The organism is Campylobacter sputorum subsp. sputorum (assembly GCF_008245005.1).
Classification (GTDB): domain Bacteria; phylum Campylobacterota; class Campylobacteria; order Campylobacterales; family Campylobacteraceae; genus Campylobacter_F; species Campylobacter_F sputorum.
This window is the reverse complement of the sequence record NZ_CP043427.1, coordinates 1,557,132-1,753,386: the sequence shown is the minus strand read 5'-3', so window position 1 is coordinate 1,753,386 and position 196,255 is coordinate 1,557,132. Positions and strand designations below refer to the sequence as shown.

At 30.1% G+C, this 196,255-nt stretch carries 194 protein-coding genes, 5 tRNA genes and 9 pseudogenes (1 of these 208 running past the window's edge); 115 read left to right on the top strand and 93 right to left on the bottom strand.

Annotation, left to right across the window (positions count from 1 at the left end; all coding sequences use genetic code 11):
• Positions 1 to 123 precede the first annotated feature (123 nt).
• On the top strand, positions 124 to 612 hold the full coding sequence (ruvC, locus tag CSPT_RS09005) for a crossover junction endodeoxyribonuclease RuvC (protein ID WP_374188425.1): 489 nt from the start codon (positions 124 to 126) through the stop codon (positions 610 to 612).
• Position 613: 1 nt separating this feature from the next.
• Positions 614 to 1,519, top strand: coding sequence for an RluA family pseudouridine synthase (locus CSPT_RS09000; RefSeq protein WP_089183267.1), 906 nt, complete (start codon positions 614 to 616; stop codon positions 1,517 to 1,519).
• Here the strand turns inward: CSPT_RS09000 and CSPT_RS09120 are convergent.
• From CSPT_RS09120 to hisF, 5 genes are all read right to left on the bottom strand, one after another.
• Positions 1,508 to 2,509 carry a hypothetical protein gene (locus tag CSPT_RS09120; RefSeq protein WP_170228721.1) on the bottom strand — a complete coding sequence of 334 codons (1,002 nt, stop codon included), beginning with the start codon at positions 2,507 to 2,509 and terminating at the stop codon, positions 1,508 to 1,510. The genes CSPT_RS09000 and CSPT_RS09120 overlap by 12 nt on opposite strands.
• A 10-nt stretch (positions 2,510 to 2,519) precedes the next feature.
• Positions 2,520 to 2,690, bottom strand: a complete 171-nt coding sequence (locus CSPT_RS09115; protein WP_161492232.1) for a hypothetical protein — start codon at positions 2,688 to 2,690, stop codon at positions 2,520 to 2,522.
• Positions 2,691 to 2,855: 165 nt separating this feature from the next.
• The gene (rlmN, locus tag CSPT_RS08990; protein WP_089183266.1) at positions 2,856 to 3,923 is read right to left on the bottom strand and encodes a dual-specificity RNA methyltransferase RlmN; all 1,068 of its coding nucleotides are present in this window, start codon (positions 3,921 to 3,923) and stop codon (positions 2,856 to 2,858) included.
• On the bottom strand, positions 3,920 to 4,462 hold the full coding sequence (locus tag CSPT_RS08985) for a nucleoside phosphorylase-I family protein (RefSeq protein WP_089183265.1): 543 nt from the start codon (positions 4,460 to 4,462) through the stop codon (positions 3,920 to 3,922). The genes rlmN and CSPT_RS08985 overlap by 4 nt, the downstream gene beginning before the upstream one ends.
• Positions 4,459 to 5,220, bottom strand: coding sequence for an imidazole glycerol phosphate synthase subunit HisF (gene hisF, locus CSPT_RS08980; RefSeq protein WP_089183264.1), 762 nt, complete (start codon positions 5,218 to 5,220; stop codon positions 4,459 to 4,461). The genes CSPT_RS08985 and hisF overlap by 4 nt, the downstream gene beginning before the upstream one ends.
• 126 nt (positions 5,221 to 5,346) lie before the next feature.
• Between hisF and pyrG the strand changes: the two genes are divergently transcribed.
• The 17 genes and pseudogenes from pyrG (at position 5,347) to CSPT_RS08895 (ending at position 22,978) form a co-directional block, all read left to right on the top strand.
• Positions 5,347 to 6,990: a CTP synthase gene (gene pyrG, locus CSPT_RS08975; protein ID WP_089183263.1), complete on the top strand. Its 1,644-nt coding sequence runs from the start codon at positions 5,347 to 5,349 to the stop codon at positions 6,988 to 6,990.
• On the top strand, positions 6,980 to 8,557 hold the full coding sequence (gene recJ, locus CSPT_RS08970; protein ID WP_089183262.1) for a single-stranded-DNA-specific exonuclease RecJ: 1,578 nt from the start codon (positions 6,980 to 6,982) through the stop codon (positions 8,555 to 8,557). Before pyrG ends, recJ begins: the two co-directional genes overlap by 11 nt.
• A 596-nt stretch (positions 8,558 to 9,153) precedes the next feature.
• Positions 9,154 to 9,411: a hypothetical protein gene (locus CSPT_RS08965; protein ID WP_033917171.1), complete on the top strand. Its 258-nt coding sequence runs from the start codon at positions 9,154 to 9,156 to the stop codon at positions 9,409 to 9,411.
• Positions 9,393 to 10,943, top strand: coding sequence for a PepSY-associated TM helix domain-containing protein (locus CSPT_RS08960; protein WP_089183261.1), 1,551 nt, complete (start codon positions 9,393 to 9,395; stop codon positions 10,941 to 10,943). The genes CSPT_RS08965 and CSPT_RS08960 overlap by 19 nt, the downstream gene beginning before the upstream one ends.
• A 202-nt stretch (positions 10,944 to 11,145) precedes the next feature.
• Complete coding sequence (locus tag CSPT_RS08955; protein ID WP_089183260.1) at positions 11,146 to 13,671, top strand: TonB-dependent receptor plug domain-containing protein; 2,526 nt, start codon at positions 11,146 to 11,148, stop codon at positions 13,669 to 13,671.
• Positions 13,672 to 13,684: 13 nt separating this feature from the next.
• On the top strand, positions 13,685 to 14,119 hold the full coding sequence (gene exbB, locus CSPT_RS08950) for a TonB-system energizer ExbB (RefSeq protein ID WP_033917175.1): 435 nt from the start codon (positions 13,685 to 13,687) through the stop codon (positions 14,117 to 14,119).
• Positions 14,103 to 14,486, top strand: coding sequence for an ExbD/TolR family protein (locus CSPT_RS08945; RefSeq protein WP_052137729.1), 384 nt, complete (start codon positions 14,103 to 14,105; stop codon positions 14,484 to 14,486). The genes exbB and CSPT_RS08945 overlap by 17 nt, the downstream gene beginning before the upstream one ends.
• Positions 14,483 to 15,277, top strand: a complete 795-nt coding sequence (locus CSPT_RS08940; RefSeq protein WP_089183259.1) for an energy transducer TonB — start codon at positions 14,483 to 14,485, stop codon at positions 15,275 to 15,277. The genes CSPT_RS08945 and CSPT_RS08940 overlap by 4 nt, the downstream gene beginning before the upstream one ends.
• Complete coding sequence (locus CSPT_RS08935; protein WP_033917177.1) at positions 15,274 to 16,116, top strand: ABC transporter ATP-binding protein; 843 nt, start codon at positions 15,274 to 15,276, stop codon at positions 16,114 to 16,116. Before CSPT_RS08940 ends, CSPT_RS08935 begins: the two co-directional genes overlap by 4 nt.
• Positions 16,116 to 16,796 (top strand): hypothetical protein, encoded by a 681-nt coding sequence (locus CSPT_RS08930; RefSeq protein ID WP_089183258.1) that lies wholly within the window; start codon positions 16,116 to 16,118, stop codon positions 16,794 to 16,796. The genes CSPT_RS08935 and CSPT_RS08930 overlap by 1 nt, the downstream gene beginning before the upstream one ends.
• Entirely contained in the window at positions 16,793 to 17,959 is a 1,167-nt protein-coding gene (locus tag CSPT_RS08925; RefSeq protein WP_089183257.1) for a DUF4857 domain-containing protein, read from the top strand. Before CSPT_RS08930 ends, CSPT_RS08925 begins: the two co-directional genes overlap by 4 nt.
• A 288-nt stretch (positions 17,960 to 18,247) precedes the next feature.
• Positions 18,248 to 19,270, top strand: coding sequence for a phosphate ABC transporter substrate-binding protein PstS (gene pstS, locus CSPT_RS08920; RefSeq protein WP_089183256.1), 1,023 nt, complete (start codon positions 18,248 to 18,250; stop codon positions 19,268 to 19,270).
• Positions 19,271 to 19,352: 82 nt separating this feature from the next.
• Positions 19,353 to 20,234, top strand: a complete 882-nt coding sequence (gene pstC / locus CSPT_RS08915; protein WP_089183255.1) for a phosphate ABC transporter permease subunit PstC — start codon at positions 19,353 to 19,355, stop codon at positions 20,232 to 20,234.
• Positions 20,231 to 21,088 (top strand): phosphate ABC transporter permease PstA, encoded by an 858-nt coding sequence (gene pstA / locus CSPT_RS08910; protein ID WP_089183254.1) that lies wholly within the window; start codon positions 20,231 to 20,233, stop codon positions 21,086 to 21,088. Before pstC ends, pstA begins: the two co-directional genes overlap by 4 nt.
• Positions 21,089 to 21,093: 5 nt before the next feature.
• Positions 21,094 to 21,879 carry a phosphate ABC transporter ATP-binding protein PstB gene (gene pstB / locus CSPT_RS08905; RefSeq protein WP_089183253.1) on the top strand — a complete coding sequence of 262 codons (786 nt, stop codon included), beginning with the start codon at positions 21,094 to 21,096 and terminating at the stop codon, positions 21,877 to 21,879.
• 68 nt (positions 21,880 to 21,947) lie between these two features.
• Positions 21,948 to 22,528 (top strand): annotated as a pseudogene (locus CSPT_RS08900) (NAD(P)H-dependent oxidoreductase).
• A 6-nt stretch (positions 22,529 to 22,534) separates the two neighbouring features.
• Positions 22,535 to 22,978 carry a nucleotidyltransferase family protein gene (locus CSPT_RS08895; RefSeq protein ID WP_089183252.1) on the top strand — a complete coding sequence of 148 codons (444 nt, stop codon included), beginning with the start codon at positions 22,535 to 22,537 and terminating at the stop codon, positions 22,976 to 22,978.
• On the opposite strand, the gene CSPT_RS08890 is transcribed toward CSPT_RS08895, so the two are convergent.
• Positions 22,955 to 24,199, bottom strand: a complete 1,245-nt coding sequence (locus tag CSPT_RS08890) for an MFS transporter (RefSeq protein ID WP_089183251.1) — start codon at positions 24,197 to 24,199, stop codon at positions 22,955 to 22,957. The genes CSPT_RS08895 and CSPT_RS08890 overlap by 24 nt on opposite strands.
• A 69-nt stretch (positions 24,200 to 24,268) precedes the next feature.
• Between CSPT_RS08890 and CSPT_RS08885 the strand changes: the two genes are divergently transcribed.
• Positions 24,269 to 26,194 (top strand): FUSC family protein, encoded by a 1,926-nt coding sequence (locus tag CSPT_RS08885; protein ID WP_089183250.1) that lies wholly within the window; start codon positions 24,269 to 24,271, stop codon positions 26,192 to 26,194.
• Positions 26,195 to 26,881: 687 nt separating this feature from the next.
• Here CSPT_RS08885 and CSPT_RS08880 read toward each other — a convergent pair.
• The 14 genes from CSPT_RS08880 to CSPT_RS08815 form a co-directional block, all read right to left on the bottom strand.
• Positions 26,882 to 27,136 carry a molecular chaperone TorD family protein gene (locus tag CSPT_RS08880; protein ID WP_089183249.1) on the bottom strand — a complete coding sequence of 85 codons (255 nt, stop codon included), beginning with the start codon at positions 27,134 to 27,136 and terminating at the stop codon, positions 26,882 to 26,884.
• 162 nt (positions 27,137 to 27,298) lie between these two features.
• Positions 27,299 to 28,144: a DmsC/YnfH family molybdoenzyme membrane anchor subunit gene (locus CSPT_RS08875; protein ID WP_089183247.1), complete on the bottom strand. Its 846-nt coding sequence runs from the start codon at positions 28,142 to 28,144 to the stop codon at positions 27,299 to 27,301.
• Positions 28,131 to 28,793: a DMSO/selenate family reductase complex B subunit gene (locus CSPT_RS08870; protein WP_089183246.1), complete on the bottom strand. Its 663-nt coding sequence runs from the start codon at positions 28,791 to 28,793 to the stop codon at positions 28,131 to 28,133. The genes CSPT_RS08875 and CSPT_RS08870 overlap by 14 nt, the downstream gene beginning before the upstream one ends.
• Positions 28,794 to 28,796: 3 nt before the next feature.
• Complete coding sequence (locus CSPT_RS08865) at positions 28,797 to 31,175, bottom strand: DMSO/selenate family reductase complex A subunit (protein ID WP_089183245.1); 2,379 nt, start codon at positions 31,173 to 31,175, stop codon at positions 28,797 to 28,799.
• A gap of 218 nt (positions 31,176 to 31,393) precedes the next feature.
• Positions 31,394 to 31,481: transfer RNA gene (locus CSPT_RS08860), tRNA-Ser, on the bottom strand.
• A gap of 516 nt (positions 31,482 to 31,997) precedes the next feature.
• Positions 31,998 to 33,167: a sensor domain-containing diguanylate cyclase gene (locus CSPT_RS08855; RefSeq protein WP_089183244.1), complete on the bottom strand. Its 1,170-nt coding sequence runs from the start codon at positions 33,165 to 33,167 to the stop codon at positions 31,998 to 32,000.
• A 312-nt stretch (positions 33,168 to 33,479) separates the two neighbouring features.
• Positions 33,480 to 35,393 (bottom strand): transketolase, encoded by a 1,914-nt coding sequence (gene tkt, locus CSPT_RS08850; RefSeq protein WP_089183243.1) that lies wholly within the window; start codon positions 35,391 to 35,393, stop codon positions 33,480 to 33,482.
• Positions 35,394 to 35,396: 3 nt separating this feature from the next.
• Positions 35,397 to 36,242: a polyprenyl synthetase family protein gene (locus CSPT_RS08845; RefSeq protein ID WP_089183242.1), complete on the bottom strand. Its 846-nt coding sequence runs from the start codon at positions 36,240 to 36,242 to the stop codon at positions 35,397 to 35,399.
• Positions 36,239 to 37,363, bottom strand: a complete 1,125-nt coding sequence (locus CSPT_RS08840) for a DUF7488 domain-containing protein (protein ID WP_089183241.1) — start codon at positions 37,361 to 37,363, stop codon at positions 36,239 to 36,241. The genes CSPT_RS08845 and CSPT_RS08840 overlap by 4 nt, the downstream gene beginning before the upstream one ends.
• A complete protein-coding gene (locus tag CSPT_RS08835; RefSeq protein WP_033917190.1) occupies positions 37,364 to 37,675 on the bottom strand; it encodes a YbaB/EbfC family nucleoid-associated protein in 312 nt (103 codons plus the stop codon).
• Between the two features lie 2 nt (positions 37,676 to 37,677).
• On the bottom strand, positions 37,678 to 38,025 hold the full coding sequence (gene panD / locus CSPT_RS08830) for an aspartate 1-decarboxylase (RefSeq protein WP_089183240.1): 348 nt from the start codon (positions 38,023 to 38,025) through the stop codon (positions 37,678 to 37,680).
• A gap of 3 nt (positions 38,026 to 38,028) precedes the next feature.
• A complete protein-coding gene (locus CSPT_RS08825; protein ID WP_089183239.1) occupies positions 38,029 to 39,312 on the bottom strand; it encodes a UDP-N-acetylmuramoyl-L-alanyl-D-glutamate--2,6-diaminopimelate ligase in 1,284 nt (427 codons plus the stop codon).
• Positions 39,296 to 39,844, bottom strand: a complete 549-nt coding sequence (locus CSPT_RS08820; RefSeq protein ID WP_089183238.1) for a hypothetical protein — start codon at positions 39,842 to 39,844, stop codon at positions 39,296 to 39,298. The genes CSPT_RS08825 and CSPT_RS08820 overlap by 17 nt, the downstream gene beginning before the upstream one ends.
• Positions 39,834 to 40,100, bottom strand: a complete 267-nt coding sequence (locus CSPT_RS08815) for a NifU family protein (RefSeq protein WP_089183237.1) — start codon at positions 40,098 to 40,100, stop codon at positions 39,834 to 39,836. The genes CSPT_RS08820 and CSPT_RS08815 overlap by 11 nt, the downstream gene beginning before the upstream one ends.
• A 290-nt stretch (positions 40,101 to 40,390) precedes the next feature.
• Here CSPT_RS08815 and rpsJ point away from each other — a divergent pair, with 290 nt between their 5' ends.
• From rpsJ to CSPT_RS08630, 37 genes and pseudogenes are all read left to right on the top strand, one after another.
• On the top strand, positions 40,391 to 40,702 hold the full coding sequence (gene rpsJ / locus CSPT_RS08810; RefSeq protein ID WP_033917195.1) for a 30S ribosomal protein S10: 312 nt from the start codon (positions 40,391 to 40,393) through the stop codon (positions 40,700 to 40,702).
• A gap of 18 nt (positions 40,703 to 40,720) precedes the next feature.
• A complete protein-coding gene (gene rplC / locus CSPT_RS08805) occupies positions 40,721 to 41,299 on the top strand; it encodes a 50S ribosomal protein L3 (protein WP_089183236.1) in 579 nt (192 codons plus the stop codon).
• Positions 41,296 to 41,946, top strand: a complete 651-nt coding sequence (gene rplD, locus CSPT_RS08800) for a 50S ribosomal protein L4 (protein ID WP_089183235.1) — start codon at positions 41,296 to 41,298, stop codon at positions 41,944 to 41,946. Before rplC ends, rplD begins: the two co-directional genes overlap by 4 nt.
• 1 nt (position 41,947) lies before the next feature.
• Positions 41,948 to 42,229, top strand: coding sequence for a 50S ribosomal protein L23 (locus tag CSPT_RS08795; RefSeq protein WP_089183234.1), 282 nt, complete (start codon positions 41,948 to 41,950; stop codon positions 42,227 to 42,229).
• Positions 42,230 to 42,231: 2 nt separating this feature from the next.
• Positions 42,232 to 43,062 carry a 50S ribosomal protein L2 gene (gene rplB / locus CSPT_RS08790; protein WP_089183233.1) on the top strand — a complete coding sequence of 277 codons (831 nt, stop codon included), beginning with the start codon at positions 42,232 to 42,234 and terminating at the stop codon, positions 43,060 to 43,062.
• A gap of 1 nt (position 43,063) precedes the next feature.
• Positions 43,064 to 43,345 carry a 30S ribosomal protein S19 gene (gene rpsS / locus CSPT_RS08785; RefSeq protein WP_033917200.1) on the top strand — a complete coding sequence of 94 codons (282 nt, stop codon included), beginning with the start codon at positions 43,064 to 43,066 and terminating at the stop codon, positions 43,343 to 43,345.
• A gap of 8 nt (positions 43,346 to 43,353) precedes the next feature.
• Positions 43,354 to 43,683: pseudogene (gene rplV, locus CSPT_RS08780) on the top strand (50S ribosomal protein L22); the annotation flags it as partial.
• A gap of 4 nt (positions 43,684 to 43,687) precedes the next feature.
• The gene (gene rpsC, locus CSPT_RS08775) at positions 43,688 to 44,386 is read left to right on the top strand and encodes a 30S ribosomal protein S3 (protein ID WP_089183232.1); all 699 of its coding nucleotides are present in this window, start codon (positions 43,688 to 43,690) and stop codon (positions 44,384 to 44,386) included.
• Positions 44,387 to 44,388: 2 nt separating this feature from the next.
• The gene (gene rplP, locus CSPT_RS08770; RefSeq protein ID WP_089183231.1) at positions 44,389 to 44,814 is read left to right on the top strand and encodes a 50S ribosomal protein L16; all 426 of its coding nucleotides are present in this window, start codon (positions 44,389 to 44,391) and stop codon (positions 44,812 to 44,814) included.
• Positions 44,801 to 44,986, top strand: coding sequence for a 50S ribosomal protein L29 (gene rpmC / locus CSPT_RS08765; protein ID WP_033917204.1), 186 nt, complete (start codon positions 44,801 to 44,803; stop codon positions 44,984 to 44,986). Before rplP ends, rpmC begins: the two co-directional genes overlap by 14 nt.
• Before the next feature lie 10 nt (positions 44,987 to 44,996).
• Complete coding sequence (gene rpsQ / locus CSPT_RS08760; RefSeq protein WP_089183230.1) at positions 44,997 to 45,248, top strand: 30S ribosomal protein S17; 252 nt, start codon at positions 44,997 to 44,999, stop codon at positions 45,246 to 45,248.
• Positions 45,248 to 45,616, top strand: a complete 369-nt coding sequence (gene rplN, locus CSPT_RS08755) for a 50S ribosomal protein L14 (protein WP_033917206.1) — start codon at positions 45,248 to 45,250, stop codon at positions 45,614 to 45,616. Before rpsQ ends, rplN begins: the two co-directional genes overlap by 1 nt.
• Positions 45,613 to 45,846 carry a 50S ribosomal protein L24 gene (gene rplX, locus CSPT_RS08750; protein ID WP_089183229.1) on the top strand — a complete coding sequence of 78 codons (234 nt, stop codon included), beginning with the start codon at positions 45,613 to 45,615 and terminating at the stop codon, positions 45,844 to 45,846. The genes rplN and rplX overlap by 4 nt, the downstream gene beginning before the upstream one ends.
• Positions 45,847 to 45,851: 5 nt before the next feature.
• Complete coding sequence (rplE, locus tag CSPT_RS08745; protein WP_033917208.1) at positions 45,852 to 46,397, top strand: 50S ribosomal protein L5; 546 nt, start codon at positions 45,852 to 45,854, stop codon at positions 46,395 to 46,397.
• 1 nt (position 46,398) lies between these two features.
• On the top strand, positions 46,399 to 46,584 hold the full coding sequence (locus tag CSPT_RS08740) for a type Z 30S ribosomal protein S14 (RefSeq protein ID WP_033917209.1): 186 nt from the start codon (positions 46,399 to 46,401) through the stop codon (positions 46,582 to 46,584).
• 9 nt (positions 46,585 to 46,593) lie between these two features.
• Positions 46,594 to 46,989, top strand: a complete 396-nt coding sequence (rpsH, locus tag CSPT_RS08735; RefSeq protein WP_089183228.1) for a 30S ribosomal protein S8 — start codon at positions 46,594 to 46,596, stop codon at positions 46,987 to 46,989.
• A gap of 103 nt (positions 46,990 to 47,092) precedes the next feature.
• Entirely contained in the window at positions 47,093 to 47,629 is a 537-nt protein-coding gene (gene rplF / locus CSPT_RS08730) for a 50S ribosomal protein L6 (protein WP_089183227.1), read from the top strand.
• Positions 47,630 to 47,638: 9 nt separating this feature from the next.
• Positions 47,639 to 47,995, top strand: coding sequence for a 50S ribosomal protein L18 (gene rplR, locus CSPT_RS08725; protein ID WP_089183226.1), 357 nt, complete (start codon positions 47,639 to 47,641; stop codon positions 47,993 to 47,995).
• A gap of 10 nt (positions 47,996 to 48,005) precedes the next feature.
• Positions 48,006 to 48,449 (top strand): 30S ribosomal protein S5, encoded by a 444-nt coding sequence (gene rpsE / locus CSPT_RS08720; protein ID WP_033917213.1) that lies wholly within the window; start codon positions 48,006 to 48,008, stop codon positions 48,447 to 48,449.
• A gap of 11 nt (positions 48,450 to 48,460) precedes the next feature.
• Positions 48,461 to 48,862 (top strand): 50S ribosomal protein L15, encoded by a 402-nt coding sequence (gene rplO, locus CSPT_RS08715; protein ID WP_089183225.1) that lies wholly within the window; start codon positions 48,461 to 48,463, stop codon positions 48,860 to 48,862.
• The gene (secY, locus tag CSPT_RS08710; protein WP_089183224.1) at positions 48,862 to 50,127 is read left to right on the top strand and encodes a preprotein translocase subunit SecY; all 1,266 of its coding nucleotides are present in this window, start codon (positions 48,862 to 48,864) and stop codon (positions 50,125 to 50,127) included. Before rplO ends, secY begins: the two co-directional genes overlap by 1 nt.
• Positions 50,127 to 50,885: a type I methionyl aminopeptidase gene (gene map / locus CSPT_RS08705; protein ID WP_089183223.1), complete on the top strand. Its 759-nt coding sequence runs from the start codon at positions 50,127 to 50,129 to the stop codon at positions 50,883 to 50,885. Before secY ends, map begins: the two co-directional genes overlap by 1 nt.
• A 165-nt stretch (positions 50,886 to 51,050) precedes the next feature.
• Positions 51,051 to 51,440 carry an NAD(P)H-quinone oxidoreductase subunit 3 gene (locus CSPT_RS08700; RefSeq protein WP_089183222.1) on the top strand — a complete coding sequence of 130 codons (390 nt, stop codon included), beginning with the start codon at positions 51,051 to 51,053 and terminating at the stop codon, positions 51,438 to 51,440.
• On the top strand, positions 51,422 to 51,931 hold the full coding sequence (locus CSPT_RS08695) for a NuoB/complex I 20 kDa subunit family protein (RefSeq protein WP_089183221.1): 510 nt from the start codon (positions 51,422 to 51,424) through the stop codon (positions 51,929 to 51,931). Before CSPT_RS08700 ends, CSPT_RS08695 begins: the two co-directional genes overlap by 19 nt.
• Positions 51,931 to 52,719: an NADH-quinone oxidoreductase subunit C gene (locus tag CSPT_RS08690; RefSeq protein WP_089183220.1), complete on the top strand. Its 789-nt coding sequence runs from the start codon at positions 51,931 to 51,933 to the stop codon at positions 52,717 to 52,719. Before CSPT_RS08695 ends, CSPT_RS08690 begins: the two co-directional genes overlap by 1 nt.
• A gap of 2 nt (positions 52,720 to 52,721) precedes the next feature.
• Positions 52,722 to 53,948 carry an NADH dehydrogenase (quinone) subunit D gene (nuoD, locus tag CSPT_RS08685; RefSeq protein ID WP_089183219.1) on the top strand — a complete coding sequence of 409 codons (1,227 nt, stop codon included), beginning with the start codon at positions 52,722 to 52,724 and terminating at the stop codon, positions 53,946 to 53,948.
• Positions 53,945 to 54,172 carry an NADH-ubiquinone oxidoreductase subunit E family protein gene (locus CSPT_RS08680; protein ID WP_089183218.1) on the top strand — a complete coding sequence of 76 codons (228 nt, stop codon included), beginning with the start codon at positions 53,945 to 53,947 and terminating at the stop codon, positions 54,170 to 54,172. The genes nuoD and CSPT_RS08680 overlap by 4 nt, the downstream gene beginning before the upstream one ends.
• The gene (locus CSPT_RS08675; protein ID WP_089183217.1) at positions 54,172 to 54,876 is read left to right on the top strand and encodes a hypothetical protein; all 705 of its coding nucleotides are present in this window, start codon (positions 54,172 to 54,174) and stop codon (positions 54,874 to 54,876) included. Before CSPT_RS08680 ends, CSPT_RS08675 begins: the two co-directional genes overlap by 1 nt.
• Positions 54,877 to 57,234 carry an NADH-quinone oxidoreductase subunit G gene (locus CSPT_RS08670; RefSeq protein ID WP_089183216.1) on the top strand — a complete coding sequence of 786 codons (2,358 nt, stop codon included), beginning with the start codon at positions 54,877 to 54,879 and terminating at the stop codon, positions 57,232 to 57,234.
• The gene (nuoH, locus tag CSPT_RS08665) at positions 57,227 to 58,222 is read left to right on the top strand and encodes an NADH-quinone oxidoreductase subunit NuoH (RefSeq protein ID WP_089183215.1); all 996 of its coding nucleotides are present in this window, start codon (positions 57,227 to 57,229) and stop codon (positions 58,220 to 58,222) included. The genes CSPT_RS08670 and nuoH overlap by 8 nt, the downstream gene beginning before the upstream one ends.
• 9 nt (positions 58,223 to 58,231) lie before the next feature.
• Positions 58,232 to 58,801: an NADH-quinone oxidoreductase subunit NuoI gene (nuoI, locus tag CSPT_RS08660; protein ID WP_089183214.1), complete on the top strand. Its 570-nt coding sequence runs from the start codon at positions 58,232 to 58,234 to the stop codon at positions 58,799 to 58,801.
• Positions 58,802 to 58,809: 8 nt separating this feature from the next.
• A complete protein-coding gene (locus CSPT_RS08655; RefSeq protein WP_089183213.1) occupies positions 58,810 to 59,337 on the top strand; it encodes an NADH-quinone oxidoreductase subunit J in 528 nt (175 codons plus the stop codon).
• Positions 59,334 to 59,636 carry an NADH-quinone oxidoreductase subunit NuoK gene (gene nuoK / locus CSPT_RS08650; protein ID WP_089183212.1) on the top strand — a complete coding sequence of 101 codons (303 nt, stop codon included), beginning with the start codon at positions 59,334 to 59,336 and terminating at the stop codon, positions 59,634 to 59,636. Before CSPT_RS08655 ends, nuoK begins: the two co-directional genes overlap by 4 nt.
• A gap of 1 nt (position 59,637) precedes the next feature.
• A complete protein-coding gene (gene nuoL / locus CSPT_RS08645; protein ID WP_089183211.1) occupies positions 59,638 to 61,467 on the top strand; it encodes an NADH-quinone oxidoreductase subunit L in 1,830 nt (609 codons plus the stop codon).
• Between the two features lie 9 nt (positions 61,468 to 61,476).
• Entirely contained in the window at positions 61,477 to 63,015 is a 1,539-nt protein-coding gene (locus tag CSPT_RS08640) for an NADH-quinone oxidoreductase subunit M (RefSeq protein ID WP_089183210.1), read from the top strand.
• Complete coding sequence (gene nuoN, locus CSPT_RS08635) at positions 63,002 to 64,480, top strand: NADH-quinone oxidoreductase subunit NuoN (protein ID WP_235610069.1); 1,479 nt, start codon at positions 63,002 to 63,004, stop codon at positions 64,478 to 64,480. Before CSPT_RS08640 ends, nuoN begins: the two co-directional genes overlap by 14 nt.
• Positions 64,481 to 64,506: 26 nt before the next feature.
• Entirely contained in the window at positions 64,507 to 66,885 is a 2,379-nt protein-coding gene (locus CSPT_RS08630; protein WP_089183209.1) for a DUF7494 domain-containing protein, read from the top strand.
• Positions 66,886 to 66,891: 6 nt separating this feature from the next.
• Here the strand turns inward: CSPT_RS08630 and CSPT_RS08625 are convergent, their stop codons facing one another.
• The 16 genes from CSPT_RS08625 to CSPT_RS08550 form a co-directional block, all read right to left on the bottom strand.
• Entirely contained in the window at positions 66,892 to 67,131 is a 240-nt protein-coding gene (locus tag CSPT_RS08625; protein WP_228568248.1) for a hypothetical protein, read from the bottom strand.
• 95 nt (positions 67,132 to 67,226) lie between these two features.
• The gene (locus CSPT_RS08620) at positions 67,227 to 69,290 is read right to left on the bottom strand and encodes a heavy metal translocating P-type ATPase (protein WP_374188412.1); all 2,064 of its coding nucleotides are present in this window, start codon (positions 69,288 to 69,290) and stop codon (positions 67,227 to 67,229) included.
• Positions 69,268 to 69,675: a hypothetical protein gene (locus tag CSPT_RS09110; RefSeq protein ID WP_170228720.1), complete on the bottom strand. Its 408-nt coding sequence runs from the start codon at positions 69,673 to 69,675 to the stop codon at positions 69,268 to 69,270. Before CSPT_RS09110 ends, CSPT_RS08620 begins: the two co-directional genes overlap by 23 nt.
• A gap of 10 nt (positions 69,676 to 69,685) precedes the next feature.
• Positions 69,686 to 69,967 (bottom strand): hypothetical protein, encoded by a 282-nt coding sequence (locus CSPT_RS08610; protein WP_089183208.1) that lies wholly within the window; start codon positions 69,965 to 69,967, stop codon positions 69,686 to 69,688.
• A complete protein-coding gene (locus CSPT_RS08605) occupies positions 69,968 to 70,306 on the bottom strand; it encodes a hypothetical protein (RefSeq protein WP_089183207.1) in 339 nt (112 codons plus the stop codon).
• A gap of 11 nt (positions 70,307 to 70,317) precedes the next feature.
• On the bottom strand, positions 70,318 to 70,923 hold the full coding sequence (locus tag CSPT_RS08600) for a hypothetical protein (protein WP_089183206.1): 606 nt from the start codon (positions 70,921 to 70,923) through the stop codon (positions 70,318 to 70,320).
• Positions 70,920 to 71,258 carry an HMA2 domain-containing protein gene (locus CSPT_RS08595; RefSeq protein ID WP_089183205.1) on the bottom strand — a complete coding sequence of 113 codons (339 nt, stop codon included), beginning with the start codon at positions 71,256 to 71,258 and terminating at the stop codon, positions 70,920 to 70,922. The genes CSPT_RS08600 and CSPT_RS08595 overlap by 4 nt, the downstream gene beginning before the upstream one ends.
• A gap of 76 nt (positions 71,259 to 71,334) precedes the next feature.
• A complete protein-coding gene (locus CSPT_RS08590; RefSeq protein WP_089183204.1) occupies positions 71,335 to 73,437 on the bottom strand; it encodes a heavy metal translocating P-type ATPase in 2,103 nt (700 codons plus the stop codon).
• On the bottom strand, positions 73,425 to 73,853 hold the full coding sequence (locus CSPT_RS08585; RefSeq protein WP_161492230.1) for a Fur family transcriptional regulator: 429 nt from the start codon (positions 73,851 to 73,853) through the stop codon (positions 73,425 to 73,427). Before CSPT_RS08585 ends, CSPT_RS08590 begins: the two co-directional genes overlap by 13 nt.
• 30 nt (positions 73,854 to 73,883) lie before the next feature.
• Positions 73,884 to 74,015, bottom strand: coding sequence for a FeoB-associated Cys-rich membrane protein (locus CSPT_RS08580; protein ID WP_089183202.1), 132 nt, complete (start codon positions 74,013 to 74,015; stop codon positions 73,884 to 73,886).
• A gap of 41 nt (positions 74,016 to 74,056) precedes the next feature.
• A complete protein-coding gene (locus CSPT_RS08575) occupies positions 74,057 to 74,875 on the bottom strand; it encodes a DUF4198 domain-containing protein (protein ID WP_033917238.1) in 819 nt (272 codons plus the stop codon).
• 21 nt (positions 74,876 to 74,896) lie between these two features.
• Positions 74,897 to 75,196 carry a hypothetical protein gene (locus tag CSPT_RS08570; RefSeq protein WP_089183201.1) on the bottom strand — a complete coding sequence of 100 codons (300 nt, stop codon included), beginning with the start codon at positions 75,194 to 75,196 and terminating at the stop codon, positions 74,897 to 74,899.
• Positions 75,193 to 77,721, bottom strand: a complete 2,529-nt coding sequence (feoB, locus tag CSPT_RS08565; RefSeq protein ID WP_089183200.1) for a ferrous iron transport protein B — start codon at positions 77,719 to 77,721, stop codon at positions 75,193 to 75,195. Before feoB ends, CSPT_RS08570 begins: the two co-directional genes overlap by 4 nt.
• Entirely contained in the window at positions 77,718 to 77,942 is a 225-nt protein-coding gene (locus CSPT_RS08560; protein ID WP_089183199.1) for a FeoA family protein, read from the bottom strand. Before CSPT_RS08560 ends, feoB begins: the two co-directional genes overlap by 4 nt.
• A 216-nt stretch (positions 77,943 to 78,158) precedes the next feature.
• Complete coding sequence (locus CSPT_RS08555; RefSeq protein WP_089183198.1) at positions 78,159 to 78,821, bottom strand: TorD/DmsD family molecular chaperone; 663 nt, start codon at positions 78,819 to 78,821, stop codon at positions 78,159 to 78,161.
• The gene (locus CSPT_RS08550) at positions 78,818 to 80,479 is read right to left on the bottom strand and encodes a 4Fe-4S binding protein (RefSeq protein ID WP_089183197.1); all 1,662 of its coding nucleotides are present in this window, start codon (positions 80,477 to 80,479) and stop codon (positions 78,818 to 78,820) included. The genes CSPT_RS08555 and CSPT_RS08550 overlap by 4 nt, the downstream gene beginning before the upstream one ends.
• A 123-nt stretch (positions 80,480 to 80,602) precedes the next feature.
• Here CSPT_RS08550 and selA point away from each other — a divergent pair, with 123 nt between their 5' ends.
• The 7 genes and pseudogenes from selA to CSPT_RS09530 form a co-directional block, all read left to right on the top strand.
• The gene (gene selA, locus CSPT_RS08545; protein ID WP_089183196.1) at positions 80,603 to 81,937 is read left to right on the top strand and encodes an L-seryl-tRNA(Sec) selenium transferase; all 1,335 of its coding nucleotides are present in this window, start codon (positions 80,603 to 80,605) and stop codon (positions 81,935 to 81,937) included.
• Entirely contained in the window at positions 81,930 to 83,750 is a 1,821-nt protein-coding gene (gene selB / locus CSPT_RS08540) for a selenocysteine-specific translation elongation factor (RefSeq protein ID WP_089183195.1), read from the top strand. Before selA ends, selB begins: the two co-directional genes overlap by 8 nt.
• A 172-nt stretch (positions 83,751 to 83,922) precedes the next feature.
• A complete protein-coding gene (locus tag CSPT_RS08535; RefSeq protein ID WP_089183194.1) occupies positions 83,923 to 84,114 on the top strand; it encodes a hypothetical protein in 192 nt (63 codons plus the stop codon).
• Between the two features lie 9 nt (positions 84,115 to 84,123).
• Positions 84,124 to 87,039, top strand: coding sequence for a formate dehydrogenase subunit alpha (locus tag CSPT_RS08530; protein WP_089183193.1), 2,916 nt, complete (start codon positions 84,124 to 84,126; stop codon positions 87,037 to 87,039).
• 12 nt (positions 87,040 to 87,051) lie between these two features.
• Positions 87,052 to 87,624, top strand: a complete 573-nt coding sequence (gene fdh3B / locus CSPT_RS08525; RefSeq protein ID WP_089183192.1) for a formate dehydrogenase FDH3 subunit beta — start codon at positions 87,052 to 87,054, stop codon at positions 87,622 to 87,624.
• 155 nt (positions 87,625 to 87,779) lie between these two features.
• A complete protein-coding gene (locus tag CSPT_RS08520) occupies positions 87,780 to 88,238 on the top strand; it encodes a hypothetical protein (protein WP_089183191.1) in 459 nt (152 codons plus the stop codon).
• Positions 88,239 to 89,242: 1,004 nt separating this feature from the next.
• Positions 89,243 to 89,770 (top strand): annotated as a pseudogene (locus tag CSPT_RS09530) (methyl-accepting chemotaxis protein); the annotation flags it as partial.
• A gap of 148 nt (positions 89,771 to 89,918) precedes the next feature.
• On the opposite strand, the gene CSPT_RS08510 reads toward CSPT_RS09530, so the two are convergent.
• The 7 genes from CSPT_RS08510 to CSPT_RS08480 are packed head-to-tail and all read right to left on the bottom strand — an operon-like array spanning position 89,919 to position 98,810.
• Complete coding sequence (locus CSPT_RS08510) at positions 89,919 to 90,584, bottom strand: M48 family metallopeptidase (RefSeq protein ID WP_089183189.1); 666 nt, start codon at positions 90,582 to 90,584, stop codon at positions 89,919 to 89,921.
• On the bottom strand, positions 90,574 to 93,606 hold the full coding sequence (locus CSPT_RS08505) for a type I restriction endonuclease subunit R (RefSeq protein ID WP_089183188.1): 3,033 nt from the start codon (positions 93,604 to 93,606) through the stop codon (positions 90,574 to 90,576). The genes CSPT_RS08510 and CSPT_RS08505 overlap by 11 nt, the downstream gene beginning before the upstream one ends.
• Positions 93,603 to 94,529, bottom strand: coding sequence for a hypothetical protein (locus CSPT_RS08500; RefSeq protein WP_089183187.1), 927 nt, complete (start codon positions 94,527 to 94,529; stop codon positions 93,603 to 93,605). Before CSPT_RS08500 ends, CSPT_RS08505 begins: the two co-directional genes overlap by 4 nt.
• The gene (locus CSPT_RS08495; protein WP_089183186.1) at positions 94,526 to 95,764 is read right to left on the bottom strand and encodes a restriction endonuclease subunit S; all 1,239 of its coding nucleotides are present in this window, start codon (positions 95,762 to 95,764) and stop codon (positions 94,526 to 94,528) included. Before CSPT_RS08495 ends, CSPT_RS08500 begins: the two co-directional genes overlap by 4 nt.
• Positions 95,761 to 96,744 (bottom strand): virulence RhuM family protein, encoded by a 984-nt coding sequence (locus CSPT_RS08490; protein ID WP_089183185.1) that lies wholly within the window; start codon positions 96,742 to 96,744, stop codon positions 95,761 to 95,763. The genes CSPT_RS08495 and CSPT_RS08490 overlap by 4 nt, the downstream gene beginning before the upstream one ends.
• 1 nt (position 96,745) lies before the next feature.
• Complete coding sequence (locus tag CSPT_RS08485) at positions 96,746 to 98,233, bottom strand: type I restriction-modification system subunit M (protein WP_089183184.1); 1,488 nt, start codon at positions 98,231 to 98,233, stop codon at positions 96,746 to 96,748.
• Position 98,234: 1 nt separating this feature from the next.
• A complete protein-coding gene (locus CSPT_RS08480; protein ID WP_089183183.1) occupies positions 98,235 to 98,810 on the bottom strand; it encodes a restriction endonuclease subunit S in 576 nt (191 codons plus the stop codon).
• Positions 98,811 to 99,022: 212 nt separating this feature from the next.
• Here CSPT_RS08480 and CSPT_RS08475 point away from each other — a divergent pair, with 212 nt between their 5' ends.
• The 19 genes from CSPT_RS08475 to dsbI all read left to right on the top strand — a co-directional run bounded on the left by CSPT_RS08475 (position 99,023) and on the right by dsbI (position 114,027).
• On the top strand, positions 99,023 to 99,934 hold the full coding sequence (locus CSPT_RS08475; RefSeq protein ID WP_089183182.1) for a methionyl-tRNA formyltransferase: 912 nt from the start codon (positions 99,023 to 99,025) through the stop codon (positions 99,932 to 99,934).
• On the top strand, positions 99,921 to 100,553 hold the full coding sequence (locus CSPT_RS08470) for a biotin--[acetyl-CoA-carboxylase] ligase (RefSeq protein ID WP_181892283.1): 633 nt from the start codon (positions 99,921 to 99,923) through the stop codon (positions 100,551 to 100,553). The genes CSPT_RS08475 and CSPT_RS08470 overlap by 14 nt, the downstream gene beginning before the upstream one ends.
• Positions 100,550 to 101,320, top strand: coding sequence for a ParA family protein (locus tag CSPT_RS08465; RefSeq protein WP_033916664.1), 771 nt, complete (start codon positions 100,550 to 100,552; stop codon positions 101,318 to 101,320). Before CSPT_RS08470 ends, CSPT_RS08465 begins: the two co-directional genes overlap by 4 nt.
• Position 101,321: 1 nt before the next feature.
• Positions 101,322 to 102,185, top strand: coding sequence for a ParB/RepB/Spo0J family partition protein (locus CSPT_RS08460; protein ID WP_089183180.1), 864 nt, complete (start codon positions 101,322 to 101,324; stop codon positions 102,183 to 102,185).
• 55 nt (positions 102,186 to 102,240) lie between these two features.
• Positions 102,241 to 102,663 (top strand): F0F1 ATP synthase subunit B family protein, encoded by a 423-nt coding sequence (locus tag CSPT_RS08455; RefSeq protein ID WP_089183179.1) that lies wholly within the window; start codon positions 102,241 to 102,243, stop codon positions 102,661 to 102,663.
• Positions 102,664 to 102,674: 11 nt separating this feature from the next.
• The gene (locus tag CSPT_RS08450; RefSeq protein WP_089183178.1) at positions 102,675 to 103,190 is read left to right on the top strand and encodes a F0F1 ATP synthase subunit B; all 516 of its coding nucleotides are present in this window, start codon (positions 102,675 to 102,677) and stop codon (positions 103,188 to 103,190) included.
• Positions 103,190 to 103,720: a F0F1 ATP synthase subunit delta gene (locus tag CSPT_RS08445; RefSeq protein WP_089183177.1), complete on the top strand. Its 531-nt coding sequence runs from the start codon at positions 103,190 to 103,192 to the stop codon at positions 103,718 to 103,720. Before CSPT_RS08450 ends, CSPT_RS08445 begins: the two co-directional genes overlap by 1 nt.
• A 13-nt stretch (positions 103,721 to 103,733) precedes the next feature.
• Entirely contained in the window at positions 103,734 to 105,251 is a 1,518-nt protein-coding gene (gene atpA / locus CSPT_RS08440; RefSeq protein ID WP_089183176.1) for a F0F1 ATP synthase subunit alpha, read from the top strand.
• An 8-nt stretch (positions 105,252 to 105,259) separates the two neighbouring features.
• Positions 105,260 to 106,150, top strand: a complete 891-nt coding sequence (gene atpG, locus CSPT_RS08435; protein WP_089183175.1) for an ATP synthase F1 subunit gamma — start codon at positions 105,260 to 105,262, stop codon at positions 106,148 to 106,150.
• A 14-nt stretch (positions 106,151 to 106,164) separates the two neighbouring features.
• The gene (gene atpD / locus CSPT_RS08430; RefSeq protein WP_089183174.1) at positions 106,165 to 107,565 is read left to right on the top strand and encodes a F0F1 ATP synthase subunit beta; all 1,401 of its coding nucleotides are present in this window, start codon (positions 106,165 to 106,167) and stop codon (positions 107,563 to 107,565) included.
• A gap of 14 nt (positions 107,566 to 107,579) precedes the next feature.
• Positions 107,580 to 107,969, top strand: coding sequence for an ATP synthase F1 subunit epsilon (gene atpC / locus CSPT_RS08425; protein ID WP_089183173.1), 390 nt, complete (start codon positions 107,580 to 107,582; stop codon positions 107,967 to 107,969).
• Positions 107,969 to 108,541 carry a MotA/TolQ/ExbB proton channel family protein gene (locus CSPT_RS08420; RefSeq protein WP_089183172.1) on the top strand — a complete coding sequence of 191 codons (573 nt, stop codon included), beginning with the start codon at positions 107,969 to 107,971 and terminating at the stop codon, positions 108,539 to 108,541. The genes atpC and CSPT_RS08420 overlap by 1 nt, the downstream gene beginning before the upstream one ends.
• Entirely contained in the window at positions 108,541 to 108,936 is a 396-nt protein-coding gene (locus tag CSPT_RS08415) for a biopolymer transporter ExbD (RefSeq protein ID WP_089183171.1), read from the top strand. Before CSPT_RS08420 ends, CSPT_RS08415 begins: the two co-directional genes overlap by 1 nt.
• Positions 108,929 to 109,807, top strand: a complete 879-nt coding sequence (locus tag CSPT_RS08410) for a TonB C-terminal domain-containing protein (protein ID WP_089183170.1) — start codon at positions 108,929 to 108,931, stop codon at positions 109,805 to 109,807. The genes CSPT_RS08415 and CSPT_RS08410 overlap by 8 nt, the downstream gene beginning before the upstream one ends.
• Positions 109,808 to 109,809: 2 nt before the next feature.
• Positions 109,810 to 111,081: a Tol-Pal system protein TolB gene (gene tolB, locus CSPT_RS08405; protein ID WP_089183169.1), complete on the top strand. Its 1,272-nt coding sequence runs from the start codon at positions 109,810 to 109,812 to the stop codon at positions 111,079 to 111,081.
• 56 nt (positions 111,082 to 111,137) lie between these two features.
• Positions 111,138 to 111,656 (top strand): OmpA family protein, encoded by a 519-nt coding sequence (locus CSPT_RS08400; RefSeq protein ID WP_089183168.1) that lies wholly within the window; start codon positions 111,138 to 111,140, stop codon positions 111,654 to 111,656.
• 39 nt (positions 111,657 to 111,695) lie between these two features.
• The gene (locus CSPT_RS08395; protein WP_235610068.1) at positions 111,696 to 112,577 is read left to right on the top strand and encodes a tetratricopeptide repeat protein; all 882 of its coding nucleotides are present in this window, start codon (positions 111,696 to 111,698) and stop codon (positions 112,575 to 112,577) included.
• A gap of 92 nt (positions 112,578 to 112,669) precedes the next feature.
• On the top strand, positions 112,670 to 113,359 hold the full coding sequence (locus tag CSPT_RS08390) for a thiol:disulfide interchange protein DsbA/DsbL (protein ID WP_374188423.1): 690 nt from the start codon (positions 112,670 to 112,672) through the stop codon (positions 113,357 to 113,359).
• 11 nt (positions 113,360 to 113,370) lie between these two features.
• Positions 113,371 to 114,027, top strand: coding sequence for a protein-disulfide oxidoreductase DsbI (gene dsbI, locus CSPT_RS08385; RefSeq protein ID WP_089183165.1), 657 nt, complete (start codon positions 113,371 to 113,373; stop codon positions 114,025 to 114,027).
• Between the two features lie 36 nt (positions 114,028 to 114,063).
• On the opposite strand, the gene CSPT_RS08380 is transcribed toward dsbI, so the two are convergent.
• The 3 genes from CSPT_RS08380 to CSPT_RS08370 form a co-directional block, all read right to left on the bottom strand.
• On the bottom strand, positions 114,064 to 114,747 hold the full coding sequence (locus CSPT_RS08380; RefSeq protein WP_089183164.1) for a response regulator transcription factor: 684 nt from the start codon (positions 114,745 to 114,747) through the stop codon (positions 114,064 to 114,066).
• Positions 114,748 to 115,542, bottom strand: a complete 795-nt coding sequence (locus CSPT_RS08375; RefSeq protein ID WP_089183163.1) for an ATP-binding protein — start codon at positions 115,540 to 115,542, stop codon at positions 114,748 to 114,750.
• Between the two features lie 61 nt (positions 115,543 to 115,603).
• Entirely contained in the window at positions 115,604 to 115,858 is a 255-nt protein-coding gene (locus CSPT_RS08370) for a cache domain-containing protein (RefSeq protein ID WP_089183162.1), read from the bottom strand.
• Positions 115,859 to 116,605: 747 nt separating this feature from the next.
• Here CSPT_RS08370 and CSPT_RS08365 point away from each other — a divergent pair.
• Both CSPT_RS08365 and CSPT_RS08360 read left to right on the top strand, forming a co-directional pair.
• A pseudogene (locus CSPT_RS08365) lies at positions 116,606 to 118,398 on the top strand (aryl-sulfate sulfotransferase).
• 166 nt (positions 118,399 to 118,564) lie between these two features.
• Positions 118,565 to 120,385, top strand: a complete 1,821-nt coding sequence (locus CSPT_RS08360) for an aryl-sulfate sulfotransferase (protein ID WP_089183161.1) — start codon at positions 118,565 to 118,567, stop codon at positions 120,383 to 120,385.
• 58 nt (positions 120,386 to 120,443) lie between these two features.
• On the opposite strand, the gene CSPT_RS08355 is transcribed toward CSPT_RS08360, so the two are convergent.
• From CSPT_RS08355 to CSPT_RS08335, 5 genes and pseudogenes are all read right to left on the bottom strand, one after another.
• Positions 120,444 to 120,665: a helix-turn-helix domain-containing protein gene (locus tag CSPT_RS08355; protein WP_161492229.1), complete on the bottom strand. Its 222-nt coding sequence runs from the start codon at positions 120,663 to 120,665 to the stop codon at positions 120,444 to 120,446.
• Between the two features lie 335 nt (positions 120,666 to 121,000).
• On the bottom strand, positions 121,001 to 121,183 hold the full coding sequence (locus CSPT_RS08350) for a hypothetical protein (RefSeq protein WP_143297542.1): 183 nt from the start codon (positions 121,181 to 121,183) through the stop codon (positions 121,001 to 121,003).
• Between the two features lie 68 nt (positions 121,184 to 121,251).
• A pseudogene (locus tag CSPT_RS09430) lies at positions 121,252 to 122,477 on the bottom strand (MFS transporter).
• 154 nt (positions 122,478 to 122,631) lie between these two features.
• Entirely contained in the window at positions 122,632 to 122,814 is a 183-nt protein-coding gene (locus CSPT_RS08340; RefSeq protein WP_033916684.1) for a hypothetical protein, read from the bottom strand.
• 358 nt (positions 122,815 to 123,172) lie between these two features.
• Positions 123,173 to 123,346: pseudogene (locus CSPT_RS08335) on the bottom strand (AAA family ATPase); the annotation flags it as partial.
• A 294-nt stretch (positions 123,347 to 123,640) separates the two neighbouring features.
• Here CSPT_RS08335 and CSPT_RS08330 point away from each other — a divergent pair.
• The 10 genes from CSPT_RS08330 to CSPT_RS08285 all read left to right on the top strand — a co-directional run bounded on the left by CSPT_RS08330 (position 123,641) and on the right by CSPT_RS08285 (position 137,045).
• Positions 123,641 to 125,017: a mannose-1-phosphate guanylyltransferase/mannose-6-phosphate isomerase gene (locus CSPT_RS08330; protein ID WP_033916685.1), complete on the top strand. Its 1,377-nt coding sequence runs from the start codon at positions 123,641 to 123,643 to the stop codon at positions 125,015 to 125,017.
• Between the two features lie 11 nt (positions 125,018 to 125,028).
• The gene (locus CSPT_RS08325; RefSeq protein ID WP_033916686.1) at positions 125,029 to 126,186 is read left to right on the top strand and encodes a glycosyltransferase; all 1,158 of its coding nucleotides are present in this window, start codon (positions 125,029 to 125,031) and stop codon (positions 126,184 to 126,186) included.
• Positions 126,187 to 126,246: 60 nt separating this feature from the next.
• The gene (locus tag CSPT_RS08320; RefSeq protein ID WP_335582324.1) at positions 126,247 to 127,044 is read left to right on the top strand and encodes an ABC transporter permease; all 798 of its coding nucleotides are present in this window, start codon (positions 126,247 to 126,249) and stop codon (positions 127,042 to 127,044) included.
• Positions 127,044 to 128,267 carry an ABC transporter ATP-binding protein gene (locus CSPT_RS08315; protein ID WP_033916687.1) on the top strand — a complete coding sequence of 408 codons (1,224 nt, stop codon included), beginning with the start codon at positions 127,044 to 127,046 and terminating at the stop codon, positions 128,265 to 128,267. Before CSPT_RS08320 ends, CSPT_RS08315 begins: the two co-directional genes overlap by 1 nt.
• The gene (locus CSPT_RS08310) at positions 128,260 to 130,374 is read left to right on the top strand and encodes a methyltransferase domain-containing protein (protein WP_089183159.1); all 2,115 of its coding nucleotides are present in this window, start codon (positions 128,260 to 128,262) and stop codon (positions 130,372 to 130,374) included. Before CSPT_RS08315 ends, CSPT_RS08310 begins: the two co-directional genes overlap by 8 nt.
• Before the next feature lie 59 nt (positions 130,375 to 130,433).
• A complete protein-coding gene (locus tag CSPT_RS08305) occupies positions 130,434 to 131,588 on the top strand; it encodes a glycosyltransferase (protein ID WP_089183158.1) in 1,155 nt (384 codons plus the stop codon).
• An 86-nt stretch (positions 131,589 to 131,674) separates the two neighbouring features.
• Positions 131,675 to 132,775, top strand: coding sequence for a SapC family protein (locus tag CSPT_RS08300; RefSeq protein ID WP_089183157.1), 1,101 nt, complete (start codon positions 131,675 to 131,677; stop codon positions 132,773 to 132,775).
• A gap of 76 nt (positions 132,776 to 132,851) precedes the next feature.
• On the top strand, positions 132,852 to 134,486 hold the full coding sequence (locus tag CSPT_RS08295) for a type I secretion system permease/ATPase (protein WP_235610063.1): 1,635 nt from the start codon (positions 132,852 to 132,854) through the stop codon (positions 134,484 to 134,486).
• Positions 134,483 to 135,766, top strand: coding sequence for an HlyD family type I secretion periplasmic adaptor subunit (locus CSPT_RS08290; RefSeq protein ID WP_089183155.1), 1,284 nt, complete (start codon positions 134,483 to 134,485; stop codon positions 135,764 to 135,766). Before CSPT_RS08295 ends, CSPT_RS08290 begins: the two co-directional genes overlap by 4 nt.
• Positions 135,756 to 137,045, top strand: coding sequence for a TolC family protein (locus CSPT_RS08285; protein ID WP_089183154.1), 1,290 nt, complete (start codon positions 135,756 to 135,758; stop codon positions 137,043 to 137,045). Before CSPT_RS08290 ends, CSPT_RS08285 begins: the two co-directional genes overlap by 11 nt.
• Before the next feature lie 1,485 nt (positions 137,046 to 138,530).
• Here the strand turns inward: CSPT_RS08285 and CSPT_RS08280 are convergent.
• From CSPT_RS08280 to CSPT_RS08255, 8 genes and pseudogenes are all read right to left on the bottom strand, one after another.
• Positions 138,531 to 140,930 (bottom strand): hypothetical protein, encoded by a 2,400-nt coding sequence (locus CSPT_RS08280; RefSeq protein WP_235610062.1) that lies wholly within the window; start codon positions 140,928 to 140,930, stop codon positions 138,531 to 138,533.
• Positions 140,931 to 141,050: pseudogene (locus CSPT_RS09425) on the bottom strand (DUF4214 domain-containing protein); the annotation flags it as partial.
• 24 nt (positions 141,051 to 141,074) lie between these two features.
• Positions 141,075 to 141,242: a DUF4214 domain-containing protein gene (locus tag CSPT_RS08275; RefSeq protein WP_089183152.1), complete on the bottom strand. Its 168-nt coding sequence runs from the start codon at positions 141,240 to 141,242 to the stop codon at positions 141,075 to 141,077.
• A 418-nt stretch (positions 141,243 to 141,660) separates the two neighbouring features.
• Positions 141,661 to 141,748, bottom strand: a tRNA-Ser gene (locus CSPT_RS08270).
• A 13-nt stretch (positions 141,749 to 141,761) separates the two neighbouring features.
• Positions 141,762 to 141,917: a hypothetical protein gene (locus CSPT_RS09105; RefSeq protein ID WP_170228719.1), complete on the bottom strand. Its 156-nt coding sequence runs from the start codon at positions 141,915 to 141,917 to the stop codon at positions 141,762 to 141,764.
• Positions 141,918 to 141,938: 21 nt separating this feature from the next.
• Positions 141,939 to 142,012: transfer RNA gene (locus CSPT_RS08265), tRNA-Cys, on the bottom strand.
• Between the two features lie 18 nt (positions 142,013 to 142,030).
• Positions 142,031 to 142,118 (bottom strand) — tRNA-Leu (locus CSPT_RS08260).
• 27 nt (positions 142,119 to 142,145) lie between these two features.
• A tRNA-Gly gene (locus tag CSPT_RS08255) sits at positions 142,146 to 142,220 on the bottom strand.
• Positions 142,221 to 142,644: 424 nt separating this feature from the next.
• Between CSPT_RS08255 and CSPT_RS08250 the strand changes: the two genes are divergently transcribed.
• Positions 142,645 to 143,361, top strand: a complete 717-nt coding sequence (locus tag CSPT_RS08250; protein WP_089183151.1) for an MlaA family lipoprotein — start codon at positions 142,645 to 142,647, stop codon at positions 143,359 to 143,361.
• Positions 143,362 to 143,477: 116 nt separating this feature from the next.
• Here CSPT_RS08250 and CSPT_RS08245 read toward each other — a convergent pair whose 3' ends face one another.
• The 21 genes from CSPT_RS08245 to CSPT_RS08145 all read right to left on the bottom strand — a co-directional run bounded on the left by CSPT_RS08245 (position 143,478) and on the right by CSPT_RS08145 (position 167,298).
• Positions 143,478 to 144,155, bottom strand: coding sequence for a tRNA threonylcarbamoyladenosine dehydratase (locus tag CSPT_RS08245; RefSeq protein ID WP_089183150.1), 678 nt, complete (start codon positions 144,153 to 144,155; stop codon positions 143,478 to 143,480).
• Positions 144,143 to 144,913, bottom strand: coding sequence for a 5'/3'-nucleotidase SurE (gene surE, locus CSPT_RS08240; RefSeq protein ID WP_089183149.1), 771 nt, complete (start codon positions 144,911 to 144,913; stop codon positions 144,143 to 144,145). The genes CSPT_RS08245 and surE overlap by 13 nt, the downstream gene beginning before the upstream one ends.
• A 12-nt stretch (positions 144,914 to 144,925) precedes the next feature.
• Complete coding sequence (locus CSPT_RS08235; protein ID WP_089183148.1) at positions 144,926 to 145,324, bottom strand: DoxX family protein; 399 nt, start codon at positions 145,322 to 145,324, stop codon at positions 144,926 to 144,928.
• A 53-nt stretch (positions 145,325 to 145,377) separates the two neighbouring features.
• The gene (locus CSPT_RS08230; RefSeq protein WP_089183147.1) at positions 145,378 to 147,753 is read right to left on the bottom strand and encodes a ribonucleoside-diphosphate reductase subunit alpha; all 2,376 of its coding nucleotides are present in this window, start codon (positions 147,751 to 147,753) and stop codon (positions 145,378 to 145,380) included.
• 14 nt (positions 147,754 to 147,767) lie between these two features.
• Positions 147,768 to 149,096, bottom strand: coding sequence for an adenylosuccinate lyase (purB, locus tag CSPT_RS08225; RefSeq protein ID WP_089183146.1), 1,329 nt, complete (start codon positions 149,094 to 149,096; stop codon positions 147,768 to 147,770).
• Positions 149,097 to 149,228: 132 nt separating this feature from the next.
• Positions 149,229 to 150,254 carry an aspartate-semialdehyde dehydrogenase gene (locus tag CSPT_RS08220; RefSeq protein ID WP_089183145.1) on the bottom strand — a complete coding sequence of 342 codons (1,026 nt, stop codon included), beginning with the start codon at positions 150,252 to 150,254 and terminating at the stop codon, positions 149,229 to 149,231.
• Between the two features lie 38 nt (positions 150,255 to 150,292).
• Positions 150,293 to 151,447, bottom strand: a complete 1,155-nt coding sequence (locus CSPT_RS08215) for a sigma-54-dependent transcriptional regulator (protein WP_089183144.1) — start codon at positions 151,445 to 151,447, stop codon at positions 150,293 to 150,295.
• The gene (locus CSPT_RS08210) at positions 151,448 to 151,846 is read right to left on the bottom strand and encodes a hypothetical protein (protein ID WP_089183143.1); all 399 of its coding nucleotides are present in this window, start codon (positions 151,844 to 151,846) and stop codon (positions 151,448 to 151,450) included.
• On the bottom strand, positions 151,822 to 152,328 hold the full coding sequence (locus CSPT_RS08205) for an LPP20 family lipoprotein (RefSeq protein ID WP_033916703.1): 507 nt from the start codon (positions 152,326 to 152,328) through the stop codon (positions 151,822 to 151,824). The genes CSPT_RS08210 and CSPT_RS08205 overlap by 25 nt, the downstream gene beginning before the upstream one ends.
• A 38-nt stretch (positions 152,329 to 152,366) precedes the next feature.
• The gene (gene gyrA, locus CSPT_RS08200; protein WP_089183142.1) at positions 152,367 to 154,955 is read right to left on the bottom strand and encodes a DNA gyrase subunit A; all 2,589 of its coding nucleotides are present in this window, start codon (positions 154,953 to 154,955) and stop codon (positions 152,367 to 152,369) included.
• 98 nt (positions 154,956 to 155,053) lie between these two features.
• Complete coding sequence (locus CSPT_RS08195) at positions 155,054 to 155,626, bottom strand: ComF family protein (protein ID WP_089183141.1); 573 nt, start codon at positions 155,624 to 155,626, stop codon at positions 155,054 to 155,056.
• Entirely contained in the window at positions 155,623 to 156,171 is a 549-nt protein-coding gene (locus CSPT_RS08190) for a YajG family lipoprotein (RefSeq protein ID WP_161492228.1), read from the bottom strand. Before CSPT_RS08190 ends, CSPT_RS08195 begins: the two co-directional genes overlap by 4 nt.
• Positions 156,172 to 156,180: 9 nt before the next feature.
• Positions 156,181 to 156,903, bottom strand: a complete 723-nt coding sequence (locus CSPT_RS08185; RefSeq protein WP_089183139.1) for a hypothetical protein — start codon at positions 156,901 to 156,903, stop codon at positions 156,181 to 156,183.
• A gap of 69 nt (positions 156,904 to 156,972) precedes the next feature.
• Entirely contained in the window at positions 156,973 to 157,176 is a 204-nt protein-coding gene (locus CSPT_RS08180; RefSeq protein ID WP_089183138.1) for a 2-hydroxymuconate tautomerase family protein, read from the bottom strand.
• Between the two features lie 54 nt (positions 157,177 to 157,230).
• Positions 157,231 to 159,021 (bottom strand): translation elongation factor 4, encoded by a 1,791-nt coding sequence (gene lepA / locus CSPT_RS08175; RefSeq protein ID WP_089183137.1) that lies wholly within the window; start codon positions 159,019 to 159,021, stop codon positions 157,231 to 157,233.
• 64 nt (positions 159,022 to 159,085) lie between these two features.
• A complete protein-coding gene (locus CSPT_RS08170; protein WP_089183136.1) occupies positions 159,086 to 159,772 on the bottom strand; it encodes an SIMPL domain-containing protein in 687 nt (228 codons plus the stop codon).
• A gap of 68 nt (positions 159,773 to 159,840) precedes the next feature.
• Positions 159,841 to 161,778, bottom strand: coding sequence for a BCCT family transporter (locus tag CSPT_RS08165; RefSeq protein ID WP_089183135.1), 1,938 nt, complete (start codon positions 161,776 to 161,778; stop codon positions 159,841 to 159,843).
• 195 nt (positions 161,779 to 161,973) lie between these two features.
• On the bottom strand, positions 161,974 to 164,079 hold the full coding sequence (locus CSPT_RS08160; protein WP_089183134.1) for an AMP-binding protein: 2,106 nt from the start codon (positions 164,077 to 164,079) through the stop codon (positions 161,974 to 161,976).
• 477 nt (positions 164,080 to 164,556) lie between these two features.
• A complete protein-coding gene (locus CSPT_RS08155; protein WP_089183133.1) occupies positions 164,557 to 165,285 on the bottom strand; it encodes a zeta toxin family protein in 729 nt (242 codons plus the stop codon).
• 3 nt (positions 165,286 to 165,288) lie between these two features.
• Positions 165,289 to 165,522 (bottom strand): hypothetical protein, encoded by a 234-nt coding sequence (locus tag CSPT_RS08150; protein WP_089183132.1) that lies wholly within the window; start codon positions 165,520 to 165,522, stop codon positions 165,289 to 165,291.
• 288 nt (positions 165,523 to 165,810) lie between these two features.
• Positions 165,811 to 167,298, bottom strand: coding sequence for a C69 family dipeptidase (locus CSPT_RS08145; RefSeq protein WP_089183131.1), 1,488 nt, complete (start codon positions 167,296 to 167,298; stop codon positions 165,811 to 165,813).
• A gap of 159 nt (positions 167,299 to 167,457) precedes the next feature.
• Here CSPT_RS08145 and CSPT_RS08140 point away from each other — a divergent pair, with 159 nt between their 5' ends.
• Positions 167,458 to 168,297 (top strand): biotin synthase, encoded by an 840-nt coding sequence (locus tag CSPT_RS08140; protein ID WP_089183130.1) that lies wholly within the window; start codon positions 167,458 to 167,460, stop codon positions 168,295 to 168,297.
• A gap of 24 nt (positions 168,298 to 168,321) precedes the next feature.
• Here the strand turns inward: CSPT_RS08140 and CSPT_RS08135 are convergent, their stop codons facing one another.
• The 9 genes and pseudogenes from CSPT_RS08135 to nspC all read right to left on the bottom strand — a co-directional run bounded on the left by CSPT_RS08135 (position 168,322) and on the right by nspC (position 176,600).
• Entirely contained in the window at positions 168,322 to 169,041 is a 720-nt protein-coding gene (locus CSPT_RS08135) for a winged helix-turn-helix domain-containing protein (protein ID WP_089183129.1), read from the bottom strand.
• Entirely contained in the window at positions 169,034 to 169,816 is a 783-nt protein-coding gene (gene fdhD, locus CSPT_RS08130; RefSeq protein ID WP_089183128.1) for a formate dehydrogenase accessory sulfurtransferase FdhD, read from the bottom strand. The genes CSPT_RS08135 and fdhD overlap by 8 nt, the downstream gene beginning before the upstream one ends.
• Before the next feature lie 12 nt (positions 169,817 to 169,828).
• The gene (locus tag CSPT_RS08125; protein WP_089183127.1) at positions 169,829 to 170,770 is read right to left on the bottom strand and encodes a formate dehydrogenase subunit gamma; all 942 of its coding nucleotides are present in this window, start codon (positions 170,768 to 170,770) and stop codon (positions 169,829 to 169,831) included.
• 70 nt (positions 170,771 to 170,840) lie between these two features.
• A complete protein-coding gene (gene fdh3B / locus CSPT_RS08120; protein ID WP_089183126.1) occupies positions 170,841 to 171,434 on the bottom strand; it encodes a formate dehydrogenase FDH3 subunit beta in 594 nt (197 codons plus the stop codon).
• A gap of 10 nt (positions 171,435 to 171,444) precedes the next feature.
• Entirely contained in the window at positions 171,445 to 173,949 is a 2,505-nt protein-coding gene (locus CSPT_RS08115) for a molybdopterin-dependent oxidoreductase (protein WP_309543851.1), read from the bottom strand.
• Between the two features lie 6 nt (positions 173,950 to 173,955).
• Positions 173,956 to 174,123: pseudogene (locus CSPT_RS09420) on the bottom strand (hypothetical protein); the annotation flags it as partial.
• Positions 174,124 to 174,260: 137 nt separating this feature from the next.
• Entirely contained in the window at positions 174,261 to 174,443 is a 183-nt protein-coding gene (locus CSPT_RS08105; protein WP_033916719.1) for a twin-arginine translocation signal domain-containing protein, read from the bottom strand.
• Positions 174,424 to 175,137, bottom strand: a complete 714-nt coding sequence (locus tag CSPT_RS08100; protein ID WP_089183123.1) for a TorD/DmsD family molecular chaperone — start codon at positions 175,135 to 175,137, stop codon at positions 174,424 to 174,426. Before CSPT_RS08100 ends, CSPT_RS08105 begins: the two co-directional genes overlap by 20 nt.
• Positions 175,138 to 175,445: 308 nt before the next feature.
• Positions 175,446 to 176,600: a carboxynorspermidine decarboxylase gene (gene nspC / locus CSPT_RS08095; protein ID WP_089183122.1), complete on the bottom strand. Its 1,155-nt coding sequence runs from the start codon at positions 176,598 to 176,600 to the stop codon at positions 175,446 to 175,448.
• Positions 176,601 to 176,746: 146 nt separating this feature from the next.
• Between nspC and CSPT_RS08090 the strand changes: the two genes are divergently transcribed.
• Both CSPT_RS08090 and CSPT_RS08085 read left to right on the top strand, forming a co-directional pair.
• Positions 176,747 to 177,697, top strand: a complete 951-nt coding sequence (locus tag CSPT_RS08090; RefSeq protein ID WP_089183121.1) for a hypothetical protein — start codon at positions 176,747 to 176,749, stop codon at positions 177,695 to 177,697.
• Positions 177,694 to 178,746, top strand: coding sequence for an N-acetylneuraminate synthase family protein (locus tag CSPT_RS08085; protein WP_089183120.1), 1,053 nt, complete (start codon positions 177,694 to 177,696; stop codon positions 178,744 to 178,746). The genes CSPT_RS08090 and CSPT_RS08085 overlap by 4 nt, the downstream gene beginning before the upstream one ends.
• A 79-nt stretch (positions 178,747 to 178,825) precedes the next feature.
• Here CSPT_RS08085 and CSPT_RS08080 read toward each other — a convergent pair whose 3' ends face one another.
• The 4 genes from CSPT_RS08080 to CSPT_RS08065 are packed head-to-tail and all read right to left on the bottom strand — an operon-like array spanning position 178,826 to position 181,618.
• Complete coding sequence (locus CSPT_RS08080) at positions 178,826 to 180,106, bottom strand: ANL family adenylate-forming protein (protein WP_089183119.1); 1,281 nt, start codon at positions 180,104 to 180,106, stop codon at positions 178,826 to 178,828.
• Positions 180,099 to 180,815 (bottom strand): SDR family NAD(P)-dependent oxidoreductase, encoded by a 717-nt coding sequence (locus CSPT_RS08075; protein ID WP_033916725.1) that lies wholly within the window; start codon positions 180,813 to 180,815, stop codon positions 180,099 to 180,101. Before CSPT_RS08075 ends, CSPT_RS08080 begins: the two co-directional genes overlap by 8 nt.
• On the bottom strand, positions 180,796 to 181,095 hold the full coding sequence (locus CSPT_RS08070) for a hypothetical protein (RefSeq protein WP_033916726.1): 300 nt from the start codon (positions 181,093 to 181,095) through the stop codon (positions 180,796 to 180,798). The genes CSPT_RS08075 and CSPT_RS08070 overlap by 20 nt, the downstream gene beginning before the upstream one ends.
• Complete coding sequence (locus CSPT_RS08065) at positions 181,088 to 181,618, bottom strand: GNAT family N-acetyltransferase (protein WP_089183118.1); 531 nt, start codon at positions 181,616 to 181,618, stop codon at positions 181,088 to 181,090. Before CSPT_RS08065 ends, CSPT_RS08070 begins: the two co-directional genes overlap by 8 nt.
• 116 nt (positions 181,619 to 181,734) lie before the next feature.
• Here CSPT_RS08065 and CSPT_RS08060 point away from each other — a divergent pair, with 116 nt between their 5' ends.
• From CSPT_RS08060 to CSPT_RS07995, 16 genes and pseudogenes are all read left to right on the top strand, one after another.
• The gene (locus CSPT_RS08060) at positions 181,735 to 182,253 is read left to right on the top strand and encodes an adenylyl-sulfate kinase (protein WP_374188411.1); all 519 of its coding nucleotides are present in this window, start codon (positions 181,735 to 181,737) and stop codon (positions 182,251 to 182,253) included.
• 9 nt (positions 182,254 to 182,262) lie between these two features.
• Positions 182,263 to 183,363, top strand: a complete 1,101-nt coding sequence (locus CSPT_RS08055) for a DUF2972 domain-containing protein (protein WP_089183117.1) — start codon at positions 182,263 to 182,265, stop codon at positions 183,361 to 183,363.
• Position 183,364: 1 nt separating this feature from the next.
• The gene (locus CSPT_RS08050) at positions 183,365 to 184,615 is read left to right on the top strand and encodes a sulfotransferase (protein WP_089183116.1); all 1,251 of its coding nucleotides are present in this window, start codon (positions 183,365 to 183,367) and stop codon (positions 184,613 to 184,615) included.
• A 25-nt stretch (positions 184,616 to 184,640) separates the two neighbouring features.
• A pseudogene (locus CSPT_RS09295) lies at positions 184,641 to 185,396 on the top strand (class I SAM-dependent methyltransferase); the annotation flags it as partial.
• Complete coding sequence (locus tag CSPT_RS08045; RefSeq protein WP_235610111.1) at positions 185,385 to 186,188, top strand: class I SAM-dependent methyltransferase; 804 nt, start codon at positions 185,385 to 185,387, stop codon at positions 186,186 to 186,188. The pseudogene CSPT_RS09295 and the gene CSPT_RS08045, both read left to right, overlap by 12 nt.
• A gap of 1 nt (position 186,189) precedes the next feature.
• Positions 186,190 to 188,490 carry a PEP-utilizing enzyme gene (locus CSPT_RS08040; RefSeq protein WP_089183115.1) on the top strand — a complete coding sequence of 767 codons (2,301 nt, stop codon included), beginning with the start codon at positions 186,190 to 186,192 and terminating at the stop codon, positions 188,488 to 188,490.
• Positions 188,487 to 189,107, top strand: a complete 621-nt coding sequence (locus CSPT_RS08035; RefSeq protein WP_161492227.1) for a gamma-glutamyl-gamma-aminobutyrate hydrolase family protein — start codon at positions 188,487 to 188,489, stop codon at positions 189,105 to 189,107. Before CSPT_RS08040 ends, CSPT_RS08035 begins: the two co-directional genes overlap by 4 nt.
• Positions 189,108 to 189,350: 243 nt before the next feature.
• Positions 189,351 to 190,100 (top strand): phosphocholine cytidylyltransferase family protein, encoded by a 750-nt coding sequence (locus CSPT_RS08030; protein WP_089183113.1) that lies wholly within the window; start codon positions 189,351 to 189,353, stop codon positions 190,098 to 190,100.
• A complete protein-coding gene (locus CSPT_RS08025; protein ID WP_115616035.1) occupies positions 190,085 to 190,912 on the top strand; it encodes a radical SAM/SPASM domain-containing protein in 828 nt (275 codons plus the stop codon). Before CSPT_RS08030 ends, CSPT_RS08025 begins: the two co-directional genes overlap by 16 nt.
• Positions 190,913 to 190,929: 17 nt before the next feature.
• Entirely contained in the window at positions 190,930 to 191,913 is a 984-nt protein-coding gene (locus CSPT_RS08020) for an NAD-dependent 4,6-dehydratase LegB (protein WP_089183111.1), read from the top strand.
• A complete protein-coding gene (locus CSPT_RS08015) occupies positions 191,906 to 193,048 on the top strand; it encodes a LegC family aminotransferase (protein WP_089183110.1) in 1,143 nt (380 codons plus the stop codon). The genes CSPT_RS08020 and CSPT_RS08015 overlap by 8 nt, the downstream gene beginning before the upstream one ends.
• Positions 193,049 to 193,687 (top strand): acetyltransferase, encoded by a 639-nt coding sequence (locus CSPT_RS08010; protein WP_089183109.1) that lies wholly within the window; start codon positions 193,049 to 193,051, stop codon positions 193,685 to 193,687. It begins immediately after the preceding gene.
• A 1-nt stretch (position 193,688) separates the two neighbouring features.
• Positions 193,689 to 194,693 carry an N-acetylneuraminate synthase gene (gene neuB, locus CSPT_RS08005; protein ID WP_089183108.1) on the top strand — a complete coding sequence of 335 codons (1,005 nt, stop codon included), beginning with the start codon at positions 193,689 to 193,691 and terminating at the stop codon, positions 194,691 to 194,693.
• Between the two features lie 20 nt (positions 194,694 to 194,713).
• A complete protein-coding gene (locus tag CSPT_RS09195) occupies positions 194,714 to 194,899 on the top strand; it encodes a hypothetical protein (RefSeq protein ID WP_211354936.1) in 186 nt (61 codons plus the stop codon).
• Positions 194,886 to 195,413 carry a TylF/MycF/NovP-related O-methyltransferase gene (locus CSPT_RS08000; protein WP_201261375.1) on the top strand — a complete coding sequence of 176 codons (528 nt, stop codon included), beginning with the start codon at positions 194,886 to 194,888 and terminating at the stop codon, positions 195,411 to 195,413. The genes CSPT_RS09195 and CSPT_RS08000 overlap by 14 nt, the downstream gene beginning before the upstream one ends.
• On the top strand, positions 195,410 to 196,255 hold the 5' portion of the coding sequence (locus CSPT_RS07995; protein ID WP_201261374.1) for an ATP-grasp domain-containing protein. 45 nt of this gene lie beyond the right edge of the window; the window shows 846 of its 891 coding nt (coding positions 1–846); it begins with the start codon at positions 195,410 to 195,412; its stop codon lies beyond the right edge, outside the window. The genes CSPT_RS08000 and CSPT_RS07995 overlap by 4 nt, the downstream gene beginning before the upstream one ends.

The window sequence follows — 196,255 nt, the reverse complement described above, 5'->3', positions numbered from 1 at the left end:
ATGTTATGCTCACTTTATATTAAATTTATGTTATTTTACCTAAAATTTAATAAATTATTCGTTAAAGATAAAATTAAATTTTCACATAGTGAATAAAATGTGAATAAAATGGGAAAAGTAGTGATAAAAATTTTAGGAATTGATCCAGGAACCCGTAATTGCGGCTATGCTATAGTTGAAAAATCAAATGTGAAAACTTCGCTTATAGAAGCTGGACTTATAAAAATAAAACCTGATATTTTACAACATCAGATAAGTGAGCTTTGTGAAGGTTTAGACATAGTTATGAAAAATCATAAAATAGACGAAGTTGCTATCGAAGATATATTTTTTGCTTATAATCCAAAAACAGTTTTAAAATTAGCTCAGTTTCGTGGTGCTCTTAGCCTTAAAATAATTCAAATTCATGGTAATTTTACAGAATATACGCCACTTCAAGTTAAAAAAGCAGTTACAGGTAAAGCAAAAGCGACAAAAGAGCAGGTTGCATTTATGGTAAAAAAAATACTTGGTATAAATAAAGATATCAAACCTCTTGATGTTACAGATGCAATAGCTGTAGCTTTAACTCACGCAAATAATATTCGTATCAATAATCAATATAAAAATTAATATGCCTTATAAAAAAATAAAAATTGATGAAGTTAAAAATTTAAAAGCTTATGAAGTTTTAATCAAAAATGGATTTTCAAAAGCAAAATCTCAACAACTCATAGATAAGGGTAGGGTATTTTGCGATGATAAACTTATAAAAATAAAAAATGAGATATTAAATGGAAAAATTTTTTTAATAGATTATGAGTGCAATCCAAAGGGCTTAAAGCCTATTTTTGAAAATAGTAATTTTGCTGTTTTTGATAAACCTAGTGGAGTTTTGTCTCATCCAAATGGAAGAAATTCAAGTTATAATTTATACGATGAAATTTGGCATCTTTATGGAAAAAGTGCGTGTGTCGCTCATAGATTAGATAAAGAAACAAGCGGTTTGATCTTAGTTTGTAAAAATTTAAATATAAGTAGAGAATTTAAAACAATGTTTGAAAGTAGGGCGGTAAAAAAAGAATATATCGCACTTGCCAAAGGAAAAATCGAGAGTGAGTTTATAGTTGATGAACCTATAACAAAAAGTGATGAGAGTAGTGAAGTAAAGATAAGAATGTGTATAGATGAAAATGGAAAAAATGCTATAACGAAATTTATACCGCTTGAGTTTTATCATAATATAAATGCAACTTTGATAAAGGCTATCCCATTAACTGGTAGACAACATCAAATTCGTTTGCATTTGTTTCACGTGAAACATAAAATTTTAGGAGAACCTTTATACGGACTTGAAACAAAAATAGTTGAAGATATAATGGATGAAAAATTAAGCACAAATGAGAGAATAAAATTTTGTGGAGCAAAAAGGCTTTGCTTACACGCCTCAAAATTAGAGTTTAATTATAAAAATGAAAAATTTGAGATAAAAACTGATATTGATTTTAAAAAAGAATTTTTAAATTCTTTAAGCTTGTAAATTTGTGTTAATAAGTGATTGTATAAATTTTGTGTCAAAATTTTCTGAACTATTTTTGTAAATTTTGATATTTTCTTGTCTCTTTTTTAGAGCCAAAATTTCGTTTTGCGAAATATTTGGATTACTTTGTATAATATAGCTAAATTCAGGAAATTTTACTAAAAGCTCCTCTTTTTTACTCTCATCTGTTTCTAAATTTTTTATTTTTAAAGATTTAAATTTCATAAATTTAAAATTATTATCTATTTTTGCTCCAAAAAATTCTTCAACTTCATTCATTGATTTGCCATTCATTAAAGACATTTTTTCACCTGTAGGATCTATAACAAATTTTGCATTTTGTTTTAAGATATTTTTAGTTGCATTTTTTGCCATATTTTCATATCCTACTTTTAAATCATCTCCATTTGCTGCAACTTCAACTCTGCTAAGTTGTCCATCAAAATTAGTATCATTTTTTATGCTATCTTGCAAAATTTCTTCAAGAGAAATAGGTTTAGCATTTTTATCTGTATTGTAACCTGTGGAATTTGCCATTTTTCGTAAAACGATTTGTCCTAAATTTCTTAAATCTTGAATGCTATAACTATCTTTTATAGAATTTTTTAGCTCATTAATCTCATTTTTTTCTATGATATTATTTTGGTTTTTATCGGCATTTGCGAAGTTGCGATTTTGCATTATATCTTTAAACCAACCATCTATATAAGCATTTGCACTTCCACTAAGTCCAATACTTCCATCTTTTAAATATAAAAAATCATCTTTTGAAAAATGATTTTGTAATAAATCTAGCGTTTGGTTATTTAAATTTATAGAAATTTGCTTGTCTTGGCTAAAAAAACTAACTTTTTTATAATTAGAAGAAGTTTGATTTTCATTATTTATTTGAAAATCATCAGCTTTTTTTATAGAATTATCGCCACTAAGAGATTTAAAGACTATATCATTTGCTTTTTCGTAAAAACTTTTAGTAGCGATAACTAACATTATTTATCCTTTATAATCCACTCACACAAACAGGTTCACCATTTACTCTTATATTTGGATAAGTATAGCAACCTTTTTCTTCATTCCAAACAAAATTGCTTTTACAAGTTTGTGGAAACCAAGGGACACATACTGCAAATGCAGTAACTACAAATAATGAAACAAAAAATGTAGCCAACATTATTTTTTCATAATATTATTCTTAATTTAAATTTGATAGTTAAAATAAATTATACTTTTTTTTAATTAAAATAATATAAATTTTTATTTATCATCTTTTAAAACTTTTATAAAATAAAACATTGAAATTATAACTACAATAGATATAAAAATAATTTGAACTATATCAAGCAGACTCATTTTTACTTCTTTCTCTAAGTTGTCCACAAGCTGCACTTATGTCGATACCTTTACTTTGTCTTATAGTGCAAGTTACACCATGAGCAGACATATAATCTTGAAATTTTATCATATTTTCTTCACTTGGTCTTTTAAATTTAGAACCAAAATGCGGATTAAAATATATCAAATTTACCTTTGCTTTTATACCATTTAGTAGTTTAACAAGAGTTTTTGCGTCATTTAAACTATCATTTACGCCATCAAGCATAAGATATTCAAACATAACTCTTTTTCTCATATCAATTGGAAAATTTCTAACAGCATCCATTATAGAAGCTATATTATAAGCTCTATTTATCGGCATAAGTTTCTCTCTAAGCTCATCATTTACAGCGTGAAGCGATATCGCTAAAAGAACGCCCAAATCCATATCTCCAAGTTTTTTTATCTGCGAGCTTAATCCACTTGTAGATATTGTTTGGCGGCGTGGAGATATCGCAAGTCCATCATTATCTGTAAAAATTTTCACAGCTTTGGATACATTTTCAAGATTATTTAATGGCTCTCCCATTCCCATATAAACGATATTTACTCGCCTTTCATAAGGTATATCGTTGTCATTTTTAAGGTATAAAACTTGTGCTAAAATTTCACCAGCAGTTAAATTTCTAACAAAACCGCCTTTTGCGGTTAGACAAAACGCACAGCCAATTTTACAACCAACTTGCGAGCTAACGCAAATTGTGTATCTTGCATGACGGATAATTTTGCCATTATCATCAATTTGTTCTTCTTTCATCGGAAGCAGAACCGTTTCTATGGTTTTACCATCTTTTAGCTCGAAAAGATACTTTATACTTCCATCTTTACTATGTTCGCTTTTTATTTTTTTTAATGGATCTATGTAAAAATTTTGTTTCAAATTTTCTCTTAAATCTTTTGGTAAATTTGTCATATCATCAAAACTTTTTGCTTTTTTCTTGTAAATCCATTCAAAAATTTGTTTTGCTCTAAATTTTGGTTCTATAAATTCACTTAGTTCTGCTTGTGAAAAATCAAGCAAATTTTTCATATAATTCCTTTATTTTTTATATATGATGTTAGAATTTTTTTGGCTTTTTCATGATTTTTTATAAAATCACTATGTGCGTTTTTATTACAAAAATTTGTCGCACAAAAAATTCCGAAAGCTGGAATTTTAAAAAAATCAGCCACTTTTAATACAGAAAAAAACTCTATATTTTCCATAAAACAACCCAGCTCAAACATTTTATAAGCTATATTTTCATCTTGTGTAATGAAATTTGAAGAATTAACGAGTAATGTTTCACGTGAAACGTTATTATCTATTGTATATTTTATAGGACTATAACTTAAATTTAAAACATTTGATATTTCTAAATTTGAAGCTTTTGAACTCTCATAAATATCAAAAATATTCCCATCTTTATAAAGACCAGCAGTTCCTATAAATACTAACTGAGAAATATTTTGTTTTGTTAGTAAATTTGTTGTCAAAATGTTTGTTAAATTTATAGCACTATTAACTAATCCAATTCCAATAGGTTTTGCAAAACTAAAATTTTCTATATCTCCTGCACAAACAATCATTTTCTAACTTCTATCCCATTTTCTTGTAGATATTTTTTAAGCTGTGGAATTTTTATCTCGCCAAAGTGAAATATAGAAGCAGCCAATGCAGCATCTGCACCAGCATTTAAAATATCTTTTATGTGCTCCATATTTCCTGCACCGCCACTTGCAATAACTGGTATGTTTAGCGACAAACTAACATTTTTTGTTAGTGTTATATCATAACCACTTTTAGTTCCATCTTTATCCATTGATGTTAGTAAAATTTCTCCAGCACCACGGGTTTGAACTTCTTTTGCCCATTCATAAACATCTTTGCCAGCATCTATCCTGCCACCATTTATAAAAACATTATATTTGTTAGCACTAACTTCTTTTGCATCAACTGCTATAACTATACATTGTGAGCCAAATTTTTTAGCAGCTTCATCTATCAAATTTGGATTATGTATAGCAGCTGAGTTTATACTAACCTTATCACATCCAACATCAAGGAGTCTATTTATATCATCAATTTTTCTAATCCCGCCACCAACACTAAGCGGTATGAAGAGATTTTTTGCAACTTTTGCAACTACATCAACAATTGTATTTCTACTTTGATGACTTGCAGATATATCAAGAAAACATAATTCATCTGCTCCTGCGTCATTATAAATTTTTGCAACCTCTACCGGATCGCCGGCGTCTATTAAATTTATAAAATTTATACCTTTTACAACACGACCATCATTTACATCTAAACAAGGTATGATTCGTTTTGCAAATTTGTTCATCAAAAAACTCCAAAATTTTATTTTATGATATCAAAAAATAGTGTAAATTTAGATAAATATAAATTCATATATTTATAACATTTAAAAAGATATAATACAAGATTAAAATAATAATAAGGAAATTTAATGACAAAGAAATCTGATACAAAATATATTTTTGTTACAGGTGGAGTTTTGAGTTCATTGGGAAAAGGTATAGCATCTGCTAGTATTGCAACATTGCTTAAAAATGTTGGTTTTAAAGTAAGTATATTAAAAGCAGATCCATATATAAATGTAGATCCTGGAACTATGAGTCCACTTGAACATGGAGAGGTTTTTGTAACTGATGATGGAGCTGAAACCGATCTCGATTTAGGACATTATGAGAGATTTTTAGACGAAAATTTGTCTCAGAAAAATAACTTTACGACAGGGAAAGTTTATAGTTCAGTTATAGAAAAAGAGCGTCGCGGGGATTATCTTGGTGAAACTATACAGGTTATACCGCATATTGTTGGTGAGATAGTTAATAGGATAAAAAAAGCTGGTGAGGGAAATGATATATTATTAGTTGAGATAGGCGGCACTGTTGGCGATATAGAAGGACTTCCATTTTTAGAGGCAATTCGTGCTTTAAGAATAGAAGTTGGTAGAAAAAATGCTATGAATATTCATCTTACTTTAGTTCCTTATATAAAAGTTGCTGGGGAGTTAAAAACAAAACCAACACAACATAGTGTTGGAGAGTTAAGGCGCATTGGTATAACGCCTGATATGATAGTTTGTAGATGTGAAATTCCACTAACAAACGAATTAAAATACAAAATAGCCGCAAGTTGTGGTGTAGATAGGAATTGTGTTATAGAAAGTTCAGATAGTAGAAGTATTTATCAAGTTCCGCTTTTATTTTTAAAACAAGATATATTAATACCAATTAGTGATATGTTAGATCTTGGCAAGCTAACACCAGATATGTCAAATTGGGATATGTTAGTAAAAAGAGTTATAGCCCCAAAAGATGAGGTTAGCATAGCTTTAGTTGGAAAATATATCGACTTAAAAGAGAGTTATAAGAGTCTAACAGAAGCTATCATTCATGCTGGTGCAAATTTAGATACAAGAGTAAATATCAAATGGTGCGATAGTGAAAAAATTCAAAAAGAAAATGTTGATGAACTTTTTAGAGATATAGATGGCATTTTGATACCAGGAGGATTTGGAACTAGGGGGATAGAGGGAAAAATTATCTCTATAGAGTATGCAAGAAAAAATAAAATACCATTTCTTGGAATTTGTCTTGGAATGCAGCTTAGTATCATTGAATTTTGCAGAAATGTATTAAATATAAAAGATGCAAATTCAAGTGAATTTGATGAAAATACAAAAGAACCAGTTATTTATCTTATAGATAATTTCATAGATACATGCGGTAAAAAACAGATAAGAACTCATAAAAGCCCACTTGGTGGAACTATGAGACTTGGTGGATATGATTGTAATGTTGTCTCAGGCTCACTTTTAAGTAAAATTTATAACGGGGCTAAAAAGATAAGAGAGAGACATCGTCATAGATATGAAGCAAATCCAAAATACAAAGATCAGTTAGAAAAAGCTGGATTTATGGTTTGTGGAGAAAGTAATTCTTTGATAGAAGCAATTGAATTAAAAAAACATCCATTCTTTTTAGGCGTTCAGTTTCATCCAGAATTTACATCAAGATTGACAAAACCTAATCCGGCGATACTTGGCTATATAAAAGCAGCAAGTGATCACCATCATGCTAAGTAAAAATGATGTAAAAAATATCTTAGAGCAAAGATTTAGTTCTGACATTCATAAAAAAATGTCAGATATACCATTGCCTTGTGAATTAAAAGATATTTATAAAGCAGCTACACGCATAAAAATAGCAATAGAAAATAATGAAAAAATTGTTATAGTTGGGGATTATGATGTAGATGGTGTTGTTAGTAGTGTTATAGTTAGTGATTTTTTTGATTTTTTGGGTGTAAATTACGAAACAAAAATACCTAATCGCTTTACTGACGGCTATGGATTAAATCCACAAATGCTAACTAACATCAAAGCTAACCTTATAATAACAGTTGATAACGGAATTAGTGCCAACGAAGCTGCTGAAATTTGTTTAAAAAAGGGTATAGATCTTATCATAACAGATCACCATGTTCCACCACCCATTTTGCCAAAAGCTTATGCTATAGTAAATCCAAAGCAAAGTGACTGCACATTTCCTACTTGTGAAATTTGCGGCGCAGAAGTTGCTTGGTATTTAATAGGTGCTTTAAAAGAAGTTTGTGGTGTTAAATATGATATGGGAAGTTTTTTAGATATGCTTTGTATGGCAATCATTTCTGATATGATGGAGCTTAGAGATATAAATCGAATTATAGTTAAAAATGGACTAACTAGATTAAATAATTCAAAAAGGGCTTGTTTTAATGCAATAAAAACTTATTTTTCAAAAGATGAGTTTAAATTTGATGATATATCTTTTCTTATCGATCCTCTTATAAATAGTGCAGGAAGAATGAATGATGCTATGTTTTCATACAAATTTTTAAAATCAAAAAATATTGATGAAGCTTTGCATTTTTTGGATGAAATTATAAATTTTAATAACTCTAGAAAAGAAGAAGAGAAAAATTTACTAGAAAATTCATTATCTGATATCAATCAAAATGATAATATCATAGTAGTGTGGGGCGAAAATTGGCACGAGGGTGTCATAGGTATAGTTGCAAGTAGGCTAACTAAAAAATATAAAAAACCAGCTATTGTTTTTAGTATAGATGGAAATAGGGCAAAAGGAAGTGCTAGAAGTGTTGGTAAATTTAATATCCTTGATCTTATATCAACACAAAAAGATATTTTATGTACTTTTGGCGGACATAAGGGTGCTGCTGGACTTGTTATAGAGAGTTTTAATCTAAATACATTCAAAGAGCGTATAAATGACGCTTGCGAAAAATATGATATGGATATTTTTCATAATGCTAATGAAGTTTTAGGTTTTTTAGATCATAATGATATTGATTATGAACTTTTAGAAATTTTAGAACATTTTGAGCCTTATGGTCAGAAAAATCCTAGGCCATATTTTAGGATAAATAATGCTTTTGTAAAAAATATCAAAAAGATAGGTAAAGTAAAAAATCACTTAAAAATTATAATTCAAATGGATAACAAAAGCTACGAAGTTTTGTTTTATAACTACACATTTTGTCCTAAAGTTGGTGAATACATTGATATTATATTTTCTATATCAAAAAATAAATTTAGAGGCGTTATAACTCCTCAACTTTTGGTAGTAGATATAAAACCTTCAATTAATTAAACATTAGCAAACAATCGTTTAATACTATGATATGAAAATTTGGTTTTTAAAAACTACCATTTAATTGCACAACTAAGGTTATTTCATTAACATCTACGCTATGAAAGACTGCTCCTAAAATTTTAGTATTTGATATGTTAATAAGTGGAATTTAATACTTTTAAATTTTTATCATTATATATCTATTTGCGCTTAATCCTATTTTTGCTAATTAATGAAGTATCTGTAAATAAAATATTTGCATGTACTAGATGATTATTATGTTTCGAGATTTATCTCCAAAAAAGGTGTAAAAAAACTATCATAAAATCATCAAGAGGAATATATGTAAAAGCTCCCTGCTTTTACATCTCCAGCAGCATAAATATCGGAATTTCCGCTATCAAAATAAGACACAATAATCTAGTATATAGATTTAAAATAAATTAAGTAATAGCTATTTTCTACATATATAAACATAACCAAACTATTATTAAGATTAAAAATTCATTATGTAATAATTTAACTATTCTATAAGATCATTTACTTTTAAGAAAAAATTTATTAAATATCTTATATAATTTTGAAATTAATTATCATAATATAAAAGGTGGTTTTTGAGTTTAAATAAAACTAAATTTTTCAAATTTATATTTCGAACTTTTATTGCTGTTTTTGTTGGATATTTTTTATCTTATAAATTTGCTATAAAGCTACCTGAAATTTTAAATTTATCAAATCAAAACAAAATAGTATTTGCAAATTTCTTTTTAATGGGATTTTTTACATTTTGGGCAATGCTTAGTTATATTTTAGATGCCAAATATATCATTATATTTTGCATAATATTGCTTGGATGGACGATTATATTATGAGTATGTTAAAACTGTCTCATAAATATATTGGCATATTGTTGGCTTATTTTGGTTTTTTTCTATTTTTTAGTGGAACTCTTGGTTATTACAAAGATGAAATTACGCTTTTTATGCAACCTGAAAATTATAGGCTCAATTATAAATCGCCAAATGCTTTAAAAAGTGGGATTGATTATCTTAGGAAGTATCACGCAAATGCCGATATATGGGAGATAACTCTTCCTTCTGAAGCATCTCCTTTTGTGGGTGTCTCATATAAAAATGATAAAAAAGCTCATCAAAAAAAGAAAAACAAACCCCGTATAAACATAGATCCAGAAAGTGGCGAGAGAGTAAAGGCGAGAAGCACTTATGGTGGAAATTTTATAGGTAAACTTCATTTTAACCTTTGGTATATACCTGCTAGTAAAGGCAGAGAAATAGTTGGCTATGCTACACTTTTATTGATACTGACTATTGTAACTGGTGTTATAATACATAAAAGGATATTTAAAGATTTTTTTAAATATCGTAAAAACACTATTTTAAGAGATACTCATATTGTAACTAGCGTAAGTGGATTTGCGATTTTCTTTATGCTTTCTGTCTCGGGACTTTATTTAGTAGAAAAGTTTATGCTAAAAGAGATTTATCAAGATATTTCATCGAAAAATCAAGCGGCTATGCAGCAAGACTTTTATGAAAAAGTAAAAGCAAAAAGAGAAGCTAGACGAAAGGTCAAGCAAAATAAAGAACAAAATGCTACTGAGACTGTTTCTGAAATTGTTGTAAAGCAAAATCAAAGCTCATATATTCCAACTTTAAGTGATATAAAAAATATAATCGATAAAAAATTAAATGGTAGAGAGCTAAAAAATATTTTAATCCAAAAAGATGCAGTTGATACGGCTTATATCCAACTAAATTTTGATACCAAAAACCCTTTTAGCGAAAATGGACTTTCGTTTAGTGCCGAGCTTTACAACATAAAAACTGGAAAACTAGTAGATATGATGAGTCAAAGAGAGCTAAATACTGAGCAAAAAATATATCAGTTTATGAAAATTTTTCACACAGGAAATTTCAGTGATGAGATGGTTAAATTTATATTTTTTGTTTTTGGAATTTTGGGACTTTTCATGTGCTTTGGCGGGGCTTTGCTTTGGCAAAAAAACTCAAATTCTACATTAACATTTTATCTTGGTAGGTTTTTAAACGGCTCTATTTTTATAGGTTTATTTACAGGCTTTGGGATGTATCTGCTAAGTAATCAGCTTATTAAATTTAACACTCCACTAAGACACAATTTAGAAGTAAATGCGTTTTTTATAGCTCTTATTATATCGACTTTACTCTCGGCTATTTTAGTTAAAAGATACGCTTATACCATCTTATCTTTTATAACTTCATTTTTATTTTTAGTAAGTGCGATTATGGCTTTAAAGGCTGGAAGTTACGCAAATTTTAGCTCTTTAAAAGTAACTTTGTTTTGCTTTGTTTTAGTAACTCTTTTTGGATATTTAGGAAAAAAATTTTTAAAAGGTAAAAAGTGAGTTTTGTTTTAGGAATTTTGACCATTACATTTGGTTTTTTAAATTTTAATCACAAGAACTATTTTATTGCAGGATGTATGGTTTTAGCTTTATATCTTATGCTTTTTAGTAATAACAAATTTTATAGTTTTGTTTATTATTTTTTTGCCTTAGGACTTACCCAGCTCTTTTTTACTGCATACACAACGATAAAGGGAAAATTATGAAAAAAATCATCTGCGTCTTGACCACTTTAACAGCGTTTTCTTATTCAGATGAGATAAATTTACAAGATGTAAATATAGATGCAAGTCTATATAGTTCTAGTGGAATGATTTCGCATGGTAAATATGGAAGTTCTGTTGTCTACGATAAAAACTATCTAAATAACTCAACCAAGGGCGATGGAACAGTATCTGATGTAATCAAGAGAAACCCAAATGTGAGAGTTAGCAGAGGCGAGAGAACTTCTAAAAATGGAGGTGAGATAACCCCACAAAATATCTCTATAAACGGAGCTTCTTTTTACCAAAATAACTTTATGATTGATGGAGTAAACATTAACAACGATATAAATCCACTTGGTGGCGTTCTTACAGTTGGCGGAGCTGCAAATATCACACCATTTTTATCAAACCCATCTCAAGGTATAAATGTCGATACTGATATTTTAGAAAATATAGAAGTTCAAGATAGTTCAGTTTCAGCAAAGTATGGAAATTTCCAAGGTGGTGTTGTAAATGCTAAAACAAGAGATCCAAGAGCTGGATTTCACGGAAAAGTAAGCTTTCGCTATACATCAGATAGCCTTCAAAAATTTCATATTGCAAAAGAGCATCAAGATGATTTTGAATTTGCAACAACTCCAGATTATCAACCAGACTTTAAAAAATATAAAACAAGCGTGTTGTTTGAGGGATATATAACTGATAACTTTGGGCTTATATTTAACTATAATCAAACATACTCTGAAATTTTACAACAAAAATATCATAAAGAATATGTTGATCCAAGCAAAGTTGGAGAAAAAAGAAAATTAAAAAGAAAAAATGAAAATTTCTTTTTAAAAGGTGTTTGGTTTGCAAATGATAATCTAACTATTAGACCAAGCATAATCTATGCACCTTACGAGGCAACTTACTATAGCATGGGTGGAGAAAACGCAAAAGCTGAAGTTGAAGGTGGTGGTTTAACGACAGCTATTGAGTTTGATTATGACTTTGGCTTAGGAAATTTAAAACAAAACTTAAGCTACACGACTAATGAGATGACAAGAAACACAAACACAAACAAAATGTTAGTTTGGAATAAAACAAAAAATCACATGGGATATTCAAGTGCTAAAATGAGAACTTATATAGATGGAATTGGTGGCGATGTTGAACAAGAACAAGAGAAATTTAGCTACAGTGCGGATATGAAATTTAATGAGTTTGATATCGGTATGACTAAACACAATGTCATAACTGGATTTAGCTTAGAAAAAACAGACGCTGCTTATGATATAGCAAAGCCATATTATCGTGCAATTAGTACAAAAAATTTAGGAGCTTTTAGTTGTAATCCAAATGATATATTTTGTACCACAGATAGACCATTAAGCTTTCCAACTTGGACAGGACAGTATTTTGACAAACACTACTATTACTCAGGTAAAACTGATGTGGATATGAAATATTTTAGCTTTTATCTAGAAGATGAGATAAAAATAGATAGATTTACCATAAGACCAGGGATTAGATTTGATAAAAATGACTATATGGGGGATTTAAATGTCGCACCTAGAATTACAGCAAATTTAGACCTGTTTAATGATGATAGAACAAATATCTTTGGTGGATATAATAGATACTATGGAAGAAGTATCTTTGCATATAAATTAAGAGAAAATATGAGTTCTTTAATGCAAACATATACAAGGAATAATCCAAATGATCCTTGGAAATATGATAGTACAAAAGAAAATAACTACAACTTTAGTGAACTTGATGTGCCTTATGATGATGAGTATGCTATTGGGATTTCACAAAAACTTGGAAATTTTGAACTAAGTGCAAAATACTTAAGAAGAGAAGGAAAAGATCTGATAAGAAAATCTAATGCAAAGGCCATGGGATTACCTCAGGGAGATGGTAAAACTTTAGCTAAAAATTACAGTCTCTATACAAACACAGGTAGAAGCAAATCAGATATCTATACTTTAAATCTAAGAAGCTTAAATGAATTTGATATTTTGGGCTTTAAAAATAACTTTGAAATTTCATTTAACTACACTGATACAGATAGAAACTTTAATGACTATGATGATTTATATGATGAGCTTTATCAAAATGCTGGCAAAGTCGTTTATAATGGAAATCTCATCCATAGCTCACAGCTTCCAAATAACTCAAATGACACACCTTGGACGCTAACAGCATCAACTTTTACAAAATTTTCATCTGCGAATTTAACATGGACAAACTTCTTTACACTACAAGGTGGATTTGATGGTGTTGTAAGAGATGGCAGTGTTTATGTAAATAGTAAAAAATATTCAAATTATAAAAGCAAAGATTTTGATGAAGCTTTTGTTTGGGATACTAAATTTACACTAGATATCCCAACTCAAAAAAGACAAGAAGCTTATGTGAGTTTAGATATTTATAATGTTTTAAATACTAAAAATGCTATAACTATTGACAATAACGGTGTTACAGACTATGACAACGGCAGACAATTTTGGTTAGAAGTCGGATATAAATGGTAATTAGGAGGAGAGTTTGGAATTTTTAAGCAGACACATTGACTTTATAATCTTTGGAACGCTTGGTTTTATGGGTTTTGTTGTCATAACACTTGGTATTGAAAGAGTACTATTTTTCTTGATGATAAAAGTAGAAAAATATAAAACATTGCAAGATTTGCAAATAGATGTTAGTAGAAATTTAACAACTATCGGTGTTATTGGTTCAAATGCACCTTATGTTGGTCTTTTAGGTACAGTTGTTGGTATTATCATTGTTTTTTATGATATGGGCAGAAGTGGAAATTTTGAAACAGCGACCATAATGACAGGTCTTTCAACTGCACTTTATGCGACAGCTTTAGGACTTGTGGTTGCCATTCCTAGTCTTGTTATTCATAGTTTTTTTATTAGAAAAGCTCAGCTTAAAATAACTATTTTTGAAAGAGATTGTCTTGAAAATAGAAAATGATTTTAAGCTAAATGTAGTCCCATTAATTGATGTTATGTTGGTTTTGCTCACTATTGTTTTGTGTGCGGCTAGTTTTATTGAGTATAGCAAAGTGGATATGAATCTGCCAAAAAGTGGTACAAGTTCTGATGAGTTTCCAAAACAAAGAGTTGAGATTTCACTTTATGCTGATGGGACTATGAAATTTGATGGCAATTTGGTTGATATCGAAACACTTGAGCTAAATTTAGGAGCTCTTGATAAAAAGACTCCATTAATATTTAAAGGAGATGAGAAGTCGGAATTTAAATATTTTATTGATATTGTTCAGCTTTTAAAAAAGCATGAACTCTCGAATTTTATCATCATGACAGAGGTAAAAAAATGAATAATAATAAAAAAAGACTTTTTGTTTCTATTTTTATCTCGACTTGTATATATGTATCGGCTTTTGCAGCATATCATTATGGAATACAAGATGAAAAAACTAATATTAGCTTTTCTGATAATATAGAAACTAGAAGTGCTTTTAGTGTATCTTTTGCTCAAATAGCTAGCAATGATACAAATAAGGATTCTAGTGCAAATTCTGATATAGTAAGTGATGAAATGTCAAACATTGAAAGCATACAAGATGATGTTGTAGAAATATCTGATTCGCAAGAGAGTTCTAAAATTATAGAGTCATCCAAAGATATAATAAAAGAACAAGTTATTATCAAAAAAGAAGTAACAAACAAAAAAATGCAAAAAGAGATAAAAAAAGAGATTCACAAATGCAAAAATGGATGCAAAAAAAGCAGTATTAAATCAGAAAAAACCTCTCTTGTTAAAAGCTCAAATAATGTAAATATAGCAGGTGGTAACACGGCAAGTGGTACAAAAAAAGACAATGATGGAACTAATATAGCTGGGCTTATTTATAAGGCTATTTTAAAATACAAAACATATCCTAAAAAAGCAGAAATTATGGGTATTCAGGGCAGGGTTGTGGTAAGTTTTAAACTTAAAGATAAAGATAACTTTGAAATTTTGCAAGTATCTAGCAGTAGTGGAGCTAATATCCTCGATAAACACGCTCTTGCCATAATAGATAAAGCAAAAGTTGATTTTCCTATTGAAGTTATCGGTACTCAAATAAATGTACCTATAAATTTTAACTCAAAGGAACTAAGATGAATGTGATAGAGTGTATAAATTTAACGCATTATTATGGTAAAAAAAAGATATATGAAAATCTAAATTTCAGTGTAGAAAAAGGCAAAGTCGTAGGTCTTTTAGGTAAAAATGGCGTCGGCAAAAGCACAACTATAAATATTTTGATGGGAAATTTAACACCGACTTCAGGAAAATGCTTGATTTATGGTGAAGACAGCACAAATTTAAGTCCTAAAGCAAGAGCAAAGATAGGGCTTTTATATGAAGGATATATAACTTACGATTATCTAAAAGTTAAAAATTTATATGAAATTTACTCAACTCAGTATAAAACAAAATTTAAAAAAGAGTGTTTTTTTGACCTTTTTAAAAAACTTGGAGTTGATATGAATCAAAAAATTTCAACATTATCTTGTGGACAGCGATCGCAAGTCGTTTTAGGACTTATCTTTGCTAGCTCTCCTGAGCTTTTAATCCTTGATGATTACTCTCTTGGGCTTGATACGGGATATAGACGGCTTTTTATTGAATATTTAAGCGATTATTTAAAAAATGGTGAAAAAAGCGTTTTGATGACAACCCATATTGTAAATGACTTGGATAAATTGCTTGATGATATAGTTATCATACAAAAAAATGAGTCACCTCTTATAATGAAATACGATGAATTTAGAGCAAATTTCAAAGGCTACTCGCTTCCAAAAAATGCAAATTTAAATGAAATTTCGGGCATAAAAAGTACTGTTGAGCTTAACAATGAAGTACAAATTTATGGTTTTTTAGATGGTGTTTCAAAGGATGCAAAAGAGTTAAATTTAAGCTTTGAAGATGCATTTTTGGGTTATACAGGGAGATATTGATGTTTAAAAAAGAGTTTTATAAATTTAGAGAATTTTTATATGTATTTATAGCTTTAATTATAAGTTTTTTAATATACATAGCTTTTATTCTTAGAAATTTTGTCATTTCAAATGATGCTGTTGTCTTAAATTTAGGGGTTTTATATACAAAAAACTTTTCATTTTTTGGGCTTGATGTTTTAAACATCATCTTTGCTTTTGTTATAGGGGTGCTTGTATTTTCAAAAGAGAGGATTAGTGCAAGACTTAGAATAAGCTTGCACTTTCCAAATAGCATTTTAAAAAACATCTCTCATATAGTCCTTGTGGGCTTTTTTTGTATCATATTGGTTTATTTATTAGAATTTATAGTTTTTAACCTGATTTGCAAAATATATTTTCATAATGAACTTATAAAACTTATAAACTCGCACTTGATTTTTAGCTGTTTATTTGGTCTAAATTTATATCTTATGTGCGGTAGTGTAATAATTGAGCCGATTAAAAAAAGAGCCATTGTAAACGCACTTTTTACTCTTGCTGTGTTTTTTTTATATAGCGAGTTCAATCCAAACATTAGCGAAATTCCAAGTTTTTATTACAATCAAAACAGTGGTTTTTATCTTTTGCTTTCATTTATTTATGCGATTTGCACTTTATCTATAGCTTTTGAAAATTATAAAAAAGGTTATATAAAATGAGAAAAATCATGCAGATTGTTATACTATCTTTTATTTTGGCTATTTTTTTGCCAAGAGGTATTGATGCACTTTTAAAATCTCCAAAAGAGAGTGCAAGCATAAATTATTCGGAAGTTTATAATGACTTTATAATTCAAACATCAAAGCAAAAAGAGGTGTTGTATTTTAAAGGCAAAGATAAAAATTTAAGCCTTGATGAGTATTTAGACTCTTTGCCATTTTCTTTTTATACATACCTTATCGCAAATAACCGTTTTCCTTATGATGAGTGGAGAAATGCAGATAAAATAAGAGCAAATTCACAAAAATTTAGTATAAAACCTGAAAATTTTAACCAAAAACATCCACCTATCTTTACTATTTTTGAGTCAAATCCGAAATATTTAAAGTTAGGATACAACGAATTTGCCATTACTAGTGATAAATCAGGTATTATTTTTACAAATTTAAACACTCTTAAAAAGGATGAAAATTTAAGCAAGGAATTTACAACCACTCTTTTAAATTTGGATTTTAAGTTTCCCATTCAAGCCCATTTTACAAACCCAACTACCAAAAAACCATTTGATGAGGGAGTATTTTTAAAAGATAGTAAAAATGAACTCTTTCATATAAAAATGAAAAACTTGGCCCCATTTGTCAAAAAAACCAAAATAAAAGATGTAGATTTTATGCTTATTAGTGAAAATGAAAGACGTGAATTTTATGGTGCTATTATTGATAAGAACGGCGTTAGTTTAGTAAGTTATGATAATTATAGTCTTATAAATTTACCAAGCAAACATTATGATCCAGCTACAGATAGGCTTGAGATCTCTATAACACCTATGAGTAAAAGCATGAGTATTAAGAAAAATGACATAGTTTATGTATATTATTTTGATAAAAATTACAATGTTTTAAGGACTTTTGAGTATAAATTTGGCACATTAAACGGACTAAAAATGATAAAAAAGATTGTTTTGCCTTTTGAAATTTTTTTAGCAGATAGTTATGCTTATAAATTTAATATTTCAAATATTAACCTTAAAGTTTTTTGGTTAAATTTATTGCTTTTTGTTTTTGCGTTGTATATTTTTAGAAACAAAAAAGAGAGATTTGCAAAATCAATCCTTGTTTTAATCTTTGGAATTTACGGCTTTTTGAGTGTTTTAGCGGTATAGTTCATATAATAATTGCTTTAAACACTCTTGCTACAAACATCAACATTTTATACTCTTAAAATTTTTAGTTTTTTCAATCAAAACAACCTTTTCCCAAGATTTGCCATTTTATCAGCTTTTCCAAAACCAATTATTGCTATATCATAGTTCATTGTTAAGATGAAATATTTTATGTATAGAATTAAGGTATACAATAAATAAAATAAAAATATTTTTTTCAAATTGTTGTCAATTTGTAATAAATCTATAATAAAATAACCTACAAATATTTTAGAAAGGAATTTAAAAATGTTAAAAAAATTAACAGGTTTAGTAATAGCGTCAATGGTTGCCGTGGGTAGTGCAAATGCTGCTGATAAGATAATGGGTCAAGGAGCAACTTTTCCGCTTCCAGTTTATAAAGATTGGGCAAAAGGTTACTATAGTGATACAAAAAATCAAGTTACTTATAGTGGCGGTGGAAGTGGCAAAGGCGTAAGTGCTATCACTGATAGAAATGGGGATTTTGGTGGAACAGATTCAGCTTTAAAAGCAGATGAGTTAAAAGAGAAAAAATTACTTCAATTCCCTACAGTTATAGGCAGTATAGTTTTAGCTTATAATATAGATGGTGTTAAAGACCATGCTCTTAAACTAGATGGCGAAGCTGTTGCTGGCATATTTTCTGGTAAAATAACAAAATGGAATGATCCTATTTTAACAAAATTAAATCCAGATCTTAAACTTCCAGATGCAGATATAGTTCCAGTTGTTAGAAGTGAATCTAGTGGAACAACATTTAACTTTACAAGTTATATATCAAAAGCAAATGAAGATTGGGCAAAAAATTATGGTGCACAAAAGACTATAAACTGGGGTGCGAAAGTTACTCCTGCACAAGGAAACCCACTTGTTGCTAAAACAATCAAGCAAACTAAAAATTCAATCGGCTATATAGAATTTGCTTATAAAATAAAAGAAGATCTTAATGCTGCTACGCTAAAAACAAGAGATGGCGATTGGGCTGAGCCAACTGAAGAGAATTTTGCAAAAGCTGCATTAAATTCAAACTTTAGCATAGATGAACACTTCTATGATGTTTTAGCGTATGGAAAAGGTGCAAAATCATATCCAATAGCAGCTGCAACATTTGTTCTTGTTCCAAGCGACAATCAAGAATCAGCAAAAAAAGTAACTAAATTTTTCAGCTGGGCTTTTGAGAGCCAAAAAGGTAAAAAAATGGCTAAAGATTTAGGTTATTTACCACTTCCAGAAGATACTGTAAAAATGATTAATGAGTATTGGACAAAATACGGCATTTCACCTAAATAAATATTTAAAACTTTATAGTAAAATACAAAACCCTAAATTAAATTTAGGGTTTTTTTAAATTTAATAAAACAAAGAATAACTCATGACAGATACTCAAAAAAATGCAGGATTTAGAGAATTAATATTTTCTAATATTACTAAAACAGCTTCTATTTTAGTCCTTGTTATGCTTCTTGCCATTTTTATAGCCCTTGTTTATTACTCAATGCCTGCTATAAAAGAATTTGGTATTGGATTTTTATCAAATTCGACTTGGGATGTAAATAAAGGTGAATTTGGAGGTTTTGCTTCTATTTATGGTTCTATTGTATCAACTATAATTGCTATGATACTAGCAACTCCTGTCGCGATTGGCATAGCTATATTTTTAACACAAATTGCTCCTTTTAAAGTTAGAAACTTTTTTAGTGTAAATATAGAACTTTTAGCAGCTATTCCTTCAATTGTTTATGGTATGTGGGGATTTTTATATTTTGTTCCTATGATACAAAAACTATTTGGAGGAACAGGAATGGGTCTTTTAACTGGCGGTATAGTGCTTTCTATAATGATTTTACCATTTATCGCATCTGTTACAAGAGATAGTATGGAAGCAACACCTGCTATTTTAAAAGAATCAGCCTATGCCTTAGGTGCGACACAATTTGATGTTATAAAAGATGTTATTTTTCCTTATTCGAAAGCTGGTATTATAGGCTCTATTATACTAGCGCTTGGAAGAGCTTTTGGAGAAACAATGGCGGTTGCATTTTTACTTGGCGGAATTTCTGTTGTGCCAGATACTATATTTGATCCAGCAACTAGCATACCTGTTACTCTTGCTACACAATTTGGCGAAGCAATGGGTAATGAAATTTATGAAAGCAGTTTATTTTATCTAGCGTTGATACTTTTTGTTATTAGTTTTATTACAATAGCTATTGCTAAATTTGTGTTTTTAAGAGAAAAAAGGGTTATAAAATGAGCAAAGATAAATTTTTAAAAACAAGACTTAAAGCTACTAAAAAAAGAGTATTTATAAATGCTTTGGTAAGTTCTTTTTCTATATTTTTTGCCATAGTTGGTCTTTTGTTTCTTTTTTGGATAATAGTAACATTGGCTGTAAAAGGCATAGATGGATTTAGTGCTAGTATGTTTGTAACAGACACTATAGAAGGCGGAATTAGAAATGCTTTGGTAGGTCATATTATTTTGATAGGTATAGCTTCTATTATAGGAATTCCTATCGGGTTATTAGCAGGAACATATTTAAGCGAATATGGCGGTCCAAATGATAAAAAATCAAATTTCGTTAGAAATATGAGCGATATTATGATGAGTACGCCTTCTATTGTAATTGGTGCTTTTGCTTATGCAATACTTGTAAGCCCAATGAGTAGTTATAGTGGTTTAGCCGGTTCCATAGCACTTTGTATAATGATGGTGCCAGTTGTGCTTAAAACAACTGACGATATGTTAACTCTTGTTCCTCAAACTCTTAGAGAAGCTGCTATAGCTATCGGTGCTCCAAAATACAAAGTTATAGTAGATATTATATTTCGTGCTGCTAAAAATGGCTTAGTAACCGGTATAATACTAGCTATAGCAAGAGTTGCAGGTGAGACAGCTCCGCTTTTATTTACTTCATTTCATAGTGATTTTTTTGTATTAAATCCATTAGAACCAATGCCATCACTAACAAATACAATTTATGAATTTACACAATACCCAGATGATTATCAAAACGCAGTTGCATGGGCAACAGCATTTTTATTAGCCGTTTTTGTTCTAGGTATAAACATTGTGTGTAGATTTTTAATAAAACAAAAGAAAAGGTAGAAATTATGCCAACTATAACTGAAATTAAAGACAAAAAAATTTTAAATATTAAGAATTTTTCATTTTGGTATGCAGGATCTCAAAGTCCAAATTTAAGAAACATAAATATGCCAGTTGCTATAAATAAAGTTACTGCATTAATCGGACCTAGTGGATGCGGTAAATCAACGCTTCTTCGCTCTATAAATAGGATTTGTGATTTATATCCAGGCAATAGATACGAAGGTGAAATTTTATTTCATGATAAAAATATATTAGATTCAAAAACAGATTTGATAGATCTTAGAATAAAAATTGGTATGATTTTTCAACAACCAACAGCCTTTCCTATGAGTATAAAAGATAATGTCGAATATGGATTAAAGCTTCAAGGTATTAAAGATAAAAAGGTTTTATCTGAAATTACTGAAAAATCCTTAAAAGGTGCAAATATATGGGATGAGGTTAAAGATAGACTAAATGATGATGCTGGCGGTTTAAGTGGTGGTCAAAGACAAAGACTTTGTATCGCAAGAGCAATAGCTGTTAGTCCAGAAGTTTTGCTTTTTGATGAGCCAACTTCTGCTCTTGATCCTATCTCAACTATAGCCATAGAAGAGCTTATTAATAGATTAAAAGAAAAATACACTATAGTTATCGTTACTCACAATATGCAACAAGCTATGAGAATCAGCGATTATACCGCATTTATGTATCTTGGAGATTTGATTGAATTTGGTGAAACAAAGCAGATATTTAAAAACCCTAGAGAAAAACTACTTCAAGAGTATGTTGGCGGTAAATTTGGTTGATAAATATTTAAAAAATTTTAAAAAATATCTTATATAATCTCTTTAGTATAAAACTAAGGGCATAGGTTATGAAAAATATTTTACTTATAAATGGTGCTAAATTTTTTGGAAATTCTAGCGGAAGATTAAACCAAACACTTCATAATGTGGCAAAACAAACGCTAACAGAAATGAAAAAAATGTTAGTGAAACTATTATTGATAGTGGTTATGATGTTTTTTATGAAGTAGAGAAATATTTAAAATCAGATCTTGTTATTTATCAGATGCCTGGTTGGTGGATGGGTGAGCCTTGGATAGTAAAAAAATATATTGATGAAGTATTTTCTTCAAGCAATGGACAGTTTTTTAAAAATGATGGTAGAAATAGTGCAAATCCTGCGAAAAACTATGGAAAAGGTGGTTTGCTAAAAAGTAAAAAATATATGTTTAGTTTAACTTGGAATGCACCTTTGGAAGCATTTAATGATAAAGATGAATTTTTTGGCGGCATTGGCGTAGATAAGGTATATTTACATTTACATAAAGCTCACGAATTTATAGGTATGAGTGCACTTCCTACATTTATATGCAATGATGTTGTAAAAAATCCTAGAGTAGGTTTTTTTATACAAAAATATAAAGAACATCTTATCAAATTTGTTGTGTAAATCAAAATGAATAGTCAAAATAATAGCAGTTTGCCAAGCGATATACAAAAAGAGCTTATAGAAGAGTTATTAGCTATAAAGCCAAAAGAAATTTGGCTTTTTGGAAGTTATGCAAAAGGTAATCCAAAACCAAGCAGTGATGTAGATCTTTTTGTAGTAAAGAAAAATTTAAAAGAAGAATTTCATAAAGATTTTGTAAATTTAAGAAATGATCTTAAAAAATTTCAAAATAAATATGGCATAGATATAGATATATTTGTAGATACAAAATCAGGGATTAAAGAAAAAATTGCAAAAGGAGATAGTTTCTATACTTCAGTTTTTGATGGTGCGACTAAAATTTATAGCAAAAAAAAGCAAACCATAAATACTGCAAAGAAACAATCAAAACAGAAAAATAAAATAGGTCTTTGGCTTAAACAAAATTTATTTAAAGAAGATGGATTTTAGTATAGGTTTATTTTTATCATATTTGCTATAAAACATTAAAACTAACAAACAAACAATAGCCGATATAGCGCAAACAAACAGCCCAATATTTGCTCCAAATTTGTTAGTGAAATATCCTGAAAAGATAGCCCCAAATGGAACACTTCCTTGAAAAAACAGACTATAAATACTCATAACTCTTCCTCTAAATTCATTTTTAGTATTAAGTTGTATTGTTGAGTTTATGCTAGCTGCTGTTATAACAAAACAAAATCCCGTTAGTGATAAAAATAGTGCAACCACCCAAAAATTTTGCCATATCCCTATGCAAAATAAACTAAAAGATGTTATAAAAGGTATTGTATTTATAAGTCTTAAATTAAGTTTTCCATACATTGCTATAAAAAATGCTCCGAAAAATGAGCCTATACCAAGAAAAGACATCAAATATCCAAAAGTTTGTTCCCCTCCACCAAGTATAAATTTACAAAGTGCTGATATGGTTATATTATAATGCGGTATAAACATAGTTATAATTAAAGTTATGAAAAGATTATGAGATATTATTTTTTGATTTTTTACATAATTAAAACCATCTTTAATAGACAATAATACATTACCTTTATTTTCCTGTTTTGAAATTTTGCGATTTGGTTTTATAAAAAATAAACTTACTATGATGGCTGCAAAACTTATAGCATTAAATATAAAGCAGTATTTTACTCCAAAACTCATCATAACCATACCAGCAAGTCCCGGTCCTAAAATTCTTGCTACATTAAAAGCCATTGAGTTTAATGCAACTGCATTTTGTATATAATCATCGTCATCTACTAACTCATAAACAAATGAGTGTCTAGCTGGTGCGTCAATGCAAGAGAAAATACCATTAGCAGTAGCTAACATAAGTATATTTATATATAACGCTTGATCTAAAATCGTCATAATACTAAAACCTATTGCAACTAACATTAGTCCAATTTGTGAAATAAAAAGTATATATTTTGTATTAACTTTATCAACTAAAACACCGGAAAATAGCGATAAAATTAGTGTTGGTAAAAATTGAGCAACTGCAACAATACTAACTAAAAATGGATCATTTGTTACTGTTAGTGCTAACCAAGGTTGAGCAATGCTTTGCATCCAAGAACCTATCAATGATATATTCATACCAAACCAATAGTATCTGAAATTTTTGTATTTTAAAGATATAAAAGGATTTTTAAATTTTTTACTCATTTTGTTATAATACCAAAGTATGCCTAATAAAAGAATTTAAGATATAATACGGATTTTGGAGTAAATTTTATGACAAGATTTTTTAATATTATCAAACAAAATGATCCTGCAAATTTTAGTTTTTTTTATGCTATAAAAGCTGTTATTGCAGTGCTTTTGAGTGCTTTTGTAGCAAATATTTTTTATGGATTTAGTGGGCTTATATGGGCAAGTGCCGCGTCTGTGGGGATATTTTTCCTTATAAATATAAGAGGAAGTACAAAAGATGAAATTTTTGCTTTTTTTTCTTATATAGCAACTTCTATAGCTTTTGTATATTTTATGGATAATTTTAGAAATCTTGGTTTGTATCTTTTTATCCCAACATTTTTTTGGCTCTTTTTCATATCTTTTTGTTCTTGTTTTAATAAAAATTTAAGTCTAGCTCTAATCCAGACAACTTTTGGCGGATTTTTCTTGCTTATTGCTATAAAATACGGAAGCGATAAAACTGCCGTTATGATGGGATTTTTGATAGGTGGCTTGATATCAACATTTTTAAGAGTTGTCAGTTTTACATCACATGGAAAATTTACAAAAAAAGCATTTAGTGTGATTTTAGATGATTTGATAAATTTAAATGTAAATTTATTTGATAACAAATTTGGTAAAGTTCAGCAAAAAAGCCTACTTCACATAAGTAAATTAAAAGAACTATTTTCTTTAAAAAGTATTCAGTTTAAAGATCAAAACTTAATAAAAAATCATTCAAGAGCTTTGTTTTATCTGTATAAATGTGAAGAAATTTTACATCTTTTAAGCATCATTAGAGCGAGTTACAAACAGATAAAAGATGATAAGATTATACATGAATTGCAAGATGAAATTTCTTTAAATTTAAAAAATTTAAAGCTACTTTTTTTGGACAAAGATGTTAAATTAAAAAACGACGTATTTCTTAAACTAAAAGAGGAAAATAAAGAAGTTATACCATCTTTGGAAATTTTATATCACACATTTAATCTTTTTATATTGGGCGGAGAAAGAAAAATTAGCCTAGAAATAAAGCAAAAAAATAGCATTTTATCACAAATAAAAAAATCATTTGATTTTACAAATTTAACTTTTAGATATTCGCTAAAATTTGCCTTTGCTGTCTCTTTGGGTGTATTTATCGCTTTGTATTTTAATGTAGATCATGGATTTTGGATAGCACTTGGAGTTATGACTGTTATGAGATTTAGTGTTGATGATATTAAAAACGCTACAAAAGATACAATTATTGCTACTATTATAGGAATGGTTATCGGTGTTGGTTTGCTTTTGTTGTTTGGTGTTAGTTTGATGTTTTATGTTATTGGTTTTATTATGCTGTTTTTGGTATTTTATATCAAACCTTTTAGCTTCTTTTTCTGGATGATTAGTTTTATAATTTTACTAACAATGTATTTTGCTCTTGTTAGTGGAGACTATGAGGGACTTATGTTGCTTAGATTTGAAGATATGGCTGTTGGGTTTTTAATCTCTATCATAATATCAAGTATATTTTGGAGACATAGATTAAAAGACGAAATAAAACCCATAATAGACAAAGTATTAATAAATTTTTCAAATCTCCTAGATACGATTGTAAATAAAAATTTGGATAACTTCACTAACAATCAAAGTTTGTTGTTATTAAATTTAAAAGATTATAAAAATTCTATAAAATCTACAAAAAGTAAAATATTTGATGATATTTTATGTGAGTTTGAGCGTATCGATGTAATGATTTTAAATTTAAAAACTTATTTGCAAAAGCATGATTTTGATGATGAGTTTGTAAATAATGATTTGTTATCTATAAAAAGTAGATTTGATATGTTAAAAAGCTTAAATGATGATCTTCCATCTTATTTTTTTAGCGATTTTATGAATGATGATAAGAAGCTGCTTACTATGATGGCTGAAATAACAAATTATCAAGAAAGTCTTTATGGTTACCTTGACGATGCAAAAAATACAAAAATATGGTGAAATTTTAATTATATTTATGCTTTTTAAAATAGTATATGGCTTTAAAATTTAATTAGGCAAAATTATAAGAGATTTGTTAAATCATATTCCAAACTAAATAAGTGTAAATAGATTTGACAAAGATTATGGAAGTATAAACTTTATCCACTTTATTAAAAAATAATCTTTTTAGAAAAATTTTACCTTGCGGATATATTCATATCCACAATCAAATTTTATATTTTTAAAATATAACACTAAAATTTCAAATAATCAACAAAAAATATTTTGAAATTTTTGGTTTTTTCTTTGAACTTATAAACTTTTAAATCAGTAAACTCTATAAATTTATTTTAAATTTTCTCAATCTTATGTAAAATATCTCTTATATATTTGGCAATATTGCTTATTTTTCATTATACAAATTAAACTGAAATTTAATAATTTAACACCATTAAAGTAGGGTTAGATAAGTTCTCGTAACATAAAGAGAGTTTCTAATTCTTTTGAGTTGTTGTATAATGTGTTTTTATGTGTTCTTCAATTTTAAGCCAAATTTACATATCTTTTTTTAATTTTTAAGCATAACTCATCTTTTAACAAATTCATATAATCTTCAAATAAATATCCAAATGCCTGTAGTAAGTTGTGTTAGCACTATCTTGGATTTTTTGCTAAATTTAAAAGCGTAGGGTAGGATTTCATCTTCTAAAAATTCTTTTGTAATACAAATTTTATGATTTTAAAAGCAAATTCCAAAAATAAAAGTTCATTTGAAACACTATCAGCTGGAAGCTCTGCAAAATAAGAGTTAAATTTGTTGTCTTTATAAATTTGAGCTATTTCTACTGAATTTTGAGTATAAACTTGTGGCACATCTGTTGAGTAGTAAAATGAAGCAAAAGGCGGGGCTTTTATTCCATCTAAATCAGCTATAAAAAGTCTTGTGAAATCAGCATTTATATCTTTAAGTCATCAAATTTACTTAATAACTCAACTCCTTTTCTAAATGATTCACTATCTCTTTCATAAAAATAATTTTTAGGCAAATCCGGGCTTTTTATTTTATTAAAAAGCCTTTCATTTGCACTATAAAAGATTTTTGCGAAAAATCCTGCACAAAAACTATAACATAACATGAGTATTTACAAGTCCATAAAATACAGCTCTAATTGCCAAGATTCCAAGTGTTCCTATAATTAAAGCTAATCCTGCTATGATTTTACTTTTATTTCTAAGATAGATATTAAAATACCAAATTGTCATAGCAAGTCCTACAAGCATGGCACCTAAGAAGATAAACTTAGAGTAGTTTCCTTGAAGCAAATCAAATGGATTTATAACACCTGCTACTTGAACATTTCCTAGATGCAAGGTTTGAAATACTATTGCAACTAAAAGCATACCGCCGCCAAATAGCCCAACTAAAAATGCCATCTTTTCTTCGTGCTCTTCTTTTGCAAAAAATGTGTGATACATTAGTCCGCCTAAGAAAAACATACAAGCATAGAAGTTGATCAGTGTTACATCAAATCTCCAAGTTGTAACGGTGCGTTGCATACTTCCATAAGCTCCTGCCATAAAAAATATACATAAAATTCCACTTATTAAAGCTAGATATAAAAATATCTTATTGCCTTTAAGCCAAAGAAGTCCTCCAAAAAGTAAAACTAATCCTGCAAAAGCAACTTCATTATTCATCCAGCCTATATGCCACTCTCCGTTTGCATAAAACACTCCCATTCTTCTTAAGAAATTTAGTGAGTGAGTTATATCTCCTAAGTGAAATAGTGATGGAAATATAGCTAAAGCCATAGCAATAGCAGTAAATATGCCAAATTTTTTAAGATTTGTTCTAATTCCTTTATAATAAGCAGGAGTATAAACAAAAACTAGTCCTATAACAGCTTGTGCAAATACTGTAAAAAACAGAAGCGGAATTTCAGCAGCTATAATCTCAAACAATATCATCTTTTACTCCTTGATAGTGATGTGGTAAATGCATTTTCCCACCTTTATCGCCACTTTTTCTAGTGTTTTTTTCAGCTATAACAACTAAATTTGGTAGTGTTGCACTCTCTTCTATTAAAGGTGCAACGCTTGCTAATGTGCCATGCTTTACTCTTAAGTCAGCTATATTCCCATAATCTAGTGCTCTAAATGGACACGAGGCAACACAGATTGGATCAAGTCCTTCATCTAGTCTATCTATACAGCCATCACATTTATTCATATGTTTTTCTATATTGTTAAATTGAGGAGCACCATATGGACAAGCCATAGCACATGCTTTACATCCAACACATCTTTTATCATTTACCATAACAATGCCATATCTTGTCTTCATCATAGCACCAGTCGGACAAGCTTTTAAGCAGGCTGGATCTGTGCAGTGATTACAGCTTATAGATGTGTAGTAAGCAAAAACATCATTTGAGATGATAGTGCCTTCTTCATTTATACTATATCCACCACCTTCATACTCATAAACTCTTCTAAAATTTACTCCCACTGGTCTATCTTTGTAATCTTTGCAAGCCATTTGACAGGTTCTACAACCTACGCACCTGCTTTGATCCATCATAAACCCAAATTGATCATCTTTATTTAATTTACTCATTTATTAAGCCTTTCTTATCTCTACTAAAACAGAATGAACGCCATTTCCCTTAGCTATCGCTGTTGGTTGATCTGATGTTAGCGTATTTATACATCCGCCTACATCAATACCATTTTCAAATTTAGCCCATGAGCCTTGATATGTTAAAGCAGCACCTGGTATTACTCTTGAAGTTACCTTTGCGATTCCACTTATTTTTCCTATGTGATTTTCCACTATAACCTTATCGCCTGTTTTAATATCTCTACTTTTAGCATCAAATTTGCTAATTAAAATTTCTTGCGGATTTAACTCTCTAATAGCAGGACTATCCCAAAAACTTGAATGTGTTCTTCCTTTGTAATGATATCCATAAAACTGAATCGGATATTTTTCTCTCATCGGATCTCTTGGTCCCATTAGCACATCTTCAAATACTGGAACAGGCTCTATTTGCTGACCCGGTAAAAGCTTCCAAGTTTTTTTCATCTCGGCCAACTTTGTTGAATAAATTTCAATCTTTCCTGTTGGAGTGTTTAGTGGGTTTGATTTGGGGTCATTGATAAAATTTTCAAGAGCTATTCTTGGTTTTACAGGCTTATTAATTTTCCAAAAACCTTTGGTCTTTATTTCATTATAAGATGGTAAAAAGCTATATTTTTTTGTTGTGTCATTCCATAACCATTCAAGCCATTCGTCCCAAGTTCTCTTTTCTGTAAATTGTGCTTCAAATTCACGACCACCAAGCTTATTTGCTAAAAGAGTGCAAATTTCATATGGTGTTTTGGTTTCACCAAGTGGCTCTATGGCTTTTTGAGCAAATATTGCATACGGTCTCGTGCTACAATCGCCCATTGTAACTCTTACAATATCATTGTATTCAAAAGACAAAGCACTAGGCAAAATTATATCTGCATATGAATTTGAGTGGGTTCTTGTAATATTTACATCTACAATCAACTCACACAAGCTTTCATCTTCTAAAATTTTGCCAGTTGTTTGAATATCAGCATGTTGATTGGTCAGGCAATTTCCACCTAAATTAAAGATTATTTTAATAGGAGCTTTCAAGCTCTCTGCGTTTCTTATGCCATGCTCTAGGGCGTTCATCTTTTCACCTAGTCTAACTCCCTCATACCATAAAAAGCATGGAATAGAAGTTTTAACTGGATTATCAAAAGGCATAGGAGTTGTATCAAAATTCCAACTGCTTCCGCCTCTACCACCTGTATTTCCGCCTAAAATACCGACATTTCCTGTCATACAGGCTAGTGTTGCGATAGCTCTACTTGTTTGTTCGCCGTTTTGGTGACGTTGTGGTCCCCAACCTTGCTCTATAAAACATGGCTTTGCAGAGGCTATCTCTCTTGCAAGTTTTATAATTCTTGAAGCTGGTATTCTTGTAATACTTTCAGCCCACTCCGGTGTTTTTGGAGTTTTATCATAGCCTGTTCCTAAAATATAATCCATATAAGAGCTATTTTCCGAGGCATCTTCTGGCAAAGTTTCTTTACTAAAACCTACACAATATTTGTCTAAAAACTCTTTATCATATAAATTTTCTTTTATCACAACATAAGCCATACCTGCTATTAAAGCAGCATCGGTTCCCGGAGCTATTGGGATCCACTCATCGCCATTTCCTATCATAGTGTCGTTATATTGTGGATCTATACAAATAATTCTTGTGCTATTTTTTTCTCTCATTTGTTGCAAAGAATATCCAATTGATGAGCCACCCATCCTAGTTTCTGCATGATTTGAACCAAATAAGACAGCAAGTTTTGCATGAGCTAAATTTTCTATATCTGAGCCAATATTTTTGCCATAAAAACAGGCTAAACCATTAGCTATTTGAGCAGTCGAGTAGCTATTGTGATAATTTAGATAACCGCCAAAAAGACTGAGCAATCTATGATAACAACCATCCAACCAACCTGCCATAGTTGAACCAATAGTGCCTGTGTGATAAAGTATATAAAATGCTTCATTTCCATACTTTTCTTTTACTTCTTTCATTTTAGAAGCTATTGTATTGATAGCCTCATCCCAACTAATTCTTTCAAATTTACCCTCTCCTCTTTTTCCAACTCTTTTTAATGGATAAAGAAGTCTATTTGGGTTATAGTATCTATATCTTGTAGAGCGTCCTCTAACACAGGCTCGTATTTGACGATTTTCGTAAGTATCATCACCATCATCGTCTGTAGTCATATGAGTGATGATACCATCTTTTACATGAGCTTTTAGCATACATTTACTACCACAATTTACCGGACAGCCACCAATAAAGGTTTTTTCTTTATCGCTTTTTAGCGGATTTAACTCATTTGCTGATGCACTCATAACATAAGCGCCGGTAAGTCCGCTAATTTTTAAGAAATTTCGTCTATCTACTCTCAAATTATCTCCTTTTCGTCAAAATAAAATAATTATACCTCTCACTTATTAACTTAAGCTTAAATTAATTTTTTATATCTAAGTATCTTTGTTGAAGTGAGCTTATAGATAGAAGTATAAATGTGCCATTAAATTTTTTAAATTATGAAATATTTTCAATATATAAAATCGAAATTTAAACTTTTTTATTTGGTATTAAGCTAGATTTATTAATCATTTTGTGGCAGGCAGAGAGAGATTCGAACTCTCGGTGGGTTTCCCCACACACGCGTTCCAGGCGTGCTCCTTCAACCACTCGGACATCTGCCCTATAAGTGGGACATTTTAGCAAATTTAATCTTAAATTAAAATTTTTATAATCTAGCTAATGCTTTAGGTTTATGTTTTGTAAGTTAGTGTTATTATTTTAAATGTTAGTTTTAATTTTAACAAACATTATTTTATGAATTATTAAATTTTTGTGTTAAAAGCCAATAAATCAATGGTAATTATTTATAATAACGATATATAAATTTTTAATGAGATTATGCAAATAAGGCATTGTTATCGCAAAATTTGTTGCAAACTAATAACAAATTTCCTGTTTTGTTATTAGTGTGTTAGTAGTGTTATTTTCTAAATTTGGGAATATTTATCAAAACAAATAATATTAAAAAGACCTATGAAATTTGTAAATTAACCGAATTTTCGCAATGCTGGATAAGGCATTTTAACATAAAGATAAAAAATAATATAACTAAATCAAATTTATTAATATAAATGTTTCCGGTGTAGATTTTAAAACGAAAACTTTAAAAACTCATTATTTAGTGTTTGGTTTTGTCGTTATGATAACACCCCCCCCCCTTTTTTTTTACGCTTAGCTTTGTAAAGTGCATTATCTGCATGTTTAAATAATATATCAAAAGAACCGTGCCCAAATTTTCCATCTGCAATTCCAGCACTAACAGAAAGCCGTTGAAATCTAAAGTCTTTTTTACAAATATCTGAAAATTTATCAATCAAAATTTGTACTCTATTTAAAATATTTTTAATATTTGAACTATCTGTAAATATTGATATAATAAATTCATCTGCGCCAGTTCTAACATTTAATGCATCATTAAAAACTTCTTTGATTAAATTTGAAAAAACCACTAAAACTTTATCGCCAGTCTGATGTCCATAAGAATCGTTAATCCCTTTAAAATTATCAAGATCCATACAAACTATACTCATTTTAGAAGTTTTAAGTTTTGATAAAAATATATCTAGCTGGTTACGATTGGCAAGTCCAGTTAGTTGATCGTGAATTGCTAAATATTTAATTTTTTCCAAGTATTCATACTCTTGTGTTACATCGCGAGCGATTCCAACTGTTCCTATAATTGTATCTCCATCAAATATAGGTGTTTTATATGTTTTTAATTTAATAAGGTTTCCATCAGTTTTCATAACCTCTTCATCAAAAAGCACGGTTTTTCTAGCTGCTATAACGCTATCTTCTGTCTCAACACAAACATAATCACTATTTTCATAAATTTCTTTTGGAATGTCCCAAATGTAGTAATGATCTCTGCCGCGAATGTCGTCTTTAGTTTTATTTACGGCTTGACAAAATGAATTATTTACATTAATATGAAGCCCTTGCATATCTTTAAACCAAATCATATCAGGTAAAGAATTTATAGCGGATTCTAGCCAGTTTTTTTGCAACCATGCATCTTTTTGATCTGCAATTATTTTTAACATACGTTCAAAGTAAAATTTATCTAGTTCGCTTGAAATACTAATCCAAATATCATCAAAATTTTTTATATCATCTTGTGGTAAATTTTTAGTATTTTTGCCATAAAAGACAATAATTCCATATTTTCCTGCGTGTTCTTTTAATGCTTTGATGGATAAGGTGCTACTTTCATCTACTATGAAAAAATACTGATGTTCGTCCAAATTTGGCTTTGGAACTTCTTCTACGCTATTTATTTTATAAAATTTATGTTTAAAACGAGCCATTGGTTTTATGCTTTGCCAAAGTTCAAGTTTGTCTTTTGAAACTCCAATTAAAAAAATATCTAAGCATACATTATATAAAATAGCAACCTAATTTGAATTTTTCTCGTATTATAACATTAAAATAGGATTTATAATCTAAAATAGTATGAAAATTGATAAAACAATCTATAATATTTACCTTTTTACACTATTTTATTCTAAAATAACTTGGATTCAATACAATTGAACTAGAGTTAGTAGAACACAAATTTATATAAAATTAGCTAGCAAAAGCAAAATTTAATGCTTTTTGCTAGCTATAAAGAATATAATTTATTTAATTAAATTTTTTGCAATATCTACTATATTTTTAGGAGTAAATCCAAAATGTTCAAATAAATCCTCAGCTTTTGCACTTTTTCCAAAACTTCTCATACCAAAAACTTCATCTGCAAATTTATACCATTCGTTTGAATTTGCAGCTTCAACGGCTAAAATAAAACTATTTTCATCAAAAATTTCTTTTATATAGCTTTGTTCTTGTTCGCAAAGTAAATCAAAACAAGGTGCACTAACCACATTTACGCTTATATTTTCACTCTCTAAAAGCTCACTAGCCTTTAAACATAAACTAACTTCACTTCCGCTTGCAACAAGTGTTAGCTTTGGTTTGTTTGATTTTTTAAGCAAATAAGCACCATTTTTTACATCTCCAAAAATAGGCTCTCCTATGTATTCTAACCCTTGGCGAGAACATACAAAAGCACTAGGCGAGTTTAAGTTAAGTGCTTTTTGCCAAGATTTTACATTTTCTACTCCATCAGCCGGTCTAAAAACATAGAAATTTGGCATAGCTCTTAGCATAGAGAGTTGTTCTATTGGTTGATGAGTTGGTCCATCTTCTCCCACACCAATGCTGTCGTGAGTAAATATAAAAAAGTGTTTTAAACCCATTAAAGCAGCCATTCTAGCCGAGTTTTTAAGATAATCGCTAAAAATGAAAAATGTAGCCGAAAAAGGCAAAAATAGACCATATCTTGCAAAGGCATTATTTATAGCCGCCATTGCGTGTTCTCTTATGCCAAAATGTAAATTTTTGCCGTGTGGAAAATCGCTCATTTCTTTAAGCTCAGTTTTATTTGATGGTGCTAAATCAGCACTTCCGCCTAAAAATCCAGGAAGTGCTGCGGCAATAGCGTTTATTATCTCTCCGTTGCTATCGCGGGTTGCAATTTTTTTGTTTTTAAAATCAGGATAAGTTATTTTAGAAAAATCAGGATTTTTTAGCTCGTTTAATAATTTTTTCTTATCTTCGCTTAGAGTTGATACCTCTTTATCCCATAAAGATTGTGCCAAATCACCCTTTTCAACAGCACTTCTAAATCTTATTAGCACATCATCACTTACAAAAAATTTCTCGTCAGGATTAAATCCTGCGAGTTTTTTTGCTTTTTTTATAAGCTCTTCGCCTAGCGGTGAGCCGTGAGATTTGTGCGAACCTTCTAAATCTGCAGCACCTTTAGCAATAGTTGTATTTGCGATGATTAGATATGGTTTTTCTTTATTTTTTGCTTCATTTATAGCAAATTCTATCTCATCGTAATTATGTCCATTTATCCTTGCAACCTCAAATCCTTGTGCTTCAAAACGAGCTTTTACATCCTCATTCCAAGAAATACTAGTTGAACCTTCGATTGTTATACAATTTGAGTCATAGATAATAACAAGATTATCTAAGCAGTATCTACCAGCTAACGCACATGCTTCATAACTAATCCCTTCTTGCAAGTCTCCATCGCCGCACAAACAATAAATCTTGTGATCTATGATTTTTTTGTTTTCATCATTTAGTAAATTTGCTGCATATTTTGCCGCCATTGCAAAACCAACAGCATTTGCGACACCTTGCCCTAAAGGTCCTGTTGAAATTTCAACTCCATTAGTTTCTATTTCAGGGTGTCCTGGGGTTTTTGAGTTAAGTTGGCGGAAGTTTTTAAGATCATCCATATCTAAATCATATCCACTCAGATATAAAAAACTATAAACTAACGCACTTGCATGTCCGCCTGAAAAAACTAATCTATCGCGGTTTAACCATTTTGGATTTTTAGGGTTGTGCTTTAAATGTTTTGCTAAAACAACCATAATATCCGCAAGCCCCATAGGTGCACCAGGATGTCCAGAGTTTGCTTTTTGAACCATATCAGCACTTAAAAATCTTATAGTATCAGCCATTTTTTGATACATTTATTATCCTTTTATATATTTATTTATTAAATTTTTTATCATATTTTGAAATTTATCATCAAATTTAGAAATTTGAGTATAAATTTCATCTATGAGTGAGTTTTTAGCTTCTATTGCACCATTTAATCCAAGTAAATTTGTAAATGAGTTTTTATTAGTATCGTTGTTTGTAGGTTTTCCAGCTTCATTGCTCGATGATGTTGCGTCTATTATATCATCTTGGATTTGAAAAGCAAGTCCTAATTTTAGTCCTATGTCATAAATTTCTTTTGTGTTGCTTTGCCCACTTATGATAGCACCCATTTCAAGCGACGATGCTATCAATGCACCTGTTTTATGTTTATGAAGAAATTTAAGCTCATCTATGTCTAAATGTTTGTTTTCAAAACAACAATCTATAGCTTGACCTAAAACCATACCATAAATTCCTGCATTTTTCGATAAACTCTGTATGCACAAAATTTTTGTTTTATCATCTAAATTTGCATTTGATAATACAAAAAAAGCATGAGTGTTTAATGCATCTCCTGCTAAAATAGCCGTAGTTTCATCATATGTTGTATGAAGAGTTGGAACTCCCCTTCTAAAAGGTGCATTATCCATAGCTGGCAAATCATCATGTATTAGTGAATAAGTGTGAATCATTTCAAGACCCAAAGCTATATCCATAGCATTATCTAAAAGTTCTGGTTTATAAGCTTTAACCATGCCAAGTAAAAGCTGAGCTCTAAAATGTTTTCCGCCGGCTTTTAACATAATTTTTAATGATTCATCAAAATGGGGATGAAAGCTATCTGTGTGGGGTAGATTGTTATCTAGGTGTTTAATAAATTTATCTAATACACTCATCTTTTTACCCTTATAAAGAAATAAAAATCATTTCTAGAAACTAAGAAATAATACATATTTCTATCTGCTTTTGCTATAAAATCATTTACAGCTGATAAGTTTTTAAAATTTTGCCTGTCTATTTGAACTATTTTATCGCCACGCTTAAATCCATCTTTTTGTGCCATAGAATCAGCTCTAACAGATCTTATTGTAAGATTACTATTTAGAATTAATCCGTATTTATTTAAAAACTCTAAACCAACATTTTTTGGTTTTGGTGTTACTGTTTTTTTAGGCGGCTGTTTATCTTGCTGTTTTTCTAAATTTAAATCAAACATAGAAATAAGAGTTTGGTTGGTATCTTCTTTGTTGTTTTCTTCGTTTTGAGCTGAAATTTTTATATCAAATTTTATTTTCTCGCCATCTCTTAAAACTTCTACTTTTATGATTGAATCTTTATCTGAAAAAAGGATGATTTCATTTAATTCTCTAAGTGATTTTGGCTTTATATCATTTATGCTTAAAATCTCATCATCTTTTAATAGCATTTTACCTTTACCAAATGGATTTACTTCACTTACTATAAATTTATCATCTTTTGTTTTATCAAATTTAACGCCTATGTCCCCATAAAATACTTCACTTGATTTAACGAAATGTTCTAAATATCTTGAACCTATAAATTTATCTTTACCAACGCTAATTCCCATTACACCGCAACAAGGAGCCGATAAAATTCCAGTTTTATTTGCTTCAAAGCTAAGAGTATCAAGAATTCCGAGATTTTCACCAAGCTCTTTTATATGCCCCATTTGAGTGTTATTATGCTCTAAAATTCCAACCCAATTACTTTTATCTAGCTCTCTTTCATTACCAAGTTTAACAGGAGCAAGGGCTGTATCGCTAGAAACTAGATAAAGTTGCAAATAAGGATCAAATTTAAGATACTCTTTTGGAGCTTTTTCGCCAGTTCTAGGAACTGCAATTAGATTTGGTTTGATAACAAGTCCAAACATCCCATCTATATACACACCAGAATCTTTTAGTTTTTCATAGCAAACATTAAAATCATCTTGAGTAGGCCTAGCCTCTCCAAATGATAAGCTAATACACACAATTAACAATAAAAGCTTTTTCATTTATCCTCCAAATCCGCCTAATCCCCCAAGCATTTTGCTTGCAAGCTGTTTTTTGTTGTCTTCTACCATTTTCATAACATCGTTTATTGCAGATATTATCAAAATTTGCATACTTTCTTTATCTTCAAGCAAACTATCATCTATACTTAAGTCTATGATTTCGCCTTTTCCATTCGCACTAATATTTACCAACCCACCGCCACTTTTTGCACCAAAAGTAAGATTTTCGTTTTCTTTTTCAAATTCTTGTGCCTTTTTTTGAACTTCATTTAATACATCACCCATTTTTGAAAAATCAAATCCCTCAAACATATTTAGCCCTTTATTTCGTTATTTTCATCTACATGCACTATTTTTGGTTTAAATGTTTTTGCTTCGTTGTAATCCATGCTTCCATAAGCTATAATTATAACCAAATCATCCTTGCAAACTTTTCTTGCAGCTGCACCATTTAGGCAAATTTCGCCTTTTTTATCACTTTTTATAACATATGTTGAAAATCTCTCGCCATTGTTTATATTGACAATATCGACTTTTTGATATTCAAGTAAATTTGCTTCTTTCATCAAATTTACATCTATTGAGATAGATCCTACATAGTTTAAATCAGCATCTGTAACCTTAGCTCTATGAATTTTGCTTATCATTACATCTATATTCAAAGATTATCCTTTTATTAAATTTAATACGGCTTCTTTATCACTATAATGATATTTTACGCCTTTTATCTCTTGATAATTTTCATCACCTTTTCCAAGAATTACCACCAACTCACCATTTTTTGCCATATCTATAGCCATTTTTATGGCTTTTGTTCTATCTTCCTCGCAAGTTGCATTTTTGCTCATATTCATACCAGCACAAATATCGTTTATGATATCAAGCGGTTCTTCAAAGCGTGGATTATCGCTAGTTACTATGCTGTATTTTGCATAGTGTTGCACGATTTTACCCATTAATGGTCTTTTTGTTTTATCTCTGTTGCCACCAGCCCCAAATACTACTATTAGTTCATTATCTTTAAGAGCGTCTAAAACCTTTTCTATGCCATCAGGCGTATGAGCAAAATCAACTATAACCGTTGGGTTATCGCAAATTTTTTGAACCCTTCCTTCTACACCTGCGAAATTTAATAAAGCTTTTGAAATCTCTTTGCAAGAGTGCTTTGTTAGCATTTTTATAGCTCCAAGTGCCGCTAATAGGTTATAAATATTAAACTCGCCTTGTAAGTCGCTACTTAGTTCAAATTTCTCGCTTCCATATTTTAAGACAGCTTCTATTCCACCTTTTAAAGAATAAGCTTCAACACCAAATGTAGCTGGTTTTTTTATAGCATATGTTAAAACTCCCTTTTGATTGTAGATTATATGCTCATCGTCGCTATTTATAAGTTTTGGTGTATCATCTGCAAAAAAACTGCTTTTTACTCTTGCATATTCAGCCATGCTTCCGTGATAATCAAGGTGATCTTGTGATAAATTTGTAAATACTTTTAAAGCGAAATTTAACCCTTCTATGCGATTTTGAGATATTGCATGAGAACTAACTTCCATAACAAAAAATTTACATTTTTCTTCACTTGCTTTTTTTAAATAACTTAGAGTTGTTAGGATTGGCATTGTTGTAAGAGATTTTTCATCTATTCTTTTGTCATTAACAAAGGCACCTCTTGTTCCACAAAGCCCGCACCCATAACCAAGGTCTAGTAAAGCAGAGTATATAGCTGCAGCGGTTGTGGTTTTGCCATTTGTTCCGGTTATTCCTATAATTTTTATATCTTTATCGATATCAAGTAGTTTTTTAGCTTCGTCTAATGATATAATGCTAGCACCATTTTTTATAGCGTCATTTTCAAATTTAGCATTCATTTGTGTTTTTATAAATTTACAACCTTTTTCACATTCATTTGAATTATCTGTTATAAAAAAATTATCAAATTCTATTTTCATTTTCTTGCCTTTGTGAAATTTGTTTTATGAGTATATGAAGTCTTTCGTCATCTGGAAAAATTTGTGCAGCACTTTCTAAATAATTAAGCCCGAGTTCTATAAATCCGTTTTGTATAAGATTATCTAAAAATTCAAGTAAATCATCTCTGTTTGATATCATAACTTTACTTGAAAACATAATGTTTTCAAATGTATTTTTAAAATTGCCATTATTTTTTACCAGAGACATAAATTCACTATATGAAATCGCATTTTGCATCATTAAATTTAAAGTTGTATTTTCAAATTTTGATTCTAAAATTTCTATAATACTATTTAAATCATCTGGATTTTCTTTATTTTTCATTTTTTTTAAAACTATGTCAAATATAGTTTGAGCTTCATTTTTGTTGGTTTTTGCTAGCTCACAAATATTTATAAGCATCAATATAAATTTAGAATCCATTGTTTCATAAAGCATAGAAAAACAAGTTTTTGCAAGTTCATAGTTGCCATCATAAAAAGCTTTGATTGCGATATTTTTATATTTCAAATTTCTCACCTACTGGTATATTTATAACTTCTATTTCTGGGTGAATGTCTATTTTTAGTTGTCTTTCAACACCGTATTTTAATGTTTGTCCGCTTGATGGGCAACCATTACAAGCACCAATTAATCTAACATAGACTTTTGCATTTTTTATTCCTAAAAATTCCATTCCTCCGCCATCTTTTTCAAGCATAGGAAGTATCTTAGCTAAGCTTGATTTTACTGGATTTAAAAGCTCTTCATCGCTAAAAGGTATCATGATTTTTCCTTATCCATAAAAAATAGTTTATATGATAGCAAAATTTTCATAACATTTTTATAAACGCATTTTATAAGGTTATAATGAAAGATAAAAAATGATTTTTTTGATTTAAAATTTAATTTGATTTAACTATTTTATTTCCTTTTTTTAAGGAAAAAAATATGTAAATTTTAGCAAAAAAATACTATATTCCTTGACTTTTGATACTTAATCTTGATAATATACAAATCTTTTTTTAATAAAAAAGGTCGCATGTTCGCGACAAGTTCTTTGTAAAAGGAAAAATCATGGAAAGAATCAGGTTAAAGCTAAAAGCTTACGACCATAGAGTTCTAGATCGCACAGTTGCAGCCATTGTAGAAGCTGTTAAGAGAACAGGTGCAGACGTTAGAGGTCCTGTGCCAATGCCAACAAAAATCAAACGCTACACAGTCTTAAAATCTCCACACGTAAATAAAGATTCACGCGAGCAGTTTGAGATGAAAATTCATGCACGTATGCTTGATATTGTCGCAGCTACGCCGGATACGGTCGATTCACTTACAAAACTTGACCTTGCTCCAGAAGTAAATGTCGAAGTTCGTGCAATGGGCAAGTAAGAAAACAAGGATTAAGTTATGGAATACATTGTAGAAAAAATCGGTATGAGCCGAACCATAGGAACTATTAGCACTCCTGTTACCCTGCTTAAACTTGTAAATACTAAAGTTTGTGAGTTAGCAGAAGACGGAAAAGCACTTGTAGCTTATGCACAAGGTAAAGCAAACAACAAAGCTATAGCTGGGCAACAAAAAAAATATAATTTAACAGCAGAATTTAATAAATTTGCAACTATCGAAGTGGCAAATAATGAAGCTGGTGATTTGGATGTTTCGCCATTAAGTGAAGCTAAAGTTTTAAAAGTAAGTTTTAATGATAAAGGTCGCGGTTATCAAGGTGTTATGAAAAGACACGGATTTGCAGGTGGTCCAAAATCTCATGGTAGTAGATTTCATAGAAGACACGGATCTATCGGTAACTGTGAATGGCCAGGTAGAGTTCAGCCAGGTATGAAAATGGCAGGACATATGGGTAATAAAAAAGTAAGCGTTAAAAACGAATTAATGAGCTTTGATAAAGAAAATGGAATTCTTGTTTTAAAAGGCTCAGTTCCTGGATTTAATGGTGCTATGGGTAGAATAAGGATAGTAAAATGAGTAAAATAACCATTTTAGATGATAAATTTAAAAAATCAGGCGAACAAGAGCTTCCTGCATCTTACGCTGAGGTAAACCCACACAATCTATATCTTTATGTAAAATCTTATCTATCATCTGTTCGTGCAAATACAGCACATTCAAAAGGCAGATCAGAAGTAAGCGGTGGCGGTAAAAAACCATGGAGACAAAAAGGTCGTGGTGGTGCAAGAGCTGGTTCAACTAGAACGAATGTTTGGGTAGGTGGTGCGGTTGCATTTGGTCCTACAAACGAGAGAAATTATAATCAAAAAATAAATAAAAAACAAAAAAGATTAGCATTAGAGTTTGCTTTAGCACAAAAAGCTGAGTCAAATAGTATTTTTGCAGTTGAAAGCATTTTGATTCCATCTGGAAAAACAAAAGATGCAGTTAGTATGCTAAATAAACTAAATGTTCGTGACGCACTTATAGTAGGCGATTTTTCAAATGAGAAAAATTTCACTGAAGGTAAAGCAGTAGAGATAGAAAATACATTTTTAGCTTATAGAAATTTACAAAATTGCTATATAGTAGATAAAAGTGAGATAAATGCTTACCTTGTTTCAGTTTTTAAAACAGTGATTTTTGAGAAATCAGCACTTGAATCAATAGTAAAAGAGGGCTAAGATGGCAGATATAACAGATATAAAAACAATTATTTATACAGAAAAAACTCTCTCACTTCAAGAAAATGGTGTTGTTGTTATTCAAACTTCACCTAAAATGACTAAAAATGGTTTAAAGGCTGTTTTGAAAGAGTATTTTGGGATTACGCCACTTAGAGTTAATTCCCTAAGACTTGATGGCAAAGTTAAGAAATTTAGAGGAAGAACTGGTGTTAGAAATGACATCAAGAAATTTTATGTCAAGTTGCCTGAAGGCGTAAGTCTTGAAAATATGGAGGCGTAATTATGGCTATAAAAACATATAAACCTTATACTCCAAGTCGTAGATTTATGACAGGACTTAAAAATGATGATATAACAGCTAAACCTAGTGTTAGATCTTTGCTTGTTAAAATACCTGCAACAGCTGGTAGAAATCATAATGGTAGAATAACATCTCGCCATAAAGAAGCAGGTGCTAAAAAACTTTATCGTATAATAGACTTTAAGCGTCGTAAATTTGGTATAGAGGGCGTAGTTGAGGCTATTGAATATGATCCAAATAGAAATTGTAGAATAGCGCTTATTAGCTATAAAGATGGCGAAAAAAGATATATTATTAAACCAAATGGATTAAATGTTGGAGATGTAGTTGCTTCTGCGGAATCTGGATTAGATATAAAACCGGGCAATGCTATGAAGTTAAAAAGCATTCCAATTGGTACAATTATCCACAATATAGAGCTAAAACCTGGCAAAGGTGCCCAAATGGCAAGAAGTGCTGGTGGTTATGCGCAACTTATGGGTAAAGAAGATAAATATGTAGTTCTTAGATTACCAAGTGGTGAAATGAGACAAGTTTTAGCAGAGTGTATGGCAACTGTAGGCGTTGTTGGTAATGAAGATTGGTCAAATATATCTATAGGTAAAGCAGGTAGAAATCGTCATAGAGGAATTCGCCCTCAAACTAGAGGTTCAGCTATGAACCCAGTAGATCACCCACATGGTGGTGGCGAAGGTAAGAAAAATTCTGGTAGAAATCCTGTTACACCTTGGGGTCAACCAACTAAAGGTTACAAAACAAGACGCAAAAAAGCAAGTGATAAGCTTATAATTTCAAGAAAGAAAGGAAAATAAGATGGCACGATCACTTAAAAAAGGTCCTTTCGTAGATGATCATGTAATGAAAAAAGTTGTAGCTGCAAAAAAAGCAAATGACAACAAACCTATAAAAACTTGGTCAAGACGCAGTACGATTGTGCCTGATATGATCGGACTTACATTTAATGTCCATAATGGTAAAAGTTTTATTCCTGTGTATGTAACAGAAAATCACATAGGTTATAAATTAGGTGAGTTTGCTCCAACTAGAACATTTAAAGGCCATAAAGGCTCTGTTCAAAAGAAAATAGGCAAGTAGGAGGAAATATGAGTAAATCAACTATTAAATTTATTAGACTTTCTCCAACTAAGGCTAGACTTATAGCAAAGCAAATTCAAGGTATGAATGCTGAGTTTGCACTAGCTACTTTAGAATTTACACCAAATCGTGGTGCTAAATACATAGCAAATGCTATATCATCAGCTGTTGCAAACGGCGGTTTTGAGCCAGAAGAAGTTATAGTTAAGAGTTGTCGTGTGGATGCTGGCCCTGTTCTTAAAAGATTTAGACCAAGAGCAAGAGGAAGTGCAAGTCGCATTAGAAAACCAACTTCTCATATCATGGTAGAAGTAGCAAAAGCTGAAAAGAAGGAAGACTAAGATGGGACAAAAAGTTAATCCAATAGGACTAAGATTAGGAATTAACAGAAACTGGGAATCAAGATGGTTTCCATCAAAAGCATCTTTACCTGAGAATATTTCAGAAGATTATCAAATAAGAAAATTCCTAAAAAAAGAGCTTTATTATGCTGGTATAAGTCAAATTCTAATAGAAAGAACAGCTAAAAAGCTTCGTGTTACTATAGTTGCAGCAAAACCAGGGATAATAATAGGCAAAAAAGGAAGCGATGTTGTTAAACTTGGAGAAAAAGTAAAACAACTTATAAATAAAGATGTAAATATAAATATAAAAGAAGAACATAAGGCTGGTGCTTCAGCTCAACTTGCTGCAGAAAATGTTGCTATGCAACTTGAGCGTCGTGTTGCTTTTAGAAGAGCTATGAAAAAAGTTATACAAAATGCACAAAAATCAGGTGCAAAAGGTATAAAAATTTCAGTTGCTGGTCGTTTAGGCGGTGCTGAGATGGCCAGAACTGAGTGGTATTTAGAAGGTCGTGTTCCACTTCATACTCTAAGAGCTAGGATAGATTATGGATTTGCTGAAGCTCATACAACTTATGGAAATATAGGTATAAAAGTGTGGATATTTAAAGGTGAAGTTCTTCAAAAAGGTATTCAAGCTGAAAAAAGAGAAGAATCTGCTCCTAAGAAAACACGCAGATCTAGAAGGAGTAAATAGTCATGTTGATGCCAAAAAGAACAAAATTTCGTAAAATGATGAAAGGTCGCAATCGTGGTTATGCTACTCGTGGAACTCAACTTGCAACTGGGGATTTTGCCCTAAAAGCTGTTGAAGCTGGTAGAATCAACTCAAGACAAATTGAAGCTGCGCGTATTGCTATGACCCGTTTTGTTAAAAGACAAGCAAAAATCTGGATAAGAGTATTTCCTGATAAACCAATAACTAAAAAACCTTTAGAAACTCGTATGGGTAAAGGTAAAGGTGGAGTTGAAGAGTGGGTAATGAACATTAAACCCGGTAGAATCATATTTGAGATGGCAGGTGTTGATGAGGCTACTGCAAGAGAAGCTTTAGCACTTTCTAAAAGTAAATTACCTTTTAAAACTAAGTTCGTAAACAGGGAAAGTGAAAATGAATTATACTGAGTTAAAAGATAAAAGTGTTAGCGAACTTAACACTATGTTGGTAGAAAAGAAAAAGTTGCTTTTTGTTTTAAGACAAAAGTTAAAAACTATGCAGTTAAATAACCCTAAAGAGATTAGTCTTTTGAAAAAAGATATCGCTAGAATCAATACTGCAATCAACGCGATTAAATAAGGGGAAAAAGATGGCATTAAAAAGAGAAATTCAAGGCGTTGTAGTTCAAAAATCTGGAGATAAAACAGCTAGCGTTCTTGTTGAAAGACGTGTTATGCATCCTAGATATAGAAAAATTGTTAAGAAATTTAAAAAATATCTAATTCATGATGAAAAAAATGAGACAAAAGCTGGTGATACAGTTGTTGCTATAGAGTGTAGACCACTTAGTAAAACAAAATCATTTAGACTTAAATCTGTCCTTGCAAAAGGAGTAGAATAATGATTCAAAGTTTTACAAGACTTGCAGTTGCAGATAATAGTGGTGCAAAAGAGCTTATGTGTATCAAAGTTTTAGGTGGCTCAAAAAGACGATATGCAACTATAGGCGACATCATAGTTTGCTCAGTAAAAAAAGCTCTTCCAAATGGTAAAGTAAAAAGAGGTCAGGTTGTAAAAGCGGTTATTGTTAGAACTAAAAAAGAGATTCAAAGAGATAATGGCTCTCTTATTAGATTTGATGAAAATGCCGCTGTTATATTAGATGCTAAAAAAGAGCCAGTTGGAACTCGTATTTTTGGTCCTATTGGTAGAGAAGTAAGATATGGTGGATTTATGAAAATAGTTTCACTAGCTCCGGAGGTTCTATAATGGCTAAATTTAAAATTAAAAAAGGTGATGAAGTTAAAATTATAGCTGGTGATGACAAAGGAAAAACTGGTAAAGTTTTATCTGTTCTTCCTAAAAAAAATCAAGTTATAGTTGAGGGCTGCAAAGTAGCTAAAAAGGCTGTTAAGCCAAGTGAAAAATTCCAAAATGGTGGATTTATAAATAAAGAAATGCCTATGGATATTTCAAATGTAGCGAAAGTTGAAGGATAATAGTTATGGCAAGATTAAGAGAAAAATATAACTCATCTATAAAAAATGAATTAGCAAAAGAATTTGATATAAAAAATCCTATGCTAATACCATCTCTTGAAAAGATTGTTATAAGTGTTGGTGTTGGTGATAGCAGTAAAGATCAAAAAGTGCTTCAAAATATGGCAGATACTATATCTTTAATAGCTGGACAAAAATCAGTTGTAACAAATGCTAAGAAATCAGTTGCTGGTTTTAAAGTAAGAGAAGGTTTTCCAGTAGGTATCAAAGTTACTCTTAGAAAAGATAGAATGTATGCTTTTTTAGATAAATTAATTAGCATTGCTCTTCCAAGAGTAAAAGATTTTCGCGGTCTTCCTAAAAATGGTTTTGATGGAAGAGGAAACTATAACTTTGGTTTAAATGAGCAATTAATGTTTCCAGAAGTTGAGTATGATAAAATTTTAAAAACTCACGGTATGAACATCGCTTTAGTTACAACAGCTAAAAATGATAAAGAGGCTTTCAAAATGCTTGAGCTTTTTGGTTTGCCTTTTGCAAAAGGAAAATAATATGGCTAAAAAATCTATGATAGCAAAAGCAGCACGCAAACCTAAATTTAAGGTTCGTGGTTATACAAGATGTAAAATTTGCGGTAGACCACATTCTGTTTATAAAGATTTTGGAATTTGTAGAGTTTGCTTGAGAAAAATGGCAAATGAGGGGTTAATCCCTGGTCTAAAAAAAGCAAGTTGGTAAGGAGAAAAAATGTTAAATGATTTAATTTCAGACGGACTAACTCGCATTAGAAACGCATATATGAGAAAACTTGATACTGCAAAATTACTTCATTCAAATGTTGTAGAAGCAGTTTTAACAATCTTGGTAGAAGAGAAATATGTTGAAAACTACAATATAGTTGAAGAAGATAAAAAGAAATTTATCAATGTAGTTTTGCGATATGATGAAAATGGCAAACCTGCTATAAATGAAATAAAAAGGGTTTCAAAACCGGGTAGAAGAGTTTATAAAGGCAGGGATGATATAAAAAGATTTAAAAATGGTTATGGAATTAGCATCATCAGTACTAGTAAAGGTGTTTTAAGTAATAAAAAAGCACACTCATCTGGTGTTGGTGGTGAAGTTTTGTGCACTGTTTGGTAAGAAGTTGAACTGGGATATCCCAGTTTTAAATTCTGCTTTTTTATGGTATTGTGGTATCCATTCGTAAAAGTAGACATACCCTAGACAAGTAAAAAGGAAAAAAATGTCTCGTATAGGTAAGCAACCTATCTCAATTCCAAGTGGAGTTGATGTTAGTGTAAAAGATAGTGTAGTAGTATTTAAAAAAGGTAATACTACAAAAGAACTTGACACAAAAGGTCATGTTTGTATTAAAGTCGAAGATGGAAAATTAGTTTTTGCTTCAAAAAGCGATGAAAGACAAGATAGAGCATATTGGGGAACTTATAGAGCTCTTGCAAACAATGTTATAATCGGACTTACAAGTGGTTTTGAAAAAAAACTAGAGATAAATGGTGTTGGTTATAAAGCTGCTGTTAAAGGTAAAGTTTTAGAACTAAATTTAGGTTTTTCGCATGTAATAAACTATCAATTGCCAGAAGGTATTGAAGCTAGTGTTGATAAAAATGTTATCACTATTAAAGGTGTTGATAAACAAGTTGTTGGTCAGGTAGCAGCACAAGTTAGAGGATTTAGACCTCCTGAGCCATACAAAGGCAAGGGCGTTAAATATGCTGAAGAGCGTATTATTAGAAAAGCCGGCAAAACAGCTAAGAAGTAGGGGTTTGTGATGGAAGTAAATGTATTAAAAAGAAAAATAAGCTTAAGAGCTAAGAGAAAAAAAAGTATTAGATCTAAAATTTCAGGAACAAACGAATGCCCAAGAGTTTCTATTTTTAAATCAAATAGAACAGTTTATGTTCAAGCTATAGATGATGTTAAGGCTGTAACTATTGCTAGTTGTAGTGGCAAAAAACTTGGTATAAAAGCAAATATAGAAGGTGCAAAAACACTTGCTAAAGAATTTGCTAATGAGTTAAAAAAATCAAATATAAACAAGGTTGTTTTTGATAGAAACGGTTATTTGTATCACGGTGTCGTAGCGGCTTTTGGCGATTGCCTTAGAGAAAACGGCATAGAACTATAAAGAGGTTAAAATGGAAAAATATAATAAAGAAGAATTTAGCGAAGTAATAGTTGATATTGGTCGTGTTACAAAAGTTGTTAAAGGCGGTAGAAGATTTAGATTTACAGCTCTTGTTGTTGTAGGAAACAAGAATGGTCTTGTTGGTTTTGGATTTGGTAAAGCAAAAGAAGTTCCAGACGCTATAAGAAAAGCTGTTGATGATGCTTTTAAAAATATTATAAAAGTAAATATCAAAGGTACAACTATAGCTCACGATATAGAAGTTAAATACAATGCTAGTAAAATTTTACTAAAACCTGCTAGCGAAGGTACTGGTGTTATAGCCGGTGGTTCAACTCGTCCTATTATAGAGCTTGCCGGTATTAAAGATATCCTTACAAAATCACTTGGTTCAAATAACTCAGCTAATGTTGTAAGAGCTACCATAAAAGCATTAAGTATGCTTAAAAACTAAGGAGAATTGGTATGGGATTAGAAAATTTACAAAAAGCACAGGGTTCAACTCATAAAACTAAAAGAATTGGTCGTGGACAAGGTAGTGGTTGGGGAAAAACAGCTACAAAAGGTGGTAAAGGTCAAACAGCTAGAAAAGGTTACAATGAAAAAAGAGGTTTTGAGGGTGGTCAACAACCGCTTCAAAGAAGACTTCCAAAAGTTGGATTTGTTTCTAAATTTGAAAAACCTTATGTTATTAATGTAGAAAAAATAACAGCCATCAAAGAATTAAATGAGATAACAGTTGAGAGTATAAAAAATGTTCATAAACTTTCAAAAAGCGTTACTAAAATAAAACTAATAGGATCAAGTGCTAAAGATTTAGCAACTAAAATAAAAGACGACAATATTAGCGTTAGTGGACAAAAATAATGAATAAGACATTGACCAACAGGATTTTGATCACGTTGGCATTTTTGTTTGCTTATAGGATACTGGCTTATGTGCCAGTTCCTGGCGTTAATGCTGATGTTATCAAAGAATTTTTCGATTCAAACGCTAATAATGCCCTTGGTATGTTTAATATGTTTAGCGGAAAAGCCGCTGAAAGACTTAGTGTAATATCTCTTGGAATAATGCCATATATCACGGCATCTATCGTTATGGAGCTTCTTGCTGCAACTTTCCCAAATTTAGGCAAAATGAAAAAAGAACGCGACGGTATGCAAAAATATATGCAAATTATCCGTTATGTTACTATATTTATAACTATTATTCAAGCAGTTGGAGTGAGTATAGGTTTAAATAGTATGCCAAGTAGAAGCGGTGCTAGTGCTATAATGATAGATAATCTTAATTTATTTATAGTTATTTCGGCAATATCTATGCTTTGTGGAACAATGCTTTTAATGTGGATAGGTGAGAGGATTACTCAAAGCGGTATAGGAAATGGTATCAGTTTAATTATCTTTGCGGGTATTGTAAGCGGTATACCAACAGCTATTAAAGGAACTATAGATCTTGTAAATAATGGAGCGTTAAATTTCCTTGTAGTTCTTGCTATACTTGTGATAATAATATTTACAGTAGGTTTTATACTTTACATAGAACTTGGCGAAAGACGCATACCAATAAGCTATTCAAGAAAAGTTATAATGCAAAATCAGCATAAACGAATAATGAATTATATTCCTATAAAGATAAATTTAAGTGGAGTTATACCTCCTATTTTTGCAAGTGCTGTTTTGATGTTTCCAGGAACTATTTTTCAAGCAAGTACAAATCCTTACTTGCAGAAGATAAATGACTTTTTAAATCCAAGTGGATATTTTTTTCATATTCTCACATTTTTATTTATAATATTTTTTGCATATTTTTACGCATCAATTACATTTAATTCAAAAGATATTAGTGAAAATTTAAAAAGGCAAGGTGGATTTATACCAGGCGTTAGACCGGGGGAGAGTACCGCAAAATATCTTAATGAAGTAGCCAGTAGATTAACTTTTACAGGTTCTATTTATCTTGGTCTGATATCTACAATTCCTTGGTTATTGGTTAAATTTATGGGAGTGCCATTTTATTTTGGAGGAACATCCGTTCTTATTGTTGTTCAAGTTGCACTTGATACAATGAGAAAAATAGAAGCACAAAGATATATGAATAAATATCAAACTTTAAGTGCAGTAGGTTTATAATGGCAATTTCTTTAAAAAATGCCAAAGATTTAGAAGGGCTTAGGGTTGCAAATAAGATTGTAGCACAAGCTCTTGATTATGCCGGAGAGTTTTTACGACCCGGTATAACCTTGCTTGAAGTTGATAAACTAATAGATGATTTTATAACCTCAAAAGGTGCTTATCCTGCATTTAAAGGACTTTATGATTTTCCAAATGCAGCTTGCCTTTCTTTAAATGAAGTTGTGATTCATGGTATCCCAGATAATACTATTTTAAAAGAAGGCGATATACTTGGCGTTGATATAGGCAGTAAAATAAACGGTTATTATGGAGATAGTGCTAGAACATACCCAATAGGAAAAATTTCAAAACAAGATGAAGATCTTATAAACTGCTCTAAAGATGCACTTTATTTTGCTATTGATAATATAAAAGTGGGAATGCATTTTAAAGAACTTAGCCATAAGATAGAAGAGTTCATACTAAAAAGAGGTTTTGTACCTTTAAAAGGATTTTGTGGTCATGGTATAGGAAAAAGACCCCATGAAGAGCCAGAAATTCCAAATTATTTAGAGGGAAACAATCCAAAATCTGGACCAAAGATAAAAAATGGTATGGTATTTTGTATAGAGCCTATGATATGTCAAAAAGATGGAACTCCTGTTATTGGAAGTGATAATTGGAGAGTTACTAGTAAAGATGGGCTTAGAACTAGCCATTATGAGCATTGCCTAGCTATTATTAATAATAAAGTAGAAATTTTAAGTAAAATTTGATAGGTCATTTAAATCTTACTTTATATAAATCCAAAAATCAAAATATAATATTCTTTTTTAAATTAGTTTTAACTCAAAAAATAGTAAAGTTTTAATATTAATAAAATACTCTTATATTTAATATAAAAATATAAAATTTTATTAGAATTAATCTTTGGAGTAAAAATGCAACATATCTTAAGTGATCATCCGTATTTTGGCGCTTTTTTTATGATGATACTTTCTTTTTTCATATTTGGACTTATAATTTATCTATCCTCTTTAGTAGGTAAAAAATTCTCAAATACAAGCAATGAAAAACTAAAAACAGCTATCTATGAATCTGGACCTGAGGCTATAAAACAGCCAAATAGAATAAATATAAATTTTTATTTATTTGGACTTCTTTTTATACTATTTGATGTTGAGATTATTTTTATGTTTCCTTGGGCTGTAAATTTCAAAACTTTGGGAATGTTTGGACTTATAGAAATGATTATGTTTTTATTGTTTATTTTTTTAGGTTTTATGTATGCTTGGAGCAAAGGAGCGTTTAAATGGCATTCCATCAAGTAGATTATGCAAAAAATGGTGGCTTGCCAATAGTATTGACTACTGTTGATAAGCTAATTCAGTGGGGAAGAAGTAACTCACTTTGGGCTGTTAGTTATGGTTTAGCATGCTGTGCTATCGAAATGATGGCAACTGGTGCTTCAAGGTATGATTTTGATAGATTTGGAACTATTTTTAGGGGTTCTGTTAGGCAAAGCGAAGTTATGATAATAGCGGGAACGCTTTGTAAAAAACATGCCAAATTTACAAAAAGAATTTACGATATGATGCCTGAACCAAAATGGGTTATAAGTATGGGAAGTTGTGCAAATACTGGCGGTATGTTTAATACATACTCTGTTGTTCAAGGCTGTGATAGGATAATCCCTGTTGATATTTATATACCAGGTTGTGCCCCTCGTCCGGAAACACTGCAATTTGCTCTTATGATACTTCAAAAAAAGATTAGAAAAGAGACTCCAAGAAGAGCTCAAATTCCAAAAAGGCTTGTTTAATGAGAATATACTCTGATAAAAAAGATACATCAAAAAAAAATTATTATGAAGATAGATTTTTCAAAGCCAATCAAACACAAAAAATAGATCCCTTACAAACTTTTTTCAAAGATGAAATAAATGCACTCACTAATTTTAATATACTAAATTCTTATGTTGAGTTTAATACACTTGTAATTTACATAAATAGCGTTGATAATATAGATGTTATAACAAGTCTAAAAAATTTTGGCTATGAGATGTTGTGTGAGATGAGTGGGATTGATTTTATAGCTCAAAAAAATGGCGTTGAAGTGTTTTATGAACTTCTTAGTATTTCTAAAAAAAGAAGAGTAAGAGTTAAAACATTTGTAAAAACTGATGAGATGCTACAAAGTGTTGCAAATATTTATAAAAGTGCAAATTGGGCAGAGAGAGAACTTTATGATATGATGGGGGTTTTATTTAAAAACCATCCAAATTTAAAACGCCTTATTATGCCAGATGATTGGTTTGATCATCCTTTGCGTAAATCTTATCCATTGCAAGGAGATGAAAGAGCTAGGTGGTATGAGATAGATACGATATATGGAAAAGATTTTAGAAGTATAATTGGCGAAGAAAATAGAGATAGTGGTTTTGTAGATAGCAAAGATACATTTAATTTTTCTATGCTTTACCATGAAACGCCAAAAGGCGAAGATAGACCAACTAAGCCTTATAAGCAAGAGTATCAAGAAGAAAATGGCGTTAAATTTGTAAAAAAAGTTAAACGAGATAATAGTAAAATTTTAGATAAAAGACCTTAAATATGCAAGATACAAATAGATTAAAACCTTATTTTGAAAATATTGAATTTCAAAAAGAAAATGGTAGAATGATACTAAATTTCGGTCCGCAACACCCAGCTGCTCACGGACAACTCCAGCTTGTTTTAGAACTTGATGGAGAAAAAATAACAAGAGCTATGCCAGGAGTTGGTTATATGCACAGAGGCATAGAAAAAATGGCTGAAAATATGATATATAATGAGTTTATGCCAGTAACTGATAGGATTGATTATGTGGCTTCATCATCAAATAACTATGCGTTTATTGGGGCTGTTGAAAAGCTTTGTGGCATTGAAGTGCCAAGAAGAGCTCAAATAATTCGCACAATTTTGCTTGAATTAAATAGAATTACTTCACACTTACTCTTTTTGGGAACTCACTCTCTTGACATAGGCGCAATGACAGTGTTTTTGTATGCATTTAGAGAAAGAGAATATATTTTAGATTTGATTGAAGAGTATTGTGGTGCAAGATTAACTCATAGTTCTATTAAATTTGGCGGTGTTTTTGTTGATTTGACAGATGGATGGATAGATAAAATGCTTGCATTTTGTGATAAATTTCCAAACGATATCAAAACATACGAAAATTTACTAGAAGAAAATAGAATTTGGAAAATGCGAACAGTTGATGTTGGCATTATATCAAAAGAGATGGCATTAAACTGCGGTTGTAGCGGGATTATGCTAAGAGCTAGCGGTGTGCAGTGGGATATAAGAAAAGAAGAGCCATATCTTATATATGATGAGCTAGATTTTGATGTGCCTTATGCAACAAGTGGGGATTGTTATGCTAGATTTAAGCTTTATTTAGAAGAGATGAAGCAATGCGTTAGTATTTTAAGACAATGCGCTGATTTATACAGACAAAGCGAACCAAAACTTCTTGTTGATTCACCTGAGTTTGTAAGCCCTTCAAAAGAACAGATTATGACTCAAAACTATGCTTTAATGCAGCATTTTGTACTAGTTACTCAAGGAATGAAACCACCTTGTGGAGAAATTTACTTTCCAACAGAATCTCCAAAAGGAGAACTAGCATTTTATATATATTCAACTGGAGAAAGCAGACCTTATAGACTAAAAATACGAACCCCAAGTTTTTGGCATTGTGCTATTTATGAAAACATTTTGCCAGGGTGTTACTTGCCTGATGTTTCTGCGATAGTTAGTAGCTCAAATATCATTTTAGGCGAGGTTGATAGATGAAAAGATATGACCTAAGAAATCAAAAAGATAATACTCTAAATAGACTAAAAGAGCTTCTTGATATGATGAAAAGTGATGAAGTTGCTATATTTATGTTTGAAATAAATGATTTTAGCATAGTTGAAAGCTCTGCTGAGATTGTAAAAGAATTTGGCTGTGAGCTTATGAATTCGCTTAAATTTAATCAAGTTGATTGGCAAATTGTAGTGAAAAGGTGTAAATAATGAAAGTTTTAAGTTTAGTAAATTTACTTAGCATACAAAATAAAAATATTTTAGATATATATAAAAACGATGAGTTATTGGTTGTTAGCCCACTTTATGATGAAAATTTAAAAAATGCTAAGTTTATAAAGTGCGAAATAGGTGCGATAAATTATGTTTTAGCACTAGTTTGTAAATTTGCTTATGAAAAGAAAAATATACAAAGTTCTTATTTTGGCGATCTTGATGACGGATTAATAAGCGGTGAATCAAATGTAGGCGAAGAAGAAGTAGAAATTATACTTGAGTTTTTAGATAATTGTGATACTATTTTGATAGATGAATCTTTAAAATTTCACAAAGATAGTAAAAACATAGAGACATTTTTGGCAATATTACAAGAAATTTATTTACTAAAAATAATAAATTTAAACCAAGAAATCATTACTCCTATTAAACATAATTTATCAGAGCTTAAAGAACAAGATGATTTTAATGGTAGTGTGGTTTTTAAATATATTTGTGATGAATTTAAAGGCGGAAATTATTTTGCAATCTCAGCTAAGATAAAAGATGCTCAAAAAGTAAAAATACAAACTAAAAACCAAACTTATGAAAAAACATTTAAATTAGATCCAAATATAAAAGGAACTATCGGGTTTTTAGGTGTTGATAAAATAGATGATTATTGTTATGAAGTCGTTAAAATATCTAAGGTTTGCTAAATGGTAACTATTCGCATAAATGATCAAATTTGCCAGTGTGATGAAGGTGAATATATATTAAATGTAGCTAGAGCAAATGGTATTTTTATACCTACTATGTGTTATTTAAGCCAGTGTTCCCCAACGCTAGCTTGTAGACTTTGTATGGGCGAAGTTGATGGCAAAAGAGTTTATACTTGTAATGCCAAAGCAAAAGATGGGATGGTTGTTTATACAAACACGCCAGATATTTTAGAAGAACGAAATGCTATAATGCAAACTTACTGCGTAAATCACCCTTTAGAATGCGGTGTTTGTGATAAAAGTGGCGAGTGCCATTTACAAAACCTAACTCATCATATGAAAGTTGATGAGCAAAATTTCTCTATAAAAGATAGTCTTAAAAAAGTTAAAGATTGGGGTTTTATAAGTTATGATCCAAGTTTATGTGTAGTTTGTGAAAGATGTATCACCGTTTGTAAAGATAAAATAGGCGATAATATCCTTAAAACTACACCAAGAAATGCAGACCAAGTCCCAAAAGAGTTAAAAGAAACTATGTCAAAAGATGCTCATTTTGTATGGAGCAAAATGCAAAAAAATCTTATAGGCAAAATTAGCGATGACAACTGCGTTGCGTGTGGAGAGTGTGCGGCTGTTTGCCCTGTTGGAGCACTTGTACAAACTCATTTTAAATACACATCAAATGCTTGGGAGCTTACAAGAATTCCTGCTTCAAACCCGCATTCAAGCGATTGCGAGCTGATATACTATGATGTGAAGCAAACTAGTATAGAAGATAAAAATCCTAAAATTTATAGGGTTAGCAATGATTATGAATTTGGCGAGATAAATGGTGCAGCTAGATTTGGATATGATTTTGAAAACGGCGTAAATCGTAAAGATAAAATAAATTTTCAAAGAATTGTAGAAAAGATAAAAAATGGCGAGATAAAAACTATTAAATTTAATAGCTTTATAACAAACGAAGAGGCATTTTTGCTAAATAAATTTAAACATAAATTTGGTATAAAACTCATAAATGAAGAGGCTAGAATTTATCAAAATTTCTTAAAAAACTTTTCTAAAACTTCTGGAAGTTCGCTTTATAATGGAGATTTTGAAAGTTTAAGAAATGCTGAGTTTATAGTTGTAGCCGGTAGTTTTTTAAGAAGTGATAGCCCAAATACAAGCTATAAAATAAACAACGCATTGAAGATAAACAAAGCTAGTGGCATTTACTTTCATCCACTTGGAGATAAAGTGGTAGATAATTACTCTAAAAACTTTTTAACTTGCAAACACTCTTATAATCAAGATAGTGAAATTTTGCTTTGGATACTCCAAAGATTTGCTTCGAGCTTACCTATAAATTTGCAAGATAAATTAAATCAAGAATTTAAAGAAATACAAACTACAAACGAAGATGGAACTCAAAGTTATACCAAAATTTCTAAATTTGCTGATATTTTAGGTTTTGATGAGCAAAAAGTTTTAGCCCTTAGTGATAAAAAAGAAAAGCTATTTTTAGTAATCGGAGAGGATTTTTACTATAGTAAAAACGCTAAAACACTAGCTATGCTTACCGGTTTAGTTCAAAAATACACTCCGTTTAAAGTTATTTTGATACCATCTTGTACAAATTCTCTTGGTGTTTCGCTTATTTGTGATTTGGATGAAAAACAAGAAGGTTTTACACTTGGATACAATGAAAATTGCGATATAACATTTAGTGTATTTGGCGGAGATTTGGATGCACCTGCACTAAATGAGCAAGAAGGGACATTTTGCAATATAGAAAAAAGAGTTGTTCCAACAAATGCTGCTTTGCCGTATAATGGATACGAACTTAATGATTTTGCAAAAGAGCTTGGTTTTGGAGAGGAATTTGTGATTGATTTTACGCCAAAACTTAGTGAAAATTTGCATTTTAAGAGTATTAAATTTGATGATTTAGAAAATTTTTATGATAATGCTGGAAATTCTCATAGAGGCTACAAACTTGATGTGCAAAATTTTCAATCACAAGATGAGGTCGATTTAAGCGATATTTTGCAAGAAGATATGGGTGAAACTCTTATATATAGAGCAAATCCAGTTTATCAATTTAGTAAATTTACAAATAGAGCGAGTTTGTTAAATGAAAGTGCTTCTTTGTATGTAAGTAGCGAGTTTTTAGAAAAATACGGCTTAGACGAGAAAAGCGTGGTTATTATAAAAAAAGATGACATAAAATTTGCTATAAAGGTGAGTTTGGATAAAAATTTAGCAGGAGATATCGCTTATCTTCCTACATTTGATGAAAAAATACCTTTTAGAGATATTTTTTCACAAAGATTTGCGTCTATAAATTTAACCAAAGGAGGAAGTGATGAGTGATAGTGCTTTTATGATACTTGAAGTTGTTGTTAAATCATTGGTAATTTTAGCAATCATTGCTTCACTCGGTGGGCTTGCAACATATGCTGAGAGAAAAGTTTTAGCGTATATGCAAAGAAGAATCGGACCTTGGATGGTTGGACCGGCCGGAGTTTTGCAAATAGTTGCTGATATGATAAAACTTTTTTGTAAAGAAGACATTGTCCCAAGAAATGCAAACAAATTTATATTTAAGATAGCTCCTCTTGTAACCACAACTGCCGCATTTTCTGCACTTGCAGCTATACCATTTTTACCTGAATTTACTCTTTTTGGCTACACAATAAGACCGATTTTGGCAGATGTTGGCGTTGGAGTGCTTTATGTAATTGGTTGTATGGGTATTTGTGTTTATGGAACCTTGCTTTCTGGTCTTGCAAGTTATAATAAATTTGCACTACTTTCTTCAGCTAGAGCTGTGGCACAACTTCTTTCATTTGAAGCTATTAACTCACTTGCTTTGCTTTCTGTGATAATGGTAGTTGGCTCACTTTCTTTGATAGATATAAACAATGCTCAAAGTGGTTCAATATTTCATTGGTTTATTTTTAAACAGCCACTTGCTTTTGTTTTGTATTATATGGCTACTTTTGTAGAATCAAATAGAACTCCATTTTGTCTTACAGAAAATGAAACAGAGCTTCTTGCTGGAAACTCAACTGAGTATAGCGGTATGAGATTTGGTATGTTTTTCATAGGCGAATATGCAAATATGATAACATCTTCTATACTTTTATCACTCGTATTTATGGGCGGATTTAACTCGCTTTGGATAATTCCAGGTTGGATTATGATGCTGCTTAAATCATCACTGTTTTTCTTTATATTTTTATGGACAAGAGCGGCATGGCCTCATCTTAGACCAGATCAGATTATGGGGCTTTGTTGGAAAGTTTGTCTTCCACTTGCTCTTTTAAACATATTTATTACCGCCATTTTGCTGATTTAGGATTAAAAAATGATAAAGTATAAGTTAATAGATCAAAGACAAAGACCAAAAAATTCTTATGAAAAGTTTTTAAATTTTTGGAGAAATACTTTTAAAGGCGAACTTTTTGTAGGTTTGTGGGTTGTGCTTAAACCTATGTTAAAAAGAGAATGTAATACTCTTAAATATCCTGCAGAAAAAATGTCTTTACCGCCACGATATAGAGGTGTTCATAAGCTAATGAGACTACTTGAGAGTGAAAATGAGCGTTGTATAGGTTGTGGACTGTGTGAGAAAATTTGCGTTAGTCACTGCATAAGAATGGATACTTGCTTAGATAAAGATGGCAGGAAAAAAGTTATTAATTACTCTATAAATTTGGGTCGTTGTGTGTATTGTGGGCTTTGTGCTGATGTGTGTCCAGAAATTGCTATAGTATTTGGTGGTGAATATGAAAATACAAGTGAACAAAGAGCATATTTTGGCTTTAAAGAAGATTTTTTAACCAAAAAAGGCACCCAAATTTGCGAGTTTGAAGGTTACGGTTCTTTAAGCGATGATGCAGATAATCTTGTTAAAAAAACACCACTTTCGTATTAGGAGAGAAAATGATAGAAACACTTGGATTTTATTTTTTTACTATTTGTTCTCTTGGAATGTTTTTAATAAGCGTATTTTCTAAAAATACATTATATTCAATGACGGCTTTGGCTGGTGGAATGATATTTATTTCAGGATTTTTCTTTTTACTTAGTGCAGAGTTTTTAGGTGTTGTGCAAATTATAGTTTATGTAGGAGCCGTGCTTGTACTTTATGCTTTTTCTATGATGTTTTTTGATGCATCCAAACCTGTAAAAGAGCAAAAAAATAATAAGTTGGTTTACACGCTTGGCGTGGCAAGTTCGCTTTTAGCTGTAATTATAGTTTTAATACCGATTTCTTATAAAACCCCTATTGTTCCTCAGTATGAGATAGTATCAAATTTAAGTAATGTAAAAACAGTTGGTATGATTTTATTTACAAAATATCTAATAGTTTTTGAGTTAGCTGCCGTAATGCTGCTAGTTGCGATGATATGTGGTATTTTGTTGGTTCATAAAGATATGGATAAGAATGTTAGCAAGGAGAGTTTATGATAAGCTTAAATCACTATTTGATAGTTGCTATTTTGATGTTTTGTATCGGTATAATCGGTGTTATGAAAAGAAGAAATCTTATAATGTTATTTTTTTCAACAGAGATTATATTAAATGCTGCAAATTTAGCGTTAGTAGCAATTGGGACTTATCATAATGATATGAGTGGACAGATTTTTGCATTTTTTATAGTAGCAATAGCTGCTTCAGAGATTGCAGTTGGACTTGGACTTATGATTTTATGGTATAAAAAAACCGGCTCTATAGAGCTATCTAGTTTAGAAAATATGAAAGGATAACATGGAAAAATATGCTTTAATTGCCATTTTTATGCCTTTGGTATCTTTTTTGTTTGCAACTCTTTTTTGCCTTGAGAAAAGAAAACTTTTAGTTGGTATTGTAAGTACAACTTTGATTTTTGTAAGTATGGTTTCATCGCTTATTTTGCTAAATTATATTATGGATAATGGAATTTTAAATTTATACATAGCAGAGTTTATAAGTATAGCTTCTCTTGATGTGCCTTATGGATTTATGATAGATGAAGTTGGTGTTATAATGATGTGTGTGGTTACATTTGTTGCTAGTGTAGTGCATTTGTATTCTATCGGCTATATGAAACACGATGATGGTTTTAATAAATTTTTTGCTTATCTTGGACTTTTTGTTTTTTCTATGCTTGTTTTAGTAATGAGCAATAATTTTATAGGACTTTTCATAGGCTGGGAGGGCGTTGGATTAAGCTCTTGGTTGCTTATTGGTTTTTGGTATGAAAATACTAAATTTTCTTATGCGGCAAATGAAGCTTTTATAATGAACAGAATTGCCGATCTTGGTATGCTAATAGGTATTTTTCTTATATACAAAGAGTGTGGAACGCTTATTTATAGTGATGTTTTTAAAATGATTTCAGGTATTGATTATAAAATTTTAATGTTTATAGGCTCATTTTTATTTATAGGTGCAATGGGAAAAAGTGCACAATTTCCTTTTCATACTTGGCTTGCTGATGCTATGGCTGGACCAACGCCTGTTTCAGCATTAATCCATGCAGCTACAATGGTTACAGCTGGAGTTTATCTTGTAATTAGAGCAAATGATATATTTGGGGCAGTAAATGAACTTAGTTTATTTATAGCCTATCTTGGTGCTTTTGTAGCTGTTTTTGGTGCATCTATGGCTTTGGTTCAAAATGATTTAAAAAGAATAATAGCATATTCAACGCTTTCTCAATTAGGATATATGTTTGTTGCTGCTGGATTTGGAGCGTATTGGATAGCACTTTTTCATCTTGTAACACATGCATTTTTTAAATCACTTCTTTTCCTTTGTGCCGGAAATGTAATGCATTCTATGAAAGACGATACAGATATCAGAAATATGGGCGGATTGTATAATAGTATGAAATTTACAGCTATTTTAATGATAATTGGCTCTGTTGCACTTGCTGGAGTTTATCCTTTTGCTGGATTTTTCTCAAAAGATAAAATTTTAGAAGTTGCATTTAATGAGGCAAATTATGGCATTTTTATAGCTCTTTTCATAGGTGCTATAATGACTGCATTTTATAGTTTTAGACTGATTATGGTTGTATTTTTTGGCTCAAAAAGACACGATTTCATAACTCGCGATGCTAGTAAGATTATGCTATTTTCTCTTATTCCTTTGGCATTTTTATCCATAGTTGCCGGATTTATAGAGCATGGTTTTGAGAAATTTAGTCTAATGGCATTACCAGAATATATCATAGATATAGCTAGTGAAGTTTCTATGTTACTTATCGCTTGCACTCTTATAAGCGTTGTAGCCGTTATTGTTATAACTATATATTTTTACAAAGATGATAAATTTAATACTAAATTTACAAATAATATAATATACAAAATACTTATAAATGAGTATTTTATACCAAATTTATACTCTAAATTTGTTTGTATTTATAAACACTCTTGTTTATTTCTTGCAAGTTTTGATAAAAAAATAATAGATCATAGTGTTGATTTTATAGCTAGTAGTGTATATAAATTTGGTAGTTTTGCAAGTAAAATACAAACAGGAAATCTCTCTTTTATGCTTAAGCTTATGGTATTTGGTCTGTTTGTTATGCTGTGTTTAGTGTTTGTGATTTAAGGGGAATTAATGGAACATATTTTAAGTATTTTGATATTTATTCCAGTATTTGGTGCTATTTTGGGATTTTTAGTAGATTGTAAAAGTATAAAAATATATGGTATTTTTGTTGCTTTTATAGAATTTATTTTAACTTTATTGATGTGGAGTTTTTATGATCCAAGTCTTGGAGACTTAGCCTTTGTTGAGCAATTCCCTATTTTGAGCAATTTTAATATAAATTATTTTGTAGGTATTGATGGAATATCTCTGTTTTTGATAGTTTTAAGTTCATTTATAACACTAATTGCTTTGATAAATTTAAAAGTACAAGATGGCATAAAAAACATAACTATTTGTGTTTTGTTTTTAGAATCTGGACTTATTGGCTTTTTTTCCAGTTTGGATGCTATGTTATTTTATATTTTTTGGGAACTTGCTTTAATCCCTATTTTTATAATAATAGGAACATATGGCGGAGAAAAAAGAATTTATGCTTGCGTTAAGTTTTTTATCTATACATTCGCAGGTTCTATAATAATGCTTGTTGGTATAATAACTATGGCATATTTTTACTACAAATCTTTTGGAAAAATCAGTTTTAACATACTTGATTGGTATCATTTATCGCTACCAATGAAAGTGCAAATTTGGTTATTTTTCTCATTTGTTTTAGCATTTAGCATAAAAACAGCGATTTTTCCTTTTCATACTTGGCTTCCTTATGCATACTCACAATCACCGATAGTAGGCTCTATTTTGATATCTTCTCTTCTTGCAAAAATGGGAACATATGGTTTTATTCGCATAGTTTTACCAGTTTTTCCAGATGCTAGTGTATATTTTGTAGATTTACTTGCAATACTAGCTTGCATTATGGTAATTTATGCCGGACTTATAGCATTTGCAAAAGATGATATGAAGCAACTTGCCGCATACAGCTCTATTTCTCATATGGGTATCATTATGTTAGGTATATTTGCTATAAATGCAGAAGGAATCGGCGGTGCAGTTTTTTTCATGATAAGTCATGGTGTATTAATAGCTGCATTTTTTATGATAATTAGCGTTTTGTATGATAGAAAACAAACTTATCTTATGGGCGAGTTTAGCGGTATTGCTAAGATAATGCCAAAATTTACTATAATTTTTGTTGTAATTATGCTTGGACTCATAGGATTGCCGCTTACGATAGGTTTTGTTGGCGAGTTTTTAAGTTTGCTTGGAATGTTTAAAACAAATCCATTTTATGCTTTTTTTGGTGGATTAGGTATCATTATCGGTGCAGCATATATGCTAAATTTATGTAGAAATGTTTTTTTCAAAAAAGCACAAAATAGTTCAAATTTAATACTAAAAGATTTATCATTTAGAGAATACATTTCGCTAATACCGATTTTTATTGTTGTTATTATCCTTGGTGTATATCCAAAACCGCTTCTTAGTGTTATAGATGATAGTGCTCAAAAAGTTGTAAAAATTATGCACGATAAATCTATAGATATAGACACTAAAGAGTTTATAAAAAAATCAAATTTAATAAAAGGGGTTAAATTTGGAAACAATTAATATGAGTTTAGAGTCCATAAATATAGCCTCTATAGCTGTGCCTGGCATTATGGTCATTTTTGCAATTACGCTACTTTCTTTGAATATTTTTGTTAAAAATTTATCTAAAACATTTTATGCTTTGGTTTGTATTTTTGCAATCATCTTGGATTTGGGTATTTTATTTAGCTATAAGAATGGCATAAGTGGATTTTTTGGTATGATAAATATGGATGGTATCGCCTTTTTATCACAAATGATTATACTTGTTTCAAGTGCATTTTTTATGGGATTTTTACTTTGTAAAGAGAGTTTTTTTGAATACGAGATAAAAGAGTATTTTGTGCTATTTTTATTTGTAATAGCCGGTTTTAGCTTTATGGTAAGCTCAAATAATCTTATTCTTATATTAATAGGTTTGGAAATTTCATCTCTTGCAATTTATACATTAATAGCACTTAAAAATAAAATATATGCCATAGAAGCTTCTATAAAGTATTTTTCATTAGGCGCTTTATCTAGCGGATTTTACGCTATTGGTGCTGCATTATTATATCTTTTAACTGGGCATTTAGAAATAGATAAAATTTTATCTTTTATAGTGGATGCAAATTTAAAAGAGAGCATTTTACTTTTGGGTGCTAGTGCGTTTTTACTTGCATCTCTTGCATTTAAACTATCTTTGATACCATTTCATACTTGGATAGTTGATGTTTATGAGGGCTCAAGTTCGCCATTGGCTGGATATATGTCAATTGTTCCAAAAATAGCCGCTTTTATAATTATGATTAGGTTTTTTGCCCCACTTAGTGATGTGCTTTGGATAAAAAATATTATTTTCATAATAGCTATTATTAGTATGAGTCTTGGAAATATTATGGCTCTTGTTCAAAAAGATGTAAAAAGAATGTTAGCGTATAGCTCTATTTCGCATTCTGGTTTTGTTATTTGTGCTATAGCGATTGGTACAACTGAAGCAAATGTCGGTTTGTTTGTGTATTGGACGATGTTTTTGTTTGCAAATTTAGGGGCTTTTGGAATGCTTTTTGTTACAAGTTCTAATGGGTATTCTTGGGATACTAGATTTGAACATCCGTATTCAAAATTTGCTGGGCTTATCAAAACAATGCCATTTTTTGCGGTAATAATGGCTATATTTATGTTTTGTCTTGCAGGAATTCCCCCATTTAGTGTTTTTTGGGGCAAAATGTATTTGATAAGTGCTGCTGTGCATAGTGATCATTTTTGTTTAGCTGTAATAATGGCTATAAATAGTGCAATAGCGATTTATTACTACTTAAAGCTTGTTGTTATTATGTTTATGCACGAACCACTTGCAGTTGATAAAAGTGTGTATGTAAAAAATCTATCAAATCCGTTTAAATTTACACTTGGAATTGCACTGCTTTTTAGTGTGTTTGCTATAATTTTTATTGAACCGCTTAGTAAATTTATAAATTTATTGGTTTCATCAAGTGGGTTTTAGTTTATAAAATTTGATATAATTACTAAATGAAACAGATAATATTACTATTTTTAACAGCAGTTTATGCATTTTCATTTAGTGTTATCTTAAATGGCGGAGAAGAGCAGGGAAGTAGTTATGGTGTTTTGCATATACAAAATGATACTCCTTTTTCTTGCGAAGCTAAACTTCTAGAACTAGATAAAAAAATTTATATATGCAATATATCTACAAAAGAAATTTTTAACATTGATGATAAAATAACTTCTTTGGTTGATATAAAATTTAATAAAACAAATAATGGTTATGAAATTATCATAAATCCAAAACAAAACTCAAGACTTCTAAATGTAAATGAAAATCTTTTTGGAAACAACGAGATAAAGAAAAAAGATGCTGGCGTATCTACACATTATTCTATTATCATTGATCCAACTTTAAGAGAGTTTAAAAAAGTAAGTAATGGTATAAATTTCCCTATAACTTATAATGATATGATTTATCCATCAATTGGTGCATTAGATATCAATAAAATGCCTATACAATACGTAAATGGCGATGATATAGAGCTTTATTTAAATATAAAAAAATTATATGATATGGGATTATATGAGAGAGTTTTTGATGAGACATTAAATGCTTCTAAAATACATCCAAATTCCATTTTTACGAGTGAATTTGAGTTATATAAAATTAGAGCATTAGATAAAATACTATCTTCTCAAAAAGTTTATGATAATTTTAAATTTATAGATATAGTAAATATGGGTAAGAATTGGATTAGAAGTTTTCCATCAGATGAAAATTATCCAGAAGTTTTAGGCATTATACTTAGAGCATATTTAGCCTTAGATATGGGTGGAGATGCTAGTTATAATCTTGATATTTTAGTAAAAGAACATACTAACTCAAAATGGACAAAATTAGCCATAATAGACTATGCTGGAGCAATCTATAAAGAAGGAAAGAGTAAAGAGGCTATAAAAATGCTAGAAAGTGTTCTTTATAGTTCAAATGATATGGAAGTAGCAAGTGAGGCTGCCTTTAAACTTACTGATATAAGCATAGAAAGAGCAAAATTTAACGATGCTAAAGAGTATATTTTAAAGATAATTAATGCAAATAAAGAGTATCTTTTAAAAGATAAAAACACATTAGCCTCATTTGCACAGAATTTTTTTAATAAAAAAATATATGATATATCTTCAAAGTTATATGAACTTTATGTAGAGAATTCAAAACGAAGCGACGATTATTACGAGAGTGCTCTTAAAAATTTGGGAATATCTCTAATGCGTTTAGGCGAGGTAAAAAAAGCCTATGAATATCTTAAAAGATATGAAAAAGAGTTTAAAGATGGCGCTTATGTAAAAGATGTAGAAGAAGCACTTGATGAGCTATTTTTTGAGATAAATGAAACAAATACAACAAAGTTAAGTGACTATTATGATACGCTTATGGATAGATATGGAAGTAATGATATAGGCAAAAAAGCTTTGTTAGAGCAAATAAAGTTATTATCCAAAGATAAAAAGTATGATGAAATTTTATCTTACAAAAACAAAGTTATAGACGCTAATGATACAAATTTAACAAATTTACTAAATAACACTGCTTTGATACTGGCAAATGAAAGTTTAGTTAAAAGTGCTTGTGAAAAAACAGTTTATTTAAATGAAAATTTTGATATTCAAAACTCTATAAACAATCAATTTAGACTCTTTGATTGTATGATACAAATGTCTAGATACGACAAAGCTTACAGCCTCGCACACTCTCATATCAATACTAAAAATTTAGAAGATAGAGTTGAATGGCTTATAAGAGTTAGTATATCTTTGTATAAACTTGGTAGGTATTATGAGGCTATAAATGCAAGTAATGATGCTATAGCAGTTGCTGCAAGTTTAGAGTATAGTGACATAACTCCTAGTCTTTATTACCGCTTTTTGTCGCTTTTAGAACTTAATCGCTTTGATGAGGCCATACAAACTATAAATGAGTTTGAAAAACTTAAAAAAGATGATGTAAAACTCTTGGAAATGTATGATAAAATAGCAAAATTTGCAGCAAAAAAAGATAACGATAGTGTTGTTTTAACATATTCTAAAAAAGCTATAGATATGCAAAAAAGACTAAATTTAACACTATTTAGCCCTGGTATAAATTTTTTATATATAAGCTCATTAAATAAAATATCGGATTATAAAAATGCCATAAATGCAGGAAGAGAGCTTCTTGCGATGAGGTTAGAGCCGTCTGATAGACTAAGAGCTCTTTATCAAACTGCTGAGGTTTGTATAAAGATAAAAAATTATGATGAAGCTAAAAAATATGTTGATGAGTGTATAAATAGCACATTTAATAACTCTTGGAAAGATCTTTGTGTGATTCAAAAAGAAATTTTATCCAAGAGTTTAAATTAATATTGATTAATTTTGATTATAAAGTTTTGTATGGTAATAAGAAAAACCAACGAGTGCGGCACCTGAAACTATATGTAAATTTTTACTAAATTTACTTCTTGTATTAAAAGCACTTAAAACCACAAGCCCCATTGATATCGTCATTCCAAGCTTTGCTATCTCTTTTTTAGTTGTTAGACTAAGAGATTTTTTTGCTATTTTTTCTTTTTTTGGCAAATTTTTGCTTTGCGTTTGAACTTGTTTCATATATCATAACTCCTGTAATTACTAATAAAACTGAATTAAGAATAAAAAAAGGCACTTTTTAATCCTTAATAATGATATAAATTTTAAATTTACTTCTATCTATTTTCAAAATTTACACCTTTTATTGAATTTAGCAAAAGTCCTATAGTTGTGCCATTGTGAAGTGCTGCGGTAAGCACAGGACTTAAACGACCAATTGTTGCACCAAATAAAATAGCTGAGTTTATTAAAACAGTGGCTTTGAAGTTTTTATCTATCAATTCCATAGTTTTATTTGCTAGTTCTTTTGCTACTGCAACTGAGTAAATATCGTCTTTTAATAAACTAACACCAGCTGTAACTTTTGCAATATCAGCACCTTTTTCCATACTTATGCCTACATTTGCTTTTATTAAAGATGGTGCATCATTTATACCGTCTCCACAAAATGCAACATTTTTTCCATCTTTTATTAAATTTTCTATAATTTGTGATTTTTGAGTCGGTAAAAGTTCGGCATAAACAGTGTCAATATCTAGTTCATCTGCCACGCTATTAGCTTTATCTTTAACATCGCCTGTTAGCATAACTATCTCTTTTACCCCAAGGCTTTTTAGTTTTTTAATGGTAGTTTTTGCATTAGATCTAATCTCATCTTTTAGCTTGATAATGCCAAGAAGTTTTTTATCATAAGCTACATAAAGCAAAGCATGTCCGCTTTTTAGAGCTTTTTCAATCTTATGCGAATTTTCTTTGAAAGATATTTTTTCATCATCTTCTAAAAAATGCCTACTGCCTATGATTACTTCTTTTTGATTATAATGAGTTTTTATTCCATGAGCTACTATAAACTCAACTTCATCGTGGTGCATATGTTTAAAGCCTGAAATTTTAGCAGCATTTACTACAGCTTCAGCTATAGGATGGAAATAATGCTCTTCTACACTTGCAGTTAAATTTAAAAGTTTTTCTTTGCTCCATTTTTCATCAAAGCTAATTACATCTTCAACTTTTAAAACCCCATCTGTTAAAGTTCCTGTTTTATCAAATACAAAAACATCAGCAGCTGCTAAAGCTTCTATTGATTTAGCACCTTTTATCAAAATTCCAGCTTTTCCGGCTTTGGAAATACTGCTTTTAAAGGCAACTGGAGTGGGAAGTTTTAATGCACACGAATAATCAGCTTGTAAAACAGATGCTACGCTAGTCATATTGCGATTTAAAAAATAAGAAATTCCGGCAAGACTAAGAGTTAAAGGCACTAATTTATCGGCTAGTTTTGTTGCTTTTAATCCAATGTTGGACTTTTCGTTAAGTGAATTTTGAATGTATTTTTTGATTCTTTGAGTGCTTGTATCTTCGCCAGCAAGTTCAGTCCAGATTTTAATCTTGCCTTCTTCAACAACGGTTCCGCTCATAACTCTCTCGCCCCGTTCTTTTCTAACACAACCCGCTTCTCCTGTCATGGAAACTTGATTTATGCTGGCACTTCCTTCGATTATATATCCATCAATAGCTATGGTTTCTCCTGAGCCAACTACAACGATATCGCCTTTTTTTATATCATTTACGCTGATTTTTTCTAAGCTTTTTTTACTATTTTTTGTTATTTCAACCCAAGCTTCTGTTATGTTAGGTTTTGCTAGCTCTTTTATCAAATCATCGCTTTTATGAACTGTGCTTTCTTCCATGTATTCTCCGATATTTAGCATGAAATTTGTGCTATTTGCAGCTAAATAATCTTTTCTTGAAAGCGAGATACCAACTGCCATAGCTTCTAAAACTTTTGATGTAAGACCATCATTAAAAAGCTCATAAATTCCTTCTTTTAGCACAGGAATAGCCGCAGTTATGCTAACTAATCCTTTGGTATTTTTTAAAAATGGAGTTAGCAAAAAAGAAGTACCAGATATAGCGATATTTTTCTTACTAATATCTTTTTTGGTATCTGTGGTTAGTTTAATTTTTGAAATTTGCTCTAAAATTTCATCTAAATTACCATTAAATTTTATAACAACGCTTTTAGTAATTTTATTTACTCTAGCCTCATAAACTCCATTTAGCTTTAAAATTTCACTCTCCAAAGCTCTTTCGTTTGTAGTATTTTTTAAATCAGGATAAAAAAATCTAACTCTATTTTTGCTTTTATGGATGATTTTAAAGCTCATTTTCTGCTTCAATTTCTGCCTTTGCATCTTCAAATCTCTCTTTTATCTCTTCACTACCAGCTTGTAAAAGCTTTCCAACTCTTACTACTGACTTAAATATAGCTTGTTGAGCGTTTTCATTTGTTAAAAGATATGTTCCAAGTGCTCCAACTATCGCACCTTGTAAGAAATTTGTCGAGTTAAAGTTTGTTGGCAAAATAGAACTTAAAAATGAACTATTTTGGTTAAAACTTTGAGTGTTAGGATTTTGAGCGGCATACTGCATACCAGCTTGATATGCCTCTTCAAAGCTCTTAAACTCTTTTGTATCTGTATTTGCAAATTTATGTTTTGCATCTGTAGTAGTTTCTTGTTTTGTCTCTATTTTTTCTTCAACTTTTATGTATGGATTTTCCATTTTTACCCCTTTATTTTAAAATTTTCTCAACTGCTACTATAAGTCCCACGCCAAGGGCTATGTCAAAGGTAGCATTTAGGTAGTTTTTTTGAACTAGTTTATTTGACGCACTTATTGCTAGTGATGTTGCTATACCGCCTTCAAGTGAGTATTTTAAAACATTTTTAGCTACATTTTTATTCTCAGAATTATTTGCATACTCTAATGCTCCAGCAGTAATGCCCCCAAACAAAGCCCCGCTTATAAAGTGATCTGCTGGAAGTCTTGAATTAGAAGTTCTTAAATTTAGCATCTACTCTCCTTTGCTTGTTGTTTTTTTAGATCTTGATGATGGTTTTTTTGGCTCTGATGTTTGGTTATCATCTTTTGTATTAGACTTTTTTATTTGGCTACTATTTTTTTGATTTTCATTGTGACATTCGCAATCACAACTCTCATCTTTTTCATCCTCACAATCACAACATTTATCTTTTGATTTTAGTTTATTTTCTGCACACTCTTTTAAATCTTGTGCTACTTCTTTGCCTTTTTCATATCCTTGCAATAACTTATCTTTTATCTTATCTTTGTTGTTAAATGCAACCACTGCTAATGACCCAACTGCTAAACCAGCTATAAATGGAAGTGCCATAATTTTCTCCTTTATTCTAAATTTTTATTTTCTTTGAGAATTTGATCTATCAAAATTCCGCCTACTGCCCCAAGCATAACACCCGATAAAAATGAAAAATACGGATTTTGTAAAAATGCATTTATATCATCTTTTGATGCTTTACCATCTTTAAATTTAGCTAAAATTTCATTTAGTTCATTTATAGATTTTGTATCTAAATTTAAGCCCATCTGTTCTAAATTTTTAAAATTAAAAATTTCGCCTTGTTTGTTTTGAGTATTTTGTATTTCATTTAAAAGTGCTTTTTTATACTCATTTTCTGATGTAGCCCAAAGCCTAAAAAATAGATCTTTTAGTTTTTCATCATTTACACTATTTGTAAGTTTGTCATAAATTTTTTCAGCTTTTTCTTCATAGCTTAGTGCGGTATATATCGCATCTTTTTTTGAATCAATATCAGGAGTTTTAAACTCTTCTAAAACCTCATCTGTTTTAAAGCTTTCTAATAAAACAAAACCAGCTTTTTTAACTTCTAAAATTTGAGCAAAAATTTCATATTTAAAATTGTTATAAATTTCTGTATATAGTAAAATGCCTTGATTTTCATAATTTAGTGCAGTTTGTAGTTCATTCACAACAACTCCTTTGCTTTTTCATTTATTTTAAGTAAAAAATTATCAACTTTTTTAAACTCTATAATGTCGTGCCAAAAGTCTTTATCAAACTCTTTTTTATCATATTCTATTGTTATTGAGCCAATTACTCGGTTAAATTTAACATTGTTTATACCGTTGATGTTTTTTATCATTTCATCAAGTTTATTTAAATTGATATTTTTTAAATTTTCATCGCCTAAATTTTCAAACTCATCTTTTATCTTACTTGAAACTCTAAGTCTTAACCTACCATGAGTATGGTGGATTATCTTGCAATGAGATAAAACACTAATTAAAAAATCTTTTGTTATCATAATTTTCCTTATTTTGTAATATTGATTATGCTTATTTAATTATCAATATAAGCTTAATTTCATTTGAAAATCATTATTATTTAACTCTATTTGAATTTGCAATTATGGCTGATGTATGAGCTATATGGATTAGTCCAGCACCAGCTGGACTCATTAAACCAAACATTGCTAAAATGGAACCAAAAATATTTGTAGATGTGCCTATTTTGTAGTTTTGATTTGCAACTTTTAGAGCAAATTTACTTAAATCATAAAGTTTTATAATATCTTTTGGATCCGAGTTTGTTATAGCTATGTTTGAGACTTCAACAGCTGCTTTACTTCCGCCACTTGCAAAAGAAACACTAACATTTGCTTTACTCATAGCAAGTGTGTCATTTACGCCATCTCCTATCATTACAACACTGTCTTTTTTAGTTAAATTTTCAATGATTTTTGCTTTTTCATCTGGCATTAAATCATAATAAACTTCATCAAAATTGAGATCTTTTGCAAATTCTTTAGAAACCAGTTCATCATCGCCTGTTAGTAAAACTAACTTTTTAACACCTCTGTTTTTGAGTTCTTTTAGCATCTCTTTTGTGCCTTCTCTAACTTCGTGGCTAAGGCTTAAAAATCCGATAAATTTTCCATTTCTAGCTAAATATATATTTGTAAAAGCTTTATTTTCTTTTGTATTTATTATAACTGAGTTGTTTTTCATAAATTTTAAATTTCCAAGCAGATATAAATTCCCTTCAAATTCCCCGCTTACTCCCAAACCTATTTCATTTTTTGTTATGTTTTTTGTATTTGGTTTAATGTTTTTTTCTTTGCAAAAATTTATAATTGCTTTTGCTACCGGATGAGTATTTTTATACTCTAAATTTGCTAAAATTTGAAAAAATTCATACTCATTTATATTAGTTTGATATGAGGCAACTACTGGAATTCCTGTAGTAAGAGTTCCGGTTTTATCGAAACAAAACACATTTGAACGGCTAAAATTTTCTAAATACTCTCCACCTTTTATCAAAATGCTATTTCTTGCAGCACTTGCTATTGCTGAGCTAATGGCTGAACTTGCTGCTAAGATGGTAGCACATGGGCAACTCATGATAATCATCACGCTAAAAGCATTTGTAAAAGACGCTGTTAATAAAAGTGTGCCAAGTGTCATAAATGAACCTATTTTTAAGACTTTTTTTGCAAGCAAGTCAGCAGTTACTTCACTTTCTGATTTTAGATTTAGGGATTTTTCAACTTCATTAATCACTCTTGCAATATAAGTTTCATTACCTAGGGCTTTGATTTTTACAAACACTCTACCATTTTCAACATTTGTATTTGCAAAAACATTATCCCCTTGTTTTTTTAGCACACTTTCGCTTCTTCCATTTATCAAAGCTTCATTTATCAAAGCTTCGCCTTTTACTATAACTCCATCAACACAAATTTTCTCTCCACTTACAAAAACTGCTATATCACCGTTTTTTGCGTCTTTTAAATCAATCTCAACTTCAATATCTTCTCTTAAAACATAGAGTTTATTAACATCCATCTTGATTAAATTTCTTATCTCTACACGAGACAGGTTTGCTGTGTATTCTTCAAAAAGACGAGAGCCTGTTAAGATATAAATTACTTCAAATGCTGCGCCAATTTCGCCACCAAAAATTGCCAAAATAAGTGAAAAAGCCATAAAGCTTTCTAGGCTAAAATTTCTGTTTTTTATGTCATTTAGTGCTTCATTTAAAAGCGGTTTTGCCATATATAAACTAAGCCCTACTAAAGCAAGCGCACTTATCGGGGAAAATGCAGTAAGCAATATGTGTTCTTTTATAAAAACAAATGCTGCTACACCGCTTAAAAAAGCAAATTGCTTGATTCTTTGTTTAAAAGTTTTTGTAGTTGAAGCTAAATGACATGGATTACAAGCTTTTGTGCAGTAATTTTGTTTGTTTACTGGCTCTTTTTTTGGTAAATCCAAACTTTTTTGTATAAGTTTAAGGATTTCTTCAAGTGTGATTTTTTGATTATCATAATTTATGATAATGCTATTACAAATTTCATTTAGCCTTATTGAAATTATTTTTAAATTTAGAACTTCTTTTATTAGCTCAAAATTTTGCAATGTAAAAAGATGTGATTTAAGTCTAGTTCTATTTTTTATGTTAGATTTTATGGCTATTTCTTGCATTTGTCGCAAATTCCTTCTAGTGATAAAATATGTCCTTGTATTATAAAATCATATTTCTTTGAGATTCCTTTTTGTAAATTTTGTAAAACTTCATCTTTAAATTCAATTATTTTTCCGCATTTTTTGCAAATTAAATGGTCATGGTTTAGATGTATATTCATCTCATATTTAGTAGAATTTTTAGATTTTATTATGGTTAGTAGATTGTATTTTTTTAATAAATTTAGTGTGTTGTAAATAGTGCTTATACTTACTTGTTTTTTGTGCGTATTTTTATATATTTTTTGAATTTCATTTATGCTTATATGCTTGTTGTAAAAAAGTATTTTTAGAATTTCTTTCCTTGGGATTGAATTTTTAGCTTTTTTGCTTAAAATTATATTTAAGAAATTGTTAAATACCGCTTCATTACCCATCATACCTCCAAATTTATTACAAAACTACAATTAATGTTTTTTCTTAGAGCAACAATCTTTTTTACCGCAACCGCAACCACCTGTTTTGAATGTTTTTTTATATATATAATATCCAGCAAGAGCGGCTAATGCTATTAAAATAATAGCTTCATAAATTTGCATAATATATCCTTCTTTAACAAAAAGGGGCAAATGCCCCAAAATTATTTCATATCTTTTGCTTGAACCCAAATAACAGCGTCTTGACTTAGTTCTTTGCCATCATGTTTTTTATCAGGACCCACTCCAAGAGCTGCAAATCCCCACCATCCGGCTTTTGGAATTCCAAATGTAAATTTTCCATCTTGATCTGCTTTTATGGTAAGTGTTACAAAGCTATCTTGAGGTGCAGTAGCGTGAGGTTTTTTACCCATTTCGTTTTTCTTTATATCAACATCGTAGTTTAAATACTCAACTTCAATTTCTGCAAATGGAATCGGTTTTCCATTTCCTTTTACAATTCCTGAAAATGTGCTTCCTGCCCATATGGAATAAGGTTTTGTAAGTGGAACAATTTCAGCTTTTAAGCCAAGTTCAGCATCCCAATCAGTTGGTGCACCAGCAACATTTACTATCATTTTTGTTATTTGTTGTATATATGCATCTTCATTTTTCTCATAATAAGGTGCCGGAGTTAAAACAAATACATGATCGCCCATTTTTCTAGCTTTATATTCACTCTCATAGCCTTTGCCTGAGTTTGAATTACCTTTAAAAGTTATATTTTTAAGATCTTTTTTAAGATCTGTTTTTTTCTCTTTGTTTATTACAAAAAAATCTTCAACCGGTTTAATTTCACCTTTAGCATTTAATCCCATATCCATAGTATGCTCATCGGCAAAAGGGTGATTAAATACTATTTTTAATGGAATGTTATCTGGTTTTTCTAATGCACTTTCTGGCGTATAAACCATTTGAAAATGTGCAAATGCTGAACTAGCTAAAGCCGCTGTTGTGATTGTTGAAATAATAATCTTTCTCATTTAATGTCCTTTTTTTTAAATTTATTTTGCTATATCTTTGCTTTTTATAGTTACTTTATGTCCTTCTCCTGCGTCAAACTGAACCTCAAAATCACCATTTGGTTTTTTGAAAGTAACTTCACTATCTTCATTGAAAGTTTCTTCTAAAACGCTTTTCCCTCCTTGTATTAGATGAAATTTGACACCTTTTGCAGTGCTTCCATCGCTAAATCCACCCTCGCAAGTAATTGAGCCATCTCCATTATCAAAACAACTCATAAGTGCAGTGTGTGCAAACATTGAACTAATGGCAAATGCCAAAGCCAATATAATTTTTTTCATTCTTTCTCCTTTAAATTTGATTTATTATTAATTTTTAATCCACCTTGCCAATTTATGCGTTTTTCTGGGACTAATCCTAAAATTAACGCTATTAAAACTATACACACATAATAACCGCTCATAGCAGTTAGCCCACTTAAATTTAAGGCATTTCCTATGCTAAATACAAATGCTGCCATTATAAGAGCTAGTGTAAATGGCACAAATAGCGATAAAAGCATCCATTTATAGCTATTCATCTGAAGCTTTACAACAACCATTGTAGCAATACAAGGAGGAGTTAAAAGCATAAAGATGATAATAGCGGCTGCATGAAGTGGTGTATATCCACTATTTTGAGCCATCATATCTTCAGCTCTTTGTGCGTTTTCACTTGCTCCTGTTTCATAAATGCTTCCAAGTGTAGCAACTGCAGACTCCCTAGCAGCAAATGAGCTTAAAAACGCCACATTTATACGCCAGTCAAATCCCGCAAACTGACTAACAGGCTCTAAAGCTCTACCTGCCATACCAAGCAGTGAGTTTTCTATGCGGATATTTTTTTCTTCTCTTAAAATCCTATCTCTACCTTTTGAGAGTTTTCTTAACTCTTTATTTATGAGTTTTGCGTCTTTATCATCGCTTGATGGTTTTATAATAGAGTAAAATAGCTCGTTTTCTTTTTTAAAATCTTCATCCACACCTTTGCTTCCAGCCATTTTTTTGCTTTTATAAGAGTCATAAAAATTTAAAAGTTCTGATATATTTTCTCTTGTGTTAAAATTCTCATAATACTTTGTTTTAGAGATTTTCTTATCAAAAGTAGCTAAAATTTGATTCTCATTTGCTTTAAACTCAACTCTTTGTTCATGATTAAGTCCTGGAAATTGAAGTAGGGCAAAAAGAACAATAGCAACAGCTAAAACAATGGTGCAAACTTTTTTGATATAAATCCAAACTCTCTCACAAGCTCTAAAAATAACGCCTTTAAATGTAGGCATATGATAAGCTGGTAGCTCCATCACAAATGGGGCAGTCTCTCTTGTTTTAAGAAGTGTCATAGTTAAAACTTTTGCAATTATAAGAGCTGTAAAAATCGTAATAGTTGAGATATAAAACATAACTAAGCTCATATGCTCTTTAAAAAATGCCCCTAAAAGCAGTGTATAAAATGGCACTTTTGCAAGACAGTTCATAAGCGGAACGGTAAAAATAGTTGCCATTCTAGCTCTTTCATCTGCGATTCCTTTTGTAGCCATAACGCCAGGAACTGCACATCCTCCTACAAACGCACCACCTAAAACTAATGGCAGTGTGCTTTGTCCGTGAAGTCCAAATTTTCTAAACACTCTATCTAAAATAAACGCCATTCTAGGCATATAGCCAACATCTTCAAGGATTGCTATTAATGCAAATAGTATGAAAAATATTGGTAAATAGTTTAAAAGTGCATTTAAGCTATTTATTAGCCAAATTCCAAGATCAGTTATCATTGGTACATGTGCTATATCAGTAGCTGGTAGTATATCAGTAACAAAATTTTTTAAAGCTGCTAAAAGTGGCCATGTGTAATTTGTTAAATGATAGCCAAAAACTATCGAGAGTTGATAAATTCCAACTATTATTAAAAACAAAATAGGAAAAGACAGCCATCTATTTAAGACTATTTTATCAACTTTATCAGTAAAAGTTTCCTTTCCCTTTTTGGTCTCTTTTGTGCAGTTTGAGCTTACAATATCAGCTGAATCGTATCTAAAAGTAGCTAGAAAATTTTCTGTATTTTTATTAAATGTCTTTTTAAAAAGCCCTATTTCTTTTTTTGCTAACTTTTCAAAGCTTTCATTTTTATCTTTTAATAAATCATAAACAACGCTATCATTTTCAAGTGCTTTTATAGCTAACCATCTATTTTTTATATTATAATCATTATCAATTACACCTTCTAATTTTGCAATAAAAGGCTCTAATTCTTCATAATTTATCATAAATTCTTCGTAGCTATAAAATTTATTATAAACTTCATCAATAGCTTTTAAAATTTCGTTTTTTCCGATTTTTTTAAAACCACTTGCAACAACAACAGGGCATTTTAGCATATCTGAAATTTTTGTAGCATTTATTTCAATGCCTCTTCTTTGAGCAACATCTATCATATTTAAAATAACAATAACAGGTTTGCCTATCTCTAAAAGCTGAAAAGTTAGATATAAATTTCTTTTTAAATTTGAAGCATCAACAACATTTAAAATAATATCCGGATCTTCTTTTAAGATAAATTCTTTTGCCACTCTTTCTTCAAGCGAATAAGAACTAAAAGAATAAGTCCCGGGCAGATCCACCATCTCTATTTCAAGGTCTTTATATGAAAAAAATCCTGATTTTTTATCCACGGTAACACCCGGATAGTTTGCAATGTGTTGGCGAATACCGCTAAGCATACTAAAAATTGTTGATTTTCCGCAGTTTGGTTGCCCAGCTAATGCAATTTTCACATTTTTTTTATTAGATTTTTTTACTTCATCTAAAGAGCTTTGAATTTCACTCATACTTTTTCAACCTCAATTAATCTTGCTTCGCTTTTTCTAAGAGTAATTAGGTAGTTATGAATTTTAAGTTCCATTGGATCATAAAGCGGGGCTTCTCTAATAACTTCTACGCTAGCGCCATTTATAAAGCCCATATCAAGTAGTTTATAAAAAAGTTTCCCATCGGCATTAACATTTTTTATTTTATACAAACCACCACTTTTACAATAATCAAGTCCCATAACCCATCCTTTTTATAGTTATATAATAAAATTGATATCTATAATCATTAATGTAAAAAAGTAGCATATTGTAACTCAATAAAACTTAAAATTAGCAAAATATTTATTTAAAATGATTTATATTTATTTGTAGCCAAATTTATATATGGTAGAAAGTTATATAAATTATGTGTATATAAATTTATTTTTAAAGTTTATAAAAATGTAGAAAATTCATCAATCCTCATTGTTTATAATTTCAGCCATATAAGACTGTTTTTTTAATGAAATTTCTGCTTGTGATACTTTTTTTGGTGGTTCTTGCACTTCTAAAAGAGATCTTTCTAAGGATATAAAATTTCTCATCACACTTACATAAGCTTTGAAAAAAACTGCGTATTTTGATTTTTCTAACATATCTAAAAACTCATCTATAAAGTTATTTATAGAAGTTTTAAAAAGTTCACTGCTTAATTCTTGTTTATTTTCGTTTGCTTCATCTTTTAAAAATGTAGCCATCAGGCCAAAGATAAAGCCTATAAAATCCTCGCCTTCTTCGCATTTTTTTTCATCTCTTCTATAAGAACTTTTTTTGATAATATTTATAACATCAAGTCTAGCTTTTCCATTGTCTCTACCTTCATCGTAAAAACTAGCTGTGGTTGGTACATTCGAGTAAGATAGACTAAAAAACATTGCATTTTGTTCATCTTTAAATTTAGAAAAATCAAATTTAGCCATCACTTCAAAATCGGTTTTATTTTCATCTGTGATTGGAAATTTAGAAAGTTCTTTTATTTTTTCTTGCATATTTTTAAACAAACTCTCTTTTTCGCTAAAAAACAGCGTCGATGAAGCAAACTCATAGTAATACGATCTAGCTTTTAAAATATCTTTCATATTTTCCTACTTTCTTCAAATTGTTTCATTATTGTAAGTTTTGCCTTGCAATCAGGACAGCAATACAGCATTTTAGTCTTAAACTCATCGCCTTTAAACATCGGAGCCATCATATTCGCCACTTTTTGAACTGCTTTTGTGGTTGCAAATTCTTTTCCACACTCGATGCATTTAAAGAGTTCATCTTTTGCAAGTGTAGTGTAGCTATAAAAACTTGGATTTAGCTCAATCTCTCCTCTATCTATAAAAATAGTATCTTTTTCTGCACAACTCATTGTACAATATCCACAAGCTGTGCAAAGTGAGGGGTTAAATTTAATAGAGTTATCTTTTGTATCAGCAACCAATGCATCTACATTACAAGCACCAACGCAACTTAAACAAAGAGTGCAAGTTTCTTCGTTTATTCTAATTTTTGCGTATCTTAACTTTTGTGTGGTTTTTACAACGCCAAGATCATCTCCTGCGATTAAAAACTCCAATCGTTTTGAAAAATCTGCTCTTTTGTTGCCTTCTAAAAATGGATATGAAAAGTAACTATTTGGCACCAAATTTGCACTATTTAGAGCATTTTTTAACTCATTTTCATTTTGTGCTATGTATATACCTTTTGTTTTAAATTTAATCTCATAAATTTGATTTATTAAATTTATATTATCCATAGTTATTTCACTAAATTTATCATTGTATAATACAATACTACAGCCACTTTGAGTAAGCATAGTCATAAAATGCACATGATCTAAAAATTCTATATTATCAACATAAAACGGCAAAACATTTGGCTTAAGATCTATTTTGATATCAAAATTTGTATTTTTATTTACTACAAGTATGATTTTATCTTTATATAAATTTGTAATTTCATTAAAAGAATTTCGTGGCATAATGCTAAAATCAATTGCAGAAGTCGGACAAATTCCTACACATTTACCACAGCCTATACAATCAATATGTGAAAACATAAGTTGTTTTTTTTCATCATCTTTTAGTATCGCTACTGTTGGACAAATATCGGCACATTTGCCGCATATCTCATGTCTTCTTTCGTGATATTGGCATATTTTTTCATCATAAGTTATAAAGTTTCTATAATTTGTTAGTGGCGAAAGCGATTTTACAAGATTTAAAATTTCAGAGTTTTTTAATGTTGATATTTCATAACAACCGCTTTGTTTTAGCATATATTCTTTTGCATTTTCTATAAGCAAGATATCGCAGTTTATCTCGTATTCATCGTTATTTGTGATTATATTTACATAAATTTCTCCAATTTGTCCATAAAGAAATTTTATTTCATCGTGCTTTAAAGTTATAACTTTAAAATCATTTTTTTCTAATTCTGTTTTTAAATCATTTTTATCGCTATTGCTTATGATTATAATGTTTTTTCCTATCTCTTTTGAGTGCATTACATCTTTTGCCAAATCAAAACAGGTTGCCCTTGCTTCGTAAAGCAAATTTACATTTTCTGCCTTATTTAGCGTATTTTCCAAAGAGTTGTTAAGATAGAAATCTATCTCTTTTGCTACAATTTTTGTATTTTTTAACTGCTTGTTAGATATAAATATCTCTTCGTTTTCATCCATAATAAATTTAATATTATCTTTAAGCACAGGTTTTTCGCTATTTTCATTATAATAACCAAATTCTATCACTTGTATTCCTTTTGATTTTGTGGATAATTTTAATATAAACTCATAAAATTAAACTTAAAAAATATATAATGCATAATTTGGTATAATCACTTTGTTAGCTAGACAAAAAGCTAAGGAGAAATAATGCATTTTAGAGACATTCCTCAGATTGATAAAATCATAAATGATGATAAATTTAAAGATTATGTAAAGCCGCTCTTAACATATATTGCAAAAAATGAGATTGCGTCCATTAGGCAAAAATTGCAAGATAAAAAGGATTTAAATTTATCCCAAGATGATATATTTGAAATCATTTCAAAAAAATATGACAAATTTAACAGGCAAAAACTTCAAAAAGTTATAAATGCAACGGGCGTTGTGGTTCATACAAATTTAGGTAGAAGTTTGATATCAGAAGAAATTTTTGATAGCGTAAAAAATACAATTTGTCATGCAAGTAATCTTGAGTATGATTTGCAAAATGGAAGAAGGGGCGAAAGATATACTTTTATATCAAATTTAGCTTCTATTTTATTTGGATGTGAAGATGCTTTGGTTGTGAATAATAACGCAAGTGCCGTATTTTTGGTGCTAAATACACTTGCAAAAAACAAAGAAGTTATAGTTAGCAGAGGTGAGCTAGTAGAAATCGGCGGAAGTTTTAGAGTGCCTGAAGTTATGTCAAGCTCAGGGGCGATTTTAAAAGAAATAGGCACAACAAATAGAACTAAAATACAAGATTACGAAAACGCTATAAACGAAAATACGGGCTTACTTTTAAAAGTCCATAGATCAAATTTCGATATAGTTGGCTTTACAAAAAGTGCGTCATTGCAAGAAATTTCAGCTCTTGGGAAAGATAGAAATTTGCCAAGTTATTATGACTTAGGTAGTGGATATCTTGGGGAATTGCCATATTGTCTTAGCAAAGATGAGCCAAGTTTGGATAAAATTGCAAATAGTGTTGATTTATTAAGTTTTAGTGGCGATAAGCTTTTTGGAAGTGTGCAGTGTGGCATAATACTAGGCAAGAAAAAATACATAAATCAGCTAAAGAAAAACCAGCTTTTACGTATGTTAAGAGTAGATAAAATAACTCTTAGTATATTAAATTTAACTATGTTTGCGTATTTAAATCACTCTTATAATCAAATTCCTACTTTAAATTTACTAAACAGAAGTGAAGGTGAGTTGGTAGAAATTGGGGAATTTATCATTGACAAAGTTGGATTAAAAGATATTAGTATCACAAAAACAAACACATATGTTGGTGGCGGCACGATGCCAAATAAAAAATTACCAAGCATTGCAGTAGCATTAGATGGAGATGCCATAAATTTAGAGCGTAAATTTAGAGATAAAAATGTAATCGGTAGAATTGAAGATGATAAATTTATGCTAGATTTAAAAAGTGTTTTAAAAAGCGATATAAATGAACTTGTAGAGATTATAAAAGAGGTTTTGAGTGATGAATAGCATTATCATAGGCACAGCAGGACATATAGATCACGGAAAAACGGCACTTATAAAAGAGCTAAATGGTTTTGAGGGCGACAAACTAGAAGAAGAAAAAAGTCGCGGTATAACAATAGACCTTAGTTTTTCAAATTTAAAAAACAACGATACAAATATAGCTTTTATAGATGTTCCAGGTCATGAAGGTCTTATAAAAACTATGATAAGTGGAGCATACTCGCTTGATGCTGCTATGGTTGTAATTGCTGCTGATGATGGGATAATGCCTCAAACAAAAGAACATATCCAAATTTTAAGCATTTTGGATGTCAAATCCATAATTATAGTTATCACAAAATGCGATTTAGTTTCAAGAGATATTTTAGATACTAGGCAAAATGAGATAAAAAATTATCTAAAAAGTTTTTCAAATTTGGAAATTTTAAGAATTTTTGAAACAAGCATAAAAGATAAAAATAGCATAACAGAGCTTAAAGACTATCTTTTTATGATAAAATCCAAAGAACACGCTACTGATTTGGTTTTTCATTATTATACAGATAGAGCTTTTAGTTTAAAGGGAATAGGGCAAGTTGTTACAGGAAGTTTGATAGGTGGAAGCATAAAAAAAGGCGAAAAAGTTTATAACTACGATACAAAAAAAGAATACATTGTTAGAAGCGTTCAAATCCATGATAATGATGTAGATAGTGCTAGTTCGCCAAACAGAGTTGCTTTAAATTTAAGCAGCAGTGATACAAAAAATATCACAAAAGGTCAAATGCTTAGCAAAAAGGGCTTTTTTAGGGCTTTTAGCAATGTTGATTGTGTTATGACAAACGGCGAGATTTTTCAAAATCAAAATGTCGTGTTTTGCGTTGGGACAAAGCAGCTAAATGCCAGAGCAACAATTTGTGGAGAGATAAATGCATTACAATTTATAACATTTAAATTTAGTAAGCCGGTTTGTCTTAAATTTAAAGAAAACTTTGTTCTTTTGTCAAATAACCGCGTAATAGGTGGCGGAAAAGTTTTAAATTCCATAAGTGAGCCTATGAAAAAAGCCCAAAAAATGCCTATATTAAAAGCACTTTATGAAAATGATTTTTTACTTGCTTTTTCTTTGCTAAAAACCTTTCATAAGCATGGTTTTGGACTCATTTCATCTTATCAGCGTTTTGCACTAAATCACGAAGAAGCACTAGAGATTGCACTAAATTTAAAAGATACTTTTGTTGATAAAAAAGAGTTAAATGTGTATGACAAATCGGCATTTAATGATATTTCAACGATAATTATAAATATATTTGCGAAAAATAAATTTGCCATAATTTCGGCATCAAGCATCTCAAATAAAATTTCTTGGGCGAGTGAAAGCTTATGCCTATATGTTTTAAACTCACTTTATGAAAATAATAAAATTGCAAAAAACGGATCGTTTTTTATAGATAAAAATGCAAATTTAGATGAGATTTTAGAGAGTTTAGATAGTAAAATTTATGATATTTTATTGTCTGAAAATTTTACCCCATCGGCTCCATACAATATATATGATGAACTTGAGATAGATAGAGTAAGTGGCGATAATGCGATGAAAAAACTAACATCAAGTAAAAAGATAATAAGACTTGCCCATAATCTTTTTATAACTCAAGTTGCTTTAAGCAATGTTTTAAATTTGATGAGAGAAATGATAAAAATTGATGGTTATATAAATGTAACTTCAATAAAAGATAAATTAAATTTAAGTAGAAAATACGCCATTGCATATTTAGAATACTTGGATAAATTCGATGATATCGTAAAAGACGGCATGGATAGAAAATTTAAATAAATTATATATTAAATTTATAAACTAATACAAAAACAAAAGCTATAATATTTATTAATATGCTAAAATAGCATATAGCTAGAGTATAGGTTTACTTCACATTTAGTTATTTTTTTGTTACAAAATATGCAATTATTGCATATTAATGTCTTTTTGACAAATTTAGGAGGAGTTAATGCAAGAAGCTCGTAGAAAATTTTTGAAAAAAGCTGCCAAAGCAAGTGCTGGAGTTGGCGTAGTAGTAGCTGCCGCAACAGCCGCAAATGCAGTGAGTGTTTCAAAAATAAGTAACTCAAAAGGCAAACATTCAGAGGTGCTTTACTGGAAAAGTGAGGCTTGGGAGAAATTTTATAAAGTAGCTTATTAAGGATATTTTATGAGTAAAACAACATATGTAGGAAGGCGTTCTTTTCTAAAGCTTGCCGCCCTTGGTGCTGCAGCAAGCAGTGCTTTTGGATCTAATGAAACATTAAGAAGTGCAACTAAAGAAGAGATAAAAAATCCTTTTCCTAATTCCGTGATGAAAAGAACAATATGTTCTATATGTTCTGTTGGTTGTGGGATTGAGGCTGAGGTTGATGAGGGGTCAAATGTTTGGATTCGTCAAGATATGGCGGTTGATCACCCGATTTCACAAGGAAGCCATTGCTGTAAAGGAATTGACCAGATTGATTTAACAAAATCAAAAATGAGACTCAAATACCCTCTTAAAAAAGTAAATGGAAAGTGGGAGAGAATTTCATGGGAAACAGCCGTTAATGAGATAGGCGATAAAATGCTTAAAATTCGTGAAGAAGATGGACCTGATAGTGTTGAATTTTTAGGTTCGGCTAAATTTTCAAATGAACAAGCATTTTATTTTAGAAAATTTGCAGCATTTTGGGGAACAAACAATATAGATCACGTAGCTAGAATTTGACATAGTGCAACAGTCGCCGGTGTGGCGAATACTTGGGGTTATGGCGCTATGACAAATCATGTTGCTGATATGATAAACTCAAAAGTTATACTTTTTATCGGTGCAAACTCAGCTGTGGCAAATCCAGTTGGTGCTATGAAAAGAGCATTACAAGCACGAGATAGAAACAATGCAAAGATAGTTGTTGTTGATCCGGTTTATACAAGGACTGCAGCAAAAGCTGATATGTTTATTAGAATTAGACCAGGAACTGATATAGCTTTCATTTATGGTATGCTTCATCTAATCTTTAAAAATGGTTGGGAAGACAAAGATGTTATAGCAAAACAAAGTTATGCGGTTGATGAAATCAGACAAGAGGCTAAACACTGGACACCTGAGGAAGTATCAAGGGTTACTGGATGTAGTACACAAGAGCTTGAAGAATTTACAAAACTTTTTGCCACTTCAAAACCTTCAACTTTATGCTGGGCTTTGGGTATAACTCAACACTCAGTTGGTAGCTCAAATACTAGAATACTGGCTATTTTACAATTAGTTTTAGGAAATATGGGAAAACCAGGTGGTGGAACAAACATACTTAGAGGCCATGATAATGTTCAAGGTGCTACAGATATGAACTGCTTGGCTGATAGCTTATCTGGTTATTATGGACTTGGAGACGGAGCATACAAGCATCACTGCAAAGGTTGGGGTGTAAATTTTGATGATTTTGTAAAACGCTTTGCAGTTTCAGTAAAAGAACCACGCGAAAAGTTAGGCGAACCAGTAAAAGGCACTAATTTTAGAGAGTATTTTTATCACGATCCTAAAAATCCAGAAGATAGAAACTGGCGAAACGAAAAAGGTTGGTCGCTTTCTAAATGGTGGCAAGGTGTTTTAAAAGAAGAAGAGACTTTTTCAAGTGGAAATTTAAGAGTGCTTTGGGTTCAAGGAACAGGTATTACTTCTATGGCTCATCAAGTTAAGATAAAAGAAGCTATAGATAAACTTGATATGCTTGTGGTTGCAGAGCCATTTTTAAATGAAGTTGCAATTTTAAGCGATAGAAAAGATGGAATTTATGTACTTCCTGCTTGCACTCAGTTTGAAAGTGAGGGATATTGCTCAGCAACAAATCGCTCGGCACAATGGAGAACACAGGTTATAAAACCACTTTATGAAAGCAAAGAAGATCAAGAGATAATGTTTTTATTTGCTAAGAAATTTGGTTTTTACGATGAGTATGTAAAAGGCATGAAAATGGGAATCGTTGATGGCGAGATTAAGCAAGTTAAAGATGATTTCAAATGGCCAGAAGACGCAACAGATGAGATAGCTAGAAATACTCAAAGTATTGGAAACAATGGTAGAACTGCTGCAAGACTTAAAAAACATCAAGAAAATTGGCAATTCTTTGATCCGCTCACTCTAAAAGGTAGAGGCCCAGTTGAAGGTGAATATTATGGACTTCCGTGGCCTTGTTGGGATGAAAAACATCCAGGAACTCCTATACTTTACGATATAACAAAACCTTATGTAGAAGGCGGTATGGGCTTTAGAAATAGATTTGGCTTAGAGCACGATGGCGTTAGCCAACTTGCCGATGAAAGCATAACTTTGCCAGGTTCAAAAGTAAAAGGCGGTCATCCACAAATTACTAAAGAAAATATCGAAAAAGTTTTAGGTATCACTCTTAGCGAAGAAGAAAAAGCTAAAATGGGATCAAGTTGGAGTATGGATTATAGTGGAATCATAGCTAAGAAATGTCGTGAGGCTGGTGTTTGTCCTTGTGGAAATGCAAGAGCTAGGGTAAAAGTTTGGGAATTTGCAGATCAGATTCCAAAACACAGAGAGCCTATCCACTCACCAGATTGGGATTTGGTTAAAAAATATCCTACTTTTGAAGATCAAAAGAGAAATTTCCGTGTTGCAACTAAATTTATAAGTGAACAACAAGAAAAAGATTGGTCAAAAGAGTTTCCAACTATCATAAGCTCACTTAGGGTTGTAAATTTAAGTGGGGCTGGTATGATTGAGAGAACTAGTAAATATCTAGCAGCTATAACTCCTGAAATGTTTGCTCATGTTAATCCGGAACTAGCGGCAAAACACAATATCAAAGATGGCGATATGATGTGGATACACGCCCCACAAGGAACAAAGATAAAGGTAAAATGTATATATTCTTATTCTGTTACGCCAGATAGAATTTGTTTACCATATAACTTTGCTGGTATTTTACAAGGTGTTGATTTAAGTGATCGTTACCCAGAAGGTGCTAAACCTTATACTATAGGCGAGAGCTCAAATACCATCACAAACTACGGATTTGATATAAATACTCAAATTTCAGAGTTTAATGCTGGTCTTTGTAGATTAGAAAAAGCGTAAGAGGAGTAAGTTATGGCAAGAATGAAATTTTATGTAGATGTCAGTAGATGTATAGCTTGTTATGGTTGCCAAGTTGCTTGCTCTTCGGCTCATGAAGTTCCAGTTGGTATCAATAGGCGTAAAGTTCTTATAATAAACGAAGGAATTCCTGGCAAAGAATTTGCTAGTACTATAGCGTGTCAGCACTGCACTGATGCACCTTGTGCACAAGTTTGTCCGGTAAATTGCTTTTATATAAGAGATGATGGGGTTGTTTTGCACGATAAAAAAACTTGTATAGGTTGTGGATATTGCTTGTATGCTTGTCCTTTTGGTGCACCACAATTTCCAAGAGATGGTGCTTTTGGCATAAAAGGAGAAATGGATAAATGCACAATGTGTGCAGGTGGTCCAGAAGAGACAAACTCTCACGAAGAAAGGGAGCTTTATGGACAAAACCGCATAGCTGAGGGCAAAGTTCCTATGTGTGCTGCTATTTGCTCTACAAACGCACTTTTGGTTGGCGATGCAACAGAAGTTTCAAATGTGTATAGAAAACGCATTATGTTAAAACAACCAAATGTAAAACCTGACTTTTCTTTATAAATTTGGAGGAAAATTTCCTCCAAAAATTCAAACAAAATTCAAATTTTACTATAAATTTTTTTCATATTGATTACTAATATTTATTGACAACGGGGGAGGGGAGTGATATAATCTATTTCTGAATTACGAAATTTGAAATTTAAAGGAGTATTTTTATGTTGCGTAAAGTTTCAAGTAGAGTTTCTTTTATTGTTTTTTGTTTATTAACTACTGCTTTTATTGTTTTTTCTACTATAAATTATAATTTTGTTAAAAATCTATATATTGATATGGGAGAATCTGGAAATTCTTCATATAGCGGAATTACTAAAATTTTAGTAGAACAGTTTGTTGGAGAAAAAATAAATGTTGTAAATTCTTTTTATAACTATTTACTAGAAAATCCAAATTTATTATATGATAGAGATATGCTTAAAGAAAAATTAATATCATCAGCACTAACATCTGGTTTAAATGAGTTTTATATAGGTTTTGAAAGTGATGGCTCCCTTCATGATGTTGTGACAGAAGATGGTAAAAAATTTGAATTTGTTTACAAAGATATGCAAAATCTGTCATATGATGCAAGATCTAGAGGATGGTATAAAGATGCTGTAAAAAAAATGGTAAACTAACATTTTCTCAGCCATATTTAAGCTCTACTGGATTCCCTTGCGTTACAATATCTATTCCAATTACTATACAAGGTAAACTTATAGGTGTATTTGCAGGAGATATATTTTTAGACTCTTTAAATAAAAAATTGGGTTCTATAAAAAGCTCTACAACCTCTATGGTATCTTTAGTTGATATACAATTAAAAAACTTTGTCTCTCATGCAAGAAAAGATATGATAATGTCTGATAACCCTGAAGTAAAACAAATTGCTACGAATTTTATAAACTTTTACAATAAAGATGGAAACAAACCTTTCGAATTTGAATTTAAAGGCGATAAAAGAGTGGCTGCTTGCGAAAAATACGAAGCTGCAAACTGGCTTATTTGTTCAGCAAATTCAATGAGTGATTATGATAGCACACTAAGTTATATAATTAAAAGTCAAAGTGTAACTTCAACTATATTTATTATACTTATAGTATCTATCTTAACTTTCATAATAACAAGAGCCTTAAAACCAATCTCCATCATCCAATCAGGTCTAAACAATGTATTTAAATTTATAAATCATGAATCAAAAGATGCTAATACAATAAATGTAAAAACTAAAGATGAATTTGGAGCTATGGCAAAAGCTATTAATGAAAACATAGAAAAAACTAAAAAGAATTTATCTGATGAAGAGATATTTATCAAGCAAGCTGATACATTTGTAGATAAGATAAAAGAAGGAGACTTCTTAGCATCATTTGAAGCAAATAGTAGTAATCCTGCTTTAAATACTCTAAAAGAAGCATTTATAGAGTTACAAGAAACATTAAACTCACTTATAGCAGATGATGGAAATAATATATTAGCTTTATTAAAATCTTTTCAAAACAAAGACTTTAGTGCTCACATAGATGACAATGGTGTTATAGCAAAAGGTGTAAATACATTAGGAGCTGAGATAAGCAGTATGCTTAAACAAAATCTATCTCAAGCAGAAAGCTTACAACAAAAATCAGATCTATTATCTAAAGCAGTAGATCAAATAACAGCTTCAGCTAAAAAACAAGCCAGTTCACTTGAAGAAAGTGCAGCTGCTGTTGAAGAGATGAGTAGTTCAATGAACTCAATTAATCAAAAAACAACAGAAGTTATAGCTCAAAGTGAAGAGATTAAAAATGTTATAACTATTATAAAAGATATATCAGAGCAAACTAACCTTCTAGCACTTAATGCTGCTATAGAAGCAGCAAGAGCTGGAGAAGCAGGAAGAGGATTTGCTGTTGTTGCTGATGAAGTTAGAAAACTAGCAGAAAAAACTGGTAAGTCATTAACTGAAATAGAAGCTAATGTAAATGTTTTAACTCAATCAATAAATGAGATGAGTGAAAGTATTAGAGAACAAACTGAAGCAATATCTATGATAAATAACTCTGTAGCTGATGTAGATGCTTTAACAAAAGAAAATGTTAATATTGCTAATAATACATTTACTATCACAAAAGAACTTGATACTATGTCTAAAGATATAGTTGATAGTGTAAGGAAGAATAAGTTTTAATTATAAATTTAGATGTTAGAGAAAACTCTAACATCTAAGTGTTTATACTAAATTTAAATCACTAAAAGCTTTTTTTAATTTCTTATACAATTTCTCAAAATCAACTCCAGCTACTCTAGTTTCACTTATGGTTGTGAAATTTGCTATCTTAATTTACTCTATTTAAAATTTTCTCTCTATTTTTCCAGTCGCTCATATGCAGGCTTAAAAAGTTATAAAATTCTTTTGAGTGGTTTGGGTGTATCAGGTGTGCTAGCTCGTGGAAAATTACATATTCTATACAAATTTTGGGCTTTTTTATAAGTTCTAGATTTAAATTTATAGATTTTTTACTAGCGTTACAGCTCCCCCACCTTGTTTTCATTTTGCGAATTTTTATCTTTATATCATCTATTTTTATGATTTTATTGTATTCATTTGCTATATTTAGAAAATAAATTAGTGCATTTTCCCTATACCATTTTTCTAAAATTTCGCTTTTTTTACTAAAATTTTCTACATTTTTAGCATATAAATTTATAAAAAACTTATCAAATTCCACCATTTCTTTACTATCTTTTATAACTCTAAGGCGGTAATCTTTACCTAAAAATTTCATACTCTCACCACTTACTAGCTCTTTTTTAGTAGTTTCAAACTCCTTAAAATACGCCTTTTTATCGTCTATCCATTTTGAGTATTTTTCTAAAATAAAATTTATATCACCATTTTTTGCCATTAGTGGCAAAACTAGTTCCACTCTACCATTTGGGCGAACTTTAAGACTAAAATTTTTAACATTTTTTCTTACTATTGTTATATTTTTAGTTTGCATAGTGATAAATCCCTATTTTTCTCATCGTTTTAGAAATTTCGTCCAAATTTTCAAATTTGATACCCATCTCATCTTCTAAATCCCACAAAATGCCTTGCAAAGCTATATCTATCTCATTTTCTATATCACTATTATTTTGCCATTCAGGATATTTTGAAAAAGCATTATAAATTTCATCTATTTTTATAGCGATTTTTTGGGTGGCTTCATCACTAACTTGATACAAAGCTTCAAGCAAATTATCATAAAAGCCCTTTAAGCTATCAGTTTTGATATTTTGTGGATAAATTTTTATCTCCTTTTTGCCAGTGATTAACTCTTTTAAATTTATGATTTGATTTAGTTTCTCTTCTTCATTTATTCTTTTTTCTTCATACTCTTTTATTATCTCATTTAGTCTATTTGAAATATCATTATAAAAAGCTGGGTTTGAGTTTAGTTTCTCGCTTATTACGGCTGCGATTGCACTTGATATTATTTGTGCTTTTGCGTTTAAATTTTTGGCTTTTTTAACTTCATCATCAAATTTTATATCAAAAATATCAACCAACTCCCCAAGTGGCCCTATCTCGCCAACGCCTATATATCTATCTAAAAGCTCTCTCATCTGTTTTTCATACTCTTTAAAGTCAAGCTTTTCGTGGTATCTAATTTGTGCTATCTCTCTTAAATTTAGATAAAATTTAATCTTTTCTTTAAATTCCTTTATCTCATCATCACTAAAAACCTTTTTTTGAGTAGTCATTACAAGCTTAAAGGATTTTATAAATTTAAGCAGATTATTCTTGAATTTAGCCCTTTTTTCGCTATCGGCTAAAACTAAAACATAGCTTTCCAAGTCATTTTTATGCTTAGCTTCTTCAAAAATTTCGTTTAAATGTGTATAAAAAGTTTTAGTTTTAACTAGCTCTTTTTTGATATCTATGACAGCTCCTATTATATCTATCTCATCAAAGCCGCTTAAACACTCATACGCACTAAGCGAACTACTAAGTTCTTCTAAAAGCCCGCGATAATCAACGATAAGCCCATACTCCTTGCCTTTATAAAGCCTATTTACTCTTGCTATGGCTTGAAGCAGGTTATGCTCTTTAAGCGGTCTATCTATATAAAGCACACTAGCAGGCGGTGCGTCAAAGCCGGTTAAAAGCTTATTTACAACGATTATTAAATCTAAATCCCCGCTTATAAAGTCACTTTTAACCCTATTTAAAAAATCTATCTCGCTACTAAAATTTAAAAGCAGTTTTTTATACTTATCAGTTATAAATTTCTTATCTCCGCCGTCATTTTCTTCGCCGTCATTTCCAGAAATTACAAAGATAGTTTTTAAATCATTAAAATGTTTTTCAAAAATTTGATGATATTTTATCGCTTCATATCTTGAATTTGCTACCAGCATAGCCTTCGTGCCAAATGGTTTTACCGCACTTTTAAAATGCTCATATATATCAAAAGCGATTATTTCTAATCTTTGCTCACTTGAAGCTATTTTTTGAAATTTCGCCCACTCTTTGGCTAAAAGATCTTTTTCATCATCGCTTAAATTTCTGCTAATCATATCAAATTTTCTATTTAAGGAATTTTCATCCAAAATTCCTTGCTTTGCAAATCTACTCTCATATAAAAGTGGCACGACAACGCCGTCTTTTACAGCGTCATCTATGGTATATCGATGAATTTCTCCACCAAATTTTAAAAAACTGCTTTTTTCTCTTTTTAAAAGCGGCGTGCCAGTAAATCCTATAAAACAAGCATTTGGCAAGTAGCTTTTCATACTATCGTGCAAATCCCCGCCTTGTGTTCTATGAGCTTCATCAACCAAAACAAAGATATTTGAGTCTGTTAAAATATCTTTTTCATATTTATTAAATTTATTTATAAGCGTTGTTATAACGCTTGCACCACTTTTTAGTTTGCTTATAAGATCTGCTCCGCTTGTGGCTTTCAATGGTTTTATGCCAGTATTAAAAAAAGTATCTTTTAACTGCTCTTCCAAGTCTGTTCTATCAGTTACTAAGATGATTTTAGAATTTTTATAAGTTTTGATTAAAATTTTACTTAACATTACCATTGTAAGGCTTTTTCCGCTTCCTTGCGTGTGCCAGATAAGCCCACCTTTTCTCTTGCCATTTTCTAAATTTTTAACTCTTTTTAGGGTGTTTTTTATACCAAAATACTGCTGATAGCGACAAATTTTCTTAACATTTGCGTCAAAAATGATAAAATTTTCTATAAATTCCAAAATTCTCTCTTTTCTAGCCAGTGCAAAAATGCTCTCATCTAAAACAGAAATTTCTCTATCATCTATAAGTTTTCTTAACTCATCTTTTAAGCCATCTTCTTTCCAAATGGCGTATTTTTCCCTTTGTGTTTGAGTTGTAGCGTATTTTGCTTCGTTTGAATTTCCTGCCATTGCAATTTGTATAAATTTATAAAAATTTTGAATATTATCTTTATTTTGTTCGTTTAAAATTTGCCTTACGCCGTTATCTACGCTTTTTAAAGAGCTTTTAAGTTCTATAACCATAATAGGAATTCCATTTATAAAAGCTACCAAATCAGGTCTTGAAGTTTTCTTTTTTTGGTGTTGATTTGCGTTTAAAATTTCAAACTCTTCTGTTATATAAAAGTCGTTATTTTCGGGATTTTTAAAATCAATGAAATTTATATCAAAGCTTTTTTTACTTCCATCGGCTAAATTTTCTATCTGGCTTGTCCCATAAAGAAGCAAATTTGTAATCTTTTTATTTGCGATATTTAGCCCTTCATTTAAGGAAATATTAAGATCATTTATAGCTTTTTGTATGTTTTTAGGCGAGAATTTATAAAATTTATCTTTATATTCATAAGAGTTTATCTCGCTTAGCTTTTTAACTAAAATTTCTTTAAAAATTACTTCGTTTTTATCATTATTTCTAAAAGTTAAATTCTCACTTCTGCTTATAAATTTATAACCCATTTTTACAAAAAGCTCAATTGTTTGATTTTGAAGTGCATTTTCGCTGGTATCTGGTGTCATTCTTGCTCCTTAAAGTCATCATCTGAAAATAAACTAGGTGTTTTATAGCTGTTTTTAATTTTATTTCGTTTTTTTACTATTCCTTTATGAGTAAATTCCCAATCGCTTAAAGTATCTCGTTTTGTCTCATATACCTTACTAACTCTGTAAGTTCTATTTTTGCTTTCATTTCCAAAATCATCATATGTTTTTGTAATATTTAATTCACAAATTATGAAAGAACCATTACCAAAATCATATCTTCCATCAATAACATCATTTTTAAATTTGCTATCACCCATACTAAAATCTATATTTTCACCATTATAAATTCCACGCCATTTATGTTTGCCTTCTTTTAAAACAGGTGATATAAGTTCTATACTTGCTTCTTCATCTATTTCTATTTCTTTACCATCAGTTAGTATAAAATTTCTAAATTCTGTTCTTTTAACAACAAATTCATCGTTTTTTGTTTCTCCAAAGCCAACAGCTTCTATTTTTTCATATTTTTCTATTTTTGTATAATAGTTTGAAAGTGGTCTTGCTACTTTTTGCTCTAATTTATTATTATCTATTTTTTCTGCATTTTCATTTTGTAGTTTTGAAATTTCTAGTTCTAATTTCTTTAACTCAAGTTTACCTTTTTTATATTCACCACTCAAAATATATTTTATCAATCTTATAATTTTATCGACTGTGTATGTTAGCAATGTTGATGCTACTGGATGAGACTCTATTATATCCAAAACTTCAATAAATCCACCCTTTTCTGGAACTCTGCTTTCTAATTTTATTTCAATATTTAATGCAGAACTAATAACATTAATTATACTTAAAAAATCTTTTTCTATACTATTTCTTACAAGAGTATTTATTGAATGAGAATTGTCATTTAAATAATAATGAACTATAAATTGACTTTCGTAACTTTCATTTTTCATTTTACTCTAACCTTTCCTGTTAATAAATTTTGCATAACGCCTTTTTTTAACTCTTTTAAATTTTCTAGTTTTTTATTTAAAATTTCTATCTCATCATCAACTCTACTTAAAATTTCAGCGATTTTCTTCTGTTCGTCTAAATTTGGAAGTTTGATTTTAAAATTTTTCATATCTTTAAAATTTAAAGTTTCTCTAACACTTCCAGCTAAATATTTATATAAATTTCCAGTAAAATTATGGCTTTGCAACCAATAATTTAAAAAATTTTTATCTATACCGCTTAAACATTTAAAAACTATATACATAGGGCTTAAAATTCCTACTTCAAATTTTTCAAGCAAAGCAATAGAGCCAACATTAATCCTTGAAGGATTATAGGCAAAATTTCCTTTTTTAATTATTTTATAATTACTAGTATCTTTACTTGCTACTTTTTTATCAAAATAATTACTTTGTTCTACAAAGCCAAATTTATTTGTAACGCTTAAAACCAAATTTATATTATCTGAATTTTTTTGTGATTTTTCTTGTATAAAATTTCCAAGTTTAACTTCTTGCCATTTGTCTTTGAAATTTGGGAAGCGAATTTTGGCTGTGAGTAAATTTTGCATTAGGGCTTTTTTAAATTTGGTTTTTTGTGATATTAAATTTGAAGTTAAATTTATAGCTGTGTCAAATTCGCTTAAAATTTCAGCGATTTTTGTTTGCTCTTTTAATGGTGGAAGCGGGATTTTTATATTTGATAAGTTATTTTTTGAAATACCTAAAACAGAAATTCCGGTTGCTAATCTATTGATTTCTTTTTTTACAACCTGACAATAAAGTATATATCCTTTATAGCCGTTTGCAAAATTTTTATTTTTATCTCTTAATAAAAATGTATGCAAACCAGCAACGGCTTTAGTAGTTAAATTTTTAATTTCAACGCTTTTTGCTATGTCTTTATAATCCTCTGAAGCATCTACGACAACCAAATCGCCATTTTTTATAAATTCAACATTCCCTTTTAATTTTTTTAAGCTGATTTTAGGTAAATTTGAAATTGAAAAATCAATGAAATGTTTATATTTGGTATGAATTTCTCCATAATGTATATATGAAATTTCATCATCAAAATTTAAATCTGTTCTTGAATTTGTAAAGGTTTTTAAAAAATCAAAAACATCTCCCAACTTCACAACTTCCCACTCGTTTGGAATTATCCCTAAACTTATTTTTTTGTAGCCTTGTTTCATTTTTTATCTTCCAGTTTTTTTACAAATTTATCAAAGTCAATTTCTGCTTTACTTTTTTCATTTATTGTTTTAGCTTTATATTTTTCATATTCATCGCTTGCTTTTTTAATAGCTTGTGAGTGTGAAATTTTACCTTTTGTTTGAAGCACATCAAAGCTTGACAAATTTAAAAAATCATCAAGTTTTTTTATCCAATCTCTCATTTTCATTACTTTTCTTCTTTTTGCTTGAAGTTCTGCAAACTCAAGATATGATGAAACTATGCCATTTAAAATTTCTAGTTCGTTTTCGTTTAGGTAGTTTTTAGCTATTATCGCCTCTTTTTTAGTAGGTTTATATCCACTAAAATTTGTCATTCCCATAAATGGTTTTGAGCTATCTGCTCTTTGAAAGATTATTTCAGCGGCTGTTTGTCCGTGTGTGGCAAAGTGCATTTTGTTTTGAATAGTTTTAAAAAATTCTTTTGAAATTTCATCTCTTGGGTCATAATCAACGCTAGTAGCATAAATATCAAGTACCTTTTGCCAAAATAATTTTTCACTACTTCTTATATCTCTAATTCGTTCTAAGAGTTCATCAAAATAACTATTTTTAGCCTGTTTTAGCCTTTCATCATCCAATACAAAACCTTTAATGATATATTCTTTAAGGGTTTTTGTCGCCCATTGTCTAAATTTAGTAGCAATGTTTGATTTTACTCGATAACCTACAGAAATAATCATATCTAAGTTGTAATGCTCTATCTGTCTTTTTACATTTCTTGTTCCTTCTTTTTGAACTATTAGGAATTTCCTAATAGTTGAATCTCTTTTAAGTTCGTTTTCTAGATAGATATTTTTGATATGTTCATTTATGGTAGCAGTCGTTACATCAAATAATTCTGAAAGCTGTTTTTGTGATAGCCAAACGGTTTCGTTTTCAAGCATTACTTCAAGGTTTGTAACACCATTTTCATCCTGATAAATAATAATCTCACTCATTTTATAGCCCTAACTTCCTTAAATACTCATTTATCTTATTTTGCGATAACTTTAACTCATGTTCAAGGCGTGAAATTTCATCTTTGGTGGTTTTTATGTCGATTAGCTCTTCTTCTTCGTAAGTATCAACATAGCGTGGTATATTTAGGTTAAAATCATTTTCTTTTATCTCATCAAAGCTGACCTTGTAGGCGAATTTATCTATATTTTGGCGAGATTTGTAAGCATTTACGATTTTTTCGATATGGCTTTTTGTAATGGTGTTTTGGTTTTTACCTTTTTCATAGTCTTTGCTTGCATCTATAAAAAATATGTCGTTATTTGATCTATTTTTCTTAAAAATCATAATACAAGCCGGGATACTTGTGCCAAAGAAAAGATTTACAGGAAGTCCGATAACTGCGTCAAGTAAGTTTTTTTCTATAAGTTTTTGGCGAATTTTACCTTCTTTTGATCCTCTAAAAAGCACACCGTGTGGTAAAATAACACCCATAGTTCCATTTTGATTTAAAGAGCTAATCATATGCAAAACAAAAGCGTAATCGCCCTTGCTTTTTGGCGGAATTCCAAATTTAAACCTATCAAAAATGTCATTTTTTGCCTCTTCTTCACCCCATTTATCAAGGCTAAAAGGTGGATTAGCAATAACTATATCAAAAGTTTTTAAAGCCCCATTTTCCAAATGTAGTGGATTTCTTAGCGTATCGCCCCATTCAATTATGGAATCATTTATTTCGTGTAAAAACATATTCATCCTACAAAGTGCGTGAGTTTGGCTGTTTTTTTCCTGTCCGTAAAGGCGAAAAATTCCTGATTTAATCTCTTTTGCTGTTTTAATAAGAAGTGAGCCAGATCCACAAGTTGGATCGTAAATAGAACTTCCCTCTTTTGGCTGGACAAGTTTGGCTAAAAGCGTTGAAACTCCACTTGGTGTGTAAAACTCGCCACCTTTTTTGCCTGAACTTTCTGCAAAGTGAGCTATAAGATACTCATAAGCATCACCTATAATGTCGTTTCCAACTAGCTTTGATGGGCGTAAGTCAAGCCTTTCATCGTTAAAATCTTCAAGCAAATTTTTAAGTATGGCGTTTTTTTCTTTGGTATCGCCTAAGGTTAATTTGTCGTTAAAATCGATATTTCTAAAAATTCCAGCCAGTTTTTCGCTATTATCTTCTTCTATTTTTAAAAGGGCTTTGTTAATGATTTCGCCGATATTTACTTCATCTTTTTTAGAGATGAGATACTCAAAACTGCAAGTTTCATCAAGTTTAAATTTTTCTAATTTTAGTCTTTGTTTGATTCTTTCTTTGTTGCCTTTTAGATCTTTTGAGAGAATTTCAACCTTTTCTTTGTAAAAATCGGATAGATATTTTACGAAAAGCATAGTTAAAATGTAGTCTTTATAGTCGTTTGCATCCATTGTCCCACGAAATGTATCACAAGCTTTCCAAACAATGTTGTTTATGGTGTTTTGAGAAGTTTTTTGCATATTAAATTCCTTGTTCTAAATTTTCTATTATAAATTTTTGGACTTTTTTATTTTGGGTTATCAGGTTTTTTAAAATTTGATTATTTTTTCTAAATTCTTGTAGGCATTTTACTAAATACTCTTGCTTTTGCAAAGAAATTTTAGGAATGTTTATATTTTCTAAATTTTTTATATTTATGGTAGGTATAGAAGTTCCGGAAATATCTTTTAAAAGACGCCTTTTAACGACGCTACTATTTAAATAATGAGCTATAAAAAGTGGGTTAAAATTTTTTACTCTTATTTTTGCTACTAATGATGAATAAATCAAATTTGGATAATCTTTATCTATATAAATAGCGAAATTTGGCTCCCTAAGCCTAACCAAAATATCGCCTTTTTGCGCCAAATACTGAGTTAAATCTTCATTTGCAATGAAATTTTCTGCAAATTCGTGGTTATAAACTGCATCGTCGTTAAAATCTTTTAAAGAGATAACTTTATAGTTAAATTTATCTTTATCTTTTGAGCTAGCTTTTTTGCGATTAAGCAAAAGCCCAACGCTTATAGTTGCTATATCTTTAAGTTTTAAATTCATTTTTAACTTTCTTTTTTGATTTTGTATTGTATCTTGTTTTAGTTATATTGTCAAATAATACAAAATTAAAATATTATAGATTATTTTTTGAGATAAAAAGCCATAAAACTTAACATCTAAGCGTTTATACTACACCACACTTCATAAATTTACTATACATAAAGTAAAAATAAGTTATCATTTCACAATATAAATTTAACAAAAGAGATGATATGAATATAGTTTTTATGGGAACTCCAGATTTTGCTAAAAATATTTTAAAAGAGCTTTTATTAGAGAATTTTTGTATTAAAGCTTTAGTTTGTGCTGAGGATAAAGCTGTTGGCAGAAAGATGATATTAACACCACCTGATACTAAAAAATTTATTTTGCAAAATTATCCTAGCGTAGAAATTTTGCAGCCCAAAACACTCAAAGATAAAACTATAGTAGAGCATATAAAAAATTTAAATCCTGATTTTATAGTTGTTGCTGCTTATGGAAAAATTTTACCAAAAGAGGTTTTAGATATCGTACCTTGTATAAATTTACATGGCTCAATTTTACCGAAATATCGTGGTGCAAGTCCGATACAATCTATGATTTTAAACGCAGATAATCTCTTTGGTGTAACTGCTATGAAAATGGGCGAGGGGCTTGATAATGGGGATATGCTAGGTTTTAGTATGTGTGAAAATAACGGGCAAAACTCAACTGAGCTTTTTGAAATGCTTTCAACAATGGCTGGAAAATTATGTGTAAAAGTGTTAAGAAACTATGATAACATTATGCCTTTAAAACAATTTGATGCTATTTCATCTAGCTGTGTGAAAATTAAAAAAAGTGATGGTGTTATAAGTTTTGATAATAATATAGATGATGTGATGAGTAAATTTAAAGCTTATTTTGGTTGGCCTGGAATTTATTTTGAAAACGGCTTAAAACTTTTAGACATAAGAAAAAACTCAAATAAAAATATCGATAAAAAAGGAATTATAACAAATATAACAAAAGATGGTTTTTGTATGTCTTTTAATGGCGGCGAGTTAGAGATTTTATCTCTTCAAGAAGTTAGTAAAAAAGCGGTATTGGCAAAAGATTTTATAAACGGAAAAAGGCTAAAAGTTGGTGATGGAATTTGTTGATGAGATAGATTCAACTCAAAAAGAGCTTTGCGAAAGAGTGAAACATGGCATTGTCAAAGAGCCATATTGCATAGTTACAAAATCCCAAACTAGCGGTATTGGAAGTAGGCAAAACAGCTGGATAAGTGAAAATGGAAATTTATATTTTTCTTTTTGTGTAAAAAAAATTCATCTTCCAAATGACATAAAAGATGTTTCTGTTTCTATATATTTTTCTTGTATTTTAAAAGAAATTTTAAATGAATTTGGCTCAAGAGTCTGGCTAAAATGGCCTAATGATTTTTATATAAATGATAAGAAAATAGGCGGCACAATTACTACAAAAATAAACGATTTTTTTATTTGTGGCATAGGTTTAAATTTAGTTAATTGCCCAACAAATGCGGCTTTTTTAGATATAACATTAAGTGCTAATGATATAGTTTATGCTTTTATAGATAGATTAAAAAAAAGAATTTCATGGAAGCAAATTTTTAGTAAGTTTTTGATAGAATTCCAAAAATCAAGAGAATTCACATTTCATAATGAAAATAATGAGTTAATTAGTTTAAAAAACGCTATTTTATGCGATGATGGTTCTATTTTGATAAATAACAAAAGGATGTATTCGTTAAGATGAGTGAAATTATAGCTATTGCAAATCAAAAGGGTGGAGTAGGTAAAACCACAACGGCTGTAAATCTAGCAGCTTCTTTGGCTGTTGCAGAAAAGAAAGTTCTTCTTATAGATGTAGATCCACAAGCAAACGCAACCACTGGAATGGGATTTAGTAGAAGTGATTACGAGTATAATATTTATCATGTTTTAACTGGTAGAAAAAAACTTTCTCAAATCATTTTAAAAACAGATATCCCGACACTTTTTTTAGCACCTTCAAATATAGGTTTAGTTGGTATTGAACAAGAGATTAGTGAAAAAGATAGCAAGCTAATACTAAAAAACAAAATAGCTGAAATTTTAGATGATTATGATTATATAATCATAGATTGTCCGCCTGCTCTTGGTAGTATAACTATAAATGCTCTTAGTGCTAGCGATAGTGTTATTATACCGATTCAGTGCGAGTTTTATGCACTTGAGGGACTTGCTCTTATATTAAATACGGTAAAAATAATTAAAAAAACTATAAATCCTAAGTTAAATATTAAAGGATTTTTACCAACTATGTTTAGCTCACAAAATAATCTTGCAAAAGAAACGGTGGCAAATTTACAACAGCATTTCAACAACAAGCTTTTTAAAGATGATAATGATGCTTTAGTAGTAATTCCAAGAAATGTTAAACTAGCAGAAAGCCCAAGCTTTGGTAAACCTGTCATACTCTATGATATCAAATCACCTGGCTCTCAGGCATATCAAAGTTTAGCATATTCGATAATGAGTTAAAATGGCAAAAAAACCAAGTTTAGGAAGAGGCTTAGAGGCTATATTAGGTGATGTTGAAGAGGCTTATGTAAGAGAGCTAGAAAGTGGTTCTAAAAGCGATATGGTTTTAGAATTACAAGTTAGTAAAATACTTCCAAACCCATTTCAACCTAGAAAAAATTTTGATAAAAACGCACTTGAAGAGTTGGCTGCTTCTATACAAAAACATGGTCTGTTGCAGCCAATAGTAGTTAAGCAAGATGGCGAAAATTATGTAATAATAGCTGGCGAAAGAAGATTTAGAGCAACTAAAATTTTAGGTAAAGAGACTATAAGAGCTATAGTGGCTGATATGAAGTCTCAAAATTTAAGAGAACTTGCTTTGATAGAAAATATTCAAAGAGAAGATTTAAATCCAATAGAACTTGCAAACTCATATAAAGAACTCATAGATGAGTATAATATAACACAAGATGCTCTTGCAGACATAATTAAAAAATCTCGTGCTCAGATAACAAACACTCTTAGGCTTTTAACACTAGATGATAAAACAAAGCATTATTTGAGTATAGGAGAAATTTCGCAAGGTCATGCAAAGATAATGGTAGGATTAAGCAAAAACGATGAGCTTGCTGTTTTAGATACGATAATAGGTCAAAAGCTTAGTGTTAGAGATACTGAAAATTTAGTAAAAAATATAAAAAATCAAAAAATAGATAAAAACAAAACAAACACTTCTAAAAACATTAATTACATAGATGAGTTTAATATATTAAAAATAGCACTCAATGAAATAGGTATAAATAGCACACTTAAAGGCAAAAATATAATTTTAAAATTTAATGATATCGATAGTTTAAAAAATTTAATTGAAAAAATAAAGTAAAAATGGTAAAATTACCAATTTTAAATTTTAATTTTCTTATAATAAAGGGGATTTTGTGTTAGAATTTGATATTCGTTTAATGATATTTACAGCTATAGTTTTTTTATTTCTAATAGCTCTTTTAAATAAAATTTTGTATAAACCTGTAATAGCATTTATGGATAAAAGAGAAGCTTCTATAAAAGAAGATGAGAAAAATGCAACTAGGAATGATGACGATATTAACGCATATATTGTAAAATCAAATGAGATAATAATTAATGCTAAGAATGAAGCAAATAAGATAAAACAAGATACGCTTAATGACGCTAAAGAAAAAGCACTTAAAGAACTTGATAATAAAAAAGTAAATTTAGAAGAAGATTATAGTAATTTTATATCAGATTTAAATAAACAAAAAGAAGAATTTAAAGATAGTTTATTGTCTAAACTTCCTGAATTTAAAGATAGTTTAAACGATAAATTTGCAAAAATTTAAGGAGGGTAAATTTGAAAACCAAGATACTTTTTGTATTGTTTGTGCCGATATTTCTTTTCAGTGCTACTTCTGATGCACCAAAAGATTATGATATAGTGCCAAGAACTATAAATTTTATTATATTTGCAGCGATACTATACTATTTAATTGCACAGCCTTTAAAGAATTTTTTTATAAATAGAAGTAATGGTATAGCAAAAAGATTAGAAGCTATTTCAGAAAAATTAAAAGATTCAAAAAACAAAAAAGAAGCAGCTATAAAAAGAGTTGATGAAGCAAATGTACTTGCAAAAGATATTATCAATACTGCACATAAAGAAGCTGAAAATTTAAAAAAAGGCGTTGAAAAAGATTTATCTCAAGATATAGCAAATTTGATTAAAAATTATGATAATCAAAAAGAATTTGAAAAACGCAAGATGACAAAAGAAGCTGTTTGTAAAGTTTTGGATGAAATTTTTGCAGAAAAAAATCTAAAACTAGATCAAAGCGATTTGGTTGATATTGTTCTTAAGAAGGTTGGATAATGAGCGATCAAGTTTCTAAAAAATATGTTAAAGCCATTTTAAGCGAGTTTAAAAACGAAGAATTAGACTATGTTATATCAACACTAAATGACATAAAGTCAGCTTTTTTTATAGAAAAATTTAATTATGTGGTAACTTCACCAATGCTAAATAACTCTCAAAAAGCAGCTTTTATATTGTCATTAGTTGATAATCCCAATTCTAAATTTATAAATTTTATAAAATTATTATCTGAAAATAAAAGATTAACAATAATACCTAGTATAGCAAAAGAGTTAAACCACGCAAATGCTATATCTAAAAAAATATATAAAGGTGTGGTTTATACTAAATTTAATCTTTTGGACGAACAAAAAAAACTTTTAGAAGATAGTTTTTCAAAGAAATTTAACGCAAAAGTTGTATTTGATTTTTATACAAATGATTTTAATGGTATAAAAATTAGCATACCAGATCTTGGTGCCGAGATTAATTTTTCTATCGATAGGCTCAAAGATATGATGAGTGAATATATATTAAAAGCAATATAAAAGGAGTAAAATAGTGAGTGAAAAAATTAAAGTTGAAGAAATTAGCTCTATAATCAAAGAAAGAATTGAAAATTTTGATTTTAGTGTTGATATTGAAGAAACTGGCAAGGTAATATCTATAGCCGATGGCGTTGCATCTGTTTATGGCATAAAAAATGTTATGGCAAATGAGATGGTTGAGTTTGAAAATGGAACAAAGGGTCTTGCTTTAAACCTAGAAGAAAATAGTGTTGGTGTAGTTGTTTTAGGAAGTTGTGCTAACATAAAAGAAGGTCAAAGTGTAAAAAGACTTGGCAAACTTCTAAGAGTTCCTGTTGGTGACGCTCTTATAGGAAGAGTTGTAAATGCTCTTGGTGAACCAATAGACGGCAAAGGTCCAATAGAAGCAACAGAAAGTAGATTTGTTGAAGAAAAAGCAAAAGGTATTATGGCTAGAAAATCTGTTCATGAGCCACTTCAAACAGGTCTTAAAGCTGTTGATGCACTTGTTCCAATCGGTAGAGGACAAAGAGAGCTTATCATAGGCGATAGGCAAACAGGAAAAACTACAGTTGCAACAGATACTATCATAAATCAAAAAGGCGGAGATGTTATTTGCATATATGTGGCAATAGGTCAAAAACAATCAACCGTAGCTCAAGTTGTTAAAAAACTTGAAGAGTATGGTGCTATGGATTATACTATAGTAGTAAGTGCTAGTGCAAGCGAGGCTGCTGCACTTCAATACATCGCTCCTTATGCAGGGTGCACAATGGGTGAGTATTTTAGAGATAATTCAAGACATGCTTTGATAATATATGATGATTTAAGCAAACACGCAGTAGCATATCGTGAAATGTCGCTTATCTTAAGAAGACCACCGGGAAGAGAAGCGTATCCTGGAGATGTTTTTTATATTCACTCAAGACTTTTAGAAAGAGCAAGTAAATTAAGCGATAAATTAGGAGCTGGCTCACTAACAGCGCTTCCTATTATAGAAACACAAGCAGGGGATGTTTCTGCTTATATTCCAACTAATGTTATTTCTATTACAGATGGTCAAATTTATCTTGAAACAAATCTTTTTAACTCAGGTGTTAGACCGGCTATAAATGTTGGACTTTCTGTATCAAGAGTTGGTGGTGCAGCTCAGATTAAAGCTATTAAAAAAGTTTCAGGAACCTTGAGACTTGACTTGGCACAATATCGCGAACTTCAAGCATTTGCACAATTCGCAAGTGATCTTGATGAGAGCAGTAGAAAGCAACTTGAAAGAGGACAAAGAATGGTTGAGATATTAAAACAACCTCCTTATTCACCTCTTGGTATTGAGAAACAAGTTGTTATAATATATGCAGGAAGCCAAGGGTATTTAGATGATATTCCAGTATCTGCTATATCTAAATTTGAAAATGAGCTTTATCCATATATAGAAGCAAAATGTCCTGAACTTTTTGAGCAAATTTTAAATAAAAAAGCACTTGATAAAGAAATAGAGGAGTTGCTTATTAAAGCATTAAATGATTTTAAGGCGACTTTTGTAGTTGAATAAGGTTAGAAATGTCAAATTTAAAAGAGATTAAAAACAAGATAGTCAGTGTTAAAAATACCGAAAAGACAACTAAGGCTATGAAACTTGTTTCTAATGTTAAACTCAAAAAAGCTAAAGAAGCGGCTAGAAAATCTAGTGCTTATGCTATTAAAATAAACGAGATTTTAAGCGAAATATCATATGAATTAAAACAAAATGCGATTTCACTTAATGAAAGTAATTTTTTTAATGCAAGCAAAGAGGTAACAAAGGTGGATATTATTTTTGTTACTTCCGATAAAGGTCTTTGTGGCGGCTTTAATATGAATACTATTAAAACCGTAAAAGAACTTATAAATGAGTATAAAACCAAACAAGTAAAAATAAGACTTAGAGCTGTTGGAAAAAAAGGTATAGAATATTTTAAATTTCAAGGCGTAGATCTTTTAAAAACATATGTCGGGGTTAGCTCTTCGCCTAATTATGAAAAAGCTATAGAGATTATAAATGATGCTATTAATGATTTTGAAAAAGGTTTAACAGATAAAGTTATTTTGGTCCATAACGGATATAAGAGCATGATAGCTCAGCAAATTAGAATCAACGATATAGTTCCTATAGAACCTATATCAGCATCTGATATTGTAAATAAATCTACTTCACTTCTTGAAATAGAAGCTGAAGATAAAAATGCACTTATGACAGAACTAATTAAGAAGTATTTTGAATATAGCATGTATTTTTCATTAATAGACAGCTTGGCAGCTGAACATAGTGCTAGAATGCAAGCTATGGATAGTGCTACAAGTAATGCAAAACAGAGAGTTTTTGAACTAAATTTAGAATATAACAAAGCTAGACAAAGTTCTATTACTACAGAGCTTACTGAGATTATCAGTGGCGTTGAATCAATGAAATAAAGAAAAGGAGTTATATGAAAGGAATAATCAGTCAGGTTATGGGACCTGTTGTAGATGTTGATTTTAATGATTATCTGCCTAAAATTAACGAAGCAATAGAAGTTAATTATGAATTAGATGGTAAAAAAATAAGACTTATTCTTGAAGTAGCTGGACATCTTGGCGATAATAGAGCAAGAACCATTGCTATGGATATGAGTGATGGTTTACAAAGAGGATTAGAAGTTACGGCTCTTGGTGCTCCTATAACAGTTCCTGTTGGAGATAAAGTTTTAGGTAGAATGTTTAATGTTGTAGGTGACTTAATAGATGAAGGTGAAGTAACAGATTTTGATAAAAGATGGGCTATCCATAGAGATCCTCCTTCGTTTGAAGATCAAAGTACAAAAAGTGAAATTTTTGAAACAGGTATAAAAGTAGTTGATCTTCTTGCACCTTATGCAAAAGGTGGTAAAGTTGGCTTATTTGGTGGTGCTGGCGTTGGAAAAACAGTTATCATAATGGAGCTTATACATAATGTTGCATTTAAACACAGCGGTTATTCAATTTTTGCCGGTGTTGGAGAGAGAACAAGAGAGGGAAATGATCTTTATAATGAGATGAAAGAGTCTGGTGTTTTGGATAAAGTTGCCTTATGTTATGGACAAATGAATGAACCACCAGGAGCAAGAAACCGTATAGCATTAACAGGTCTTACAATGGCTGAATATTTCCGTGATGAAATGGGGCTTGATGTGTTGATGTTTATAGATAATATTTTTAGATTTTCTCAATCAGGTTCTGAAATGTCAGCGCTGCTTGGTAGAATTCCATCTGCTGTTGGTTATCAACCAACATTAGCAAGTGAGATGGGAAAACTTCAAGAAAGAATTACTTCCACTAAAAAAGGCTCAATAACATCTGTTCAAGCTGTTTATGTGCCAGCGGACGATTTAACTGATCCTGCACCTGCAACAGTTTTTGCTCATCTTGATGCGACAACGGTTTTAAATAGAAGTATAGCTGAAAAAGGTATTTATCCAGCTGTTGATCCGCTTGATTCAACTTCAAGAATGTTGGATCCGCAAATTGTTGGCACAGATCATTACAATATTGCTCGTGGCGTTCAACAAGTATTGCAAAAATATAAAGATTTGCAAGATATAATAGCAATTCTTGGTATGGATGAATTAAGCGAAGAAGATAAACTTATAGTTGATAGAGCTAGAAAAATAGAAAAATATTTATCGCAACCTTTCTTTGTTGCTGAAGTTTTTACAGGCAGTCCTGGAAAATACATAACACTACAAGAGACTATAGAAGGCTTTAAAGGTATTTTAGAAGGAAAATACGACGATTTACCTGAAAATGCTTTTTATATGGTTGGAAATATAGATGAGGTTATAGCTAAGGCTGAAAAAATTAAACAAGCTTAAGGAATAGATAGTTTATGGATACATTAAAATTAGAAATTGTAACTCCTGATGGTATGATATTTTCAAATGATGTAAAATCGGTAGTTATTCCTGGAGCAGAGGGTGAGCTAGGTATTTTACCTAGACACGCTTCTTTGATAACGCTTCTTAAAGCAGGGGCAATAGTTATAGAAGATATAAACGGTTCTCATGAAGTTGTTGCTATAAACTGGGGATATGCCAAAATAGATGAAAATCATGTTAGCATATTAGCAGATGGAACTGTTTATGTTTCTGGAAATAACGATAGTGAGCTCGCAAAATCTTTAGAAGATGCAAAAGAACTTATAAGTAGTATGAGTAGTGATAGCGTAGCCATGGCTTCAACTATGTCAAAAATAGATAGCATAGTGAGAAAACATTAGTGGGTGGCTTAGATATATTTTTTGATTACTTTTTAAGAAGTAGTTTTATAACTATTTTTGTCTTAACATGGTTGTCTATATATTTTATTGTAAGTTTTACTATACTTATATCTAGACTAATTGGGCTTAAAAAATGGATTAGCGATGAACAAAGTGCCTTAGAATCCCTTTTGATGGGAAGTAAGGTTGTTCCTATTAATACTATATTAAAAAAATGTACTTCTGGTAAGATTGCAAAAGAAAAATTAAATATTTGTATAAGTAAAGCCCAAAAAAACTCCACAAGTGGATTAACTTGGCTTAGTATTATAGCTTCTACATCACCTTTTATAGGGCTTTTTGGCACTGTTGTTTCTATATTAGAAACTTTTTCTAAATTAGGACAAAGCGGCGGTTCTATAAGTGTAATAGCACCAGCTATTAGCGAGGCATTGGTTGCAACCGGATGTGGTATTTTCGTTGCTATTCCTGCTTATACTTTTCATCTTATACTTAAGAGAAAGTCATATGAACTTATGTATGTTATAAATAATGAAGCAGATATCATTTTGGCTAACTCCAAAGAGGATTAATGACTACATTTGAGGAAGATTCACCAGAGTTAAATATAACTCCGCTTGTTGATATAATGCTAGTTTTATTAGCAATACTTATGGTTACGGCTCCTACTTTGGTTTATGAAGAACACATTACTTTGCCAGATGGTTCAAAAAGCACTGCAAACCAAAGCAAGTCTAAGGATTTAGTTATTAGAGTTGATGTCAATAAAAAGGTTTATATAGACCAAAGCACAATGTCTATAATGGAACTCCCCGATAATATAATGCTTTTATCTTCAAAATATGATAAAGAATCACCCGTTTATATAAAAGCGGATAAAAATTTATTATATGATGATGTTATGTTTGTATTAAAAAGTGTTAAAAATGCTGGCTTTACAAAGGTAGCTTTACAAACAAATGGTTAAAAATGATAATAGTGTAAAATATCCAGTTTTTAGCTCTTTTTTCTTTTCTTTTTTTATATATTTAACTCTTTTGTTGTTACTTTTTTTTAAAATAACACAATATAAAGAAGAGGCAAAAAAATATACAGACTCATTGGATGCTTTTATGGATGTTGTTGTAATTGATAGCCAAATAGAATCAAATACACCAAAAGCACCAAAACCAAAAGAGGAAAAGCTAGTTGAAGAAAAACCAGTTGAGGCTCAAAAAATAGATGAAGTGGTAAAAGAACAAACTACTATGAAAGAACCTAAACCTCAAAAAGAAATTAAAGAAGTAAAAGAGGTTAAAAAAGAACTACCACCCCCACCAAAGCCAAAGGAAGAACCAAATATTCAAGATTTGTTTAAAGCGGTAGATACATCCAAGATAAAAGATACAAAAACACAAAAGAAAGAAGTTACTAAAAAAGAAGAGGTTTTATCGCCACAAAAAGTTCAAAGTAGAAAAAAGAGTGATAATGATACTACAACTACTAAAAAGTCTGCAAGCGATCTTGTAAAAGGTCTAGAAATAGATCAAGTTGCAAAGTCGCCAAAGGCACAGAGCACTGGTATATATGATCCTTTTTATGGAGCAATTACAAGGATACTTGAACAACATTGGAGGGTTTATCGTGCACAAACAGATAATACAGCAGAGGTTGAAATAAATATAGATAAATATGGTAAATTCAGCTACAATATAGTAGGATTATCTCCTGATAATGAATTTAACCAAAAGGTTAAAAAATTCTTAGCAGATATGCAAAATGTTACATTTCCTCCAGCTCCAGCTGGTAAGGACAATGTTATTAAAGTAGTTTTAGAAGATAAAACAGTAACGGAGTGAGTATGAAAAAAATTTTCTTAGTAATGGTTATGGTGATTAATTTATTTGCAGTAGATGCTACTATGTCAATAGTTAATCAGGGTGTAGTTTTGCCAAAAATAGTTGTTCAAGATGCGACAACAGAAGTCAGCGATGAAGCGTTAAAACAGAAGTTTTTTAAGCTAGTTGTAGGAGACTTAAAAGTTGGAGCTACTTTTGAAGTTTTAGATGAGTATATAACAAGTAGTTATGCTGGTAATCCTGTTAGTAATGTTATGAGCGAAAAAGGTGCACAAATTATATATAGATATGCACTACAAGGCTCAAAAAATTCTAGCTTAAAATTAAATGTAAAAATAATAGATCCAAAAAAAGCTCAGGTTAGATATGAAAAAGTGTATGATATATCAAATGGCGAAAAATACCCATATCTAGCACATAAAAGTGTTATGGATCTTATAGATAATCTTGGAATGTCTCCAGTAAAATGGATGGCTAATTCTATAATTTTTGCAAGGGAAGTTTCTCCTATGAGAAGTGAAATTATAATAGCTGATTATACTCTTACATATCAAAAAACTATATTGAGAGATGGTCTTAATGTATTTCCAAAATGGGCAAACAATGAGCAAAGTGCATTTTATTATACTAAATATAATAAAGCAAATTTGTCTATTTATAGATATGATTTAAATAGTGGCAAAAATACAAAAATAATAGATGGGGATGGTATGCTTGTTGCTTCTGATGTGAGTGAAGATGGATCAAAACTTCTTTTAACCATAGCTCCACATGATCAACCAGATATCTATCTATATGATTTAAGAAGTAAGAATTTAAAACAATTAACTGATTATAAAGGTATTGATGTTAATGGAAATTTTGTTGATAATGATTCAAGAATAGTTTTTGTAAGTGATAGGCTAGGATATCCAAATATATACTCTCAAGGCATTAATGATAAAGCAGTAGAGCAGATGGTTTATCAAGGTAGAAACAATAACTCAGTAAGTACATATAAAAACTATATAGTATATTCTAGTAGAGAAGATAGTATAGGTCAATTTGGTACTAGGGATTTTAATTTATATCTAATATCAACACAAACAAATTATGTTAGACAATTGACATCTGGTGGTAAAAATAACTTTCCAAGATTTTCTAGCGACGGCGGAAGCATAATCTTTATAAAAGATATGGGTGGACAGACAGCTGTTGGTATAATAAGAGTAAATGAAAATAAAAGTTTTCAATTTCCTTTAAAAATTGGTAGAATTCAATCAGTAGATTGGTAGAATTTTTAAAATTTTATGTTATAATAAGCAAAATCAAATCAAAAAAGGGAAGAAATATGAAAAAAATATTTTTAGTTTCAGTAGCAGCAGCTGCTATTTTATTTAGTGGTTGTAGCCAAAAAAGCCCAGAAGTTGACACAAGTGCAAGTTCACAAGGTGTAAGTAACGATTATTCTGGTAGTAGAGATACAATGAGTGAAGCAGACAGACTTAATGCTCTTATAGCTCAACTTAATTCACAAATCAAAACAGTATATTTTGATTTTGATAAATTTAATATCAAAAGTGATATGCAACCAGTTGTAGCAACAAATGCTGATCTTCTTTCATCTTCAGATGCAAGTAGCTTATCTATAAAATTAGAAGGAAACTGCGATGAGTGGGGAACAGATGAATACAACTATGCACTTGGATTAAAAAGAGCAAAAGCTGTTAAAGATGCACTTTCTAGCCGTGGTATAAATGCAGATAGAATTTCTATCGTTAGCAATGGTAAGAGCAACCCAGTTTGTACTGAGAGATCAAAATCTTGCGATTCTCAAAACAGACGTGCAGATTTTACACTTCTTCCATAATTTATGATTAAAAAAAGTCTTTTTTTGGTAGCTATTTTTATGGCTACCACTTCACTATTTTCTGCAGAAGTTTCAGTATTTGATGCTGGAAATTTAGATGCTTCTAATCCTTACGGTCTTACAAAAAATGAGCAAGTTTTATTAAATAATAAAAACAAAGTAGAAAAACTAAATCAAAATTTTGGAAGCACAGAAGCAAAACTAAATAATGCTATAGAACGTATAGAGGGTCTTCAAAGTATTGTAGAGGGCAATAATGCTCAAATAGGCAGAATAGAACAAAGACTTAATATGCTAGAAAGTGGTGGTGCAAACGGAGGAGACTCTGCTAATAGCGATCTTAGAAAGTATGTAGAAGAAAGTAGAGCTATACAAGAAAAAAATAATAATGAGATAAAAAAAGTTTTAGCCGAGTTAAGTACCTTGATAGATTCTATTAATTCAAACTATGTATCAAAAAGTGATTTATCTAAAATGAATTTAAAAGATACCACTAAAGATACAACTTCAAAGAAAAAAGAACCAGAAACTAAAGTAGAAACAACTTCATCAAATTCTGATTTTACTTCAAAATCTCCAGCCGATATTTTAAAAGAAGCATCTAATATGTATAAAAGCAAAGATTACTCAGGTGCTAAAGCAAGATATGAGTATCTTATAAGTATCAATCACCGACCAGCTGAAGCGACATTTATGCTTGGTGAAATTGAGTATTTTAACAAATCCTACTCATCTGCTATAGAGTACTATCAAAAAAGTATAGCTATATATGATAAAGCAAACTATACTCCTAAATTACTATATCATACTGCAATTAGTTTTGATAAAGTTGGCGACAAAAATAGTGCCGATAAATTTTATAAATTTCTAAAAAGTACTTACCCAAATTCAGAAGAAGCGAAAGTTTCACCTAATCGTTAATAAATATAAATTAATATTATATTAAGTTTTATGTCAGCGTATTGATAGATTAATTTGCTATTATTACAATATAATTTCACATAAGGAGTAATATAATGTTTTTAAAAACTTTTACAAAGTCTTTAGTAGTTTTAGCTATGCTAACAGGAATCAGTGCAAGTGCAGCTGTAGTAGAGGGTACAGATTATGTTAAACTCGAAAAACCTATTGCTAATGCAGAAGGTACAGTTATAAAAGTATTTAGTTATGATTGTCCATTTTGCTATAAATATGACAAAGCTGTAACAAAACCTGTTATGAAAAAAGTACCAGAGATGAAATTTGTTCCATATCATTTAGCTACAAAAGGTGTTTTTGGTAAATACGGTAGCGAAATTCTAGCAGTTATGATTGCAAAAGATCAAGCAGCTGGTATTGATTTACTAGATGATAATTCAAATTTCAAAAAAGTAAAATTTGCTCTATATAAAGCTTATCATGACAAAAAAGAAAAATGGGGTAATGATGCTAGTAAACCTGAAAATGTTGAAGCATTTTATAAAACTGCACTTGAGCCAGTTGGTATGACTAAAGCAGATGTTGATGCAGCAGTTAAAGATCAAAAAGTTCAAGACATATTAAATAAATGGGGTATGGATCAAAATAGTGATTCTTATATGGTTGCTAAAATTCAAGGTGTTCCAGCATTTGTTGTTGATGGAAAATACCTTATCTATACAAAATCAATCAAAGGTATAGATCAAATGGCTAATACTATAAAAGAGCTTCATAATTTAAAATAAGGATATACTAAATGAGTTTATGGAGTGATTTTAAAAGTTCGCCTATTGACACTATGTCAAGATGGCAAGATCAAAGATTTTTATGGATATTGATGGTAGTTGCTATGGGTGGGTTAGTTATATTAGCCCATAGCTTCTTTCAAAATTATCTGTATATGTTGCCATGCGAACAGTGTGTGTATATAAGATTTTCAATGATTGTAATGGCTCTTGGTGGTATAATAGCAGCTATTAATCCAAAAAATATAGTTCTTAAAATAATAGGATATGTTTTTGGTTTATATGGAGCTATCATAGGTATAGGCTATAGTGTTAAACTTCATGCTATTCATGAAGCAGTTCATGGTGATGATCCTTTTGGTGTTCAAGGTTGCTCAACTGATCCTAGTTTCCCGTTTGGTCTTCCTTTAGCACAGTGGGCACCAGACTGGTTTAAACCAACAGGAGATTGTGGTTATGATTCTCCAGTTGTTCCAGATGGCGCACAGCTTGATGCAATTCAGACATTTTTTACAAATTTCTATGCTGATGGTTGGTATTTGATTCCATCTGCTAAATTTTTAGATATGGCACAATGTACACTTATGGCGTATGTTGTAGCTACTGCTCTTTTGGTAGCTATGCTTGGATCATGGATTATAACATCTATAAAAAATAAAGCTGCTTAATCTTATAAGTGCCTAAAAAAATAGGCACTTTTTATTTTAAATACTTGTCTTTAATATATATCCACTTGAATGAATATTTTCTATATTTAAATCATTTAGTTCGTATTTTAGTCTTTTTATAGACATATAAAGAGCACTTTTGCTAAAGTTTTCACCATCATAAATGTAATCTTCTATAACTTCATAACTTACTATTTTGTCTAGATTATAAACTAGAAGCCAGAAAATTTTATGATTTTTAGCACTTAAAAATATAGGTTTATTATCTAAAAAAATAGCTTCATTTATAAAATTTACACTTACTCTTGGGCTAATTTGTTTTAATTCATCTTTTAGATTTGTTAAACTCAAGAGTAAGAAGCGTTGCAATGTAGGGATATCAAGAGGTTTTGGTATAAAATTTAATGCACCACATTTTATGCTATCAAGTAAATTTTTATCACTATCATAAGATGTCATGACTATAAAGTTTTGATTTGGTTTGATTTGCAATATAAGTTTTATCATCTCAAGCTCATTTAAATTTGGCATATGAATATCTGTTAAAATCATATCAACATTATGTTTTTTAAATATCTCAAAACCCTCTAGACCATCTTTTGCTACATAAAGCTCAAAATGTTCTTTTAATCCAAAAGAAATCATTTCTAGAGTAATAGGATCATCTTCTACTATTAAAATTCTAAATTTTTTAAGTAAATTAAGTGTTGAGTTATGCATTTATTTCCTTATATCTAGTGGTATTTTAAGGCTAAATTTGGTCGGATTTTTATGATTTTCCAATACAAGATCACCGTCTAGTTTTTTTGTGCTTAAAATTTTAGAAAAATAAAGCCCAAAGCCAAATCCAAGTTTTTTTGATGAAGTTTTGCTTGCATTAAATATATTTTTTGCTTGTCTAGCATCTATCTCGATTCCAAAATCACTAATTGATATTATCACATCTTTATCAAATTTTTCTATATTAATATATATGTTTTTATCTACTATATCTTTTTTTTCTAATATGGCGTCTTTTGAATTTTGAAGTAAAACTAGTAAAATTTGCTGTATAAAATTTTCTATACTATTTGCAAAAATTTTACTTTTTTCTTCAAATTTTACGGTTATATTATATTTGAAAAATTGTGAATTTGTAGTGTAAATAATAGATTTTATGGTTTCATTTAAGCAAAATTCGCTTATATCTTCATTTGGAGAGTAAAAGCTTCTGAAAATATTTATAGTTTTATTCATTAAATTAATTTGATTTTTACAAATCGACATATTTTTAAGAAGCATTTCAATATCTATAGGATTTTTTTGTAATAATAATTCTGAGTTTGATATAGCTAAATTTAGTGAGTTTAGAGGCTGTTTTAATTGATGGTTTATACCGGTTATAAGGGAGCCAATTTCATTTAATCTAGATTTTCTGGCTAAAAGAAGTTCCATTTCTTCTGTTTTTTTATTGTTTTTTCGTATTAAAAATCCATATATCAAATTTAAAACCACAAAAAATACAAAAATACACATAGATAAAATAGCTGTGTTTTTAATAATTGGTTTAAGACTATGTTTAAAAAATTGCAGTCTATCAACGCCAACACCTTATTTTCCAATCAAATCTTTTTATAGGACTTAGTTTTATTATATCATCACCAAGTTGGAATGTTGTTACGTTGGCTTCTAGATTTTTACAAGTTTTTGAAATTTCAGCCATTAGTTTTTGATCATTTTGTTTGGCTAAAATAGTATTAAACTCATCAACTATAAAATAATAAAAATACTTTGGCGGGTTTATATCTTTTAGTTTTTTAAAAAGATTATCTATGTTTATAACGCCACACATAACACCTTTAAATTTATCTTTATCTTTTATTGGAGTACAAAAATTTACGGTTGGAACTTTGAGTACGACATGTTTTTTATATAATTTATTGTCGTGTGATTACTTGTTTTTGTTTTTATAAACCACTCAAGTTTTTTAGCATTATCTATTCTTTTTAGATTCTCATCAGTTAAATTGTTTTTAAAATCAAGTATTTTTTTCCCATTTAACATAGTAAATTTTTCATCTATAAAAAACTGTATAATGTCAAAATTAGTTTTTAAATATAAAAAATCTTTACTAAATTTTGAAATTTCATCTTCATTGTCGTAAATTTTTTTACTTTCAAAAATAATTTTAGTTTTTTCTATAATATTTATTTGCTCATCTATCCATACATTTATCTGATGTTCTAAGTTTTTAGCTATAGATGTCTATTTTCATCTATTTTGTCTAGAATTTGATCTCTTATATTGTTAAATACAATTGATAAGATAATAGGAATATAAAAAGCAGAGTAAATACTCCGATTAATTGATAAATTTTTTGATTTCTCATTTCTTGTTATAGTTTTATTATAATTTATTGAGATATTTTAACAAAAAGTATATAAAATTTTACTTTAAGTTAAATTTAATTTTATAGTTAAAAATTTGTTAAAAGTGTTTATTATACTTTGGAATGATAAATACAAAAAGGAGATAATATGAAAAAAATATTTAAGTAGCTGGTTTATTATTGGCTGTTAGCACAACTTCAGCTCTAGCTATGGGTGGTGCAAGTGGTGCTAAGATATATTGGCAAGTTCAAGGAAAAATTGGCTCTGTAAAACTTAATCCTTACGGATTTGCTCCATTAACTGCCTTTATCCAAAATGGTGGGTATACTCTAAGTAATGTATCAGTTGAGATAGCTCCAAAAGATGGTGGTCAAAGAATTTCCTATAAAGTGGATGATCAAAAATTAAAACTATATGGAGGTATTCCTGTTTGGGGTCTTTATGCAAATTATATGAATGTTGTAAAAAGTAACTTATACTAAGAAAGAATTTACAAAACCATCAGAAACTGTAACAGAAGAGTATAAAATCCCAACAGCTCCTGTAATGCTTCCAACATCTGGACTACTGGGCAATAAAGCAACACTTTTTGATAGTGTAAAAGTAGAAAAAGTTGAAAAAGGCTTTGAAGATAGGCTTTATCTTGTAAATAACATTAGTGGTAAGGCACCAGGAAATAGTTCACAAATGGTTTGGAACAATCCAATGGGTGGAGCAATGGAATGGAACTACGGTTCAAATGTTTTTGTAGTTGATACAAAAGGTGAGGTTAGATGGTATTTTAATTCTGAAAAAATTTTAAGTTTTACTGATTTTATGCATACAGGAAACATGATGGGCTTTCAACAAGGTAAAGACGGTGCTTTGGGGCTATGGACAAAGATATGTTAAATACGATTTAATGGGTAGAGAGATATTTAACAGAGAGCTTCCATCTGGATATATAGACTTTTCACACTCTATGGATCAAGCAGAAAATGGTAACTATTTGCTAAGAGTTGCTTCGGCAAATACAAAACTACCTGATGGCAAAAATGTAAGAAGTGTTAGAGATGTTATAGTAGAAGTTGCTCCAAATGGCGAAGTTGTTGATGATTGGAAACTTTATGAAATTTTAGATCCATATAGAAGTACTGCAATTTTGGTTCTTGATCAAGGTGCAGTTTGTTTAAATATAGACGCAAAAGCAGCTGGTAAAACATTTAGTCACGAAGACCTAGCTAAAATGAACTCAGAAGGTGCATTTGGTGATATAGCTGGAACTGGTGTTGGTAGAAACTGGGCTCATGTTAATAGTGTTGATTATGATCAAAATGATGATAGTATCATTATATCGTCTCGTCATCAAAATGCTATCGTAAAAATTGGTCGTGATAAAGAAGTTAAATGGATACTTGGTGCTCACAAAGGATGGAATGATAAATTTAAAAAATATTTGTTACAACCGGTTGATAGTAAAGGCAAAAAAATTGTTTGTGAAGATGAAGGTTCAAAATGCCCTGGCTATGAGAATGAAAAAGGTGGATTTGACTGGACTTGGACTCAACATACTGCATTTATAATTGATTCAAAAACAAATAAAGATATTTTGTATTTAGCTGCATTTGATAACGGTGATAGCCGTGGTATGGAGCAACCTGCTCTTGCAGAGATGAAATACAGCCGTGCAGTTGTTTATAAAATAGATCAAAAGAAAATGACTGTTGAGCAAATTTGGGAATATGGTAAAGAGCGTGGAAACAAATGGTTTAGCCCAGTTACTAGCCTAACAAAATACATGGATGATAAAAATTCAATTATGGTTTACTCAGCAACTGCGGGTATGGGTTATGATTTGGCTGCTGGAAAGGTTTTAGGTGCTGCAACTCCTGTGATAGATGAGTTTAAATGGGGTGCAAAAGAGCCAAGTGTTATGATTAAATTTACTGGAGTAGGAAATGGTTATCAAGCTATGCCAATTAGTGTAGATAAAGCTTTTGCTCCAAAACCTAAAAACAAATAGTTTTAATATATAAACTAAAATGTTTGCTTTTGGATTTAAGTCTAAAAGCAAACATATGTAAATTCAATTTTGTCTAATTTTTAAATTCTTATACTTTAGTTAATTAATATTACTTTATGCTTTTTAAATATATAATAAATTTTACAACTTTAAATTAGGAGATAGTATGAAAAAAGTTATAAGTTCAGCACTTGTTGCTACAATGCTTCTTGGTTTTGGTGCTACTAATGCTCTTGCTATTGGCGGTGCAAGTGGTCCGGTTAGCTATAAACCAGCTGGCAAGCTTGGAGCTATACATATGAATCCATACAAAGTAGCACCTCTTACTGCTGTTATTATGAATGGCGGATATGATGTTACAGATGTTAAAGTAGTAGTCAAAGGTAAAGAAGGTGGCGGTATTGATATAAAATACGATGTAAGCGATAACGCTGTAAGACAACATGGTGGAATTCCAGTTTGGGGACTATATCCTGAGTATAGAAATAGAGTAGAAGTAAGCTATAAAAGAAATGGCGAAGCTATGAGTGAAACATATTTGATTTATGGGCCAGCAGTATATCTACCAGGACCAGGAAATAATCAAATAGAAACTCTGCCAAAAGCAAATGTTATAAAAATGGATAGTAAATTTAAAGATAGATTATATTTATTAAATCATATTATAAGGGCTTCTACTCCAAATTCGGGTCAAGCTGTTTGGAATCATCCAGTAGGCGGAGCAATGGAGTGGGATAATGAGCCATATAACTGGATTATAGATGCAAATGGTGATGTTAGATGGTATATGAAAGCCGATGAGATAAGAGATCCATCAAATATCTATAAAAAAGGTAATATGATGGGCTTTTCTCAAACAAAAGACGGGGCACTTCTGTTTGGTATGGGGCAAAGATATATGAAATACGATTTAATGGGTAGAGAAATTTTTGATAGGAGATTACCACTATCATATGTAGATTTTTCTCACCATATAGAACAAACTCCAAAAGGCACATATATTATGCGTGTTGCTTCAGCTGATCAAAAAAGAAAAGATGGCAAAAATGTTAGAAGCGTTAGAGATGTGATTATAGAGGTAGATGAGAGTGGAAAAGTAGTAGATGAGTGGAAAATTTATGATATTTTAGATCCATATAGAGATACAAATATTCTAGCACTAGACCAAGGTGCAGTTTGCTTAAATGTAGATGCTAGTAAAGCCGGTCATACGCTTGATAAAGAAGCATTAGAAGATAATTCTATGCCATTTGGAGATGTTGCTGGTGTTGGTGTTGGTAGAAACTGGGCACATATAAACTCAGTAAATTACGATGCAAGTGATGATAGCATAATACTATCAGTTAGACATCAAAGTGCAGTTGTAAAAATAGGTAGGGATAAAAAAGTAAAATGGATTTTGGGTGCTGCCAAAGGATGGAATGATAAATTTAAAAAATATCTGTTACAACCAGTTGATAGTAAAGGCAAAAAAATTGTTTGTGAAGATGAAGGTTCAAAATGCCCTGGCTATGAGAATGAAAAAGGTGGATTTGACTGGACTTGGACACAACATACTGCCTATGTAGTTCCAGAAAAATCTAAAAAAGGTATGCTTACTGTAACTGTTTTTGACAATGGCGATAGTCGTGGTAACGAACAACCAGCACTTGCTTCTATGAAATATAGTCGTGCTGTTGAGTATGTCGTAGATGAGAAAAATATGACTGTAAAACAAGTTTGGGAATATGGCAAAGATAGAGGATTTGATTGGTATAGCCCTATTACTTCAGTCGTAGAGTATCAACCAAATAGAAATACTATGTTTATATATTCAGCTACGGCAGGTTTGGGCAAATTCTTGCTTGGAACTGGAAATACTGAGCCTATATTAAATGAGATAGAAGATGGCACACAAAATGTTAAAGTAGAAATTCGTTTTACTGGTCTTGGTGCAACTATTGGATATAGAGCACTTCCTGTTGATATAAATAAAGCTTTTAATTAATTTTTAGGCGAGGAAACTCGCCTTTTTAAATTTACCTTATCTTCTAAAATAAAAAATTTTACTCTTTATATTTTTTTAATGTATATCCGATAGATGGAATATTTATGATATCTATATCTCCAAGACTTTTTTTGAGTCTTGTTATCGCGTTATGTATTGAGGATTTTTGAGTGTCTTTTCCAAAATACACATATTCGTTAATCATATCATAGCTTACTATTTTATCTATATTATGTATAAATAGCCATAAAAGTTTGTGTTCATTTAAGCTCAAAAACACAAGCTCATCATCTATAAATACGCTTTGCCCCTCTTCTTGAACAAATATATGCTTAGATATTTGTATCTTTTTTTCTTTATTTTTTAGATTTTATATTTAAAATTCTATGAACATCCATAATATTTATAGTTGTTTTTTCTTTCATCATTGTATTTTTATACCAAAGTGCATTTTCTCTAAAGGAAAGATTTCTGATTTTTTATTTTTCATTATTTACATAAATATATCTGTCTTTATCAAGGTATAGCTGAAATATATCAAAATAGTATCGTTTTGTAAGTAGTCAAGATGTTTTGGGATTTTATCTGGCATATTCAAAATATCTAGATTTTCTTCTATAAATTCTGCTTTTTTGTTACAGAATTACTTTGCGAACTTAACCAAGCTGTTATAGAGTTTGAAATTTCCATACCAAGCGAACTTGTAAGGTTTTCTCCGATATTTCCTACTTTCGAGCTTACCTTTATAAAACTAATGATAGTTATACAAAAGTACGCGATTGTGATGATTAGTAGCATAAGATAAAATTTAAAATGTGGTTTAGATATGAATTTCTATACAAAAATCACCTTTTAATTTTTTAAATTTAGCTAAATTTTTTACTCTTTTTGTTTATAAAAATAATAGTCGAGATTATGAAAATTATACCAAGCCCCAACATATAATATGTTAAAAGCATAGGAAATTTTTCATTTGCAAAAGTTGCCAGTATTGGTGTAACACCACCACTTATTGCATATGCGACATTATAAGAAAATGAAATTCCTGTAAATTTAACATTTGATGGAAATAACTTAATCGTGAAAAAAGGTGCTCCAGCTGGTCCAATACATCCAAAAAATCCAGCTACAAAATAAAACATTCTTGTGTTTTCAAAGCTTGTATTGTTATAAACTTCATAAAAATATGTGCTTACTGCAACGCAAAATATGGCTCCAAATATAATGCTAATCTTTTCAAGTCCAAATTTATCACTCAAATATCCATATACAACGCATCCAAAACACATTAAAAATACACAAATCATCTGCATATGTATAAAATCAACTCTTAAGTAACCTTGTGTTGAAAAGATATTTGTCATAAAATTTGGCATTAAAAGTATCATTATAACTATACAGCCTGTTAAAACCCAAGTGAAAATTATAGATAAAAGAACATTGTTTTTATAATGCATAAAGATTGTTTTTAGAGGCATTTTTCTATCTCATTTCTTTTTTGCATCGCCTTAAAAACAGGTGTTTCGCTAAGAAATTTCCTTAAATATATGGAGATTATGCCAAATATACCGCCTATTATAAAAGGTATTCTCCAAGCCCATTGTGCAATAATGCTAGTTTCATAGTTTTTATGTATGATAAGACTTGCTACACTTCCAAGAAGTATTCCGCCTACAACAGCTGCTGTTAAAACACCTGTGCTTGTAAATAAACTCTCTTTTTTAGAATACTCACTCATAAAAACCCAAGTCCCAGGAAGTTCGCCTCCTATGGAAATTCCTTGCATTATCCTAATACAAAGAAGTAAGATAGGTGCTAAATAACCAATAGTTTCAAATGTAGGCATCACACCAAGAGCAAAAGTCGGTATTACCATTAAGACAATAGAAAGCATAAACATATTTTTTCTGCCATGTTTGTCGCCAAAGTGTGCCATTATAACTCCACCAAGAGGTCTTGCCAAGTATCCTGCTGCAAATGCTCCATATGTATTTAACATCTGCCAAAACGGATCGAGTTCTTGTGGGAAAAATAGTTTTGATATATAAGGGGCAAAAAATACAAAAATTATAAAATCATAAAACTCTAGCATCCCTCCAAGCGATGAAAGCCCAAGTGTTTTGATTTCTTCTTTTTTTTAAACCTTTTTTCATATTTGCCCTTTTTTATTTAAATTTTTGGTTAGGGATTTTATCTTAAAAAAATTAAAAATTTATTAAATTTAGCATTTTTTAATATTATTGATTTTATTTCAACTTTTCAAAATTTTCTATTTCATTGATTAAATTTGATATAAGTTTTTTATCTATCTTATGTGATTTTCCAAATTTATAGTTTTCTTCAAGCTGTTGTATCTTTTGATTTAGTTTTTTGTTTATACCATAATATCGTATCAGAGATCTAAACTCATACTCTTTTTTTATAAACAACCTTGCTCTGTTTTTATATATAAAGTGCTAGCAATATTGATATTACTCCTGCTAAAAATGAAATAGATGCAATTAAAATAAAATTTTCATTCCTATTTTATTTTTATTTTCCGTTTTTATTTGCATAATTTCTGGTTTTATAACGCTTATGTTTATATCATCTGTTTTAAGGTTTTATTTCTTTTGTTTTCATATCAACATATGTTAAATTTATACCAGGTGTAAGTCTTCTTCGTATAAAATATCTAAAAACTCAAATTTAGGTGGCTTTAGCATAACTCTTGAAACACTATCTTCATTAAATTTAAGACCCACATCTAAAACTACAATTTCTCCTAAAAAAATAGATATTTTATATAAAATTTATTTTATTTTGGATTATAATTTCCATTCCTATAATGTGGCTTGGCAAAAGATCCGTAGTGAACTGAACTCTTTTAAAATTTAAATTTATAGCTTTCTCAGGTCCTAGAACTCCTTCAAGAAGTATGTGTCCATCACATAAAAGCCCTATAATAAGAGCATCAACCATCTTTTCTTGGCCAACCACAACTTTTGCTATCTCTTTTTTAACTAATTTAACATTTAAAACTCTTTTTAGAAAATTTAGAAAATCATATCATATTAATTTATAATTATTATTAAGCAAATTAAATTTTATAAATAATATAAGAAAATTATATTATTTATGTTACAATAAACATAAAATTGATGCATAGTATTATTTTAATTTTTTGATAGATTTTTATATAAAAATTTATTTGGCTGATTTAAGTAAAGTTATGATTGAATTTTTAATTAATTATATTAAGAGGCACTAAGCAATATGACAAATTTGGTATTAGCAGGAGGTAATGGCACTAGATTGTGGCCGATAAGTAGATTTTTATTACCAAAACAATTTATAAAATTTTTTGATAATAAATCTTTATTTCAGCTACTATTAGATAGAAATTTTGAAATTTTCGATAATAGTATAGTTGTATTAAATGCAGAACAATATTTTTTAGCGGTTGATCAGGTTCAAGAAATTAAAACAAATATATCTAAATTTATTGTTGAACCAATAGGTAAAAATAGTGCTGCAGCTATAGCTATATCTTGTTTTTCTTTACCTAGTGACGAAATAGTTTTAGTAACGCCATCGGATCATCTTATAAGAAATAAACAAGAATACAAGAATACAATACTAAAAGCAATACCTTTGGCAAGAAATAATTTTTTGGTTACATTTGGTATAAAGCCAACATATCCAGAAACTGGTTTTGGATATATAGAGATAGAAAATCAAAATGATGTTAAAATGTTTCATGAAAAACCAAAATACGAGATAGCACAACAATACATAAAATCCGATAATTTTTTTTGGAACAGTGGTATGTTTATGTTTAAAGCAGGTGTATTTTTAAATGAATTAAAACAATATTCGCAAGATATTTATAATACATCTCTTGTGGCTTATAATAGATCAAAAAAAGAAAATAATACAATAAGAATAAATTTAGAAGATATGAATAAAATTCCTTCAAATAGCATAGATTATGCCTTAATGGAAAAGAGTAATATAATAAAACTAGTTTATAATAATAATTTAGATTGGTCTGATGTTGGAAGTTTTGAAGCATTGCACGATAAATTGCCAAAAGATGAAGATGATAATACAAAAAATGATAATTTGATATCAATTAATAGTAAAAATAATTTTGTATATTGTGATAAAAATATATCTTTAATAGATATAGAAAATTTAATAATAGTAGATACAAAAGATGTTTTACTTATATCAAAAAAAGGCAATTCTCAAAAGATAAAAGACTTAGTTTCTAAACTTAAAAAAAATAATACGGAATTAACAGATACTCATGTAACAACGCATAGACCATGGGGATCTTATACTATATTGGAAGCTGGATATAACTATAAAGTTAAAAATATAATTGTAAAACCTAAAAAAAGATTATCTTTGCAAAAACATTTTCATAGAAATGAGCACTGGATAATATTATCGGGAGTAGCATCTGTGACTATAGGAAATTGTACTAAAAATATATATCCAAATGAATCTATATACATAAATAAAAATACTGAGCATAGAATATCTAATAACACAGACGAACCTATTGTTTTAATAGAAATTCAAACTGGAAATCATATAAGCGAAGATGATATTGTAAGAATAGAAGATGATTTCAATAGGGTTTGATTGTATAAACAATGTCTAAAAAAAGTGTATTATATATAACAAGTAGATTTCCATATCCACCTTTAGGAGGAGATAGGCTAAAAAGCTATAATATGCTTAGGATTTTATCAAAAAAATACAATATAAATTTTGTATCTATCATAGATAGGGATTTAACTCAAGAAGATATACAATTTTGTCAAAAACACTTTTATAAATTTAAAATTTATAAAAAAAGTAAATTTTTTTATCTTATAAATATAATTAAATCCATCATAAAATTTCAATCTTTGCAAGTAAATTATTATTATTTTAAAGATATTCAAAAATACATAAACAGCCAAGTAATTGAATGTGATTTTGTATTAAACACACTTATAAGAACATCTAAATATGCCTTAAATATAAATAAGCCAAAATTTTTAGATATTGTTGATAGTATTTATAAAAACTATACTTTATCTATAAAGAATGTAAAATCTATATTTTGGAAATTAATATATATATATGAAAAGAAAAAAATATTTAATTATGAAAAAAAATGTATCAAAAGCTATGATATGACATATTTTGTAAATCATAACGAAGCTCAATTTTGGTCAAAATTCGGACATACTTCATGGATACCAAATGGCGTAAATAGAGATATTTTTACATATACAAAAAGAGATGATAGTTTTAAAAATCATATAATATTTTTTGGAAAAATGGATTATCAGCCAAATATAGATGCTGTTGTATGGTTTATAGATAATGTTTTTCACAAACTAAATAACAACATAAAATTTACCATAATAGGCTTAAACCCTAGTAAAAAATTAAATAAATACTTAAATGACAAGATATCAATAACGGGATATGTAAAAGATCCATACAATATTATTAATGGCTCTTTTTTATGTATAGCCCCTATGCAAACAGGCGGTGGTATTCAAAATAAAATACTTGAGACAATGGCTTTAGGTAAAATAACTATTATATCATCATTTGCTGCAAATTCCTTAAAAAATGCAAAACACAATAAAGAATTGCTTGTTGCAAATACACCAGATGAGTATGTAAGTATTATTAATGATATTTATCAGAATTATGATAAATATAAATATATTGAAAAAAATGCAAATAAATTTATAAAAGACAATTTTACTTGGGAGATTTATGCTAATAAATTATTTTCTATACTACCATAAAAACTATATTTAAATCAAATTAAGTTATTCTTTGATATAATCATAGGTTATTTTATATAATTGGGATTTTATTTGATTAAAGATATTTTTAAATACAAGTTTTTTATAATTAATTCTATTAAAACTGAATTTAAAACTCGTTATGCAAGGAGCAAGGTTGGTCTTTTTTGGGCTATTTTACATCCTTTAGCACAAGTTTTGATATATGCTGTTATATTATCTTCGGTTCTCTCAAATAAATTACCAGGTATTAATAATAAGTATTCGTATGCCATATATCTTATGTCTGGAATGCTTTGCTGGAGTTTGTTTAATGAAATTTTTGCAAGAAGCGTAAATGTATTTGTAGATAATGCAAATATTATTAAAAAAATGCCATTTCCTAAAATTGTCTTGATATTAAATGTAATAATAAGTTCATTGGTAAATAATTTTTTACTTTTTATATCTATTGTTTTCGTTTTTTCATTTTTAGGACATTTTTTAGGATTTACTCTTTTGATCCTACCTTTTTTTGTATTATTAACTATCATTTTAGCAAGTTCATTTGGATTGATTTTTGGTATATTAAATGTTTTTTTGCGTGATATTTGGCAGTTTATTTCTATAGCATTGCAATTTCTTTTTTGGCTAACTCCTATTGTCTATATGATAAAGATAATTCCACAAAAAATAGAAATAATTTTATATTTAAACCCATTACTACATATAGTAAATGGTTATCATGATATTTTAGTTTACAATAAACTACCTAATATTCTACCATTATTATATCCTCTAGGGCTTAGTGTATTTGGTATATTTTTGGCCTACAATCTTTACATAAGAGCAAATAAAGATATGGCGGATATTTTATAATGATTTTAGAAGTTAAAAATATCAGTAAATACTACTACGAATATGAGAGATTTTTAAAGCGTTTTTTTAGTTGGTTTGGTATTGATAATAATCAAAAAAAATTAACCATACTAAATGATATAAATTTCAAAGTAAAAAGTGGTGAAAGTATAGGTTTAATAGGTGTCAATGGTGCTGGTAAAAGTACACTCTTAAAAATCATATCAAACACTTTAAAACCAAGTAGCGGAACTATAAAATTGAATGGAAAAATAGCTTCTATATTAGAACTTGGAATGGGATTTTATGGTGATTTAACAGGTAGAGAAAATGCTTATAACGCATGTGCATTATATGGATATTCAAAAAATAAAATAGATAAACTTATATCGTATATACAAGATTTTGCAGAAATTGGAGAATATTTTGATATGCCTGTTAGAATTTATAGCAGTGGCATGCAAATAAGGCTTGCATTTGCTGTAGTTACAGCATCAAGACCAGACATATTAATTATCGATGAGGCATTAAGCGTTGGGGATACATATTTTCAACATAAAAGTTTTGATAGAATTTTAGAATTTAAGAAATTAGGAACGACGCTTATTATTGTTTCTCACGATAGTGCTGCTATAAAAACAATTTGCGATAGAGTGATTTTGCTTGATAAGGGTAATATTTTAAAAGATGGAAAACCAAGTGATGTTCTTGATTATTATAATGCACTTATTTCTAAAAAAGAAAATGAGCAAATAATCCAAAAAAACCGCTCAGGTAATCAAGTATTAACTATATCTGGTAATTCAAAAGCAAATATTACAAGCATTAAAATTCTTAATTCACAAAACAAAGAATTAAAATTAGTAAATATAGGTGAAAAAATCAGACTAAAAATTAGTGTTTTAGCAAATTTGGATTTAGATTCATTAGTATGTGGCTTTCAGATAAAAGATAGATTTTCTCAAATTGTATATGGAACAAACAGTTTTTTTCTGGACAAAATATTAAAAAATGTACCAAAAAATGAGAAAATAGATTTTAATTTTGAATTTGTAGCAAATTTGGGCGTAGGTTCGTATAGTATTTCTGTTGCAATACACTCAAATCAAAACCACATAGGAGATAACTACGAATGGATAGACAATGCTGTTATTTTTCAAATACAAAACATATCAAATAAGCCAGAATTTATCGGATTAGCATTTTTAGATACAATACTAAATACGGAGAAAGCTGATGGATAATTTTTATAAAAATTTTGAAGATGCTTTTAGGGGCTCTAAAGAATCTATAAAAATAAGATTAAATGTCTATATAAAATTTTTAAATATTTTGAAATACAATAATGAGACGATAAAAGTATTGGATATTGCCTGTGGTAGAGGCGAATGGCTTGAGCTTTTAAAAGAAAATTCGATAGATGCAATGGGATGTGATATAGATCAAGGTATGATAGATGTCTGTCTGAAAAATGAGTTAAATGTCAAAAAAATTGATGCACTTAATTTTCTTAGAACATGTAAAGATAATTCAATAGATGCTATAACAGGTTTTCATGTTATAGAGCATTTAGATTTTGAATATTTAAATATGCTTATAAAAGAGTCTTTTAGAGTATTAAAAGAAAATGGTATACTTATTTTTGAAACACCAAATCCTGAAAATTTGCGAGTATCAACGCTTTATTTTTATACTGATATAACTCATAAAAAGCCGATACCACCTGAACTACTAAGTCATATTGTTGATTATAATAGTTTTAATAAAAAATTTATAATAAGACGAAATTCTAAATTAGATAAAAATTCTTATATAAATATTGAAAATATTATAAATGATGTAAGTCCAGATTATGCGTTAGTTGCTCTAAAATTACCTTCAAATAATATTTTATCAGATATTGAGATGTTGGCATATGATGCAAATGATCTAAGCTTTGATGATTTGGTAAATAAATTTAACAATCAAAATTTACAAACTAAAAAGGAGCAATTGGAAAATATAAACGATATAAAAAAACAACTAGAAATAATAAATGAATTTATTACTAAATTTAAAAGAGTTTTTTCGCCATTAATTAAAATTTATCATATTTTTGTGCGGATAAAACTCTATATAGAAAAAATATTTTCAAAATTTATTTTTTATATAGTAAATTTCATAAACAATAGACCAAAAATAAAAAAAATGATTAAATTAGTTATTAAAAAATATCCATATTTATATACTTTTGCAAGTAAAATATGCAGTAATCAAAAAAGTTATCGCAAATTCAATACAAAAAATATTCCACAAATACTAGATATTAAATTTTCAAATGACCATGTTTTAAATTTGCAACTTAAAGAATATGAAAAATATTTTAAAAATTTTGATGACTTAACCATTATAGGCCATATAAATGGATCATATGGTTTATCATCTACAAATAGAAACATAGCTTTACAATATATTGAAGTTGATAAAAATTTACATTTTATACCATACGAGGATAGTAAATTTTCTGATATTGAAAATTTAATGATAAGTTTAAATGATGAGAAAAAGATAAAAGATATTTTGCTATATGAAAAACCAAATTTTAAAAATTCGATTAATATTTATCAGCATTATCCTCCTATAGAAGATGTAGAAAAAGGTTATAATATAATTATATTTTTTTGGGAAGAATCAAAAATTCCGGCTAAATTTATAGATATTATAAATACTCATTATAATGCAGTTATAGTATCTACATACTTTATAAAAAAAGTACTTATAGATAATGGTTGTTTGTTGCCTATAAAAGTAAGTGATTTACCTTTGCAAAAGCCATTGTGTCCAACTGTAGTTAAAAATTCTTCCATTAAAAAAGAGATAATTTTATTGCATATTTCATCATGTTTTCCAAGAAAAGGAGTTGATATTTTATTAAAATCTTTTAATAAAATATCTCAGAATATTAATTTTAATTTTAAACTTACTATAAAAACTTTTCACAATATTCACAATGATATATTAAATCTTGTTGAAACATTAGTTGATAAAAAATTTCATGAAAATATAAAAATAATATTTGATGATTATTCTAGTGAGCAGATAGCAAATTTATATGAACAATGTGATATTGTAGTTTTGCCTACGAGAGGCGAAGGTTTGAATATGCCAGCAGTTGAAGCATGTTATTATAAGAAGCCTCTTATTGTTACGAAATATGGTGCACAAAGTGACTTTTTATACAATAAAGCTACTTTTATAGATTTTTCTTTTCAACAAACAAATACACATTTTAATATAAATAATTCAACTTGGAGCGATCCATTATATGAAGATTTAGCAGACAAAATTATAAATCTTGCAAAAAAATTATAGATGATGATAGTGTTTTAAGAGAAGATTTAAATGAATTAAATTTAAGAATTTTAAAAACAATGTTTAGTACTAAAACTACTCAAAATTTTATATCATCTCTATCTTCGCTTTATGCTTTTAGATCTAAAAATCCAATTATAAAAATTGCTATTATATCTAGCTATAATGATGAGTGCGGAATATCTGAATATTCAACATACATAGTAAATGAGTTAAAAAATCTAGATATAGATTATGAAATTTATTCATGGAGTCAAAAGCAAAGCAATACCATAAAAATACAAAAAGATAACCCGCTTGATATAAAGACAAATTGTAATATTATTTGGCTACAACATCATTTTGGTTTTTACTCTTTAGACGACAAGTTACTAAAAAATTTAATAGAACATAAGAAAAAGAGAAAAATATTAGCCATAACTCTTCATTCTACAGAACCTATTTTAAATTTTGATACAGAAAATCAGATTAAAGCTATAGAAGTTTTATCTAATTTTGATAGAATTTTTGTTCACACCATAAACGATTTAAATGTTTTAAGAGCTTTGAGTTTAGTTGATAATGTGACATTGATACCACACGGTATACAAAAAATACAAAGAAAAAATAAAAAAAATAAATTATTCAATATAGGATTTTTTGGTCTTTTATTTGAACATAAAAATTTAGATTCGCTTATAGAGGCTTTTGGTGAATTTTCTAAACAAAATGATAGTATTTTAAATATAATATCACATCCTAGAGATGAAACATCTAGATATTTATTTGAAAGATATAAAGATAAAATTAATAAATTAAATTTAAAACAAAAAATTATTTGGCATTCAGAATTTTTGCCAATAAATAAAGTAAATGAAATTTTATCTAATTGTGATTTGATAGTGCTTCCATATCTAGATAGCGATGAAAGTGCTAGTGGTGCATTAAGGATAGCATTAAGTTGTTGTGATAATGTTATGATTACAAAATCAAGAATTTTTGACGATATGCGTTATCTTTGTATAGAGATAGATGGATTTAAAAGTGCAGATATACTAAAAGGGCTTAACGATTTTATGAAGTATAAAACAACTAACAAAAAAGAGTTGATAGATAAATTTATTGATGAAAATTCTTGGAAAAACATAGTATTAGAACAGATAAATATTTTTAAATCACTACTTATCGATAATAGTTTTATAGATTTTTTACTTAATAACAACAAAAAAGCATAGATGATTATAGTATTTTTACTCTGGCACTTTTTTATATTATTTTAAGTATTAAAGTAATAAAATTACGCTTGTAATTTTAGTAAAGGATGTATTTGTCTAGACAAGTTAGAACATTTATTTCCCCTTATGTTTTAGTAAGACAAAGGGGAAATTTTTTTATGTCAAACAGCGATAAACAAATATATATAGACACACTTTTTAGCATAGCAAAAAATCAAAATACAGAAATTTTTGCATATCTTTTAGAAAACTCATCGGTTGAGTTATTTTTAAAGACAGAAAATTTACCCAAATTTATGCAATCATTAAATAGTGTTTTTATTAGAAAACGAAATAAAACTTATGAAATAAAACCAAAAAACGAACTAAAAAGATATGATGTAAAAGATATAAATATAAGCCAGTTTGAAGACATACTAGCTTATTTTGTATCAAAAAATGCTTATACTTTTAGGGATACACAAAAAAACCTATCTATAGGACAGAAAATAGAAATTCAACAATTTAAAAAAAGGACTTATATGAATATAGTACCATTAATTAAAAATAAACACAAAAACATAACATATCATAAAGAAAAAATTCCAAATTTAGCATATACAGAAATTTTAGCAACAGAGATTATATCTTGTGAAAGAAATTTCCCTGTAGTTTTTACAAATGATGCCTCTCCAAGACTTATTGCGCTTTTAGGCAAAACATCAAATTTAATCATTGATGACAATTTTAAAGACTATATACCAGCATATTTACAAAATTATCCTTTTTTATTAGCAAAAGTAGATAAAGAAAATATACTTTGTATAGATGAAGATGCTAAAGAGTTTAGCGGGGATGGCGAAAAACTATTTGGAGATGATGGAGAACCTAGTAAGTTTTTAAGTCAAGCTATTGGAGCTATGAAAAACTATAATGCAGAATTTGAAAAGACAATTACGGCACTTGAAGAGATAAAAAAATCAGGTATTTTAATAAAAAAAGAGTTAAGTGTAACACATGAAAACAAAAAATATGTTCTTATAAAAGGTTTTTCTATAGTTAGTAAAAAGAAGCTTTTAGAGCTAGATGATGCTACACTTGCAAATTTTGCTAGAAAAGGCTATTTAGAACTTATACACTCTCACTTAAGAAGTCTAAATAACTTAGAAAATTTAACAACAAAGATTTTAAACGATGAAAATAAATGAAATTAAACAAACAATAATTCGGTCTAAAAAATGTATAATATATGCAGCGATTTTCAGCGCTTTTGTCAATGTGCTTATGTTAACACCACCTCTTTATATGCTACAACTTTATGGCAGAGTTGTTACATCTCGTTCTTTGGATACTCTGTTTTTCTTAACCCTTATAGTTGTATTTTTATATATTTGTTTAGGTTTTTTTGAAATTTTAAGATCTAAACTTCTTATTATTTTTGCAAATCAAATTGATTTGAATTTATCTGAGAGAATTTATGATGCAACATTTAAATTAGCTTCTGCTAATCCGGGTAAAACATCGTCTCAAGCTATGAGCGATTTAAACTCTATAAAACAATATCTTAGTACAAATGGTGTTTTTGCATTTTTAGATGCACCTTGGCTTCCATTTTATATATTTATTTTATTTATTTTTCATCCATACTTTGGTTATTTTAGCATAGTTTCAGCCATTATCTTATTTTCTATAGCACTTCTTAATGAAAAAGCAACTAAAAAAGGATTGCAGATTTCAAATGAAACATATAGAAGTGAAATGAAATTTATAGACACAAACTTAAGGAATTCAGAAGTTATTCAAGCTATGGGAATGAATCAAAGCCTAAAAGATATTTGGTCAAAAAAACATAACATATTTTTAACAACACACTCTGAATCTAGTCTTAAAGCTGGTATTTATACAAATTTATCAAAAACAGTTAGAGTTGCTTCTCAGTCTTTGATGTTGGGACTTGGTGCATATTTAGTTGTCAAAATGGAAATAAATCCAGGTATGATGATAGCTGGTTCTATTATAATGGGTAGAGCTTTAGCACCTCTTGACTTGTTGATTTCTAGTTGGAAAAGTTATAAAAATACAAAGGAAAGCTATCAAAGACTTTCTAAATTTTTAGAAGAGTTTCCAAAAGAAGGGGAGCATTTGACTTTGCCAGATCCAAAAGGCGATATTTCTCTAGAAACTGTAAGTATGATACCACCAGGATCAAAAACTCCAACTTTAATCGGTATAAATTTAGCATTAAATGCTGGTGATATGTGTGCTTTTATAGGCCCAAGTGCTGCTGGAAAAAGTTCTTTAGCTAGAGTTGTTTTAGGAATTTGGCCTATTTTTAATGGCGTTGTTAGGATTGATGGAGCTGATATTAGGCAGTATAGCACAGATCATATAGGTAAATTTGTAGGTTATTTACCTCAAGATGTAGAGCTTTTTGAGGGAAGTGTTGCACAAAATATATCAAGATTTGGCGAACTTGATAGTAAAGCTATTATTGAGGCAGCAAAATCCGCAAATGTGCATGAAATGATACTAAATTTACCAAATGGTTATGATACAAAAATAGGTGTAGGCGGTATGAGTTTAAGTGGTGGACAAAGACAGAGGATAGCGCTTGCTAGGGCACTTTATAAAAATCCAAAGATTATAGTTTTAGATGAGCCAAATGCTAGTTTGGATGAAGAAGGTGAAAGAGCTTTATTTAATACTCTTTTAGCATTAAAAGGAAAAGCAACCATCGTTTTAATCACTCATAAATTAAATGTTTTAAAAGCTGTTGATAAGATAGCTGTTTTAAGCGATGGAAAACTAGTATGTTTTGGACAAAGAGATGCAGTTTTAACTCAGCTTGCCGGAGCTAAGCCTCAAATAGAGCCAAAAAACCATAAAATATCTTTAGATGATTCAAAGGATGAAAATTGATACTTAAAAACGAAAATCCAACTATACGATTTGGTATTTTTATAATATTTTTATTAGTAGGTGTTTTTGGGTTATGGATAGGATTAGCACCATTGCATAGTGCTGCAGTTGCCGTTGGCAAAGTAAGTGTTATAAGCAACAAAAAAACAATCCAGCACCTAGAAGGCGGAGTTATAGATAAAATCTATGTAAAAGATGGAGATCATGTAAAAATCGGAGATCCTTTAGTAGAGATTAGTAACGCTATGTTAGATAGTCAAATGCAAATTCTAAGAAGTAATTTTTTGCAAAATAGCACACTGGTTTCTAGATTGGAAGCACAAAAAGATGACGCTAAAACTATAACATTTAGTGATGAGATAGATGGTTTTGAAGATGCAAGTATGGTCAAAAATGCACAAATAACTATATTTAATGAACAATCCAAGCTTCTTAACGATGAGATAGATATATTAAATCAACGCATAGCTCAACTACAAAAACAAATTTCAGGAACAAAGGCTGTAGCAAAAGCCAAAGAAGAGAGAATAACATCTATAAAAGAAGAAATGAAAGAGTGGCAAAAGCTTTTTGATGAGCAACTAACGGATAAAGTTAGATTAAGGGAATTACAAAGAGAAGAAACTACACTAAAAGGAGATTTAGCTTCTTTAAATGCTGAGATAGCAAAGTTAGAAGTTCAAATTACAGAAACAAAATCTCAAATAGTATTTAGAAAAACATCATTTAAAGAAGATATTTTAAAAAAATTAGAAGTTGCAAAAAACGATCTTATAAATGTTAAAGAAAAATACAAAGCATTAAAAGATCAATCTAATAGAACTTTACTAAAATCCCCAGTAGATGGCACTATAGTAGAGTTACAACTCCATACTATAGGAGGAGTCATAAGACCTGGAGAAAAAGTTATGTCAATTATCCCAAGCGAAACGGATTTTATTATAGAGGCAAAGCTTAAAACAACAGACATAGATACGGTTAGTGTTGGACTTGATGCGGATATTAGATTTAGTGCTTTTAATACACAACAAAGTCATGTAATAGAAGGAAAAGTTATATATATATCAGCAGATAGTTTAGAAGATCAAAGAGGATATCCGTATTATGAGCTAAAAGCAGTTGTTACAAAAGAAGGGATGAAAAATTTACAAAATAATAAATTTTTCTTACTTCCAGGAATGCCAGCTGAGGTTATTATAAAAACTGGAGAGAGAACTGTATTAAATTATTTCTTAAAACCATTTACAGATATGTTTAAAAGGGCATTTAATGAAGAATAAACTACTTTTTGCACTAGTTATTTTATCTCAAATTCTTTGTGCTAGAGAAGCAACATTATGGGAAGCTTATGAGTTGGCACTTCAAAATGATAGTGATTTAAAAAGTAAAATGTTTGAGAATTTGGCTATACAAGAACGCAGTAATCAAACTCTTGCATCACTGCTACCAAGTATTACATTTGAGAGTGCGTTTATGGGCGAAAGATATAAGAAAGGTAAAACTCACAGACAATTAGATGAGAGTTTTTTCAAATACGGAGTAAATTTACAACAATCAATTTTTAGAGCACCTCTTTGGTATGAACACTCACGACAAAAACTTATTTCAAAAGAAAATGATATAGAATATGAAAATAAAAAACAAGAATTAGCAAAAAAAGTTGCACAAGCGTATTTTAACTACTCATATGCTAAAGAGTCTTTACAATTAGCATTAAGCTACGAAAATACAAATAAAATAAGATATGAGCGTATGGAAAAACTTCTCAATTTAGGTCTTAGCAATAAAATGGATACTTTAGAAGCTAAGGTTAGATATGATGAGGCAATATTAGGAGTAAATAAAGCAAAAAGGCAAATAGAACTTGCTAGGTTAGAATTATATAAATTAGTAGGAGAAGAAATACAAACTAAAAATAGTTTTTCAAATTTAGAACTTGATTTTTTTGAAAAAATTGATACGGCTAAATTTATGGATGTAAATGAAAATTTAGACTATAAGCAAAGTATAGTTATGAGAGAAATTGCACAAAAAGAGTATCAAAAACGCAAAAGCGAACATCTTCCAACCCTTGATTTTTCTATAGGTTATTATAATTATGATTATGTAGATGACGATGATTTTGGAGATGAAAAAAATAAGCTTGAGAGTATGATAAGTTTTAAAATTCCTATTTTTTCAGGCGGTGCAACAAGCTCAAGAGTTCAAGAGGCAAGATTACTTGAATTATCATCTGCTCAAAAACTTCAAGATATGCAAAAACAAGTTGAAATTTACCAAAAGCAAATGCTTAGTGATTTTCAAAACTATATTTTTGAGTATAAAATCACACAAAATTCACTAACACACGCTCAAGTATATGAAGAAAGCATACAAAGAGGCTATGAGGAAAAACTTAAAGATTTGGTTGATTTACTAGATGCAAAATCTCGTCTTTTTAAGGCAAGAAATGATGTATTGCAAGCTTCATATAAATTAGTAATGTCATATATAGAGCTAAATTATCTTATAGGCAATATCTCTCTTGATACAATGCAAGATTTGCAAAATGCTTTTTAATATCATTTAATACCAGTCATTACGAGATAAAGTTATTATAAGTTTGGATTGCTAAGACTTAAAGGCTTATAATGACATGATAAGTCAATAAAATGATAGCTGAAATTAGATTATTTGTTACTAAATCACTAGAAATGACATACAAAATAATTAAATTTAATTATATAAATTTTTCATTAGAGTTTATATTTAAATAAGATTTATTTTTACTACTTGATTTTATCTGTTTTTGTAAATATTGTATTTTCTATATCATCATAAATTAATTTATAGACATAAATTTAACGGTATTTTTTTGTTAATAAATTTGTAGTTAAGTAAAATAATTAAAATAGCTTTTACTCACTATGACATTGATAATTATATAAAATATTTACAAATTTGGGGCTAAATTTATAGAAATGTTGAAATATTTTTGCGAGATTTAGAGATAAATAAAATATCAAAATTTAGTTAGATTTCTAGGCAAAATTTGTTCAAATTTTCAAATAAATTTACATTTTAATGATAAATGAGAGTATTTTTTAAAGTTGCTAATGCAGTAAAGCAAAAAACATATTAAAATTTATAGCAAAATCAAGATAGACGATAGTTATTTTTACTTTGCTTAAACTAGTAATTACAAGTAGAAAGTATAAAATGCATTAATTAAAAAATACCTATGAGTAAAGGTAAAACATTAGTGAGTTAGTCATAAAACGCTAAGGTTTTTGTGGCAAATGAGAAATGTTTTCAAGGCAAATGGCAAAGTTTATACATAAACTAAAAACTCTATAATTTAGAGCAACAAAACTTATGATGGATTATAGAGTAAAGGTTATTACATAGTAAAATACTTCTTACTTACCATAAAATTCTTATGAGTTTTGCAACTAGCTTGTTTGGGTTTAGCAATAATCACATAAACGACATAGAGGATTTTTAAACTTTATTAAACTTAGTTTTCCAAATTTATAGATATTAGAAAAGATTTTTCTATCTTTATTTAAAGGAAAGTAAATTTATATATAATGCAAAATTTCGAGCAAAGAAATACAATAAAATTCTATTAAAATTAGTAATAAATCAAATTTACTTTACTTAAACCTAAACTATTCTTTTTAATCTGTAACACTAACATATAAAATCAGATTTTATTTTCTAAGCATAATATAAACAAATGCTGTTTTGCATAAATTTCTTTTTTGAATATTATAGTAAAATTTGTCATTGTTATGTTTGTTATTACTAAGAAAGTATTTAGATATAAAGTTAATTAATAAGTTTGGATTTTTAAGGCGGATAAGTCGCCTTACAATGTTAATAAAATGATGATTAAGCTATTGTTTAAATGGAAAAAAGAGTGTAATAATGATTTAAAATCTTGATTACTTTCGCGTTAAAGTATATTTAAATGAAAAAAATTAGAATTATGAACTAAATGAAATAAATTTAGTAGTATAAAAAAAGAAACTTAGAGAGTTTAACTCTCTAAGTTTTAAACACTTATAGTGTTATAGTGTCACTACCAGCATCAACTGTAGCGTTAGCAAGATCTATAGTTCCAGCTAGTTTTACAGCAGTACCACTACTTCCATCAAGAGAATGTACTACATATGTATCAGTTGAACCAGTATTAACATCTTTATATGTAAAGTATGCTGCTTTAGAAATACTTGTATTTGCAGCCGCGACTGCTTTATTGAAGTTTTCATTAAAGTCAATGTTTCCGTCTACATCATATTTTGCAACTTTACCTTCCTCTAATGCACCTATTTTTATTTTATCGCCTTTTTCAAAATCAGCTATTTTAGCTATATCTGTTGTTGTTTTAGTATTAGCATTTTCAAATGCATCTCCTGTAACTTCGAATGTATCATTGCCATCACCACCTGTGATAACTAAATTTTTACTATTAGAGTTAAATTTTAAGCTATCATCTCCACTACCACCTTTAAGTGTTGTAGCTTGGAATCTAGCTGCAGATATATCAGCTGTTAGCTTTCCTGTTAAGGCGCTAGCATCGATAGTTTTTAACCCTGTAGCTTCATTTGCAAATGTTAATACAGTATCTTCATTGCCTTTAACATTTAAAGTTTCTAAGTTAGCGTCTGCACTTACTTTAAACTGATTTTTTGCATCTGGTGATTTTGCACTATCTTCAAGTGAAGTTAAATTTAGTGTTTCAATATTTTGTAATTTTACAGTATTTGCACTTAAATTTAAACCATCTGCAGTAGATTGTGGATCTAAGATAAGGTTAATAACATCAGATGTGCTCTTATCAGCATCTTTTGCTTCTAAAGTTAAATCTTGAGCAGCTATAGCTTTTGTTGAAATTTTTATAGTTGAATCGCTTAAAAGATTAGTTATATTATGAGGAGCATCAGCCTTAACACCTTCAGTTAATTCTATATAGTTAAATCCTTCCCATTTAGCCATATCTACATTATTATTAAGTTCATCAGAAATTTGTAATCCTTCGAAATTATTAATAACTAAAGAACCTTTACCTATTTCTGCAGTTGCACTTTTAACAACTAAAAGATCAGTTCCCTCACCACCATCTATAGTTTGTTTAGCTGCTGTTGTATCTAATTTTAATACATCATTGCCAGAGCCTAGTTTGATTGTGCTATCAGCTACATTTTTAGCACTAAGAGTTAAATCACCATTTAGAGATGAAGCGTCAAAGTTAGTTAAAGAAACTGATTTATTTAAATCTAAAGTTGTACCTTTTTCTGCTGCATTACCAGTTAGGCTAAGTTTTTCTAAACTAACAGCTGCTAGTTTAACTTCACTAGTTTTATTGATAGCAAGACTAATATCTTTTGAAGCTGTTGTTAAATCTTCAGTTTGCTTAACATTATCTAGTGATAATTTGCTAAGTTGATTAAGTGTAACAGCACCTACAGAAAGATTTGCTAAGCTTAGATCAGAAACTACTGTTAATGTTGGAGTTAGTTCTTTATCATTGCTACCTAAATCAATTTTAGCTGTTGTAGCCTTCTCAGCAGTAACCATAGAATCTTCTTTTGCATTTACAACTACATTCTCAGCTGCTGCAGCAACAATTGTGGCAGCTTCATCAGCTGTTACATTTACATCTTTAGCTTTTTGAGCAGTAACTGTAGCACTACCTTTTGAATTTATAACTATATTGCCTTCACCATGAGCATTACCAACTGTAGCATCACCATCAGTTGTTAAGTTTATATTTGTAGCTTTATCGGCAGTAACGTTAGTATCATGAGCGCTTTTTACAGTTACATCTGTAGCTTCGTTGGTTGTAATTGTAGTAGTTCCACCACTTACTACATTTACATCTTTTGCTGTTGATCGTAATAATGTAGCACCAGTATTTGTTATATTTAATTTATCATAACCATCAAGAGCATCTGTAACATTAAAGTTGCCTACTTCAGAAGATATAACAAGATTTTCAACATTCTCAACGCCTATTAAATCTGCAGCTAGTTTATCATTAGTTAGTCCACGAACGTTATTGCTAGAGAAGTTATTTGCTTTATAAGCTATATTTAATGTATCTATGCCTTCTCCTCCATCGATTTTATCAAGTGGATTTAGTGTTGATTTATTAAAGCCATCACCAACATAAGCAACACCTGAAAAATAGTCATCACCGCTTGCGCCAACTACATTATCATCATTTTCTGTAAGTTGATATATTGTAGATTTTAAAAGTTTATCAAAAGCTTCTGTTTGAGTTTCAATATTGTCTCTTGTTGTATTTTGAAAAATTTTAGTTAATTCTTCAAATTTAGGATCTGTAAATTCTACACCAGCATCAATAGATTTTTGAGATAATGCTACTTTAGCTTCAAATACTGCTTTATCTTTTGCACCTTGATCACCTTTTGGATCAACTATAGCAGAATAATACATATCAAGTATTGTTTTAGTTTTATTCCCACCATTTTGTGAAAGTATACCAACCCAATATGCTTTACCTTCTGCATCAGGTTCCCTACCAAGGATATTTTTATAAACATGGTCTACAAAAGCTTCATTACTTTTAGAGGCATCTCCTCACTCTTTTTTAGCAGCATCAGTGTCTATTACTGCACCAAGTAATTGTTCTTCTGTAAAGTTTCCTTTGTTAGCTAAATCTAACCAATATTTAGCACCACTAGCATCAGCATTTCTTCCTAATGCCAATACATACATTTTAGCTACTTGAGCTTCTGTTATAGCCATATAAGACTCCTTTATAATGTAATTTTAGTAATTGTAATTTCTAGCGATGGATTTATCAATGTTTGATTACACTAACTCATCTATAACCGAGATTGCAATCACTTACTATCGATAGTATTCTTACAAATACTAGAATGTATTTTACCATAAAATTTTCAAAAAAAGTTTAAAATATAAAAAAATTATAAATTTTTATTTTAAATTTTATATAAAATGTTGCCAAATTTATGTAAAAATTTAATACATTTTAATCCATAATGTGTTCTAAAGTTGATTGTATTATAAATATTTTATAAGTATTTAAAATTAATATTATATTTTAAATTAGTATAGTTTAGAATGATAAATTGTAATAAATTTTTGTTTGATAAACCAAAATTTTGTTTAAGTTCAAAATATCACTATTTGTTATATAAAATGGCCGGGAGAAAGGGATTCGAACCCCTGGAGGCTTTCACCTCAACGGTTTTCAAGACCGCCGCTTTCGACCACTCAGCCATCTCCCGATATAAGTGTAGATTATCTTGTTTTTTCCTCTACCCAGCCAGCACCATCGTTTACTTTATCTTTTGACCACTCATAAGCATTGTTTGTATCTTCTTTAGCACCATGCCAAGTATTAGAACAACCTACAAAAAAAGTTAATGCCAAAATAGTACCTATCAAGAAACGCATTTATCTCCTTTTTATTTGATATGGAGGCGACACCCGGATTCGAACCGAGGATAAAAGCTTTGCAGGCTTCTGCCTTACCACTTGGCCATGTCGCCATGCATAACTTATAAAAATGGTGCCCGAGGCCGGACTTGAACCGGCACGGAAGAAATTTCCGAGGGATTTTAAGTCCCTTGCGTCTACCAATTCCGCCACCCGGGCACTATAACAACAAAACAATCACAAAACTGGAGCGGGAAACGAGAGTCGAACTCGCGACATCGACCATGGCAAGGTCGCGCTCTACCACTGAGCTATTCCCGCAAAAAATAAATGAAGTGTCATTTTAGCCAAAAGAACCTTAAAAATTTATTTTATTTGTTAAAAATATAATTGTTTTTCTAAATTTTGTTATATTTTTTAAAAATTTAAAAATAATAGTATAGTATTTAGCTGATATTATGAAAAATTTTTGTTTTATTGTTTTGGTTGCAAGTATTGCTTTTGAAAATGATGATAAAAACATCAATGAAGTGCATTACAAAAAATCGATTTTTATAGTTGCAAAATAATTTGAAAAAGGTTGTGTAATGCTAGAAATCGGTTTGGTTGTTATTTTATGCCGATATGATTTTAAATGTTTTAGAAAAGAGCTTATTTTATCGTTAAATCCATCATAAAAATAGCATAGCTTGTTTCAATAAATATAAATATAGTATAATACTTATCAAAAAATAAAGGAATAATAATGAAAAAGCTATTTTTGATTTTAAGTATTGGTGTTGTTTTATCTTTTGCAAAAGACATAGATAATACTCAAATAGAGCAATTTAAGGCAAACTATGTTGTAGATGAAAATAAATTTGACCCGCTTTATTGGTATAATAAACCTATGACATATTTTAATCACTATGCATATAGTTATGTTTTAATACCTATGGCAAAAGGCTATGATTATGTTATGCCAGATCCTTTGCAAGGCGCTGTTAGCAATTTTTTTAATAATCTTTTATATCCTATGAGATTAATAAATAACATTTTGCAAGGAAAATTTCAAAACTCACTTGATGAAACAAAAAGATTTTTGATAAATACAACTATAGGTTTTGCTGGGCTAAGCGATGCTGCTAGTATGCATTTTGATATACCAAAACATGATGAAGATTTTGGGCAAACTCTAGGGTATTGGGGGCTAGGAGAAGGAATGCCTATAGTTTTACCGATACTTGGTCAATCAAATTTAAGAGATATGTTTGGTCTTGTTGGCGATCATTTTGCAGATCCTATAACATACATTGATAGAGATAATGAATGGACATCGGTTGCTATAAAATCTTATAGATATATAAACGATACTTCTTTGCAACCTAATGCGTATGAAATTCTTACTAAAGATGAGGAAAATTTATACGAGTTTTTAAGAGATTTCAATAGTCTAAAACGAAAAAAAATGATTTCCGAGTGATACATAAAAAAACAGACGAAGTAAAAATTGTCTGTTTTATAAAAGGAGGTTTTTATTAGTTGGGTATTGGTATGATATATTAAGTTATTAAATAATATAAAAATGCAAAATTAATATCACTCTTCTTCGCATATTTTTTGAACTACATAGCTAGCAAGATAAAGTCCAAATGTTGCAGTTACACCCATAAAACTGCCTAAAGATGTGCATTTTGGAAGTTCTGTTGAAAAGACTACATCAAATTTTCCACTAAAATTTATCTTTTTTAATTCGCTTCTAAATTTTCTTGCAAGAGGATCGTTTGTAGTTTGCCATATGTTTGAAATTTTTATTTTACTTGGATCTATGCGTTTTGCTCCGCCCATAGAACTTATAAAAATTATCTGTTGTTTAGAGTTTAAATTTATATCGTTTATCTTTTTAGCAAGAGCAATTTTAGCTTTCATATCATCTATGGCATCTATTATGACATCAAATTTGTTAAAGTTAAAATTTTGTATAAACTCTGGTGTTAGAGTTTCAAAAATAGGTTTTATACCACTAAATTTATTTGCAAAAACTTCTACTTTTTTCTCGCCTAAATTTTCGCTTCCAAACTGCCTGTTTTGATTTGTGATTTCAAAAATATCTTTATCAATTATGGTTAAATTTACAAATCCTGTTCTATAAAGAGCTTCTATACAAGCTCCGCCAACGCCGCCACATCCACAAACTAATATATTTGTTTGTTTAAATTTTTCAAATTTAGTTCCAAAAAGCAATCTTGAGCGAGAAAATCTATCTATTTGATCCATTGAGAAATATTCTTTAGCTCTTCAAAAGAAGTTAAATTTAGTTTTATTGGCGTAATGCACGCATATCCATCCATAACTATGCTTATGTCTGTGTTGGTATTTTGATTTATATCAAAATCCATAAAATCAGCACCAATCCAGTATCTTTCTATGCCACGTGGATCGCGGTTTAGCTGAGCTGAAGTTGAGTAAATTTTCTCTCCAGCTGGTGCTATTTTTAAACCTTTATAATCTTTTTTGCTAACAGAAGGTATATTTAAATTTAAAAACTGCTTTTTAGGTAGCGGATAGTCTTTTTTGAAAATATTTTTAACGATATCAAGAGTTATCTCACAAGCTAAATCAAAGCCGTATTTTTCGATACCATCTTTGTCGTAGTATTGCGAAACTGCAAGCGATGGAATTCCTTGTAAAACCCCTTCCATTGCTCCGGCACAAGTTCCTGAGTATGTGATATCTTCGCACACATTTGCACCGTGATTTATGCCGCTTACTACAAGATCTGGTTTTTTTTCATAAAGAGCATGTAGTGCTAAATATACGCAATCTGTTGGCGTGGCATCATCAAGTTTAAAAAAACCATCATCTATTTTGATAAATCGTAATGGTCTAGTACAAGTTATGGAGTGAGCACAAGCTGATTTTTCGCTACTTGGTGCAACTATGGTAACATTTGCTATGGTTTTTAGAGCTTTTGCAAGTTCTCTTAATCCTAATGCTTCAAATCCATCATCGTTTGTTATTAGTATTTCTTTCACATTTTACCTTGATTAATAGTCTTTTGTTAAAGAAAATTTTCCACCACCACAAAACATTAAACATATAGTTCCACCGATATAAAGATAAACTATCTCGGCTACAAATCCTCCATATGAAGTAAGGCTAAAAGGGGCTGATGCGTTTGCTACATAAAAAATTACACAACATGTTCCAAAAAGGATAAAAGCAGCAAATCTAGTAAAAACCCCAAATATTATCATAAGTGGTGCCAAAACTTCTCCTATATACACACCATAAGACATAATTTGTGGTAAGCCATTAGCTATTAGCATACTTTTTACCCCTGCTATGCCGTGATTTAGTTTAAATATACCATGCATCAAAACGCATATCCCAAGAAAAACTCTTAAAAACAAAAGCCCTATGCTATGGCTATTTACAAATTTCATTTTTTTCCTTTTAACTATGCTTGTTTATTTATTATAACAAAAATTAGTCAAATTTATTGACAACCCTCGCACTCTATACTTCTGTCAACTACATTTTTTTGATCTATCTCGTTTTCTGGACTTTGACTTCTTAGATAATAAGTTGATTTTAATCCAAGTTCCCAAGCAAGTGTGTAAATTTGATTTAAAATGCCGCCAGTTGCTTTTTCAAGTGATATAAATATATTTAAACTTTGACCTTGATCTATCCATTTTTGACGAATAGCACCAGCTTTTATCAAAAGCCTTTGATCTATATCATAAGCTGGTGTGTAGTATTGCCAAGTATCTGGGCTTAAATTTGGCACAACTACTGGTATCATACCGCTTAGATTGTGTTCAAACCATTTGCGTTTATAAACTGGTTCTATGGTTTGAGTTGTTCCAACTAAAATGCTTATGCTAGAAGTTGGAGCTATAGCCATAAGATAACCATTTCGTATGCCATCACTCATAACTTTTTCTTTTAGTTTTTTCCAATCCCTTGTTCTTTCGTCAAAAAGTCCATCTCTTTTTATAAGATCTTTTGCTTTTTGATTTGCTGTATCTATTGGGAAAATGCCTTTGCTCCATTTTGAGCCTTCAAAATCAGGATATTTGCCTTTTTCTAATGCTAAATTTGAAGATGCGTAAATAGCGTTATAGCTTATATTTTCCATTATCTCATCTATCTTTACGAGATGTTCATAGCTTCCCCATTCTATGCCTTTTTGGGCTAGCATTTGAGCTTCGCCCATTACTCCAAGTCCTATTGATCTTGATGCTAAGTTTGTATTTTTAACTTTTATGTGAGGATAGAAATTTAAATCAATTACATTATCAAGCATTCTTATAGCTATTGGGACAACTCTATTGATATCTTCTTGCGAGTTGATTTTACTTAAATTTACGCTTGCAAGGTTGCAAACTGCAGTTTTACCCTCTATAACTTCTTTTTCTACGATATAAATTTCTTTAGAGTTTATACTATCAAGTGCCGTGATTTTTTTGGCTTTTTTTGTATATCCGCCATCTACTGTTACATCATCTTCTTCATCAAAAACATCTATGCTTTTATCTTTATAAATTACTTTTATTTTATAGTAACTTGGATCTGTATTTTGGAAAATTTCTGTGCATAAATTTGAACTTCTTATAAGTCCTTTGTGGTTATTTGGATTTGATTTATTTGCACTATCTTTAAAGCATAAAAATGGCATTCCAGTCTCAAAGTAATTTGTTAAGATTTTTTTCCAAAGTTCTTTTGCTTGCATTGTGTTTTTTGGGATATTTTCATCATTTTCATACTCTATATATTTTTTTTCAAATTCTTCCCCATAAAGCCCACAAAGATCTTTTACATCAACTGGATCAAAAAGTGTCCATCTTTCGTTGTTTGCAACTCTTTTCATAAAAAGATCATTTATCCAAAGTGCTGGAAAGAGTTCGTGTGCTCTTCTTCTTTCTTCGCCAGAGTTTTTTCGTAGGTCTATAAAATCGCTTACATCCATATGCCACGGCTCTACATAAACCGCAATTGCACCTTTTCTAGTGCCGAGTTGATCAACTGCAACTGCTATATCATTTGTTATTTTTAGAAATGGAATTATGCCACCAGCTGCGTTTTTATGCCCATCTATACTTCCTCCAACTGCTCTTACTTGATTCCAATCCCAGCCAACACCACCTCCAAATTTAGATAATAGCGCCATTTCTTTATAGCTATCAAAAATTCCTTCTATATTATCTGGAGTTGAGCCTATGTAGCAACTTGATAGTTGATGGCGAGTTGTTCTTGCGTTTGATAGAGTTGGGGTTGCTGGCATTACTTCAAATTTACTTATAAGATCATAGAATTTCTTTGCCCAGCTTTGGCAGTCAAATTCATTTTGCGCAAGAAACATAGCTATTGCCATAAACATATGTTGAGGAAGTTCTATAGGTTTAGCGTTACTATCTTTTATAAGATATCTATCATAAAGCGTTTTGATACCAAGATAGTTAAATTGTAAATCTCTTTTGTAATCTAAGTACGAATTTAAATCATCTAAATCATATTTATCTTTAAGTCCAAGCATTATACGCCCAGCTTTTTCGCCTTTTTCAAAATATTCTCTAAGGTGGTTGTATCCGCTATATCCTGTAACTTTATGATATAAATCATATAAAAATAGCCTTGCTGCAACAAATGTCCAATTTGGTCTATCAATGTCTATCTTTTCAACAGCTGTTTTTATGAGAGTTTGCTGAATCTCTTCTGTTGTTATCATATCGCGAAACTGAATTTTTGCATCAACTTCAAGCTCACTTAAACTTACATTATCTAAGCCCTCAACAGCTTCTTTTGTGTATTTTTTAATCTTGCTTATGTCTAACTCTTCTGTTCTACCGTTTCTTTTTATTACTTTCAATTTAATTCCTTAGTTTATTTAAAAACTCTTGTAAAAATTTTATCTACATTTTTTGTATAGTATGCGTAATCAAAACACTCTTTAATCTCATCTTTACTTAATGCTTTATTTAAGTCTTCATCGTTTAGTAAATTTTGCAAAAACAGGCTATGTCCATTTTCATCTATCGCTTTTTTGCCTTCTTGCAAATCGCCCCAAACTTTCATAGCGTTTCTTTGGACTATCTTATACGCATCTTCTCTGCTTACGCCTTTTTTTGGCAGTTCAAGCAAAACTCTTTGAGAGAAAACTAAACCGCCAGTTAAATTTAAATTTCTGAGCATATTTTCAGGATAAACAACTAGTTTGTCTATCAAATTTGTCAAACGATTTAGCATGAAATCAGCTGTTATAAATCCATCTGGAAGTATAAATCTCTCAACTGAGCTATGGCTTATATCTCTTTCATGCCATAAAGCCACATTTTCCATAGCTGGCATTACATAAGAGCGTATCATTCTACAAAGTCCAGTTACATTTTCGCTTAAAACTGGATTTCTTTTGTGCGGCATTGCCGAGCTTCCTTTTTGTCCTGGGCTAAAATACTCTTCAGCTTCATAAACTTCGGTTCTTTGATAGTGGCGGATAGTAACTGCAATTTTTTCGCAACTTGATGCAAGGATAGCCAAAGCACTCATTACTTGTGCGTAGCGATCTCTTTGTATAACTTGGTTTGAAGCTGGAGCTGGTTTTAACTCTAAAAACTCACAAACCAACTCTTCAAGATCAAGCGGAGCGTGAGCGAAATTTCCCATAGCACCGCTGATTTTACCCACACTTATAATCTTTTTTGCATGTTCTAAAAGTTCTAATGAACGCGAAATTTCATCATACCATATAGCTAAAACCAAACCAAAAGTGATAGGCTCACCATGAATTCCATGACTTCTACCAACCATTAGCGTATTTTTGTGCTCAAACGCTCTTTTTTTGATAGCGTTCATTAAATTTTTAACATCAGATATTATTAAATTTAAGCTATCTCTTATTTGCAAAGCAACTGCTGTATCTATGGTATCACTTGATGTCATTGCAAAATGAACGAACCTGCTTTCATCGCCCAAACTTTCGCTAACACTTGTTAAAAATGCTATCACATCATGCTTTGTGGTTTTTTCTATCTCATCAATTCTATCTACATTAAATTTAGCATTTTTTATAATTTTTTCGCAATCGCTATCATTTATCAAGCCAAGCTTATTCCAAGCTTTTATAGCTGCTTTTTCAACTTCCAACCAAGCATCATATTTTGCTTGTATACTCCATTTTTCTTTCATTTCTTTTCTTGCGTATCGCTCAACCATATTAGCGCCTTTTTTGAAATTTTAAAGTAAGAAATTTATTTTATCTAGAAAGTTATTATAAAGTCATTAAAATATTTAATTTTAAAGATATAGTCAAATTTAATTTAGTATTAAATTTGACTATTATGTGTTTTAGTCTTCTAATTCTATCCATTTTTGTGCTATTCTTACAGCGTTTGTTGCTGCTCCTACGCGGATTTGATCAGCTGCACAAAATAGATGTAAAACATTGTCTCTAAAATTATCTTTTCTAATTCTTCCAACATAAGTTTCATTTGTATCAGTTGAAAGAAGTGGCATAGGATAGATATTTTTAGATGGCTCATCTACCACAACTACGCTTGGTGCATTTCTTAAAACATCTCTTGCTTTATTTGCATCAATCGCGTTTGCAAAATGTATAGTTATAGCTTCACTATGACTTCTTAAAATAGGCACTCTAACACAAGTTGCACTTACTTCGATTTTTTTATGTAGTATCTTTTGTGTCTCATTTACCATTTTCATTTCTTCTTTTGTATAGTCATTATCCAAAAAAACATCGATATGAGGTATCAAATTTAGTGCGATTTGGTGTTGAAAAACTTTTGGTTCGCACTCATCAAGCTTAAAAGCAAAAAATTGTTGCATTTGAGTAACTAACTCTTCCATTCCTTCTTTTCCAGCTCCACTTGTTGCTTGGTATGTGCTAACATCAACTCTTTGTATATCAAAAGCATCATTAAGTGGTTTTAAAATTTGAACCATTTGTATGGTTGAGCAGTTTGGATTTGCTATGATTCCTGTATTTTTCCACTCTTTTATATCTTCTGGATTGCACTCAGGAACAACCAAAGGAACATCGCTTTGCATTCTAAAATGACTTGTATTATCTATAACTACAGCACCGCTTCTAGCTGCAAGTGGTGCAAATTTTTCTGAAATAGACCCGCCAGCACTAAAAAAAGCTATGTCTATTTCGTGTTCATCAAACACTGTATCTGTAAGTTCAACTACTTTATAGGTTTTTCCAAAACACTCTATCTCGCTTCCAGCACTTCTGCTACTTGCTAGTGGTAAAATTTCATTAATAGGAAAATTTACTTCTTCTAAAACATTAAATATTTCTTCGCCAACTGCACCTGTAGCTCCAACTACGGCAATATTGTATTTTCTCATGGTAGACCTTTAAAATAAAATTTTATTATTATATCAAATTAAAAAGAATTTTTTCTACTATATAAAAAAAGATCATCTTTACTAATGGCTTCTTTGTCGCTTAAAATAGCCGCTCTTTCGACGATAGATATAAGTTCTCTTATATTTCCTGGAAAATTATAATTCATAAGCTCATTTTTTGCTTCATCGCTAAAATATTTTGTGCCAAGATCATACTCTTTACAAGCTCTTTGTAAAACAGAGTTTGCTATATCTTCTATCTCATCTTTTCGTTCTCTAAGCGGCGGAATGATGATAGGGACTGTATTTAGGCGATAAAACAGATCTTCTCTGAATTCTCCATTTTCAACTTTTTGTTTTAAATTTGCATTTGTTGCACTAATAATCCTAACATCAATCTTTGTGCTTTTTGTAGCACCAAGTCTAGTTATCTCTCGCTCTTGTAAAGCCCTTAAAAGTTTTGGCTGAAGTTTTATAGGCATTTCGCCAATCTCATCTAAAAATAAAGTTCCGCCGTTTGCTAGTTCAAAAAAACCTATTTTTTGAGCAGTTGCATCTGTAAAAGCTCCTTTTTCATAACCATAAAGTTCACTTTCTAATAAATTTTCTGGAATTGCAGCCATATTTATAGCTATAAATGGACTAGTTGAGCGTTTTGAGTTTTTATGTATAAATTTAGCAAAAACTTCTTTTCCAACTCCGCTTTCTCCGATTAGCATGATATTTACATCCGTTGGAGCTGCCTTTTTTGCAAAATGTAAAGTTTTTTCAAGAACCTCAGAAGTCCCGGCAAAATCTTTATCATCTGTTTTTAAATCTTTTTTTGGTTTTGACTTAATTTTTGTTTTAAATTTTTGAGAGCGTATTATAGCTTCATAAAGGGTTGTTATATCAAATGGTTTAGTTAAGAAATCTTTTACGCCAAGTCTAACGCTTTGTATGGCTCTATTTAGCGTGGCATTTCCTGTTATGATGATAACATCAAATTTTCCGTCAAGTTCTTTGATAAATTCTATTCCATCCATCTTTGGCATATTTATATCAGTTATTATAACATCTGTATCATCACTAAGTTTTTTTAATGCATCAATAGCACTTTTAAAGCTAGTTATGTTAAATTCTTCATATTCGCTAAGTGCAATTTCTAGGGATTTTCGCATATTTATATCATCTTCTACTATAACAATATTCATCTAAAATCCTTTATCAAATTTGTTTATGATAGCAAAATCAGACTTAAATTCAACCTCAAAACGAATTGGCGAAAGCGTTAATATAAGATTTGAGTAAAAATTTTTATCTTCTAGTTTGGATTTATCTTTAATGTGTACTTTAGAATTAGAGAAGCATGCAAAAAGCTCATTTTGATGTCTATTTAAAAATTGATAGGAACTTTCTCCTTTTTTTTGCGTGTCATATATTTTACAGGAAAAATTTGGTATCTCATTAGTTAAAATCATAGCTTTTGATATAGCTATGATTTCACTTTTTATAATGTTGTTTTGAGAATTTATTTGAGCCCAAAAAATAAACTGATCTGCCCCAAAAGCAAATTTACAAAGAAGTATTAATAAGCAAAAACTTCTTGCCACTTTTCTTGATTCATTTCGAGCTCTAATTCAACTTTGTAAAGCCCATTTTGAAAATATTCATTTGTAACAGCTGCATTTTTTACAAGACCATCAACTTGAGATGTGATGGATGAATTTTTAAGCATAGCATCTTTTACTGTATCTTTAGAGTTGATTTTAACACCATAAAGCTTTGCAGCTAAATTTCTATAAGCATCTGCCATAGCAGCTCTTTTGGCTAAAGCTAAAGCTTGAGCTGGTGAAACAGTGTTTAACGGTGCTATACCTTCACCTACTGCACTAAAAGTAGCATTTGCAGACTCTGGTGCAGTATATATCATCTTTTCTTGTTTCATAACTTCTCTGATATCATCTTTATCAACTTTTTGTATAACGACCTCTTGAGCCGGTGTGTTTGCAGAAGAACCAAAGCCATTAAAACTACAACCACTAAAACCCAACATTGCTATAAGAGCTGTAGCAAGGATAGATATATTTTTCATTTTTTACCTCGTTTTTTGATAAATTTTATAAGCAAATATTATTCCAATAATCCATCATCAGAAATATCATCGTCTTCATCTTCTTGCTTTGGACATCTAGCTATACTTACAACATCTTCGCCATCTACATCTAAAATTTTAACACCACTCGTGTTGCGTCCGGCTTTTCTGATAGTTTGCATATCTACTCTTATCATTTTTCCACTTGAAGTAAGAGCCATTAAATCCATACTTTCATCAACGATAATTATTCCAACCAAATCACCTGTTTTTTGGGTTAATTTCATGCAAATTACACCCTTTCCACCGCGTTTTTGAAGCCTATACTCATCTGCTGTTGTGCGTTTGCCTATACCTTTTGCAGACACACTTAAAATTTCTTCTTCATCATGTTCTATAACTTGAGCGCCAACAACTTTGTCGTCTTTTTCTTTAAATCTTATACCAGTAACGCCTCTACTTGCTCTTCCTATCTCTCTTGTATCACTTACATTAAATTTAATACACATACCTTTTTGAGTTACTATTAAAAGTTTTTTACCACCAGAGTTATCAACTTCGGCATTCTCATTGCTGTCATCTTGTAATTCTAAATTTTCATTTTCTATATATTCTTCATCTTTATTTTGTGCGTTGCTGTCAAAAACATCATCATTTTCGACTATTATGGCAGTTACTAAATCATCGTTTTCATCTAAATTTATAGCTTTTATTCCAACGCTTCTTATGTTTTTAAACTCACTTAAATTTGTTCTTTTTACAATACCATTTTTTGTAAAAAATGCTAAAGATTTGCTATCATCGAAATCTGTGGTTGGAATGATAGCCATGATTTTTTCATCTTGTTCAAGTTGAACTAAATTTACAACAGCTTTTCCTTTAGCAGTTCTGCTGCCTTCTGGTATCTTATAAACTTTTAACCAGTAAAGCTGTCCGCGATCTGTTACAAACATAAGTGTATCGTGCATATCGCATATAAAGAAACTTTCTATGAAATCATCATCATAAGTTGTTATTGCAACTTTACCCTTTCCGCCTCGTTTTTGTTTTTCATAAGTCTTGCTTGGAACTCTTTTTATATAGCCACGATGAGTTATTGTTACTACCATATTTTCATTTGGTATCAAATCTTCTATATCTATATCATCATAATCATCAACAATTTCGGTAATTCTAGGGCAGTTAAATTTATTTTTTATTTCTATTAATTCTTCTTTTATGATATTTTCTATAAGTTTTTCACTTTTTAATATCGATTCTAATCTTGAAATTTCCAAAATAAGTTCTTTTAGCTCATTGTCAAGTTTTTCTCGCTCAAGTCCTGTTAGTTTGCTTAATTTCATATCTAAAATAGCATTTGCTTGCAATTCGCTAAGTCCAAATTTCTCCATCAAACCATTTCTTGCTGATGGCGTATCTTCGCTATTTTTAATGAGCTCTATAACATCATCAATATTATCAAGTGCTATTTTTAGACCCTCTAATATGTGAGCTCTTGCTCTTGCTTTTTGAAGTTCAAATATCGTTCTTCTTATGATTATAGTTTTTCTATGTTTTAAAAATAGATCTAAAAGTTCTATAAGATTGAAAATTTTCGGCTGTTTGTTGTCAATTGCGAGCATTATAACGCCAAATGTAACTTCCATTGTGGTAGATTTAAAAAGATTATTAAGCACTATATCGCTCATAGCATCGCGTTTTAGCTCTATTACAAGTCTTATGCCATCTCTATCGCTTTCATCTCTAACTTCACTAATTCCTTCTATTTGTTTATCTTTTGCTAAATTTGCTATTTGTTCGTGAAGTTTGGCTTTATTTACTTGGTATGGTATCTCATCAACTACGATAATATCTTTATTTTGTTTTTTTTCTATGTGAGTTTTGGCTCTTAGTTTTATTCGTCCACGACCAGTTTTGTAAGCTTCGATTATACCTTTTTTACCAAATATTATGCCCCCTGTTGGAAAATCTGGTCCTTTGATTACGCTCATTAACTCTTCTAAGCTAGTATCCTTGTTTTCAAGAAGCATAAGCAAGCCATCTACAAGCTCATCTAAACTATGTGGAGGTATATTTGTAGCCATACCAACAGCAATACCACTACTTCCATTTAAAAGTAAATTTGGAACTCTTGCTGGTAAAACTGCTGGTTCTACCATACTATCATCATAATTTGGTGTAAAATCAACAGTATCTTTATCTATATCTTTTAGTAACTCTTCTGCTAAAACAGTCATTCTAGCTTCTGTATAACGCATAGCAGCAGCACTATCGCCATCAAGTGAGCCGAAATTTCCTTGTCCGTCAACTGTCGGAACTCTCATAGAGAAATCTTGTGCCATTCTAACAAGTGCATCATAAACTGCAGTATCGCCATGCGGATGATATTTACCTATAACATCTCCAACAATACGAGCTGATTTTTTGTAAGGACTTCTACTACTTACTCCAAGATCATTCATGGCATAAAGAATTCTTCTATGCACTGGTTTTAAGCCATCTCTAGCATCTGGCAAGGCACGCCCAACTATAACGCTCATTGAGTAGGTAAGATAACTATCTTTTACTGAATCTTCTACATCTACAATCGTTATATCTTGATTTTCATCAAAAATATTGTTTTCCATTTTTATCCTTGTAACTAAACAATAAATTCTAGCTAAAATTTAATAAAAAGTTGCTAAATACTAAACTTAGTATTTAATCTAAATAAAAATTCATTATGTTAAAATTCAGCATTTGCTAAAGTTAATCCAAATAAAACTTCTATTCCGTTTTTATTAAGAATTTCCTTTGCTTGTTTCATACTCTCGCCTGTTGTGATTATGTCATCAACTAAAATAACTGGATTTTTAATATCTTTTTTTATTGTGTAGTTTCTTTTGTGTTGTTGCCTATAAGCTAAAGTTTTGCCGCTATATTTTACATCGTATAAGGCTTTTAATGCACCATAAATCGGTTTAATGTTTTTACTTTTTAATGCTTTTAGCAAAATTGCAATTTGTGAATAGTCCCCATTTACGCTATCATCTAATGCTATAGCATTTACTTTATACGGATATGAGAAATTTACACCAAATTTATAAAAACTCAATTTAGCCAACTTAGAATATATAAAAGAGCCATAGAATTTATGTTTTGAATGGATGAGTTTTTTTATTTCACTATAAAAATAAAACGAATACACATCTAAATTTGAGTTAATAACTCTTTTGTGTAGAGTGCATTCGCTAAGGATTCTTTTGCAATCATTGCAAAAATACGAAAAGCTAAATTTTTCGCAGTTTAGGCATCTCATTGAATTAAAATTTGATTTGCAGTTTTTGTAACAAGATCTCTTAAAAGTTCCCAAATAAACGGATCAAACGCACCGCCTGTATGGATAGGAGCAAATTTGCTTTGAGATTGTGAAATATGCTTTGTTATAGTTGTGCCATCGTCTTTGTAAATTCTCACTTCAAATTTAGCTTCGGCTTTTAGATTGTCTTTTGCATAACCTTGTAAAGTCGCGTTTAAACTAAGTATATCAACTTCTACTCTTGTGCCATTTGGAGATATATTTGCACCTCTACTTGCAAGTTCTGAACGCAAAGAAGAATCAACCCATTGAGCTAGATTATTTTGAAGCATAACATACTCATCTGTGGAGCCTTGCGAGTCTAGTATAGTGGCTATGACACCTTTGTTTCTTCTTAAGTCATTTATCTTAGATATAAATATTTCTTTGTTGATTTTGATTTGATTTCCAGAGTTTGTGTAAGGTTGGAGTATTATAACTGTTCCTTTTTGAGAACAACCAGTAAAAAACAATAAAAGTAAAATAAAAGTAAAAACTTTTTTCATAATCATCCTTTAAAATTTAGAAATTTCTTCAGCAACTTTATTTGCTGCTTGCTTGATTAACAAATCTAAATAAACACCAAAATCATCTGGATCATTTGTTTGAAATTTTCTTACATCTTGAGTTGTTGAAATTTTGTATCTTTTTGTTTTATTTATATCTTTTAGCATTAAAAATCCATAAAGATTTGATGCCAAATGTGCAGATGATGGCGAATAATAGCTTTGTAAGCCTAAAAAGTCAAAATCAAGTTTCATTACATAAGGACTTGTTCTTTCTTCTAGCACGATTATACCACGCTCTTTAAGCTCTTGTTTTAGCAAAAGATAAAACATATAATCAGTTCTTTTGCTCATATGCATATCTTGAAATTGTTTATCTTTGCCTTGAATGCGAACTATCTTTTGATCTTCTCTTAAGTCATTAACTCTGTGAATATAAACTTTTTTTAGAGCTAATCCTGTGTCTATTTTTCTTACATTCTTGCAACAACTAAGCGAGATATCACTGCTATAATCTACGCCGTTTATCGTTACACTGCTACCACTTCCGTTATCACAAGGCTCACATTTTGGGTTAATTCTCATAACTTCTTTGAAGTTTTTGAAAGAATTTGAGTCTATTTTTTTCTCATCAGATGTTCCATTTATGTTATAACCAGTACCATTTGGCTGCATTGTGCTAGAACAAGCTGTGAAAAATATCATAAAAAACAACATAAGAGCATTTTTCATTTTTAATCCTTTTATAGTTAAGCGAGATTTTAGCATATATTTTTAAAATATGCTATAAAAGTATTAAAATTAAACTTTTCTAATCTCGCTTATACTTTTGCCACCAAGTCCGTAATTATCAGTATCTATCTCATCTATTATAACTACTGTTGAAGCTTTGTTTCTACCTAAAATTTCACTTACTAAATTTGTAACACCTTTTATCAAAAGCTCTTTTTGATCTTTTGTTGGCTCCCCGTTTTCTTTAGTGACTTTTATATTTATGTATGGCATATTTTCTCTTTTATAGTAAATAACTCACACGGATTAGCCTAAATCGTAAAGTCATTAATCAATCTTAAGCACACTCAAAAATGCTTCTTGAGGAAGTGCAACTTTTCCTATAGCTTTCATTCTTTTTTTACCTTCTTTTTGTTTTTCAAGCAGTTTTCTTTTGCGCGTAATATCGCCACCATAACATTTTGCAGTTACATTTTTACCCATTGATTTAACCGTTTCTCTTGCTATGATTTTATTTCCGATACTTGCTTGAATTGCTACTTCAAAAAGTTGTCTTGGAACTATCTCTTTCATAGCTTTTACAAGGTCTCTTCCCTTGCTTAAAGCTTTTTCGTTTGGAACTATTATGGAAAGTGCATCCACCGTTTCTCCTGCAACTTTTATATCAAGTTTTACCAAATTTCCAGCTCTATAATCAATAGGTTCATAATCAAAACTAGCATAACCTTTAGTGCAAGATTTTAATTTATCATAAAAATCCATTATAATTTCATTTGTTGGTATTTCATACTCAAGCAAAACGCGACTCGGTGTGATATAGTCCATTTTAGTTTGTATTCCACGGCGTGTATTTAAAAGCGTGATAAGATTTCCTAAAAACTCACTTGGAGTTATGATGGTAGATTTTACATATGGTTCTTTTATGGTTTCTATCTCATTAACTGGCGGCATATCGCTTGGATTTTCCATCTTTACAAGGCTTCCATCTGTTTTATAAATTTCATAAGTAACAGTTGGTGCAGTTGCAATGAGATCTAGTTTAAATTCTCTTTCTAACCTTTCTTTTATAACTTCCATATGAAGAAGCCCTAAAAATCCTACACGAAAGCCAAAACCAAGTGCTATTGATGTTTCAGGTTCGTAGCTAATGGAGCTATCATTTAGTTTTAGTTTGTCTAATGCATCGCGAAGATCTTCAAATTTGTCCGTATCTATCGGATAAATACCCGCAAAAACAAAAGGTTTTGCTTTTTGAAAACCACTTATTGGTTTGGCAGCTTTGTTTGTAGCTAAAGTTATCGTATCGCCAACACTTACATCGCTTACATTTTTCAGTCCTAAAATCACTATACCAACTTCCCCGCTTGTAATTTCTTTTGTTTTTATAGGAGAGAGCGGATGAGGAAACATAAGGTCTAAAACTTCATGTTTTTTACCAGTTCCCATAACATAAACTATATCACCTTTTTTAATAACACCATCATAAATTCTAACTAACGCTAAAGCCCCTAAATAGCTATCAAACCAACTATCATAGATTAATGCTTTTAGTGGTGCTTCATCATTTGTATTTGGGGCTGGAATTTTTTGTATTATGGTCTCTATAAGTTCTTTTATACCAATGCCTGTTTTTGCACTGACTTCTATCGCACTTGAGCAATCAAGACCTATGACATGTTCTATTTCATTTTTTACTCTTTGTGGGTCTGCTGCTGGAAGATCGATTTTGTTTAAAACTGGTATGATTTCAAGGTTGTTTTCAAGTGCTATATAGACATTTGCTATGGTTTGGGCTTGCACACCTTGACTTGCATCAACTATAAGCAAAGCACCTTCACAACTTGCTAGAGATCTTGAAACTTCGTAGCTAAAATCAACATGCCCTGGGGTGTCTATTAAATTTAAAATATATTCTTCATTGTTAAATTTATATGTAAGGCGAACTGATTGTGCTTTTATGGTTATTCCGCGCTCTTTTTCGATATCCATTGTATCCATAAGTTGAGCACTCATCTGTCTATCGCTAACAGCTCCACACTCGCTTATAATTCTATCTGCGAGTGTGCTTTTACCATGGTCAATATGTGCTATAATGCTAAAATTTCTTATATTTTTCATAAAATTCCTAAAATTTACTTTTAAGGATTAATTTTAGCGAAATTTAGCTACTATTTTGATTAAACTACTTTATGGCAAATTTAATTCTAACTTTTGCATTTATCTCTATAACTCCATCATTGCCATTTAAATTTTGCTGTGATTGTGCAACGGTTGACATTCTATAAGACGCATAAACTGGACTTGCTTGAATTTCTTCGATTTCTAGTATATCTCCAAGCGTAACATTAGCACTACTAGTCATATTTTTAGCTTTTGATATAGCATAGTTTATCGCCTCTTTCATAGCTAAATCAACTTGTTGTTGAATGTTTGATTTTTGATATTTTGTAGTAATATCTTCTATGCCTATATTTGTCAATGTATCTAAAAATTCGCTTTCTTTGGATATGTTCGTAAGTGTAATTTCAACATTTTGAGACGCCATATAAAATGTTTTTTCTATTTTTCCGTTATCATCATATATATTTTGTGGCATAACTATGTTGTTTTTTATTTTTATATTTTGTTTTTGGATATTGTTTTTATCGATTATTTTTTTTACTTTATCTGAAAGCTTGTTATTTTGTGTTTTTGCTTCTTGGGGCGTATCGCCTTTTGAAGAGATTATAAAATCAATAATAGCAATATCTGGCTCTACTTTTAACTCTCCTTGCCCATAAACAACGATATTTTTTTGATTTATGTAATTATTTGCAAAAGCAAAAATTTGCGAAGCCACGATAATAAAAGCTATAATTTTTAGTTTCATTTTTTATCCTTAATTTTAAAAATAATTTGGCAAATTATCGCACAATAAGACAAATTTATCATAAATATTTATCTAGTTTTATGTAAAAAATGCATATGTCGTCTGTATTGTTCTATTATATCATTTATCACTGATGTTTTGCTCCATCCGATGATATCATAATCTTGCCCGCCTTCTTTTAAAAATACTTCAGCTCTATAATAACTATCACTCATAGCATAATCAGGTGAATTTGTTTCTATAAGCTTTACGCCATAAATAAAATTTTGTTCATCGCCTAAATCTATTTCTAAAGCTATTTTTGATTTATTAACATCTTTATGTATTTTTGGATTAAGCGAGTTTTTATTAAAAATTTCAGAAATTTCACTAAAAGCTGGCTGTATTATGTCTATTAAAAAATCTTTTGCTTCATTTTTATCAGGGGTATCAATGATAGCTTGAAGTCTTTCTTGCCAACTTTTTGTGCTTCCTATGGTTGTTGGCAAATTTGCAACGCTTTGAGTATATTTTTTCTCAGAATCTATTCTTAAAGCTTTTAAAAGTCCATAAATAGACCCAAGCATAGCTAAAGTTAGTGGAAGTGCTGAAACAATAGTCATTGTTTGAAGAGCATCAAGCCCGCCTGTATAAAGTAAAGCAGCAGCTAGAATTCCGGTTAATGCACACCAAAATACTTTTTGCCATTTTGGGGTTTTATCTTCACCTTTTGAACATAGCATATCTATAACCATGGAAGCAGAATCTGCAGAAGTAATGAAAAATAGAATTATCATAAAAACTGCAATAAATGCCAAAATTAAAGTTAGCGGAAATTGTTCTAAGAATATAAATAATGCTAGTGATATATCTTTATTTACCATAATGGCAAGTTGTTCAAAACCACCATTTACCAAATTTATAGCACTATTTCCAAAAACAGTCATCCAAATAAGCGTAAAGCCAGCAGGAACAAATAAAACCCCAATAACAAATTCTCTTATTGTTCTACCTCTTGAAATTCTTGCTATAAAAAGTCCAACAAATGGCGACCAAGAAATCCACCAAGTCCAGTAAAGTATAGTCCATCCACCAATCCAGCTATCGTTTTGTTTTTCATATGCATAAAGATTAAATGTATCTCCTATAAAAGATGAGATATATGTGCCAGTATTTTCTATTAGAGATTTTAAAAGCGTGCTAGTTTCGCCTAAGATTAATATAAAAATCACAAATAAAACAGCCAAAATCATATTTGTATTGCTAAGTAATTTTATGCCTTTATCTACACCGCTTGTTGCTGAAAGTGTAACTCCTATAGTTATTGCAAAGATTAACAAGACTTGAGAAACATTACTTATTGGCATACCAAAAAGATAGTTAAATCCTGAATTTACTTGTAAAACGCCATATCCAAGAGATGTTGTAACACCAAAAAGTGTTGCAATAACTGCAAATACATCTATAGCATCTCCAAATTTTCCATATATTTTATTGCCAATTATTGGATAAAAAGCCGATCTAAGAGTTAAAGGAAGATTGTGTCTATATGCAAAAAATGCAAGTATAATTGCAACTATACCATATACCGCCCAAGCATTTAATCCCCAGTGAAAAAATGTTATATTCATCGCTTTTTTTGCTGCTTCAATAGTTCTTGGATCTCCACTTGGCGGTGCAAGATAGTGCATTAAAGGTTCTCCTACGCCAAAAAACATTAAACCTATACCCATTCCTGCGGCAAAAAGCATTGCAAACCATGAACCGTTTGCATAATCTGGCTTTGAATGATCAGGTCCTAATTTTATTTTACCAAATCTTGAAATTCCTAAAAATACAACAACAAAAAATATAATAGTCATGCTTAAAACATAAAACCAGCCAAAATTTACAGTTAAATAGTTTTGTGTAAATTTTAACTTTTCAAGTGTAAATTCTGGAAAAATCATCGTTATTGCTATAATCAAAGCTATTATTATAACAGATGTATAAAAAACGGGTGGATTGTATTTTCTTTTAAAAGTCATATATTCTCCTTGATTTGTGTTAATCCTTATATATTACATTAATTTTTTAAATAGCATTAAAATTTTGTTATAAATTTATTTGATAATTTTGTTTTATTTAATCTCAAATAAAGTAATTTCCATATTTTAAAAAGTAGTATAAAAATATCAAAATTTTTTTCAAACAAACACTATTTATCTATAATGAAACTAATTTTAATAAAAATTTATATTGCTTAAAGCAACATAATCAGTTTTTCCAGTGCTTAAAAGTGGAATTTGTTTGATATAAATAACTTTTTTTGGTATATAAAGTTCGCTTAAGCCATTTTGTTTTGCTGTATTTAATATTTCATCTCTGCTTAGTTTTTCATCATTTGTAAATAGTATCAAAGATTCACCCTTTTTTTCATCTTTTATACTAATTACGGCATGTATAAAATTTGACGATATTTTTGTTGCTAATTTTTCGATTTCTTCAAGTCCAACCATTTCTCCAGCTATTTTTGCAAAGCGTTTAACTCTTCCTATGATATGCAAAAATCCATCTTCGTCTATTTTTACGATATCTCCAGTTTTATACCACTCATTTTGTTTTTCAAGTATGCCAGGATTTGTATCTTTTAAATACCCGCTCATAATGTTTTCGCATTTTACACACAAAATACCGCCATCTTTAATTCCTTCTATATCTTCGAGTTTGATTTCAATCCCCGGTAAAACTTTGCCTACCGAATCACTTTTGTAAGCAAGTGGTGTATTTACCGATATTATAGGTGCAGTTTCTGTTGTGCCATAGCCTTCTAAAATTCGTATGCCAAATTTTTCTAACCATAGTTCTTTGACATTTTTAGAGAGTTTTTCTGCTCCACATATCACAAATTTTAATTTATGAAAGTCGTAAATATGGGCTTTTTTGGCATAATTTCCTAAAAATGTGTTTGTAGCTATGAGTATAGTGGCGTTTGAATCATATGAAATTTCTGGAATTATTTTATAATGAAGTGGTGAAACATATAAAAACAGCTTAGTTCCGCTTAATATCGGCAAAAACCCTCCGGCATTTAATCCAAATGAGTGAAAAAGCGGTAATGAGTTTAACATTTTATCTTCATTTGTGATACTTATAACCGAGCTTATTTGATAAATATTTGCCAAAAATGCGTTATGACTAAGACTAACTCCTTTTGGTTTGCCCTCGCTTCCTGATGTAAAAAGCACTGCAGCTTCGTTATTTGGATCTTGCTTTTTGTATGTTAGATGTATGAAATTTCTCTCAAAAAATATAAGCCAAATTTTATCAAAAATATTTATATGCTCTTTGAAATCTTCTATATAAAGTATTTTTATGTTTGCTAAGCTGTCTATCTTTTCTTCTAGTTTTGTAGTTTTTAAAAAATTTTTTGATGTTATTATAAATTTTAAATTTGCAGCATTTATGGCATTTTGCATATTTAAAACACCTGATGTGAAATTTATCATTGTTGGTGTTTTGCCTTTTGAAATAAGTCCAAAAATGAGCCCTAAAGTGGCGATTATATTTGGCATAATTATGCCAATGCGTTTTTCATTTTTGGTTAGTTTTACGCATACTTTACCTAAAATAAGGCTCATTGTTAAAATATCTTTGTATGAATATACGCCTTTTATATCTTCAGCTATTTTAAATTTGCAACCATAAATTTTTTTAGCATATAAAAATTCTTCGAAAATGTCTCTTTTTGTGCGTGATTTGAAAATCAAATTTTGCATTTTTGTTTGTAAAAATTGTGCCCCTTCATATCTTTTTTGTTTATTTGTCTTTGTTTCATCAAATTTGATTTTAAATGGCTCGAAATATGTTATGTTAATTTGTGTAAAAATCCGTTTTGGAAATGTTTTTGGCATCCTTGAAAAATGTGTAAATTTGCTCCCATTTATTATGATTGGCAAAATTGTAGCGTCGGTTTTTTGAGCTATAAATACTACTCCTTCGTATATTTTCATAAGTCCGCCAGTATTTGTTACTCTACCTTCTGGAAAAATAACAATCGGTCTTGATGTGGTATTTATAGTTTGTATAACGCTTTTTAAAGACATCGGATTTAGTTGATCTATGGTTATGTAATCACAAAAATGTATGAAAAATTTAACGATTTTTTTATTTGTCATAGTCGTATTTATGATAAAAAGTGGTTTATTTGGCAAAATAGCCCAAAGCAAAGCACCATCCAAAAGAGATTGATGATTTGAGATTATTATAGTTGGTTTTTTGGTCTCAAATTTTCCATAAATTCTTATGTTATATAAAAATTTGCATAGTAAATAAAATATAGTTTTCATAGTTAATACCTTTTTTGTCAAATGATATTAACATAAATTTAAGATAAAAGCTATAAAACTTAATTTTTTTAGTTTTATAGGACAATTGTAAATTCTTTTAATTACAGAATGCAATATATAATTTTGATGAAAAAGATCATAAAAAGTTATTTGATATTAAGTAAGTTTATTTAAAATTGTTATATAAAACAAAAAACCAGTAAAAATAAATTAAGTAAGAGTAAAACAAAAATAATGCAAATATAAAAAAGTAATAAACTAAATCAATTATCAAAACCAAAAATGCCTACAAAGCAAGAATTAAGCAAATTAATACTCGATGAAAAAAATCAACTATAAATACTGTTTTAAAAGATAAATAAAGTATTTAATTTAAATTTTGCTATTAATTTGCATAATGACATTATTAAAAGATATGTATTATATGCCTATAATCAAACACGAACTAGGTTATTTAACTCAAATTCAAATTTTATATTAATTGTTTTTTTCATTGTCTAATAAATTTTTAATTTTATTTGATTTTTCTTTAACCAAATTTTTATCAAAACTGATTTCAGTTTTTTTACCTTGCCTATTTTGAATGAAAATACTATTTGCAAGACCAGTTTCAAAAACTTTTGCAGCATTTTCAGATATGTTTTCTACAACTATATCATGGTCTTCTTTATTGGTATATCTTGCAGTTGATGAATTTATTTGTTTTTGTTTTTCATATCTTTCTAAACAACTTTGCCAGCTTATGTCTTTATCACAAGCTTTTATTGCTATATTAGTATCGTATCCTTTATCTTTTAAAAGCAAAAGAGTTTTAATCGGAGTTGTTTCGGTTCTAAAAGTTCCTTCTACAATTAAATTATAACCTTTATCACTTGCATTTTCTATCAATTTTTCAGTGATTTTACTTGAAAAGTTTTGAGTATATTTTGCAGCTAATTTACCTTCATTTTTTTGAATTTCATCATACCTTGGATGATATCTTCTAAAATCATCACCACTAATTACAATTGCATTATCATTAAATTTATCTTTTAAAATACTATTTATCAATGAACTTTTTCCAGCACCTGGCTGACCACCTAAGACATAGGCTGATTTGTTTTTGGATATATTGATTTGCCTTGTAGCTTCTTTCCAAATTTCTTCAAATTTATCATTAAATTCTTCATCGCTAAATTTGTATTTTGTAGAGAAATCATCAGACATTTTTTAATCCTTTATCTGATATTTTTGGCAAACATTTTTTATATCATTGGCAGTTTTTAAAAAATCCCACTCTTTTTCGTTTGATGAGTATAATTTTTTTCTAAGATCAACTAAATAAAATCTATCATTATCTGATAACTCTTCGGTTATTTCTTTTCTTTGTTTAGCTCTAGAAATTTCTCCTAGACCAGTTGCGACAAGTTCTAATAAAACATCTTTTTCCATAAGTGTTGCCATTTTATCCCCCTGTGATTTTTTCGCTTATTTGACATATAGCCTTTTAATTTTTTTGATAGATCTTTAATATTTTATTATAATACAGCTTAAAATATCACAAAAGCTGCTATTTATCTTGCTGTTTAATATAAAAAGTGCTACGATAATAGGCGTTTTAAGTCAATTAAAGTAGGATAATATATTTGATATTTAAATCTAAATACTTGCAAATATGATTGTGTAAGTAATAAAACAATGAAGTTAAATAAGCAAATTTAGCCCAAATTTTGGGCTAAATTTTGATATTTTTTAATCTTTTTTGTTTTTATTTAGTTGTTTCCACTTAATATCTGTGTCATTAGTAAGCATAGTAAAAATTTTGTTTGTAAGGTCAATTGTCAAAAGTTTTGCGTCCATCATAACTTGTTTGCTAAAGCTGTTTAAAAGCTCATTTGCTTTAACTTTATCTTTTTTATAAATTTCAACATATTCTTTTTCCATTTTAGCTTGTCTTGCTTCTAGTGAGGCTTCAAAATTTTTATAAGCATCTTTTACTATTGGTGCGTATTTGTTGTAATCCATCATAACTAAAGTTTGAAGTTTTCTATACACCCAGTAAATAGACTCATCATCTGCTTCATATGAACCTTTATCGTATCCGTCTATAAATCCATCTAATCCATAATAATATGGCAAATAAACGCTTAAATCAGCCATACCAAGTGCCACATAAGTAACTCTACCGATTTCCATAGGAAGCCAAGGTCTAACTTGCATAACGTGCGATTCGTATGTTCTAAATACGCTTATAGTTCTATAAATGTCATCTTGTGTATTTTGATTTACATAAGGATCGTATTTTGTGCCATCATAGTGTGAACGCATGGCATCTTTTAAATCCTGCACACTTAGCTTTTTGCTAGGCTCTAAAAATACAGGGAAATTTGCACCTTTTGTTATATCTTGATTTAAAGATGGATTAAACATCTTTTGAATCCACCAAACTCTTGGATAATTATATGTTAAATCTCTGTCGTCATCTCTTGTATAGGCTTTTGTAAAGTTAAATTTGCCATCTTTTTTAGGATCATATGTGCCGTTTTTGATAGCAAATTCAACCAAGCCTTTTGAGGCTAGAAAATTTGAGTTATTTGGTTTGTAAATTTGTAATCTACCTTGATTTCCTGAGGCAAAATATTTATCTTTTGGAAGTTTATTTGCTATCCAGTGATGACCTGTGCCTGTTTCAAAATACCAAATTTCATCTTTATCTATAAAAACTACTCCAAATCCCTCGCCAGCACCTATTTTTTCAACTATATCGCCTAAAATCAAAACACCTTCTTTTGCACTTTTCATTCTAGGCAGTAATACATCTGGAATGTCATCTTCTGTGATACCTGTTTCTTCGTTATACGGATCTATTTTTAGTAGTTCATCTTTTGCGTAAATGGTTTCAGTTCCACTTATACCAACGCCAACTTCATTGTATCCAACAGCACCATGAAGTTTTGTGTGAGAGTTGGCTATGGTTGTATAACGCATAGAATTCTCTGGAAGTGGATACACAAAGTTATTTGCACCATCATGAGCTTTTGAACTATGAACTCCTGTTTGTCCAACTTTTTTTGGGTGTATCAAAAAAACTTGTGCTTTTATGGCTTTACTATCGGCACTTCTTGCTACAAGAAGAGAACCATCTTTTGAGACTTTTTCGCCAACTAGAATTGTGGTGCAAGCTAAAGCTGGTAGGCTAAGAGCTAATATCAAAATGGAAAGAAAAATTTTATTTTTCATAATATGCTACTCCTTTTTGTAAGTATATTTTTCGTATTATAACTAAAAAAATAATATTAGATTATAAATTTAATATAAAATCAAGAATATTTTTGTTTTTTAAATTTAGATTATTTAAGTATCATACGAAATAAAAATAGATATAAAAAGGTTTAATAAATGAAAGATATATTTTTATGCTCAATTTCTAATGTAAGTAGTGGAAATTGTAGCGAGGATTGTGGATATTGTATGCAAAGTGCGCACAATGATTTGGATATAAAAACATATAAATTTAAAGATAAAGATGAGGTTTTAAAAGAAGCAAAATTTCTTAGAAATCATGGTGCTCTTGGGTTTTGCTTGGTTACTTCAGGAAGAGGGCTTGATAGCAATAAATGCGAGTATATAGCCTCTCTTGCTAGCATGATAAGTAAAGAAGTGCCATCTTTACATATAATAGCTTGTTGCGGAAGAGCTGATAGACAATCTCTTTCTTATCTTAAAGAAAATGGTGTAGCAAGTTATAATCATAATCTTGAAACAGCTAAAAGCCACTTTCCTAAAATTTGCACCACTCACACATGGGAAGAGAGATATGAGACAAATGAAAATGTTGCAAGTGTTGGGTTAGGAATTTGTAGTGGCGGCATTTTTGGTCTAGGTGAGAGTAAAGAGCAAAGACATGAGTTTTTAAAACAAGTCGCAAGTATCAAGCCTCACACTGTGCCCATAAATTTTTTTATAAATGCAAAAGGTCTTAAGATTAATCAGCCAACAATGAGTAGAGAAGAGGCTTTGGAGTGTGTAAAGCTTGCTAAACAATATCTTCCAAATGTCCGTCTTATGATAGCAGGAGGCAGAGAGGCTGTGTTTGGTGAAAATCAAAAAGAACTTTTTGAGTGTGGTATAAATGCGGTTGTATTGGGAGATTATCTCATAGCAAAAGGAAACACACCTGCAACTGAGGTTGAAAGAATTAGAAGTTATGGATATGATATAGCAAAAACATGTCATTAATATTGTAGCTAAATTGCTACAATATTAATCTTTTTTCAAGAAAAGTTCTTTAAATCTTTTGTTTGCAAATTCTTCTATATCTTGCTGTAATTTTCTATAGTTTTGTATAAGCTCAAATGCTTTTGGTTTTAGTTTAGTTCCAGCGTCTTCTCCGCCACCTTGTTTTGTTTCAAAAAGTTCATCTTTGAAATTTGTTTCTAAAATTTTAAGATGGTTCCAGCATTTTTTATAATTCATACCTAAGATTTCTGCTGCTTTTTTTATACTTCCAGTTTGCTCTATAACATCTAAAACTTCAGTTTTTCCCTTGCCAAAAAGTAGTTCTCCTTTGGAATTTTCAATCCAAATTTTTGTTTTTATTTTCATAGATTTACCCTTTTTTTCTTTAAAACAACCAAGTTCGCAGTATTTAACATCAATTTTGAAGTCTTTTAGAGTAGAGCGAACTTTTTTAAGGCTAATTCCACTGGCACAGGCTCTAGCATCTTTACAAAAAATTCTATTTTTATCATCTAAAAAAGGCTTTAATTTTTCAAGCACTTCTGTGCTGCCATTTTGCATTTCAAGTCTTCCAAACTGACCTAAATCGCAGTTGTCTATCCTTATATTTAATTCATTTGCTATGCTAGAAACATCTTTTGGTTCGCTTTTTGTTTTTGTTGCTATTTTAAAAGCAGTTGCACAATTTAATCTACCATTCTCATTTAAAGAAGTTTTTATAAGCTCGGCTATATCTTCACGCATAAATTCTCTCCGCAGCACTATAAACATTGATATTTTCGCCTCTTGCAAAGCCACATAGTGTTAGATTAAATTTCCTTGCTATCATAACTCCAAGACAAGTTGGAGCTGTTCGTGAAACAAGAAGTGGAATTTGATGCATTACTGCTTTAGCAACCATTTCTGAACTTAGTCTTCCACTTACCATAAGGAATGTTTTTGTTAAATCAACACCAGCGAGTCTGGCTTTTCCTATGGCTTTATCTATAGTGTTGTGTTGGGCTATATCTTCTCCTATGAAGAATGTATTTTCATCTACAAAAAGTTTGGCAGTATGAACGCACCCGGTTTTTTCATAAAGTTCGCATTGTGTGTAAAATTTACTCATTTGATCAAGCACTAAGTGTTTATTAAATTTGATATCATTTTTAATAATTTTGGCATTTATAGCATCTGGATCAATGTTTGCAGTATTGCTTCTACCACATCCACTTATAACAACACCTTCGGCATTTAGTCTTTTTAGACTATCTTCGTTGATGTTAGCTATTATTGAGATTTTCATACCATCTTCAAGTTCGTTAATCTCTTTCATATCTTTAATTTCAGATATGATATCCTCACTCATAAGATATCCAACAGCTAATGCTTTTTGATCAACTGGAGTTGCCATAACAGAACCTACTTTTTTATCATTTACTAAAATTTCCAGTTTTATTTCCCTAACCAAAGTATCATCACAAATAAAACTTTCACTCCCTTTATATTTAGTAATCTGTGTGCTAAAAAGCGGTTCCATTAGATTTTCTCCTTACGCTAGATTTTTGTATTGGTTTTCAAAAGTTGATTTTTGAATTTGACCTTTTCTTACTAGCTCTTGATACCAATAGTGATGAAGTATATAAACCTCTTCTTCTTCTTTATATCCTGTTATGATGGAGTGTATTGAGCCTTTTATAGCAAAAACAGCCATATAAATATGAACTAATAAAAATACAGCACAAGCAGCCCCTAAAATATTATGAATAATAGCAGATAATCTTAAAATTTCTATTTGGCTCATTCCCATAATTTCTCTTAATGAAGAGATATTATAATCAAGATAAAACATACTTGCACCTGTTAATATCATAAAGAAACCACCAACAGTAGCAACCCAAAACCAAGCTTTTTGACCAGCATTAAATTTACCAGCTGGTATTGGTTGTTTGTTTTTTGAAAGATATCCACCAACCATAAACATCCATTTGATATCATAAGTTGCAGGTAGCATTCTTACAAACCAAAATAAAAACATTGGTATAAGTGAAATTGCAAAAATTATCGTAGCTAATCCGTGTAAATTTTTACACAATCTTACAAAAAATCCTCCACCAAATTCATCTCCAAACATTATGATGAGTCCTGTTGGAACTAAAATAACCCAAGCAACCGCAGCAAGAAGATGAACCAATCTTTCTATAGCGTTAAATGCATAAACTTTCCCGTGATGATGAGAAAAAGTTTTTGGACCAACTATTGCATAATGACCAACAAAGGCTAAAACTACAGCTATTATTGCACCAGCAGCAAGCCAAGCAAAATAACCATTACTTTGCCAATTAACAAAAAAAGACGCAAATCCATTGTAGTAGCTATCAATGTTTTGTATACGACCCTCAGCCCAAACTGGACTATCGTGTTGAAGCTTTTCTAAAAACTCGCTTCCAAATGCAAAGCATGAAAAACCAAATAAAAAAAGTAATTTTTTCATAGAATTCCTTTAAATTTTAATATCATAAACTGTGCCATAAATAATTTAAAACTATTATAGCACAGTTTGTTTAAAAAATATTTTCTTTAGGAGTTCCTAGTTCTCCATTTTGACTTTTTCTCTCTACTACTCTTGCTCTATATATGGCATCTACTTCTTCGCTATTGCCTACAAGTAGAGCTTTTGTAGAACACATTGCGGCACAAACGGGAACTTTTCCTTCGGAAATTCTATTTTGACCATACATATGTCTTTCTTCTTCTGAGTTTGTTGGTTTTGGACCGCCTGCACACATTGTACATTTATCCATTGCACCTTTTGCACCAAAAATCCCGCTTTTTGGAAATTGTGGTGCACCAAACGGACACGCATATAAGCAATACCCACATCCAATGCATATTTCTTTATCGTGTAAAACTATAGCATCTTCTCTTATATAAAAACAATCAACTGGACAAACTTGTGCACAAGGTGCATCAGAGCAGTGCATACAAGCAATGGTGCTTGATACTTCTTTTCCAGGTATTCCTTCGTTTAAAGTTATAACTCTTCTTCTTCTAATTCCAAGTGGCAACTCATGTGCATCATCGCAAGCAACAGAGCAACCATTGCAGTCTATACATCTATCTAAATCACATAAAAATTTCATTCTTATAGCTGACATGATCTACTCCTTAAGCTTTTTCTATGCGGCATAAACCGCCTTTTGTTTCTGGAATTTGACATGATATATCATATCCATAGTTTGTAACAGTATTTGCACTCTCTCCGCTTGCATAAGGCGCTGTTCCTGCTGGGAAATTCTTAGTCATATCAACACCTTGCATAATTCCAGTAAAGTGGAATGGCAAGAATATACTTTTTTCATTTACAGCATGTGTAAATCTTGCTTTTACTTTTATCCAAGTACCTTCTGGGCTATGAATTTTCATCATAGAGCCATCTTTTATATCATATTTTGCTGCAAGGGCTGGATTTATATCGCAAAACATCTCTGGGGTTAATCTAGTTAAATACATACTGGCTCTATTTTCCATACCTGCACCATTTAGATTTACAAGTCTAGCTGTGATTAAATTTATAGGAAATTCCTTGCTATAATTTTTAGCTGATTGAATGGATTTAAATCTAGTAAATACTCTGTATTGATTTTCTTGGTCTTCAAAAGTTGGATACTTCTCTACTAAATCTTGTCTTGGCGAATGGAGAGGTTCTCTATGAAGTGGAATTTGGTCAATAAAATTCCAAGCTATAGCTCTAGCTTTAGCATTGCCATAAGGTGCTATCTCTTTTTCTAGGCATTTTTGAGCGATTATATTACTAGCATCTGTTGACCAGCTATTACCCATTTGAGCTTTTTCTTCTTCGCTTAGAGTAATTCCTAAAACTTTTTCTATGTTTTCTTTAGTAATTTGTGGATATCCCCCATTTATACTAGAATCAACTGGTGCTGACCCTTCTTCTGCAAGTAAATTTTTGCCATCTCTTATATGTCCAAATCTTGCTCTAAATCCCATACCGCCTTTACTTACAGGTAAATTTATATTATATAAATTTGGACTTCCTGGATGTGTCTCAGTCCAGCATGGCCAAGGCAGGCCATAATATTCGTTTTCAAATTCGCCACTTCCTTTTAGTGTAACTTGGTCAAATTTATCCCAGTTATCTGTGTGTTTTTTAAGTCTTTCTGGAGTCCATCCTGTATATCCGATACTTTTAAGAGTGTTTGCTATCTCTCTTGTAGCAGCTTCTGGCCACTCGATATTTCCTTTATCATCTCTTATAGTTTTTGTATATTCGTCGTAAAATCCAATTCTTTTTGCAAGTTCAAATAAAATTTCTTGATCAGGCTTACATTCATACAATGGTTCAACTACTTGATATCTCCATTGTCCGCTCCTATTTGTTGCAACAACTGAGCCTGATGTTTCAAACTGTGTTGCTGTTGGAAGCAAGAAAATATTATCTTTTTTATCTGTTATAATTGCAGCTTCATTTACAAATGGATCTGCTAATACTAACAAATCAAGGTTATCAAGACCTTCTTTTACCTTGGTTTGCTGAGCTGTTGAAGTGATACCGTTTCCTAACACAACCAGCGCTTTTAAGCTTGTTCCAGCATTATCTATAGGATCATTTCCATCTTTACCATTTAAAACTCCAGCCCACCATCTAGCAAGTGTAAAGCCTTTTTTATACATCATATCTTCATTGATGAATCTACTTTTCATCCATTCATGGCTTACACCCCATTGTTTGCTAAACCATTTCCATGAAGTTTCGTTAAGATCATAATATCCCGGTAAATTTTCACTCAAACATCCCATATCAGAAGCACCTTGAACATTATCGTGCCCTCTTAATATATTTGTTCCTCCGCCTTCAACACCAACATTTCCAAGAACTAATTGTAAAATCGGAGCCATTCTTGTGTTTGATGTTCCTATAGTGTGTTGAGTTAAGCCCATAGCCCAAATAAGTGTTCCTGGTCTATTTTGTGCATAAACTTTAGCAATTTCTTCTAAAATTTCTTTTTTTACACTTGTTACATCTTCAACAACTTCTGGCGTCCATTTTTTAGCCTCTTCTATGATGGCTTCCATACCATAAGTTCTTTTTTCTATGTAATCTTTATCTTCCCATCCATTTTTGAAAATAATGTGAAGCATACCATATATAAAGGCTATATCAGTTCCTGGTCTAATTTGTGCAAAATAATCAGCTTTAGCAGCAGTATGTGTAAATCTAGGATCTACAACTATTAATTTTGCACCTTTTTGTTTTGCAAGTAAAAAGTGTCTAAAACCAACAGGATGGTTTACTGCAGGATTTGCTCCAAATATAATTATAGCTTTGCTTTTTTGTATATCTCCAAGGTGATTTGTCATAGCGCCATAACCCCAAGTATTCGCCACACCGGCGACTGTTGCACTATGTCAAATTCTAGCTTGATGATCTATATTGTTTGTTCCATAAAATGCTGCAAATTTACGAATATAATACGCTTGTTCATTACTTGTTTTTGCAGAACCTAAAAACATAGCTTGTTCTGGATTTTCTTCTCTTAGAGCTTTTAGCTTTGCTCCTATTTTATCAAAAGCTTCTTCGTAGCTTATTCTTTTCCACTCTCCATTTACTTTTTCCATAGGGTATTTTAATCTAACAGATGATCTAACCATATCAACCATGTCAGAACCTTTACAGCAATGCCCTCCAGCACTAACTGGGTGATCTTGAGCTACTTCTTGTCTTACCCAAACGCCATCTTGAACTTCTGCTATAACACCGCATCCAACAGAACATGCTGTACATACTGATTTAACAAGTTTTGAGTTTGGAAACGGGTTTTTCATCTCTTCCTCAGTGGCTTTTCTAGTAACATCGGCTAAGCTTAATGTGCCAAGTCCAACGCTACTAGAAAGTGCTGCCATTTTAAGAAAAGATCTACGACCTATCTTATTATGACTTATTGACATATTTTTATCCTTTCTTAATGTGCTTGTTTATAATAAAATTCCCAAGTAGGGTTTTTTTGATATAAAACTTCGGTTTTTTTACCGCTATCTTTTTTAATATCTTCAAGTTTAACAGCCAAAGCCGGAACGCTTGCAACTGTAACACCGCCAGCTATCATAGCCGCGTTTTTTAAAAACTCACGCCTTTTTTCTTTCATTTTCTTTCTCCTTATTTTTTCTAGCTTTATTTACTTCTCTTCTTATCATTTCAGATCTTGAAAGATCATTGCTAACTTGTTTATGTTTTTGAGTATCAGGTTTGCTTTGCACGAAATAAGCTCTTTCAAACTCAACAAAACTAGCCATTATAATCGCAATGTCTTTGTATATAGATGCTTTTGGATGAGTTAATATAGAGTTTATAAACTCATCTATAAAAGGATTTATGTAATTTACAAAAAGCTCTTCGCAAAGATGTTCAAATTTATCGCCATTTTGTATATTTTGAGATATCATATATCCCATTAGTGTGAAAATAAATCCAAAACTATCTTCACTTTCTTTAAATTTATCTTTATCTTTTCTTATGTCAGTTTGTGCCATTATCTTTTTGATTTTCACACAAGCTTCGCCTATCTCTCTACCTTCATCAAAATAACTGATAGTTGTTCTAAGTGGTCTTGGCGGGGTATGGAAAATGTTATCATACTCAGATATTATTTTTTTAAGATTACCATCAAAGCTCATTAATATTCTATTAGCAGCGTGAAAACTCTCATCATCGAGCGGATTTTGGCAAATTAGAAGAAGTTTTTCTTTTACGCCATCAAATCTATCATCTTTTGTAGTAAAAATAAATAGTTTTGAAAATAGCGAATAATACAACCCTCTAGCCAAATTTAAGTTTTCCACTTTTATTTACCCTTATAAATTTAATTCATCGTATGGAATTTACTACAAATTTGTTTAAGTAGATGTGATTTAAAATTTCTAGTTTTTATTATTAAAATTAGCTTAAATATGCTATTTTGGAATATTTATCAAAGCTCAAATGTACGAGTTTATCAGCAAATATCAAAAATATCAAAAATGGATTAAATTTAGAATTTAAAAATAATAATTAAAGTTTAAATTTATAAATTATATCCTGAATTTATAAATTTATAAGAAATATCTAAGCAAAATTTAATGATAAATACTCTTTTAATATTAAGAATTTGTTAATTTCTGTTTTTATACTCTTCATACCCAAAAAATTTAGAAGATATAACATTTCCATTTTTATCTACTAAATGCAAATCAGGAAGTTTTATCCCGTTAAATGTGGTATTTTTTACTATTGTATAATGAATTTGGTCTTCAAAAATTACTTTATCGCTTATTTTTAAAGGGAAATCAAATTTATACTCAGAATTTCCTGCATCTTGTCCGATAATATCACCTGAAAGACAAGTGTTTCCACCAAATTTATATATAAATTTGCCATTTTTACTCTCATTTCTAACATCTGGTCTGTAAGGCATTATAACTGTATCTGGCATATGAGCTTCGGCTGAAGTATCAAGGATAGCGATATTTGCTTCATTTTCTACTATATCAAGAATGGAAGTTATCAAATACCCAGTTTGCCAACCAACCGCTTCGCCTGGTTCTAAATAAACCTCAACGCCGTATTTTTGCCTAAATTTGGTTATTAAATTTATTAAAAGTTCTGTGTTATAGCCTTTTTTTGTGATATGATGTCCGCCACCAAAATTTACAAATTTCATATTTTTTATAAATTCTCCAAATTTCTCTTCAAATTCATTTAAAACTATTTCTAAACTCTCACTACTTTCTTCGCAAAGTGCGTGAAAATGAAATCCTTCTATACCATCTAAAAATGTGGCGTCTTTTTGTATGGCTAAAAGTAAATTTGCTTTTGTTATACCAAGGCGACTAAATCTTGAGCAAGGATTATAGCTATCAGTTGGCGAAAACGAAGTCTGTGGATTTAGTCTTATTGCGGTATGAACTGAGTTTTGTAAGGCTTTTGTTTTAAATTTAAGCACTTGATTGAAACTATTAAAAACTATGTGATTTGAGATATTTAGTATCTCATCTATGTCTTCATCTTTAAAGGCTGGAGAATAGGTGTGAATTTCGCCATTTTTTATATACTCTTTAGCATATTTTGCTTCGTGTAAACCGCTACAAGTAACGCCATTTAGGTATTTATCGACATATGGCATTCCAAGAGAAAAAGCAAAACCTTTCAATGCACAAAGCACTTTCGCTCCGCTTTTTTGCGAGATTTCATTTAGAAGTTTTAAATTTGATATAAGTTTTTCCTCTTCGCACACATAAGCTGGGGTTTTTATCTCATCTATAGTCATTTAATAGCCTTTAAATTTTGAATGGATATTAAAATTATTGCTTTTTACGACTTTGATATTACTTAGATTATAAAACTATATAGAATATAAAAAATAAAATTTATATTTGAGTTTTTTGTATATAATATCATTTAAAAGGTTTTCAAATGATAATTATACATGCAAGAGGTAACGAAAATATAGGCATAGGCAATCTTTCGAGATGTTTTGAGTTGCTTAAATTTCTTTGCGATAAGCACGAAGTTACGGCTATTTTTGAATGCAGCGAAGAACTTTTTACAAGATATAAACATAAAAATAGCCTTAGAAGTAAAAATTTGGACAACTCATTAAAAATTATAAAAGACATAAAACCTGAAATTTATATATGCGATTTACTAGATGCAAATAAAAAATTAAGCGATATTTTACGCTTGAAATGTGGTGTAAAAAAGATTATTCATTTCAATAGCATTGAGTTTGGTTTTGAGCCTGATATACTTGTTGTGATGGATGGATTTGATTATGAAGTTAAGAAAAGTAATTATCAAATTTATCGCGGTTTTGAGTATTATATAATCTCGCAAGATTTGCTAAAATATCGTAAAAAAGATATAAATTTAAAAAACATAAAAAATATTTTAATTAGTTTTGGCGGTGCTGACCCTGCAAATTTTAGTGAATATTTTGCAAATGTTATAAATGATGATAAGTATAATTACACCATAGTTTTGGGTCCAGCGATGAGTAAAAATAGAAAAGAGGCGATAGCAAAAATTAAAAAACCAAATATCACTTATGTCAATAGCCCAAAAAATCTTATAAATTTACTTTTGCAAAATGATATTTTAGTAACTCTTGGTGGAATGAGTACATATGAGGCGATGATGCTTGGTGTGCCTGTTTGTGGAGTTAGATGGAGTTATCTTGCGTATTGTGTGGAAAATTTCGGCAAACTCGGTATGATAAACGATCTTTTTGATATAAATAGTGCTTATGATAATTTAATAAATTTAAAAATTGCCGATGTAAACGAAAAATGTGCTTATGCTTATAAACTTATAGATGGCAGTGCGTTAAAAAATATAGAAAGTATTATAACAAAGGATAAAATTTGATAAATATAAATGGTAAAGTGATATCAAACGATGCCCCAGCTTTCATTGTAGCTGAGATCGGTGCAAATCATAATGGCGATTTAAGTTTAGCAAAAGAGAGCGTTGATGCAGCTTATGAGTGTGGTGTTGATGCTGTTAAATTTCAGACCTACACAGCCGAAGAGCTTCTTTCAAATAAAGATATGCAATACACTTACAAATACGGCAAAAACGAGCAAACTACGCAAACACTAAAAGAGATGTTTGATATGGTAACATTTAAAAGAGAATTTCATAAAGAAATTTATGATTATGCGTCTAAAAAAGGACTTATCTGCTTTTCTACGCCTTTTAGCTTAGATGGTGTTGAGTTTTTAGAAAAACTAAACAACCCGATTTATAAAATCGCATCTTCTGATGTGAATTATGTTGATATGCTTGAAGTTATAGCTAAGCTTAAAAAGCCAGTTTTTCTTTCAACGGGCAAATGCACATTAGCTGAACTTGATATGGCTATAAATTTACTTGAAGAAAATGGCACAAAAGAGCTTTGTTTGCTTCACTGCGTGGCGAACTATCCTTCAAAAATGGAACATATGAATCTAAATGTTATAAAAACTTTAAAACAGATGTATCCGCAGTGTGTTATAGGTTTTTCAGATCACTCTCTTGGCATAACTGCTACGCTTGGCGCTGTAAGTTTAGGAGCAAAAATCATAGAAAAACATTTTACGATAGATAAAAATTTAAAAGGACCAGATCATTGGTTTAGTATGGATCCAGTGGATATGAAAAATATAGTAAATGAGGTTAGAAATTTAGAAATAGCCTTTGGCGATCAAAGAAAAATTTTACCTCAAAACGAAGTTATGGAAAAACACTGGGCAACTAGATCTTTGCATGCAAAAAAAGATTTAAAAGCTGGAGAAATAATCAAAAAAGAAGATCTTGATATGCTCCGTCCAGGCTATGGTATATCGCCATTTGATAAGCATAAAGTTATAGGACTTAAACTAAGCAAAGACATAAAAAAAGACGAGGTTTTAGAGTGGAAACATCTGCAATTTTAATGTTGTTTTTGTTTTAAGCAGTTAAAATAATTTATAAGAGATTAGATTTGTTGCAAAAAGCTGTTTTAATAGTTTAAATTTATAACCTTTGTTTTTTATAGCGTTGGCTTATGTTAATTTCTTTTTTTAAATTTATTTGAGTTGGAATTTTATGTTTTTGAAGATTATTTTTGCATATATTGATAATATCTTTTTTTGTTATATTTTCATCAGCTACAACATCAACGCAAAGCATTTGACCTGTTATTAGAGAATCTTTTGCGTAAGCAACAACATCTTTTATGCCTGAAAGTTTCATTATTGCATTTTCAACTTCAAATGGTAAAACCTTATTTCCACCTATATTTATTATCTCTTTTTTCCTGCCAACTATCTGAAGATATTCACCTTTTTTTACAACTATATCACCCGTTTTAAACCATCCATTTTCTAAACTTTCATCGATGTTTAGATAGCCCAAAATTTGAGTATTTGTTTTTAGATAAAGCTCATCATCTACTATTTTATAAGATACATTGTTATCGTCTATTTTTATAAAAAGAGTATCGCTTGATAAATTTTTTGTACTAAAACTACCAGTTTCACTTGTACCAAATTTCTGAAAAATTTTAATATTTTTAAATGTTAAATTTACTCTTTTTAATAATTCTTCACTCATTGTTTCTGCACCATATGTTATAATTTTTAGTGACGATATATCATGTTTGGGTATTTCGCCACTTAAGATGAGTAAATTTAGCATAGTTGGAGTAGTTGGTAGGATATCAACTTTGTATTTTTCAATGCATTTTAAAATTTCTTTTGGAGTTAAATTTTTTGGTATACTTATACTTGCACCTTCAAACAAAGTTCTTAAAATGCAGTCTATGCCGCCTATATGATCTATAAAAAGTAAAAGCAAAAGATTGTATGATTTTTCATTTTTATTATGAAAATTTTCTATCATATTATCAAAATCATGAAGCATTGATTTTGCTTTTCCTGTTGTTGCACTTGAGTATAGTATAAGTCCAGATCTTTTTTTTGATTGTAAATTTTGTATAAGTGAATGAGTATTTTTATTATTTAATACTTTTATATTATTTTTTGTAATAATAAATTTAGCAAACTCAAGCTTGTTTTCATCGTATTCTACCATAGGTAAAATTATGCTTTTTCTTAAACTTAAAGCAAAAATTATAGCAATAAAATCACTACTTGGAGCTAAATTTATAGCTACTACTTCATTTGATAAATTTGCAAATTTATCATAATAAATATTGATTTTATTTATTAAATCCTCATATGTGTATGAAACATCATTTTCAGAAATTGCAATTTTATTACTAAATTTAGAAAATTTTTCAAACAAATCAACCATTTATACCGCCAAGATATATGCATTGTCCTGTTATAAAATCGCTTTTTTCATCTATAAAAAAATCAATTGTATTTGAAATATCACTAAATTCTCCATATCGTTTTATGGCTTGCGTGTTTATTAAGGAGTTCATTTTTTTATCATCTACACCTTTTATAAGATCTGTTTTTATAGGAGTTGGTCCAATACAGTTTATAGTTATACCAAAAGGAGCTAGTTCGTAGGATGCAATTTGACTAAAATTTACAATAGCAGCTTTGCTAGCAGCATAAATACTTTCGCCTTGTAATCTTAAAGGAGTAGCAACTGTTGCAAAATTTACAATTCGAAAGTGCGGATTTTGCATTTTTTTAGATGTTAAACTCATTACTTTTGCAACTTCTCTAAGTAGTAAAAAAGTGCCTTTAAAATTTACATTAAAAATATTTTCAACACTTTTAAGTGGTGTTAGCAAAATATGGTTCATTGAGGCAATTCCTGCGTTATTTAGCAAAATATCTATATGTTTAAATTCTTTTTGAATTTTTTTTATCATAGAAACTACAGCTTTTTCGTCGCTTATATCCAAACAAAAGTGCCTATAATTTTTGTGTGTTATGCTTGAATTTGCTCTTGCACATCCACAAACTATAAAATTTCTTTTTAGATAATACTGCGATAAATATTTTCCTATACCACGGCTTGTTCCGCTAATTACCATTACTTTCATTCATTTCCTCGTATATAAATTTGCTTAAACTTTTTACATTTAAAAATGGTGAGTTTTTCATACTCATAGCTTTTTCACTTGCCAAAATTATATCTTTATTAAATTTATTTGAAATTTCACTTTCGATTTCGCTTATAAGTGCAACAAGAGCTAAAGAATCCAAAGCTCCATTTTCGCCAAAAATTATAGTATTTTCGTCAGCTTTTAGAGTCAAATCAGTATAATTTTGCACTGTTTCATCAAGGCAATTTATAACTATATCTGCAATTTTTTTATCCATATATATCTCCATCTAGTTTTGTTTTAGTTTTTAGAGTATCGACAAATTTGAGTAATTTTTTAGTTTTATATTCTTGCCATTCATTTCTTGTAAGAGTAAATGTTATCATATCTTGTTTTTTGTAAATTTGATAAAATCCAAAGTTTTTAGTAAATTTAATTGAGTTTTCATTGTCTATTTTTACATATGAGTAAAGCTTGTTAAAATGCAAAAATACAAAATTTAAAAACTCATAAACACACACAACTTTTACAATAGGATTTATATCTTTATCAAAAAATACACCCCATATAGGAATATTTTCACTTATTTTATAATTTGTTCCGCCGATTATTTTTCCATCTAAAAAAACACCAAAATACTCGGCATTTTTGAGATTTTTAAGCCAGTTTAAATGCTCTACTTTTTGTATAATTTTTGTATCAAATGATGAGTTTCTAATGTAATCTTGATTTCTTAAATTTAGCAATTCATCTGTCTCATAATCAAGCAAATTTTTATAATTTTTAAAAGTTATCAACATTAATTTTCTTTTTTTCTTTTTTTAATTATAATCTATTTTAATTAATGTAAATTTTGATAATTTCAAAAATTAATTTTATTTGCTATAATAATGCAAAAATTTTTCAAGGTATAGCATTGAATCCATTTGTTATTTGGCTAAATGGTTTTGCAGGAAGCGGTAAAAGCACGATTTGTAGAGCTTTGTATGATAGGTTAAAGCCTAAAATTCCAAATTTGGTCTATATTGATGGGGATGAATTTAGAGAAATTTTAAGCAAAGAACAAAAATATGATAAAAATTCCAGAATAAAGGTGGCTAAAAAAAAGGCAATTTTGTGCAAAATTTTATCAAGCCAAGGTATTAATGTGATTTGTTCTGGAATATCGCTATTTAAAGAAAATTATGATTTTAATAGAGCTCAGATTCCAAATTTGGTTGAAATTTACATCAAATGTGATTTTGATGAGCTTGTAAGGCGTGATCAAAAAGGGCTTTATAGTGGCGCAATAAATGGAAAAATAAAAGAAGTTGTAGGTGTGGATATTGAATTTGACGAGCCAAAGGCTGATTTGGTTATAGATAATTCTAAACAGGCAAATTTAGATAAAAAAATAGATAAAATTTTATATTTTTTATCACAAAAAAACGGATAAAGGTTTGAGATGTTACCGCAAGATTATGGATATATCGTCTCTGGAGTGCATGGATCAGGAATACAAGCTTTTAGATATTTTTTGCAAATATCAGAGCTTTCGCCAATGTATTGGGATTTGATTGGAAGCGATAGGGAGGGGGTAGATTGTTTGAATGATTACAAAAAAGATTTTTCACCATATTTCAATGATAAAAAAACTTGGGGCATTTTTTTAGATAGAGTTTATGATGATTATACGGTAAAAAGATTGCAAGAGTTACAAACAAAAGTTTTGCATTTTATTTTGATTCGAGATCCTATAAGCTTGATAAAATCGGGAGTTAATGAGCTTATTAATGATTATGTGGTAAGAAATGTTTTTAGAAAAGACTTAACACAGCCAAAAACAGGCGATTCAATTCGATATATTTTATTTGAAAATCCGCTAAAAGCACTAAATTTCTTATCTACATTTAATCAAGTAAATAATGCAACTCTTAAAAAAATTTACATTCAAACTGCCGATATTGTGGGTGAAAATGCTTTTTTAACAATGCAAAATGTTATTTCTATGTTAGATAGCGGGAAATTAAGGCAAAATAGCGATTATGATGTAAGATTTAATGATCTTTTGGCAAGATCAATGCCTTCATATCCTACACTTAGTCTAGAAAATGGCAAAAGTTTTCAAATTTTAATAGGAACTAGAATGTCATTTTATAGATACACAAAATATCATTGTCTTTTGGATTCAGTTTATAAAGATAAAATCATTATATCAAATTTCACTCATCCAAAGCGTAGCGATTTGAAACTTTTTGTGGTGCTAAAAGAGGGCGATTTTAGCGTTCAAGAAATAGTAAATAATCAGCAAGCAATGCAGTTGATCAATGATAGAATTGATTTTTTCATCGATAAAACTTATGAAATGGAGCAAGAAGCCAAAAAATTAGTGTTAAAAGAGAATGAAATTTTAGAGATTATTTTTCAAAATTTAGATTTTACAAATCGCTTAAAAGAGATTTCAATTAGCCAGATTGAGCCTTTGAGAAAGGAAATTCCAGATATTATGCAAAGCTGGGTTTATTATAATCAATTTGTAAAACAAACAGGAATTAAAAGGATTTAATTTGAACATAATATTACTTACACTACAAAGTAGAACCGGATCATTTTTCTTACAATCGCTTTTAGATCATCATCCTGAGATCATATTTTTTTGTGCATATTATTGCGAGCTTGATTTTTTCTTAAATCTAAATAACAAAAATGATGAGATTGTGGATGAATTTATTCACAAAAATCCAAACGCCTTTCATAACGGATATGCGAAGCCTCCCCATTTTTCCAAAGATAGAGCAAATTTTAAATTAACACAAATTAGTAAAAGCGAGTTTAGAAATAATTTTTTATCCTTGTGCGATAATTTGTGTGATAAAAAAATTAGTTCCAAAAAAGAACTTTTCGAACTTTTACATCTTGCTTATGCAAAAACAATCGGTTATAGTGATATTAGCAAGATTAAATATATTCTTGTGCATATTCACAGCTTTCCAATAAGCAAAAAGGATGAGAAATATAGCAAGTTTTTTTTCATAAATTATCCGAATTTGAAACTTTTAGTATCCACAAGAGATTTTATGGAAGCCAGTTATTCCATGCTTTCATATATGAAAAAAATGACCAGAGGCGGAAAATTTTCTGTGTATAAATTTGGCATTTTTCAAACGCTCATATCGTTTAATATAAACTCTAAATATGTTTATGATATTTATATGAAAATAGGAGCAGAAAATACGCTATTTGTATATTTGGAATCACTTCACTCATTGCAAGATGAAGCGATGAAAAAGATTGCTGATTTTTTAGATATAAAATTTGATAAAAATTTAATACAATCAACTTTTCTTGGCAAAATTTGGCAAGGAAATACAATTGATAAAAGCACTTTTAGCGGATTTGACGCAGATAAATCCAGACAAAAAAGATCACAAAATTTATCATACAAAGATTTATTACTGATAAAATTGTGCAATTACAGCACAGCAAAAGCTTTTGGATATGAAATCGAGCCGTTAAAAGGATTTGAGAAAATTTATGCAAGAATATATTTTTCTTATCTTTTTATTCGTCCGATTTTAAGGCCATTTTATTGGTTTGAAGATTTGGAAATGAAAAATCTTGATCCCAACAAAATACAGAACAAATTTTACAAAAAACTTCCATTTTGGCTTAGTAAAAGGTTAATTTTTATGCGAAAAAAAATTAACCGAACGAAAGAATTTTACAGAGATTTGCACAGCTTTTACATTTGGCGAAAAACTTTTGAAATGGAGCGATTTTTTGCTGATAAAAAAATTAATAAAGATAGATTTTTATAAAAAATTTATATAAAAAGGATTTGAGATGAAACAAGGTGATTTTAGCGATGTTGCTAAATTTTACGACAATAGACCGGCATATAGCAAAGTTTTGATTGAAAATTTACTAAAATGTGCAGGACTTAAAAATGATTTCAAAGTTGCTGAAATAGGTGCAGGAACTGGAAAACTAACCAAAATTTTAGCAAATTTAAGACAAGATATTAGCGTTGATGCAGTTGAGCCAAATGATAATATGCGTGATTTTGGTAAAAACTATTGCAAAGATTGTAAAAATATAAAATGGCACAATGGAAGTGGCGAAAAAACAGGCTTACAGAGCAATTATTATGATATTGCGATAATGGCGAGCAGTTTTCACTGGACAGATCCAAATTTGTCTTTGCCTGAATTTGCAAGAATTCTCAAAAAAGATGCACTATTTGCAGCGATTTGGAATCCTAGACATATTGAAAAAGACTCAATATTTTACGACATCGAAGAAGAAATAAAAGCTATGATACCAAATTTAAACAGAGTTTCAAGCGGAACGCAAAATGTAAAAAATTATTATGAAATTTTAGAAAGCACGGGAGATTTTACAGATTGTTTTTATATGGAAATCCCTTATGTTGAAGTGATGAGCAAAGATCGTTATATGGGAATTTGGAAGTCTGTTAATGATATACAAGCCCAAGCCGGCAAAAAATGGGGCGAAATTTTAAAAATGATAGAATCAAAAATAGCTAAATTTAATATAATTGAGGCTAAATACTTAATAAAAGCTTATATAGCAAGAAAGGATAACAATGCAAAACAAAATACACGGGGGGGGTCCTACCAAAAAATCTGGGACTATACAAAGCATGCGCAATTCTACTCATACCGACCAAACTATTCGCCGCTCTTAATCGATATGTTGTGCGAGTATGTTAGAAAATGTCGAAATTTAGAAGATGTTGCCGATATTGGTGCAGGAACTGGAAATTTAAGCATAATGTTGCTTGAAAGAGGGCTAAGAGTAAATGCGGTCGAGCCAAATGATGCGATGAGAGAGATTGGCATTGAACGCACAAGTAAAGAAAATATCAGTTGGATTAATGCAAATGGCGTTAATACTACGCTTGATAGCGATTCTTTTGACTGGGTGACCTTTGGAAGCAGTTTTAATGTGATGGATAGAGATGAAGCTCTTAAAGAAACTCATAGAATTTTAAGAAAAGATGGGGTTTTTAGTTGTATGTGGAACCACCGGGATCTAAATGATGAAATTCAACAAAGCGCACAAAATATCATTATGAAATTTGTGCCTAACTACGAAAAAGGCGTAAGGCGAGATGATCAAAGAGCTATCATTGAGAAAAACAGAGATCTTTTTGATGAAATTTGCTATATAGAGCAAGATTTTTATTTTCATCAAAGTGTTGATAATTATATTTTAGCGTGGAAAAGTGTGAAAAATCCATATTGGGATTTGGATACTGATGAAGGTAGAGCGTTATTTGATAAAATTTCAAATGAGATTAAAAAAGAGCTACCGAGAGAATTTGATATAAAATATACTTCAAGAGCTTGGAGTGCTAAAAAGGTGTGAATTGAAGTTAAAAAACAAAGCACAAACATTGTTAGCGTTGAGTGGAAAACTAAAAAACGCAACTGTTTTACCCGTGGTTAGATTTTTAGTTGATGATTTTGTAAAAAATGAGGATAAAATTTTAAATGAAATTTTATCCAAATTTGATGAAAATTTGATTGTTCGTTCAAGCGCAAGTAGTGAAGATAACGCTGTTAGTTCAAAAGCGGGGGAATTTCTAAGTGTTGGAAATGTCTCAAATAATAAAGCCGATTTGAAAAAAGCGATAAAAGATGTCGCAAATTCATATAAAAATTGCGAAGAGAGTGATGAAATCTTTGTTCAACCGATGTTGAAAAATGTTTCAAAATGTGGTGTAATTTTTAGTGCTGATATTGATAATTTAGCACCATATTACATTATCAACTACGATGAAAGCGGTAAAACCGACCTTATAACTAGCGGAAATGCCAAAGATGATAAAACATTTATCTGCTATAAAAATTACGAAAATATAAAAGATTTGTCGTTAAAAAAGCTGATAAATGCTGTAAAAGAGATTGAAAAATTATTTGATAAAGCTTCTTTGGATATCGAGTTTGCTTTTTGCGGTGATGAAATTTACATTTTACAGGTGCGAGAGATTGTTCAAAAATCAAAGGAAAATTTAAGCAATATAAATATTTCCGATGCTTTGTTTAAAATTTATAAGAAATTTGAGAAATTAAACGCACCATATCCCAATTTAATGGGCGATGAGAGTATTTTTGGGGTTATGCCGGATTGGAATCCTGCCGAGATTATAGGAATCAAGCCAAAAGCACTCTCAACTAGCCTTTATAAAGAGCTTATAACCGATGAGATTTGGGCATATCAAAGGGATAATTATGGATATAGAAATTTGCGCAGTTATCCGCTTATGGTTTCATTTATGGGACTTTGTTACATTGATGTGAGAGTGAGTTTTAACTCATTTTTACCAAAGCATTTAAATGAAAAAATAGCAAAAAAATTGGTAAATTTTTACATAAAAAAATTAAAAGAGAACAAAATTTATCACGATAAAATCGAGTTTGAAATCATATATTCATGCTACTATTTTGGTATAGAAGATGACTTAAAAGAGCTTTTAAAGTATGGATTTAACGAGCAAGAGATTAAAAGAATCGAATTTTCGCTTTTAGAGCTTACCAATTTTATTTTGCAAAAAAATGGAGTTTTTGAAAAAGATTTACAAAAGATTGAAATTTTAAAAGATAAATTTGAAAGCGTGATAAATTCCGATATTTCCATTATTGATAAAATTTATTGGCTTTGTGAAGATTGCAAACGATATGGAACATTGCCATTTGCAGGCATTGCAAGAGCAGCGTTTATATCGGTGCAGTTTTTGAATTCTCTTGTTTATAAAAATGTTTTGAATAAAGATGAGCTTAATGCTTTTTTAAATTCTTTAAATACCATTTCAAAACAGCTTAGCGTAGATATTTCGAAGTTAAATAAAGATGAATTTTTGAAAATTTATGGGCATTTGCGTCCTGGAACTTATGATATCTGTTCAAATCGATATGATGAGGCTTATGATAGTTATTTTTCGGGTATTTCAAAGCCACCAAAGGAAATTGAGTTTGAATTTAGTAAAAAACAAAAAGAGCAAATTTCTACGCTTTTGAATGAGTATGGAATCAATTCTAGTTTTGATGAGTTTATTAATTTTATCAAATTAGCAATTGAGGGTAGAGAGTATGCTAAATTTATATTTACTAAAAGTTTGAGCCAGATGTTGAAATTTATTGAAGAGCTTGGTGCTCGTTTTGAAATCGATAAAAACGATTTAGCTTTTCTTGATTTTAGTGTGATTAAGCGACTTTATGGCACACTTGATGAGCTCGATTTAAGAGAAATTTTTCTTAATAATATACAAAAAAATAAAAAATCTTACAATCTTAGCAAAGCTTTAAAACTTCCTGCTTTAATTGCGCAAAAAGATGATATTTACAACTTTTTTCTAGAAAAAAATGAACCTAATTTCATCACTCAAAAAAGTGTTTTAGGTAAAATTTCTACAATTCAAAGCGGTGATTTTGAAAATAAAATTGTCTGCGTTGAATCAGCAGATCCTGGGTATGATTTTTTATTTTCCAAAAATATTTTAGCTCTTGTAACTTGTTGGGGTGGTGCAAATTCTCATATGGCTATACGATGTGCGGAACTTGGTATTGTAGCGGTCATTGGATGCGGAGAAGCGCTTTTTGATAAAATTGCAAAAGCAAATAGTGTTCAAATTGACGCAGGAGCTAAAAAAATAAAGGTTATATCTTGAAAAAGATTGCTATCACACAACGCTTATATAAAAATACCAATTATTACGAAATTAGAGAATGTTTAGATATTAATTGGGCTGTTTTGTTTAATGAAATTAATTGTATTCCTATTGTTTTGATGTGTGAGTTTGATATAGAGAAAATTTATGAAAGTTTGCAATTTCAAGGCGTAATATTGAGTGGCGGAAATGATCTTTTTAGTCAAAGCGGTGATGAGCTTTCAAAAAAGAGAGATGATTTTGAAAAAAAGTTGATAGAATTTTGTATAAAGCGTGAAATTCCTTTACTTGGTGTGTGCCGTGGTATGCAGGTGATAGCAGAGTTTTTTGGCTCAACTTTCAAAGAAATTTCAAATCAGGTTAATATCAGACATAAGCTCGAAGTTTCTCCAAATAGCAAATATTTTGATGAGCTTAGTAAGATTGAAAGCGTAAATTCATATGCCAATTTTTTTATCGATACTTTGTCCGATGAGCTTATGTTAAGTGCTAAAAGCGATAATATTATTAGGGCAATTGAGCATAAAGAGCATAAAATTTTAGGCATTATGTGGCATAGCGAGAGAGAAAATCCTCCAAGTAAAGCTCAAAATTTGCTTATTAAAAGTTTTTTTTAGTTAAAAATTTTTCATTTTTAAGCTTATTTGCTGCGTTCGCTCACAAAGCAATTGTTGTATTGTGAATTTTTATACTCTTTTTTTTAAATATTTTTATGTAAAAAAGTTTGTAATAATGGATAAATTTGCCTTTGCGTGATGAATTGTGCCTAAGTTTAAGAGAATTTATTGTTAAAAAGCGGTAAGATTGTCAAAAAGCAAGGTAAAATATGATGAGAATTTTACTTACTGCAAGGAGTTTTAGTGAAACTTATTATTTTAGCAGCAGGTAAGGGGAAGCGTTTGCGACCTTTGACAAATGATGTGCCAAAATGTATGGTTAAATATCAAAATAAGGAGATTATATCTCAAATTTTAGATGTAGCAAATGATAAATTTGAGCAAATTGCCGTAGTTGGTGGGTATAAATTTGATATACTTAAAGATTTTTTAAAACATAAAGATGTGAAATTTTATGAAAATACCGATTTTGCTAAGACAAATATGGTTTATACGCTATTTTGCGCAAGAGAGTTTTTAAAAGGCGATATTGTGATTAGCTATGCGGATATTGTTTATAGTGAGAAAATTTTGCAAGAGGTTTTGAAATTTAGCAATAAATTTGGTGTTATGGTGGATTTAGCCTGGAGAGATTTATGGAAACAGCGAATGAATGATCCTTTAAGCGACGCTGAGACGCTAAAAATCAAGGATGAAAAGATTGTAGAACTTGGTAAAAAACCGCTTAGCTATGATGAAATTCAAGCACAATATATGGGGCTTATGAAAATAAATGGCGATTTTTTGCCAACGATAATAAAATTTTATGATAGTTTAGATCGTGATAAAACCTATGACGGCAACGATTTTAAAAATATGTATATGACAAGTTTTATTCAGATGATTATTGATAAATTTGGTTGTGTTGAGCCCATACGAGTCAAAGGCGGTTGGGTTGAGGTCGATAGTGTTGGAGATCTTGATACAAAGGCTATAAATTGCACAAAAAACTAAATTTTGATATTTGTACATTTTGTAATCATTCGTGCAGCTTTTGCTCAAATGGAGATAAACGCACGATTAAAAATGTTACAAGCTTGAAAAATTTTGAAAAAACTATGGATAATGTGCTTAAATATGTTGAAGTTAGCGAAATAGGGCTTTCGGCAAAGGGTGAAGTTTTTTTAAATAAGGATTTATTGGATATTGTCAAACTTTGTAAGCAAAAATATAAAATATCATATGTTTATATTAGCACTAATGGCGCACTATGCAGAGAAAATAAAGCCCAAAAACTTCTCGAAGCGGGGCTTGATTCGATTAAATTTTCCATCAATGCAATTAATCAAAATGATTATAAATTAATTCATAAAAAAGATGATTTTGATAGGGTTATAGAGAATTTCAAAGCACTTTTACAATTGAAAAAAGAGAAATTTCACAATGTAAAACTTATCATAAGTTCGGTTTTAAATAAAATTTCACAAGATGAGTTACAAAGCGCTTTTAGGAAAATTTTTGCCCAAAATTTTGATCAAATCGATCACATCTGGTATTATCCTCTTGGTTTTACGGCTATAACTAAGGTTGAGACGACAAAAATTTTACGAAAATGTACAATTGCGTTCGATGAAATTTATATCAATTCAGATTGTTCGCTTGGACTTTGTTGTAAAGATTATTTCGATGAGATCAATTTTGGCTCTTTGCTTGAAAACGATTTTTTAAAGCTGTATAATTCAGATAGATTTAATCTTATTCGAAGCGCTCATAAAAGCGGAAATTTTGATATGGGGGGGGCTTGGAGCTATGCAAAAGATGTTTGAGTTTTCAAGGATAGATGATGAAAAATGTTTTAGTTACGGGAGCTGATGGATTTATTGGCTCTCATCTTTGTGAAATGCTTGTTGAGCGTGGATATAATGTAAAAGCATTAAGCCAATACAACTCTTTTAATTTTTGGGGATGGCTTGAAGATTGCAAAAATTTAAGAGAAATGGAGGTTGTAAGCGGCGATTTAAGAGATAGCTTTTTTTGTGAAACATTGCTTCAAAATATCGATACAATCTTTCATCTTGGTGCATTAATTGCTATACCATATTCTTATCAAGCATCGCAAAGTTATGTAGATACCAATATTCAAGGCACTTTAAATATGCTTCAAGCTGCTAAAAAAAGCTCAAATTTAGAGAAATTCATTCACACCAGCACCAGTGAAGTTTATGGCACAGCCCAATATGTCCCAATTGATGAAAATCACCCTTTACAACCACAAAGTCCATATAGTGCGAGTAAAATAGCGGCTGATATGTTAGCACTTAGCTTTTATAACTCTTTTGATCTTCCTGTGAGTGTTGCTAGACCTTTTAATACTTATGGACCTAGACAGTCTGCAAGAGCGGTAATACCAAATATCATAATACAAATTTTAAATAATAAAAAAGTGATCAAAATGGGTGATCTAACACCTACTAGAGATTTTAACTTTGTTCTTGACACCTGCGAAGGGTTTTTGGAGATTGCAAAATGCGAAAATAGCATCGGCGAAGTTATAAATATAGGATCAAATAGCGAAATTAGTATAAAAGATACATTTGAGATGATTAAGAAATTAACTTCATCAAATATTGAAATTTTGGAAGATAAAAAGCGAATTCGCCCTAAAAAAAGCGAAGTTTTTAGGCTTAAATGCGATAACTCAAAAATAAAACGTCTTAGCAATTTTCAGCCCAAATTTAGCTTAGAAAAAGGGCTTAAAATCACAATTGATTGGTTTAGCGATAAGAAAAATTTAAAAAAATATAAAAGTGAAATTTACAATGTTTGATGAAATTTTGGATTTTATACGCTCGCTTTATCCCGATAAAAACACTATTGCACTTCATGAGCCCAGATTTATCGGCAATGAGAAAAAATATTTATTAGATTGTATCGATAGTACCTTTGTGTCCAGTGTAGGAAAATATGTGGATGAATTTGAGCTAAAATTTGCCGATATTGTCGGTAGAAAATTTGCAGTAGCCACGACAAATGGGACATCTGCCTTGCATATTGCACTAAAATTACTAGATATAAAACCAAATGATGAGATAATCACTCAACCGCTTACTTTTGTAGCCACTTGCAATGCGATTTCATATGTTGGCACTAAGATGATTTTTCTTGATGTGGATATGCAAAATTTATCTCTAAGTCCAAAAGCTTTGGAGCGATTTTTAGAGAAAAACTGCGAAATAATAGGCGAAAAATGTATCAATAAAACAACAAAAAATATTATAAAAGCTTGTGTGATTATGCATACTTTTGGTTTTCCGTGCAAAGTTGATGAGATTGATGAGATTTGCAGATATTGGCATATTGATTTGATTGAAGATGCGGCGGAGAGTTTAGGAAGCTATTATAAAGACAAACATACAGGAAGCTTTGGAAAAATCGGAACTTTTAGCTTTAATGGCAATAAAATTATTACAAGTGGTGGCGGTGGGGCGATTGTGTGTGATGATGAAAAATTAGCAAAAAGAGCCAAACATCTCACTACAACAGCGAAAATTCCACATCCTTATGAGTATATTCACGATGAAATCGGCTATAATTATAGATTACCCAATTTAAACGCCGCTTTATTGGTAGCACAGCTTGAAAATTTGGATAAATTTTTAGTTAGTAAAAGAGAGTTAGCGATGCTTTATAAAGAATTTTTTGCTAAGTTTAAAAATATAACTTTTATTGATGAAAGTAGCGACGCAAAAGCGAATTTTTGGCTAAATGCAATCTGTTTTGATAGCGAGAATATTAAGAACGGTTTTTTGCGATATTCAAATGAAAATGGCGTTTTTACAAGAAGAATTTGGCGACTTATGAGTGAGCTTGAAATGTTTAAACACTCCCAGCAAGATGAGCTTAAAAATGCTAAAATTTTAAGTCAAAGGGTTGCTAATTTACCAAGTTCAGCAAGGATTTAAATGGATAAAATTATTTTGATAGGCGGTGGCGGACATTGTAGGAGTGTTATTGATGTTGTTGAGAGTGAGAAGAGATTTGAAATTTTTGGCATTATTGATATTGATGAAAAAGTTGGTCAAAATTTGTTTGGATATGAGATAATTGGCACACAGAGCGATTTAACAAAAATTTTTAAACATTGTAAAAATGCAATAATTTCTCTTGGACAGATTAAAACATCTGCATCCAGAAAGCGAATTTATGAGCAATTAAAAGCAATTGGTTTTAATTTACCAAGTATCATTTCGCCTTTTGCTTATGTTTCAAAATATGCGAAAATTGGCGAAGGAAGTGTGGTTATGCATAATGCTTTGATTAATTCAAGTGCCATTGTTGGTAAAAACTGCATTATTAATACAAAAGCGTTAATTGAGCATGACGCAATTATTGGCGATTTTTCGCACATATCTACAGCAAGTGTCGTAAATGGTGGTGTTGTGATTGGCGATGATAGTTTTTTTGGCAGCAATGCGGTTGCAAAAGAGTATGTTAAAATCGGCAAAGGTTGTATTATCGGTGCTGGTGTGAGTGTGTTAAACGATATAGGTGATGGGTTGGTGCTTAAAAACAGCATAAATTTCGATTATCAAAGGCGATAAAATGGGTGTTTTTGTGATAGCAGAAGCGGGAGTGAATCATAATGGTGATTTGGATTTAGCTAAAAAAATGGTCGATATTGCAGTGTATTCAGGTGCTAATGCGATTAAATTTCAAACATTTAGAGCTGAAAATTTGGTTGTAAAAAGCGCTTCTAAGGCTAAATATCAGCAAAAAAGCAGCGATGATAAAGAGAGTCAATTTGATATGCTCAAACATTTAGAGCTTAGCAAAGATAATCATATTGAGCTTTTAAAATATTGCAATGAGCAAAAAATCATATTTTTATCTACTCCGTTTGATGTAGAAAGTGTGCAATTGCTCTCAAATTTAGGCTTGGATATTTTTAAAATTCCAAGCGGGGAAATCACAAATTTGCCATATTTAAGATCGATTGGATCGCTAAATAAAAAAATTATTTTATCAACAGGAATGTCCAGTTTGGGTGAGATAGAAAGTGCGATTGATATTTTAGTAAAAAATGGAACAAATAGAGATAATATCACTATTTTACATGCAAATACCGAGTATCCCACACCAATGTGTGATGTAAATTTAAAGGCTATGGTTACGATAGGTAGAGCATTTGGGTTAAAATTTGGTTATAGTGATCACACTTTGGGTATAGAAATTCCAATAGCTGCGGTTGCGATGGGTGCAAGTATCATAGAAAAGCATTTTACTCTTGATAAAACAATGAAAGGCCCAGATCATAGTGCAAGTTTGGAACCAAAAGAGCTAAAAGCTATGATACAAGCTATAAGAAATATCGAATTAGCCTTGGGTGATGGCATAAAAAAGGTAAGCGAAAGTGAGCAAAAAAATATTTTAGTGGCTAGAAAATCGATAATTGCAAAAGCGGCAATAAAAAAAGGTGGAATTTTCACTGAGCAAAATTTAAGCACCAAACGCCCTGCAAATGGTATAAATCCTATGTTTTGGTATGAAATAGTTGGTAAAAAAGCAAATAAAAACTATAACAAAGATGATTTGATCGAGTTTTTATAGAGTGTAAAGATTGGAAAAATATGCATTTAATCGATAAATATGACTATGATAAAGAGATAAAGCTTAGAAATTTTGAAAAATATGTCCGTAGGCAAGATTTGAGTAGGTTTTTGGCAAGATATGAACTTTTTAAGATGATAAAGGATGCAAAAGGTTCAATTGTAGAGTGTGGTGTTCATTATGGGGGGGCTAATGGCATGGGCTAAACTTTGTGCAGGGCTTGATATTTTAGGCTTGGATAGAAAAGTGATAGGGTTTGATACATTTGAGGGATTTCCATCAATTGCACAAGAGGATTTAAAATCTGTCAATCATGAAAATTTAGAAGTTGGCAAATTTTCATCCTTTAATGAAATTCAGAGTGAATTAAATGATTGTATAAAAGAATTTGACGAAAATAGATTTTTAAATCATATAGGTAAAATTGAATTGGTCAAAGGCGATGCAACAAAGACAATACCGCAATATTTAGAAGATAATGAACATCTTTTAATCAGTTTGTTATTTTTAGATTTTGATATTTATGAGCCTACAAAAACAGCACTTGAATATTTTGCAAATCGTGTAGTAAAAGGCGGTATTATTGCATTTGATGAAATAAATAATGAATTTTGGAAAGGTGAAAGCATTGCAAGTTTTGAGTTTTTTAAAAGCTTTAACAATGTAAGAATCAAAAAATTTAACTTTGATCCAAATATCGCTTATATGGTGGTTGAATGATGTATAAAATTTTGATTGAAGCTTCTGGGAGTTTGAGTTCAAATTTTATGATAAAAAACATACACGAAAGCGGAAATTTAGCGTGTGGTAGCGATATTGATGATTTTAATGCGGCAAAAAAAATGTGTGACGATTTCATTATTTTTCCAAAATTTGGTGATAAAAATTTATGGCAAAAGGTGGAAAAGTCGCTATTAGAACATAAAATAGATATTGTGATTCCGAGTTTTGATGAAATGCTCTTGGGTTGGGCAAAAAGAGTAAAATATTTTCAAGAAAAGGGAATTTATGTGATTATATCGCCATTTGAAACGATTGAGCTATTTTTGGATAAATACAAAACCTATCAATTTTTCAAGAAAATCGGTATAAAAACGCCAAAAACAAAACTTTATAATCGCTATGAGATTATAAAGCCACGATTTGGGCGTGGAGCAAAAGATTTGCTAATTTTTGATGATACGATATCAGATTTTATCACACAAGAAAAGGTAGATGGCGCCGAATATACGGTAGATTGTCTCTTTGATAATAGTGGCGAAGCGGTATATATTATTCCAAGAAAAAGAATTGATGTAAAAGATGGCAAATCAACAAAAGGAATCAGCGAGTTTAGAGCCGATATTAACAAAGAGATTATAAAGATTTCAAGAAATATCAAATTTTATGGCGCTGTAAATTTTCAGCTATTTGTAAGCAACAAAGATATTATTTTTATTGAAGTAAATCCTAGAATTGCAGGCGGGATGGCTTTGGGAATGAAAGCTAGTGAAAACTGGATATTGCTTATGATTGATAATTTTATACACAACAAAAAAATCAAAGCAAAAAATGTTAAATAT

Excerpts from the sequence above, each read along its gene's own strand:
- CSPT_RS09000 (WP_089183267.1), top strand. The coding sequence starts at position 614 with ATGCCTTATAAAAAAATAAAAATTGATGAAGTTAAAAATTTAAAAGCT.
- CSPT_RS09120 (WP_170228721.1), bottom strand. The coding sequence starts at position 2,509 with ATGTTAGTTATCGCTACTAAAAGTTTTTACGAAAAAGCAAATGATATA.
- CSPT_RS09115 (WP_161492232.1), bottom strand. The coding sequence starts at position 2,690 with ATGTTGGCTACATTTTTTGTTTCATTATTTGTAGTTACTGCATTTGCA.
- rlmN (WP_089183266.1), bottom strand. The coding sequence starts at position 3,923 with ATGAAAAATTTGCTTGATTTTTCACAAGCAGAACTAAGTGAATTTATA.
- CSPT_RS08985 (WP_089183265.1), bottom strand. The coding sequence starts at position 4,462 with ATGATTGTTTGTGCAGGAGATATAGAAAATTTTAGTTTTGCAAAACCT.
- hisF (WP_089183264.1), bottom strand. The coding sequence starts at position 5,220 with ATGAACAAATTTGCAAAACGAATCATACCTTGTTTAGATGTAAATGAT.
- pyrG (WP_089183263.1), top strand. The coding sequence starts at position 5,347 with ATGACAAAGAAATCTGATACAAAATATATTTTTGTTACAGGTGGAGTT.
- recJ (WP_089183262.1), top strand. The coding sequence starts at position 6,980 with ATGCTAAGTAAAAATGATGTAAAAAATATCTTAGAGCAAAGATTTAGT.
- CSPT_RS08960 (WP_089183261.1), top strand. The coding sequence starts at position 9,393 with ATGGACGATTATATTATGAGTATGTTAAAACTGTCTCATAAATATATT.
- CSPT_RS08955 (WP_089183260.1), top strand. The coding sequence starts at position 11,146 with ATGAAAAAAATCATCTGCGTCTTGACCACTTTAACAGCGTTTTCTTAT.
- CSPT_RS08940 (WP_089183259.1), top strand. The coding sequence starts at position 14,483 with ATGAATAATAATAAAAAAAGACTTTTTGTTTCTATTTTTATCTCGACT.
- CSPT_RS08935 (WP_033917177.1), top strand. The coding sequence starts at position 15,274 with ATGAATGTGATAGAGTGTATAAATTTAACGCATTATTATGGTAAAAAA.
- CSPT_RS08930 (WP_089183258.1), top strand. The coding sequence starts at position 16,116 with ATGTTTAAAAAAGAGTTTTATAAATTTAGAGAATTTTTATATGTATTT.
- CSPT_RS08925 (WP_089183257.1), top strand. The coding sequence starts at position 16,793 with ATGAGAAAAATCATGCAGATTGTTATACTATCTTTTATTTTGGCTATT.
- pstS (WP_089183256.1), top strand. The coding sequence starts at position 18,248 with ATGTTAAAAAAATTAACAGGTTTAGTAATAGCGTCAATGGTTGCCGTG.
- pstC (WP_089183255.1), top strand. The coding sequence starts at position 19,353 with ATGACAGATACTCAAAAAAATGCAGGATTTAGAGAATTAATATTTTCT.
- pstA (WP_089183254.1), top strand. The coding sequence starts at position 20,231 with ATGAGCAAAGATAAATTTTTAAAAACAAGACTTAAAGCTACTAAAAAA.
- pstB (WP_089183253.1), top strand. The coding sequence starts at position 21,094 with ATGCCAACTATAACTGAAATTAAAGACAAAAAAATTTTAAATATTAAG.
- CSPT_RS08895 (WP_089183252.1), top strand. The coding sequence starts at position 22,535 with ATGAATAGTCAAAATAATAGCAGTTTGCCAAGCGATATACAAAAAGAG.
- CSPT_RS08890 (WP_089183251.1), bottom strand. The coding sequence starts at position 24,199 with ATGAGTAAAAAATTTAAAAATCCTTTTATATCTTTAAAATACAAAAAT.
- CSPT_RS08885 (WP_089183250.1), top strand. The coding sequence starts at position 24,269 with ATGACAAGATTTTTTAATATTATCAAACAAAATGATCCTGCAAATTTT.
- CSPT_RS08875 (WP_089183247.1), bottom strand. The coding sequence starts at position 28,144 with ATGATATTGTTTGAGATTATAGCTGCTGAAATTCCGCTTCTGTTTTTT.
- CSPT_RS08870 (WP_089183246.1), bottom strand. The coding sequence starts at position 28,793 with ATGAGTAAATTAAATAAAGATGATCAATTTGGGTTTATGATGGATCAA.
- CSPT_RS08855 (WP_089183244.1), bottom strand. The coding sequence starts at position 33,167 with ATGGCTCGTTTTAAACATAAATTTTATAAAATAAATAGCGTAGAAGAA.
- tkt (WP_089183243.1), bottom strand. The coding sequence starts at position 35,393 with ATGTATCAAAAAATGGCTGATACTATAAGATTTTTAAGTGCTGATATG.
- CSPT_RS08845 (WP_089183242.1), bottom strand. The coding sequence starts at position 36,242 with ATGAGTGTATTAGATAAATTTATTAAACACCTAGATAACAATCTACCC.
- CSPT_RS08840 (WP_089183241.1), bottom strand. The coding sequence starts at position 37,363 with ATGAAAAAGCTTTTATTGTTAATTGTGTGTATTAGCTTATCATTTGGA.
- CSPT_RS08835 (WP_033917190.1), bottom strand. The coding sequence starts at position 37,675 with ATGTTTGAGGGATTTGATTTTTCAAAAATGGGTGATGTATTAAATGAA.
- CSPT_RS08825 (WP_089183239.1), bottom strand. The coding sequence starts at position 39,312 with ATGAAAATAGAATTTGATAATTTTTTTATAACAGATAATTCAAATGAA.
- CSPT_RS08815 (WP_089183237.1), bottom strand. The coding sequence starts at position 40,100 with ATGATACCTTTTAGCGATGAAGAGCTTTTAAATCCAGTAAAATCAAGC.
- rpsJ (WP_033917195.1), top strand. The coding sequence starts at position 40,391 with ATGGAAAGAATCAGGTTAAAGCTAAAAGCTTACGACCATAGAGTTCTA.
- rplC (WP_089183236.1), top strand. The coding sequence starts at position 40,721 with ATGGAATACATTGTAGAAAAAATCGGTATGAGCCGAACCATAGGAACT.
- rplD (WP_089183235.1), top strand. The coding sequence starts at position 41,296 with ATGAGTAAAATAACCATTTTAGATGATAAATTTAAAAAATCAGGCGAA.
- CSPT_RS08795 (WP_089183234.1), top strand. The coding sequence starts at position 41,948 with ATGGCAGATATAACAGATATAAAAACAATTATTTATACAGAAAAAACT.
- rplB (WP_089183233.1), top strand. The coding sequence starts at position 42,232 with ATGGCTATAAAAACATATAAACCTTATACTCCAAGTCGTAGATTTATG.
- rpsS (WP_033917200.1), top strand. The coding sequence starts at position 43,064 with ATGGCACGATCACTTAAAAAAGGTCCTTTCGTAGATGATCATGTAATG.
- rpsC (WP_089183232.1), top strand. The coding sequence starts at position 43,688 with ATGGGACAAAAAGTTAATCCAATAGGACTAAGATTAGGAATTAACAGA.
- rplP (WP_089183231.1), top strand. The coding sequence starts at position 44,389 with ATGTTGATGCCAAAAAGAACAAAATTTCGTAAAATGATGAAAGGTCGC.
- rpmC (WP_033917204.1), top strand. The coding sequence starts at position 44,801 with ATGAATTATACTGAGTTAAAAGATAAAAGTGTTAGCGAACTTAACACT.
- rpsQ (WP_089183230.1), top strand. The coding sequence starts at position 44,997 with ATGGCATTAAAAAGAGAAATTCAAGGCGTTGTAGTTCAAAAATCTGGA.
- rplN (WP_033917206.1), top strand. The coding sequence starts at position 45,248 with ATGATTCAAAGTTTTACAAGACTTGCAGTTGCAGATAATAGTGGTGCA.
- rplE (WP_033917208.1), top strand. The coding sequence starts at position 45,852 with ATGGCAAGATTAAGAGAAAAATATAACTCATCTATAAAAAATGAATTA.
- CSPT_RS08740 (WP_033917209.1), top strand. The coding sequence starts at position 46,399 with ATGGCTAAAAAATCTATGATAGCAAAAGCAGCACGCAAACCTAAATTT.
- rpsH (WP_089183228.1), top strand. The coding sequence starts at position 46,594 with ATGTTAAATGATTTAATTTCAGACGGACTAACTCGCATTAGAAACGCA.
- rplF (WP_089183227.1), top strand. The coding sequence starts at position 47,093 with ATGTCTCGTATAGGTAAGCAACCTATCTCAATTCCAAGTGGAGTTGAT.
- rplR (WP_089183226.1), top strand. The coding sequence starts at position 47,639 with ATGGAAGTAAATGTATTAAAAAGAAAAATAAGCTTAAGAGCTAAGAGA.
- rpsE (WP_033917213.1), top strand. The coding sequence starts at position 48,006 with ATGGAAAAATATAATAAAGAAGAATTTAGCGAAGTAATAGTTGATATT.
- rplO (WP_089183225.1), top strand. The coding sequence starts at position 48,461 with ATGGGATTAGAAAATTTACAAAAAGCACAGGGTTCAACTCATAAAACT.
- secY (WP_089183224.1), top strand. The coding sequence starts at position 48,862 with ATGAATAAGACATTGACCAACAGGATTTTGATCACGTTGGCATTTTTG.
- map (WP_089183223.1), top strand. The coding sequence starts at position 50,127 with ATGGCAATTTCTTTAAAAAATGCCAAAGATTTAGAAGGGCTTAGGGTT.
- CSPT_RS08700 (WP_089183222.1), top strand. The coding sequence starts at position 51,051 with ATGCAACATATCTTAAGTGATCATCCGTATTTTGGCGCTTTTTTTATG.
- CSPT_RS08695 (WP_089183221.1), top strand. The coding sequence starts at position 51,422 with ATGGCATTCCATCAAGTAGATTATGCAAAAAATGGTGGCTTGCCAATA.
- CSPT_RS08690 (WP_089183220.1), top strand. The coding sequence starts at position 51,931 with ATGAGAATATACTCTGATAAAAAAGATACATCAAAAAAAAATTATTAT.
- nuoD (WP_089183219.1), top strand. The coding sequence starts at position 52,722 with ATGCAAGATACAAATAGATTAAAACCTTATTTTGAAAATATTGAATTT.
- CSPT_RS08680 (WP_089183218.1), top strand. The coding sequence starts at position 53,945 with ATGAAAAGATATGACCTAAGAAATCAAAAAGATAATACTCTAAATAGA.
- CSPT_RS08675 (WP_089183217.1), top strand. The coding sequence starts at position 54,172 with ATGAAAGTTTTAAGTTTAGTAAATTTACTTAGCATACAAAATAAAAAT.
- CSPT_RS08670 (WP_089183216.1), top strand. The coding sequence starts at position 54,877 with ATGGTAACTATTCGCATAAATGATCAAATTTGCCAGTGTGATGAAGGT.
- nuoH (WP_089183215.1), top strand. The coding sequence starts at position 57,227 with ATGAGTGATAGTGCTTTTATGATACTTGAAGTTGTTGTTAAATCATTG.
- nuoI (WP_089183214.1), top strand. The coding sequence starts at position 58,232 with ATGATAAAGTATAAGTTAATAGATCAAAGACAAAGACCAAAAAATTCT.
- CSPT_RS08655 (WP_089183213.1), top strand. The coding sequence starts at position 58,810 with ATGATAGAAACACTTGGATTTTATTTTTTTACTATTTGTTCTCTTGGA.
- nuoK (WP_089183212.1), top strand. The coding sequence starts at position 59,334 with ATGATAAGCTTAAATCACTATTTGATAGTTGCTATTTTGATGTTTTGT.
- nuoL (WP_089183211.1), top strand. The coding sequence starts at position 59,638 with ATGGAAAAATATGCTTTAATTGCCATTTTTATGCCTTTGGTATCTTTT.
- CSPT_RS08640 (WP_089183210.1), top strand. The coding sequence starts at position 61,477 with ATGGAACATATTTTAAGTATTTTGATATTTATTCCAGTATTTGGTGCT.
- CSPT_RS08630 (WP_089183209.1), top strand. The coding sequence starts at position 64,507 with ATGAAACAGATAATATTACTATTTTTAACAGCAGTTTATGCATTTTCA.
- CSPT_RS08625 (WP_228568248.1), bottom strand. The coding sequence starts at position 67,131 with ATGAAACAAGTTCAAACGCAAAGCAAAAATTTGCCAAAAAAAGAAAAA.
- CSPT_RS09110 (WP_170228720.1), bottom strand. The coding sequence starts at position 69,675 with ATGGAAAATCCATACATAAAAGTTGAAGAAAAAATAGAGACAAAACAA.
- CSPT_RS08610 (WP_089183208.1), bottom strand. The coding sequence starts at position 69,967 with ATGCTAAATTTAAGAACTTCTAATTCAAGACTTCCAGCAGATCACTTT.
- CSPT_RS08605 (WP_089183207.1), bottom strand. The coding sequence starts at position 70,306 with ATGGCACTTCCATTTATAGCTGGTTTAGCAGTTGGGTCATTAGCAGTG.
- CSPT_RS08595 (WP_089183205.1), bottom strand. The coding sequence starts at position 71,258 with ATGATAACAAAAGATTTTTTAATTAGTGTTTTATCTCATTGCAAGATA.
- CSPT_RS08590 (WP_089183204.1), bottom strand. The coding sequence starts at position 73,437 with ATGCAAGAAATAGCCATAAAATCTAACATAAAAAATAGAACTAGACTT.
- CSPT_RS08585 (WP_161492230.1), bottom strand. The coding sequence starts at position 73,853 with ATGGGTAATGAAGCGGTATTTAACAATTTCTTAAATATAATTTTAAGC.
- CSPT_RS08580 (WP_089183202.1), bottom strand. The coding sequence starts at position 74,015 with ATGCAAATTTATGAAGCTATTATTTTAATAGCATTAGCCGCTCTTGCT.
- CSPT_RS08575 (WP_033917238.1), bottom strand. The coding sequence starts at position 74,875 with ATGAGAAAGATTATTATTTCAACAATCACAACAGCGGCTTTAGCTAGT.
- CSPT_RS08570 (WP_089183201.1), bottom strand. The coding sequence starts at position 75,196 with ATGAAAAAAATTATATTGGCTTTGGCATTTGCCATTAGTTCAATGTTT.
- feoB (WP_089183200.1), bottom strand. The coding sequence starts at position 77,721 with ATGAGTGAAATTCAAAGCTCTTTAGATGAAGTAAAAAAATCTAATAAA.
- CSPT_RS08560 (WP_089183199.1), bottom strand. The coding sequence starts at position 77,942 with ATGGGACTTGATTATTGTAAAAGTGGTGGTTTGTATAAAATAAAAAAT.
- CSPT_RS08555 (WP_089183198.1), bottom strand. The coding sequence starts at position 78,821 with ATGAAAGATATTTTAAAAGCTAGATCGTATTACTATGAGTTTGCTTCA.
- selA (WP_089183196.1), top strand. The coding sequence starts at position 80,603 with ATGCATTTTAGAGACATTCCTCAGATTGATAAAATCATAAATGATGAT.
- selB (WP_089183195.1), top strand. The coding sequence starts at position 81,930 with ATGAATAGCATTATCATAGGCACAGCAGGACATATAGATCACGGAAAA.
- CSPT_RS08535 (WP_089183194.1), top strand. The coding sequence starts at position 83,923 with ATGCAAGAAGCTCGTAGAAAATTTTTGAAAAAAGCTGCCAAAGCAAGT.
- fdh3B (WP_089183192.1), top strand. The coding sequence starts at position 87,052 with ATGGCAAGAATGAAATTTTATGTAGATGTCAGTAGATGTATAGCTTGT.
- CSPT_RS08520 (WP_089183191.1), top strand. The coding sequence starts at position 87,780 with ATGTTGCGTAAAGTTTCAAGTAGAGTTTCTTTTATTGTTTTTTGTTTA.
- CSPT_RS08510 (WP_089183189.1), bottom strand. The coding sequence starts at position 90,584 with ATGCAAACTAAAAATATAACAATAGTAAGAAAAAATGTTAAAAATTTT.
- CSPT_RS08505 (WP_089183188.1), bottom strand. The coding sequence starts at position 93,606 with ATGACACCAGATACCAGCGAAAATGCACTTCAAAATCAAACAATTGAG.
- CSPT_RS08500 (WP_089183187.1), bottom strand. The coding sequence starts at position 94,529 with ATGAAAAATGAAAGTTACGAAAGTCAATTTATAGTTCATTATTATTTA.
- CSPT_RS08495 (WP_089183186.1), bottom strand. The coding sequence starts at position 95,764 with ATGAAACAAGGCTACAAAAAAATAAGTTTAGGGATAATTCCAAACGAG.
- CSPT_RS08490 (WP_089183185.1), bottom strand. The coding sequence starts at position 96,744 with ATGAGTGAGATTATTATTTATCAGGATGAAAATGGTGTTACAAACCTT.
- CSPT_RS08485 (WP_089183184.1), bottom strand. The coding sequence starts at position 98,233 with ATGCAAAAAACTTCTCAAAACACCATAAACAACATTGTTTGGAAAGCT.
- CSPT_RS08480 (WP_089183183.1), bottom strand. The coding sequence starts at position 98,810 with ATGAATTTAAAACTTAAAGATATAGCAACTATAAGCGTTGGGCTTTTG.
- CSPT_RS08475 (WP_089183182.1), top strand. The coding sequence starts at position 99,023 with ATGAATATAGTTTTTATGGGAACTCCAGATTTTGCTAAAAATATTTTA.
- CSPT_RS08470 (WP_181892283.1), top strand. The coding sequence starts at position 99,921 with ATGGAATTTGTTGATGAGATAGATTCAACTCAAAAAGAGCTTTGCGAA.
- CSPT_RS08465 (WP_033916664.1), top strand. The coding sequence starts at position 100,550 with ATGAGTGAAATTATAGCTATTGCAAATCAAAAGGGTGGAGTAGGTAAA.
- CSPT_RS08460 (WP_089183180.1), top strand. The coding sequence starts at position 101,322 with ATGGCAAAAAAACCAAGTTTAGGAAGAGGCTTAGAGGCTATATTAGGT.
- CSPT_RS08445 (WP_089183177.1), top strand. The coding sequence starts at position 103,190 with ATGAGCGATCAAGTTTCTAAAAAATATGTTAAAGCCATTTTAAGCGAG.
- atpG (WP_089183175.1), top strand. The coding sequence starts at position 105,260 with ATGTCAAATTTAAAAGAGATTAAAAACAAGATAGTCAGTGTTAAAAAT.
- atpD (WP_089183174.1), top strand. The coding sequence starts at position 106,165 with ATGAAAGGAATAATCAGTCAGGTTATGGGACCTGTTGTAGATGTTGAT.
- atpC (WP_089183173.1), top strand. The coding sequence starts at position 107,580 with ATGGATACATTAAAATTAGAAATTGTAACTCCTGATGGTATGATATTT.
- CSPT_RS08415 (WP_089183171.1), top strand. The coding sequence starts at position 108,541 with ATGACTACATTTGAGGAAGATTCACCAGAGTTAAATATAACTCCGCTT.
- CSPT_RS08410 (WP_089183170.1), top strand. The coding sequence starts at position 108,929 with ATGGTTAAAAATGATAATAGTGTAAAATATCCAGTTTTTAGCTCTTTT.
- tolB (WP_089183169.1), top strand. The coding sequence starts at position 109,810 with ATGAAAAAAATTTTCTTAGTAATGGTTATGGTGATTAATTTATTTGCA.
- CSPT_RS08400 (WP_089183168.1), top strand. The coding sequence starts at position 111,138 with ATGAAAAAAATATTTTTAGTTTCAGTAGCAGCAGCTGCTATTTTATTT.
- CSPT_RS08395 (WP_235610068.1), top strand. The coding sequence starts at position 111,696 with ATGGCTACCACTTCACTATTTTCTGCAGAAGTTTCAGTATTTGATGCT.
- dsbI (WP_089183165.1), top strand. The coding sequence starts at position 113,371 with ATGAGTTTATGGAGTGATTTTAAAAGTTCGCCTATTGACACTATGTCA.
- CSPT_RS08380 (WP_089183164.1), bottom strand. The coding sequence starts at position 114,747 with ATGCATAACTCAACACTTAATTTACTTAAAAAATTTAGAATTTTAATA.
- CSPT_RS08375 (WP_089183163.1), bottom strand. The coding sequence starts at position 115,542 with ATGTGTATTTTTGTATTTTTTGTGGTTTTAAATTTGATATATGGATTT.
- CSPT_RS08370 (WP_089183162.1), bottom strand. The coding sequence starts at position 115,858 with ATGTGTGGCGTTATAAACATAGATAATCTTTTTAAAAAACTAAAAGAT.
- CSPT_RS08360 (WP_089183161.1), top strand. The coding sequence starts at position 118,565 with ATGAAAAAAGTTATAAGTTCAGCACTTGTTGCTACAATGCTTCTTGGT.
- CSPT_RS08350 (WP_143297542.1), bottom strand. The coding sequence starts at position 121,183 with ATGCTACTAATCATCACAATCGCGTACTTTTGTATAACTATCATTAGT.
- CSPT_RS08330 (WP_033916685.1), top strand. The coding sequence starts at position 123,641 with ATGACAAATTTGGTATTAGCAGGAGGTAATGGCACTAGATTGTGGCCG.
- CSPT_RS08325 (WP_033916686.1), top strand. The coding sequence starts at position 125,029 with ATGTCTAAAAAAAGTGTATTATATATAACAAGTAGATTTCCATATCCA.
- CSPT_RS08315 (WP_033916687.1), top strand. The coding sequence starts at position 127,044 with ATGATTTTAGAAGTTAAAAATATCAGTAAATACTACTACGAATATGAG.
- CSPT_RS08310 (WP_089183159.1), top strand. The coding sequence starts at position 128,260 with ATGGATAATTTTTATAAAAATTTTGAAGATGCTTTTAGGGGCTCTAAA.
- CSPT_RS08305 (WP_089183158.1), top strand. The coding sequence starts at position 130,434 with ATGTTTAGTACTAAAACTACTCAAAATTTTATATCATCTCTATCTTCG.
- CSPT_RS08300 (WP_089183157.1), top strand. The coding sequence starts at position 131,675 with ATGTATTTGTCTAGACAAGTTAGAACATTTATTTCCCCTTATGTTTTA.
- CSPT_RS08295 (WP_235610063.1), top strand. The coding sequence starts at position 132,852 with ATGTTAACACCACCTCTTTATATGCTACAACTTTATGGCAGAGTTGTT.
- CSPT_RS08285 (WP_089183154.1), top strand. The coding sequence starts at position 135,756 with ATGAAGAATAAACTACTTTTTGCACTAGTTATTTTATCTCAAATTCTT.
- CSPT_RS08280 (WP_235610062.1), bottom strand. The coding sequence starts at position 140,930 with ATGTATTATTCTGCTATAGTTGATCCAAAAGGTGATCAAGGTGCAAAA.
- CSPT_RS08275 (WP_089183152.1), bottom strand. The coding sequence starts at position 141,242 with ATGGCTATAACAGAAGCTCAAGTAGCTAAAATGTATGTATTGGCATTA.
- CSPT_RS09105 (WP_170228719.1), bottom strand. The coding sequence starts at position 141,917 with ATGCGTTTCTTGATAGGTACTATTTTGGCATTAACTTTTTTTGTAGGT.
- CSPT_RS08250 (WP_089183151.1), top strand. The coding sequence starts at position 142,645 with ATGAAAAAGCTATTTTTGATTTTAAGTATTGGTGTTGTTTTATCTTTT.
- CSPT_RS08245 (WP_089183150.1), bottom strand. The coding sequence starts at position 144,155 with ATGGATCAAATAGATAGATTTTCTCGCTCAAGATTGCTTTTTGGAACT.
- CSPT_RS08235 (WP_089183148.1), bottom strand. The coding sequence starts at position 145,324 with ATGAAATTTGTAAATAGCCATAGCATAGGGCTTTTGTTTTTAAGAGTT.
- purB (WP_089183146.1), bottom strand. The coding sequence starts at position 149,096 with ATGGTTGAGCGATACGCAAGAAAAGAAATGAAAGAAAAATGGAGTATA.
- CSPT_RS08220 (WP_089183145.1), bottom strand. The coding sequence starts at position 150,254 with ATGAGAAAATACAATATTGCCGTAGTTGGAGCTACAGGTGCAGTTGGC.
- CSPT_RS08215 (WP_089183144.1), bottom strand. The coding sequence starts at position 151,447 with ATGAATATTGTTATAGTAGAAGATGATATAAATATGCGAAAATCCCTA.
- CSPT_RS08205 (WP_033916703.1), bottom strand. The coding sequence starts at position 152,328 with ATGAAAAATATATCTATCCTTGCTACAGCTCTTATAGCAATGTTGGGT.
- gyrA (WP_089183142.1), bottom strand. The coding sequence starts at position 154,955 with ATGGAAAACAATATTTTTGATGAAAATCAAGATATAACGATTGTAGAT.
- CSPT_RS08195 (WP_089183141.1), bottom strand. The coding sequence starts at position 155,626 with ATGAGATGCCTAAACTGCGAAAAATTTAGCTTTTCGTATTTTTGCAAT.
- CSPT_RS08190 (WP_161492228.1), bottom strand. The coding sequence starts at position 156,171 with ATGAAAAAAGTTTTTACTTTTATTTTACTTTTATTGTTTTTTACTGGT.
- CSPT_RS08185 (WP_089183139.1), bottom strand. The coding sequence starts at position 156,903 with ATGAAAAATGCTCTTATGTTGTTTTTTATGATATTTTTCACAGCTTGT.
- CSPT_RS08180 (WP_089183138.1), bottom strand. The coding sequence starts at position 157,176 with ATGCCATACATAAATATAAAAGTCACTAAAGAAAACGGGGAGCCAACA.
- lepA (WP_089183137.1), bottom strand. The coding sequence starts at position 159,021 with ATGAAAAATATAAGAAATTTTAGCATTATAGCACATATTGACCATGGT.
- CSPT_RS08170 (WP_089183136.1), bottom strand. The coding sequence starts at position 159,772 with ATGAAACTAAAAATTATAGCTTTTATTATCGTGGCTTCGCAAATTTTT.
- CSPT_RS08165 (WP_089183135.1), bottom strand. The coding sequence starts at position 161,778 with ATGACTTTTAAAAGAAAATACAATCCACCCGTTTTTTATACATCTGTT.
- CSPT_RS08160 (WP_089183134.1), bottom strand. The coding sequence starts at position 164,079 with ATGAAAACTATATTTTATTTACTATGCAAATTTTTATATAACATAAGA.
- CSPT_RS08155 (WP_089183133.1), bottom strand. The coding sequence starts at position 165,285 with ATGTCTGATGATTTCTCTACAAAATACAAATTTAGCGATGAAGAATTT.
- CSPT_RS08150 (WP_089183132.1), bottom strand. The coding sequence starts at position 165,522 with ATGGCAACACTTATGGAAAAAGATGTTTTATTAGAACTTGTCGCAACT.
- CSPT_RS08145 (WP_089183131.1), bottom strand. The coding sequence starts at position 167,298 with ATGAAAAATAAAATTTTTCTTTCCATTTTGATATTAGCTCTTAGCCTA.
- CSPT_RS08140 (WP_089183130.1), top strand. The coding sequence starts at position 167,458 with ATGAAAGATATATTTTTATGCTCAATTTCTAATGTAAGTAGTGGAAAT.
- CSPT_RS08135 (WP_089183129.1), bottom strand. The coding sequence starts at position 169,041 with ATGCGTGAAGATATAGCCGAGCTTATAAAAACTTCTTTAAATGAGAAT.
- fdhD (WP_089183128.1), bottom strand. The coding sequence starts at position 169,816 with ATGGAACCGCTTTTTAGCACACAGATTACTAAATATAAAGGGAGTGAA.
- CSPT_RS08125 (WP_089183127.1), bottom strand. The coding sequence starts at position 170,770 with ATGAAAAAATTACTTTTTTTATTTGGTTTTTCATGCTTTGCATTTGGA.
- fdh3B (WP_089183126.1), bottom strand. The coding sequence starts at position 171,434 with ATGTCAGCTATAAGAATGAAATTTTTATGTGATTTAGATAGATGTATA.
- CSPT_RS08105 (WP_033916719.1), bottom strand. The coding sequence starts at position 174,443 with ATGAAAGAAAAAAGGCGTGAGTTTTTAAAAAACGCGGCTATGATAGCT.
- nspC (WP_089183122.1), bottom strand. The coding sequence starts at position 176,600 with ATGACTATAGATGAGATAAAAACCCCAGCTTATGTGTGCGAAGAGGAA.
- CSPT_RS08090 (WP_089183121.1), top strand. The coding sequence starts at position 176,747 with ATGATAATTATACATGCAAGAGGTAACGAAAATATAGGCATAGGCAAT.
- CSPT_RS08080 (WP_089183119.1), bottom strand. The coding sequence starts at position 180,106 with ATGGTTGATTTGTTTGAAAAATTTTCTAAATTTAGTAATAAAATTGCA.
- CSPT_RS08075 (WP_033916725.1), bottom strand. The coding sequence starts at position 180,815 with ATGAAAGTAATGGTAATTAGCGGAACAAGCCGTGGTATAGGAAAATAT.
- CSPT_RS08070 (WP_033916726.1), bottom strand. The coding sequence starts at position 181,095 with ATGGATAAAAAAATTGCAGATATAGTTATAAATTGCCTTGATGAAACA.
- CSPT_RS08065 (WP_089183118.1), bottom strand. The coding sequence starts at position 181,618 with ATGTTGATAACTTTTAAAAATTATAAAAATTTGCTTGATTATGAGACA.
- CSPT_RS08055 (WP_089183117.1), top strand. The coding sequence starts at position 182,263 with ATGTTACCGCAAGATTATGGATATATCGTCTCTGGAGTGCATGGATCA.
- CSPT_RS08020 (WP_089183111.1), top strand. The coding sequence starts at position 190,930 with ATGAAAAATGTTTTAGTTACGGGAGCTGATGGATTTATTGGCTCTCAT.
- CSPT_RS08015 (WP_089183110.1), top strand. The coding sequence starts at position 191,906 with ATGTTTGATGAAATTTTGGATTTTATACGCTCGCTTTATCCCGATAAA.
- CSPT_RS08010 (WP_089183109.1), top strand. The coding sequence starts at position 193,049 with ATGGATAAAATTATTTTGATAGGCGGTGGCGGACATTGTAGGAGTGTT.
- neuB (WP_089183108.1), top strand. The coding sequence starts at position 193,689 with ATGGGTGTTTTTGTGATAGCAGAAGCGGGAGTGAATCATAATGGTGAT.
- CSPT_RS09195 (WP_211354936.1), top strand. The coding sequence starts at position 194,714 with ATGCATTTAATCGATAAATATGACTATGATAAAGAGATAAAGCTTAGA.
- CSPT_RS08000 (WP_201261375.1), top strand. The coding sequence starts at position 194,886 with ATGGCATGGGCTAAACTTTGTGCAGGGCTTGATATTTTAGGCTTGGAT.